Below are 188,354 nucleotides of genomic sequence, written 5' to 3' on the forward strand. Positions count from 1 at the left end.
TTTGTTGTTTAACGACAACATCGGGAAGTAGCTCAGCTTGGTAGAGCACTACGTTCGGGACGTAGGGGTCGCAGGTTCAAATCCTGTTTTCCCGACTACGTTCCCGGGTAAAACGATCATCAATTTGATGGTCGTTTTTTTTCGGGTTAAGTTTTATGTGAATGCTTGTGTGCTTAATCGGTGAACAAAACCACATTATCTACGGAAAAATACCGTAAATGATGTGGTTTTGCTGTGTGATGGCTTATAATGATAAGTGTACGGATAATCATTCGTTGATCATAATTACCGAAGTTTTGACTTTATTATAGGTAGAAATCATCTTTTTTAGCACAATTTCTAACTTTTACCAGACAAATTAAAGCGTAAACCTTTGCTTTTTGACTAAACATTCGTATAATAAAAGTCAACATTAGTCAAAGTAGATTGCTGAGTTGGTGAATGGAGGGAGTAACGTGCAAAATCAAAATATTTCCGATATTATCGAGAAGTACTTGAAACAGATTTTATCGGACACGGCGCACGTAGAAATTCGCCGATCTGAGGTTGCGGAATTATTCAACGTCGTACCTTCTCAGATTAATTACGTGATTAAGACGAGATTTACCCTATCCAACGGGTATCTCGTTGAAAGCAAACGTGGCGGTGGTGGTTATATCCGCATCGAGAAGGTTAACCTATTAGATGATACCGACGTGTTGGACTCATTGATTGAAACGATTGGTGATTCAATTGGACAACGAGATGGTTATGCCGTGGTTCAAGGACTTTATGAGAGTGGTGTTATCGGCCGACGAGAAGCCAATATCATTTTGACAATCATGAACAAAGATACCTTGAAGATGGATAACCGTGCAGAAGAAAACGGCTTGAGGGCGCGTATTTTAGTCAGTATTTTGAAACATTTACGTTACGAGAGCTAGGAAAGTGAGGAATTGATATGGATAATCTTTTTACCCCCAGTGCCAAGAGCGTTTTGGCTTTAGCGCAAGAGCAAGCCAAGTATTTTAAGCACCAAGCGGTCGGCACAGAGCACTTACTTTTAGCACTCACGATTGAGAAGAACGGGATCGCAAACAAGGTTTTGCAACAGTTCTCCATTAGTGAAGATGACGTGCGCGAAGAGATCGAACGTTTCACTGGTTATGGGACGTTGAATAACATTGATAAGGATACGTACCTGCCATACTCACCAAAAGCCAAGGATATGCTTTCTGTGGCTGGTGAAGAAGCTAAACGAATCGGTGCTACTAAGATTGGCACTGAGCACTTATTGTTAGCATTACTTAGTGACGAAACGATTCTCTCCTCACGTATTTTAATGAATTTAAACATCGATTTGGCCCAAGCCCGTAAGGTTATTTTACGTAAGCTTGGTGTCACTGAAACGCAAGACAAGCGACGTAATCAACGTGCGCGCAAGCAACAGGGTGGCACACCAACCCTTGATTCATTGGCACGCGACTTAACGCAGTTGGCACGCGACGACCGGATGGATCCAACGGTTGGCCGTAATCGTGAAGTTCGTCGAGTCATTCAAATTTTGAGTCGTCGAACTAAGAACAACCCAGTGTTGATTGGTGAACCCGGGGTTGGTAAAACGGCGATTGCCGAGGGGTTAGCCCAACGCATCGTGGCCGGTGACGTACCCGAAGATATGCAACAAAAGCGTTTGATGGCGCTTGATATGGGTTCTTTGGTCGCCGGTACCAAGTATCGTGGTGAATTCGAAGATCGTCTTAAAAAGGTGATTGAAGAAATCTACAACGACGGTCAGGTTATCCTGTTTATCGATGAATTACACACGTTGATTGGTGCCGGTGGTGCTGAAGGGGCCATTGATGCTTCTAACATCCTAAAACCAGCACTGGCACGTGGTGAACTCCAAACCATTGGGGCAACAACCTTGGATGAATACCAAAAGTACATTGAATCTGATGCTGCGTTGGAACGTCGTTTTGCGACAGTTCAAGTCGACGAACCAACGGAAGACGAGACCATTCAAATCCTTAAAGGGTTACGGCCACGTTACGAAGAACACCACAAGGCTAATATTTCCGATGATGCTTTGGAACAAGCGGTTAAACTCTCAACCCGTTATATCACGGACCGTTATCTACCAGATAAGGCCATTGATTTAATGGATGAGGCCGCTGCTAAGGTTCGCATTAGTCAAATGGATAAGCCTAACAACCAATCTAAGCAAGAAGCCAAGCTGGCGGAATTATCTGATCAGCGTGAAGCTGCCATTTTGGATCAACGCTTTGAAGAAGCTGCAGAGTTACGTGAGCAAGAAATTGCCCTGAAAGAAAAGCTCGATAAAAAGGCTGCTAAATTAGCACAGTCAGATACGCAGTATAGTTTAAACGTGACTGGCGAAGACGTTGCCGAAGTCGTATCTGAATGGACTGGCGTACCAACGACCCAGTTACAGCGGACTGAACAAGAACGGTTGATCAACTTGGAAGGTATCTTGCACAAGCGAGTGGTGGGCCAAGAAGAAGCGGTCTCAGCTGTTTCTCGTGCCATTCGTCGAGCCCGTTCAGGTTTGAAGGATCCGAACCGACCAATTGGTTCATTCATGTTCTTAGGTCCAACTGGTGTTGGGAAGACCGAATTAGCGAAGGCCTTGGCTGAAGCAATGTTTGGCTCAGAAGACAACATCATTCGGGTTGATATGAGTGAGTACATGGAAAAGTATTCGACCAGTCGTTTAATTGGGTCAGCACCTGGTTACGTTGGTTACGAAGAAGGCGGTCAGTTGACCGAAAAGGTTCGTCAAAAGCCATATTCAGTTGTGCTATTTGACGAAGTTGAAAAGGCTCACCCAGACGTCTTTAACCTGTTACTCCAAGTGCTGGATGATGGCTACTTGACTGACTCCAAGGGTCGTAAGGTTGATTTCCGAAACACGATTCTAATTATGACTTCAAACTTGGGTGCTACCCGTTTACGGGATGAAAAGACCGTGGGCTTCGGTGCCGAAGATAAGGCGGCGGACTACAAGGCAATGGCGGACACGATTCGTGAGACGCTGAAACAGAGCTTCCGTCCGGAGTTCTTGAACCGAATCGATGAAGTTGTGATTTTCCACAGTCTTCAAAAGAAGGAACTCCACCAAATCGTGAAGTTGATGGCAAAGACCGTTATCAAACGGATTAGCGATCAGGGGATTCCAGTCAAGATCACACCTGCTGCAATTGATGTGATTGCTGATGCCGGCTTTGATCCAGAATACGGTGCGCGACCAATTCGCCGTGCATTGCAAACTAAGATTGAAGACCGCTTAAGTGAAGCGTTGTTGTCTGGCGAAATTAAACCAGGCAGTCAAGTAACGCTTGGTGCAACGCGTGGTAACATCACAGTTAATGTGAAGGAAGCCGATGCACCAAAGTCAGAAAAGAATCAACCAGTTGGCAGTAAATAAACAAGTCAAACTTGTGAACTACTGAAAATTTAAGGGTTATGTAGATAGTCTCGCAGATGCCACTCGGTGTTTGCGAGGCTATTTTTATCGACAAGGCATGCAAACGAATGGCACTCACCTGGTATAGACGATTATTTCACTAAATTTGAGCGCAGCTATTCTGTATTTTGAGTGTTTCGTGGTAAACTAGTATTCAGATTATTGGACGTAGGGAGGAGGGAATAGTGGCATTGAAACGAGAGGCGCAACTAGAAAAGACCCACCGAGCCATTTTGGAAGCAGCTCAGACGCTATTTCTCACGAAGGGGTTTCAGGGCACATCAACCCGCGATATTGCCAAGGCAGTCGGTATCACGCAACCGGCACTGTACCACCACTTTGCAGATAAAGAAGTGATTTATCTGCAAGTGATTCAAACCGTTGGTGCGGGTATCAAAACACGAATCGATGCAATTAATCAATCAAGTCAAGCTGCAACTGCGACACAGCGCCTGGTTCAGATCACACAGGTCTTAACGGATGCGCACCCACGAGATATTTTCACTGTGATTCATTCCAGTTTTGCGGACCTCAAGCCAGAAAACATGAAACAACTTGGCATGTTATTTCAGATGGACTACATCACACCCATTGAAACTTTTTTTGAGAGCCCAGACGTTAACTTGCGGGGGCAATTAGACGCTAAGCAAGCAGCAGCGTTTTACATTACGAGTTTGAGTCCGTTATTTAGCCGCTTCCACCGAATTGGCGGGCCGGAAGTGACGCAAACTGAACAGATTGAACAGTTATTAGATATGATTATGCACGGTCTGGTTGCAGACTGAGCATAATGGGTTGACAATTAAATAAGAAGTCAGTATACTACATTACAGTATGTAACTGTGAACTGAAATGACCCGTTGCAATCTATTGTCCGTAGCGGATCTCATAAAAACCAAAAGTAAGAAATTCTTCTTTCTTTTGGATTTTTTTTGCCAAAAAACCGGTGAGAAATCGTTTTCTTTGAAAATGTAATCAAACTGTAACATTGGTTTCGGTTCGCTGAATAAAATGGAGAGGTGAACAACTTGGCAGGACACTTGGTTAAATACGGCAAGCACCGGACCCGTCGAAGCTACGCACGAATCAAAGAAGTGTTGGATTTACCTAACTTGATTGAAATCCAAAAGAATTCGTACCAATGGTTTCTAGATGAAGGTCTTCGGGACATGTTCGATGACATTATGCCAATCGAAGATTTCCAAGGCAATTTATCATTAGAGTTCGTTGATTACCAGTTACTAGAACCAAAATATACCGTTGACGAAGCAAGAGAACACGATGCTAACTTCTCAGCACCGTTACACGTCACTTTGCGGTTAACGAACCACGAAACTGGCGAAATCAAATCCCAAGATGTTTTCTTCGGTGATTTCCCGTTAATGACAGCGCAAGGGACATTTATTATTAATGGTGCGGAACGAGTGATTGTTTCTCAATTAGTCCGTTCCCCTGGTGTTTATTATAATGAAGAAACTGACAAGAATGGTCGGACCGTATATGGTGCCACTGTCATTCCTAACCGTGGTGCATGGTTAGAATTCGAAACCGATGCAAAGGGTCTTTCATATGTACGTATTGATCGTACTCGTAAGATTCCAATGACTGAATTAGTTCGGGCATTAGGGTTTGGTTCTGATGATGAAATCATCAAGATGTTCGGTGACAACGACAGCTTGATGTCAACCTTGGAAAAGGATGTTCACAAAAACGACGATGATTCTCGTGTTGAAGAGGCCTTAAAGGACATCTACGAACGCTTGCGTCCAGGTGAACCTAAGACGGCTGATTCTTCACGGAGTCTGTTGACTGCTCGTTTCTTTGATCCAAAACGTTATGACATGGCACCCGTTGGTCGTTACAAGACTAACAAGAAGCTGGTCTTAAAGAACCGTTTACTTGGCTTAACCTTAGCAGAAACTTTGGCTGATCCAGAAACTGGCGAAGTTTTGGCACAAAAGGGTGATTTGATCGATAAGGATCGCTTGAAGACTTTGACACCATATCTTGATCAAGAAGACTTCAAGACGGTTACTTATACTCCTGCTGACGATGCAGTTGTAACTGAACCAGTGACGTTGCAAACCATTATGGTGCAGTCACCGGAAGATCCAGAGCGTGCCTTACCAGTGATTGGTAATGGTCACATTGACTTGAAGTACAAGCACATTACTCCTGCTGATATTTTGGCTGCCGTTAACTACTTCTTTAACTTACAAGAAGGTATCGGTTCAACTGATGATATTGATCACTTGGGTAACCGTCGTATTCGTTCAGTTGGTGAATTACTTCAAAACCAATTCCGAATTGGGTTATCACGGATGGAACGTGTGGTTCGCGAACGGATGTCAATCCAAGACGCTTCCACTGTAACACCACAACAATTGATCAACATTCGCCCAGTTGTTGCCTCAATCAAAGAATTCTTCGGGTCATCACAACTGTCACAATTCATGGACCAAACCAATCCATTGGGTGAATTAACGCATAAGCGTCGTCTTTCAGCCCTTGGACCTGGTGGTTTGACTCGTGACCGTGCCGGTTATGAAGTTCGTGACGTGCACTACACCCACTATGGTCGTATGTGTCCTATCGAAACGCCTGAAGGCCCTAACATTGGGTTGATCAACAGTTTGTCTTCATACGCCCGTATCAACAAGTACGGCTTTATCGAAACCCCTTACCGTCGTGTTTCTTGGACGACCCACAAGGTTACCGATAAGATCGATTACTTGACTGCCGACGAAGAAGATAACTACGTTGTTGCACAAGCTAACTCACCATTAACGGATGACGGTTCATTTGTTAACGATGTGGTTATGGCCCGTGCTAAGTCAGAAAACATCGAAACCAGCATCGATAAGGTCGATTACATGGACGTTTCGCCTAAGCAAGTTGTGTCGGTCGCTACGGCCTGCATTCCTTTCTTGGAAAACGATGACTCTAACCGTGCGTTGATGGGTGCTAACATGATGCGTCAGGCTGTTCCTTTGCTTGACCCACACTCACCACTTATCGGGACTGGTATTGAATACAAAGCTGCTCATGACTCGGGTGTTGCTTTATTAAGCAAGCACGACGGAACAGTTGAATACGTTGATGCTCGTGAAATTCGCGTTCGCCGCGAAGACGGTGCATTAGACACTTACAAGTTGATGAAGTTCCAACGTTCTAACGGTGGTAAGAACTACAACCAACGGCCAATCGTTAAAGTCGGCGATCAAGTTGATGCTGACGAAGTTTTGGCTGACGGACCATCAATGGAAGATGGTGAACTTGCTTTGGGTCAAAACCCATTAGTAGCCTTCATGACTTGGCAAGGTTATAACTTCGAAGATGCCATCGCCATTAACGAACGACTTGTTAAGGACGATATCTACACGTCAATTCATATTGAAGAATATGAATCAGAAGCACGTGATACGAAGTTAGGACCTGAAGAGATCACCCGTGAAATTCCTAACGTTGGTGAAGATGCATTGAAGAACCTCGACGAAGAGGGGATTATTCGCATCGGCGCCGAGGTTCATGATGGCGACATCTTAGTTGGTAAGGTTACGCCTAAGGGTGTGACTGAACTTTCAGCTGAGGAACGTCTGTTACACGCCATCTTTGGTGAAAAAGCCCGTGAAGTCCGTGATACCTCACTTAAGGTTCCTCATGGTGGTGGCGGTATTATCCAAAACGTCCGGATCTTCACCCGTGAAAACGGTGATGAATTATCACCTGGTGTTAACATGATGGTTCGTGTCTACATTGCCCAGAAGCGTAAGCTCCAAGTTGGTGATAAGATGGCCGGCCGTCACGGTAACAAAGGGACCGTTTCAATCGTTATCCCTCAAGAAGATATGCCTTACATGCCAGATGGTACTCCAATCGATATCATGCTGAGCCCAATGGGTGTGCCTTCTCGTATGAACATCGGGCAAGTGCTCGAAATTCACTTGGGAATGGCTGCTCGTAAGTTGGGTATCCACATCAGTACACCAGTCTTTGATGGTGCACAAGATGAAGATATCTGGGCTGCTGTTAAGGAAGCCGGTATGGCTGATGATGCCAAGACTGTCTTATACGATGGTCGGACCGGTGAACCATTTGACAAACGTGTTGCCGTTGGGGTAATGCACTACATGAAGTTGGCCCACATGGTTGACGATAAGATCCATGCTCGTTCAATCGGACCATACTCATTAGTTACCCAACAACCACTTGGTGGGAAAGCCCAATTTGGTGGCCAACGTTTCGGTGAAATGGAAGTTTGGGCCCTTGAAGCTTACGGTGCTGCTTACACACTACAAGAAATCTTGACTTACAAGTCAGATGACGTGGTTGGTCGTGTGAAGACCTACGAAGCCATCGTCAAGGGCGAACCAATTCCAAAGCCTGGCGTTCCTGAATCCTTCCGTGTGTTGGTTAAGGAATTACAATCACTTGGTTTGGACATGAAGGTTCTTGGCAGTGACAAACAAGAGATTGAGTTACGTGATATGGACGAAGAAGACGATGACGTTGTTAACGTTGACGCTTTGAGTAAATTTGCGGAACAACAAAAGGAACAAAAGCAAGCGCAGGAAGCAAAAGAAGCGCAAGCCGCTAACACTGATGAAGCTAACACTAACGCTAAGGATTAAGTAAAGGGAGGTCGATCCATTGGTCGATGTCAATAAGTTCGAAAGCATGCAAATTGGACTTGCATCGCCTGATAAGATTCGGAGTTGGTCATATGGTGAAGTTAAGAAGCCAGAAACAATCAACTACCGGACTTTGAAGCCAGAAAAAGACGGACTGTTCGATGAACGTATCTTCGGACCAACCAAGGACTGGGAATGTGCTTGTGGTAAGTACAAGCGGATTCGTTACAAGGGTGTTGTTTGTGACCGTTGTGGCGTTGAAGTTACCCGTTCAAAGGTTCGTCGTGAACGTATGGGACACATTGAATTAGCTGCCCCAGTCACTCACATCTGGTACTTTAAGGGCATTCCAAGTCGTATGGGTCTTGTACTTGATATGAGCCCACGTTCACTTGAAGAAGTAATCTACTTTGCATCATACGTTGTTATCGAACCAGGTAACACACCACTTGAAAAGAAGCAGTTACTTTCTGAACGTGAATACCGTGATAAGAAAGCTGAATACGGCAATGGCTTTACTGCTGAGATGGGCGCCGAAGCAATTAAAAAGTTACTTCGCGACGTTGATCTTAACCAGGAAGTTGCTGATTTAAAGGAAGAGCTTAAGGAAGCCACTGGCCAAAAGCGGACGCGTGCCGTTCGTCGTTTGGACATCTTGGAAGCCTTCGTTACTTCAGGCAACAAGCCGGAGTGGATGGTAATGGATACCATCCCCGTTATTCCACCTGATTTACGACCAATGGTTCAATTGGAAGGTGGCCGTTTCGCTACTTCCGATTTGAACGATTTGTATCGTCGGGTAATTAACCGTAACAACCGTCTCAAGCGTTTGCTTGACTTACACGCACCTGGCATCATCGTTCAAAACGAAAAGCGGATGTTACAAGAAGCCGTTGATGCTTTGATCGATAACGGTCGTCGTGGTCGTCCAGTTGCTGGTCCGGGTAACCGTCCATTGAAGTCTCTTTCACACATGTTGAAAGGGAAGCAAGGTCGTTTCCGTCAAAACTTACTTGGTAAGCGTGTTGACTACTCTGGCCGTTCAGTTATCGACGTTGGACCAACCCTTCGTATGAACCAAATGGGCTTACCGGTGCCAATGGCAATGGAGCTTTTCAAGCCATTCATCATGAAGGAATTGGTTAACCGTGGTTTAGCTTCTAACATTAAGAACGCTAAGCGTAAGATCGACCGTGAAGACGATGATGTTTACTCAGTATTGGGTGACGTTATCAAGGAACACCCTGTTCTGTTGAACCGGGCACCTACGCTTCACCGTTTGGGTATCCAAGCCTTCGAACCCGTCTTAGTAAGTGGTAAAGCCATGCGGTTACACCCATTGGCCTGTGAAGCTTACAACGCCGATTTCGATGGTGACCAAATGGCCATTCACGTGCCTTTATCAGATGAAGCTCAAGCAGAAGCTCGTCTTTTGATGCTTGCTGCAGGTCACATCTTGGCACCTAAGGATGGGAAGCCAGTGGTTACGCCTTCTCAAGATATGGTTATTGGTAACTACTACCTCACCATGGAAGAAGCTGGCCGTGAAGGCGAAGGTATGATTTTCAAGGATATGGATGAAGCCGTGTTAGCTTACCGTAATGGTTTAGTTCACTGGCACACCCGTGTTGGGGTTCAAACGTCATCATTGAAGGGGAAGCCTTTCACCGATGAACAAAAGAGCAAGATTTTGGTAACGAGTGTTGGGAAGTTGATTTTCAACAGCATCTTGCCACAATCGTTCCCATACTTGAACGAACCAACTAATACGAACTTAGGTGGCTTTGTCCCTGACAAGTATTTCTTGGACGAAGGTGAAGACATTCATGAACACCTTAAGAACGCTGAAGTGGTCTTACCATTTAAGAAAGGTTTCTTAAGTGATATTATCGCCGAAGTTTACAAACAATTTAAGGTGACTGAAACGTCAGAACTTCTTGACCGTATGAAAGACCTTGGTTACAACGAATCAACGCGTTCTGGTTTAACCGTCGGAATCGTTGACGTTACCGAAGTTAAAGATAAACCTCAAATTATTGACGATGCCCACAAGCAAGTGGCCACCATCACAAAGCAGTTCCGTCGTGGTCTGATTACTGACCAAGAGCGTTACGAACGAGTTATTGGTGTTTGGAACGATGCTAAGGATGACTTGCAAGACAAGTTGATCCATAACTTCGATCCTCAAAACCCAATCTTTATGATGTCTGACTCTGGTGCCCGTGGTAACATCTCAAACTTTACGCAACTTGCCGGGATGCGTGGCTTGATGGCTGCGCCTAACGGTGAAATCATGGAATTGCCAATCACCGCCAACTTCCGTGAAGGTCTCTCTGTGTTGGAAATGTTTATCTCGACCCACGGTGCCCGTAAAGGGATGACCGATACGGCCTTGAAGACTGCCAACTCAGGTTACTTGACTCGTCGTTTGGTCGATGTTGCTCAAGACGTGATTGTGCGTGAAGAAGATTGTGGTACTGATCGTGGCTTAACCATTAGTGCAATCACCAATGGTAATGAAATGATTGAACCACTTTACGACCGTGTGCTTGGTCGTTACACGATGAAGTCGGTTTACGATCCTAAGTCAGGTGACCTGATTGTTGGTCGTAACCAAATGATTGATGAAGACATCGCCCAACAAATCGTTGATGCTGGTGTCGAATCAGTTACGATTCGTTCGGTCTTCACTTGTAACACTGCCCACGGTGTCTGCGAACACTGTTATGGTCGTAACGTTGCCACCGGTGATCCCGTTGAAATTGGCGAAGCAGTTGGTACTGTTGCCGCTCAATCAATCGGTGAACCAGGTACGCAATTGACCATGCGTAACTTCCATACCGGTGGTGTTGCCGGTAACGCTGATATCACCCAAGGGCTTCCTCGTATTCAAGAAATTTTTGAATCTCGGAACCCTAAAGGTAAAGCTGAGATCACAGAAGTTACTGGTACGGTTGAATCAATCGAAGAGAATCCTGCAGAACGGACAAAGGAAATTACGATTAAAGGTGAAGCCGATACTCGTAGTTACACCATGCCAATCACTGCACGAATCCGTGTGACAGAAGGCGACTTCATTCACCGTGGTGCTGCATTGAACGAAGGTTCTGTTGATCCTAAGGAATTGATTCGCGTTCGTGATGTCTTATCTACAGAAAACTACCTACTTCACGAAGTCCAAAAGGTCTATCGTATGCAAGGTATTGCGATCTTGGATAAGCACGTTGAGATCATTGTTCGTCAAATGTTACGTAAAGTTCGGGTCATGGATCCGGGTGATACTGATGTCTTACCAGGTACCCTTTTGGATATCAAAGACTTCAAGGATCACAACTACAAGACTTTGATTAATGGTGATATTCCAGCCACTGCACGTCCAGTTATCTTAGGAATCACTAAGGCTGCCCTTGAAACGAACAGTTTCTTGTCAGCTGCATCATTCCAAGAAACGACACGTGTCTTAACGGATGCTGCTATCCGTGGTAAGAACGATCCTCTGATCGGTCTTAAAGAGAACGTTATTATTGGTAAGATCATTCCAGCTGGTACTGGGATGCCTGATTACCGTAAGATTAAGCCTAAAGAAGTTGGTAGCACCTCTACAGATGGCGTCTATTCAATTAATGAATTAGAACGTCGGATGAAAGAAGAAGAAGCTAAGTAAACTTCTTAAAAACGGTTCGAAAGTCAAATGACTCTCGAACCGTTTTTTTGTGGATCAAAAATGATATTTTTTTACATTGTCAAAATCACAACCAAGAAACCAACACTCAGAAACGGCAAGAATGCTAATTGATGCCGATCCATGGCTAATTGGACAATGATTGCGAGACAACTGGCAATTAGAAGTACCCAGGTAACGTTCAATAAGCCTAAGACCATACCGAGACAGCAGAAGACATCAATGTCAGCTAAGCCAATGAAGCGGTTTTGTTTCGTGACGAATTGGTTAGCAAGCCATATGATTAAAAAGACCCAGAAGCTAACTTGGTGTGAACTCGAAATCGCAGTTAAACAACAGACGATACCCAGTAGTCGTAATGTCCATGAAGCGACCTGCTGTATTTGCCAATCCCAAAGTGATAAATATAATAGTAAAAAACCAATCACGATAAAACAAATATGGTGAAAGTCCGGTTTGAAATTAAGCATCAAACAACCGGCAAAAACTTCGGCCAATAAGACATGGTAGGGGATTGAATGCAAACAGGTTCTACATCGCCCGCGTAGTACGATGAAACTGATGATGGGGATTAACTCAAACCAAGCAAGTTGGCGGCTACATTGATCACAGTGAGATCGGGCGGGACGGAGAATTGAGCCACCAGTAATTTGTCTGGAGACAACTGCTGTTAAAAACGAGCCAACAGTCGTACCAAAAATGACACAATAGATTATCAAAAGTTGCATCTCTCATTCACCTCAAAACTAACTACGCCAAGGAAGATGGCGATGTTTTTAGTATGACAGAAAGTAACGTTGAGATGCCAAACTTTCGTTGACATTGGCAACACAACCGTGGTATTCTTTTAAAGGTGCTTTTTGTAGACCGGTTTCTGCTCCGCAGACATGCTGACGGAAAACATAGCACGAAAATTGATCCCGCAGCGGTTTTTCTTTTTGCTCAAAAATGAATCACCTGGATGTGTGGACTTAAAATAACTAGACTAAGGAAGGAGGACTCTTAGATGCCTACAATTAACCAATTGGTTCGTAAAGGTCGTAAATCTAGAAGTTCTAAATCAAATGCCCCAGCATTAAACTTCGGGTATAACAGTTACAAGAAGAAGCAAGTTAACAACCCAGCACCACAAAAGCGTGGTGTTGCAACCCGTGTTGGTACGATGACGCCAAAGAAGCCTAACTCTGCTTTGCGTAAGTACGCGCGTGTTCGTTTGTCAAACTTGATTGAAGTGACCGCCTATATTCCAGGTATCGGTCATAACCTTCAAGAACATAGTGTTGTTTTAATTCGTGGGGGCCGTGTGAAGGATTTACCTGGTGTACGTTATCACGTTATCCGTGGTGCCCTTGATACTGCCGGTGTTGAAGACCGTCGTCAAAGCCGTTCTAAGTACGGTACCAAGAAGCCTAAAGAATAATAAAACTTAAACACTAAGTTCCAACAAGGAGGATACTAAGTAATGCCAAGAAAAGGAAACGTCCAAAAACGTGAAGTCCTTCCTGATCCAATCTACAACTCAAAGATGGTTACTCGTTTGATTAACCGCTTGATGTTAGATGGTAAGCGAGGCACTGCATCACAAATTTTATATGGTGCATTTGATTTAATTAAGTCAGAAAGCGGCAACGATCCTGTTGAAGTATTTGACGAAGCAATGAAGAATGTTATGCCGGTCTTGGAAGTTAAGGCTCGTCGTGTTGGTGGTTCTAACTACCAAGTTCCGATCGAAGTTCGTCCAGAGCGTCGTTCAACATTAGGTCTTCGTTGGCTTGTTCAATACTCACGTTCACGTGGCGAACACACCATGACTGAACGTCTTGCACGCGAAATCATGGATGCTGCCAACAACACTGGTGCATCTGTTAAGAAGCGTGAAGATACGCACAAGATGGCCGATGCCAACCGTGCATTTGCTCACTACCGCTGGTAATTAGCAAAACAGTTCGCTGTCAGCACCATAAGTTACTAAATGTTGATAGTGGATTGTTGGGATGGCTATAATTAAGTCTTAATTTAGCCATCCTTTTTCTATAAATAATGTCATCAAACTGAGAGGAGTTACAGATTTAACATGGCTAATACACGAGCTTTTCCACTAGAAAAGACCCGTAACATCGGGATCATGGCGCATATCGATGCTGGTAAGACAACTACCACTGAACGGATCTTGTATTACACTGGTAAGATCCACAAAATTGGTGAAACCCATGATGGTGCTTCACAAATGGACTGGATGGAACAAGAACAAGAACGTGGGATCACGATCACTTCAGCTGCTACCACTGCTGAATGGAAGGGTCACCGTATCAACATCATCGATACCCCAGGACACGTGGACTTCACTGTCGAAGTTGAACGTTCACTCCGTGTGCTTGATGGTGCCATCGCTGTCTTGGATGCCCAAGCCGGTGTTGAACCACAAACTGAAACGGTTTGGCGTCAAGCTTCAGATTACGACGTTCCCCGTATCGTGTTTGTTAACAAGATGGACAAATTGGGTGCTGATTTTGATTTCTCAGTTAGCTCAATCAAGGACCGTCTCCAAGCTAACGCTTTAGCTATCCAAATGCCTATTGGTGCCGAAGACGACTTCGAAGGAATCATCGACTTGATCGAAATGAAAGCCGATATCTACGACGAAGACGAATTAGGTGCTGAATGGGATACGGTTGAAATTCCTGATGAATACAAGGAAGAAGCTCAAAAGCGTCGTGATCAAATGATCGAAGAATTGGCTGACGTTGATGACAGCATTATGGAAAAGTACCTTGAAGGTGAAGAAATTTCCATTCCTGAAATCAAAGCCGCAATCCGTAAAGCAACCTTGAACCTTGAATTATTCCCAGTTCTTGCTGGTTCTGCCTTCAAGAACAAGGGTGTTCAAATGTTAATGGATGCTACGGTTGACTTCTTACCATCACCATTAGACGTCAAGCCTTACAAGGCTACTAACCCTGATACTGATGAAGAAGTTGAATTGAAGGCTAACGACGACGCGCCATTTGCCGCCTTAGCATTTAAGATCGCTACCGATCCATTCGTTGGTCGTTTAACGTTTATCCGGGTTTACCAAGGTACTTTGGAATCTGGTTCATACGTTTTGAACTCAACTAAGGACAAGCGTGAACGTGTTGGTCGTTTACTCCAAATGCACTCAAATCACCGTCAAGAGATCCCAGAAGTGTTCTCAGGTGACATTGCAGCCGCTATTGGTTTAAAGAACACCACTACTGGTGATTCATTGACCGATGTTGATCACCCATTGCACTTGGAATCAATGGAATTCCCTGAACCAGTTATTCAGGTTGCCGTTGAACCTAAGACAAAGGCTGACCAAGACAAGATGAACAACGCCTTACAAAAGCTTTCTGAAGAAGATCCTACTTTCCGGGCCGAAACTAACCCTGAAACTGGTGAAACTTTGATTGCTGGTATGGGTGAACTTCACTTGGATATCATCATTGATCGTATGAAGCGTGAATTCAAGGTTGAAGCCACTGTTGGTGCACCTCAAGTTTCATACCGTGAAGCCTTCACGAAGCAAACCTCTGCTCAAGGTAAGTTTGTTCGTCAATCAGGTGGTAAAGGTCAATATGGTGATGTTTGGATCGAATTTACCCCTAATGAAGAGGGTAAAGGGTTCGAATTCGAAGACGCTATCGTTGGTGGGGTTGTTCCTCGTGAATACATCGCATCAGTTGAACAAGGTGTTAAGGAATCAATGGAAAATGGTGTTCTTGCCGGCTACCCATTGATCGACTTAAAGGCCAAGTTATACGATGGTAGTTACCACGAAGTCGATTCTAGTGAAGCCGCCTTTAAGGTTGCCGCTTCAATCGCTTTACGTAACGCTTCAAAGACCGCTGCACCAGTTATCTTGGAACCAATCATGAAGGTCGACATCCTTGTACCAGAAGAGTACATGGGCGATATCATGGGCCAAGTTACTGCCCGTCGTGGTCGTGTTGATGGTATGGAAGCACGTGGTAACGCACAAATGATTCACTCATTCGTGCCATTGGCCGAAATGTTCGGTTATGCAACCACACTTCGTTCAGCATCACAAGGTCGTGGTACTTTCACCATGACTTTCGATCACTACGAAGCTGTTCCTAAGTCAATTCAAGAAGAAATCATCAAGAAGAACGGCGGCAACCCTGCTGCTGAATAAGCGCGATGAATTTCTAAAAAGTCGTTACCTTCGGGTGGCGGCTTTTTTTATTGTTTAAATTGGCAGGTAGACGAACCGTTTCTTCTATAATATAGAAACCAATTTGAATACAAGAAATAACGAGCTTGCTTATCGTTACCTGAAACATCCGGGTCGTTAGAGCGGACTTGGAAACCATCAAAAATAATTTGATGGCAGAATGGATAAATCATAGCGATTGTTGCACTAATTTGAGTAAAAAAATAAATTTTGGGAGAAATACAGGTTAAAAACCAGTTCGTCGCAGAATTAAATTAACAGGAATTCAAAGAAAGTTAGCAATAAACCTTGTCAAACCGCCAGTTGTTGTGTATTATAGATAGGTGCTGTATTTCAGGGGCTAACCCCGGTGTGGAATCAGCATAGCAAAGCGATGATGTGAAAGGTTGCGGCACGCCCGGCCGCTTTGCCACGGGGCGTGACGGTAATTTTCACGGAGTTAGTCTTATTTTGAAAATAGACGTAAGGAGGGAATCCAATGGCAAAACAAAAAATTCGTATCCGTTTGAAGGCTTACGAACACCGCATTCTTGACCAATCTGCAGAAAAGATTGTTGAAACTGCAAAGCGTACAGGTGCAGAAATTTCTGGTCCTATTCCGTTACCAACGGAACGTACGATTTACACGGTGCTTCGTTCACCACATAAGTTCAAGAAGTCTCGTGAACAATTCGAGATGCGGACTCACAAACGGTTGATCGATATTGTTAACCCAACGCCAAAGACAGTTGACTCATTAATGAAGTTAGACTTGCCTTCAGGTGTGGATATCGAAATCAAACTATAATTTAGCTTCAAGACAAAAAATTACATTATATCGGAGGTGTACTCATGACCACAAAAGGAATCTTAGGAAAAAAAGTAGGGATGACGCAAGTCTTCACTGAAAATGGCGAATTAATTCCAGTTACTGTTGTTGAAACAACGCCTAACGTTGTTTTACAAGTTAAGACTGTTGAAAATGATGGTTACAACGCCATTCAATTAGGTTACGCTGACAAGCGCGAAGTATTGAGCAACAAACCCGAAAAAGGTCATGTAGCAAAAGCAAACACGGCCCCTAAGCGCTTCATTCATGAAATCAGAGATGTTGAGCTAGGGGACTATAAGGTAGCAGATGAAGTCAAGGCAGACATCTTTGAAGCCGGTGAGTACGTAGACGTCACTGGTACAACAAAGGGTCATGGTTACCAAGGTAACATCCACAAAGACGGTCAAAGTCGTGGACCAGAAACTCACGGTTCTCGTTACCACCGTCGTCCAGGTTCATTAGGTGCCGTTATCAACCGTGTTTTCAAGGGCAAGTTATTACCAGGTCGTATGGGTAACAACACTCGGACTATTCAAAACTTGAAGGTTGTCCGTGCCGATGTTGAAAACAACGTATTGTTGATCAGCGGGAACGTTCCTGGTGCAAACAAATCATTCGTTGAAATTAAGAGTGCCGTTCGCGCACCTAAGAAATAAGAAAGGAGGAAACGTAAATGACTAGTGTTACTTTATTTAAGCAAGACGGTAGCCAAAACGGTGACGTTACATTGAACGAAGCCATCTTTGGCATCGAACCTAACGAAAACGTTGTGTTTGATACTGTTTTGATGCAACGCGCTTCACTTCGCCAAGGAACTCATGCGGTTAAGAACCGTAGTGCAGTTCGTGGTGGTGGTAAGAAGCCATGGCGTCAAAAGGGTACTGGCCGTGCCCGTGTCGGTTCTACTCGTTCACCAATTTGGGTTGGTGGTGGTACCGTATTCGGCCCAACACCTCGTTCATACGCTTATCACCTTCCTAAGAAGGTTACGCGTTTGGCATTGAAGTCAGTCCTTTCACAAAAGGTTGCTGATGGTGCCTTAGTTGTTGTTGATGCATTTAACTTTGATCAACCAAAGACCAAGGAATTTGCACAATCATTAACTAGTTTGAACGTTTCAACTAAGACTTTAGTGGTTCTTGAGGAAGATAACAAGAACGCAGAATTGGCAGCTCGTAACCTTGCTAATGTTAAGGTAATCGATGCCAAGGGGATTAACGTATTGGATGTCATCAACAGTGACAAACTTGTGTTAACTCAAACTGCTCTTTCTCAGATCGAGGAGGTGCTCGCATAATGGAAGCACGCGATATTATTTTACGCCCAGTCATTACAGAAGCATCTACTGCTTTACTTGATGACAAGCGTTACACATTCGACGTGGACGTACGTGCCACGAAGACACAAGTTAAAAAAGCAATCGAAGAAATCTTCGACGTTAAGGTTGTTAAAGTTAACATCATGAACGTCAAGGGTAAGCTTAAGCGTCAAGGTCGTTACGAAGGCTACACTAAGAAGCGTCGTAAGGCTATTGTGACCCTTTCAGCTGACTCAGAAGAAATTAAGTTATTCGGCGAAGAATAACAATCTATTAATATAGGAGGGAATCAACGTGGCGATTAAAGTATACAAACCAACCAGTAATGGTCGGCGTAATATGACTAGCCTTGACTATAGCCAAGTAATTACTAAGTCAAAGCCAGAAAAGTCATTACTAGAATCAAAGAGTCACACTGCTGGTCGTAACAACTACGGTCACAAGACTGTTCGTCATCGTGGCGGCGGTAACAAGACGCAATACCGGATTATCGACTTCAAGCGTACAAAAGACAACGTCTCAGCTACGGTTAAAGCAATCGAATATGATCCAAACCGGACTGCCAACATCGCATTGTTAGTTTACACTGACGGTGTTAAGGCATACATCTTGGCACCTAAGGGCTTAAAGGTTGGCGACAAAGTTCAATCTGGTCCAGATGCTGATATCAAGGTTGGTAATGCATTACCATTACAAAACATTCCTGTTGGTACCACTATTCACAACATCGAATTGAAGCCTGGTAAGGGTGGTCAATTAGTTCGTTCAGCTGGTGCCGGTGCGCAATTGCTTGGTAAAGAAGGCAAGTACGCAATGGTTCGTTTAACTTCTGGTGAAGTTCGTATGGTTCTTGCCGTTAACCGTGCCACTATCGGTACTGTTGGTAACGAAGAACACGAATTGATCAACGTTGGTAAAGCTGGTCGTAACCGTTGGGTTGGCAAGCGTCCACAATCACGTGGTTCCGTAATGAACCCTAACGATCACCCTCATGGTGGTGGTGAAGGTAAAGCACCTATCGGTCGTCCATCACCATTATCACCATGGGGTAAGAAGACTGCTGGTAAGAAGACTCGTTCTACCAAAGCACGTTCAAACAAGTTTATTGTTCGTCGTAAAGGCAAGAAGTAATAAACTTACTGCATAAGTAATCTCACTCGTAAGGAGGGTAATCTAATGGGTCGTAGTTTAAAAAAGGGACCATTCGCTGATGAACATCTTTTGAAGAAGATCGATGCACAAAAAGATCAAGATAAAAAGACTGTCATCAAGACATGGTCACGTCGTTCAACGATTTTCCCTAGCTTCATTGGCTACACAATTGCTGTGTACGATGGTCGTAAGAACGTTCCAGTATTCATTCAAGAAGATATGGTTGGTCACAAGTTAGGTGAATTTGTCCCAACTCGTACTTTCCGTGGCCATTCTGGCGACGATAAGAAGACAGGTAAATAATAAGGAGGATTAGCTAATGGCTGAACAAGTTACATCAGCAAAGGCAACTGCGAAAACAGTTCGTGTTGCCGCACGTAAGGTCCGCCTTGTCGTTGATCTTATCAGAGGCAAAAGCGTGGCTGAAGCGATTGCAATTTTGAAGTTCACCCCTCGTGGTGCTTCACCAATCGTTGAAAAAGTGTTAATGTCAGCAGTTGCAAATGCTGAAAACAATTTCGACTTAGACCGCTCTGATTTGGTTGTCAGCGAAGTCTTTGTTAACGAAGGACCAACGCTTAAGCGGTTCCGTCCTCGTGCCAAAGGTTCTGCTTCACCAATCAACAAGCGTACAAGTCACATCACAGTAGTCGTATCTGAAAAATAGGAGGGATAACGCGTGGGTCAAAAGATTAATCCAACCGGATTACGTGTCGGTATTATTCGCGACTGGGAAGCAAAGTGGTATGCTGAAAAAGAATTTGCTGCTTACCTTGGCGAAGACCTTAAAATCCGCAAATACATCGAAAAGCGCCTTGCAGATGCCTCAGTATCAACGGTAGAAATTGAACGTGCCGCTAACCGCGTCAACATTTCAATTCACACTGCTAAGCCTGGTATGGTCATTGGTAAAGGTGGGTCAGAAGTTGAAAATCTCCGTAAGGAATTAAACAACTTGACTGGCAAACGTGTACACATCAACATCATCGAAATCAAGAAGCCTGATTTGGATGCTAAATTAGTTGGTGAAAACATCGCACGTCAACTTGAAGGCCGTGTTGCTTTCCGTCGTGCAATGCGTGGGGCAATGCAACGTACTATGCGTTCTGGCGCCAAGGGTATCAAAACCCAAGTTGCTGGCCGTTTGAACGGTGCAGATATGTCTCGTGTTGAAGCTTACTCAGATGGCACTGTTCCTTTGCACACATTACGTGCAGACATCGACTATGCTTGGGTTGAAGCACACACAACTTACGGTTCATTAGGCGTTAAGACTTGGATCTATCGTGGCGAAGTATTGCCAGACAAGCCAAACGCTAACAAAAACAACGAACAAGGAGGGAAATAGCATGCTAGTACCAAAGCGAGTAAAGCACCGTCGTGAGCACCGTGGTAAGTTACGTGGCGCAGCTAAAGGCGGCAAGTCAGTTGCTTTTGGTGATTACGGTTTGCAAGCATTAGATTCAAGCTGGATTTCAAACCGTCAAATCGAAGCAGCTCGTATCGCCATGACACGTTACATGAAGCGTGGCGGTAAAGTTTGGATCAAGATTTTCCCTCACAAATCCTACACTGAAAAAGGTGTCGGTGTTCGTATGGGTAATGGTAAAGGTGCACCAGCAGGTTGGGTAGCACCCGTTAAACGTGAAAAGGTTATGTTCGAAGTCGGTGGCGTTTCAGAAGAAGTTGCACGTGAAGCATTGCGTTTAGCTGCTATGAAGTTGCCAGTTCGCACTAAGATCATCCCTCGCGAGGAAGTAGGTGGCGAATCAAATGAAGGCTAAAGATATTAAAGAATTAACCACTGCTGAAATGCTTGAAAAAGAAAAAGGCTACAAAGACGAATTATTCAACCTTCGTTTCCAATTGGCTACTGGTCAACTTGAAAACACTGCTCGTTTGAAGCAGGTTCGTAAGAATATTGCACGGATCAAAACTGTGCTTCGTCAACAAGAGTTAAGCAAGTAGAATACGATAAAGGAGGAATAATTAATGGCTGAAGAACGTAATGCTCGTAAGACGTACCGTGGTCGTGTCGTTTCTGATAAGATGGAAAAGACTATCACAGTTGCCGTCGAAACTTACAAGAATCATCCAGTATATGGTAAGCGGATCAAGTACACTAAAAAGTACAAAGCCCGTGACGAAAACAATGAAGCCAAGACTGGTGACATCGTTGAAATCATGGAAACTCGTCCATTATCAAAAACTGTTCGTTTCCGACTTCTTGAAGTTGTTGAAAAGGCAGTTATCATCTAGTTTCGACAATTATCGTATTCTGTTTTACTTAGATTGAAAGGAGGACACTAACGGTGATCCAACAAGAATCTCGCTTAAAAGTCGCTGATAACTCTGGTGCCCGGGAAATTTTAACTATTAAAGTTCTGGGTGGTTCAAAGCGTCGTTATGCTAGCATTGGTGACGTCATTGTTGCTACGGTTAAACAAGCAACACCAGGTGGCGTTGTCAAAAAGGGTGACGTCGTCAAAGCAGTTATCGTTCGTACTACTTCTCGTGTACGTCGTGCCGATGGCTCATACATCAAGTTTGATGAAAATGCTGCGGTATTAATCCGTGATGACAAGAGTCCACAAGGCACTCGTATTTTCGGACCAGTTGCGCGTGAACTACGTGACAATGATTATATGAAGATTGTTTCTCTTGCGCCAGAAGTGCTTTAATCGTTCGAAAATAAGGAGGTGCCAAACAGGATGTTCATTAAAACTGGTGATAAAGTTCGCGTGATCAGTGGTAAGGATAAGGGTAAAGAAGGAACTGTTAAAAAGACTCTTTCCGATAAAAACCGCGTCATCGTCGAAGGAATCAACATGATCAAGAAGCATCAAAAAGCTTCTCAAGCCAATCCTCAAGGTGGCATCATTGATACTGAAGCACCAATTCATGTATCAAACGTGATGTTACTTGATCCTTCTAACAACGAACCAACCCGTGTTGGTTTCCGCGTTGAAGATGGCAAGAAGGTTCGTTTCGCTAAAAAGAGCGGCGAAACCATCGACAAGTAATCAAAGAAAGGAGGACAAATTAACTAATGGCTAATCGTTTACAAGAAAAGTACACTAAAGAAATTGTTCCATCAATGATCGAAAAGTTCAGCTATTCTTCTGTTATGCAAGCACCAAAGCTTGACAAGATTGTGTTGAACATGGGTGTTGGTGATGCAACGACTAATGCTAAGAACTTGGATGAAGCAGTTGAAGAACTTGGTTTGATTTCAGGCCAAAAGCCTTTAATTACTAAAGCCAAGAAGTCAATCGCCGGTTTCCGTTTGCGTGAAGGTAACGCAATTGGTGCCAAGGTTACATTACGTGGTGAACGTATGTATGACTTCTTAGACAAGCTAGTTAACGTTTCATTACCACGTGTTCGTGACTTCCATGGTATCAGTTCTCGCGCCTTTGATGGTCGTGGTAACTATACGCTCGGGGTTCGTGAACAATTGATTTTCCCAGAAATCAACTATGATAACGTTAACCGTGTTCGTGGTCTTGACATTGTTATTGTAACAACTGCCAACTCAGACGAAGAATCACGCGAGTTGTTAACACAACTTGGCATGCCATTTACTAAGTAAGGAGGGTATTATTGTGGCTAAAAAATCATTAATTGTTAAGAGTCAGCGTCCAGCTAAGTACTCGACACAAGCTTATACGCGTTGCGAACGTTGTGGTCGTCCACATTCAGTTTATCGCAAATTCCACTTATGCCGACTTTGCTTACGGGATCTTGCCCACAAGGGTCAAATTCCTGGCATGAAGAAAGCTAGCTGGTAATATTTCATAACAAAGGAGGATAAACGTTAATGTCTATGACTGACCCAATTGCAGACTTCTTGACTCGGATCCGTAACGCCAACATGGTTTACCACGAATCATTAGAAGTACCTGCATCAAAGATGAAGCGCGACATCGCTGAAATTTTGAAGCGTGAAGGTTTCATTCGCGACGTTGAATATATCGAAGATAACAAACAAGGCATCATTCGTGTATTTTTGAAGTACGGCCGCGATAAGCAACGTGTTATTTCTGGTTTGAAGCGTATTTCAAAGCCAGGTTTACGTACTTACGTTAAGTCTGACGCTGTTCCTAAGGTACTTAATGGTTTAGGAATTGCAATCATCTCAACATCAGAAGGTGTTGTTACTGATAAAGAAGCACGTGCAAAGAAAATCGGTGGCGAAGTTCTCGCCTACGTTTGGTAATACTTTAAAAAGCAGGGAGGTGTCTACTAAATGAGTCGTATTGGTTACAAGACAGTTACTATTCCAGATGGTGTTGATGTTAAGCGCGACGGTAACGATGTTACTGTAAAGGGCCCAAAGGGTACCATTACTCGTACTTTCTCACCAATTATCACCATGAACGTTGCAGACGGCGAAGTTAACTTTGACCGTCCTGATGACAACAACAAGACCCGTGCCTTACACGGAACTACTCGTGCCAACTTCAACAACATGGTTGAAGGGGTTACTAAGGGTTTCAGCAAGACATTGAAGCTTGTCGGTGTTGGTTACCGTGCCCAATTAAAGGGTAAGTTGATCTTGAGTGTGGGTTACTCAAACCCAGTTGAAATGGACGTTCCTTCAGACTTGAAGGTTGAAGTTCCTGACAACAATACAATCAACATCAGCGGTATCAGCAAGCAAGAAGTCGGTGACTTCGCTGCTGAAGTCCGTGCCGTTCGTTCACCAGAACCTTACAAGGGTAAAGGTATTCGTTACGAAAACGAACACATCAGCCTTAAAGAAGGTAAAACTGGTAAGTAATGCTGCATAAGCAGTTAACAAATAATTTAAAGAGGTGACTATTTTGATTTCGAAACCAGATAAGAACAAGACACGTCAAAAGCGTCATATGCGTGTCCGGAACAAGATTTCTGGTACTGCAGAGCGCCCACGCTTAAATGTTTTCCGTTCAAACAAAAACATCTACGCTCAAGTAATTGATGACGTAGCGGGTGTGACGCTGGTCAGTGCCTCGACATTAGATAGTGAAGTAGCAGCAGGTAACAAGACTGAACAAGCCACTTTAGTTGGTAAGCTTGTTGCAGAACGTGCTGCTGCCAAGAAGATTTCCGAAGTTGTTTTTGATCGTGGCGGTTACTTATACCACGGCCGTGTGCAAGCATTGGCAGAAGCAGCTCGTGAAAACGGCTTGCAATTCTAAAAAAGGAGGAATAACCACTAATGGCAAAGTTTATCGATCCTGAAAAGTTGGATCTTGAAGACAACGTTGTTGCGATCAACCGGATTACCAAAGTTGTAAAAGGTGGCCGTCGTCTCCGTTTTGCAGCCCTTGTTGTAGTTGGTGATCACAATGGTCACGTTGGTTTTGGTACTGGTAAAGCGCAAGAAGTTCCAGAAGCCATCCGTAAGGCTGTTGAAGCTGCTCGCAAGAACTTAATTGAAGTGCCAATCGTTGGTACTACTATTCCACATGAAATCATCGGAACTTACGATGGTGGCCGGATTCTTTTGAAGCCTGCTGCTGAAGGTTCTGGGGTTGCTGCTGGTGGCGCCGTTCGTGCCGTCATGGAATTAGCTGGCGTTGCTGACGTCACTAGTAAGCGTCTTGGCTCTGATACACCAATCAACGCCATCCGTGCTACGTTTGAAGGTTTGAAACAACTCAAGCGTGCTGAAGAGGTTGCTGATTTACGTGGTGTTTCAGTTCAACACTTAGCTGAATAGGAGGAGCTCAACATGGCTGATTTAAAAGTTACTTTGATCCACAGTGTTGCCCACCGTCTTCCTAAACAACGTAAAATCGTTGAAGCCCTTGGCTTAAAGAAGGTTAATAGCTCTGTTGTTCGTCCGGACAACGCTGCTACTCGTGGTGCATTGTTCCAAATCGCCCACTTGATCAAAGTTGAAGAAGTAAAGTAATTACTAAATAAGGAGGTGCCTTCATTCATGAAGTTGAACGAATTACAACCATCTGAAGGATCACGTTTTACGCGTTCACGTAAAGGCCGTGGTCGTTCTGCTGGTAACGGTAAGACATCAGGTCGTGGCCAAAAGGGTCAAAAGGCTCGTAGCAAGACCCGTCTTGGTTTCGAAGGTGGCCAGATGCCACTTTACCGTCGGATTCCAAAGCGTGGGTTTACTAACATTAACCGCAAGGAATATGCTTTAGTTAACCTTTCAACGCTTAATGATCGTTTCGAAGATGGTGCAGAAGTAACACCTGTAGCATTGGTTGAAGCCGGCATCGTTAAAAACGAAAAAGACGGTATCAAAGTATTAGGTAACGGAGAAATCTCAAAGAAGCTTACGGTTAAAGCACACAAGTTTTCTGCTAGTGCTAGCGCCGCAATCGAAGCTGCAGGCGGTAAAACTGAGGTGATTTAATGCTTTCGACCATGAAAAACGCGTTTAAAGTTAAAGACATTCGAAATAAGATTCTCTTTACACTGATGGTTTTGGTTGTCTTCCGGATTGGCTCCTACATTACTGTGCCAGGAGTTAATGCGAAGGCATTACAAAGCGTTGCGTCTTCAGGATTGGTTAGCATTTTAAACATGTTCAGTGGTGGTGGCTTAACTAACTACTCTATCTTCGCGATGGGGGTTTCGCCTTACATCACCGCACAAATTGTGATCCAACTTCTACAGATGGATATCGTACCTCGATATGTAGAATGGAGTAAGCAAGGGGAAGTTGGTCGACGGAAGTTGAATCAACACACACGGTACTTAACGATTATCTTGGCGTTTGTGCAATCGATTGGGATTACGGCAGGGTTTAATACCTTGAGTAGTTTGAATTTGGTTCAAAACCCAGGTTTTAAGACGTATGCGATGATTGGGCTTGTGTTGACTGGTGGAACCATGTTAACCACTTGGATGGGTGATATGATTACTGATCACGGTTTAGGAAACGGTGTGTCAATGATTATCTTCGCCGGGATTATTGCCAGAATGCCTACGGGCTTGCAAATGTTGTACCAAAACTATTTGCAGAACCTGACAAAATCCGACTGGTGGCAAGGTGCTCTGATTGTGGTTGGACTGTTGATTATCGTGTTGATCATCGTGACGTTTGTGACGTGGGTTCAACAGGCTGATCGTAAGATTCCAATCCAATATACGCGTCGTGTTTCTGGCGATCCTGATAGTAGTTATCTACCATTAAAGGTTAACGTCGCTGGAGTTATTCCAGTTATTTTTGCGAGTTCGTTTATTGCAACGCCACAAACCATCTTGATGGCGTTCGCGAATAACCACTCAGAAGATACTTGGTATCAAGTCATGACCAATATCTTCAACATGCAATCAACTGGCGGGACAATCTTATACACCATTTTGATTGTGCTGTTCACGTTCTTCTATGCGTTTGTTCAGGTTAACCCTCAAAAATTATCTGAGAATTTACAGAAGCAAGGGAGTTATATCCCAGGCGTCTGGCCCGGTCATGAAACTCAAGTTTACGTTTCAAACTTATTGATGCGTTTGAGTACGGTCGGTGCATTATTCTTAGGGTTGGTTGCATTGATTCCACTAGTTGCTCAAAACGTTTGGAATTTGGATGAATCAATTGGACTTGGTGGTACTAGTTTACTTATTGTTGTTGGTGTCGCTATTCAAACGATTCAACAGATTGAAGGGTTGATGATGAAGCGGACTTACGTTGGTTTCATCCAAGATACCCGTCCAACTGAATGAGACGAGTAATGGTGTGGTGACCTGGTTCAGCACACCTTCTTGTCATTTACAAGACTGCTAGGAGGTAACGAAATGTCAATGAATTTAATTTTAATGGGCTTACCTGGTGCAGGTAAGGGAACCCAAGCACAAAAAATCGTTGAAGACTTTGATATCCAACATATCTCAACTGGTGACATTTTCCGTGAAGCCATGAAGAATGAAACCAAGATGGGATTGGAAGCAAAGAAGTTCATCGATAAAGGTGAGTTAGTTCCTGATGAAGTCACAAACGGGATCGTCAAAGAGCGTTTGGCTCAAGACGATGTTGCGAAGGGCTACATGCTAGACGGTTATCCAAGAACCATTGATCAGGCTGAAGCGCTCGATCAATTTGGTGCCGAACTGGATCGTAATGTGGATGCTGTGATCAACATCCACGTTGAACCTGAAGTATTGATTGAACGGCTATCTGGCCGATATATTTGTCGGACATGCGGTGCGACCTATCACAAGGTTTATAACCCAACGAAGGTTCCAGGCACTTGTGATGTTTGCGGCGGTCATGATTTTTACCAGCGTGAAGATGACAAACCGGAAACGGTTAAGAATCGTTTAGATGTTAACTTGAAGATGAATACACCACTCGTTGATTTTTACCAACAAAAGGGTGTTCTTCATACGGTTGACGGCGATCGTGATATCAACGATGTTTACGATGATATCAAAGCTATTCTTAGTCAACTTGCCTAAATGTCCTCTAGCGTATGGAAGTCCTTGCTTCACAGGTTATGGTGTGGTAAACTAACTCAGGTTAGCCTCAATTACAATTGGGGCAGTCCGGGCAATAATTAATCATAGTCAATAATCACTCAAGGGGGTACATTCGTGGCAAAAGATGTCATCGAAGTTGAAGGTAAAGTCACTGAAACACTGCCCAACGCAATGTTTCGGGTCGAACTAGAAAACGGTCATGAGATTTTGGCACACGTTTCTGGTAAGATTCGGATGCACTACATTCGAATTTTACCTGGAGACCGTGTCACTGTTGAGATGTCGCCGTATGATTTAACCAAGGGCCGAATCACTTATCGGTTTAAGTAAACGGCTTTTTGGTTTGCATTAAGACAATAGGAGGTTTAGATTCCCATGAAAGTAAGACCATCTGTTAAAAAAATGTGCGATCACTGTAAAGTAATCAAGCGTAAGGGTCGAGTAATGGTAATTTGCTCAGCTAACCCTAAGCACAAACAACGTCAAGGTAAATAATTCATAATAATATTGGAGGTGCAACTTAATGGCTCGTATTGCTGGAGTTGACTTGCCACGTGACAAGCGTATTGTCATTGGCTTAACTTACATTTTCGGAATTGGTAACACAACCGCACAAAAGATCATCGAAGAAACAGGCGTATCACCAGACGTTCGCGTTCGTGATTTAACCCCTGATGACGAAGATAAGATCCGTGCAGCCGTTGACAACTATCAAGTCGAAGGTGACTTACGTCGTGAAGTAAGCTTGAACATCAAGCGTCTTCAAGAAATCGGTTCATACCGTGGTATGCGTCACCGTCGTGGTTTGCCTGTTCGCGGTCAACACACGAAGAACAACGCCCGCACTCGTAAAGGTAAAGCTACTGCGATTGCTGGTAAGAAGAAATAATCATTTAAAAGGAGGTTATGACGTTTTATGGCAACTAGAAAAACTTCGCGCAAACGCCGCGTAAAGAAGAATATCGAGTCTGGTGTTGCTCATATTCACTCAACATTTAACAACACTCTGGTCATGATTACTGACATGCAAGGTAACGCTATTGCTTGGTCATCAGCTGGTTCATTAGGTTTTAAGGGTAGTCGTAAGTCAACACCATTTGCCGCACAAATGGCTGCTGAAGCTGCTGCTAAAGGCTCAATGGAACATGGCATGAAGACTGTTGAAGTTGCTGTTAAGGGCCCAGGTTCTGGCCGTGAAGCCGCAATCCGTGCTTTACAAGCAACTGGTCTTGAAGTAACTGCCATTCGGGACGTAACTCCAGTTCCTCATAATGGTTCTCGTCCTCCGAAGCGCCGTCGAGTATAGTGTATCCCGTTTTAGTGGACATGCGAGTACTACATGATGGGACTTATTTATATGGCTCAACGCGTTTTGAAAGGGGTAAAAGATAAGAATGATCGAATTCGAAAAGCCTAACATTCACAAAATTGAAGAAAGCGACGATTATGGCAAATTTGTCGTTGAACCGCTCGAACGAGGTTATGGAACCACGTTGGGGAATTCTTTAAGACGAATTCTGCTTTCATCGTTACCTGGTGCTGCTGTCACAAGTATTCAAATTGATGGTGTTTTGCACGAGTTTTCAACTATTGAAGGCGTCGTGGAAGACGTCACTCAAATCATCTTGAATACCAAGAAGATTTCGTTAAAACTTGAAGGACCCGACGATGAGATCGAATCAATGGAGATCGATGTTAAGGGACCTGCTCAAGTGACGGCTGGTGACATTACCGCGGACAGCGATGTTACCATCCTCAATCCTGATCTTTATATTGCGACTGTCGCTGAAGGTGCAACCTTCCATATGCGAATGACTGCAAATAAGGGTCGCGGCTACGTTTCCGCTGACCGGAACAAGGCTAAGGAAGATATGCCAATTGGCGTTTTGCCTATTGACTCTATTTATACCCCAATCGAACGTGTTAACTATCAGGTGGAAAACACGCGAGTTGGTCAAAGAGATGACTATGATAAACTAACTTTGGATGTTTGGACTGATAGTTCGATTACGCCAAGTGAGTCAATCAGTCTCGCTGCCAAGATTTTAACGGAACACTTAGCAATGTTCGTTGATTTAACTGACGAAGCTAAGAACGCTGAAATCATGGTTGAAAAAGAAGAAACCCATAAGGAAAAGATGCTTGAAATGACCATCGAAGAACTTGATTTATCAGTTCGGTCATACAACTGTCTTAAGCGTGCCGGGATCAACACTGTTCAAGAGTTGACCAACAAGACGGAAGCCGACATGATGAAGGTTCGTAACTTGGGCCGTAAGTCATTGGAAGAAGTTAAGGCTAAGCTTAACGATCTTGGGTTATCACTTCGTAAAGAAGATTAATTAAACAAAGGAGGGTATCTACTAATGAGTTACCGTAAATTGCAACGAACAAGTTCACAACGTCGGGCCTTACTTCGGGATTTAACCACTGAATTATTGATTCATGGCCAAATCAAGACCACTGAAGCCCGTGCTAAAGAAGTACGTTCTACTACTGACAAAATGATCAGCTTAGGTAAGCGTGGTGACTTGCACGCCCGTCGTCAAGCCGCTGCATTCCTTCGTGACGTAGTTGCTGATGTTAAGGAAGATGGCGACACTGTCCAAATCTCAACTGCATTACAAAAGTTATTCAGTGAAGTTGCTCCTAAGTACGCTGACCGTAACGGTGGTTACACACGTATCTTAAAGACCATGCCTCGTCGTGGCGATGGCGCACAAATGGTTATTTTACAACTTGTTGATTAATTTCAATCAGTAATCGTGATCAGCTCTATTGCTGATCGCAATAGAATCACACCAAGTTTATAGTATAAAGCGTTATGATGATGAAGGTTTTCAAGTCTAGCTTGAATGCGGCGCGAGTCGTGCACTATTTACTTGGTAGTGATTTTTTTGTGTCTTAAATTCGAGTTGATGCTTTTGCTGATGCCATCAGAGTTAATAAAACAGCACTTCGACGTCCAATATGGCATCGAAGTGCTGTTTTTAGGTTTATTGAATGTGAGTTTGATTATTTCTGACGATAAATCGAACGTGGCGTACCATAACGTGATTTGCTCCAAGTTCGTTGTAACCACGGCACGAACCAAACGTCTAAGCCAAATGTTCGACCAGAGCCGTTGAGTAAGGCGAAAGCGACGAATAGTATCCAACTAGCCGGCCAAGTGTGGACCAGGAATAAGAAGCCCAAGATGACTAAGAAGTTGGCACACCAAGTTGCCAAGCCAAAGAAAATTAAGGCGCCAAGAATCACTTCAACCGTCCCCATGGCAGGTGACAAGGTTGTCATGAAACCAGCAGTACCACCCATGTTACTCATCCCATCGATGAATAGTGCAAGGCCGAAGAATAAACGGAGTGGTAAGGTCCACAGTACGTTGGTGTTAGTAGCGGTGTTGCTACCAAGCACCGTTCGCTTATTAGCAGTCTTGAAAATTTCATCGCGGAGGTATTTTTGAATGGCATACCCAGAACGAATTCGGGTGAAGTAAAGCAGGTTACCACCATGCTTCATGGCAGTGGCGAACCAGCCACGCACGCGTTTGCCACCGAAGACTTGGGCAATCCCATAACGGTAACCAAATGAAACCATGAAGCCCATATTCTTGTCCGTGAAGGCTTGGTAGTTACTTGTGCCATTAATGTCTTCAGCCATGTTGTTAGCAACGACGTAGGCCTCAAATTCAGCTTCTTGCGCCGTTTGAGGAACGGCACGTTCAGCACCTTCTTCAGTTGCGTTGGCGTCGTCACCGGCAACGTAGATACTTTGATCTTCAAAGCCTTGCGCTTGCAAGTACTTGTTGGTGATCAATCGGCCACCACGACCAGCTTCGATACCAAATTCATCGGCGGTATGGTTGGTCTTAACACCAGCGGTCCAAACCAAGGTGTTGGTCTTGATTGGATCTTGTTCCTTGATTTCAACTGAATCAGGGTTAACGGATGTGATCATTGAAGAAGTGCGAATCTCGATGCCATTATCCTTGATGTACTTTTCTGCGTGAGCAGCGTTCGTCCGATCAAGCATGTTAATAATGGTTGGTGCGGCTTCCACTAAGATCACTTTGATTTCGTCTGGGTCGATGCGGTTTTCCTTTGCTAATACCTGACGGAAATCAATTAATTCACCAATGGTTTCGGCACCGGTAAAACCGGAGCCACAGACAACTAAGGTTAAGAGCGCAGCCCGCTTTTCTGGATCGGTCTCAACGGCACCACGGCGGATGACGTCTTTAATGTGATCACGAAGGCGAATGGCGTCTTCCATTGACCAAAGCGTAAAGCCGTTTTCCTTAACACCCGGTGTGCCGAAGTCGTTTGGTTCCCCACCCATACTGATCAGTAAGCTATCATAAGGATAGCTACCGTTTTCGCCGACCACCGTCTTATTGTCTTTATCAACTTGGGTCACCGTGTCAGTTACCAACTTAACGTTAGACGCATGATTGAATAAGTGCTGTAAATCATATTGAACTGCGTCTGGTTGAACACGCTCAGTAGCAACTTCGTGAAGTTGGGTCAAGTATGTGAAATACGAGTGACGATCAACTAAAGTAATCGTAACATCAGAATTAGATTTGAATCGTTTGGCGAGTTTCTTCGTAGCTAGCACCCCTGCGAATCCCGCACCAACGACAACGATATTTTTTGCCATTGATAGGCCTCCTAAAAATAAAATATTGTAAACGTTCTCCCACTAACATAATTATAGGCTAGATGACTGAGCAAAGTCTAATAAATAACCGTGATATTGCAAAAAATATTTGTGAAATTGTCATTCTAAGGGCTAGATTTGTTATAATGACGTGTGAATTTATTTTAATTGGAGAATTACGCGAATGGCCATTATTCAAGTTAAAAATTTATCTTATAAATACCATAATAGCGACACCTTGGCCGTTGACGATGTGAGCTTCGACATTCAGGCCGGCGACTGGGTCGCAATCGTTGGACATAACGGTTCTGGTAAGAGTACGTTAGCCAAGCTGCTTATTGGCTTGATGCCGGCGCAAGAAGGGGTTATCACCATTGACGGCCAGGAGCTCAGTGAACAGACCGTTTGGCAAATTAGGGAAAAGGTGGGCATGGTCTTCCAAAATCCTGATAACCAGTTTGTCGGTGCAACTGTGGCGGACGACGTGGCCTTTGGCATGGAGAACCGTCAAGTGGATCGTGAAACGATGCAAGAACGGGTAACCTATGCCTTAAAACAGGTCGATATGCTAGATTATCAGCAGCGTGAGCCGGCTAATTTGTCCGGTGGTCAAAAACAGCGGGTTGCGTTGGCTGGTGTGATTGCGATTGCACCTAAAATTCTCATTTTAGATGAAGCAACCAGTATGTTAGATCCCCGTGGTCGCCGCGAAATTTTGCAGACCATTAAGCGTCTAAAGGACGAACTGAATCTCACGGTACTGTCGATCACCCACGATATTGATGAGGCCGCCAGCGCTGATCGGATTTTGGTGATCGATGATGGTCACTTCATTGAAGAAGATGACCCAAACAGTATCTTTAGTCATGGCAGTGCATTGATCGAAATGGGCTTAGACGTGCCTTTTTCGGAAAAATTAAAATTGGCACTCTCAACCCGTGGGCTGGATGTGCCCGCAACGTATCAAGATGAAGGGAGCTTAGTCGATTGGCTACGGACATTACGTTCAACGAAGTAGATTATTGGTACCAAGCAGGCTCTCCCTATGCGGTCCAAGCTTTGCGCGACATTAATTTAAACATAAAACCCGGTTCGTTTACTGCGGTGATCGGCCAAACAGGTAGCGGTAAGTCAACGCTGATCCAACACCTGAACGCGCTGCTTAAACCCAGTAGCGGTACGGTGACGATTGGTGACCGTACGATTGATGCAACCACTAAAAACAAGCATTTAAAACCGTTGCGTAAGAAAGTGGGCATTGTGTTTCAATTTCCAGAAAACCAACTTTTTGAAGAGACAGTTCTCAAAGACATTGCTTTTGGTCCTCAAAACTTCGGTGTACCAACAGATGAAGCCATGACACTGGCAAAAAAGATGGCACTGTTGGTGGGCTTAGACGAATCGTTGCTCAAGCGCTCACCGTTTGATTTATCAGGTGGCCAGATGCGCCGAGTAGCGATTGCCGGGGTGTTAGCGCTGGAACCAGAGGTGTTAGTGCTCGACGAACCAACCGCTGGCTTAGACCCCAGGGGCCGTTTGGAGATCATGCAGCTGGTGACGCAGCTGCAAAGCGAACAGGACTTAACGATTGTCCTGATCACCCACCAAATGGACGACGTCGCCAACTACGCGGACCACGTGATTGTCATGGCACATGGCGAAATGGTTAAGCAGGGGACGCCCCGGGCTATTTTTAGCGACGCTGATTGGCTGGAAAGTTATCAGTTAGGACTGCCTTCAGCCACGCGTTTTGCTAATCAATTAATAAAAGCTGGGTTCACCTTCGACCCCATGCCATTAACGGAAGACGAATTGGCTGACCAGCTATTGCCACAGCTATCAAAGGAGGGTCACGACCATGGATAAGTTTATGTTTGGCCGTTACATTCCTGGTCATTCCTGGGTCCATAAGCTGGACCCACGTGCAAAATTAGTCATGAGCTTCATGTACATTGGGGTGGTGTTTTTTGCCAATAACTTTTGGACGTACCTAGTTATGACGGCTTTGCTATTGGTCTCGGTGTTAGCAACGGCAATTCCAATTGGCGTCTTTTTGCGTGGTTTGATCCCGCTGTTTTGGTTAATGATCTTTACCGTCTTGATTCAAGTGTTCTTCGGTGCTGGCGGTCACGTTTATTGGCAGTGGGGTTGGTTGTCGGTCACGCATAACGGGCTGACAAGTGCTGGCTTAATTTTGATGCGGTTTGTTTTGATCATTTTGATATCGACAATCTTGACCTTTTCAACGCAGCCGTTGGCAATCGCAGATGGGATTGAATCATTACTGAGCCCGTTGCGGAAGCTGCACTTTCCCGTGGCAACGTTGGCACTCATGTTGTCCCTGGCACTGCGATTTGTGCCAACTTTGATGGATGAAGCTGAAAAAATCATGAATGCGCAACGCTCGCGGGGTGTTGACTTTGGCGCGGGTGGGTTACGACAGCGAATTAAGACGATCGTACCGATTTTGATTCCATTATTCGTGAACGCCTTCAACCGGGCTGTGGATATTTCAACGGCCATGGAAGCACGAGGCTATCAAGACGGTGAACAGCGGACTAAGTACCGTCAATTAAAATGGCAGCGCGCTGATACGATCAGTTTCATTGTGTTCGTGATCAGTCTGAGTGCCGTAATCGTCATTCGTTATATGAGTTGAGGAGAATTATAAGTTGAGATATAAAATTACTTTGGCCTACGATGGCACTAATTTTGCCGGGTTTCAACGACAGCCCAAGATGCGGACGGTCGAAAGTGAGCTGACCCGTGTCGTCAATAAGATGGCTAAGAATCCGACCCCTGCAATCGTGATCTATGGGTCGGGTCGGACGGATGCTGGCGTACATGCGTTAGGCCAGGTCGTTCACTTTGATATGCCGTTTAATTTGACTGAAGAGAACATGCGTAAGGGTTTAAATAGCATGTTGCCTGTCGATATGGAAGTCCTGAAGGTTAAAATTGTCAGTGACGACTTCCATGCCCGTTATGATGTGTCTGGTAAACGTTATGTGTACCGGATGGATTTGGGGGAGTTTCGCAATCCATTTAAACGCAATTACACGGGTCACTGGAAGTTTCCGGTGGACGTGGACCGAATCAATCAAGCCGCGCAAGACTTAGTGGGCGAGCATGATTTTACCAGTTTCGTGGCGTCAGGTTCGTCTGCGCGGACGAATTACCGGACGATCTATGAAGCTGGCTGTCGTTTAGATGAAGCTAATAATGAGCTCGTCTTTGAGTTTTACGGCAACGGTTTTTTGTATAACCAGGTTCGTATCATGGTCGGGGTGCTAGTTGAAATTGGTGCCGGCACACGGCCGGTAGATGACATTCAAAACCTTTACCGAATCAATGACCGTCGTGCAGCCCGTCGAACGGTACCGGCCAGTGGTCTGTACCTCAAGCACGTTTACTACGAGGGCGATGATCCTGAGCACCCAACCAAGTTACCGAAACGGCAGCGATAATTGAGATAAAAGTGGGATTACCCCTTGACTTAGGGGCCAGAAATTTGTACTATGTTAATTGGTATTGTTTGCCCCACGATAAGCCCCGGAAACTTGTTATTGGATGTCAAACAAACACTGAAATTGGAGGAAATTAATCGTGCGTACAACATATATGGCTAAACCAGGTGACGTGGATCGCAAGTGGTACGTGGTTGATGCAACTGATGTTCCTTTGGGACGTCTCTCATCAGCTGTCGCTAACATCTTACGTGGAAAGAACAAGCCAACGTTCACCCCAAATGTAGATACAGGTGATCACGTTATCGTGATCAATGCAGCTAAGGTTGCTTTAACGGGTAAGAAGGCTTCACGGAAGATCTATTACCACCATACGAACCACCCAGGCGGTTTAAAGCAACGCACTGCTGGTGATTTTCGTGCAAATGACCCAGAAAAGTTGATTGAAACTTCTGTCAAAGGTATGCTTCCTCATACTTCATTAGGTCACAAGGTCGGCTTGAAGCTTCACGTTTATGCTGGCGATCAACATGACAATGCTGCTCAAAAGCCTGAAGTTTTGGACATCACTAACCTAATTTAAGGAGGAAATTATATTGGCTCAAGTACAATATCGCGGCACAGGCCGTCGTAAAAACTCAGTTGCCCGCGTACGTTTAGTACCAGGTACTGGTAAGATCACTATGAATGACAAAGCAATTGAAGACTACATTCCATTCCCTAACTTGCGTGAAGTGGTTGTTCAACCATTCAACGTAACGGAAACGCTTGGTAACTATGATGTTATCGCCAACGTTAACGGTGGTGGTTTCTCAGGCCAATCTGGTGCAGTTCGTCACGGTATCGCCCGTGCCTTACTCGAAGTAGATCCAGATTTCCGTGGACCACTTAAGCGTGCCGGTCTTTTGACTCGTGATGCACGTATGAAAGAACGGAAGAAGCCAGGTCTTAAGAAAGCTCGTAAGGCTGGTCAATTCTCAAAGCGTTAAGATTATTGCTTATCGTTTGCAAAAACACTTGCCGTTTGGCGGGTGTTTTTTTGTGCTTAAATTTCAGCACTAGTCGTCAAACTAAATTTGAAGTATAATAATAGGTGTACATTTTATAAAATGACTTAGTGCAATTAAAAGAGGTGACCAACCGCGTCAAATCAACCATCGCCAACAAACCAAGTAACTCACATCATCAAAATTCACCCACATTCCAAACTCTGTGCAACAATTGCACATAAGCGCACCACAAAATGTGCTAAACTGGAACTGGGTTCAGAGTTACTTTAGTTTCAACAGGATGGGCGACCACAGCGTGATATCAACACGGTGTCACGTGCGTGGTTAATATTGAATTGAAGGAAGGCTATAACATGAGTGTGATTGTTGCAGTGTTAAAAGAAACGCAAGCACATGAGCAACGGGTTGCCATTGACCCAGACGTGACCAAGCGCCTGGTGAAACAGGATGTTTCTGTGTTGGTGGAAGCCGGTGCTGGTGAATCTGCGTTCTACGCGGATGACGCCTATGTGGCTGCAGGGGCCAAAATTGTTGATCGGCAGACTGCTTTAAGTCAAGCTAACTTGGTGGCAGTGGTGAACCGACCAGATGATGAAACCCTTGGGCAGTTGAAGTCGGGTCAAATTCTATTAGGATTATTAAGTGCGTTGGTTGAACCGGAGAAGATTCAGCAATTAGCACAGCAAAATGTAAGCGCTCTTTCATTTGAGCTGCTGCCACGAACGATCAGTCGGGCGCAAACGATGGATGTGCTCAGTTCTCAATCTAGTGTTGCCGGCTACAAGGCAGCACTGGTTGCCAGTGATCACTACCCAAAGTATTTCCCAATGATGATCACCGCCGCTGGGACGGTTAAGCCAGCCAAGGTGCTCGTACTTGGGACCGGGGTTGCCGGGTTGCAGGCGATTGGGACGGCTAAGCGGTTAGGTGCCGTTGTCTCTGGTTACGACGTACGGCCAGCTTCGAAGGGTGAAGTTGAATCCTTGGGGGCCACGTTCTTGACTAGTTCAGTGTCAGCTGCCGGGTCTGGTGGCTACGCGCGTTCGTTAACGGCCGAAGAACAACAGGCGCAACAAGACGAATTAGCTGGTTTCATTGCCGACAATGACATTGTGATTACAACGGCGCAAGTACCAGGCCGTAAGCCACCGCTGTTGGTCCCAGAAGCCAGCGTATCGGCTGCCAAACCAGGTGCCGTTTTCGTTGATTTAGCTGCCAGTGACCTAGGTGGTAACGTGGCCGGTAGTCAACCGTATGAGACGATCACCACACCAAATAAAGCAATGGTGATCGGGGCCAGCAACTTAGCCAGTGAATTGCCACACTCAGCGTCACAGTTGTACGCTAAAAACGTGCAGGCGGTAATTACTGCGCTGATGACTGACGATGGGTTGCAGATTGACCCAACGGATGACGTGTTTGAAGGGTTGACCGCCACTACCAACGGCGAAATCATTAACGCTCGGTTGCGGCAAGCGTTGAACTTACCGGAATTGCCGAAACCAGAAGCACCAGCACAAGGGGAGGCGGAGTAATATGAGTCAGGAATTATACACGAATTTAGCTATTTTTGTTTTAAGTTTATTAGTCGGGTTTGAAGTTATCAGTAAAATTCCATCAACTTTGCACACGCCAATGATGTCAGGCGCTAACGCCATTCACGGGGTGGTCGTTGTCGGTAGTATCCTGATTGCCCTGGAAGCCAAAGGCCCACTATTTGACGTGATTGCCTTTATCGCTGTCGTGCTTGGTGCTATTAACGTGGCTGGTGGTTACGTGGTCACTGACCGGATGCTGACCATGTTCTCGAAACCCAAGCGCGCAAACACGGATGCAGAAAAGGATGGTGATGCAAAATGATGTCGCCATTAACTACCATCGTGTCACTTTCGTACCTTGTGAGTGCGGCTTGCTACGTGATTGGCTTGCACATGATGCGGACGCCTAAAACTGCTCGGAACGGTAACCGGCTCTCGGCAGTTGGGATGCTGCTCGCCGTGATCATGACCTTCATCGTGGTCTTGGTTAAACACGAAACCTCTATGACGGGCTGGATCATTATGTTGGTTGGCTTAGTCATTGGGGTGGCCTATGGTGCTGTGAAGGCCCGGACCGTCCAAATGACTGACATGCCACAACTGGTGAGTTTGTTTAACGCCGTGGGTGGTGGCGCTGCCGCTGCCATCGGGATCTACGACTACCTTACTCAACCAACTGGCAGTCATTTGGCATTAGCCTTTTCACTGCCAGTTATCTTGGATCTGTTGATTGGTTGCGTGACCTTCTCAGGGTCGCTGATTGCCACTGGCAAACTATCCGGTAAAATCTCGGGTAAGCCAATCACGTTCCCAGGTGCCAAATTACTAAACGGCATCGTGATTATCGTGATGTTAGCCAGCATTGTCTTAACGGTTGGTTTCCCAACCGCACCTTGGATCCTCATCATGACTATCGTGGCCGGATTAGTTTTCGGTTTACTGATGGCTATGCCAATCGGTGGGGCGGATATGCCTGTTGTGGTATCGCTCTTGAACGCCTTCACTGGGTTAGCGGTTGCCATGGCTGGGTTTGTCATCGATAATCAAGTTCTCATCATCGCCGGGGCCCTCGTTGGGGCGGCCGGGACGATTTTGACACTGCAGATGGCCGCTGCCATGAACCGATCCGTAGCTAACATTTTAGCCGGTGGGTTCGGGACTGGTGACTTTGGTGCCACAGCAGCCGATGATGTGCCAGTTAACGTGAAGGAAACTACCGCCGATGATATTGGTGTGCAGTTAGCCTACGCTAAGAACGTGATGATTGTGCCAGGCTACGGGTTAGCAGCTGCGCAAGCACAACACGAAGTCGCCGAACTGGCCAAGTTGTTGACCGATAACGGTATCAACGTCAACTACGCCATTCACCCTGTGGCTGGACGGATGCCTGGTCACATGAACGTGCTGTTGGCCGAAGTCAACGTGCCGTACGATCAAATGAAGCAGTTGGAAGAAGCCAACGCCATGTTTGAAAATACCGACGTGTCACTGGTCATTGGTGCCAATGACGTCACCAACCCAGCTGCGCGGAAACCAAACACCGCGATTACTGGGATGCCGATTTTGGACGTTGATAAATCGAAGTCCATCGTAATTATCAAACGGTCGATGAGTACTGGGTACGCTGGTATTCAAAACGAGTTGTTCTCTAATGACAAGTCAGCGATGTTCTTCTCTGATGCCAAGAAGGGGTTACAAGAGATTGTGGCTGCTACCAAGGAGTATTTGGAACAGTAGTGCTTGAAATTAGGATGTTACAAAAAATGGATGACCACACTTGGTCATCCATTTTTTTGCGTATCTATTAGCGAAATGATGAGCTAGTATGCCGCCTTCGGCCGCCAGCCCTTTTTTTGGTGGGTAGCTGTGGGACCGACTTCAACCGCTTCGCGTTTTCCGTCTCGTTTCTGAGCCTCGAAAAACCCGAGTCTCAGAAACGTCCAGTACCACTAAGCGCTACGCGCAAAGTGGTACTAGTCACTGCTACCCACCAAAAAAAGGGCTTCTGGCACTACGGCTTACTTGGTGGCAATCTGTACTGAGTGCTTGTGTCCGAAAATCGATTTCAAATGTCGATTCAAATGTCTTGAGTGCCTAGAATATCTTGAATACCTTCAAAACGATTTGATATGTGGTTTCGTCAATTTCAGTGTAATCATTAAACCAACCAGTACGACCAAGTACACGATTACTGCCATTTCAAACAAGCCAGCGTACGACGTGGCTTCAATCATAGCGCCACCGACCAGGGGACCAATGGCGCGACCGGTTGATTGGGCGGCGTTTAGCAGGCCTTGAAACCGGCCCTTGGTAGCTGGTGTGCTTAGTCGGTCGATCATTGCCGGAATCGCTGGGAACGCTGTGGCTTCGCCGATGGTTAACAGGGTCATGGCGAGGACAAAGCTGATGTATTGGCGGGCGCCGATTAGGACGGCGAAGCAGGCCATTAACATGCTTAGACCGATGAATAATTGGATGCGCGGATGACTGCTTTTACCGTGGACGAGGCTCATACCAGATTGAATCAGCACGATGCCACCGGCGTTGAGCGTCCACAATAAGCTGTATTTCGTCAATGGAATACCTAACGTGGTCATATAGACGGAGACGTTGGAGGTCCACTGGTTGTACATGGACCAGATGAAAATCAGGCCGATGTAGAGCGCGTAAATCACGATTAAATTAGCAACTGGGGCGCCTTGATGGGTGCCGGTCGTGTGGTTAACTGGTTTGGCAACGCGATTGGTTTGGTGATTGACCGGTCGGAATTTCAAGAACACTAGTACGAAGAATCCCGTGAATAGTACTGCCGCAGTGATGAAGAGCCAGGTGACTCCCAGCCCGTACAAAAAGCCGACTAGCGAACTGCCAATCACGATGCCGAGGTTCTGGAACAGATAGAGGGTATTGAAGATATGGCCACTGTCGACTTTAGTCAAACTGGTGGCAATCGCATTGACCAGTGCGACGTTCCAACCACCAAACAAGCCAATGGCGGCCAGCAAAATTGGGAAGGCGGGCCAGCCATGCCAAATGGCGAGGGCAATCAACCCCAGCCAACTCAGGGCAACACCAGTCAATAGCAGGTGATAAGGATTGCCTCTGTCATACATCACACCACCGGCGTATGAACCAATGATGCCCGTGATGGAGTTGAACATTAAGACGACGCCAATCACTGTTAGCGAAACACGAAGATCATTATGTAGGTAAACGCTGGTCAGAGGCCAGATAAAACTCATCCCCAGATTGCTTAAAAAACCACCTGTGGCCAACCAACGGAGGTTTAGTTCAGACATAGGACACCACCTTAGATTAGAAAATGATTATAGGATTAGTATATCAGCTTCATTCGGTGGGGTAAATGAAAGACGCTGGCTAAGTCCGTTATGCTCGAAAAAGGGTGGTCGCGATTGTTCACGGCCACCCCGATAGCGAGATTACTTATGTTGCGTTGCTTTTAGTTCAGTCATGCGTTGGTCGCAAAGGTCACGCAGGTCTTTTAAATCTTGGTACAACTGATATTTGTCAGTGTCGGTTGTGACCTCTAATCGCGTGATTTGTTTTGCGGCTGAGATGACGTTGCGGTAATAGCGGTCTAGTGGTTCCATGGGGGACGCCTCCTTGTATAAAGTTAAAATAATCTACAAAAAACTTGGTTGCAATTGTTAAACTGGCAGTGCAAGTTGTCATCACACTTTGATGAATGAGTAATTTAAGTCGTAAAAGCAAGCTTATATCCCCAATTAACTCACTCAACAACTAATTCTAACCCGTATTATAGCCGATAAATAATGACTTTTGTATAAAAATGGACATTCTTCTAAAAAAGATATCGATGCTAAGGTTATTTAAGTCATGTTCAGTAGTGCTAAAGGGTAAAGTACATAGTTAAACTATTCAAGATTATGACAGAAAAATCAATTGTGTTTATCCAATTTTTTAATGAAAAGTTTTAACTGAACTTACAAAGGTCAATATTGACTTGGTTTATGGGACTGGTAAGGTTGAAGTGTATCGAAAATAAATCATATTGGGGTGTTTTGGAATGGATTATAAACAGGAAATCGTTGCTGCGGTGGCTGCATTTTCATTTGGAACATTGGCACTTATCGCAACTCAACCAACGGCATCTGCTTCAACTGTGTTGAGCAGTATTCCAAAGTCGCTGCGGGGTAACTGGTATTTGACTGAGTCACGCGGTTCAACGACACATATTTTATTTGGGAAGAAGACCATGAAACTACGAGATACCTTGGATGGTAAAAAGCTATCGCCTCGTACTTATAAAATCGCAAAAAAATGGTCTACCGATACTCATCACTTCGTCTTCAGTAAGAACCATCACGGCTGGTACAACTACTCACTAACCGGTGTTAATGGGATCGATGTGTTAAAACTCAAAACTGTTAAAATTAGCGGTCATACCTATCATGCACTGATCACTGAAGATATGGGCGGTAGTGGTTATACACCAAAGAAACTCAACCTAACGTTGGCCTTCAGAAATCCTACCAAGACGCCACACAAGATTAAGATTTCAACATCTGGTATGTTGAATTAAGTTAGAGCGATTGGGTTGATCATGGGGCGGTTTGTTGCATTTGATTCAAGTCATGGTCCAAGTTGTTGTGGAAATATATATAAAAGGCAAGTTATTTAATGACTTACATTTCATCTATTCTTCTGATTGTTTTGGTGGGGACGGTTTTTTCATATTTGGATAAGTTTGATATCATCAACGTATAATATTCAAATATAAATTATTTATTTATTATGATACAATAGTCTTTGTGCCATTTAGCAAAATTCTAGGTTGTCATAATATTTGTTTGGAGGAGTTTATTATGTTTAAGCGTTTGATCCTTGTTGCCATTAGTCTTAGTATTTTAGGGGTGGCTGCTATCAGTGCACAATCGAGTACTGTGATGGCTAAAACTAAGGCTGCAAAAGTTTTAAAAACTACAAATATCAAAAATGTAAAGGTACATGTCACTTCGGGCCTGTTATATACTAATAAAAAGCTCACTAAAGTTGCTTATCACGCCGGTAATTATGATAAACGGACCTTCACCCGCACCTCTCAGATTACCGTTAAGAAAGCTAATGGGAAAAAGGCAGTATATCAATACATCAAATCTGGCAAGGTTAAAGGTTGGATCTGGCGAGGCGATGTGTTGATAGGTGCATATCAAGGGCGAAAGTTGTATTGGAAGGAATCCATTTTTAAGTCAACTTTGATTTCGATTGTTAACAAAGCCCGTTCAAAGCATCATTTAAAGCCACTCACTTATTCAACCAAAATTGAAAAAATTGCCAAGTATCGAGCTGATCAGCAAGACAATCCTAATTGGGCAATCGATCACATGGATAAGAATTTAACAAAGGCTTTTAAAAAGTTAAATATGACTGATGAAAATTGGGAAAACTATAATGAGTTATATATTCAAGGGGCGGAAATTGCCAATAGTGATCAAGGTGTTAAACAAGAAGCCCAAATGTTTTATGACGATGAAAAGGATGAATTTTTAGATTCAACAATTAGCGCATGGGGAATCGGTTCTCTAGGAATTGTGAATTATCCACGAACGTCGGCTTCTGAGACTGTTGAGCTTTATTCAACTCCTAGTGCTAGAGCTGCAGCAGCTGCAGAATAATTTGAAATTTTTAATTGATTTTTATTGAACACAATCACTGCTATTTCTGTAATAGTGATTGTGTTTTTGTTTGAAGTCAGTTGAAATTGCATGTATTATTTGAATTTTTTAGTTTGGTGCTATTTAAGTTACTTTGCGCAAAAATATGAAGTGTAGGGCTTCTATCGGACAGTGGTTAATACCATAACACACTATTAATCATTGTGTAAGCTAACTAATCTTGGTATGCTTTTAAGTGGTTTTATGCATTAAGGTGCATATTGCTGAATTTAATCTATTTTTCGAGAGGGGTTCATTTTTCATGAACAATCGTTACGCTATTTTAGTCGCAACTTCCATTTTTGCGATCTCCAGTACCTCTGCACAAGTCAATGCTGCTACAAAATCAAAGCAGCAGCTTAATCTCAAGGTCGCTATGGTGCACGCGGGGGACCAGAAGTTATCTGGTACGGCAACCAAAGGGGCCAAGATTAAAGTCACACGCTATGCTAAGACGTTTGGCGCTGGCAAAGTTAACGCCAAGACGGGTAAGTTTACGTTTAAGCTGAAACAGCCGGTTAAAGCTAACTGGCATTATCGAGTGACTGTTACCAAGAAGGGGTACAAGACGAAAGTTGTACACTTTGGGGTAGCAAAAAAAGCGGGACAGTCAACAGGGCAATCGAAACACAATGCGGATATTGCTAAGTTACAGGTTCAAATTGAGGACCTAAAGGATCGGGTTAATCAAATTAGTGAGCAACAGCCACAAATATTGATTAGCTATACAAATGATGGTGAAATTACTAATTTAAAGCAACAAATTGTGGATTTAAATAATCAGATTAAAGATTTAAAAAATGAACTTAGTGATTCTGAATCTGAAAATACAGATAAAATGGGTAGTTTACGTGATCAGATAAACGAGCTTCAATCACAAATTGCTAATATTAAATTTAATTTAAACGAAAATAGTTCTTCAAGTGTTGATCCAAATAGTGATTGTGGATCAGATACTAGTACAGCAGCTCAACCAAGTATTGATCAAGATTACGAGGCAAGAAAAGCCGAAGCGGCTCGAATTGAACAGGAATTAAGCTCGCTTGATGATAAAATAGAAAAATTACAAGATGAGAAAAGCCAGAAAGATTGGGCGTTAAATCAAGTCAGCTGGCGTTCTTCTGAAACTGCTCAATCAATCTTGAATTACACAAGTAATGAACTTAACACGCTCAAGGAAAAGGTAGTTGCAGATCCACAAAATCAAAGTTTACAATTAAAAATTAAGAGGCTTCAAGAGCAAGTGGATGAGGAGACACAGGATTTAGCAAACAGTATTCGGGCAGAAAAAATCGTCAACGGTCACGAGATGGATTTTAGCAATCGAATTGATGAAATCTCAATAGAGTTAGATAAATTATATGCTCAACAGCAAGAGTTAAGAAAACAACAAGATTTGATTTGGAATTACTGATTATTTTCATTTTATGTAAGCCACCTCATTGAGGGTGGCTTTTTTCATCTTGGTAGCCTCCTAAGTTTAGTGGGGATTATCACAGAATTAGTTACTGATTTAACTTTATCAAGTAAGTAATTTTGAACACCCGTAATCTGATAATTTTCACATGTTTTGCAAGGCCTGTTTAAAGCTTCGTAGTGTAGGGTGCTCTCCAGAATGGTTTTGAGGTTGATTTAATTTTGTGGCAAGTCATGCGTCAATCAATCTTAATACTTAGGCTCAACCCTAATTTTCACCTTTTTTCACCAGTAAATCTTCGCAAGTGAGTCACTAAACGGTATAATTGGCTTATGCATGATTCAAGAGGAGGGAACTCGTTTGACCTTACACACATTCCCCGGTGACCTCGCGCAGTGCTTTTCCATCATTCACCGCGCGTTTCAACGGGATACACAACCGCTCTACAAAGCCATTGATTTAAACGTCACGAACGCTTACATATTACTGCTGCTCGACCAGCAGGGGGAGCGCAGCCAGAACGAATTGGCGCGCACTCTGGTCATCAACAAGGGCCAAATTACGCGTGAAATTAAGCGCCTGTCTGAACTCGGGTACGTGTCGCAAACGCAGTCGTTAGACAATCGGACGACTAATGTGATTCGGATCACGGATGCTGGTTTGAAAGTCGTACCTAAAATCGTCGACATTCGGAACGCTTGGTGGCAGGAACGGCTCAATCGCAACCACGTAGATGTGAACGCGCCGTTTGCCGAAACACTTGAGAAAATTATGGATGAGCTGATTGTGCGCAACAAGGCTTAGTCGAATTGAAATAGTCCCTGAAGTTAACTGATAAGTTGACTTCGGGGACTTTTTGTAATCGGTAATCACTACCTCTAGATACTGACGTGAATTTGGGAATAGATCAAGCGTGTAAGCAGCATTCTTCAAAAAGCTACCTTCGTCGTGATAACAAGTTGATTATCACGACGAAGGTAGCTTTTCAATCATAATTAGTGATGGCGTTACCCAAAAAATTAGAACCAATCGGTACCTTTGTACGTATGCAAAATTTTGAACGATTTCTTTGAAGACCAATTGACATCATATTGATAGCGATGGTCACGACTGTATTTCTCGTGAGTGCCGCCCGTCAATTGCCAATTGATACCACCAACGCCACGATACCAAGTACGGACGACGGCACCCCGTTTTAATTTAAATTTTTTAACTCGACGATCGAGGTAAGTGGATTTACCAAGCTTGATTTTGTATGCAGTCGTGGGTTTGAGAACCCGAACCTTATATTCGTGATTATATTTGAATTCCCAGGGTGTTTTAGCACTAGCTTGCGTCCCAGTTGCGACACTTCCTAAACCAATTGCCACACCAATTAGTACCATGTTCTTACAAAACTGATTCAATTTAAAATTCCCCCTACAGAATTTGATATTTGACATATCAATCATACACTTAACCGATGCTTAAACCAACCTCGAATATTCTCCTTAAATTAGCGAATTAATAGGGCGTTTTAGATTATAAAGTACGATTGCAAACATTAAAAAACTCGAGATTTCATAAAAGAATTCTCGAGGTTTTCTTCGATCTAATTTTAACTCTTTAATTATGCAACGTTCTTCTCCGCTTCAATCTTAGCAAACTTTTCCTTCTCCAATCGTTGCGCCCAGAGGTTAATCCCACCAGCAACGAGCATCAAAAGAAGTGAAACCAGCATGATGTTATGCAAGCCGTTATGCAAAATCACGCGCATTTGCGGAATCAGGTGTGCCGGTAAACTGGTAACACTCGCAGCATCTGACAACTTATTCATCATTTTCATAGTGATTTGTCCACCAGATTGGCTCACGCCTTGTCGCAGTGCGCTGTTCATGATGATCCCGAAAATCGAGGCCATGAACGTTTGGCTGAGCATCCGAATGAGAAAACTAAACGAGGTGGCGATTGGGACATCGTTCGGGTCGGCGTCCTGTTGAACCTTAACCTGTAGTTCGTTGAAGCAGGTACCGTTACCGAAGCCCTCGAAGGCCCCGGCGACCAACAATACCCAGTATGGCGTTTTGACGCCCATCACCACCATTAATAGGAAAGCAATGACCAGGGTGATGATGCCCAGCGCAATCACTTTTTGTGGTCGGAAGAAGCGTCGTAGTGGTGCCACAGAACCGGAGCCGGCAAAATCAGTGATCGAACTAGGAATCTGTGTCGCACCACCAATCAGTGCGCTGGTGCCTAACAAGCCCTGTGCCCACATGGGACTATAAATCAAAAAGCCTAAGAAAGCGGCCCAGATAATCATGAATAAGGCGAAATCAATGACCAATGAACGATTTTTAAATAGACGTCTTGGAATAATTGGATCATCAACGTGACCTTCTATGTGGATCATTGCACCGAGACAGATGGCAGCAATCAAAAGGGCGAGGCCAATCCAAAGTAGGCTAACACTACCAATCATTTCAATGCCAGCCAGCAAACTGATCAGACCAACGCTCATCAGACATGCACCGGCGTAATCGACGGGGCTTTTGACCCGCTTTTGTTGGGAAGATTTGTAATAGATTTGTACGAGAAATGCAGAAATCAGGCCAACCGGTACGTTCAAGAAGAAGACCCAGTGCCAACTGAAGGTATCGACAATGTAACCACCAACCAGTGGGCCAATAATCGTGGCCATGCTATAACTGGCCGACACGAACCCAAGCACTTGCATCCGTTTACGTGGATTCTCGTATAAGTTGGCATAAATAATGTAGGGTAACGAAACCACACCACCGTTACCGATACCAGCAATGGTTCGGAAAATAATTAAACAGACGATGTTGGGTGAGATACCCTGTAAAAATGAGCCAACAACAAAGAAGAGGGCCGCTAATTGGTAGGCTTGCTTGTTGCCGATATGTTCACCAAGCTTACTCCAAAGCGGTGTGCTGACGGCGGTGCCCAGTAGGAACACAGCGACGATCCAACCCATCAGTTCGATCCCATGAAGATCAGAAATGATGGCGGGTAGGGCGGTGTTGATAATTGTGTTGTCTAAGCCACTCATCGCGTTGGAGAGCAGCAAGGCAAAAGTGACGATGATAACGTTACGTTTGGACACGAGGGAGCCTTCTTTCAAAAATTTTTTGACACACTGGCAGACGCAATGCCTTAGGTTAAAGGTTAGTCGCGTCTGCAGAGAATAATTGCTAATCATAACAATAAGTAAATATCGGGTTTACAATAACCACCTGTTTATCATACAACGTTAGCCAAATGGATAGTAGTGTCAATCTGAATGTAACCGTTACCGATTTGTTGAATTATAAACATTGGTCCCTAAAATACTTTGTAGGAAATCATTGGGTGATCATATTTGATTATCGTGTGGGAATAAGCGTGCTCAATTTAACTTGCTAATCGGATTCAAAATCGAGACAGCACCTATTTTACAATAGGCACTGTCCCATTTTCTTAACCCCATTTACCGCAAACAAAAAAGCACCTCACCACCAAAAGACAGTGAGGCGCACATTCATTTCATATCTAAAGTAACCAGAATTACCGCTCCAAATTCCCAGCCATCATTAACTGGTCGCGCAACTGTGGCCGCAAAATCTTACCGGTAATGTTGCGTGGGAATTCTCGCAGAAATTCAACACGGGTTGGGGTTTCAAACTTGGCAAGGTGGGTCTTGCCGTAGTCGAAAATCGCCTGACGTTGGTCATCTTCATTCAGGCCAGGCGTCGTCGAAACCACCACAGCGGTGACTTCTTCACCGTACAAGTCGTCCGGCATACCAATGACAGCCAACTGTTCGATAAAGTCCAGTTCGTTCAAAGTGTTTTCAACGGCTGCTGGGGCCACTTTTTCACCACCACGGGAAATGATTTCCTTCTTGCGGCCTTTCACAAATAGGTAGTTATCTTCATCGAGGTAGCCCAGGTCACCGGTCAAGAACCAACCATCCTTGAAACTCTCAGGGTTCGGATCCATGTAGTGGGTGATGACGTGGTTACCGCGAATGGCGATTTCACCCATTACGTTTGGTTCTTGGGTCAGCTCATCGTTGTCGTCCAAAATAGCGAGTTCAGTGCCAAATGGCTTGCCGGCTGAACCAATCTTTGGGGCGTCAAATGGGTTGATGGTGCATTGACTGGACGCTTCAGTCATACCGTAACCTTCGATAATTTGAGCGCCAAAGCGGTTCTGGAAGGCCATCAAGCGGTCTTCGGGGAGCGCGAACGAGCTGGAACGGATGTAGCGCAGATGAATATCGTCTTTCAACGCATCATAAGCGGCGTTGGCTGTCTCATTTAGGAGTAGGAACGACACGATGGTTGGCACCACTGAGACCCAGGTGACGTGGTTGTCGTGGACCTGTTGCCAGAAGTGGCTGGCCGAGAATTTCTGGGTGACCAGCACTTTGCCGTCGGACACACGGGTGGACAGTGTGGTCATAACTTGTGCGTTGATGTGAAACATTGGCATGGTGACCATAGCGACATCGTTTTCGTCCATGTGGTTGGAGATAGCATCGTTTTGGGCGGCGTTCAACAGCATTTCGTGGGTCAAGCCAACGCGCTTGGGCTCGCCGGTAGTCCCAGAAGTGTTCATGATGAGGCCTAAATCGGTTTCGGCTACCGGCGTTTGGTCGACGGGGTGGTTCGTCAGCGCATTGTTGACGAGAAAATGCAGTTGCGGTGATGTCAACAAGTCAAGTTGACTGGTAGTCCAGTCGGCATCAGACCAACCATCTAGTAAGCTGTCAGCTAATAACATGGCTTGATAGCGGTGCTCATCCCAGTCGGTGTGGAGTTTAGCAATTGGGGTTGATGGTGAGATGGGGTGGACGATGATGCCAAGCTGCCAAGCGGCTTGGTTGATGACCGGGAAGACGGCCGAGTTAGCGAGGCAGACGAGTATCTGATCGCCATGACCAAGGTTAGCGGCCTTGAAGGCATGTTTGAAGGTGTCGATGTCTTGTTGGAGATCGGCGCCGTTGAACCACTTACCCATGGCCTCATCCTTGATGATTGGGTCGGCAGGGTGTTTGTCTAATTGTTGCTGTAAAATCTGGTTAAGTTTAGTCGTCATATTCAGGATCTCCCTTATTGATAAGTCAGTCAGCAATTATTATTCGGATTTAGTGACACTTTGCTGATTCGATAGGACTAATCTTAGGGTGAATAACTTAAAACAGACTTAAATGGCGAAAATATATCTTTATTTCTCCAATTGACATTCGGGCGTGTTCTGTTGAATCCTGAATTTGGCTCTAGTTGAATACACAGCCTAAACCTGCGATAAAATGCAAAACCCAGAAGCTAAGCAAAAATAACCAGATTTCCGGGTTCAGGAAATCCGGTTATCTCTGCTTAGCTTCTGGGTTCTAAACGCATTTTATCTCACTCTGCATCTGCAAACTTCTTCGCCGTCCGCACCATATTCGATACGAACCCATACTCATTATCAAACCAAGTCGCGGTTTTAACCACCTGAAACTTGCCATTGGTAGTCACTTCGGTTAGCGTTGGGTCAAACACACCGCCGTGGGTGTCGCCGATGATGTCTGAAGAAACGATGCTGTCGTCGTTCCAGCCAAATGATGGGTTGTCGTCAGTGTATGGTTTGATAGCATCGTTCACATCGTCTGCCGTGACACCTTCCGTACCCAGCACTGAGACTAATTCGCACACGGAACCATCGATGACCGCCACCCGTTGCGCGTGGCCTTGCAGGTGTCCGTCAAGGTCTGGAATCACCAAGCCGATTGCCTTCGCAGCGCCAGTTGAGTGCGGAATCGTGTTGGCGGATGCGGTCCGGTTCGGCCGTAATTTGCTACCCTTTGGGCCATCCAGAATCATCTGGGAGGCGGTGAAGGCGTGGATTACGGTCATAGTGCCGACCTCCAGGCCAAATTCCTTGTTGAGTGCTGCTGCCATTGGGGCCAGCGCGTTGGTGGTGCAAGAACCAGCCGAAATAATCGTGTCGTCAGGTGTAATGGTGTCGTCGTTGACGTTGTACACAATCGTCTTGATTGGGCCAGCGGGCGCTGAAATCAGGACCTTCTTCACACCGGCGGCCAAATGAGCTTGGGACTTTTCCTTGGAAGTATAGAAACCAGTGCATTCCAGCACCAGTTCTACGCCGTCGTTGGCAACCCAGGGAATGTCCTTGGCGTCACGCTCGGCGTAGACCTTGTACGCGTGCCCGTCGATGACCAGTGAATCATCGGTGGCCGAAACGTCATAAGGCACGGTGCCGTGAGTCGTATCGTATTTGAATAAGTAAGCTAACATTGAGGGAGTGGTCAAATCGTTAATGGCGGTGACTTCAATCTCCGGGTCCTGAAGTTCGAGGATCCGACGTAAAACTAAGCGGCCAATGCGGCCAAAACCGTTAATTCCTACTTTTACCATAATATCTCCTCCTTGTGCAGCTACCTGATGGTAACTTTCAAAGCTATTATACGGGGAGAGGGAGTGAATCCAAATTGATGTGACTTCAGGTCTGGACCAGATGTGACGGTATGGAAATAGTGTTGGAATAATTAAATAGAGAATGATGTCAATATTCCCAATTAAGTTGGAAATCATTTACCACATTCCGTTGTATACTAGATAAAATAAAGTCTGTTGCTTGCATACGCAGGCAAAACGATGCTACAATACTGCTAGTGAATTTACAACTGTAAACGGAGGAACGCCATGAGTGAAGCATTACAAAATAACATTGCTGAAATTACCCCATCTGAGTGGGAATTGATGCGCATCGTCTGGACCAAGGGTGAAATCTTCTCTCGTGAACTGATCGATTTGCTGCAGGCTAAGCGGCAGTGGTCGGATTCCACCGTGAAGACGTTGTTGCGACGGCTGGTCAATAAAGGTCTGTTGGTGACCGAAAAACAGGAACGTCGCTTCCTATATAAAGCAACCATCAGCGAGACCGAAGCCATGAATGGCTCAGCTGAACAACTCTTCGACCACCTGTGTGCTATGAAGAAGGGTAAGACCTTGCTGGACTTGGTGGATCATGTGACCTTGACGCAGGATGACATCGCTAAGCTACAAAAGGCGTTGGCCGAAAAAGCACAGGGTGCACCTGAATCTGTACAATGTGATTGCTTGCCTGGGGATTGCCATTGTTAGCAGCAACTCCCGTGTAGTCGAGAGACAATCGGGCTGTGACGAATCTGTTTCATGGTAACAAAATAGGTTAAGTTCAAAACGGTCATTTACGCCAATCGCGTAGATGGCCGTTTTTTGCACATCACTGCAGCATTTCTTCAAAAAAATCGACGTCATCAAAATACAAGTCTATTATTCAAATTTGATTTATATATAATTAGACTTATCAAGTAAAAAGGATATTGAGAGATGAAACAACGATTTGTTACCCGTACCGCATTGATGATGGTGAGTGGTGCCTTGCTGAGCGCTACGATGCCTATTTTGCCTAGTCACTTTGACACAACGATGACCGCTCAAGCTGCAACGGTGATCCCATACAGTACCTTCACCGCTGATTTCACTGCTTTACAAACGGCAGTGAACATGGCTGGTCACAAGGTTCAGTCTGAAATTGGTGCCAGTTTCTACGCCGATTTGAAGGCTGAACCAGAAGATGCCTATTCAAACTACCTCGGCTCATTTTCGGACGCCATCGAGACCTTCAGAAACGATGTTTACGATGACTACGATTACGACGAGGATGGCGACATGTATTTAACCACCGACTTTGCACCTGACTGGGCAGCACTAAGTTCACTGTACCAGCAGTTTAAAGACCGTTTCTCCAAGGCTGAGCAGACCCAACTGGCTAGTATGTATGCCGCAGTGGTGAACGAAGATGATCCAGATACCATAACCGATAACGCCTATGATTTTGCCCAGGAATTGTCCGACGCTGTTGTCGCGTGGGGAGCGGATGTCACGCTCGCACAACCTCAGTCGACCGATTCGCAGGTCACCACGACCAAAACGACGACTAAAACGGGTTCGTCCACGACAAACACCAATACCAAAACCGTCACGACCACGGCCAAGAAGGGGACGATCACCCAACTTAAGGCCCATCGCACGGCATCGAAGAAATCAGTTAAAGTCACTGGCACAGTTAAAGCAAGCAAATCAGCCAACTATGCACGAATCAAGACTTATAAAGGCTATCGTTACGCTAAATTAAATCGTAAACATCAATTTAGTAAGACAATCTACGCGCCAAAAGCTAAAGTTGTGAAGGTAGTGGCTGGTCATTACGCACACGGTCATTTCACTGCGAAGACTAGTACAAAAACTGTTCACGTTAAATAATGCCATCAAAAAATCGGCTGTCCGCTCAATGATTCATTGCGGACAGCCGATTTTAGTTAGTTTGATTTAAATTAAAATTGTTTAGATCCGTTTAGTTGCGACGCTTGCGGTCAACTGATGCACCTAGTAAGCCCATCAGGGTCAAAAGCAGCGTACCAATCAGTGAAATAGCAGTTGAATTTGCTTCACTGGTTTGTGGTAATTGGTTTTTGGTAGCCGTTGCCTTTTGGATTGAAACGGTCTGTTCAGCGGCTGGTTGGTTGATCGTCGTTGCTGTTGGCTTAACGGATGAGCTTTCGTTTTGATTGTTAAGGGTCGTTAAACCGGACTGATTATTAGTTGTTGCAGCTGTTTTTTCAGCAACTTCAGGCTGATTTTGTGGTTGAGCTTCTGGTGTGACTGGTTGCGTTGGCTCAGTTGGTACCACCGGATTAGTTGGCTCACTAGGGTCCGGTGGTGTTACCGGTTCAGTCGGATTAGCAGGTTCGCTTGGGTCCGTGGGGTTTACCGGCTCAGTTGGATTAGTTGGCGTGGTCGTACCGCCATTGTTATCCGGGTTGCCGTTATCCGAATCAGGATCAACCGGTGTCACAGCGACCTTCGTATAAACGACTTGGTCAGTAGTTGTAATCGTCCCATCAGGATTGACTGTGGCAGTAAACGTCGACTTATCAGCTGTATAACCAGTGAGCGTAGGAACGTTCAACGTCAACGTTTGACCAGTTTTGCCAGTGACGTCCTTAATCGTTTGCGGCTGAGATGCGCCGTCAACAGTGGCTGGTAAGGTAACGTCAGCTGTCGCGGTATTAGCGGTGTAGGTGACACTCTCGTCAGTGGCCGCGTTATCGAGCGCCAATTTAGCTAGTAAGGGATTTTGGCCAATGCCCACCGTCGTGATAATACCGGTCTGCTCAAAAACGCGATCTTGAATGGCTCTCGCAATCTCAACGTTACTACCAAATAACTTATGGGATCCGCTCACGTCGAGAAAACTCTCATCAATCGAATAGGGGAACCAGTGGGTATCATCGGTGAACTGCCGGTAGATTTTATTGATTTGATAGTTCAGTTGAATGTAGTCTTGCATATGTGGATCGACTAGCTTTAAGTCCATGTCTTCCCTGAGTTCATAGCGCCGAGTGCCTAACTTAACACCGTAATTTTGCTTGGCATAGGGGCTTGCTGCTAAAATCAAGCCGCCACTGGATTCTTCTCTGGACAATACTGCAATTTTGGCTGAAGTTGGAAACTCTGCGCGTTTGATGGCTTCCGTTGAGGCGTAAAAGGACTTGCAGTCAATGCAGAGAATATCGTGAACGGGCAATCGGTATGGATCTGAAAGTGGAGTGGTCATGATGACCACCATTTTTTAGCCGGGATGACGGTTGCGTGGCGAATATCGGCTACGTTGACGGTGACAAGCTCGGTATCGGTTTGAAGGAACACGACGCTGTTTTGATGGCCAATCACCACACCCGTTAATTCAGTTAAACCCTTAGCCGTCATCAATTGAAGGGTTGCTTTTTTGGTTCGCTCCCAACTCGTCTGAAGTTGCTGGTCAATGTCTGATGCCGACATTGGTGGTAAGGGGGTTACGGGGCGCTCACGTGAACCTTCCTGTTCCATATAGTTCGTGTGGTCACTCATAAAAAAGCCGAGCCACTTCATCATGCCACGGTCGGGGTACAACCACAGTTCTCTTGGTACTTCTCGAATCATCACAATCACCTCGTTAACGTCATCGCTAACTATGTCCATGGTAGATATCGTGGGTAATGTCCTTGGTGGGGTGTACCAGCTGATGAGTGTCCCGTTCGATCAGCCGCAGTTGCGTAAAGGTGCGAAGGTCGCGCAATACTTCGCGGTACAGCGCTGGATCGCGTTTAATGGCTAATAATTCCCTGGAGTGGACGAGCTTGGAACCGGTTCGCTGCTTCTCAATGAAGAAGTAATAGCGGTCAAAAAAATGGTTATTCACAGCTAACAGCCAGTAGCGATACTTGTATTCACGGAGAAAGTAGCGCTCGTAGCGGGCCTTTAGGTCTCTGGACTCCTTACGCATGTTGATCACCTCATGATTATTTTACGAACATACGTTCGAGTTGTCAACTGCATTTTCATTTCACAATTGTAAATCCTTACCGAGGACCTTTCAGACAACGTAAAAAAGGTGACCCAACTGGGTCACCTTTACGCGGTAACTTTAAATAAACAAACTGGTGTTACGTTGGCGGGCATCACCAAGGTACGATGCAACACCGCCAAATTCGACGCCATCAATTAATTCGGCCTGCTCAACGCCCATCAAGTCCATGCTCATGGTACAAGCGACCATTTTAACGCCAGCATCCTGTGCTTTTTGTAACATGGTTTCGAGTTGATCCACGTTATTTTTCCGCATGAGTTTTTTCATCATGCTGCGACCAGCACCCAACATGTTGAGGTTGGAAAGTGGGAGCTTTTGAGCACCGTGAGGAAGGGCCATATCAAACATTTTGGCCATCCCACGTTTGTGAAGTTTAACGCCGGGGCGCTTAATGACGTTGAGTCCCCAGAAGGTGAAGAACATGGTGACTGGCTGGCCCATTGCAGCGGCACCCTGAGCGATGATGAGGCTGGCAATCGCCTTATCAAAGTCACCGTCGAAGACAACGATCGTTGTGCCTTCATTATTGGTATTTGTGGTGGGCTCGTGACTTGAAGTCGTGGCAGCCTCGGTCGCCAAAGTGTCACAGGCCTCAGTTGTGACACCTTTTTGGACCGTCGCTACGACCTTGTCACCCTGAATCTCGTTGTTGATAATCGTATTGTGGGTAGCCTTGGCCCAGGCGTCGATATCCTTGTAGAAGCCAAAGTCAGAAGCGGTCACTTTAACTTGCTGACCGTCAGCCAGGTCGTCCATGGTTTGACGCACTTTCAAAATCGGGCCGGGACACTGGAGACCACAGGCATCCAGTTCGATTTGTTTTGTGGTGGATTGAGCCGTGGTGGCAGCCGTCGCTGTTGTTGGCGCTGCGGGTTTCGCCGCTGGTGTCTCGGGATGGGTTAACTGGTATTTGGCGACCCGATAAGTTTTGAGGCCGCCGTCCAGATTGTAGACATCAAAACCGTTTTGTGCCAGTACACGGGCCACGTTATAACCACGGAGGCCCACTGCACAGTAAACGTAAATTGGTTGATTTTTTGGTAGTTCGCTCAAACGGTCACGAATTTCACTTCGCGGAATCGAGACAGCGGTTTCAATTTTAGGTTCCGCTAATAATTCATCAGGGTTCCGGACGTCCAGAAAATAAGCTTTATTGGCAATCAATTGATCAACTTGGTGCCATTGGACACGCTTGACTAAATTGTCCGCAACGTCCATGGCGATAAAACCAGCAAAGTTAACGGGGTCCTTAGCTGAAGCGTATGGCGGTGCGTAGGCCACTTCGATATCAGCTAGTTCGCTGACTTTAGCGTGAAAATGCATGGCAGTCGCGATGACGTCAATTCGTTTGGTGACACCTTTAGTCCCGACAGCTTGAGCGCCGAGAATTTCACCGGTTGGCGCAAAAAGGACCTTTAATTCGATTGGTGCGGCGCCGGGATAGTAGGCGGCACTTGAATTAGGGTGGAGGTGAATGACGTCATACGCCATATTAGCGGCAGTCAGTTGCTTTTCATTAGCACCAGTCGCAGCAGCAGTTAAGGCGAAGACCTTGGCAACTGAAGTACCCAGTACAGCTGGGTTGGTGTGATCAATGCCACAGAGTTGGTCAGCGAGGTAGCGGCCCTGTCGGTTGGCTGGACCGGCCAGTGGAATCGAAACGGTCTGTTTGGTGACGGCGTTCACAACGGTGCTGACATCACCGATGGCATAAACGTTAGGTAGGTTGGTTTCAAATTGCGCATTGGTTGTGATGAAGCCTTTTTCATTCGTCTTGATGCCAGCGTCAATTGCCAGTTTAGACGTTGGCTTGACACCGATGGCTAGAATGACCATGTCCGTTTGCAGCGTCTCGCCGTTACCCAGTTCAAGAACGTGGCCGTGTGCTGTAAAGCCATTGAGCTTGGTGTTTAGGCGCACATCGACACCATTTAAATTAAGGTGCTCATGCAGATACTGCGCCATTTCAAAATCTAGGTTTGGCATGACCTGATCAGAAGCTTCGACTAAAGTCACGGCTAAACCGCGGTCGTGGAGGTTTTCGACCATTTCAAGGCCAATAAAGCCACCGCCAACAACGGTTGCGTGCGTTGGCTTGGTGGTCTCAATGAACTGGGTAATGGCATCCACATCGGGTACCGTCCTGACAGTAAAGACGTTTTGTGCTTCTGCCAAGCCAGGGAAGTTAGGCACGATTGGACTGGCACCAGTGGATAAGATCAAGTGGTCGTAGTGATCTTGAATCTGACCATCTGGCGTCTGAACGGTGACTTGCTGGGCGTCAGCATCAATGGCTGTAACCTTACTGTTAAGGTGTACTGGAATGTTGAAGTCCTGTTGCATATCTTCGGGTGTGGAGACGAAGAGGCTGTCACGTTCTTTGATTTGTTGACCAACATAGTAGGGTAAGCCACAGTTAGCAAAGGAGATATAGGGACCTGCTTCATACATCACGATCTGCGCATCTTCATTTAACCGGCGTAATCGGGTCGCAACACTCGCACCACCTGCAACACCGCCGACAATTATGAACTTGTTTGACATGGTAATTCCTCCTATATGTGAAATTTATCATTTGTTGTGATTTATTATACCCCCTAAAGGTATAATGTCAATATATTAAATAATTGCTGTTTTAATGGTGAAAACAAATTATTTGATATATATACCCTACATAGGTATAATAAAGTTAATCAAAAATAAAGCAGGTGCCGTGATGAGTGTTAAAACAATTAATGATCAAAATTTTAAACAGGAAACTAATTCAGGACTCGTTGTCGTCGATTTCAACGCAACTTGGTGTCCACCATGTAAGATGATGGCGCCAATCGTCCAAAATATGGCTAATGAGCTTGATGGTCAAGTATCGTTTAAAGCCATTGACGTGGACGAGAACCAGCAAGTTGCCCAGCAAATGCAGATTCAAGGGATTCCAACTTTCATCGTTAAAAAGGACGGTCAAGTGGTTGATCGCATCGTGGGCTTTACGCCAGAGCCAGCCTTTAAGGCACGACTGGCACAGTACATGAACTCGTGATATAGTAGGGGTTAATTCAAGGAGGTGTCATGATGGCTTGTGATCCAAAGTTAATCAATCGTTTAAAGCGTGCGGAAGGCCAACTGCGCGGCATCCAAGCTATGATGGCAGAGGGCCGCGACTGTGCGGACGTCATCACGCAATTAAGTGCCGTTGAAGCGAGTGTTAAGCGCGTGATGGGGATGATTATCACCGAAAACATTTCTCAAAAGATGGCTGAAGCGTCGGATGAAGATGTCCAAGATTCGTTGAAGCTGATTGCGAAGCTTTAGGCGTTAATCGTGTTGTAAAAATAAGTGGCATCAAGCTATGCTTAGCTAGTTACAGAATAAGGTGCCGTAGATTTCTGAATTTGATGAGGAAATCTACGGTACTTTTTGTTTGATTTGGATTTTTTTGAGAGTATAAAAAATGAACTTAGTTTGATGACTAAAATTAATGCGGAAAGTGCTCAAAAGCAGGAATGGATAACTTCTTGGTAATTGCCGGTATAACGCCAATGGTAACGCGATATAACCTCAAAACACATCACTCTCAGTGAAAGGAATGCGTGTTTTGAGGTTATTTTTAGTCACTTATAAAAATATTTTGGCTGAACAAGGGTGCGATAGTGTATTATTTATAAAAGAATAATACTTACAAGTGTTTTGTAAACAAGGATAGCCGTAAAACGGAATTTCAAATGTAAGGCCATTCACATCTGTAATCTAATTGGCGGATGGTTTGAACTTTATGAAATAAATCGACAAATTAAATTAGGAGCAACTATTTATGGAAGATCAACTGAATGAACAAGACGTTAAGATGTTTGAAGATTATGTGACTGAATTCTTTCAAATTTGTCAGAAATCAATTGCCAAAGAAACGCCTACAGAGTATAAAGACCAGATTGAAAATTATGTAGTAGGTGGCAAGACTAAACCAATTGAATTAAGTGATGGGACAAAAGTAACGCGTCATTTTGCATTTGGTAAAAACGAACTTTTGAAAACACCGTACGTGAATATTGGTTGGGTTAATTTATATTTTGACTGGGGCGGAACTATTTTTGGGGAACCACGGGTTTTTATAGCCAGTCCACGGGTTGAAAACTTTAAGACGCTCACACATGATAAATTCACGACTAATACTAATTTTGAAGTACCGATTAAACTGGTTGGTCAAGAAATTAGAGCCTACAGTGCGAAGTATAAAGTTAATCAGGTTGATGATTCTGAAATTAATATTAATGAATCAAACTACCCCGATATTCTTAAGAATATGAAGTACTTTGATCAAAAACTTTATAATCAAAAGTTATCCAGCCAGTTGTTAAGAGATAAAAATATCATCTTGCATGGTGCTCCAGGGACCGGTAAAACTTACACGGCCCAGACGATTGCCTCAAATATTTTGGGCGTACCGCGTGAAGCGTTAATGGCAAGTAAACAGTACGGTTTTGTTCAATTTCATCCGAGTTATGACTACACAGATTTTGTGGAAGGACTTCGGCCTGCTGGATTAGAAGGTGGCCAACTTCAATTCTCCTTGCAACCCGGTATCTTCATGACGTTCTGTAATCTAGCCAAAGCAGATACTCAAAAACCTTATATTTTTGTCATAGATGAAATTAATCGTGGTGATCTCAGCAAAATTTTTGGTGAATTATTCTTTGCGATTGATCCTGGCTATCGTGGTAAGGCAAGCGCGGTAACGACCCAATATGCAAATTTACATCGTAAGTCTGATGAAGCATTTTATATTCCAGAAAATGTATATATTATTGGAACAATGAACGACATTGATCGAAGCGCGGAGACTATTGATTTTGCAATGAGAAGGCGGTTTAGGTTCATTAGAATCAACGCGGTGGACAGTGTCAAAATGTTGAATGTCATTCAAGACCAAAAAGTGCGCCGAAAAATAACGAATAAACTCAACCGATTAAACGATGCGATTCGTAAAGATGATGTGCTCAGTCAAGATTATGAAATTGGCCCCGGTTATTGCATGCGACTCACTGATCCAGAGGTCAGTATTGATGACGTATGGCAGGAGGATATCGAACCGTTGCTGACCGAGTATCTTCAAGGATTAGACGATTTTGAAGATCGATTATCAAAATTTAAAAAAGTTTTTGACTCTACCAAGTAGGGGTGCTGGTTATGAAGTATGAATTGAAGGATAATCAGCCAGTTGCCAGTAATATTGCTTCTAAGGGCCTAATTAAAGAAATTAGTGATCAAAATCTCGCTGCTCTGACGAACCAAGGCGTCTTATCTTTTCCAGCTGCGTTGAAATCTAGTCCCGATTTGTCAGCGTCTGATAGCTATTTGATAACGCACTACAAAGGTCAACTTTGGACGACAAATATTGTTGGCTTTTTATCGATCAGAACTAGTCAACTAGAAATTGGGTTAAGGGTTGATTCAAGTCAGAATCAATTTTTTTTGAGATATATGATTTATCGTGCACTACATTTGAATCTTAGTAGTGAACTAGGTTTGAATATCGGGAAAATGACTGGTACCAAAATTCTCGCCATGTTTATTCCTGCGTTATTGAATAAAGCAATGCAAGCAGGAATATACAAGGAATATGAGAATAAACAGTTCAATGATTACCAATTACACGGTGCAATTGATGTTAAACGACAATTGAAAGTTAATGTGCCATTTGTCGGTAAATTTGCAACAAATGGCCATCAGTTTACCAGGGATACGGAACTATTGGAGTTAATTCGGCATGCGCTAGAGGCTATTAAGGCAGATGTTAATTTAAGAAACTTACTAAATCGAGATCAAACAATTAGAAAAAACGTTGCGTTGATCGTTGCCAACACACCAAATTACCAATTGAAGAATCGACAAAAGGTCATTGCACAGAGTAAAAAAATTCAACTCAGAAATAATTATTTTTTGAACTATTTACCTTTAATCCGAATTTGTCGAGCATTTCTAGAAGGTACTGAGCTACAGCAAGGCTCTAAATCGATATTAAATGGTATCTTGATTGATGCAGCCTGGTTATTTGAAGAATATATTGGGGCCGTTATTGAAGAAAACTTTGTTCACTCACATAATAAAATTGGTCAGGATAAACAGTATCTTTTTAAAGACAGAGTGGATAAGGGGCTAATTTATCCAGATTATCTGAAAAAAGGCGAAATTCAAGTGCCCGTAGATGCAAAGTATAAGTTTCCTGAAGGAATTGCGAGTCATGACAGATTACAGATGATGGCTTACATGTTGAGATTTCAAAGTAATCGAGGCGTATTGATCCATTTATCTGGGACTGATGTTGCAGTAAGCGATACGGTACAGATTGAAGGTCAATATGTAGATGATGAATCGCGACCGCAAGTTACCGAGTACGGTATTGGTGTCTCACAAGCCGGTCAGTGGGAACAATTTTTAATGGATATGCACAAGCAGGAAAAACAGTTATGTCAATTTCTGTCAGGATTTACTACTTACTAAAATGCCATTGATGCTGCGTTTCTCAATCTAATGAGTAACACAAAACCAGCCCATCCGGTCAACCCCCGGATAAGCTGGTTTTTGTTTGTGGGAAAAGTTATTTTTAATTTTGTATGAGTCAAGAATCACTTGGAACACAACAGTTTACCCATTTTGTTCAGCATCAATATGCCGGACAGAATAACTAAAGTAAATGATAAAACCAATCACTAACCAGGCAAAGTAGGTCAACCAGGCGTTTAATTGAATGTTGACCAAGAGGAAGAGACAAACGAGCACGGACAGGGCGGGAATGACACTACCAAGCGGAATCTTGAATGGTCGTTTTAAGTCAGGTTGTTGCTTACGTAGGACGATTACAATTAACGAAATCAGTGCGAAAACTGTCAGTGAGCCTACGTTGGCAATAATGGCCAGACTTTTAATATCCAAGAAACCGGCTAGTACTGCGGCTAATAGACCGTTGATCCACAGCGCAGTGTTTGGGCTTTGCGTGTGACCATTTAGTGCGGCCCAACTCTTTGGTAAAAAGCCACCACGGCCCATTGCCTTCATGATGTTAGAACCGGCATAGATGAACGCATAAACCACGGCCATGATTCCCAGTACGGCACCGGCAGCCACGATTTGAGAAGCCATCACGTGGCCCTTATTTAAGAGCACAAATGACATGGATTCTGGTACGTTCAACATGGTGTACTTAACCACGCCCGTCATGACTAAGCTGACAATGATGTACAGCGTTGTACAGACGACTAATGAAATCAGGATGGCCCGTGGTAAGTTACGATTGACGTTTTTGGCGTCCTCCGCTGAAGTTGCCAGAGCGTCGAAGCCAAGGAAGGTGAAGAAGACGGTCGAAGCACCGGTGAAGATCCCAGACGCGCCGAAAGGTGTGAATGGGTGCCAGTTAGCGGTGTTAACGTCAAACATGGCCACGCCGATGAAAGTTAGAATCACCAACAGTTTGATAATCACCAAAATATTGTTGATCCACTTACTCTCGCTCGTACCGCGGGTTAAAACAAAGGTAATCAGGACGATCATGATGATCGCAGGTAAGTTCATGATACCGCCGACGAACGGGGAGGCCAGCAGACTGCCCGGTAAATTAATGTGAATTTCTTTTAAAAAGGAATTCAAATACCCGGTCCAGCCGTTTGCCACCGTCGCAGTCGTGGTCACATAAACGCCAATCAGCGACCAGCCGGCAAAGAAGCCACCAACCTGACCTAGCGATACATACGCATAGATGTAAGCGCTACCAGAATTTGGCATACTGGTGGTTAGTTCGGAATAACACAGTCCAATCAAACCACTGGCGACTGCCGCAATCAGGAAGGAATAGACCACACCAGGGCCAGCCTCTGTGGCCGACACGATACCGGTCAGCACTAAAATCCCGGTACCAATGATCGCACCAATTCCCAGAATCGACAGATCAAACAGACTTAACGTACGTTCTTCTTCGCTCTTACTCGCATTTTTTAAGATGAGGTTGATGTCTATTTTTTTTGCCATAATGATCACAACTCAATCTATTGGAATGGAGCGAATGGTAAGTCGAGACTGTCCGCAACGGCCTTGGATGTTAATTGGCCAGCAAAGGTGTTGATGCCAGTGAAAACGGTGTTGTTATCATCGGCCGCAGCCTTGATACCCTTATTCGCAATTTCAATGGCATAACCCACTGTTGCGCTGGTGAGGGCATCAGTTGACGTCTTTGGTACGGCGCCTGGAATGTTGGCAACAGTGTAGTGGATAATACCGTGTGACACATAAACTGGATCGTCATGCGTTGTCGCGTGAGTACTGGTTTCAAAGATCCCACCTTGGTCGATTGGAATATCTACGATCACGCCACCGTCAGCCATGTTTTTGATCATGTCTTCCGTCACCAGCTTAGGTGCAGAAGCGCCAGGAATCAGTACGGCACCAATCACTAAGTCAGCACCTTCGACAGCGGTTTTAATGTTATGCGGGTTGGAAATCAACGTTTGGATCTTATCGTTGAAAATGTTATCCACTTCGGCTAAACGTTGGGCGTTGATATCTAAGATGGTCACTTGAGCACCCATGCCAACGGCTACTTTAGCAGCGTTGAAGCCAACGGTACCAGCACCAATGATGGTAACTTTGCCACGATGAACACCGGTAACACCAGGTAGTAAGATCCCTTTGCCGCCATGTGCAGATTCTAAGAAGTGCGCACCAACTTGGATGGACATTCGGCCCGCAATTTCACTCATTGGGAAGAGTAATGGTAAACCACCGGTACGACCAACCATGGTTTCATACGCGACCCCGGTGACTTCGTTAGCCAGCAGGGCGTCGGTTAATTCACGATCCGCGGCCAGGTGGAGATAAGTGTAGACAATCATGCCCTTTTTGAAGAAGCCGTACTCTGATGGTAACGGTTCCTTAACCTTAATGATCATTTCGGCATCCCAGGCTTCAGCCGCACTGCCTAATGTTGCGCCTTGTGCGGTGTAGTCTTCGTCCAAATAACCAGACCCAACGCCGGCACCTGCTTCCACGACCACCGTATGACCCGCGTGGATCAAACTGGCAACGGTGCTAGGTGTCGCCCCGACACGTTCTTCTTGGTCTTTAATTTCCTTAGGAACCCCAATTTTCATAATGTGTTACTCCTTTCTAGTGTGTGATTCTTAACTCACGGGCAGAATATCATGGTGAGATTTAGTTATCAAACGATAAGAATCATTGGAAAATAGTTATTTGCTTGATTATGACAATCTTTTGAATGGATTATTGAAATTTTAAGTGATTAAAATGCTGGTAGGTTGAATTCTGGGGTTAAATTCTGCATGGTGTTATAGAATTTTTTGATGGTTGAAAATGTGAAAGTTTCGACAATTTGTTTGCGGTTGTTTAGTCATTATGTGGTATAAGTTATGAATCATAATGGCATAGTGGGATAAGTTATCGATGCTGAAAAACTAGTCATTTTGGAAAGTAATTTGAGTTGATTTTGGACATATTTTGAAGAATACTGGTTTGAAATTTATAACAAATATAATTGGTGCGAAAATGTAGCGGTAAAATCGTTTTTGTGCAAGTGTGATTTGAGAATTTTTCGGTGTGAAAATTAAAATGATAAATATTTCGATTTTTGCCGTTAAGACCGGGATAGGTTGTAGCGAATTTTAGATAAAAATGCTAAATGATTGGAAGCATAATCGAGGTTCCCAGTTTGAACGATGCACATGATTCTAAAGTGAGTTTGTTCAATCTGCAGTTTTCAGTGTTGTAACTTTGGATTTTAACCTGTAAATGCCTACAAGAGAAGGTTTAGTTCTAATTTGACTTTTTTTAGTGTGTAATTGGCCAATTTTGTGAAATGCAATCAGACACGTTGACGTACTTTTTGAAACTCAGAAAAATCGAGAAGACGTTCAGAAATAATACGACACTCATTTCTGAGAGTGTAAACAGCCTTCGAACGGGTAAATTAAGACTCCGATCAGCGTTGACGGTATTGTTGACTTTTAGTAACCAAATGATTATGCTTGAATTATCAAATACAGAGCAGGGAGGAAATCACGATGATGTCAGTTGATTGTTGCAAAATGTGTATGTGTCAACACAACAATTGGAATGACCGTGGTTTCTCAAACGTTCACTGAATTGTTTCATTGGCGTGCGCAATTTTGCCAGTAAACAACGCTGAACGCGTGGAGTGCATCAAGGCCAGAAGTGGCTTTGGTGCACTTTTTTCGTGCAATCGTTGATGGAGGTGTGTCGGGACAGATCGGTATTTGGGTTAATCAATTTGGGTACACAGGAGATGTCAAAATGGTCAAGAGAACAAAGTACGTCGCGACAATAATGGTGGCTGGGGTGGCCGTCTTACTTGCCGCATGTGGTAAGCAGTCAAGTGACAGCAATAAGCAAACGCTGAATCTCAGCATGTCACAGCCAATCGGGTCACTGGATATTTCAAAGGCAACTGATTTTAGTCAAACGGGAAACGCCTACGAAAGTTTCTTCCGCCTTGGTAAGAACGGGAAGGTAACGTCCGGTTTGGCGAAGTCCAGCAGCGTCTCAAAGGATGGTAAAACTTGGACCTTCAACTTGCGGCATGCAAAGTGGAGTAACGGTTCGGCCATCACAGCTCAGGACTTTGTTTATTCATGGCGTAGAACCGTAACGCCAGCCACTAAGTCGCAGTATGCTTATCTGTTCAGCGGTATTAAGAACGCGACAAAAGTCAACGATGGTAAGGTTGCCGCTAAGACATTAGGTATCAAAGCGGTGGGAAAGCACAAGGTCGTGGTTACACTCAATAAACCAATCGCCTACTTTAAAACGTTGATGACGTACTCGTTATTTGCGCCACAGAGTCAGCGAATCGTTGAAAAATATGGTAAAAAGTATGCGACACGCTCACAGTACAACGTCTATTCCGGCCCATTTAAGATTGAAAATTGGACTGGGACCGGCAATAAGTGGGACTTCGTTAAGAATAACCAATACTGGGATAAAAAGGCCGTGAAGTTACACAAGATTAATTATCAAATTGTCGCCGATAATTCGACGGGATTAGACCTATACCGCCAAAAGAAGCTGGATTTAACGCCACTTTCAAGCGAACAAGTGAAGAATTATCAAAATAATAAGGCCTTCAAGCAATACGCTTTCGCTTATATTACCTACCTCAAATACAACTTCAAGGATCCAAATTCCGTCCGGCGCGCAGCCATTCATAATCGCAATATTCGAATGGCGTTCTCACTGGCAGTCAACCGTGATGAATTAACCAAGAAAGTGCTTGGAAATGGCTCAACGACACCAACTGGTTTTGTCACCAGCGGACTTGCAGCTGATCCGGAGACCGGTGAAGACTTCGGTCAGGCACAGAAGGTTAAGAACCACGTGGTTTACAATAAAGCCTTGGCCCAAGCCTACTGGAAGAAAGGCCTGAAGCAGTTAGGGTTGAAGAAGTTGTCCTTAACCGTGACTGCCGCCAGTGATGATCAGACAACCAGCCCGGTCACACAGTACTTGAAGGGCCAACTGGAACAGGTATTACCCGGTTTCAACCTCGACATCAAACAAGTACCCGGACAGGTTGCCAACCAGCTCGGTCAAAAGGGTGAGTTTGACATGACGGTTTCGAGTTGGGGCGCCGACTTCAAGGACCCAATTTCGTTCTTACAGATTCCAGAAACTGGCACGGCTTATAATTATGGGAAGTATAGTAATAAAGCCTACGACGCCTTGATTAGTAAGGCACAGAATCAGGATGCCAACAACGCTGAAGCGCGCTGGCATGACTTGGTTCAGGCCAGTCGGCTGTTTACCAAGGATCAAGGGATGACCCCGCTTTATCAACAGACCACTTCGTATTTGCAAAATCCGAATGTGAAGGGGATTGTGCATAATACGGCTGGTGAGGAGTGGAATTTTAAGACAGCTTATGTAAAGTGATTTTGATTTAACTGAATAATTTTGAAGCTGCTGTTACCTGATTTGAAGTGACAGCAGCTTTTTATATGGTCGATGGCTCGAAAAACTGATTTAACAGCGATTAGGGCACTTTTTATGTGCGAAAAAGTGTGAGGAGAATTTGACCAAATTAGTATATTTTTATGAACTCATAGCATATTTATGGCAAACACTATTGCCAATCTGTTACTTTTAAGACAGCAAAACAGTTGTTGTTACTTTTAGCCCCCCACAATAGGAGGACTCGGAATGAAAAAACAGATTAAGTTGTTCAGTAGTGTATTAGCGTTAGGATTACTGATTGGGACTGCGACACCGGCGATGGCGAATGTGAAGAACGCGCAAGAGACGCCTGTTACGCAGACGGTTCGGGATGTTGAGAATGTCGAAGAAGTGACTTTGAGTGAAGATGATGTTAGGCTTGACTCACAAGGGAATATCACTGGCTTACAAGCTAATACAGAAACTGCCGAGAAATTATTAGCCGGAGCTGCACTACGAATTCCTGATGTGATTGGAGAAACAGCTGTTAAAAGTATTGGCAACTCAACGTTTAGCTTTAACAATCTTCAATATGCAGCAGGTAATTATGATTCTGAGTTACCGGGAATTTCAAAAGTAACAATCGAAGGAAGCGGAAAAATCGGGAATTATGCCTTCTCAGGAAATTCAATTCAAGAAATTGATCTTCCTGAAATTACTGAAATTGGCGTTCAGGCATTCTATGAAAACAAAATCGTCAATATTGATGAAGAAGATGTTCCTAGGTTGGAAATTATTGGAGGGTATGCGTTCGCGAATAATCAAATTTTGAATGTCAACCTTCCCAACATAACAAAAATTGAATACGGTACATTCTCAAATAATAAAATTGAAAATTTACACTTACCAAATGTAACTAAAATCGGAGGCGACGCGTTCACAGATAACCGGTTAAAACATTTAGATTTACCGATGGTTCAAGAAATTGACTACGAGGCATTCGAAAATAATCGGTTAACTGAATTGGAGTTACCATCATTAAAAGTAATTGGAAACGCAGCTTTCAGAAATAATCTTCTAAACGATGTAAACTTAGATGAAGTCACCTATATTGGTTCAAATTCGTTTTTAGATAACAATATTTCTAAACTAGATTTGCCAAAAGTTACTGAAATTGATGTTGGTGCATTCATGAGTAACGGAATCAAAGATGTTAACCTACCTGACGTGGAGACAATCGGAGATTTTGCCTTTTGGCATAATGAAATTAAAACCGTTAACTTACCAGAAGTCACACACATCGGTCAGTCGGCCTTCGCAAGAAACCAGATTGAGAAACTTGAATTGAAGAATGCGGAAGAACTTGGTGATCGTGCGTTTAGATTAAACTCACTCTTAGAGATTAACTTACCGAACGTAAAAGATATTGGTAAATACGTATTCGATTCGCAAAATGTTAGCAGGGAAGTTAACGCTAATGAACAGAATGAAGTAAGTTATGACAAAATCCAACCAAAGATGTCGATTGGTGGGAATAGCGACCTACTCAAAATTAATCAACTTCTAGTGGACAATGAAAGTGTTAAAGCTGACGACGAGAAGAATATTTTATCAGTTGAAGGTGATAAGACACTGAAATTAGGAATTGAACTGAAATTTGATTCAGAATCGGTTCGCGGTCAATATTCAATTTCGAAATATGATTTAACTGTCAATCCATTTGTTGAAGAAGAAGGCGAAACTCCAGGTGGAGGTGGCGAAGAAGGCGAAACTCCAGGTGGAGGTGGTGAGGAAGGCGAAACCCCAGGCGGTGGCGGTGAAGAAGGCGAAACCCCAGGCGGTGGCGGTGATAACGGTACTCCAGGCGGTGGTGGCGACACCAACAACGGCAACGAAAATACTACACCTGATAACAACACCAACCCAGACAATAATAACCAAAACCAGGGTGGTGGTAACTCAAACACCAACCAATCAACAACTTCACGTCCTCACACAGTTTACGCAAAGCGGGCAATGCGACTTCACAAGAACGTTTCCTTAACGAGCCCAGTTAAGTCTTACAAGAAACAGAGTCGTGCTAAAGCACAAAGTTTCCGTGTGCTCGGCGTATCCTATGACAAGAAGGGCAACAAGCGTTACAAAGTGAATGGTGGCTACATTACTGCAAGCTCGAAGTACGTTGCGGACAGCCATTTCCGGAGTAGCAAAGTGAAGCAAGTTCGAGTAATTGGTAACCGTGTGAACAGCTATAAGGATGCGAAGTTATCTGCTAACCAAAAAGTGCGTTCATACAAGAAGGGTACTAAGCTCAAAGTGAAACGTATCGTGAAGCACGGTCGGACAACTCGGTTCCAATTAACGAACGGTCGTTATATCACGGGTAACAAGCAACTGTTGATTATGGATCATAAGTAAACGAGAGCTGATTATCGTTACGGATGATTAAATGAGAAGTGCTTAAAGGGAATCACCAAATGGTGGTTCCCTTTTTAACATACATTTAACAATGTCTGATTTTCTCAAATCTAAGCCAAATTCTGAGGTTACGATTTGCATGTTCAGTATAATGAACCCGTTAGCGCCACTGTCCGCAGCAATTCCACACAAAGAACGGGAGCGACCACTATGACGAACTACTTGATTGGCATCGATATCGGCACCTCGAGCACCAAGGCAATTTTGATGACGACTTCAGGACAAATTATTGAGCAGGTTAAATCAACGTACACCATTGAGACACCCAGAGCGGGTTGGGCGCAGGCAAACGCCAACGACTGGTTTAACGCAGTTACTGACTCGCTGCAACGACTGGCCAAAGTGGCCCGCAATGGTGACATCATTGGCGTTGGCATCGATGGTCTGTATGGCGGGTCAGGTGTGCCGGTGGATGCAGACGGTAAAGTTCTGGGGCCAACGCTCATCTGGATGGATCGACGGGCGACAGCTGAAACGCAGCGAGTTCATGAACACATCAGCAATCATGATCTAGTGCAGTTAACTGGTAACGTGGCCGACCCTTACTTTGGCTTTACCAAGGTCATGTGGTTGAAGGCGCATGAGCCACAATTATATGAAGCAACCGACCAGTTTTTATCACCAGAATCCTACGTCATCATGCGACTTACCGGTGCGAAATCAATTAACTACACGGCCGCTGGCAACTTTGGTGGTGTGTTCGATTTAACTCAACGGATGTGGTCACCCAGTTTGGCGCAATTATTAGGGTTAGACCTGACGAAATTACCGCAACAGTTTGTGACGAGCACAGAACCCGCAGGCTATTTAACGGCAGATTGGGCCATGAAGTTAGGCTTACCAGCTGATCTGCCAATCTTTAATACCGGGGTCGATGTCGGTCCGGCCACGGTTGGCACCGGTGTGTTGGCACCCGGACAAGTGACCATTGCGCTTGGTACCTCGATGAACGCCGCCGTAGTCACGAACCAACTGCTTTTGAATCGGCAACTCATTGGCTGGCCATACACTTATCGGCCAACGGAAAATTACTACAACTTTACTGGTGCGAACACGGCGGGCGCCATTATGACCTGGTTTACTGAAAATTTTGCGGTTGAACTAACGGACAAAGATCGATTGAGAAGTTTGGATGAACAAAGTGCTGACGTACCAGCTGGAAGTCATGGTTTAATCGTCTTACCGTATTTTATGGGCGAACGTAGTCCACTCTGGGATTCAGATGTTCGCGGCACCGTCTTAGGACTGTCACTGACCACTACCAGACCAGAGCTATATCAGGCTTTTCAAGAAGCGATTGCCTACGCCGTTCGACAAAGCTTGGCACAATTCGGTAATCAGGTTGGCGACAGCTTTACGTTAGTGGGTGGCGTCAGTCAATCGGCAAAGATGGTGCAGTTGATTGCTGATGTGACAGGGAAAACGGTGCTGACGACTCGGACTGGTGGGGAAGCGGACCTTGGTAGTGCCATGCTGGCCGGTATCGGTGTCGGGGCTTTGACAGCGCATGCCGTGAGCCAGTGGCACAAAATTGATCAACGAGTTGAACCACGAATTGATCGTCATAAAATTTATAATCGGTACTACGATATTTATCAGTTGGCTTATCAGCAGTTAAAGGGGCTCTATCAGGAACTGGCTCAAATTTCTGAGTCATGATTTGCTTGTTATGAAGGGTGATATTGTGCTGAAAATACCGTAAATGCGGTGTTTTTAACGAGTTAAGTTGGTTGTTCTTTGATTTAAAGTATAATATACTTCAAATAATGACCGATTTTTACCAACGTTTTATGCGACGTTAATCGGTGAGAAGTTTCAAGCTGTTACTGACTAAGAAAGGAGGATTCATTTGAGAGCAAGAGACAAGATTTTAGGAACGCTGTATGGTCAAGCAATCGGTGATGCTATGGGCATGCCATCAGAGTTGTGGCCGGTGTCCAAGATTCGGACTGCGTTCAATGGCCGGATCACCACCTTTATGGCGAGCCCAGCTGACAATGACATTGGCATCAACTTTGAGCGTGGCCAGTACACGGATGATACGAACCAAGCGTTGGCCATCTTGGATTCGCTGATTGAAACCAATTGGCAACCGGAGCCCACAAACTTGGTTGACCACATTCTGGCATGGGCGGATCAAGTAGATGCTTGGCACCACAACATCTTGGGACCAAGTAGTAAAGCCGCGTTACTGGCAATCAAAGCTGGGCAAGATCCGCGACCGGTTACTCAAAAGGCGTTGACCAATGGGGCAGCCATGCGCATTGCACCCATTGGCACGTTGTTTGAACCATCGCAACAGGATCAATTAGTCGACTTGGTGTGCGCAGTCACGCAAATCACTCATGCCAGCGATGTGGCGTACAGTGGCGCTGCCATGGTTGCGGGAGCTGTGACTGCCGCGATGGTGGATTATAGCTGGGACGAAATCGTGACCTACGCGTTACAGTGCAATGATCAGGCGTTTGGGCGTGGCGCACCAACTTGGGCAGCCCGAACCCATGACCGGCTACTCTTAGGAATTGAGCTGGCGCATCATTATCAAGGCGATGAGGCGCAGTTTAGTCGGAGTCTCTACAATTTAGTGGGGACTGGCACCATGATTTCGGAGAGTGTTCCCGCTGCGGTAGCAATTGCCTATTTTGCCCAAAATGTCCACCAATCAGCGCTGTTAGCCGCCAATCTTGGCGGCGATACTGATACGATTGGTGCCATGGCCACCGCAATTTGTGGAGCAAAAACCGGCTTTCGTGCTATTGACTCACAGTGGTGTCAATTGATTGACCAGCAAAACCCGCAACATGATTTATCGAACTATGCCGACAAGTTACTGACCAACACAACAAAGATATAGGGGCGTTGAAAAATGGATCAAGAATCGATTAAGGTACCTGCTTCAGAAAAGACGTTAACACCTGGCAAATTATTTTATAACTGGTTTGCGGCCAACATTGGCATTATGGGCTTTGTGTATGGCGCAATTATTGTGAGCTATCATTTATCATTTTTTCAAGCAATTCTAGCGGCCTTTGTGGGCGCACTATCATTCTTAGCACCAGGTTGGGTCGCCATGATTGGTCAACGAGAAGGCGTGACGACTTTTAAGTTAAGTCGGGCGGCCTATGGCACCCACGGTAACAAGATTCCTAACGCCATCGCCTGGTTCAACATGGTCGGTTGGCTAGCCGTCAACGTGATTACTGGGACGTTATTATTGGTCTCGCTCTTCAAGGTGATTCACGTTAAACAATCATTCGTGACCACAGCTATTGCGCTTGTGATCTTTGGTGGCCTCGTTGTTTTATCAGGGCTATTAAAAGAAGCGACGTTAGCCAAAATTCAAACCTGGTTGAGCTGGATTTTTGGGCTGATCACCGTTGTGATTTTGGGCCTGTTCTTGGCTAAAGCGAACTGGTCGGCCGCTTTAAGTGCACCGAGTGGTAGTTGGTTAAAGGGCTTTTTGCCAGCTGTTAGTATTGTGGCTGCTGGTTCGGGTATTTCTTGGTCAATGGCCGCCGCGGACTGGGGCGCTTACGTGAAGCCAACGACTAAACCAGCTGCTACTTTCTGGAATACTACGATGGGCGGCGCTGTGCCACTATTTGTCTTAATGGCTGGTGGAGTGTTATTAAGCACGATCGAACCGAATCTCGCAGCTGCTAGCAATCCCTTTGACGTGATGTACGCGGCCTTACCAAGCTGGATTGGTGTGATCTACTTCCTAGTCGCCGCCGGTGGTCTGATTCCACAGTGTATCGTGTCGCTGCGGTCTGCCCGAATCAATTTGGCGACGATTGGCATCAAGGTGTCACAGCCAACATCATTAACGATTCATAGTTTAATTGTGATTTTAATCCCGGTATACGTCTTATTCATTTCGGGTAACTTTTTAGGTAACTTTGAAATTTTCCTGAGTTTTCTAGGTATCTGTTTGGCGAGTTGGGTCGCAATTTTTCTATGTGACAGTCAGATGTTTCGACGTCAGGGTTACGCCCTTAACTTGATGACGGCTGATTCAACGGTCCACTATAACTGGGGTGGTATTGTGTCGTGGGTTTTGGCAACGGTTACTGGTTTTCTGTTTACCAATAACGCGGTTTGGACCGGCCCGTTTGCTCACGGGATCTTCAAGGATAATAGTTTGGGGGTATTCATCTCCGGATTATTCGCAATCGTCTGTATGTTAATCGTTAAGGCCATGCACCGTTCTGGCGCGGTTCAGGTGTCAAAATGAAACGGACGTTAATTATGGGCGCAGCGTACGTGGACGTTGTTGTCAACGTTCCCACCTTACCGGTTTCTGGTAGTGATGTGACCGGTCAACTCATGACCACTATGGTGGGTGGCTCAGCCTTCAACGTATATGGCGCGATGCAGTATGCTCAAGCACCAGCCGATTTGTTCGTGCCGGTGGGCCAGGGTCAGTATGCCCAACTCGTTCGTGAGCAATTACGAACCAAGCAAATTCCAGAGCTTCTAACTGTCGACGAGGCCGATAACGGGTGGGATATGTCACTTGTTGAGCCTTCAGGTGAACGAAGTTTTCTGACCATTCCCGGTATCGACCAAGTTTGGCGAGATGATTGGTTTGACCGCATTCAGTTAACGGATTACGCCTACGTGTATTTAAGTGGCTATCAGCTCGAAGATGCCGAAATGGCCGAGCGGATTTTAACGCAGCTTCGACGACAGGCGCCGGATGCGATTATTTTATTTGATGCCTCGCCGCGAATGGCTTATTTAAAACCGAAAACAGTTGCGCAACTGCTACAACCCAACGTTATCATTCACTGTAATGAAACTGAATTTTGTTATTTTGCGGCTTCAGAACAACCGATGGCGACGGTGGCAGCTCAAATTTATCAACAGACCAAACAGCCAGTGATCATCACGTTAGGGGAACGTGGGACGTACTACTATGATCACGGTAACGGTGAGGTGATTGCGAGTGAACGGGTACCGGTCGTCAACACGATTGGTGCGGGGGATACCCATTGTGGTGGCATGTTGGCAGGCTTAGCAACCGGTCAATCGTTACCAGCGGCAATTGAATCGGCCAATCAGTTGGCGGCTAAGGTAGTGTCACAGCAGGCGGGTAGTTTGCTGTAATGATGCATCCGTGAAGTTATGAGCGGCTTTTTAGGTGGATTATCCGAGCACCATATCCATGGTCATTTTGGATAAAATGTTATAATAGAAGCGAACTTACGTAAGAGGGGGGCTTCTTGTGACTAAAGCCAGTCAAAAAAATGACTTCATTCAACAGATTGCGCAGTTGAACATGGCAATTACGACTTACGTCACGACAGCGCTGGAACCGTATGATGTCAATGCCACAAACTACTTTTATCTGATGAAGATTGGGGACCACCCGGGGATCGGACAGCGAGATTTTGCTAAATTGATCAACCTAAACCCAAGCTCAATCACTCGAGCGGTTAATCAGTTGATTAAAAAGGGTTTGGTTGACAAGCAAATCAACACTGAAGATAAACGGACAAGCCAGCTCTATTTGACAAGGGAAGGCAAGAAAATCACCAAGCAAGTTAAACGCTTTGTGAATAGTTACAACGCCAAGCTGATGGCGTCGATTACCACCGATGCTAACGAATTTTTAGATCAAGTGGTGCAACTTCGCATCCAAATTGAACGAACATTATGAATTTTAGGGTGTCCCGGACGGTCCGTGTCGTGCGGGACGCTTTTGTGCGTTCATTGATGGATATCGTTGGGCAAACTGCCACCTACTTTTGAAACCATGGATGGTAAAAGCAATACATATTAGTGAAGCTACCGAATGGAACGGAGGAACGGATAGTATGAAACATTTACTCGTAACCGGTGGTGCTGGCTTCATCGGCAGTAATTTTGTTCGGTATGTCGTGGCCGAACATCCGGAAGTCACGACCATTACAGTCCTAGACAAATTGACGTATGCTGGCAACCGTGCCAACTTGGCCGATTTACCAACTGATCGAGTTCAATTGGTGGTCGGCGATATTTGTGACGCCGCCCTTGTCGATCAACTGGTCGCTCAGGCTGACGCCGTAGTGCATTTTGCAGCGGAGAGTCACAATGACAACGCACTGGCAGACCCGGATCCGTTTGTGACCACTAACATCGTTGGCACTTACCAACTGATCCAGGCCTGTGTCCGGCATCATACCCGGTATCACCATATCTCAACCGATGAAGTGTATGGCGATTTGCCACTGCGTTCAGCCACCGAAACTCGAAAGTTCACACCAGACTCACCATACCGGCCAAGTGGCCCATATTCGGCAACCAAGGCCAGCTCTGATCTGTTAGTCCGGGCGTGGGTGCGGTCATTTGGGTTACAGGCCACGATCTCCAATTGTTCGAACAACTATGGGCCGTACCAGCATGTTGAAAAATTCATTCCGCGTCAGATTACTAACATCCTCAGTGGTATTCGGCCTAAGCTTTATGGAAATGGCAAAAATGTACGTGATTGGATTCATACCAGTGACCACTCACGGGCAGTCTGGACGATTTTAACGCAGGGTCAAATTGGTGAAACTTACCTGATCGGTGCCAACGGTGAGCTCGACAATCGGACGGTTTTGGCGATGATTTTACAACAAATGGGTCAACCAGCTGATGCTTTCGATTGGGTTGGTGATCGGGCTGGCCACGATTTAAGGTATGCCATCGATGCGTCGAAGTTGGAACGTAAGTTAGGCTGGCACCCACAAATCACTGATTTTAGTGTTGGCCTGCAGCAAACCATTGACTGGTACAGCAAACACAAGGACTGGTGGCAACCGCAAAAAGCAGCGGTGGAGGCCAAGTATCAACGTGAGAATCATTAGGGTCATTAACTAGTTAATAATTTCTTATTTCTTTGAAATTCTCAGTTATCCGACCATAATATAGTGTAAAATAGTTCCTAGCGATTAAAGCAGAAATGTAAGTAGAGGAGATTCCAATGATGAAAGTACGTAAAGCTGTTATCCCAGCTGCTGGTCTGGGGACCCGTTTTCTACCAGCCACCAAGGCACTCGCCAAGGAAATGTTACCAATCGTTGATAAGCCAACGATTCAGTTCATTGTCGAGGAAGCAAAAGCCAGTGGCATTGAAGACATCCTGATCATCGAGGGGAAACAAAAACGTTCCATTGAAGATCATTTTGACTCTGCACCAGAATTAGAGCAGAACCTACAACAAAAAGGTAAGACTAAGTTACTGGACTTAGTAAACGAGACGACGGCAGCTGGCCTAAATATTTACTACATCCGGCAACCATATCCCAACGGGTTGGGCGATGCGATTCGTTACGCCAAGTCGTTCATTGCTGACGAACCCTTCGTGGTGATGCTTGGCGATGACCTGATGAGTGATGAAGTACCGTTGACTAAGCAGTTGATCAACGAATACGAGAAGACCCACTCTTCAATTTTGGCCGTTAAGAAAGTGCCACATGATGAAGTCTCAGCTTATGGCGTTATTGATCCTCAAAGCGAAGTTGACAAGGGCTTGTATAACGTTAGCAAGTTCGTTGAAAAACCAGCTGTTGAAGATGCGCCAAGTGATTTAGCAATTATTGGTCGCTATTTATTAACCCCAGAAATTTTTGATGTACTTGAAAAGCAAAAGCCAGGTAAGGGTGGCGAAGTGCAATTAACGGATGCCATTGACACCTTGAACCAAACTCAGCGCGTGTTTGCCCACGAATTTACTGGCCAACGGTTTGACGTTGGTAATAAGTTTGGCTACGTTAGAACCAACGTTGAATATGGTCTGACTCACCCAGAAATCAAAGATGAATTAAAAGACTATATCTTAGAAACTGCGGATAAGCTTCGTAAGGCTGACGCACAAAAGAAATCTGAAAAATAACAGTTTGACAGACGCTCCCAAAAACGTGATGAATACCATGACGTTTTCGGGAGCGTTTTTGAGTTGTAAATGTGAATGTTTGCCATTAAAAGAGGGCAGTGAGAACCGGCTTTGAAGTGGGAGCTAAATTATCACAAATGGGACATTATTTTTTATAAAGTCGTTAAGCCGCTCTCATGGTTGACTTATTCAAGTAGTGTAGCATAAGTTTTGGAATCGATTCCAATTGCAGATAAAGGAATGATTGGATGTTAGAACAAGTCACAGTAGCAGGCGGCGGTACCTTAGGCAGTCAAATTGCCTTTCAATCGGCTTTTTTTGGCAAACAAGTGATCGTCTATGATATTAGCGAAGACGCAATCGAGAAAGCCCGTCAACGGTTAGCCAACCTGGATCAAAATTATCGACGCGACATGCAAGCAACGCCAGCTCAGCTGGTTGAAACGCACCAGCGCATTCAGCTGACCACGGTACCCGAACAAGCTTTTAGTCACCGCGATTTGATCATCGAGGCGGTGCCGGAAGTACCAACGATTAAGATCAATTTATACAAGCAAGTGGCGACGCTTCGTGCCACCAATAGTATTTTAGCGTCAAATTCATCGACGTTTTTGCCTTCCCAGTTTGCGGATGAGACCGGGGCCCCGGCTCAGTTTGCTAACTTACACTTTGCCAATTCAATTTGGCAACATAACACGGCGGAAATTATGGGTCACGCGGGTACCTCGGTGGATACGATCCATCAACTCACTGAGTTCGCAAAATCTATTCAAATGGTACCAATCGTATTGAAAAAGGAGCAGCCCGGCTACGTCCTGAATACGATGTTGACCCCATTCTTGGAGAACGCTGCTTATTTATGGGGCGCTGGAATTGTCGATGCGCCAACGGTTGATCAGACTTGGATGATTGGGACCGGCGCACCCGAGGGTCCTTTTGGCATCATCGATAAAGTCGGCTTAAGAACCTTTTACAGTATTGAATCACAACGAAAGGGCAATGATCCTGAGTATCAGCCTATTTTAGAGCAACTTAAGGCCATGATTGATCGCGATGCTCTCGGTGTAGAAACTGGTCACGGTTTTTATGATTATCCCGATCCAGCCTATGAGCGACCAGACTTTTTGGTTTAAAGGAAAACCTGGTCATCCAACCTGTGAGTAGCGCAATAATCGCATTTTGGCGTAACCGTCATCACCCACTCGATAGACAACATAAAAGTCGTTGCAGATTTCGTTAATGAAGATCCGCAACGGCTTTGGTGTATTCAAAAAATTATTAAAACTGGACTACCCAACTAAATTAAACGAAATATCCAGCGCGTCAACACTATGCGTCAGGTAACCGAGTGAAATGAAATCGACGCCGGTTTGAGCATAAGCAGCTAAGTTGGCTAGGGTAATGCCACCAGACGCTTCAGTTTTAATCTCAGCTGGAATCTGTTGGCACCAATCTTGCATTACGGCAGGTGATTGATTGTCAATCAAAATCATGTCAACTTGGCTGGCAATGGCGGTTGCTAATTGGGCTGGTGTCGCCACTTCGACTTCGATAATCTTGGTTGGCCCAATTATTTGACGTAAACGCTGGACCGCAGTACTTAAGTCACCAATCAACGGCCAGTGATTATCCTTGATCATGACCGCGTCATACAAGCCCATCCGGTGATTAATGCCGCCACCACACGTGACAGCGTATTTGTCGAAAGGTCGTAATCCCGGCGCAGTTTTCCGGGTATCCATGATACCAACCTCAGCGTTGCCAAGCGTTAAAACGGCCTGTTGCGTCGCCGTGGCGATACCACTCATGCGTTGTAGTAGGTTTAAAATGACGCGTTCGCCAGCTAATAGATCTTGCGCATTGCCGGTAACCCGGCCAATCGTCGTGCCAGCTACAACTTGATCACCATCAGCAACGAGTGGCGTATAATTAGCGCGGTCACCAAGTAGCTGATACACGTCACCGGGAATGTTAATGCCACTGATTACGCCAGCCTGTTTAGCTGTAAAATTACCGGCAACGGAGCAGTGAGGCAGAATGGGCACGGCTAAATCACCGGCGCCGACGTCCTCGTCGATATAGCGTTGTAATTCATGCATCAATTCGTAGTGTGGTAGTGGCATCAGGCAGCCTCCTTGGGACTTAAGGCTTGCTCGCGGACCCCGAAGACTAAGACGATCACGCCAACAATGAGTAACGCAATGAAGACACCCCAGATACTGGTGACTGAGAAGTTAAATTGCAGTAATAAACCCACTAAGTAGGGGCCAATTGTGGCGCCAATTCGGCCAATCGACTGTGCCATGCCCATCCCGGTGCCCCGAATGGCTTGTGGAAACTGGCTGGGCGTCAGCGCAATCAAGGTACCCCAGGCCCCTAAGTCAAAGAATGACAGCCAAGCGCCACTCATTAGAATCGTGGTATTCGTGTTAGCGATGCTGAAAGCGAGCGCACTCAAAATGGTACCAATCAAGTAAATCGTCAAAACGGTTTTGCGTTGCAGTTTGCCCATCAGATAGGCGGCTAAATAATAGCCCGGCAACTGCGCCAAACTGATCAACAATGTAAAACTGAAGCTTGTGACGATTGGAAAGCCGCGTAGCAGCAAAACGCTTGGCAACCACAAAAACATCCCGTAATAAGTGAGCATGACAATAAACCACAGTGCGCTGAGTAGAATCGATTGTCGACGGTACTGCGGCTGAAACAACGTGCGGTAGCTAGATTGCTTTACTTTTTGGGTTTGACGCGGTTCATCGTTGGGTAGGTGTCGGCGCATCATCAGCGCGTACAGGGCCGTGATTCCCGTTGCCAAAACGGTCCAACGCCAACCAATTACCGGCATGACCATGAACGCCAGAATTGAAGCAATGATCCAACCAATCGCCCAAAAACTATCAGCTAACACCAACATGCGTGATTGTTGCGTACTTTTGTAACGGTCGGCAATTAAGGTAGCCGCGACGGGTAATTCACCACCAAGACCAATCCCGGTTAGAAAACGGGTCGCAATAAACCAGGTGACGTTAGGGGTGAAACTGAGTAAGACGTTTCCCAGTGAAAATAGGATCAGGGTGTAAATCAAGACGTGCTTGCGGCCAAACCGATCTGCGAGATAGCCGCAAATTAAGGCACCAAACACCATTCCAACCGAAGTAGCAGCGCTAACCAACCCCAGTTGCAGTGGGGTTAGTGACCATTCGGTTTTCAAAAAGGTCATGATGAATGACAGCATAGCCACGTCCATCGCGTCAAAAAGCCAGGCGGTACCAACAATACCAAGTAGTTTATATTGCTTGAGCTGCATGATACAAAATCCTCCCTTTAGTTAAAAAATAAAGAACGTTTGAAATAATAGCTAATAAAAGTTAAAAACACTTTTATGATTAGTTATCAATATAGGAGAAAACATTGCTTTAGTCAAGTAATTGGCATTATCGATCAATTGACTAAGCAGAACAAAAAAAGTCCACCAATCATGGATTTGATTGGTGGACTAAGTGACACGTTATTTGGCGTCAACGGGGTGTTCCGATAGCTTAAGATATGTTAACCGAAATACTTTGGCTGGTCGACCGGGGTGTTTACTGCTTGAAGTACCAACCATTTCGATTACGTGACGGTGATTTTTTTTGAAGTTAGAGTTATCGATGTCTTCAAGTTTAATCTGTTGGAAAGTCGCAAAAATCATTCTGGCTTCTTTGAGTGTGAACGTCGGACCGAGAATCAGTAAAATATTTGGTTGGTAGTCAAGCTTGTTGCGTATCCGATCACAGGCAATTTTTAGGATCCAGTCATGATCTAAGGCCAGATAATGCTTGGGTTTAGCCTTACGTTTCGCTAACTTTTGGTAGTAGTTAAACTGGCTGGTTTCACTCGTCGGCGTGAAAGTAAGTTTACCATTGGTGAAACAGAACTGGTTCTTGGTTGACTGCAGGCTAAACCAGCGTGCGTCCGTGGCACCATAACCAGCGGTGAGTGCAGGCATCTCCGGTAAAAAGGTCATGTAGGCTAGCGAAAGTGTTCGCTGTTCAGGTGTTCGTTTTGGGTTGGTAAACGTTGCCAGTTGTTCGGTGTGAAAACTCGCGAGTTTTAAGCCGATTTTTTCTCGGACTAATCGTAAAGCGGCTTGATCAGCACCTTCCTGGGATCGCATGATGGTTTCTGGCAACGCCCAGTAATCAGCGAAGGGGGCATCCGCCCGCCGAACCAGTAGCAAGTTGACAAGCTTAGTATCCCGGTCAAAACTCCAGATAATATTCGTAATGTTAATAGTAGGTTGCTGCGACATGGCCAGGTCCTTTCGGTATATCTTGATTACTATCCATTTTACTTGAGTTTACTTAAAAATACAGTTATTTGAGGAAGTTTTCGATTTTGGGGACTGAAAATCAGTGCGGTGACACGCTCAACTTTCAGCATCTGCGGGACGTGATGATGTCTATCTGCGAAGTTAATGAACGAAGGCCAATTTCACAAAGCAAAGGTGCGATAAAGTAGTTTCTTAGCGCTTGATTTTGTTAAGCTTGTGATATAATATCTGAGAATTGAATGAAGAGGAGGCTACATTATCGAATCTCGAGGTCGGGCCTATCGTGTTACTATTTTAGCCCTGTTTATTGCCATTGTTTTTATTCAAAGTATGGTGCCGTTTTTAGGGTATATTCCTGTCGGCCCGTTTAGTATTGTGATTATTCAAGTGACCGTTGTGATTGCCGCCATCTTGCTTGGCCCAAAGGGGGGCACCTGGGTCGGCTTGACGTGGGGCCTGATTAACTGGGTCCGCGCCTTTGTTTGGCCAACCAGTCCGTTAGCCCTTTATGTATTTGTTAACCCGCTTGTCTCAGTTTTACCACGGCTACTAGTGGGCCTAATCAGTGGTTGGCTATTTCAAAAAATGGTTGCTAAGCGCGACCCCAAAGTTTGGCAGATGTCGGTTGCCGGGGTGGTTGGTTCCGTTGTGAATACAGTTCTCGTATTAGGGTTCATTGCTGGTATGTACTATATTGGCTGGTTACCACTGAATAAGTTGAACGTGACCGATTTAATGCCTTGGTTACTTGGTATCATGGCCACCAACGGGATACCAGAAGCCATTATGTCTGGCGTCCTCGTTCCATTGATTGCAAAACCACTTTTACGGTTCGTTAAATGATAATTTAATTAGACAAGGCCTAGGGTGGTAGCATCGCCGTTTTATTTCTGATAGACTAAAGGTTCAAGAAAGAAGCGGAGGAAAAATAATATGAAGATTGTGGTATTAGCGGGTGGCCGCTCTACTGAACGCAACGTGTCCCTGTCTTCTAGCGCAAAGGTAGCCAACGCATTGCGGCGTAAAGGTTACGAAGTTGCTTTAGTTGACCTGTTTTTAGGGTTACCAGATGCAACCGATAGTCAGTTAAACGCATTATTCACCAGCGAAGAACAAGCTATTGATCTCAACATTAGTGACGAGATTATGACGGATGATGTGATTAACGCACTTCGGCCAGATGGTTCCACCCAGTTATTTGGTCCTAATGTTTTGAAGATTGCCGGTTTGGCTGACATCGTATGGATCGGTCTGCACGGTGGCGACGGCGAAAACGGTAAGGTCCAAGCTGTGCTTGACCTGAATAACATTGCCTATACGGGTAGTGGACCATTAGCTTCTGGCATCACCATGGATAAGAGCGTTTCTAAACAAATTATGCTCTATAACGGCATTCAAACCGCGCGATTCATTAACTTGAATCGAGCCGATGCTGCTAACGTGACCTTGCCATTTGAATTTCCAGTGGTCATCAAACCGGCTAATGGTGGTTCTAGTGTCGGCATGTACATTTCGAAGGATGAAGCCAGCTTTAAGGCTGACTTGGCCGCTGCTTTTGAATTTGATGATGACGTGGTGATCGAAGAATACATCAAAGGACGCGAGTTCTCGATGGCCGTGGTCAACGGTCGAGCACTTTCTGCCATTGAGATCATCGTGAATGATGGTTGGTATGACTTTGAGCACAAGTTTGTTTCTGGCAATACAACTCAGTTCGTCACACCGCCAGATATTCCGGAAGCGGTCCACGATGAGATGAAGCAGATTGCGTTGAAGACGTTTAAGGCGCTTGGCTTAAGCAATTACGGTCGAATTGATTTCTTTTGGAATGATAACGGACTGTATGTCATTGAAGGTAACTCCTTACCAGGGATGACGCCATTATCGCTGATGCCACAAGAAGCCGAAGCGGATGGTATCTCATACGAAGACTTATGCGATTCAATCGTGCAGGGTCAAGTTAAACAACTAGGGTTAAGCATTTAATAATGAATAAAACAAAAATCACCGTTCATCTCAATTCGAGAATGAACGGTGATTTTTAGTTAAACTACAGTGTACGGATCACTCGTACCGGTGGGTTTAGTCTTGTTGATCGTCATCTTCAGCAGGTACTTCAGGTTCTGGCGCCGCTTTGATCAAGGTCAACTTTTTCTTGTTGATGACAACGCGATCATGGTACTTGTCCACGATCTCTGCATCGTCACTCTTAAAAGTAATCATAAATGAATTTTGGTATGCTTTATCGATAAAACCGGTAAAGTCTTGACCTTCTAATTTGAAGCTAACTTCATCGCCAATTTTCAATGCACTCATCTCCCAAATTAAACATTAGTATAAATTACTTGATTTTGAACCGTTTGTCAACGAAATTACGTTTAAAATCCGAATAATGGGTCAATTTAAAAGAAAATTGCATTTTTATGACTTTTTGTAAGGGTTTACTATTGAAGATTCACTTATCAGCCGATATAATAAAGGTTGTAACATAGGAATTTTTCTAAAGAGCAGTTAGTCAGTTTTGTTAGCAGCTCAAGCTAGGCTTGTGTGATTACTTGTGAAGATAATAACGAGTCTAGTCCACTATTGTTAGGGGGGGTATCATGTTAAGTGCTGGTTTAACAGTATTAGGTTTATCACGTTTCCAGTTTGCCATGACGACGGTCTTTCATTTCTTCTTCGTGCCATTTTCAATCGGTTTAGCATTCGTTGTCGCTGTTATGGAAACCATGTACGTGATTAAAAAAGACGAGACTTACAAGAAGATGAGCCAATTTTGGGGCAAAATCTTCCTGTACAGTTTCGCAGTTGGTGTTGTGACAGGGATTATCCAAGAATTCCAATTCGGGATGAACTGGTCAGAATACTCACGGTTTATGGGTGATATCTTCGGGGCACCATTGGCCATCGAAGCGTTGGCAGCCTTCTTTATGGAGTCAACCTTCATTGGACTATGGATGTTTACCTGGGATCGCTTTAAGCCAGGCATTCACGCACTATTCATTTGGTTAGTTGCGTTTGGTTCATGTCTGTCTGCTGTTTGGATTTTGGCAGCCAATAGTTTCATGCAAAATCCAGTTGGGTTTGCCATCAATACCCATACGGGGCGGGTTGTGATGACTGACTTTGGCGCGGTGGTTTCTAATCCACAACTTTGGATGGAATTCCCACACGTTATTATGGGTGCATGGATTACCGCATCCTTTGTGATTGTGGGATCATCTGCATGGCGTCTATTGAAGAAGGATCACGTCGAGTTCTACCGTAAATCACTCAACGTGGCCTTAGTGATTGGTTTAATTGCCAGTCTTGGTTCAATTGCTTCCGGTGACGTGCAATCTCGTTTCTTGATCAAGAATCAACCAATGAAGTTTGCCGCAATGGAAGGGCTGTATAAAAACTCGACCGATAAAGGGAATTGGGCGGTTTACAGCAGTTTTGATACGAAGCAGCACAAGACCACTTCATCATTGGAAGTCCCTTACGTGCTTAACATCTTGAGTTATCACAAGTTATCAGGGACAATCAAAGGTCAAAACGCCGTTAACAAAGAACTTCATGCTACTTACGATAAGAAGTTCGGCAAGGATATGAACTACTATGTCCCAGTTAAGACGTTGTTCTGGAGCTTCAGAATCATGGCCGTATCTGGCGGATTATTCGCGCTGGTCGCAATCATTGGTCTGTTCTTTAACCGGAAGAAGTCGCAGATGATCATGCGACAACGTTGGTTCCTCTACATTCTTGGTTTGATGCTTTGGCTACCATTTATCGTTAACACGGCTGGTTGGTTCGTAACAGAATTCGGTCGTTATCCATGGGTTGTTTATGGTCTGTTAACCATTGCCGATGCCGTTTCACCAACTTCAACTGTTGCGTCATTGCTCTTTACTAACATTGTTTACTTCGCCTTGTTTGCTGGTCTTGGTTTAGTGATGATCATTTTGTCACACCGAGTATTAAAGGCTGGACCAGATTCAGTTGAAGCAAATGGTTATGCGGTAGAAGATCAAGACGGTCAAATTGAAGACCCTTATGGAACGGAGGCGTTTGACCATGACTAATTTGCAATTTCTGTGGTTCTTACTGATTGGTGTGTTATTTAGTGGCTTCTTCTTCCTTGAAGGCTTTGACTTCGGGATTGGGATGGCCGTTCGGTTCTTTGGTAAAAATACCGCTGAGCGTGATACGATTATCAAGACAATTGGCCCGCACTGGGATGGTAATGAAGTTTGGCTGATCACAGCTGGTGGGGCAATGTTTGCCTCGTTCCCAATGTGGTATGCCTCACTGTTTTCTGGTTACTATCTGATTTTATTCCTGATTTTAGTCAGTTTGATTTTCCGTGGCGTTTCATTTGAGTTCCGCGCTAATATGCAGACGGATACTTGGCGTCATTTCTGGGAATGGGCCGCTACCTTGGGTAGTTTCTGCGCCGCCTTCTTGTTTGGTATGATGTTTACCAGCATGATCGAAGGGGTGCCAATGGACGCGCAGGGTAACATCTTTGGTTCATTTACCACCTACGTTAACTGGTTCTCACTAGTTGGCGGTGTGGCAGTGACCTTGATGTGCTTTATTCACGGCCTCAACTTCTTGCAGCTCAAGACTTTGGGCAGCTTACGTGACCGTGCTCAAGCTTGGAACAAGATTTTGTATCCAGTTTTAATTGTCGGCGAAGTTTTGTTTGTGGTCTTGTTATACATCACCACTGACTTCTTTGCTAAGAAGGCCGCTTCAACGTGGACGATTCTCATTGTGTTAGTCTTACTCACCTTGATTGCATGGTGGGGTGTTTCAAAGACCCACAATTGGACGGCATTCATTGCCAGTGGTCTCTCACTGATCAGCATCGTGGTCCTGATTTTCAACGGGTTATTCCCACGGGTCATGATTGCCACGAACAGTGCCCACTCAATTTTGATTAAAGACGCTTCAAGTTCACCTTATACGTTGCACTTGATGACGATTATTGCCTTTTCAATTTTACCAATTGTGCTCGTTTACTTTATTTGGAGCTACTGGGTCTTCTACAAGCGACTCAAGAGTCCCAAAGCAGCTTAACGCTTAATTTAAATATTGTGTGAACTCGGTTTGGACTGGTGCGACCATTAATCTTTGACATGGCGGCCAGTCAAGTAAGAGGACCATTCGGATGTTGCATTCGTCAATATCTAGATGGTTCTCTTCCTTTATGAACACCGAGATCAACTAAATTCTTGAATGATGAGCCCTGATTGAGCTCTGCCACGTGGCAAGGCTCAGTTGGGGCTCATCATGGTTAAACTGTATTTGACACAATTGATTAATACTGGTGAGCTTGTCTTGTTAATGCTAAACTGGAAGCGATCACAAAAAACATAGGGGGGAGCAACTTGATAGATAAGCGTTTATTCAAATTTCCCGGCATCACACCGCGCGTTATTTTAATTGCCATCTTGATGGTGATTCAAGCCATAATGATTATTATTCAAGCACGGGCATTAGCGATTGCCGTGGTAAATTTGTGGGAACTCAAGGCCTTGTCAACCATTGTCGTGCCGACAACCGTATTCGCCGTGAGTTTTCTAGCACGACACTTTATTACGGTGATTCAAAACCGGGTTTTCTACCCGTTTGTCGAACAGACTTCAGGCAAAATGCGAGAGCAGTTGATGGCCAAACTATTCCGGTTAGGGCCGAGCGTGGTTGAAAAAAACGGGACCGGTAACATGGTCACCATGGCATTGGAGGGAATCGATAAGGTTCAGACCTATCTGATGCTGATCATTATTAAAATTATGGATATGGGCATCACACCCTGGTTGATTTTAATTTACATTGCCTTCATGCAGTGGAAGGAAGCGCTCTTTTTACTGGTGATCTACCCAGTGATTATTTTATTTATGATTATTTTGGGCTTAGCTGCCCAAAGTAAGGCGGATACCCAGTATGAGGGTTATCAGCGACTGTCCAATAACTTTGTGGATACGTTACGTGGCCTTGGTACCCTGAAACAGTTAGGGTTGTCAAAACGGTATGCTGGTAACGTCTATCAGGTCAGTGAGGACTATCGGAAGCAAACCATGTCGGTCCTACGAATTGCGATGACATCGACCTTTGCATTGGACTTTTTTACGACGCTGTCAGTCGCCGTGGTCGCGGTTTTTCTTGGCTTTGATTTGATGGACGGCAAAATTTTGCTGTTACCTGCGTTGACGATTCTAACGTTGGCACCAGACTACTTTTTGCCGGTCCGAAATTTTGCCAGTGACTACCACGCAACGTTGAATGGTAAAAACGCGTTACAAGCTGTTTTAGACGTGTTGGAATTGCCTGAAATGACGGACCGCGAACAGATAAGTGAACTGGATTGGCAACCTGATTCACAGTTACAGTTGAATAACGTTTCGATGACGTATGATGGCGCCGATGCGGCCACTTTAAAGCACATTTCGTTTGGGGTGAAAGGTTACCAAAAAATTGGCATTATTGGGGCATCTGGTTCTGGTAAATCCACGTTGATTAACTTGATTGGTGGTTTTTTAAGTCCGGATCAAAGTGATGCCATTCAATTGAACGGTCAAACGCTGCCACACTTGAGCCAAACTGGTTGGCAACACAATTCCATTTATATTCCGCAGTCACCATACCTATTCCATGCTAGCTTGCGTGAAAACATCAGTTTCTACCAACCAGATGCCAGTCAAGCCGACATCTTGAACGCTTGTGACAAGGCTGGGTTAACGGACTGGCTTGCCACGTTACCGGATGGATTGGCTACCATGATTGGTGAAGGTTCCCGTGGTGTCAGTGGTGGACAAGCGCAACGAATTGCGTTAGCGCGGGCCTTTCTCGACGAAAAGCGCCACGTTTTGTTATTTGATGAACCGACCGCGCACTTGGATATCGAAACTGAGGCGGCACTCAAAGAAGACATTTTGCCATTATTGGATAACCGCTTAGTCTTCTTCGCCACTCACCGACTGCACTGGATCAATCAAATGGATTACGTGTTAGTCATGGACCACGGTGAGCTAGTTGAACAGGGGACGCCTGAGCAACTTGCAGCCCACAATGGGCCTTACACCAAGTTACGTGCAGAAATGGGGGGATTACATGCACTCAGTTAAACAAACCTTTGCGCACGATACCTGGGTGATGCCCTACTTACGCAAATACAAGTGGTTATTGGTGTTAGTTTTATTCCTTGGTATGATGACCTTTCTGTCTGCAGCTGCACTGATGTTTAACTCTGGTTACCTGATCAGTGAAGCAGCGAGAAGACCTGATTCAATTATTTATATTTACGTACCAGTCGTTTTAGCACGAGGCTTTGGGATTGCGCGACCAGTTTTCAGATACGCTGAACGTTTGACCTCGCATAATTGGGTCTTGCGAATCGTGTCAGATTTTAGACGAAAGCTTTATCAAGCTGTTGAATCCAAAGCTTCGGCAATCAAACAAACTCATCAAACCGGTGACATTTTAAGCATTTTAGCCGACGATATCGATCACATCGAAAACTTATATCTACGAACGGTTTTCCCAATTGTGATTGGGTGGTTACTCTACGCCTTTATCATTATTGGCGTGGGTGTTATGAGTTGGCCGGTTGGCTTATTGATGGCATTGTTATTAGGCGTGATCGTGATTGTCATGCCACTCCTATCAGTTGCAGTTAACGGCGCACGTGAGTTCAAGCAAAAACAGATTCAGTCGCACTTCTATACGAATTTGACCGACGAAGTGTTGGGCCTGACTGATTGGGTTATTTCTGGTCGGTATACGGACTTTATGGCGCTTCAAAAAGCCCCCATTGATGACATTGCAACGTTACGCCGCGAGGATCATCACTTTCAATGGTGGCGGGGTTTTGCCGTTCAAGTCTTCTTCTTAGCAGCTGTGTTAACGCTGTTGATTTGGTCAGGAGCGACGTTTACGGGTAGCAAGGGCATGGCAAACTGGATTGCTGCCTTTGCGTTAGCCTTGTTCCCAATTGTGGAACCCTTCCTTGAAATTAGCCAGGGGGCCAGTGAATGGCCAGTGTATCAACAATCAATCGAACGGGTCAACGACTTGTCTAACGATGAACCAACCTTACCTCGTCAGCATGAGCTAACTGCACCCGTTCAACAGTTAAAAGTCGACCACGTTGATTTTAAGTACGCGGCGGATGACAAGCAGATTTTAACCGATCTGTCGCTCACCATTAACCGAGGTGAAAAACTCGCGTTATTAGGACCAAGTGGGACTGGTAAGAGTACCTTATTAAAGTTGTTGCTTGGTGATCAGACGCCGACTAAGGGTACAGTGTCGATTGATGGCACATCCGTGAGTTTATTGCAGGATCAGCGCGCACAACTATTTGGTGTGCTCGATCAGCGCCCTTATTTGTTTGACACAACCGTTATGAACAATGTGCGGTTAGGTAATCTCAACGCCACGGATGAACAGGTAAAGGCCGCCATTGCCGCGGTTGAATTGCAGCCGCTGATTGAATCGTTGACGGACGGTTATGATACCGTCGTACAAGAATCGGGTACCCGTTTTTCGGGTGGTGAGCGTCAACGGTTATCACTGGCGCGAATTTTACTTCAAGATGCACCAATCATTATCTTGGACGAACCGACCGTCAGCCTTGATCCAATCACGGAACGGCAATTGCTAGATACGGTCTTTGACGTTCTCAAGGACAAGACGATCATCTGGGTCACGCATCATTTGGCTGGTATTGAACACGTTGACCAAGTCCGCTTCCTTGAAAATGGTGTCTTCGACATGCAGGGCACCCCACAGGCCTTGTATCGTGATGAGCCACGGTTCAGAAAGCTTTACGCATTAGATGCTGGGCGCTAGAGTTAGTGATTAAGCATTTATGTCTCCAAATAAAGTGACGTGAAAGTGGGCCAGTGAGGCAAACTTCTACGCCACTTTATTTTGACTAGTCGGGCTGTCAATGATTACAGGTAGGGTGATTGTCTTGCGTGTGGTCGTTGGTTGCTATAAACTTGATGGAGCGCATCATGCCGTTTTTTAAGCTCGTCATAACCTTGACGGGTTAGGGTTTAAAGTGTCAAAAAGTTGGAGGTAAGTTATGTCAGTCAAAGTGTTTTTAGAGCTGGTGGAGGCGAAGGCCAAAATTGCATCGGTCTGGCCCTTTTTCATGGGCCTGTTTTTCGCCTACTACGTTTACGGTCAGGTGAATTGGCCGTTAGCCATCACGTTTTTTGTGGCCATGCTACTGTTTAATATGTCAGTTGATGCTCACGATAACTATGAGGATTATCAGGGGGCAACGGAAGCGGCTGCTGAATGGAAGCAAAAGACCAACATCATTGGTGTGCACAACCTGTCATTAAAGTTAATTCGTAACTTGATCCTGGTCATGGCCGGCAGTGCCACTATTTTAGGAATCTTAATGGTGATTGAGACCGGCTGGCCGTTACTTGTTATGGGCGTTTTCTGTTTCTTGGTGGGGTACTTTTATGCCGCCGGTCCGTTACCAATTTCCCAAACCCCATTTGGTGAGGTCTTTTCAGGACTGACAATGGGATTTGTGATCACATTGATTTCGGTTTATATCAACACATTTCCAGTTGAAGCAATCACTTGGTCACTATTTTGGCGCGTACTGCTTGCATCGGGCATTGCAGTTTTTGCCATCAGCAACATTATGTTAGCCAATAACCTGTGTGACGCGGATGAAGACCGGACCTTAAATCGTAAAACCATCGTTTATTACTTTGGTAAGCCAGTCATGATCAAAGTCTTTGCTTTTAACGTGGTTGCCGGCTACCTCTGCCTGATTGCGAGTGTCTTCCTAAACTTATTACCATACACAAGCTTATTAGTTCTCTTCAGCGCGCCAATCGTGTATCGTAATACTAGAGCCTTTATGGCAAAACAGGTTAAAAAAGAGACCTTCAAGTTTGCAGTTCAAAATGCCCTGGTTGAAGCATTATTTTGCATTGTTTTAATCGGCATTGGGACAATTTTCAACTGGTAATCGTGAGTTACCATTGAAAAACGGGTTTTATATCGGGTAAACTAATGATAAGACAATTTGTCAAAGAACTGGACCTAAATTAGGAGGAACTTATCAATGAAGTTACTTGAAGATCGAATTAAGCGTGATGGGACTGTCTTACCTGGTGAAGTGTTAAAGGTAGATAATTTTTTAAACCATCAAGTCGATCCACAATTGATGTATGAATTGGGTGGCGAATTTAAGCGGTTATTCGCAGATGCTGGAGTGACACGCATCCTAACCGTTGAATCTTCAGGTATTGCTCCGGCCGTGATGGCAGGATTACAAATGAACGTCCCCGTGGTCTTTGCACGGAAACATCGTTCGTTGACACTAACTGATAACTTGTATACCGCACGGGTTTATTCGTATACCAAGCAGGTCAACAACGATATTAGTATTGATAAGCGATTCATCGATCCAGATGATAAAATCCTAATTATTGATGACTTTTTAGCAAACGGTCAAGCGGTGGAAGGTATGTTAGAAATTGCCAAGGCTGCTAACGTTGAAGTGGCTGGTGTTGGTGTCGTGATTGAAAAACGCTTCCAAAAAGGTCACCAGTTAGTATTAGATCAAGGCATTCACCTTGAAGCGTTGGCTAGTGTCACGTCGTTTGATGATAATCAGGTTCATTTTGCGGAGGACGACGCCGACTAGTGATCGGAGGGATGACGGTTGCACATTGAAGTTGGAACACTCATTCTGATATTTGTGGTTAACTTTGTTTATATCACGTTGAACACCATCAGGTTTATGCTGACGATGAAGGGTTACCGTAACTTGGCGCCACTGTTAAGCATGGTCGAAATTACGGTGTACGTCGTCGGTTTGTCGTTAGTTTTAAATCGACTTGATAACGTTTTAAACATCATTGCATACGCGCTCGGCTACGGCGTTGGTGTCCGGGTTGGTATCTGGGTGGAAGATAAACTTGCGTTAGGCTACATTATGGCCACCGTGATCCTGCCAGATACGACCAGTCAGCTGCCGACGTTACTACGGTCTAACGGCTTTGGCGTGACGCAAAGCGAAGCGCAAGGTCTTGAGGGTACTCGGTTAGTCTTAGATATTTTGACACCCCGCAACCAGGAGCGCCGGTTATATGCAATCGTGAATGAGGTCGCACCTAAAGCGTTCATCATTACGTACGAACCAAAATATATATCTGGTGGTTTTTGGGTGAAACGCGTCCGTCGTCGATTTCGGCAACCATAAGAACTAAATTAATTCTAAAGATTGCCGATATACCTAGAACTAGGTATTTTGATAGTTATAATAAAATAACAGATTAGCAGTTTATTGAAAAAGAAGGTAGTGAACAAATTTGGACAATCAGGTTTTATATCCAGGCGGCACCATTGGCGTAATCGGTGATAGCACCGATGGCCCAATGATTGTATCAGCTGCTCGTCAAGCAGGCTTTAAGGTCGGTGCATACGGCTCAGATGAAACAAGTGAGATGTTACAACTGGCAGACTTTAAGATTGTTGGCGAACTTTCGGATCGTGAGCGCTTGAGTGATTTTGCGGAGCGGTGTGACCTTGTTACTTACGATTCGCAACATCTAAGTCCAGATGTATTGACCGCAATTGCTGAGAAAACAGCTTTACCGCAAGGTAGCGATTTTCAGATGATGATGCAAGACCGGCTATTGGAACGCGCGTTTTACGAACAACTAAACGTCAATATTCCACCATACGCTACAATCGTAAGCTTGGATGACGTCTATCAGTCAATTAATTCTATCGGCTATCCCAGTGTCTTAAAACCGATTCAAAAGGACCTCGTGCACGGTGAGGAACTCACGATTCGAACACAGACCGATATTGCGAAAGCTGCTGGGTTGATGGACTGGGGGACTTACATCCTTGAATCGACGGTTGATTATTCCCGTGAATTAGCAGTGACAGTTGCAAGAAATGCCAGTGGTGAATCACGGTTATTCCCCGCTGTGGAACTTAAACGTCAAAATGGCCAGTTAACTTGGGCTTATTTGCCAGCTACGTTAGATGATGACGTGCAAGGTGAGCTAGACCGAATTTGTCACGAAATCGTGGCAAATGTGTCTTACGTCGGGGTTTTTGAAGTTGATTTCATGCTCAATGACAACGGCTCTATTTACGTGAAGCAGATCATTCCAACCTTCGGTGAAGCCGGTCGAATCTTTGACCGCGCGACAACTGTTAGCCAATTTGAGCAACACATTCGTGCGATTGCTGGCATGCCGCTAAGCGATGTTCAAATTCTCAAACCGACTGTGATGGCGGCCTTTACGCACCAACAGGCCAACGCCATTAAAACCCAGTGGACTTTGAAGCCTAACTGGCACTTCTCGTTTTACCGTCATGGGCATCAAGATATTGACAATCAGCAACTAGCTGGTCATATTTTGGTGCAAGGTGATGAGCTCAGTAAAGTCTTAGAACAATTAGAAGATACCGAAATTTGGACCCCCAAATCAGAAACTGAATCAGAGTAATCGCATCACTAACCGCTTGTGGTTAGTTTGAGGCCCAGCTTGACCGATGGTTGTCGGACGAGCTGGGCCTCTCCTGTGACTTATCAAAAATGTGGTGGGTTGATGAAAAAGGCGTGAGGATTTTTAGGAACGTATGTTCAAATTGCCGACTATCCTGTATGATTTTAATTGGTTAACAGATAGAATCTGACTTGCGTAATTGGGTCATTTAAGCGACAATTTGATAGTGTGATTTTTGGAACTGATGGGGTAAAATTATAGGGACGAATCCCAATAACAAGTGGGTAGCGACTACCCGATAAATAAGAGAGGATTGGATATACGTGGCTGAATCAGCATTATTAGCAAAACTCAATAAGGAACAACGAGAGGCGGTCGAACATACCGAGGGGCCACTTTTGATTATGGCCGGCGCCGGTAGTGGTAAGACCCGGGTTTTAACGCACCGAATTGCCTATTTAATTGAAAAAGGTGTAATGCCTTGGCACGTTTTGGCCATTACTTTTACCAATAAAGCGGCTCGAGAGATGCGAGAACGAATTGTGAAGCTGCTTGGCCCGGAAGGTAATGATGTTTGGGCTTCCACTTTCCACGCCCTTTGTGTTCGGATTTTGCGGCGCCACGCTGAAAAACTCGGGTACAATCAAGCGTTCACGATTGCCGACACGAGCGATCAGCGAACGTTAATGAAACGAGTTTTATCAGAACTCAACATCGACTCTAAAAAATTCGATCCACGAAGTATTTTGGGGACGATCTCAAACGCTAAGAATGAACTTAAAACACCTGCCCAATACGCCCAAGAAGTTGGTAACCCCTTCGAAGAGGTAACCGCCAAGGCGTATGACCGTTATCAAAACGCGTTGCAGCAAAACCAAGCCATGGACTTTGATGATTTGATCATGCTGACGATTCAGCTGTTTAAGCAAAACGCCGATGTCTTGGCTGAATACCAACGCAAGTTCCAGTACATTCACGTTGATGAATATCAAGATACCAACGACGCCCAGTACACGTTGGTTAATTTATTAGCTAAAGAACACCATAATTTATGTGTTGTAGGTGATTCTGACCAAAGTATTTACGGCTGGCGTGGTGCTAACATTGAAAATATCATGAACTTCGAAAAAGATTATCCAGATGCGCACGTGACCATGCTAGAGCAAAACTACCGGTCAACCAAAACCATTTTGGACGCCGCTAATGAAGTGATTCAAAATAACGAGTACCGTAAAGACAAAAACCTGTGGACGCAAAATGACCAGGGTGACCAGATCAGCTATTATCGTGGTCAAAGTGAAAACGATGAAGCTCGATTTGTGGTTGCTCAAATCCAGCAACTGATGCATGAACAACAGTACCACTATGGTGATTTTGCCATTCTGTATCGGACTAATGCCCAGTCACGGGTAATGGAAGAAACGCTGGTTAAAGCCAACGTGCCTTATACGATCGTTGGTGGGCATAAGTTCTACGATCGTAAAGAAATCAAGGATCTATTGGCCTACTTAACCTTGGTTGCTAATGATTCTGATACGATTAGTTTGGAACGGGTCATTAATGAACCCAAGCGTGGCATTGGTTCAGGCTCAATTGAAAAATTACGGCTATTTGCCCAGGAGAACGGGTGGTCTGAATTAGAGGCTGCCATGAACGTTGACGTTGCCAACCAAATTACAAGTCGGGCGCGTGGTGCAATCAGTGGGTTTGCGATGACTATTCAAAAATTACAAGCGATGGCCAGCACCAGTACTGTAACTGAGTTAACTGAACAGATTCTTGATACCACTGGTTACAAGGCCGCTTTGCAAGCCTCACGTAACCTAGAGTCCGAAACCCGACTGGAAAACATCGAAGAATTCTTGTCCGTTACCAAGAAGTTTGATGATGGCTTTGATCCTGAAAATAGCGAATCAGGAGACCGCATCGTTGATTTCTTAGCTGACTTAGCGTTGGTCTCGGATCAAGATGACGTGGCTGAAGAGCCGGCGCAAGTAACTTTGATGACATTACATGCGGCAAAGGGCCTCGAGTTCCCGGTTGTCTTTTTAATTGGGATGGAAGAGGGAATTTTCCCACTCAGTCGTGCCGCTGCAGATAACGATGAACTTGAAGAGGAACGTCGCTTGGCGTACGTGGGTATCACCCGTGCTAAACAAAAGCTATTCATCACCAATGCGTTTTCACGGATGTTGTATGGCCGTAGCCAACGCAACCCACAGTCTCGATTTATCGAAGAGATTCAACCAGAATTATTGCACATGGAAAATCGAGTCGATCCAGGTCGCTCAGGTTCAGCGCCATTAAAAACACCGTTTGACCGTCGAACTGCTTCGGCAACTCAGCCAGCATACCGACAAAAGCGGTCGAGCAGTGCGGTTGCTAATACTGGAACGGGTGCTGATAAAAAAGCCTGGCAAACTGGCGACAAGGTTACCCATAAGAAGTGGGGAACTGGAACGGTCGTTAAAATTAATGGTACTGGTGAAGACATGGAATTAGACATTGCCTTTCCACAGGAGGGTGTAAAACGCCTGTTGGCCGCTTTTGCGCCAATTACCAAAGTTGAACAATAACGAGGTGGTAAGATGAGTGAATCATCCATAGATTCTTTAACCAAAGCGGAAGCGCAAACTCTGATTCAACAACTACGGCCCCAACTCAAAGCATGGGGTGAAGCTTACTATAGTAAGGACGCGCCTAAGGTTGAAGATGCAGTGTATGACCAAAAGTACGCCCAGCTGGTGGCAATCGAAGCTAAGTTTCCAGAGCTCGTGACGCCAGATTCACCGACTCAAAACGTCGGTGGGACCATTTCAACTGATTTTTCGAAGGTCAATCATGACATTCCCATGTTGTCACTGGGCGACGTGTTTTCAAAGGAAGAACTGGCTGATTTTGTTGAACATATTACGGAAAATGAAGCCAACACTTATAATTGTGAGCTCAAAATCGATGGCCTAGCAATCTCATTGCGCTATGAAGCGGGGGAGCTTGTTCAAGGTTCCACTCGTGGCAATGGTCAGATTGGTGAAGATATCACGGCTAATTTAAAAACCATACCAAGCATTCCAACCAAGTTGACTCGGCCACTTACCATTGAAGTTCGTGGTGAGTGTTACATGCCAAAACAATCGTTCATCGAATTAAATGCTAAGCGGGATGCTGAAGGTAAACCAGTTTTTGCTAACCCCCGAAATGCCGCTGCAGGCAGTTTGCGGCAACTTGATACGGCGGTGACCAAGGAACGTAAATTAAGTACATTTATGTACAATGTGGCTGATTACGAACCACTTACAGCACGAACGCAAAGCGATATGTTGGTGGAACTTGCCGAGTTAGGATTTACCACCAATTCAAGTTTTGAAGTCGCCCATAATATGGCCGAAATTGACGACTACGTTGACCGATATACTGGTCAACGCGACGACTTAGCTTATGGTATCGATGGTATCGTGGTTAAGGTCAATTCGCTACCAGTACAGCGAGCAATGGGTGCGACTGTCAAGGTGCCACGGTGGGCGATTGCCTATAAGTTCCCACCAGAAGAAGCTGAGACGGTGGTTCGCGAAATTGAATGGACCGTGGGCCGTACGGGTGTCGTCACCCCAACTGCCATTATGGATCCGGTTCAATTAGCAGGTACCACGGTTGCCCGGGCTTCACTACACAATCCAGATTACCTCATTGACAAGGATATTCGGTTAGGTGATACGGTGATGTTGCACAAGGCCGGCGATATTATTCCCGAAATTTCGAATGTCGTCGCTTCTAAGCGGCCAGTCGACAGCGAGGCCTACCCAATTCCAACGCAGTGCCCATCATGTGGCGCAACCCTAGTTCACCTAGATGATGAGGTAGCGCTACGTTGTATCAATCCACGGTGTCCAGCACAACTCGCTGAACAAATGACCCACTTTGCTTCGCGAAATGCGATGAACATCGATGGACTTGGCCCACGCATCATTACTCAGTTATTTGACCACCACTTTGTTTCTGATGTTGCCGATTTATACGGATTAACTTTTGAACAGTTGGTGACTTTGGACAAATTTGGTGAAAAATCCGCTAATAATTTATTAAATGCACTTGATAACAGTCGCAATAATTCACTAGAACGGTTACTATTTGGTTTAGGGATTCGTCACGTCGGTAATAAGGCGGCCCGGTTAATTGCAGCTCAGTTTCAGACCATGTCAGCAGTGATGGCGGCCAGTCAAACTGAAATTGCGGCCATTGATTCGGTTGGCGATACCATTGCTGATAGTTTGGTGACCTATTTTAGCAATGATGGCGCCAAGCAGCTGATCACTGAATTAGCAGAGCGGGGTGTTAACATGACCTATACCTCTGGCAGTGCAGCTGCACCAGCTGATGGTTTCTTTAATGGCAAGCGTGTGGTTTTGACGGGTAAGCTCACAACGATGACTCGCCAAGACGCAACGGAGTGGTTGCTAGCACAAGGCGCAGCCGTTACGGGCAGTGTTTCAAAAAAGACTGACCTCGTGATTGCGGGAACTGATGCTGGTAGTAAGTTAACGAAGGCCCAGCAGCTAGAAATTCCAGTTTGGGATGAAGCCCGTTTTGCAACTGAAATGACGAACCGAACTGAAGATGGAGGAAATGCGTAATGAGACGATTTAAAGCACTGTTTGTAGTGGCAGTGTGTGGCCTATTTTTAAGTGCTTGTGGTAATTTGGGTAGTTCCAGTGGAACGTCAAGTACAACGACGTCAAAAGGCACTCAGTTAACTGGACAGGCAGCTTCTGGTGATTACCAAAGTGTGATTAAGAATGGTCGTTATGTCACGAGTAAGGCACGCGGTGTCAATGTGTCACAAAACGATAACCAATATAATCTAAAGAGCTTCGAAAGTGGCTTACTGACGGTTTCCAAGAAGGTTTACTCACCAAGTAAGTACGTTTTTGAAGAGGGACAGTATTTGACCACCAATACGGTTCAAAATTGGCTGGGACGCAAATCGAAGTCCAACCCGACCGGTTTAAATCCAGTGAATAATGGTAAAACTGGTGCCAACACCCGGAACCCAATTTACCTACAACAGATGGAAGAACAAGATTACATGAAGGAAAATGGTAAAAAATTATCACTTTCTGGTATCACGATCGGTCTTGGCTTAAATTCCGTTGATTACTATGAAAAAACCAAATTTGGGGCAACTTATGAAACCCACATTAGTAACGCTGAAATTAAGCAACAGGGTGAAAAGATTGCCAACCAAGTTTTGGCCCGGTTACGGAAAAAAGCCGCTCTCAAGAACGTGCCAATCACGATTGCACTATACAAGCAAGCAGCAACTGACAGCTTAGTCGGTGGGAGCTTCTTCTCTTATTCAGTGAATAAGGCGGGGAGCACTTCAGTTGGTTCCTGGAAGGCAATCAGTGAGAAGAGTTACGTTTACCCGACGACGTCTTCAAGTGCCTCAGTTGGTAATTCAAACGACGAAAGTTCATTTGAAAACTTTAAAACTCAGATTCAAAACTACTTCCCGAACTTGAGTGGTGTGACCGCCCAAGCCCATTACACGGATAAGCAATTGTCCGGTATGAACGTTAATATCACCACTCAGTTCTATAGTGAAACGGAAATTATTAGTTTTACGCAGTACTTACAACAAGCCGCGCAAAAATACCTGCCTTCTGGTGCACCAATTGACATTACGGTGAAATCTTCCGAAGGGGTGCAGAGTTTCCTAAGTCGTGATACTGGCGATAAGAAGTTTACTTCGCACGTGTTTGATAGTTATTAACAACGTGATGTCAGGTCGCAATCAGCACTGATTTCTATTGAGAAATCGGTGCTTTTTATTAGCATAATGTGTTACTATATTTGATGTGTAACGTAATTTTTACGTAGAATACTTGTGAAAGAGGGAAACTTGATGGCAAGCCGAATTGACCAAGAACAAGTACAACACGTTGCCTCGTTAGCCAAATTAGATTTGAGCAGCGACCAACTGAAGTACTTTACGACTCAATTAGATGAGATTATTGGGTTATTTGAAACCTTAAGCGAAGTTGATACCACGGGCGTTGAACCAACGTCTAGTGTCAGCGACCAGATTAATGTGATGCGTGAAGACGTTGCTGATAACTGGGGTCAACGTGATGCCTTGCTGGCAAACGCACCTGAAGCCGAGAACGGCTATATTAAAGTACCTGCAATTATTGATGAAAGCGAGGGTGAGTAGACGCCGATGAACTACTTTCAAAAAGATCTAGCGTCGTTGCATGACGACTTAGTTGCAAAGAAGATCACTGTGACTGATTTGGTTAATGCAACTTATGACAACATCGATGCAACTGACCCGGAAGTAAACGCCTTTTTGAACTTGAATAAGGAAGCCGCTTTGAAAAAGGCAGCCGAACTTGATGAAAAGGGTATCGATCAAGATAACGTTTTAGCTGGGATTCCACTGGCAATTAAAGATAATATCGTTACGAATGGCTTAACGACGACAGCTGCTTCCAAGATGCTGGAGAACTTCGTACCAGTCTATGACGCAACCGTAATGACTCGTTTGAAGGCTAAGGACACGATCAACGTTGGTAAGACCAACATGGATGAATTTGCCATGGGTGGTTCAACTGAGAACTCAGCTTTTAAGGTGACTAAAAACGCTTGGAACCATGACTATGTTCCTGGTGGTTCATCAGGTGGTTCTGCAGCTGCTGTGGCTTCTGGTCAAGTCGTTGCTGCATTGGGTTCCGATACTGGTGGTTCAATTCGCCAACCCGCTTCATTTAACGGCATTGTCGGGATGAAGCCAACGTACGGCCGTGTTTCGCGTTGGGGTTTAATTGCCTTTGGTTCAAGTTTAGACGAAATTGGGCCAATGACTCGGACGGTTAAGGACAACGCCATCGTCTTATCAGCAATTGCTGGTCACGATGACCACGACTTAACCAGTTCAACCCACGAAGTACCTGACTTTGCTGCTGAATTGAACGAAAACACCAGCGTTAAGGGTATGACGATCGGGTTACCAAAGGAATTCCTTGGCGAAGGGGTCGATCCTGACGTTAAAGCTGCAATTTTAGCAGCTGCTGACAAGTATCGCGAACTTGGCGCAACGGTGGATGAAGTATCACTGCCTCACAACAAGTATGGCGTGGCTGCTTACTACATTATCGCCAGTTCAGAAGCTTCTTCTAACTTGCAACGATTTGATGGCATTCGCTATGGTCACCGTGCCAACGACGTGAAAAACTTGGAAGACGTTTACGTTAAGTCACGGACTGAAGGCTTTGGCGACGAAGTTAAGCGTCGAATCATGCTGGGGACGTTCTCATTGTCCGCTGGTTTTTACGATGCCTACTTTAAGAAGGCTGCCCAAGTTCGGACGTTGATTTTAAAGGACTTCCAGGCTGTTTTAAAGGATCACGATTTCATCATGGGACCAGTTGCACCAACCCCAGCCTTTAAGATTGGTGACGAGATCTCAAATCCAATGACCATGTACATGAATGATATCTTGACCATTCCGGTTAACCTGGCTGGTTTACCCGGGATGTCGATTCCAGCTGGTTTTTCAAACGGATTACCAATCGGCATGCAACTGATTGGTCGACCATTTGACGAAAGCACGCTTTACAAAGCTGGCTACGTCTTTGAACAAGCCACTGATTTTCATCAACAAACACCAACACAAGGGGGCACTCACTAATGAATTTTGTAACAACCATTGGTCTTGAAGTCCACGTTGAATTAAAAACAAATTCAAAGATTTTCAGTCCATCCCCCGTTGAATTTGGGGACGACCCTAACGCCAATACCAACGTGATTGACTGGGGTTACCCAGGGGTCTTACCATCCACCAACAAGGGTGTGGTTAAAAGCGGTATTATGGCTGCCTTAGCCTTACACGCTGAAGTCGAACCACACACTCATTTTGACCGGAAAAACTACTTCTATCCTGATAACCCAAAAGCCTACCAAATTTCACAATCTGATAAGCCATTGGCACATGACGGTTGGATCGAAATTGAAGTTGATGGTCAAAAGAAAAAAGTCGGCATTGCTGAGATGCATATTGAAGAAGATGCCGGTAAAAACACCCATGAGCGCGACTATTCATACGTCGATTTAAACCGACAAGGAACACCGTTGATTGAAATTGTGTCGAAGCCTGAGATTGCTTCACCAGACGAAGCCTACGCTTATCTTGAAGCACTTCGTCAACGCATTCAATTCACTGGTATTTCTGATGTGAAGATGGAAGAAGGTTCTATGCGTGTCGATGTCAACATTTCGATTCGGCCTGCTGGTCAAACCGAATACGGGACTAAGACTGAGTTAAAGAACTTGAACTCCTTTAACTACGTTCGTAAAGGATTAGCCTATGAAGAACAACGCCAACAACGCGTGTTGATGTCTGGCGGCGAAATTCAACAAGAGACCCGTCGCTTTGATGAAACTACTGGTCAAACCATTTTGATGCGGGTCAAGGAAGGCTCAGACGATTACCGTTACTTCCCAGAACCCGATCTACCAGCCTTAAACATTAGTGACGACTGGATCAATGAAATTGGCAGTGAAATGCCCGAGATGCCTGGTAAACGTCGTGAACGTTACGTCAACGAATTAGGCGTGACGGATTACGATGCTATGGTGTTGACGCAAACCAAGGAAATGTCAGACTTCTTCGATGAAACGGTTCGGTTAGGTGCAGATCCTAAGTCAGCAGCCAACTACCTTCAAGGTGACGTTAACGCCTTCTTGAACGAACAACACGCTGATTTGCAGGACACTGATTTAACACCGGCTAACCTAGCTGGCATGATCAACTTGATCACGGATGGCACCATCTCAACTAAGATGGCTAAAAAAGTCTTCAAGGCAATCACCCAAGGCAAGGAACCAAAAGCCTTCGTCGAAGAAAAAGGGTTGGTTCAATTATCCGATCCCGCTCAACTTCAACCAATCATTGATGGTGTGTTAGCTGACAATGAACAATCAGTTGAAGACTTTAACAACGGTAAAGATCGTGCGGTGGGCTTCTTAGTTGGTCAAATTATGAAGCAAACTCACGGGAAAGCTAATCCAAAAGTGGTTAACCAACTCTTAATGGCTTCACTGAAAAAGTAACCTTAGTTAGATTAAATTGGAGGAAACACTTATGCGTAAACGTGCGCGGGTGATTTATAATCCTTCTTCTGGTCGTGAGGCTTTGAAGAAGGATATGGTCGATATCTTAGGGGTCTTTGAACAAGCCGGTTACGAAACCAGTGCTTTTGCTACGACGCCGGCACCTAATTCTGCACGAGATGAGGCCGAACGTGCAGGCCGCGACGGGTTCGACTTGGTCGTTGCCGCTGGCGGTGATGGCACCATCAACGAAGTCGTTAATGGTTTAGCTGGTTTAAAAAAGCGACCGAAAATGGCAATTATACCGGCCGGCACAACCAACGATTACGCGCGGGCTCTGCGAATTCCTCGTGAAGATCCGTTAGCTGCTGCCAAAGTCGTCCTAAAAAATCAGACCATTAAAATGGACATCGGTCTGGCCGGCAAAAATTACTTTGTGAACATTGCTGGTGGCGGGCGATTAACTGAACTGACGTATGAGGTGCCATCTAACTTGAAAACCTTGTTTGGCTACCTTGCCTACTTGGTTAAAGGTGCAGAACTGTTGCCAAGAATTCGACCGTTTAAAATGGACTTAAAGTTTGACGGTGATGAATACGTTGGTGATGCCTCAATGTTCTTCTTGGCGCTGACTAATTCAGTTGGTGGCTTTGAACAGATTGTCCCCGATGCGTCATTAAACGATGGCATGTTCACGATGATTATCGTGAAGACCAGTAACTTGGCTGAAATCTTACATCTTTTGACCCTTGTGTTAAATGGTGGCCGCCACATTAATGATCCACGGATTATTTATCGTAAGGTGCGTAAGGTTGACGTGAAGTCACTCGACGACTCACGAATCATGATCAATCTAGATGGTGAGTATGGTGGCGATGCACCGATGAACTTCACTAACCTGAAGCAACATATTGAAACTTACGCTAATCTTGATGACATTCCAGATGCTGCCGTTGAAACGGAGGATCCTGAATTACTTGAGGCTGAGCGGAAGTTCTTGGCGGGTGTTCATGAGCTACCTGAGGACCAATCAAGCACACAATCTAAGTAACTAGTATGAATTTGGAAGGTTTTGCTGTATGATACATAAGGCAGCAAAACCTTTCTTTTAGTTAGAACAAGGAGATTTAAATGAAAATTCAAGCACCTGTATCAAAAAATGAAACATACACTGGCACCGTGATGGATCTCACCTACGAGGGACTCGGTGTCGTCAAGGTCGATAACTATTCGTTATTTATCGCCAACGCCTTACCTGGTGAAGAGATTAAGTTTGTCGTCACCAAAGTCGGGAAAAGTTTTGGCTATGGTCGCGTTTTAGAACAAATCACGACTTCACCAGACCGTGCTGAGATTAAAGCCGAAGACCGCAAATTGGCGCAAGCCGGGATTGCGCCACTGCAACACATGATTTACCCAGCCCAATTAAAATTTAAACAACACCAAATTGAATCACTATTGGCAAAGACTAAGATGGATCTGACCGTTTCTGAAACAATTGGGATGGATATGCCTTATCATTATCGAAATAAGGCCCAAATTCCGGTTCGTGAGGTCCGGGGCCAACTCGAGACTGGCTTTTATCGCCAACACACCCACGATTTAGTGCCATTAACTGATTTTTATATCCAAGATACTCGAATCGATAAGGCAATCGTGATTGTTCGTGATATTTTACGCGCGGAAGGGATTGTGCCTTATGACGAAAAAACGCATAAGGGTATCATTCGAAACGTGATGGTGCGTCAGAGTCACTATGAGGACGAGATGATGATTGGTCTCATCACGAATTCCCACACGTTGCCACACGCTAAAGAAATTGTGGCACAAATTACTGAAAGCTTGCCGAAAGTGACGAGCATTATTCAAAACGTTAACAGCCGACCAACTAACGTGATCATGGGCCCAATCACCAACGTGCTTTATGGTGAGTCAGTCATTCATGATTCATTACTGGGTAACCGTTTTGAAATTTCTGCGCAGTCATTTTACCAAGTCAACCCAGTTCAAACTGAAAAACTTTATCAATTAGCCATTGATCGTGCCGGTTTGACTGGTAACGAAACTGTGATTGATGCCTATTGTGGTATTGGTACGATTTCGTTGGCCATGGCACGTCACGCTAAGGACGTATACGGTGTCGAAGTCGTCGCAACAGCCGTCGAAGATGCTAAGAAGAACGCTAAGCTCAATGACTTGACTAACACCCATTTCGAAGCCAATAAGGCCGAATATCAAATGGCTGAATGGCAAAAGCAAGGCTTGAAGCCGGACGTCATCGTGGTTGATCCCCCACGTAAAGGTTTGGATGCAACGTTGATTGAAAGTGCTGCGGCTATGGCGCCTAAGAAGGTTGTTTATGTGAGCTGCAACCCATCCACGTTGGTTCGAGACATTCAACGGTTTGCTGAAGTTGGTTATCATGTCACAGCGCCGATCCAACCCGTTGACCAGTTCCCGCAAACGCCGCATATTGAATCTGTTACTTTGCTGGAACGCGATTAAGGTTGATGTTTCGTTAGCAATTTAGTTTAGATTTAAAAATAGGACGATTGTCATTTTTTGGCAATTGTCCTATTTGTTTACTCAAATTTAGCAGTTGAGACTGCCGTCTCCAGTTACCAGAAATCGAGGACAGAGTTGCCGTGGGGTCGGTCCGAGCCGAAGGGCGGTCTCGGACCTCGAATTCAAGCCCCGCCACAAATCGCGCGGGTCTTTAATTCGACCCTGACTGGTGGGGTGGACCCACCAGTCATTTCACGGCAAGCCCCCGATTTCTGGTAACTTCCGACTACCTTTGCTGGGGAGTAGACGATTAACAAGCATCAAAGTAGATGGTGTTGATTGTTTGATATCTATTACCGCTTGATATCAATTGAGGGCTTGGAAGACTCATAATCGCTAATTATTAATGATAATGGTCTCATCAGTTTGTATGCTATCAAATATAGTCGATTGCTATTGAACCAACGTGATGTGATCGATTATTATGGATGGTCAGATTCAGCAAATGTAAAGCCGTAGCGCCAGCGGTGGGTTGGGACTTGTGGTGGCGGTGATACCAGGTGGTTTTCCTGGTATCACGGGACGACGTTTGAGCCTCACAACGGTCTTGGGTGAGGCTCAAATGCGAGGGGCGAGACCTTGGCTCGACCCGGTCCCCACTTCAGGTCCCAACCCACCGCTGGCCGGAGGCTGGCGATAGCCAGTTTAAGTAACAATGCAGGCTCATAAGAACAGACGGTCGGTCTAGTATCAAGTCGAAACCCGATTGCCAAATAACTTGTGGCACAGAGAATTTTAATCTATAATCAATGCAACGAAACGACATCACATACTGGGGGTTCACGGATGTTAGATAATCTATTGGACGTTATAAAAGCAGAAGGCGTTAGCGAACAGCTTTATCACGGTTTAGTGGGGGTTGAAATCGAACAGAATCGGGTTGATAAAACTGGTCGGATGAGTCGCTTGCCGCACCCAACTGTATTTGGATCACGTACATTTCATCCTTATTTACAGTCAGATTTTGCTGAGGCGCAGACTGAACTCATCACGGATCCGAATCCTAATATTGGTGGCGTATTGGATCAACTCGATACCCTACAAACCGTGTTGTATCGCTCTTTACAGGGTGATGATCGGATTTGGCCGTTGAGTATGCCGCCGAAACTAGATGACGAGGATGAGGCGTTCATTAGGGCCCACTTTGACCGGCCAGCCTACGCGAAATATCGTGACTACTTGTCGCAAAAATACCGGCTGCAATCCAAAATTGTGACTGGGGTTCACCTTAACTACAGTATTCCGGATCCAGTAATCAATCGACTGTATACCCATTATGAAGATGAGTTTGACCGGGTGACAGACTTTCGGAACGCACTGTATTTCAGAATGACCCAAAACCTTGTCTTGAATCGTTGGTTGATGACGTATTTATTTGGTGCGTCACCAGTTGCTGAAATCGGCTTCTTCGATGAAACGCCGGCTGAATTAACGCAACCGGTTCGAAGTATTCGGAGTAGTCGTTTCGGGTACGCTAACTTACCACAGGACCAGGTTGATGCCACCATCTATCAATCGTTACCGCACTTTGTGGCGCAACTTTCGGATCGAATCGAAAGTGGTACATTGTTCGATCAGGCGGAGTTTTACGGGCCAGTTCGCTTGCGTGGTAACCAACATTTAGCTGATGACCTGAGTAAGGGGATAAAGTATTTGGAATTTCGTGGCTTGGATACCACGCCGTTTCACGTTAATGGCATCAGTCGCCACGCGTTGTACTTTATGAAATTATTCTTTATCTATGCTTTGGTCACGCCAATCGATTCAACCGAATTGGTGGACCAGTTAAAACAATCTGAACTGGATAACGAACAAGTTGCACTTGAACGACCCACTGAACCGACGTTTAAGGTCGCTGAAGGCCAACGGATTTTTAAGTCGCTCCACCAGCTGGCGATGACGTTAAACGCTCACAGTGAGCAGATTAATGCCTTAGATGATTTTGCGGAAGTGATGAGTCATCCGGAGTTGACGCCCTCAGCCAAGTTAATGTCGCATTTAACCGATGATGGCAGTTTGATGTCCTTTGGGATTCGGCGAGCTGCGGAATGGAAAGCCAGACGAATTGGCGCTGATCAGTTGCTTCCACGAATGTCACGGCTATCAGTCCGGGCACAAGAACTCGTTTTTCGAGCGGTTCAACTCGGCGTTCGCTACTATGCCGTTCGTGATGAGCATGGTGAAATCATGCTGATGCTGACGTTTAACGAACTCACTCAGGTTATCGAAGCTGATCGATTAGCCGATGAACCAGCAACCGCCTATTTAAAACGGTTATTCCCAGATCTGCCACTACCTAAGCAGCTGGGAGATCAAGCAATTTAAAAACTCAAACAGTAAATTAAAAAGCAACGGTCAGCAACCTCAAAGAGAGGTACTGACCGTTGCTTTGTTGTGTCTTATCATTTAGTTTTAGAACTGGCCTGAGTATGTCGTTGATGGTAATAGTACACTGGGATGCCAATACCAGTGAGAATCAGGCCGGTAATGGCGAGTCCAAATTGGGTCAAAATTGTTACGATCAAGATAAATAGGCCGCCAATAATGGCAATAATTGGAATAACGGGATAGCCGGGTACCTTGTAGGGACGCTTCAGTTCAGGTTCGCGTCTTCTGAGAATGAATAACGCGATGAACAGCATCACGTTGAAGATCCACATCACGAACACCAACATGTCAGTCAAAGTATCAAAGGAACCCATAAACATCATGATCAGGGCAATGCCAAACTCAACTAGACCGGCAAAGTAGGGGACGTAGGTTCGTCGTGAAATTTTTTTCAAGTGTTGACTAAACGGCAAGGCGTCCTCTGAGGCCATCGCAAACGGAATTCGCATCCCCGTTAAAGTGTAACCGTTAATGGCGCCGTAAACCGAAATCAAGATCCCAATCGTCACTAGTTTGCCGCCAAGTGGGCCAAAGATGAGCTGAGCGGCTTGTGACGCGGTGTTTTGGTTGCCAGCGATTTGTGAAATCGGCAGACTTTTGAGGAAGACAAAGTTCACCAAGGCGTAGATGATGGTGATAAAGACGAGTCCCAGCACGATTGCGCGGGGCAGGTCTTTTTCAGGGTGTTTCATTTCACCCGCAATATTACCAATACTGATCCAACCATCGTAGGCAAACATTGTTGCCAGCAGGCCACTACTAAAAGCGGTCCAGTAGTTCAGGTGGGCGCCCACGGTCACTGGCAACAAACTAACGCTTACTTCGGATTTTGAGAATAGGCCAAAGATGACGATGATGGCGATTGGAATCAACTTGAAGATGAGGGCAATCGATTGTAAAGCACCGCCGACCCGAGCACCCATAAAGTTAATGAGGGTGATACTTAACCCACAAATGATCGCAATGGGTAAGTGCCAAGCCAGTGACAGGTGAAATAAATTGAGAAACTGAGTCGAAAAGATAATGGAAAGTGCAGCAATGTTGGCCGGGTAATACACCAACATGAGCGCCCAACCCATTAGAAAACCGGGCAACTTACCATAGGTGTATTCGATATACTTGATAGCACCCCCGGTTCGGGGAATGGCGGCCGCTAATTCGGCGGCTGAAAGACCCGCGCAGATGGTTAACAGGCCACCCAAGACCCAAGCAGCTAGCGTCATACTAGCTGAACCAGTGACTTCGACAACACTGGCGACCTTGAAGAAGACCCCGCCACCAATGACGGTTCCCATGACAGTCGAGAGGGCTGTAAACAACCCAATCTCTCGTTTTAAATGTGGTTCACTCATGATTATTGATTCGTCCTTCCAAATAACAATAGCTACCAATTATAGCAAACAAAAACCCCGGTGACAACGCACCGGGGAAGGGTTTCAGATTAGAAATTGATAAATTTTTAGTGGAAGAACATATTCAAAATCATGACCACAATAATCCCGACAACTGAGATAACCGTTTCAAGCACCGTCCAAATTGAAAGTGTTTGTTTGATGGTCAAATCGAAGTATTCACGGAACATCCAGAATCCAGCATCGTTCACGTGTGATGCGGCGAGTGAACCGGCACCGATGGCAAGCACCATCAATGCAGGATCAACACCGGCAGCAGACATCAATGGGGCAACGATGCCAGCAGCAGTTAAGGCAGCAACGGTTGCTGAACCTAACGCAACACGAAGCACAACGGTGACTAACCAGCCAAGAATCAATGGACTGATACTTGAGTTGGCGAAGAGCTTAGCAACTTCAGTACCAACACCACCATCAATCAAAACTTGTTTGAAACCACCGCCACCACCAATAACTAACAGTAGCATGGCAATTGACTTAACGGCACTTTCAACGGTTTCCATGATGTCTTTGGTAGCCTTACCACGAGCCCAGCCCATGGACCACATTGCAAAGATGAGTGAAATCAACATTGCAATGGCTGGATCACCAATTAAGGCAACGATTTGGTCAAGCATCGTTGCACCCTTAGTTGGCGTTGCACCGCCATCAACGGTCATCTTATAGATAGTCGTAATCGCCATCAAAATAACTGGGAAGAGGGAGGTCAAAACAGCTAAACCAAAACTTGGTTCGTCGTTAGGATCAGTTTCCTTCATGTCACCAAATGAACTCAAGTTACCTTTTTGTTGGAAGGCCGATGGGGCGAATTTTTGAGCTAACTTAGTGAACAATGGACCAGCGATATAAGCTGATGGAATCGCAACAACTAAACCAAACAGGAGCACTTTACCATCGTTAGCACCCAAAGCTGCGGCAATGGCAGTTGGTGCTGGGTGAGGTGGTAAGAATCCGTGAGTGACAGACAAAGCGGCAGCCATTGAAATCCCGAGGTAAAGAATTGGCACACCGGCTTCAAGCGCAATTGCGAAGACGATTGGGACTAAGAGGACCATACCAACTTCGAAGAAGAGCGCGATCCCAATAATGAATGACGCGAGCATAATAGCTAATTGTAGACGCTTTTTACCAAACTTTTCAATCAGTGTTGTGGCGATTTTGTGCGCACCACCAGCATCGGCAACTAACCGACCCAGCATCGCACCAAAACCAAAGACCAATGACAATTCACCTAATTGGCTACCAATACCAGTTTCGATACTAGTGGCAATTTTGGTGAGGTTCATACCTAACAAGATGGCGGTAAGAACGGAAGTTAGAATCAGGGATACGAAGGTGTTCATTTTGAATTGAATAATCAAAACCAACAGAAAGATAATCCCAATAATAAGTGCGAGAATTTCCATAGTTGTAAACCCTTTCAGAAAATGACATAAGAAACGCCGCCCTAACCGGCGTTTCTTGGTGACAATCAACCAAACCCTTTTTAATAGTTAAAAGTTGTTACCCAATAATGAATTAAAGCTCGTCTGATGCCTTTTTCTTGGCATCCTGGTTCCGTTGATAATCCGCAATTGCTTTATATTCTGTTTGCAATTGTCGGCTCAAACGGATGTAAATTGGTACAAGTGCCCGGTAGGCTTCGAAAGTTTCTGGGTTAGGATGGTGAACGTTGGTCGCACCAACGAATTGCTTCACGTCACTTAGATCATCGATTAAGCCTAAGCTGTACATACCCAAGACGGCTGCACCTAAAGCAGTACCTTCAACGGTTTCAGGGATGGTAACATCTTGTTCGAAGATGTCAGCCAACATCTGACGCCAAAGAGCAGAGCGGGCGAAACCACCAGTTGCTTGAATGCTGACGGGCTTGCCAACAACTTCTTCCAACGCAATCATAACGGTGTAGAGGTTGTAAACGATGCCTTCAAGCGCAGCGCGGACCATGTGTGCACGGGTGTGCGTTCGAGTCAGACCGAAGAATGAGCCACGAGCGTTGGCATCCCAGATTGGCGCACGTTCGCCACCAAGGAATGGGTGGAAAATCAAACCGTCAGAGCCAGCTGGTACCTTAGAAGCAATCTCAGTTAACAAATCGTAACTATCGATTTTCATTTGTTCAGCGGTAATCTTTTCTGGTGCGAACAGTTGGTCACGAACCCAGCGGAAGACGATCCCACCGTTATTAACTGGTCCACCAACGACCCACTTGTTAGGTGCGAGGTAGTAACAAAATACCCGTCCCTTAGGATCAATCTTAGGTTTATCAGTGACGACCCGAACGGCACCCGAAGTCCCAATCGTGACGGCTACGACGCCTGGATCAATCGCGTTAACACCTAAGTTGGCTAATGGGCCATCTGAGGCGCCCATTACAAATGGTGTGTCTGGATCAATACCAATCACGCGGGCGTAATCTGGATTCATCCCTGATAACTTATCAGTTGTATCCGCAAGTTCAGGTAATTGATCACGACTTACGCCAGCGAGTTCAAGGGCTTGGTCATCCCAGTCCATCTTGAAGATGTTGAACATCCCGGTGGCGTTTGCAATTGAGTAGTCCTCTTTTAGCACACCGAACAATTTATAGATAATATATTCTTTAATACCCACGAACCAACGGGCCTTGTCAAACAAGTCCTTGTGTTCGTTACGCAGCCAAATCAGTTTGGTGAACGGGGTCATTGGGTGAATTGGTGTCCCAGTCTTTTCATAGATCTGCTTGCCAACGCCATTTTCGCGTAATTCATCAGCGTACTTAACGGCCCGGTTATCGGCCCAGGTAATTGCACGCGTCAATGGTTTGTGATCTTCATCAAGTAAGATGAGACTGTGCATAGCGGCAGAGAAGGAGACGCCCTTCAATTCGCCAGCACTTAAGTTGGCTTTACGTAAAACCGTTGTTAACCCATCAACCATGGCTGAGAAGATTTCTTCTGGGTCTTCTTCAGCCATATCGGGAACATCTTGATAAAGTGGGTATAAGTTGTTAGAGTAACCTTGAACTTTACCCGCGTTATCGAACAGAACGGTTTTAACACTGGTGGTGCCAATATCTACACCAATCATATAATCCATGGTTTAAATGACTTCCTTTCATGTTGTTAAACTTAGTAATTGCACTGCACTTGCAGTTTAAATGACTTTTAAACCGTTTTCAACAACTCGCATCTAAAATCGCAATTAATCGAATTAACTTGATTTATTATATGAAAAAAATTTTCAGTATTCAACCCTTTTGTGGTAAAAAGTTTACACTTTATATCGTCAGAGCCATAAAAGACTGGTATAATGGGCTTAAATTTATTTATTCAATTTAACTTACTGGGCGATAGAATTCACATGAACATCATGTGACTGTTGTCAGGTGAGGCTGGTCTCATGATTCATGAGAACTTACAGCAAAACATTTGGAGGAGGCATTCCTTGTGGCACGTTCAGCAATCAGTAGTATTCGTTCTTACTATCCAAATTTAAGCAAGTTACACCAAAAAATTGCCGATTTTGTTTTCGCACAACCACAGATGGTGAGTGAATTGACCATCAACCAGTTGGCGGATAAAGTTGGCGTATCAACGGCGTCCATTTCTCGCTTCGCTAAGGCGGTTGGGTATAATAACTTCCGCGAATTTAGTATGGACCTTGCTAACGTCACGACGGACATTAATCGGGACACGATGTTTAAGAAGATCCATCCCGACGACACACCTAATGAAATGGCGGAGAAAACGTTTCAAGCGATGATTGACGCGCTGATTTCAACGCAGTCTTTGTTACACAACGATCGTTTGGAACAGATTGTCGACCAAATATTAAAGTGCCGTCAATTGGCGTTCTTTGGGTTAGGTGGTTCATCAGTTGCTGCCTTGGACGGCTACCATAAGTTTCTAAGAACCTCCATTAATAGCGAGTATTACCCAGACTTTGACGTGCAATTAATGCAGGCCGCGAAAATGACCGAAAAAGACTGTGCCATTATGATTTCTCACTCTGGTGAAAACCAACAGGCATTGACGGTTTTAAAGCAGCTGCAAAACAATCACGTTCCGGTGATTGCCATTACCAGTTACGGGCGTTCTTCATTGGCGCAACGTGCTGACTACGTGTTACTTTCGCTAGCTGATCAAGTTAACAAAACCTCTGATGGCATGTACACCTTGATTGCCCAGCTTGCGTTAATTGATAGCCTGTTTACCATTGTTGCGGTCAAACTTGCTAATAAGACTGAAGCCGTCATGGACCGCGTTCGTGAGGCGATTGATCGAACCAGAACTTAAAAATTCGTAACGAGGTGAGCTGAAACCATTAAGCATGGTAAAATGGAGTTATCGATGATGCGAAGGGTGATTCAAGGTGAAACGACGGCGAATTGAACCAATATACGCAAATACTTATCAGCGGTTACGTAGACGCTCCCGCTGGCTCAGATTTTTTATGATGCTATTGATCGTACTCGTGATTGTAGGTGGTTGGTTGACTTATCAGCATTACCGCAACCAACAACTCAGTAATTTTCCGGTTCGTGGCGTTAGCTTGGATCAGGATAACGGGTTCGTTGATTTTCAGCAATTGCAGCATCAAAACTTCCAATTTGCTTATCTGCGGGCGACTTCCGGGGCAACTTATACGGACGATCAATTCCAGAGTAGTTATGATCGGGCCTTGGGATCAAACCTAGAGATTGGCATCTACCACGTTTACAGTTACTCGACCACACCGGCTGCCCAGTTTGCTAACTTTAAGTCTGAAGTCGGTAACCGGCTTGGTAAATTGCCGATTGCAATCCAACTCACCACTTATGGCGACTACAACACGTCAACTTTAAAACAGGCGGATACACAAAAACGGCTTAAAACCTTTATTCAGCTATTGACCCAGCACTATCACCGCTCGACCGTGTTATGGTGTAATGCCTCCGTTTGGCAGGCACTAAGTACATCTAAATTGAGTATGCAGACACAATGGCTAGCAGATGGATCATTGGCTAAACAACCCAACTCAATTCGTTTTATTGAGTACGCACCACAGGGCAAGATTCGTCAGAGTGGGCAATCTCAGACGGTACCAATTTCAGTGTTTAATGGTTCACAACGACAGTGGAATGCCTGGGTAACCAAATAAAAAGATATTGACATTAAAAAAGTTCAAGCAAACACCATTATTAGTCGTTTGCTTGAACTTTTGTTTCTATTAGTGAAATTGATGTGATATGGATTATAAGTCTTGCGCAGGGATGATGTAGTAAACCACATCGTCAGCTTCATCAAACATTTTGATAGGCACTTCCTGGTCCGCGGTAATCGTGATGTGATAGCCGTAGTGATCAAGTAGCACAAGTGAATCTTGAGTCAGCGATTCAACTTGTGCGGGAATCGTATGATGGTCAATGTTAATCGTCAGATCAGGACCAATGACGAGGGAGTGCGTTCGCGAAGTTTCCGAATGTTTAAGCTGCCATGAACCAACAAAAATCATGGGTGACACAGCGTTACTCTGGTGTCGGCGTCTGGCAATCCGTGGGGAGTTATGAACGAGATCGTGAAAGAATGACTGACTGGATTGAAAAAGCTGCTTGGCATTCATTTTTAACGACCTCCCTTAAAAACATACTTTGTCTGTTATATTAACATGTTTAGAAAGCGATTCACTATTCTTTTACTTAAATTTAAAGAAAATTGCGCTTATCGTTATCTTTTGACGTCGGAACTGCTATCATAAATGTAAACCGATAAAGGAGCGTCCAACATGATTAAATTTGGTATTATTGGCACAAATTGGATTACACAACAATTTGTTGAGGCTGCACAAGCTTCTAATGAATATGAGTTAACTGCCGTTTATTCACGACATCAAGATACGGCAACCGCATTTAGTGAAAAGAATGGTGGTTCACAAACTTTCACCGCGCTAGATGACTTTTTTGCAACCGGTGATTTTTCGACGGTTTACATTGCGTCGCCTAATAGTTTGCATTATGAACAAGCGGTGCTTGCAATAAACGCTGGTAAGAACGTCATTATCGAGAAACCAGCCTTTGAAAACCAAGCTCAAATGGAAAAAATTCAAGAGCTGCTCAAGCAGCATCCAGAGGTCCGTTATTTTGAAGCCGCACGAAACATTCACACGCCTAATTTCAAGGCCATTCAAACCCAACTGACTAAAATGCCAGTGGTGCAGGGTGCAAGTTTAACCTACATGAAGTATAGTTCCCGCTATGATCAAGTTCTGGCTGGCAAGGAGCCCAACGTTTTCTCACTCAAATTCGCAGGTGGGGCCTTACAAGATTTGGGCGTTTATCCATTGTATGACGCCATCACACTGTTTGGCATGCCAGATGAATTTAATTACTTCCCTGAATTTATTCAAACCGGTGTTGACGGTAAAGGTGTCGCAATCTTGCAATACGGCGAATTTAATGTGACTCTAAGCTTTGGCAAGACCACCAACTCCTATATGACATCGGAGATTTACGGTCTTAAAGATACCATTGAAATCGATGATGCCGGTGAACTTGGCGAGGCGACTTACATTGATGAAACCGGGAAACGGACTTTGATCAGTGAACCGGTCACAGATAATCCCATGTTACCAGAAGCCAGAGACTTTGCCCGCGTTTTGAACGATCCCGAAAATGCTGACAATCAGGCTGATTATGACCGCTGGTTAAATTTAAGTGTGCAAGTCAATAAAGTGCTGTTTAATCTCCGTCAATCTGGTAAGATTGTATTTTATGACGAACGAGATAACTAATTTATGACTGGGAGTGACAATAGGATGATTTCGCAATTTAAAACGCGTTTCGAAAAACTAGGTTTTACTGAATTATCACCGATTCAGTCGGCCGTATATGAGCCAATCAAGCAAGGACAGAGTGTCCTTGGCTTGGCGCCGACTGGATCTGGTAAAACACTGGGCTTTGTATTGCCAATGTTGGAGCGATTAACGCCAGGTGACGGTATTCAGGCAATGATTATTGCCCCATCGCAAGAACTCGCAATGCAATTAACTAACGTTACGCGTTCGTTTGCAACACTTGTGGATCTAAAGGTCACTTCAATTACCGGTGGTGCCAATGTCAAACGGCAACTCGAACAGCTCAAGAAGCACCCAGACGTTGTGATTGGGACACCGGGTCGAATCTTAAACTTGTTAGAGGAGCGAAAGTTAAAGGCGCACCAAGTCCAGACAGTCATTGTTGATGAAGCTGATGACTTGTTAGCCGGCGAAACATTTGATGCCGTCCGTGCAATTTTGCAGGAAGTGCCAGCCCAGGCACAACTCGGCTTCTTTTCAGCGACTGAAACTCCCATTTTGGCTGAACTTGAAAAGTGGTTTGGTCAACCCGTTGCGCGGTTCGATGTACGTGCGGTTGATAACACTCAGGGCGTGGTTCGGCATGGCTTACTTCAAGTTGGTAACTTGAAGAAGGCCGGGATGCTGGGTCATTTAACGTCTATTAAACAATTTAAGGCACTTGTCTTTTTTAATCACGTGGGTAATCTGCAGCAAACCAAAAGTTGGTTAGTGCACCATCACGTGCCAGTTGCAACACTGACGGCTAATCAACGTCAAACTGAACGTCAAAAAGCGCTGACTGATTTCCGGTTAGGCAGAGTGAAACTATTGCTTTCGACTGACGTAGCGGCTAGAGGGTTAGATATCGCCAAATTGCCAGCGGTGGTGAACTACGATCTACCGGGCACAGCAATTATTTATACCCACCGGGTTGGTCGTACAGGTCGAATGGGTGAACCCGGTCAAGTCATTAACTTTGGTGATGATCACGACCTACGTGATTTAAAACGGTTATTAAAAGACACTGAGTATGACCTGGAACCAGTTTACTATCAGGATCATCAACTAAGCACCTCAATGCCCAAACAGGCTCGACCTAAGTCTGATGAGACGCCCGATAAAGCTGTTGGCGACAAGTCACAGGCAACTCAAGTAACTAATAATTCTACAGCTGATCAGCCTGTTTCAAAGGAAGTGGCTGTTTCTCAGTCTCGAGAATCATCAGTTACCAAAGCGAAAAAACACCGAAACAAAAATAAGCATTCGAAACGTAAAGGGATGCGTCATAAACGAGAAAGCTAAACGAACAATTTTAAGAGAGTGAGCGATGAAAAGTGGGTAAACAACAAGCACGCTTTAATTCCGGTAATTTACGATCTACGGGTCAGTCCCACTATAATTTTGGTGGGGCACAGCACCACAGTGGTGGTAGTAAGTCAGCCGCAAAAAAGGCAATCGAGAGTTACTGGCCTTTTGTTCAAACCCAGTTGACCAAGTTAAGTGACCCAGTAGTGGAGGTTGAGTTAAAAGACCTGCATAAATCAGTGAGTCGGTATGGATTACAACGGTTAACCGGGTACCAGGCGGCTGGCGGTACTTACGGGCCAACAGTTAAAGCCTTCGTGTCCGCGTGCAATGACCAGTTAGCTAACTTGCTGGAGCAGCAATTTGAGGCGTCTGATACCACGATGTCACGACGAGACTTTACGATTGCCTTTGAGCACGAAGTTAACGCACTGGTTCAGCAATATGAAGCACAATTAACGTCGCTAAGCCGGCAAGCATAAAGGTCTACAAATCAGAAACTTGCCTTATTTGAGTTCGAAAAAATGACACGCTATTCAGAACATCCTGAATAACGTGTCATTTTTTGTTGCGTCGTGTCAAAACTTCGAATCAATGCCCAGCTTGCAAGTCCTGTAAAAAAGTCGCAACTGTCGTGAGTTGTTCCGGGGTATATTTATCAACGAGTTCGGTATGTTGTTTATCAAGTAAGTCAGACAGCTGACCTTGAACCTCTACCACCTTCGTACCAGTTTTGGTCGGTCTGTACGCCAAACCTGATTCACCGTTTAACTTGCTAATAAAGCCCAACCGGGAGAGTTTATTGATATTTTTTGAAATCACACCCAAATCTAAGGACATGGCCGTGACCAATTCAGCTTCACTAACTGGTGCAAGTGTCGCAATTTGCTGGAGCAATTTAAGACTCAGCGTCGACAATTGTGACAATGCATATTGCAAATCACGATTAGGAATATGCAATTGTAGCCATTGTCGTTCAAAGTTATTATCTTGCGCGCGCGTATTAATAATGTCGATCAGTGGATTTTCAATCTGATGTTTATAAAAGTCTAGTTTATCCAATTTTTATCCCTCATTTTCTAACAAAAAAATAATATCATATTTAGCCCGGGATAGCTAACCCGTTCTTCAATTGGCGCACGATTGTTAGAAATGAAGTGAGTGGTTTTCAAAATACTTGAAACCGGTTACGAAATGCTTCAAAATATAAGTGACATCAGATAAATAGAAGAGAGGTTGATGAAAATGTATAATCACATTGTTGTGCCACTAGATGGCAGTCACAATTCAAAACTAGCGTTGTCTGAGGCGTTGAAGCTCGTTAAACAATTTAACGCTGAATTGACGCTTGTTAATATCGCGGATGACAAGCGCTTGATTTATTCAGTTACCGGAACTGGAATTGCCAATACTGGCGGCTACTATGAGGAACTGAACCAACGCGCCACCGCAATTTTGAAGGAAGGCCAAAAACTGGCTGCAGATCAAGGCGTTACTGCGGTGACTAAAGTTTTACATGGTAATCCAAAGCAAGTGATTGCTGTCGATTATCCGGCTGATCACGATGTTGATTTAATTGTGATGGGTAAGTCTGGGACGGATGCGATTGACCGGCTACTCGTTGGCTCAACCACCGCTGCCGTTGTTAGAAATGCGCTAACGAATGTCTTGGTCATCGCAGAACCAACAAACGACCCGGCATAAGTCCTTTACAACTTTACGAAACCATGAGAAAATATTCAGTGTGTTTTTTTGGCCCCATAGCACAACTGGATAGGGCACCCGCCTCCTAAGCGGATGATCCCGGTTCGAGTCCGGGTGGGGTCATTTTTTGTGCTTTTTATTCATTCTGTATCATTTTAAAGCGCTGGTATATGAGGTGTGCCTCATATACCAGCGCTTTTTATTTTGTAAGAATGAAACAAAACGATAGTGGAGCCCACAAATGCTTCACAAATAATTCTTTTAGAATGTGATCAATGTCGTAATCGCTAGATTGATGTTTTGGTCTTGGAAGTTAGCTTATTGTTTGTGAACATCAACATGAGCGAGTCTTTCCCATCTTTACTGGTGTAGGTTAGAGTTTGCGCACTGGTGATGCCAGTAACACCAACAATTGATTCGGTGAGTGGCACCCCAAGTTGCTGTTTAACAGCCTTGAACGAGGTACCAGTCTGGAGAGTATCATATGTGCCGAGACTTATTTTGGTTGACTTGCCAAAATCAGCATATCCTTTTCCAATTGCCTTCCCGTTTATGAATTCAGTGGTTACCGTTGCACCGGCTAAACTAGAGCCAACATTGGACCAAGTGTAGCTTTTTGATTTTTCATTTGATCCCGGGATGTCGGTTTCCGTTTCACTTGATGGCTTTCCGTACATACTTTTAACTAATTTTTCAGTACTTCCACCAGAACCAGTGGTCATGGATCCAAGTTTAATACTATTATACTTATCCATAGTAATCTCATTCTTAGAGGCCTTCTTAGATGAGCTGTTTGCGGCATTAGATGAAGAATCAGATGATTTGGAAGATGAAGAACTACTACATGCAGTTAAAGTAAACGCTGCCAAAAGTGTAAGGCCTAAAGTTGCTACTTTTCTCATAGTGATATCCTCCCTAAGCGGGTTTGCCAGCTTTTAAAGTCATCAGTATTTGGACGGCATTATTTATATATCAAGTTTAATGCAAAAGAATCGGTATGTATATAGATATCTTATTTGAACATTAATTTGATAGTTTAAGACTTAGAATGGAAAAATTTAGTAAATGTGTTGATTGTCAAGATTTACACATAAAACAGATTTAAATGAATGCGGTTGTCAGTAGAACAGAGTGTTATCGGAAAATGTATTCCAAAAAAATGGCGACCCTTCGAAAAGGGCCGTCACTGTTCAATTATTATTTAAAAAACAAAACAAGGGATTAAGAATTTTCGCTTAAATCATCACGACTTCCGAAAAATAAACCACTTCGAGAAAAAGTAATTAATCACAACAATGACAAACTGATCAATAATCTTAACCAGTAATGGATTACCGGATAAAAGTGAAATACCAATCCACATGATACCTTGATCAACCACTAGTGAAAGCAATCTGAAACCGAAAAACGAGAACGTTTCCCACAGAAATGTCTGCCACCGCACTGATTTTGAATGGAATACCCATAATTTGTTAGTAATAAAGGCAAATAAAACGGAGGCAAACCAGGCAATCACGTTGGCAATCTGATAGTGAAGACTGGCGTTGAATAAATCAAACACCACGATGTTGATCAGGGTTGTTAAACCACCGAAGAACAGGTAGCTGATCACTGACTCGTATTTTTTAAAGAGCTGAATTAACGTTTGCATAACCACGATCCTTGTTTACTTTTTTTCTTTGACAATGTACTTTGGTCGGTGCTTGGTTTCGAGGTAAATCTTGCTGATGTATTCACCTAAAATCCCTAAGCTAAATAATTGAATACCACCTAGAAGTAAAATAATGGAAACCATTGATGGCCAGCCTGCAACAGCATCACCAACGGCTAGTGCGCGAATGAAGACGAATAGTAAACCAAAGACGGCCAGTACGCACGAAAGGCCACCAATCCAGGTCGCAATCTTGAGAGGGGCGTCAGAAAAATCGACAATGCCATCAATTGCATAGTTAAATAGCTGCATGAATGACCAGTGTGAATTACCGGCAGCCCTTGGTTGACTTTCGTATGTGAGGTAGGTGGTTTTATAACCAACCCATGCGAAGATGCCTTTTGAGAATCGGTTGTACTCTGGCAACGAGGTGATAGTATTCACCATTTGGCGGGTCATTAACCGATAATCACGAGCGTTTGGTTCAATCCGGACTTCGGAAATGGCATCGATGACATTATAAAATTTACTTGATAGGAATGCGCGAATTCGACCCTGGCCACGACGTGCTTTTTGAATGGTACCAACACAATCATAGCCTTCGTTTTCAATCAAATTGATCATCTTAGGGAGTAATTCGGGCGGATCTTGTAGATCGACGTCCATCACCGCGACTAAATCACCGGTGGAAGCATCCAACCCGCAAGCCAGTGCGGCTTCCTTTCCAAAATTTCGAGAAAACGAAAGGTAATGAACGGTTTCTGGGTGTTGGGCTTGTAAGTCTTTTAAAATGGGTAAAGTTTTATCACTTGAGCCATCGTTGACAAATAGGTATTCTGGCTGATACCGGTCAGTGTCTGCATTGATTGTTTTAAAAACGGCAGATACTGCATCGTAAAATAATTGAATTGAAGGTTCCTCGTTATAACAAGGTACAATCAGACTAATGGTCTGCATACTTTTCAGTCCTTCCTTTTCTAGGCCTAACTTCCATTCTAAGGCAAACGATGCCGATAACAAAGTAATAAAAGTTTAATTTTTTGTGAAGACAGCTAATATTAAAAATTAACGAGATATGTACCTCTGTAATTGGAGTTCTGCTACAATGATAAAGTTGAACACAATTCATTATAACCGAGTAGGGGTGCACCACAAACTAAACGATTCAGGAGTGTGAATCATGACTAATCCAATTAAAGTAATGACGGTATTCGGAACCCGACCAGAGGCAATTAAGATGGCACCCATTGTGCTACGAATGCAGCAGGACCCTGATCACTTCACGCCAATTACCGTTGTGACAGCGCAACATCGTGAAATGCTGGATCAGGTTTTGGCGATTTTCAAAATTCAGCCTGATTATGACTTAAATATTATGAAACCAAACCAAACCCTAGCTCAAATTACGAGCCGGGTACTGACCAACTTGGACGCAGTTATCACTGAGGCTAAACCAGATATCATACTCGTCCATGGCGATACGACAACTACTTTTGCCGCAAGTGTCAGTGCGTTCTATCATCAAGTACCACTGGGACATGTCGAAGCTGGCTTAAGGACTTGGGATAAGTACTCGCCATACCCAGAGGAAATGAATCGGCAGTTAACTGATATTTTAAGTGATATTTACTTTGCACCAACATCGTTAAGTCGAGAAAATTTATTGAAACAAAATCACCCTGATGACCGTATCTTTGTTACAGGAAATACGGCCATTGATGCGCTCCAACAAACGGTGAACGCTGATTATCACCATGACGTGTTGGACCAAGTTGCACCCGGACACCGAGTTATTTTATTAACCATGCACCGTCGTGAAAACCAGGGCGAACCGATGCAACGGGTCTTTCAAGCTATCCGAAAGGTTGTTGAACAGCACCCAGACGTGGAAGTCGTCTATCCAGTTCACTTAAGCCCCCGGGTCCAAAAGGTGGCCCACGCGGAATTGGGTGGAATGGATCGAATTCACTTGATTGAACCCCTTGACGTTGTTGATTTTCACAACTTAGCGGCACGAAGTTACTTAATCATGACCGATTCAGGTGGTGTTCAAGAAGAGGCGCCCTCATTGGGCAAACCGGTGCTGGTGTTACGCGACGAAACCGAACGTCCAGAAGGTGTCACGGCTGGGACGCTCAAGCTCGTAGGTACTGACCCACAACGAGTGACTTCGGCGATGGAAACACTCTTGAATGATCAAACAGCTTATCAGACAATGGCTGACGCCAAAAACCCATACGGGGACGGGCACGCAGCTGAACGAATTTTAGCAGCGATTCAGTCGCATATTAAACAACTGTGAGGATGAACTATGGCAACCGAATTTAAGCAATTTATGAAACAACTTTGGCAACATTTTTTAGACGCCAATATCACGGATTCGGCTGCGGTATTGTCCTATTATATGCTACTGTCATTTTTCCCAATCTTTTTGATTGTCGGAAACATCATCACCCTGTTACGGATCAACGTTAATAATGTGTTACGTTACATTGAGCCACTGTTACCTGATGCGGTCTACCAGACGTTTCAGCCGGTTATCCGGTCTTTTTTGGAGCAGGGGAGTACAGAGACCTTATCACTGGGTGTCTTAGTCACAATTTGGTCGGCAAGTCGAGCCGTTGCGGCATTCCAGCGTAGTATTAATCAGGCTTATGGGATTAAGCGCCCAAACGCCATTTTTAGCCGTTTCTTTTCATTCCTACTTATTTTGGTCATCGTCATTGCAATTTTATTGATTGCGATGGTTTTTGGGCTGAGTGAATGGCTGATCAGTATCTTACAACCATGGCTTCACATCTCGTCATCGTTCACAAATTTAGTTGGCAGTATCCGCTGGCCAGTTTCGTTTCTTGGCATCTTCTTATTGAGCGCGTTACTGTACGCTATCGTACCCTCTGCCAAGGTGAAGTTTCGCTACGTTTGGATTGGGGCCCTGGTGACCACCATCGGTTGGTTAGCATTAGCCCAAGGCTTTTCTGCCTACGTCCACTACTTTGCCCGCAATATTACGGGTTACAAAACCGTTGGGACCCTGATTATCTTACTGATCTGGCTCAATATTTCCGGAGCTATTTTATTGGCAGGTGGTGTGTTAAATGCGACCGTGCAAGAATGGCGCCAGGGTGAAATCGAACAGTTGGATCTCATGCAAAATCTGGTGACGCAGGCTCGCAATTCACGTCAAAAACCGCATCAAAAAAGACCCACTTCCAAAAAACAGAAGGGATCTTCACACCAAAAACGTTAACTATGCGTTGACGTGGTCGAGCAGTTGTTGAGCGAAGGCGTCCAGCGACTTAATATCGTCATCGTCTGGTTCCAAGTTGATTTTAACGTCAGCAGAACCTTGCGTTGCGCCCGCGTCCTTCAGTGACTTACTGAAAGCATCAACGGCGACACAGTAATCGTCTTCATAAAAGACATCACCAGAGCCAGCAACGCCGTAAACCTTACCCGTTAAATCCAAATCCTTCAGGTCGTCGTAAAAGTCCATGCCTTCTTCTGGCAATTCGCCTTCGTCGTAAGTATATGGGCAGACGACGCAGATATCGACGTCCTCAAATGCGTCAGCGTCAGTTTGAGAAATCTCTGATTCAGTGACGTCAACGCCTAATTTTTCAAGTTGTTCAGTGATGATATCAGCAACATCTTCATTGTTGCCGGTAATAGTTGCAAATACAACGTGTGCGGTTGCCATAAAACTCAGCCCCTATTCTAAAGTATGAAATCATGATTAGTATAGCAAACAACCAAGGGAGTGTGAAATAATCTTGGCAGCGGATTCAGCAAAAATTTTAAAAATTACCAAAATTGAGGCCCAAAAGCACCCTGGTCGGTACAACGTTTACGTTAACGACCGCTATGCTTTTCCGGTAGGAGAAGATGTTATGGTGCGCTATCGCTTATTGAAGGGAACGGAATTAACGCCTGCGCTGATTGCCACTTTAAAAACAGCGGATGCGCAATCCAAGGCCTGGTCAATGGCACTCAATTATTTGTCATATCAACAGCGGACTGAAAAAGAATTACGTGACTACTTGGTCAATAAAGAAGTTACGCCGGAAATTATTGCACCCGTCATGACTAGACTACTCGATCAACGCCTGCTTGACGATGCACAGTACGCCCATAGTTACGTGCGAACGATGAAACGAACGAGCGACAAGGGACCAACTGTGATCAAACGACAACTCAAGCAAAAGGCGGTTGCCGAAAACTTAATCGAAGACGCACTTAATGACGACTATTCAGTGTCGGAACAGCTCGATCGATTGAGTGAATTAGTTGAAAAACAAAAAAAACATTATCAGCGATTGATGCCCTCGATTCAACGTCAAAAAGTGCAACAACGTTTGATTGAAAAGGGGTTTTCGTTTGATTTAGTGAGCACCGCCATGGCTGAAACTGACTTTGAGCTGCCTCAGTCTCAAGCTGAGGATTTATTATCAAAGCAAGCGGAAAAGGCTTGGCGAAAATATCGCGCGAAGGACCCGTATGAGCGCAGTTTAAAAGTTCGACAAGCACTCTATCGAAAGGGCTTTACTAGTGACGCCATTAATAGGTGGCTCGATCAGCACAGAGTTTAATTGATTCTAGCGATGACTTTTCATGAGCGATTTAACCGCTAAATTCTAGCGTCAATGCCTCACAACGCTATAAAAAAACTGTACGCCCTTAAATTACTTTGCTATAATAAAAAAGAATTTAATTAATCATACCCGATACTTTGGAAAGTAGGGTTTAATATGGCGCGCGAAGCTAGAGGACCTAAGGAAGGCGACTTCATTACGATCAAAAGCTATAAGCACGACGGAAGTTTGCATCGAACTTGGCGCGATACAATGGTACTTAAAACAAGCGAGAACGCCTTAATTGGCTGCAATGACCATACTTTGGTGATTGAAGATGATGGTAGGCGCTGGGTCACTCGTGAACCAGCAATTGTTTATTTTCATAAACACTATTGGTTTAATGTTGTCGCAATGATTCGGGATAACGGGGTTTCATATTATTGTAACCTAGCGTCACCGTATGTTTTAGACAAAGAAGCATTAAAGTATATAGATTATGATTTAGACGTCAAAGTATTTCCTGACGGCGAAAAACGATTGCTCGACGTTGATGAGTACGAAGTTTTTAGTCGCCGGTGGCAGTACCCACCTGAGATCGACAAAATTTTGAAGGCCAACGTGTTGATATTAGTCGATTGGATTAATAATCGAAAAGGGCCGTTTTCAAAAGAATACGTTGATCTTTGGTATTCACGCTATCTCGAGCTTTCCCGCCGTAAGTAATGGGTTGCTTCGCATAGGTATATCAACGAAAGCGGGGTTGGCTTAAGGGCCAATCCCGCTTTTGCATTTGGTCGAAATTTTTTGCCCAAATGATTAATGAATTGGGAGGTGTCAGTGTGTTCAATCAACTTCAACGCTCGAAACTCTTCTTTTGGTCGTTAGAAATTTTAGTGGTGGCAACCTTAATTTGGGTTTGTACAAAACTTGGTTTTTTGTTTTCACCTATCGGCACCTTTTTCAAAACCATCTTCATGCCAATCTTATTGGCAGGGGTCTTGTTTTACATGCTTAACCCAATCGTTAAGGGCTTAACGAGGGTCAAAATTGGGCGGTTCAAGCTCAATCGAACGTGGTCGGTTGCCATTGTGTTTTTAGTCCTACTAGGGCTCCTATCAGGTGGCCTGGTCTGGCTGGTACCGCGACTAATCCAGCAGGTCGGTACCTTAGTGAACAATGTGCCTAAAATCGTGCACATTATTCAAAGCAGCTTAAACACGATGAATCAACATTTAAGTCATTACAAGTGGCTGCAAAACGTGGATTTTCAATCCTATGCAAATCAGTTGGAGAAGGGACTATCCACTTACGCACAGTCCTTTATGACGGGATTAACAACCAGTGTTGGGACGGTCATCGGGATGGCAACCAGTGTGACGATTGTTGCCATCACTGTCCCAGTCATGTTGTTTTATATGCTGAAGGATGGCCCAAAGTTGATGCCAGCGATTCGGCGGCTGTTACCACCCAAGCATGCTGATCAGACCATGGATTTATTGACGAAAATGAGTCAGACGCTCTCACGCTATATCGGTGGTCAGATGATCGAGTGTTTGTTTGTCATGACCTTCACATCTATCGGTTTTACACTCATCGGTGCCAAATATGGCTTGTTATTAGGTATCTTTGCCGGAATGTGCAACATTATTCCCTACGTCGGTCCGTACATTGGTGTATTGCCGGCTGTGATCGTGGCATTTGGAACCGGTTTGGTGCAAGTTATTTCAGTTCTGGTCGTCACCGTGATCGTGCAACAGATTGACGGTAACTTCGTTTATCCTAACGTTATCGGGCGTAGCTTAAAAATCCACCCATTAACGATTATCGTTATCTTGCTGGTGGCGGGTAATATTGCTGGCTTAATGGGGATGATTTTGGGCGTGCCATTGTACGCAGTGGTCAAAGTTATTGTCGAGTACATCTACCACATCTGGATGTTGCAGAGTGAGCAGAAAAATCACCAATCGGATAAACCACAGTCAGATTCTTAAGGTTTGTCAAATCACGCCGGTCAATTCTGCTCCGCTAGTTGGGTTGTGTTAGATTTTATGATATTATAGTCGAGTTAGGAAAATACGATTTTAAATTAAAAAGTAAGCAGGAGATTTAAATGAAAAAAGTAATTACGTACGGGACTTTTGATTTGTTACATAAAGGCCACATCAGACTTTTGAAGCGGGCAGCAGCACTGGGTGATCACCTAACAGTTTGCTTGTCTTCAGATGAATTTAATGCTGTTAAGGGTAAGAAAGCTTATACCTCATACGAAGACCGTAAATATATTTTGGAAGCCATTCGTTATGTTGACGAAGTGATTCCTGAAAAAAATTGGGATCAAAAAATCAAGGACGTTCAAGATAACGACATTGATATTTTCGTTATGGGCGATGATTGGAAGGGCAAGTTTGACTTCTTAAAGGATTACTGTGAAGTCATTTACTTACCTCGAACAGAAGGTATTTCAACCACCAAGATCAAGGAAGACCTGGGTCTTAAAGCTGGGGTTGACTGGAAAGAATAATCAGTTGAATGTGTGAACAAATATCCCCGGTTGCGACTAGGGATATTTTATTGTAATCCAAAGCGAGGTTAGTGAAAAAATGAAACAAGCCGTATTTTTAGTGACGTCCCTAGCAGGCGTTAAGAAGTTAACCTTTAAACAAAAAATCAAGGCTTTACTAGATGAGCAGGCTCACGTTCGAATCGTGCTTGCAATGATTAAATTCAACGATTATGACACGGCAGAACGTCAAATCAAGCGGTTATTTGTGGGACATGAGCAATTGATTGAACTGATTACATTGGCTAAAATCGTGAACCAGTATCAAGGTGTGCCTGTGCCAACCAATGAACAATTTGACAGTGGGTTTGAGCAGTTACCCAATCACCGTTTTGAACCAACCCAGGATATGGCTAATCCGACTATCCGTTATATTCAAGACGATGAAATTGTGGCTGAAGCTCAACTCGATGAAAGCAATCAACCATTGTTAAAAACTAAACTTGAAAACCATCAACCTGTCCAGACCGCAACCTACGAAAACGGTCAACAATTTGGCTTGTTAGAATACGATGCCGGTGAATTGAATCAAGCTTTGTTATTGAATGCCGCCGGTCAGCTCATTTTTCGGTTCATCCGTCATCAACAACCGGTAACGTATGCCTACACCATGGGGCGGACTTCGAAACTAGCCTTTACCAATATCTTGGCTGAGGTCGATGATGACCGACACGTGGTGTACCAAGCTACTGAACAAAAAGCCTATTTTGAAGTGGTTGATTATCAAAACTACCAACGGTTTGACAGTGTGGAAGCATTTTATGCGCAGTTGCTGAACCAAGTCGTTTCTGACGACGCGTTGCTATTTATCGATTTGAACGATAACCCCAAGTTATCGCCGTATCTACCACAACAATTGATTTTTAATTACTAAGGAGAGTCGTAATCGTGCGTGCGATATTATCAGGATTACATCAAAAAAAGAAAAAACAAGAACTGGAATTTGAATTAATCGATGTGCCGGGTTCGTTTGACCACTTACGCGTGACTTTCTTGGAAACCACAAGTTTGGCCTCAATTACGGTGCCCGTTTATAAGGTGATCGATAATAATTTGATTCGAATCCAAATTGATCCAGACCAGTTGCAATTTAAGGCCTTTGATCAAAGTGAGTTCACTTGGCAATTATTTTTTGCCTTTGATACCAACGATGAGCAAGTTATTTTACAAGTTGAGTCAGAGTATTTGAGTGACCGACATCAACTGTCACTAACCAGTTACTACCAGTTTAATTCAGATGCAGAAGGTATGGCGACACTCAATATTCATACCAAACAGGCTGAGGACGAATTCACCATCAATTCTGTCAACTTGACGGATAATGCCTTGAGAATTACGGGTTATAACCGGATGAATGGTCATCCTATCAAGAATCAAAAAATTATTTTAAAGAGTCGTCAATCAGACGCTAAACTCGCTTATCCAACGGCTGCCGGTAGCTTAAAAACGTTATTTACCGCTGTGATTCCATTAACTGACCTGCCAAGCGATTCCATTGAAGATACGTATATTCAGTACGACTTGGGGACGCAAACCATTGAACAACGACTGATTCTCGCCCGGTCACTTGAGGGTCAGATGACGCAGGCGATTTTGCCTGGTGGTCGGATGGTGCTCATTGAAAAAAGTTACAACAACGGCATTGTGTTAAAAGAATTTCCAGCCCCTTCACTGGGCGAAAAAATTGCCACATTGCCCCAAAAGTTTCAGGCGGTATTTGACCTTGGTCGGACGTTGCAAGATAAAGTCAATTTGCAACGGATGCGGTGGTTATTCAAATCTGGTCACCGACCGTTTGAGCAACCAACCATCGTCTTTGAGAGTTTTGGTGGCCGGCAAGTTAGTGATAGCCCATACGCTATTTACCGATTATTTAATGAACTATATCCAGGTTTTAACTTTGTTTGGTCAATTGATCGGTCACTCAAGAAATTCTGTAAACAAAATCAAATTCCGTTTGTTGTGAGACGAACCTCTAAATGGGTCCGAACGCTTGAGAAGAGTACTTACTGGATCAGTAATGCGCGCTTCCCAGCCTGGGTTAAAAAACCAAATTACGTGACTTACATTCAAACTTGGCACGGTACGCCATTAAAGAAGTTGGGACTCGACATTGAAAATGTGTCAATGCCAGGCACAACCACCACCAAGTATCACGACAACTTTGTAAAGGAAGCCAACCGCTGGGATGCTTTGATATCGCCTAACGATTACTCAACTAAAATTTTCCGGTCCGCTTTTGGCTTTAACAACCAAATTCTCAAAGTCGGGTATCCTCGTAATGATGAATTGATCAATACTAATCCTGAAGATATTACCGCACTTAAGGAAAAACTGGGCATTCCGCTTGATAAAAAGGTTGTGCTTTACGCCCCAACGTACCGAGATAACCAGTTTGCTGAAAAGGGTAAGTACACCTTTGAGTTACCGTTTAGCCTCGACGAATTCAAACAGCAGTTTGGTGAAGATACGGTGTTGATTCTACGGATGCACTACCTGATTGCCAATGCTTTGGATATCAGTAAGTACACTGATTTTGTCTATGATCTTTCAAGTCATCCTGATATCTCAGATCTTTACCTCGTTTCAGATATGCTGATTACCGATTACTCATCTGTGTTCTTTGATTACGCTTACCTCAAACGACCAATTTTGTTCTACCCATACGATTATCACCTGTATAAAGATGAGTTACGGGGCTTCTACCTGGACTACGAAAAAGATTTACCAGGACAGATTGCTAACAATGAAGCCCAGTTATTATCCGGGATTACGGCCTGCTTACAACACCCTGATATGAGCGATAACCAACAATTTATGAAGTTTTACAACCGTTTTTGTGCCATTGATGACGGCCTGAGTTCACTGAAAGTGGTCAATTACGTTGTCCACCAAATTGAAAAGAACGGCTAAACGGACCAACGACACTTTTGAAAGGAATTAAGCTATGACATTATCACAAGACGTTGCTAACCGACGGACGTTTGCAATTATTTCTCACCCCGATGCCGGTAAGACAACCATTACAGAACAATTGCTGCTGTTTGGTGGCGTTGTCCGTCAAGCCGGGACCGTGAAAGCCAAGAAGAGTGGGAATTTTGCCAAATCAGATTGGATGGAAATCGAACAAAAGCGTGGGATTTCCGTTACGAGTTCCGTGATGCAGTTTGATTATGAAGGCAAACGAATCAACATTTTGGACACCCCAGGCCACGAAGATTTCTCTGAAGATACGTACCGAACCTTAATGGCGGTCGATTCTGCCGTGATGGTGATTGATTCTGCCAAGGGGATCGAACCCCAGACCAAAAAACTCTTCAAAATTTGTAAAATGCGTGGCATTCCGATTTTTACCTTTATGAACAAGCTGGATCGAGATGGCCGCGACCCAATGGATTTGATCGCCGAACTTGAAGATGTCTTAGGCATCGAAGGTTATCCGATGAACTGGCCAATTGGGATGGGCAAGGAATTGAAGGGCCTTTATGACCGTTATCATAATCGAGTAGCCGTCTTCCGGCCTGATAGCGATGAAACGGCTTACTTGCCTTTAGACGAGCAGGGCGATATTGCCGACGACCAACCTTTGAAGACTGATTCTTGGTATCAAGATGCCCGGGATAACATGGAATTGATTGAAGACGCTGGTAACCAGTTTGATGAAGCCAAGATTGCTAGCGGTGATCAAACACCAGTTTTCTTTGGTTCTGCGCTGGCTAACTTTGGCGTCAAAACCTTCCTCGAAACATACTTGCAGTTTGCTCCTCAACCAGCGGCCCATAAAACTGAAGCAGCCGATGATGTTGAACCAACTGATCCGCAATTTTCAGGTTTTGTCTTTAAGATTCAAGCTAACATGGATCCCAAGCACCGTGACCGAATCGCATTTGTTCGGATTTGTTCAGGTTTATTCCAACATGGTATGGACGTGACACTTGGTCGGACAGGGAAGACCATGCGATTATCAAACGTGACTCAGTTTATGGCTGATACGCGTGAGAACGTGGATACGGCGGTTGCTGGCGATATTATCGGGCTTTACGATACCGGTAATTATCAAATTGGCGATACCATTTATACGGGGAAACATAAGCTCCAATTTGAAAAATTACCGCAATTTACACCTGAACTATTCGTTCGAGTTTCTGCCAAAAACGTGATGAAGCAAAAGTCCTTCCACAAAGGCATTCAACAATTGGTCCAAGAAGGTGCTATTCAGCTGTACACCTCTTACACGACAGGAGACTACATTTTAGGTGCTGTGGGTCAATTGCAGTTTGAAGTGTTCCAGTTCCGAATGAAAAACGAATATAATTCTGACGTTGTGATGGAATCAATGGGCCATAAGATTGCTCGTTGGATCGATCCTGAACAACTGGACGAACGGATGTCATCAAGCCGTAACTTACTCGTGAAGGATTTGGCTGGTGAACCACTGTTCTTGTTCGAAAATCAATTTGCTGAACGTTGGTTTAGTGATAAGTATCCAGACGTTAAGCTGACTTCTAAACTATAAATGAACGTCAATACAGCTTTAATTATCAAAAAATGGCACCTGTCAATTGACAGGTGCCATTTTTGTAAACAAATATGAAGTTCATCCGGACGTTGTACTCGATGTTGCGTGAGATGTGCACCAGAATCTTGATTAGCCATTCTTACTCAGATTCTGTAGTTCGGATGAGTTAATCAATTGCGCAGATTAACTTTTGCAGGTTCAGTTGCTAACTTTGCCTGGGCTGCTTGGCCCAAAATGTTGAGGTAGTTGAATGGGCGGTCAAAGGTTGGCTGGAATAACATGTCAACCATGGCTAAATCATCGATGGTGTTGTGATTTTGAATGCAGACGGAAAGTAGGTTAGCCGATTGTGAGATATCGTATTTGCTCATTAAAGCACCGCCTAAGATCTCACGCGTCTCTGGATTGAACACTAAGGACATTTGAACTGGTAGGGTGGTGGGCATAAATTCTGGGCGGTAATTATCGGTCATGATAACCTGTTCAGCCATAACGCCCTGTTGTTTAGCTGCTTCATAGGTCAGTCCTGTCGAACAAAGTGAAATACCATATAAAGCCAGACCTGACGAAGATTGCGTGCCCATGTACTTAGTTGTAGGCGTCACAATGTTTTTACCAACCAAAATACCTTGACGGACAGCGTTGGTGGCCAGCGGAATGTAGGCATTTTTGCCAGTTGGGTTATAATGCACTGCTGCACTGTCACCAGCTGCAAAGATATCCGGATCACTACTTTGCATGTAATCATTAGTAATGATGGCGCCATTTTGAGCCATCTCGACTTTGCCAGTCAATAAGCTGGTGTTAGGTTTAAAACCGATGCAAAGTACCGCTAAGTCAGCCTCAACCACGCCTTGATCCGTCTGAATCGTAACGCCTTGATCAGTTGTCGTAAATGATTGCACCTTTTGGTTGAGTGCCAATGTCACGCCGTGTTCGCGGTAAGCGGTCTCGATTTTATCCGTGAAAGCTGCGTCAAAATACTTGGGCATGACACGTTCCTGTGCATCAATAAGCGTCACTTGGTGGCCCTTTAGTGAGTATGCTTCAGCTAACTCCGCACCAATATAACCCGCACCAATCACGGCAATTCGCTTGGCATCAGCGGCACGTTCAAATAAAGTCTGTGCGTGTGCCCAGTTTTTACATAACAGAACACGATCACTGTCAATGCCCGGAATTGGCGGGATAATTGGCCAAGAACCAGTTGTCATCACCAGTTTATCGTAGGCTTCGGTGCGCTCATCACCACTATTGAGATCCTTAACGGTGAGGGTGTGGGAAGTGGGGTCGATGTTTAAAACGTCGTGCCGCATCAAAACGGTGGCACCCAGGGCTGCTAACTCATCAGGGTTTGAGTAGAATAGCCCTTGAGGATCCTTGACCTGTCCGCCAAGATAAAGTGCAATACCGCACGAAAGGAACGAAATCACGTCGTTTCTTTCGTATACAGTCACTTGAGCATCGGGGTGTTCTGTCAAAATTTGCTTGGTTGCAAAAGTACCAGCATGGGTACAGCCTATTACAGCAACTTTCATTAAAAAGTCCTCCTGTCAGTGTTGTCACAACACATCGTATAATTGTTCACAACTATATTTTACACAACCAAAATTACTTGTCAACACTTTCACAAATTAAAAGGTACCGATTACAATGTTTTCGAATACAAAAATTGCGCTATACTAATAACAGATTTGAATAAAGGAGCAAAATGATGACACATCTTTCAGCTTGTACGTCAATTTTAGTTGGTAAAAACGCATCAATCGACGGCTCAGTAATGATTGCCCGTAATGACGACACGTTTTTACCCTTAACACCACAACGGTTTTATATACATGATCCTAAAAATGAAAAAGGCAAAATTTTACAATCAACTCAAAATGGTTTTCACGCACCGTTATTGCCGGATGCCGTCCCATATCAGGCGACACCGAACGTAGAAGTGAATGAAAAGGGACTCTACGAAGAAAGTGGTATCAATGCGCATAATGTTGCCATGAGTGCAACCGAGAGTGTGTATGGGAATCCGCGCGCCTTAGCCTTTGACCCGCTAGTTGCAGACGGGATGGCAGAAGATACCATGCAGACCATGGTTTTACCAGTGATTACCAGTGCTCGTAATGGTGTAGAGGTCCTTGGTCAATTAGTTAAACAATATGGTTCACCAGAAGGTAACGGTGTCTTATTCGCAGATAAAGATGAAGCTTGGTATATGGAAATTGTGACCGGTCATCACTGGGTTGCCCAGCGGATTCCAGACGACGCGTTTGTGATCACAGCTAATCAAGTGGCGATTCAAGAGGTTGTGTTCGATGATCCTGACAATTTTATGTTTTCTGAAGGCATTCAAGATTTTGTCAGTCAACATCAACTGAACCCGGATCACGAGGGTTGGAACTTCCGCCACATCTTTGGAACCAGTACTGAAAAGGATCGTCACTACAACACGCCACGGGTTTGGTACGGACAGCACTATTTGATGCCAGATGCGATTTCGGAACCGACATCTTCAGAATTACCATTCATTTGTCATGCTGATCGCAAAATTAGTGTTGCCGACATTAGTTTTATTTTGGGGTCACACTATAACGAAACTGATTATGATCCGCTGGGTAACGGTCCTGCTGAATTAAAAACAGCGTTCCGGCCCATTTCGATGAATCGCACCCAAAATTCACACGTGCTCCAATTACGTAATCATGTCCCAGAAGCGCAATCAGCAATTATGTGGCTTTGTTTTGGTGTGCCAGCATTCAGCCCGTACGTGCCGTTTTTTGCAAATGCCAATGATACTGACCCATCGTACGTCAACACACCGTTGCACGCTGATTCAGAGAGTGCCTACTGGATGTATCGGAAACTTTCCGTGTTGGTGGAGTCAAGGTATGCCGAGTTTGCACAGGATGATCGTGATTATCTGACAGCAACTTCTGAACTAATGTTAAGCCATGTGGCGCAAACAGATGATGTTGCGGCTAAATTATCAGGTGCAGAGCTGACAACTTACCTAACGAATCAAAACTATTTGATCGTATCAGAAATGAAAAAACGAACTAATCAATTAATGAACGATTTATTTGAGAAGGGCCTCACGCTTTCTAAATTAACTTTCAACATGGATATTAATCTCTAATCATTAAAATTTTAACCCCTTTGAGTAATCGGTTGACGGCCGTTCACTCGAAGGGGTTTTTGGTTCATGAAATATTCTAATAGTTGTCATAATTTATACATAGTAACCAGCGACGGGGTTCTGTAAACTAGAGATAGGAAATACGTACGCCATAGAAAGGACTGCTGGCTATGAAAATGACTAATGCAATGAAAGACCGCCGCCAGTTAGAGGCGGCCTTCGAAACTCAACTGGAAACTGGTTTAACCGCGGCCATGGTTAAACAGCGACAAGCAGCCGGACGAAACGTCTTACAGGAGGAGAAGCCACCGACGATTTGGCAAAAAATCTGGCGGCATTTATCAGATGTTGCGTCACTAGTATTATTATTTGCGGTCTTATTATCAACTTATTTGGCAATTTGGGCGAATGGTGGTTGGACCAAAACCGTGGTAATTGGCAGTATCTTGATCATCAACGTTTTGATTGGCATGTATCAAGAACATAGCGCCGAAAAATCACTGTCGGCGTTGAAAAAAATGAACGTTCATGAAGTCACAGTGATTAGGGCGGGACAGACGCAAGTCGTTGACGCTGCTGAACTCGTTGTGGGTGACATTGTTAAATTGACCGGTGGCAGTCAGGTTCCAGCGGATGGTCGGTTAGTTGAAGCCACCGATTTGCGAATTGATGAAGCTGTTTTGACTGGTGAAAGTGAACCCGTTAAAAAAACGGCTGAGACAATGCCACAAGCTTCAGAGTTAGGTGACCGTCAAAATGAGGTGTTTTCAGGCACCGGGGTCACTCAGGGGACTGGCACCATGGTCGTCACCGCAATTGGGATGGCAACCGAATTGGGCAGTATTGCCGGTATGCTCAACGCAACCAAAGTTCGAACGACGCCGTTGCAAAAACGTCTGAATCAACTATCAGCCCGGTTAACGGCCGTGGCTGTGACCGGTGGTGTGATTATTGCCATCTTGGGCGTATTCTTTCAGGGTGAGCCATTGGCTGATGCCATGATGATTGGTGTATCATTAGCCGTTGCAGCGGTGCCAGAAACACTGCCAATTATTGTGACGATTAGTCTGTCCCACGGTGTTGGTGTCATGGCAAAGCAAAACGCAATCATGCGGCGGGTGGATGCCGTTGAAACCATTGGTGGTGTGAATGTCATTGCCTCGGATAAAACCGGCACGTTAACTCAAAATCAAATGACGGTGACTCAAATCTGGGCGGCCGGTGCGCCGAATGCCGAATCGATTAGTCAGTCTGCGCAAACCCCAGCTGCTGATCGGTTAATGCGTTTGGCTGGTTTGGCCACCAACGCCACCCGTGAACAAGTTAATCACGAATGGGTGGAAGTCGGCGATTCAACCGAATTGGCGATTGTAAGGTGGTTGGGACAGCAAGGTCAAACGCGCGCTCAATTTGAACAGACGGCGGTGAGAGTTGCTGAGGATCCGTTTAATTCGGCTAAAAAAACAATGGCCACTTTGCATCAATTGCAAGATGGTCGTTACCTGCTGATTGTAAAGGGTGCAATCGATCATTTATCGTTAGCACAAACTGAACCCGTTAAAGCTCAAATGCAACAAATTCATGATCAATTTGCCCGTAAGGCACTGCGTGTGATTGCGGTGGGGTATCGACTATTTGATCAACAGCCCGCTGAAACCATTGAAAACTTACAGCGTGAATTAACTTTCGCTGGTCTAATCGGGATGATTGATCCGCCGCGACCAACTGCCATTGCGGCGGTTAAGCAAGCCGAAGAAGCGGGCATTCGAACCGTTATGATCACAGGTGACCACCTTGAGACGGCTAAGGCCATCGCCACTCAGATTGGATCGCTGCGTCCTAACGATCAAGTCATGACCGGTGCGCAGCTTCGAGACCTGACAGACGATGATCTGGCACAGCGGATTAGCCGTATCAGCGTATATGCGCGGGTGTCACCAGAGGATAAGATTCGAATCGTAAAAGCGTGGCAAAAACAAGGTGCCACCGTTGCCATGACGGGTGATGGCGTGAACGATGCGCCAGCATTGAAGGCAGCAGACGTTGGTGTTGCAATGGGAATTACTGGCACCGAGGTATCCAAAAATGCCAGTGATATGATCTTAACGGATGATAATTTTGAGACTATCGTCAAAGCTGTGGCGACTGGTCGTGCCGTGTATCAAAATATCTTAAAAGCAGTTGAATTTCTGATTGGCGTTAATTTCGCACAAATCTTTTTGATGATCTTTACGGTCGCAATTGGTTGGGGAGCACCATTAATTGCTGAACAACTACTGCTTATCAATGTGCTAGCTGATGGTATTCCGGGCTTCTACTTAAGTCGTGAACAAGCCGAGGCTAACATCATGAAGCGACCGCCAATTAGTCGTCAAACCAGTATTTTTGCGGATGGCCTTGGTCAACGGGTAGCGGTGAGAACAAGCACGTTTATTATACTGACGCTGACCGTCTATGGTCTCGGACGCTTTGTCTTAACGCCAAATCAACCAGCGATGGGCATGACGATGTTGTTCTTTACGTTAGCAATCGGTTCAATGATCGATATTTACCCAATCAAACAACGTGGACCACTTACTTGGCAAGGGATGACACGTAATCGATCCCTAAACCTTGGTGTGGGAATAGCCATGTTAATGGTGTTGAGCGTAGCCTTGATTCCAGTGCTTAGTAATGCCTTTGCAGTGATCTCGATGCCCCTTAACAATTGGTTGATTGTTGCGGTGAGTGTCTTCATTCCAAGTTTTGTGTTAGAAGTAAACAAGCGGTGGCAGCATCGACGCCGCAATGAGACCGGCTTAACTGTTGATGAAGAAATTGAGTAACTTATGTTGGCATTAGACGTGAAAATTCAAAAGCTGGCATTAACTTTCCACGATAATGGGAAAGTTAATGCCAGCATTTTGATGTGCGCACCATTTAAGTGAGGGTCACCGATCATGACTGGACGTCACTTATTGAGCAAGACATAGTGCGTTTGGATTACACTATTATCGTCAAGCCGGTACCAGGTAATCTGGTTATCATCCGTGAATCGACCAGTAATCTGGACTGACGTACCGTTAGTGAGTTGCTGTCCGGCTTGACCATTTGGCGTGACGTACGTGTGTAATTTTTGATCAGTCACGTAGTTAATCGTCCCAGATGCGTGGAAAGTCGTAAACTTGATCTTGGTTTGAGCGCTAATTTGTGGGAGGGGCGGCTTTTCAGTCAGCTGGACGTTTTTACCGCTGATCCATTGGGGACCGCCCAAGTTATACCAGGTGCCATCGTGAACGGTGTTGATTCGAATAAATGCCCGCCAAATTGAATTTTGCGGGAACTCAAAGTCATAAGGATCGCCTGCTGGTAAATCAACGATAAGCGTGTCATACAGGACTTGAACGTACAAGTTGACTCGCTGAACTGAAGACCAATTCGAGCGACGGAGCATGACGACGATGACTTGGGCTTGATTTGTAAAGTGGCCAGTTAAAGGGCGGTTAGCCTTAATCATGTGGTAACCGTCAATCTCTGGCAGTGCAAAGGCGAAGGGGTCATTTAAGTGACCGCTTTGCGTTACCGGCGGACCCAATAATTCACCGGTGTCGTAATCAGTTGGGTATAACACGACAGGGTGGCCCAGTTTTTTGGTGAATTGAAGGGTCATAATTTGGTAAGGATTGGTAAACGTGGTTGTAAAACCGATAATATGGTATAGCAAGTAATCATCAAATTGTTGCGGTCTAAAGTGGAGCCGTTCACCAATTTCGCCGTGTAACCATTGTGGTTGGGCAAGTGGCTCGTTAGCGTCATCCAAATAGAGCACGAGTACAGCCGCTGAAATGCTGGTTGTTGTTTGTAAAGGTTGTTCATTTGAGGTCGGCTGATTGGTAGGTTGTGATTGAACCGGCGCCTGTGACTGGCGGTTGTGATTGATCGGTCGGCGAGGGGGAATCCCCGGTTTTTTAACGTGTTTACGGTGACGAGCAGGGGTTTGCGGTCGATTCTTGGTCAGTAAGCGTTTGAGTTGATCAAAAAAAGCCATAATTCTCCTCCTCGTCAGATTAATAACTCTAGTATACCGCATGGGTACGGGCAAGTAATCACTTTCAGTCGAAATGTCTTTATGAATTGCACTTTTTCATTTGAAGTCGGTCAGTTAAGTGTGCACGCGAAAGAAATGTAAAAAGGCAACACCTTCCAAATTGTGGAAAGTGTTGCCTTTAAAGATTTAACTGTATCGTGTCCGCTTATCCAAATGGACGGTAGTCGGACAAAAGTTCAATTTCGTTATCAATAAGTAACGAATTAATTGTACTATTCAGTCTTAGCATCAGTTGTCGTTGCTGGTGAAGCAGGCGCTTCTTCAGCAAGGGTGATCTCACCGTTCTCAATCTTAGCGACTAAGTTGGAAACGTTCGCGTGATCGAGGTAGAAATCAGCAATCCGGTCTTCAATCTGTTCTTGAATGACTCGACGAAGTGGTCGAGCACCCATGGCAGGATCATAGCCCAATTCAACGAGCTTTGATTCGACTGGTTCAGTCACGTGAACGTGCAAGCCTTGAGTAGCTAACATGCCATTGACATCATCAATCATCAAATCAACGATCTTCATCAAGTTAGCCTTGGTTAAAGCGTTAAATTCAACGATGTCATCGAACCGGTTCAAGAATTCTGGCTTGAAGTAGTTGGTTAGTTGATCCAAAACAGAGTGGGTCTTACCGTTAGCTTCGGCACCAAAACCAACGTTAGCTTCAACGTCACCGGTACCGGCGTTGGACGTCATGATGATAATCGTATCCTTAAACGAAACCGTCCGGCCTTGAGAATCAGTCAAACGACCGTCGTCAAGGATTTGTAAGAACATGTGCATCACGTCGGGGTGCGCTTTTTCAACTTCGTCAAGCAAAATAAGACTGTAAGGGTGACGACGAACCTGTTCAGTCAACTGACCAGCTTCTTCGTAGCCAACGTAGCCAGGAGGTGAACCGATCAACTTAGCCACTGAATGTGGTTCCATGTATTCAGACATGTCAAAGCGAATCATAGCCTCCTTAGCGCCGAAGAGTTCGCGCGCTAATTGCTTAGCCAGTTCGGTTTTACCGACACCAGTTGGTCCAACAAACAGGAATGAACCGATTGGGCGACCCGTACCGTTCAAACCAATTCGGTTACGACGAATTGCACGAGAGACTTTATCGACAGCTTCATCTTGGCCAATAACGTGGGCTTTGAGTGACTTGCCTAAGTCCCGGAGTTGTTCTTGCTCCTTGTTTTGGAGTTCACCGACTGGAATGCCAGTTTTTTCTTCAACAATCTTTTCCATGTCTGCTTCAGTTACTTGTGGTTGGTCACCGGAATCAGTGGTTGACTGATTCTCTTTGGCTTTTTCAAGCTTGGCAACTTGATCACGATAGTAGGCCGCTTTTTCGTAGTCTTCTTGCTTTAGAGCAGCTTGTTTTTGATCTTCGGCAGTCTTGACTTTCTCGTCAATCGTCTTAGGATCAACAACATTAATCGTTAAGTTTTTCTTAGAGCCTGATTCATCGAGCAAGTCAATTGCCTTGTCGGGCAAGAAGCGATCTTGAATGTAACGATCTGATAACTTAACAGCTGCTTCAATCGCACCATCGGTATAGTGAACGTGGTGGTAGTCTTCGTACTTGCCTTGGATACCCTTCAAGATTTGAATGGCTTCTTCTGGGCTAGGTTCGTTGACGGTGACTGGTTGTAGACGACGGGCGAGGGCTTGATCTTTTTCAATATCTCGGTATTCATTTAAAGTGGTTGCCCCAACGAGTTGAAATTCACCCCGTGCAAGTGCTGGCTTCAAAACGTTGCCGGCGTCCATACCGCCTTCAGCGTTACCCGCACCCACAATTTCGTGAATTTCATCGATGAACAAAATAATGTTAGGGTTCTGCTGAACCTCTTTCATTAATTGTTGCATGCGTTGTTCAAATTGACCTCGGATACCAGTTCCTTGAACTAACGATACGACGTCAAAACGGATGATTTTTTTGTTAAGCAATTTTTGGGGAACATCGCCCGACACAATCTTTTGAGCGAGGCCCTCTACGACTGCGGTCTTACCAACCCCAGCTTCACCAATTAAAACTGGGTTGTTCTTCGTACGACGATTTAGGATTTCAATGACCCGTGCAATCTCCTTATCACGGCCAATGACGGGGTCAATCTTACCTTGTTCGGCAAGTGCGGTTAAGTCCAGGCCATACTGGGCGAGTAAGCCACCATTCCCATTGTTGCCACCACGACCACCATTACGGGGGCCACTTGGTTGGGTAGGTGGTTGCTGTTGCTGGTAACCTTGTTGATTGGCGTTGGGGTTACCGCCTTGCATGGCGCGGAAGATATCATCTAAGTTGCCAAAGCCAAATGGATCTTGTGCCATTTGCGCACCTCCATTTCCAGGATTCGAGTTATTTTGTTGATTTTTTAAAAGTTGATAACAATTTTGACAAAGATCAACTTGCTGCCGCGTACCATTCACGTTCAGGTACAAGTGAATCGTCGCTTCGCGTTCATGACAATTTTGACACAGCATACTTTGACTCCTTTCATCATTAAAGTCGTCAAGTCAGTATCGTTAGTCAAAAATTAGTTTGACCAACTCTGACCATTGAACATATTATACAATACCCTAACGGATTCGCAAGTAGTTTGCTCACGGGTTTTTGGAAAAATTAGCACCGTGTAGGCATGAGTGCTAATTCAAATAAAGTTTTACAGCAAATTAGTTATCCTTGCAAGGATTTTGTTTAGGTTTATCAAAATAATCGGGTGAGATGACCAATGAACTGAAAGAACAGTGAACTAACTATGAGCTTAGTTGAAGTCAGATGTTGTTATTTTTTGAAACTAACCATTTTGATTCCTTCATTTATGATAGAATGGTGAATGTAAAATTTTAAGAATAATCGGAGGTGAGACTTTGGCTGAGGACTATGCCAATTTAATGGCACAATTAAAATCAGGTGAGTTGGATGAGTTCACAGTTGAGCCTGCTGATTTTATGGCGTTTCAGACGGCCTATATGTCGTTTGAATCCCGAAAGCGAATCATTGGTAAAGCTGAAAAAAAGGGTCGCATCATTTATCATTATGACCACGATCAAACGCAATAGTTTTCACAATGAAAGCGGTTGATGAAATGACGGGAAGCGCTTGTATTTTCCCGGATAAATTGATATTCTTAGAATAAAGGTAGCTTTTCGAACTATTTCATATAAGTTATTTTCATGAAATTGATGAAAAAGTAGCCCAATTTGACTATTTGGTTCACAAAAGGAGATCGATACTTATGGAAAAACGTAACTTTCGTATTACTGCAGAAACTGGGATCCACGCGCGTCCAGCCACTTTATTAGTTCAGGCTGCTAGCAAGTATAACGCTGATATCACCCTTGAATATGATGGCAAGTCAGTTAACTTGAAGTCAATCATGGGCGTTATGTCACTTGGTGTTGGCCAAAACACCGACATTACAATCTCAGCTGATGGCGATGATGAAAAGGAAGCTATGGCTGAAGTTGCAAAGACCATGAAGGATGAAGGTCTCTCTGAATAATGGTTAGTCAGGTGCTTAATGGTATTGCTGCAAGTGATGGTATCGCCATTGCCAAGTCGTATCGGTTAGTTGCTCCTGACCTTTCTTATTCTAAAACTAAAATTACTGACGTTGATGCCGAGGTGACCCGGTTATCTAACGCTTTAGTGCGTGCTAAACAGACTGTTGCACAGATTAAAGCTAACGCCGTTAAATCGATGGGGGCACATGAAGCAGCAGTGTTTGATGCGCACCTTGAAATCTTGTCGGATCCCGAATTAATCAAGCAGATTGTGCGATTAATTCGGGATTCGCGCTTTAACGCAGAAACTGCCTTAACCAGTGTAACGGATGATTACATCGACATGTTTCAGAATATGCGTGACAATTCCTACATGCAGGGCCGGGCAAGTGACATTCAAGATGTCACGAAGCGAGTGATGGCTAATTTGTTAGGCGTGACATTACCTAATCCTGCATTGATCGATCACGAGGTCATTGTGGTTGCCCACGATTTGACACCAAGTGATACTGCGCAACTCGATCGACGGTTTGTTAAAGGATTTATTACTGATGTTGGTGGCCGGACGTCTCACTCAGCCATTATGGCTCGAACATTAGAGATTCCTGCGGTTGTGGGCGTTGGCGATGCGACTGACGCAATCAACGATGGCGAGACACTGATCGTTGATGGGTTGCACGGACAGGCAGTTCAACAGCCAACTGAAGCGGAAGTCGCTAAATTTCAACATTTAGCGGCTGACTATACTGCGCAACGAATTGAATGGCGACGATTGAAGTTTGCGCCTAGTTTGACCAAGGACGGCGTGTCCCACCTAATTACTGCCAATATTGGGACCCCCGCTGATCTACAAGCTGTGCTGGATAACGGTGCTGATGGCATTGGCCTATTTCGAAGCGAGTTTTTATACATGGATGCCGATAACTGGCCGACTGAAGACCAACAATTCTCGGCTTATCGTGATGTGGTTGCCAAGTTAGGTGATCAACCGGTCGTGGTGAGAACCATGGATATCGGTGGCGATAAAGGGTTATCTTACCTACAATTACCCGACGAAATGAACCCGTTTATGGGCTATCGGGCCATTCGAATCAGCCTTAATCGGACCGATATTTTTCGCACGCAATTACGAGCGTTGTTAAGAGCTTCGGCCTACGGTAACCTTTGGATCATGTTTCCGATGATTGCCACTTTGCCAGAGCTTCGTCAAGCCAAGCAGATTTACCGTGAGGAACGTCAAAAGTTGATTGCGGCATCGATCCCGGTGGGCGAGGTCAGGCTTGGGATGATGATTGAAGTGCCAGCAGCGGCGGTTTTGGCGGATCAATTTGCTAAAGAAGTTGATTTCATGAGTATTGGTACCAATGATCTCATTGGCTACACGATGGCAGCCGACCGAACTAATGAACGAGTGTCATACCTTTACCAACCGTATAATCCCTCTATCCTTAGATTGATTAAAAATGTCATTGATGCGTGTCACCGAGAGGGCAAAGTCGCTGCAATGTGTGGTGAAATGGCTGGCGATCAAATTGCGGTGCCAATTTTAATCGGGATGGGATTGGACGAATTTTCGATGAGTGCTTCTAGTATTCTTAAAACTAGGGCGCTATTTCGGCGACTTGATTCCACCCAGATGGTTGATTTGGCTAATAGGGCAATTAACGCCGAGACGAATGAAGCGGTTATCCGACTGGTTGATGAAACGGTTTTCTGAGTTCACCGGATTCAGACATGGTTCTTTAAATGAAGTACTAGAGATGATCATCTTCTCTGGTACTTTTTTTGTGCTGTGATACTGCTTGCAATGATAGTGGCGTGCAGCACGTATCGGTGATGCAATAAGGGCTTAATCAACGTTTGTCTCATGAGTTGACGAAATACAAAGAGTGGCGTATGCTATTTTATATATAATATTACACAATCAATAATTATTTAGCTAAATCTTAAAAAATGGCAAAGCAGGTTGCATCACCTATCGCTTTACGATATAGTTAGTTGGTTGAGTAACTAACTGGTGTGCTGGTGCTGAATTGCGTCTATCGATTCAGTAGCGTGTCTTGCAATCAGCACACCTAACCAATATAATTGTTACCATTAAGTAGGAACGAATCGATTTTAAGAAATGGGGGATAGTCGTGAACATTGGTATATTTACGGACACATACTTCCCTCAAGTGAGTGGTGTTGCGACATCAATCAAGACACTGCGCCATGAGTTGGAAAAACAGGGACACCAAGTTTATATTTTTACGACAACGGATCCACACATTGAAAAAGATGTTTATGAGCGCAATATTTTTCGTTTCCCAAGTGTACCGTTTGTGTCCTTTACGGATCGCCGAGTAGCCTTTCGTGGCTTGTTTCACGCTTACCAATTAGCCAAAGAACTTAACTTAGATGTTGTGCACACCCAAACGGAATTTTCGATGGGCATGATTGGTAAGTTTGTCGCTCGAACACTCAAAATTCCGTGCTTGCACACTTATCACACGATGTATGAAGATTACTTGCATTATGTTGCGAATGGTAAGTTGTTGAAGCCGGTCCACGTCAAACAGATGACACTGGCGTTTTGCACGCACTTAGACGGGGTTGTAGCACCGAGTGAACGTGTTTTGGATACGCTCACGAGTTATGGTGTCAAGGCACCAATTCGAATCATCCCAACTGGTATTGATTTGGAACAGTATGAGCCGGATGAAAACGAATTGGATGTCAGAGAAAAGTACCAAATTCCCGACGATGCACCGATGATTTTATCGTTGAGTCGGTTGGCATACGAGAAAAATATCAAAGAAGTTATTGATGGCTTTCCTAAAATATTAGCTGCCTTACCAGATGCTCGGTTAATGATTGTTGGTGACGGTCCTGCCAGGGAAACACTGGAGGCACAAGTGACGACCCTTGGTTTAGACGATCACGTGGTCTTTACTGGTGAGATCAACAATAATGAAGTATCTGCGTTCTATCACGCCACCGACTTATTTGTTTCGGCTTCGGATTCTGAATCCCAAGGACTCACTTATATCGAAGCGCTTGCCGCTGATACAAAGATCGTGGTTAAGAGTGGTCCGTATACAGACGATTTATTGACTAATCCAGCACTTGGAACAACATTTAAGACTTATGATGAAATGGTTGAAGACGTGATTTACTATCTCAAACATTCCCAAATTACTGATACCGCCGCGTTAGATGAAACCCTTAAACAGGTGTCTAGCGAGACATTTGGCCATCGCATCGTTGATTTTTATCAAGATGCCCAATTCAATTATGAAGAAAGTCGGCAAGATTCGGCTGATGTCAGCAACTAATTAATGAAACGGAGCCAATCATGATTAAAATCACAATGTTTTCAGCCGCAGATTCGGTTAAGGGGCAGGGCGTCGGTAGTGTTTACCTGGAACTGGTAAAACTCCTCAAAACGCGTGCGAGTGATCAACTAACCATTCAAATTAATCGTTATGGCCGTAGCGACATTAGCCATTACCATACCGTTAACTTTCCATATTATTTATCAACTTTTATGCCGGGACGAGGTCGCAAAATTGGCTTTGTTCATTTCTTACCAGAAACTTTAGAAGGTAGTTTAAAATTACCCAAGATTGCTAAAGCTGTTTTTTACCGGTACGTGATTGCCTTTTATAAACGCATGGATCAACTGGTCGTGGTTAATCCGTCGTTTATTTCTAAATTAGAGGCGTACGGCATTCCAAAGGAACACATCACTTATATTCCCAACTTTGTCAGTGCCACTAGTTTTCATCCTGCTGACGCTGAAACCAAGCTTCACTTACGCAAGCAATATGGTTACCAAGATCGGTTTACAATTTTGGGATCTGGTCAAGTTCAGGTGCGCAAAGGGGTCTTCGATTTTATTGAACTTGCTAAACGGCATCCAGAGATGCAATTCATCTGGACGGGCGGTTTTTCATTTGGTCGGATCACGGATGGTTATGAAGACCTCAAACAAGTTGTGGATAATCCACCCGATAATTTAAGTTTTCCTGGTATTGTGGACCGCGATAAATTAGTTGATTACTATAACATGGCAGACCTTTTCTTATTACCATCTTATAATGAACTTTTCCCGATGTCAGTTTTAGAAGCATTCAGCACTCATACACCGGTATTACTGCGTGATTTGGACTTGTATCACGCGATTATTCAAGACGATTACGCCGCTGCCAAAGACGTTGAGGAAATGGATGCATGGATAAAAAAGCTCAGTACGGATGAGCAGGCGCTTACAGCATTAAAGACTAAAGCAAAACACGCGGCTGATTATTATTCAGAAGCTAGACTGGCTAAAATCTGGATCGAATTTTATACTGAACAGGCCAAAAGAGGAAAGTAGTCATGTCGAGACGAAATAAAATTGCGTTAGGTCTCATCATCTTGCTGGGCGTGGTCATATTTGGCTACTCACTGCGAGATGTTAAACTAAATATATTGATTCGTGACTTTACCACCATTCATCAAGGCTGGCTTTTGACGGCAGTATTATGCATGCTGGTATACTTCGCCTTAGAAGGCCTGGTGGTCAAAATTTTTGTGGATGAGCGGATCGGTCAGTATTCGTTCAAAAGTGCTTTGCGGATTCCATTGATTGAACAACTTTTTAACGGGATAACCCCATTTTCATCCGGCGGTCAACCGGCCCAGCTCATTGCGATGCTGCAAAGTGGCATCGATGGTGGTCGTGCAAGTTCAATCTTGCTGATGAAATTCATTGTTTACCAAGCCATGATCGTTGTTAACTTTTTAATTGCACTGGTCATTGGCTTTCACTATATGGTAAGCAAAATGAGCTACTTGTCCTTATTTGTGGTCTTTGGTTTTCTCATTCACTTTGCCGTTATCATCGGTTTATTTATGGTCATGTTTTGGCCGCAGTTCACCAAAAAAGCGTTACGAGTGGTTCTCTCACCCGTTGGCTGGTTTGGTCACCAAGAACGTAAAGTTGATATGATTGTTCGACTGGATACTAAAGTTGACCTATTTTATGAAGAATCGGTTCAACTGATTGGGCAATGGCGGTTATTACTGAAAGTGATTTTGATCACCTTTGTTCAACTCATGAGTTATTATTTAGTGCCGTATTTTATCATGTTGTCACTAGGCTATACGCAAGCCAATATTGTCATGATCACCTGTCTACACGTGCTCATCGTGATGGTGATTTCCATTTTTCCGATTCCTGGTGGATCTGGTGGCGCGGAATATGCGTTTACCATTTTATTTGGCAGCTACATCACCAATTCCAGCAAACTCGTTTTGGCAATGTTACTCTGGCGAATTTTGACCTATTATCTCGGTATTTTTGCTGGTATGATCGCTCTCACGGTAAAACCAGATAAGCTTAAAAATAACCGACCGACACACTCAAAGTTAAATCAAGATTAAGCACGCAGCCGTCATCCATGATGACTTTCGCGTGTTTTTTTGATTTTGACGCTGCTTGCGCTGGAGTGGGGTGCATGGTACAATTTGACAGGCAAACATACGTTTAATTGGACTGGAGTTGTGGTGAATGTATCAGTATTTAGAAGGCAAAATTGTGGAGATTCAACCCGCTTACGTTGTACTCGATGTGAACGGTGTTGGATTTCTGATTCGCGTTGCAAATCCATTTCAATTTGAAGTTAGTGACGCGATGGTCAAAATCTATGTCCATCAAACTATTAGTGATACAGCGCAAACGCTATATGGCTTTGGGTCACTAAAAGAAAAACAATTATTCGAAAAATTATTAGCGGTCTCTGGTATTGGTGCCAAGAGCGCTTTAGCCATTCTGGCCAACGGTGATCAGCAGGCCATTGTTGATGCCATTAGTCACGATGATGTCACTTATCTAACGAAGTTTCCTGGTGTGGGTAAAAAGACTGCTCAGCAAATCGTGTTGGATTTACGTGACAAATTAACCGACTTAACGCAGACTGGGCTATTTGAAGCTGAGCGCACAGTTGATGCCGGTCAAACGGATGCTGCCTTGGCAGATGCGCTGGCAGCGTTAACAGCGTTAGGTTATCGTGATCGCGATATTAAACGGGTTGAAAAAACTTTAAGGGCAGATTCAAAGCAGACAACGGATGCCTATTTAAGTGCAGCGTTAAAGCTATTAACGAAGTAAACAAAAGGAAGGGGGAGTTGAGATGACTGAAGATGATCGCGTTATTGGCGGTTCAGCGCAAGATGACGCTGAATCGTCGATTGAGCAATCGCTTCGACCGTCAAGCCTAGCGACTTATATTGGTCAAACGGCGCTTAAGCGTGAGTTGAGCGTCTACATTCAAGCTGCCAAAAAACGTGAAGAAGCACTTGATCACGTTTTGCTGTACGGACCGCCTGGTTTAGGGAAGACGACGCTGGCCATGATTATCGCGACCGAAATGCAGGTTGGGATTAAAACTACCAGTGGTCCTGCGATTGAAAAAACGGGTGATCTGGTTGCCTTACTCAACGAACTCAACCCTGGCGATGTGTTATTTATTGATGAGATTCACCGCTTGCCGAAGGTGGTTGAGGAGATGCTTTATTCTGCTATGGAGGATTTCTTCATCGATATTGTGGTGGGGCAGGGACCAACCGCACACCCCATCCACTTTCCATTGCCACCGTTTACCTTGATTGGTGCAACGACGCGGGCTGGTTTGCTTTCAGCGCCACTGCGCGACCGGTTTGGTATTGTCGGTCATATGGCGTATTATGACACTGATGATTTGGAAGAAATTGTGACTAGATCTGCCCGAATTTTGAACTCGCCCATCCAAGAAGAAGGGGCACATGAGATTGCCCGTCGTTCAAGGGGAACCCCGCGGATTGCTAATCGCTTGTTGAAGCGAATTAGAGACTTTGCAGAGGTGTCGGATCAACATGACTCGATTGATAAGCCAATCGTTCAACAAGCATTGAGAATGCTTCAAGTTGATGAAGCGGGCTTAGATCAAACCGATGTGAAGTTGCTTGAAACGATGATTAAATTTTACAATGGTGGCCCAGTTGGCTTGAGTACCTTGGCAGCTAATGTTGGTGAAGAGACTGATACAGTGGCTGAAATGTACGAGCCGTTTTTACTTCAAAAGGGTTTCATCAAACGAACTGCCAGAGGTCGAATGGTTACACCACTCGCATACGAACATCTAGGTATTACACCAGAAACAAACTGAAAGGGATCAGATAATGACACTTACAACCGAAGATTTTGACTACGATTTACCACACGAGTTAATTGCACAAACCCCCATCGAAAAACGTGACGCGTCACGCTTGTTGGTATTAGACCACAAGACCGGTGAATTAAGCGATCAACATTTTTACGATATCATTGATCAACTTAACCCCGGTGATGCAGTTGTGATGAACAACTCTCGGGTCATGCCAGCCCGGATTTATGGCGTTAAGCCAGAAACTGGCGGTCACGTTGAAGTGCTACTCTTGCACAACACCAAGGGTGACGAATGGGAAACACTGATGAAACCAGCTAAGCGAATTAAAGTTGGGACCACAGTTAGCTTTGGTGACGGCTTGTTAACGGCCACGGTCACGGAAGAATTAGAGCATGGTGGCCGGATGATTGAATTCCACTATGACGGGATTTTTATGGAGATTCTCGAAAAACTCGGCGAAACGCCATTACCACCATACATCAAGGAAAAACTCGATGATCCGGAACGTTACCAAACGGTTTATGCCAAAGAGAATGGTTCGGCGGCTGCGCCAACTGCTGGTTTACACTGGACCAAAGAATTACTCCAACAGGTTCAAGATAAGGGTGTTAAGTTAGTGTATCTAACCTTACACGTCGGTCTTGGTACTTTCCGTCCAGTGGATGAGAAGAACATTGAAGATCACAAGATGCACTCTGAGTTTTATCAACTCTCGGAAGAATCTGCCAAAACACTCAACGAGGTTCGTGCTAATGGTGGTCGAATCGTCGCCACGGGGACGACTTCAATTCGGACGCTTGAGACGATTGGGACTAAGTTTCATGGTGAGATTAAGGCCGATTCTGGCTGGACTGATATCTTCATCAAGCCTGGTTATCAATGGCAAGTGGTTGATGCTTTCATCACCAATTTTCACTTGCCTAAATCAACGTTGGTAATGTTAGTTGCTGCATTTACTGGCCGCGATATGATTTTGAACGCTTATCAACACGCCATCGACGAGAAGTACCGCTTCTTTAGTTTTGGCGACGCAATGTTTATTAAGTAACTGACGACGACCTCTTATTGCTATTTGAATAAGGGGCCGTTACTAGTCCTAACCACGGAGGAAAATTATGGAACCAGCGATTAAATATCGCCTTATTAAAACTGAAAAGGACACTGGTGCGCGTTTGGGTGAACTAATCACGCCACACGGTACTTTTCCAACCCCAATGTTTATGCCGGTTGGCACGCAAGCGACGGTGAAGTCACTTGCTCCGGAAGAACTGGATCAAATGGGCGCAGGGGTGATTCTTGCTAACACCTACCATCTCTGGCTGCAACCAGGTGAAGACCTTGTTAAAGAAGCTGGCGGTTTGCACAAGTTCATGAATTGGCAAAAGCCAATTTTAACTGATTCTGGTGGCTTTCAAGTTTTCTCACTAGCTGAGAATCGAAACATCACAGAGGAAGGTGTCCACTTCCGCAATCCAGCCAATGGCGATAAGCTATTTTTATCGCCTGAAAAAGCGATGCAGATTGAAAACGACTTGGGCCCAGATATTATGATGAGTTTGGATGAATGTCCACCATTTTTTGAAAGCTACGACTACATTAAGCACTCCGTAGAACGAACTTCCCGGTGGGCGGAAAGAGGCCTGAAAGCCCATGCAAATCCTGATTGGCAAGGCCTTTTTGGTATCGTTCAGGGGGCTGGCTATGAAGATCTCAGACGCCAATCGGCGCAAGATTTAGTTAGCATGGACTTTCCAGGCTACTCAATTGGCGGTCTATCGGTTGGTGAATCAAAAGCGGAAATGAATCGTGTGCTCGAATTTACGACACCAATGCTACCAACAACCAAACCGCGTTACTTAATGGGGGTTGGCTCGCCTGATTCACTCATCGATGGCGTGATTCGTGGCATTGACATGTTTGACTGCGTGTTACCGACCCGAATTGCCCGTCGCGGTACTTGTATGACGAGCCACGGTCGATTGACGGTTAAAAACGCTCAGTTTGCACGTGATTTTAATCCAATTGATGATAACTGTGATTGCTATACCTGTCGGAATTATTCGCGGGCTTATATTCGTCACTTATTCAAGGCAGATGAAAGCTTCGGTTTGCGACTAACGAGTTACCACAACCTTTACTTCCTGTTGCATTTAATGGGCGATGTTCGACAAGCAATCATGGATGATCGGTTGTTAGATTTTAAGGAGCAGTTTTTCGAAGCCTATGGTTATAATGTGCCAAATCCTAAAAACTTCTAAGATAGCATGGACTGAATGACTTTTTTTTGTTAAATTATAGGATAGACAAAGGTGGGTGAAAGAATTTGGACGTTTTAGCAGGTTCAAGTGCTAGTGGATACTCTAGCATGTTATTGATTGTGGTAATGATCGTTGCGATGTACTTCTTAATGATCCGACCACAACGTAAGCAACAAAAAAAGCACCAAGATACTTTGAACCAATTAAAGAAGGGCGATCACGTTGTTACTATTGGTCGTCTTCACGGTGTGATTGATGAAATCAACCAAGAAGCAAAGACGGTTACACTTGATTGTGACGGTATTTACTTGGTCTTTGATATGAACGCCATTGCGACCGTATCTCAGCGAGCTGCAGCCAGTGAAGTGGCCTCAGCTACGACTGAAGAAACGACAACGCAAGAAGACGAAACTGCAACAACTGATGATGCGACATCAGCTGACGATTCAGCCGACGAAGCTTCAGAAGAGCCAAAAGCAGACAAGTAAGCAAAATCTCCCAGTTAGTGGGAGATTTTTTGTTTTAAGGGGGGGTGACGCTGATGGATAATCCAATTCAAATTAATGATGATCGAAAAATCTTACACGTTGATATGGACGCCTTTTACGCGTCGATTGAGCAGCGAGACACCCCCGCTTACCAAACGCTACCGTTGGTGATTTCAAGGGATCCTCGCCAAACTGGCGGGCGTGGTGTTGTGACGACCGCTAATTATGTTGCCAGACAGTTTGGTATCCACTCAGCGATGCCAGCTCAGCAGGCGCTCAAGCTTTGCCCCAAGGCGGTGTTTGTAACCCCCAACTTTCCCCATTATCGTGAAATTTCAGATCAAATCCACGCCATTTTTCACACCTTTACAGATATCATTGAAACCGTTGCGTTTGATGAAGCCTACCTCGATATCACAACCAACAAGCGTCAAATTGATGATCCAGTCGTCCTGGCGACCCAACTTCAGGCGGAAATTTGGGATCAGACTCATTTAACTAGTTCAATTGGTGTTTCTTACAGTAAGTTTTTGGCCAAAGAAGCATCCGATTATCGTAAACCAGTTGGCATCACGATTATTCACGCCAGTGACGCACACGACTTTTTGATGAAACTGCCAATCGAACGTTTCCGGGGCGTGGGCAAGAAAACGGTGCCGAAGATGCATGAGTTGGCCATTAAAAACGGTGCTGATCTATTCAAATGGCATGAGTTAGACTTGATTCAAAAATTTGGCCGGTTTGGTGAAGTCCTCTACCAACGCGTTCGTGGGGTAGATGACCGCCCAGTTGAGTATCAACGAGATCGAAAATCAATCGGCAAGGAACGCACTTACTGGCCCTTTTTGACGACGCGAAGTGAAGCAGATCAACAGCTCGATAAACTGGCTGAGATGGTGGCCAAAACCGTTAAAAAGCAACAGATGCATGGCCGGACCTTAGTTTTGAAAGTCCGCTACGGTGATTTTAAAACCCAGACCAAGCGCGTTACGCAAGCCGAGTTTATTGACAATCAGCCACAGATTTACGCACAACTTGCCAAACAAATCATGGACGATCTACCACAGAGCCAAGAGGGTATTCGGTTGTTAGGTATCACCTTAACGGGGCTAGCACCAATTGCATTTGAAAATATGCGATTAGCGCTTTTTGACGATGATCACGAATTTTGAGGTTTGCAACTGGTTAATGTTTTTTTATTTTCGGTTGCTTGCTTATCTTCTGGTTAAAACGTTATACTGTAATGATGACTGAACGAAGCGTCTGAAAGGTGATTCATATGACATTAAAAGAAACCCAATCCAAAATTTTATCGATAATCAAACAACATCAAACCATTATTATTCACCGGCACCAGCGACCAGATCCGGATGCAATCGGCTCTCAAATGGGGTTGGCTGCGATTTTAAAGGCTAGTTTTCCTGACAAACAAATCTATGCCGTGGGTAAACAATATCCTGGCTTTGACTGGTTAGGGACCACTGATACCATTGAAGATACTGTATACGAGCATGCCTTAGTCATCGTTGTCGATACTGCTAATCAGCCACGCGTTGACGATGATCGGTATACGAAAGGCGATGCAATGATTAAGATCGACCATCATCCAAATGATGATCAATTTGGTGATGTGATGTGGGTTGCACCTGAAGCCTCCAGCACGTCAGAACTGGTTTTTGATTTTTACACTGCGTTTAAAGATCAACTGACTTGTCCAGATGAAGCGGCCCGATTGCTTTATGCAGGTATCGTGGGCGACACCGGACGATTTATGTACCCAGCTACTTCGCCACACACGATGCAGGTTGCGGGTCAGCTCATGACGTTTGGCTTCTCCGCCAGTGACGTCAACCAAAAAGAAGATGAGATTTCAATTCCTTTGGCGCGACTTTCGGCCTTCGTTTATGATCAATTAACGATTTTACCTAGTGGTGCAGCTTACATTAAATTAAGTGATGAAGTATTAGAGCCATTTAAACTGGGTGATGAATCCACTAGTTCGGTTGTGCCTTTGCCGGGCCGACTTAAAGAAGTGACAGCCTGGGCGATTTTTGTGGAATCAAAGGACCACACGTTCCGGATTCGCTTACGGTCAAAGGGCCCTGCCATCAACGAATTAGCAAAGCGCCATGGCGGTGGCGGTCACGCTTTAGCTAGCGGTGCGCTCGCTCATGATGATGATGAAATCAAGCAAGTTGTAAAAGAACTCGACACACTACTGTTAGAGCAAGGAGAATAAAATGAGTCAAACTTTTGGTGAGTTTGGTTTAAAGCCGTTTTTATTGGCGGCCTTAACTGAACTCCAATTTAAAGCACCTACTGAGGTGCAAGCAAAACTGATTCCGGTGGTTCGTGCTGGTAAAAGCGTGGTTGGCCAATCACAAACGGGTAGTGGTAAGACCCACGCCTTTTTATTGCCCATTTTTGATGGTTTAGAGGCTGATAATCATGAAGTCCAGGCGGTTATCACGACCCCAAGCCGTGAATTAGCCTACCAAATTTATGAGGATGCCAAGCAGCTGGCTAAATTCAGTCCGGAACCACTGCGGTTGGGAAACTACGTTGGTGGAACTGACAAGCGTCGGCAAATCGAAAAGTTGGAGCATGAACAGCCCCAGTTAGTCATTGGGACACCAGGACGAATTCGGGATTTGATTAAAACAGGTGCTTTAGACGTGCATACGGCTAGTCAGTTCGTCGTTGATGAAGCTGATATGACGCTGGACTTAGGTTTCTTAGCCGATGTTGACCAAATTGCGGCTCGAATGCCTGAAAAATTACAAATGATGGTCTTTTCCGCTACGATTCCTGAAAAACTCAAGCCATTTTTACGTAAATATATGGCTAATCCCGTTGTGGAAGAGATCCCAGTAAAGTCAGTCATCAGTCCAACCATTGATAACTGGTTGCTGGCGACGAAGGGCCACTCTAAAAATGCCTTAATTTATCAATTATTGACGATGGGTGAACCATACCTCGCCTTGGTTTTTGCGAACACCAAGCAGCGGGTCATTGAAATTGCGACTTATCTGAAACAGCAGAACCTCAAAGTTGCCGTCATTCATGGCGATGTTCCTGCTAGACAGCGTAAACGGGTCATGCGGGAAGTTCAAAACCTTGATTATCAATTTGTGGTGGCTACTGACTTGGCAGCTCGTGGGATTGATATCGATGGTGTTTCCCACGTCATCAACGATGGTATCCCAGAGGACCTTGATTACTTCGTTCACCGGGTTGGCCGAACGGGTCGCAAAGGCCTGCCAGGTACGGCAATCACTTTTTATTCACCCGATGAAGAAGATCAAATTGAAGCATTGGAAGATATGGGCATCACGTTTAAGCCAAAAGAAATCAAAAACGGTGAGGTTGTCGATTCCTTTGACCGAAACCGTCGTCAAAAGCGGGCTAAGAAGACCGTTAAGATTTCTGGAGCCATGGCAGGTAAGATTCACAAAAAGAAACAAAAAGTAAAGCCTGGCTATAAACGCAAAATCAAGCAAGCCATTTCTAAGGAACAAATGTATGAACGCCGCTTGAAACAACGTCAAGATCGTCGGACAAGTAAAAAGCAAAAGAAATCTTCTTCTCAGCGTTACCAATAAGCTGAGTTGGGTGACTTGCGCGGACATAGGTTTTGCCGTATACTAAACGACGTATTGCAGTGCGGATATGCTTTGGAACTGGATATTTCAGAAACGTTTTGGTTGCTGTGAAAAACGAATCCTGACCATGGTGCTCCCTCACCGCTCAACTGAATAACCGTTGCTCAACGAACTGAGCTTAAGAGGTAAACGATTAACATCGTTGCAAGTAAAGTGGTACCGCGTCCATGGCGTCTTTACTAGCAGCGATGTTTTATTATTTTAAAGGAGAGAAAGCATGAAAGAATTAAGTAGTAGTGAGATCCGTCAGATGTATCTGGATTTCTTTAAGAGCAAGGGGCATACCATTATGCCTAGTGCATCACTCGTTCCAGTTGATGATCCAACCTTACTCTGGATCAACTCTGGTGTTGCGACAATGAAAAATTATTTTAACGGTTCCGTTGTGCCTAAGAACCCGCGGATGACCAGCTCGCAAAAGAGTATTCGGACGAATGATATTGAAAACGTTGGTCGGACCGCACGACACCACACTTTATTTGAAATGTTGGGTAACTTCTCCGTTGGTGATTATTTCAAGGATGAAGCCATTGCTTGGGCTTGGGAATTACTGACCTCGCCAGACTGGTTTGGCTGGGATCCAGATAAACTGTACATGACGGTCTACCCTAAAGACGATGCTGCTAAACAACGCTGGTTAGAAGTTGGCGTTGCGGCGGACCATATCGTCGAAGCCGAAGATAACTTCTGGGATATTGGTGAAGGCCCTTCAGGCCCAGATAGTGAAATCTTCTACGATCGCGGTCAATCTTTCAATAATCTGGCTGAAGATGATCCTGAAAACTACCCAGGTGGCGAAAATGAACGTTACTTGGAAGTTTGGAATATCGTGTTCTCTCAGTTTAACCATGAACCTGATGGCTCATACAAACCATTACCCCGGAAAAATATTGATACTGGGATGGGCTTGGAACGGGTTGTGTCTGTGTTCCAAAATGCTAAAACCAACTTTGAAACTGATTTGTTCTTACCAATGATTCACGCTACTGAAGACTTCAGCGATAACAAAAAGTACAACGCTGATGCGAAGGATGACGTGTCGTTCAAGGTGATTGCCGATCACGCTCGAGCAATCACTTTTGCGATTGGCGACGGCGCCTTACCTTCTAATGAAGGGCGTGGCTACGTTATCCGTCGGTTGATTCGTCGGGCCGTTGTGAATGGTCAAAAACTTGGTATCGATGGGGCCTTCTTATATAAGTTGGTGCCAGTTGTTGGTGAAGCCATGAAGGCCTACTATCCCGAAGTACTGAAGAACAGTGATTACATTGCTAAGGTGGTTAAGTCTGAAGAAGATCGTTTCAACGAGACGCTTTCTGATGGCCTGAGTTTACTAAACGAATTGATTGCCGAAACAAAACAGGCCGGTCAGTCTGAAATTGATGGTGCAGAAGCCTTCAAGCTTTATGACACGTATGGTTTTCCAGTTGAGTTAACCCGTGAATACGCCGCTGATGAGGGTATCAAAGTTGACGAAGCCGGATTCGAAGCTGAAATGAAGAAACAACGAGACCGCGCACGACAGGCTCGTAATTCAGATAATTCAATGGGTGTGCAAACTGATTTATTGATTGGGGTCAAGTCACCAAGTGAATACGTCGGTTACACCCAATTGGAAGTTGAAAAAGCGACGATTAGTGATATCTTGGCTGACGGTGCTCTCGTTCAATCGACAGAGGGTGAATACGCCCAGGTTATTTTTGACAAGACACCGTTCTATGCCGAAATGGGTGGTCAAGTTGCCGATAAGGGTAATGTTTTAGATGCTAAAGGCAACGTGATTGCCAGCGTTGAAGATGTTCAACACGCGCCTAATGGTCAAAACTTGCACACTTTGAAGTTACACCAAGCAATTAAAGTGGGCGATCAAGTTACGCTGAAAGTTGACGCCCATTTCCACAGCAAGGTTGAAAAGAACCATACCGCAACCCACTTACTAGACCAAGCCCTTCGTAATGTGTTTGGTGAACATACACAACAAGCTGGTTCTTTGGTTGAACCAAACTACTTGCGGTTTGATTTCACCCACTTTGGTCAAGTAACTGATGATGACCTTGCCAAGGTTGAAGCAATCGTGAACGAAAAGATTTTTGAAGAGCTTCCCGTAACGACTACGGTTACTGATCAAGCCACTGGTAAAAAAATGGGTGCCATCGCGTTGTTCAGCGATAAGTATGGTGATCAGGTTCGGGTCGTTTCAATTGGTGATTTTTCAATTGAATTCTGTGGTGGGACCCACGTTAAAAATACCAATGAACTGGGATTGTTCAAGATTACATCCGAAACTGGGATTGGTGCGGGCACTCGTCGAATCGAAGCCGTAACGGCTGGTGATGCCTTTGCCTATCTGAATGATCATGATCAAATTTTGACGACCGCTGCAGCCAGCTTGAAGTCTCAAAAGGTTGCTGAAGTGCCGACTAAGATTCAACAACTTCAAGAACAAATCAAAGTGCTTAATACCAAGGCCGAAAGCTTAGAGGCTAAGTTAGCTGGTCAACAAGCTGGTGCAATTTTTGATAACGTTCAAACAGTTAACGGTAAGCAACTGATTACTGGCGTTGTGCAAGTTTCTTCGATGGATCAACTGCGTCAATTAGCAGATACATGGCGTCAAAAATCACTTTCAGACGTGTTAGTCCTTGGTGCAGAAGTTGGTGAAAAAGCCAACTTGATCGTGGCTGCTAGTGATGATGCAATCAAGGCTGGCGTTAAAGCTGGTGATTTGATCAAAGCAATTTCACCAAAAATCAATGGTGGTGGTGGCGGTCGACCTAACTTGGCGCAAGCCGGTGGTAAAAACCCTGCTGGACTACAAGCAGCAATGGATGAAGCAGCAAAATGGCTGTCAAATTTAGATTAACGTGTTAGACTTGTATTACTAGCTGAATTAAGATGTGAAATTGGAGTTATATTTCATTCCAATTACAACACAACACAACCGTTGTCGTTCACTGGTTAATCCGGTAGAATAAGAACAAAGAACATCGGTGGAGGTGTGATCATGAGTACGTTAGATAAGACCATGTATTTTGATTTTAACGATAAACAACCAAAGGACGTTCATGATACTTTAGTGACAGTGTATCAAGCGCTTGAGGAAAAGGGGTATAACCCAATTAACCAGATCGTCGGCTACTTGCTTTCTGGTGACCCGGCTTATATTCCTCGTATCAATGATGCGCGGAATTTGATTCGTAAACATGAACGTGATGAGATCATCGAAGAATTGGTTCGCTTCTACCTGAATGAGAATGGGACGTTGACTAAGTAATGCGATTAATGGGATTAGATGTAGGTTCACGTACTGTTGGTGTCGCGATGAGTGATTTACTCGGTTGGACGGCACAGGGCGTTGAAATCATCAGAATTAATGAAGATGAAAAACAATTCGGGATCGACCGAGTTAAAGAACTGGTTGCACAGTATGAAGTAACTGGGTTTGTGCTTGGTCTCCCTAAAAACATGAACAATTCGTTGGGACCCAGAGCTCAGGCTGCTCAAGATTATGGTGAGTTACTCAAGGAGACGTTTGGGTTACCAATCGACTTTGAGGATGAACGGTTAACGACAGTTGAAGCCGAGCGGATGCTGGTAGAAGAAGCGGATACTTCGCGAGAGAAGCGTAAGCAAGTGATCGATAAACTTGCGGCAAGCTTGATTCTTCAGAATTACTTGGATCGTAAAGGCCCATTGACTAAAGAAAAGTGAGGTCACTAATATGAGTGAAAACAACGAACAACAAATTACAATTGTCGACGAAAACGGCAGTGAAGAACTTTACAACGTGCTATTTACGTTTAAGTCACCAGATTACGGCAAGTCATACATTTTATTGTATCCTGCTGGTAAGTCAGATGATGAAGAGGTTGATATTCAAGCCTATCAATTAGCTGACGGTGACGACCCCGCAGATCCTCAAGGTGGCGATTTGATGCCAATCGAGTCTGATGAAGAATGGGACATGGTTGAATCAATGCTCAACACCTTCTTGAATGGTGGCGGCACAGATGCCTCTGATCAAGACTGGGGCGTACCTGATCCCGAATAAGCGTTTAAAATGGCAGCATCAGCCAGTCTGTACGACAGATTGACTGACCGCTTGCCGTTAGGATTCTTACCATTTAGCCGCTGGTCCGATTGGGTCAGCGGCTAAATGAGTTTTATGCAGGGTGGTGGATACGTTGGATAACCAAACAGATGAGGCTGCTGCACGACGCCGCTTTAAGGCTGTGATCGATGGGCAAACGTACACGATCGTAGGCAACAAATCAGAAGCACATATGCGAGCAGTGACGAGTATTATGAATCAACAATTGACGCAGCTTAAAAAACTGGCCCCAGATATGACCAAGGAAGAGGCGGCAGTCTTGATCGCCTTTAATGCAATATCTGATCAGTTGCAAAAGACGGCTGCGTACGATCAGTTGAAACAAACAAATGAAAAACCTCAAGCCGATTCTGACCAACCGACTGAATAGGTCAAACCTAATTTGGATCAGTTAGCCGCTGAATCGTTGTTTTAGGAGATTGAGATGAATAATAAAATATACCAAACTATGGCGTACGACCAGATTAAACAACAATTGAGACAGCACATTGTTTCTGCATCTGGATACGCTGAATTACAAGCTTTAACGCCATCAGATGATCAACAGTGGGTGCAAACCCAAATTGATGAAACTAAAGATGGTGCTGATATTTACCGATTAACAGGGGGGATTCCGATTCCCAAGTTGGCGGATGTGAGTCCGCACCTCAAACGGTTGGCGATTGATGGGACGCTCAATGGGACTGAGTTAGCCCAAATCAGTCAGGTGCTCAAAACAGTTCAGGCGGTCGTGCGCTTCTTTGATGACTTAAAAGACCGACCGGTGGATTTACGTCAGCTTTACGAGTCCGTGGGGCAATTGATTCATTTGCCTGAGATCAGTAAACGGTTGCGGGTATCGTTGGAAGACGATGGTCGTCTAACTGATGAAGCCTCGCCTGAATTAAGACGCATTCGACGTCAAATCAATAATTTTGAGGGCACAATTCGTGAGCAGATGGCTGGTTACACTCGTGGTAAAAACGCCAAGTACCTCAGCGATACGTTGGTAACTATCCGAGATGACCGGTACGTTTTGCCGGTTAAAGCAGAATATAAAGGCCACTTTGGCGGTATTGTTCACGATCAAAGTGCTAGTGGTCAAACGCTGTATATTGAACCAGAAGGTGTGGTTGCCAAAAACAACCAACTTCGAGAAGCGCAGATCGATGAGCGGCAAGAAGAACGCCGAATTTTGGCTGAACTGTCTGATCAGTTGCGACCTTATCAAGCTGAAATTCAAGCCAATGCCAGTTTGTTAGGCCACTTGGACTTTGTGAACGCCAAGGCTCGTTATGCCCACGCAATCAAAGCAACCGAACCAATCTTATCTGCGGATAATGAAATTGCATTAAGACAGGCGCGTCACCCATTGATCGATCCACATAAAGTTGTGGCCAACGATATTGAACTTGGTAAAACCTACAAGGCGATTATCGTGACTGGACCGAACACCGGTGGGAAAACCATCACCCTCAAAACCGTTGGCTTAACCCAATTAATGGCACAGTCCGGCTTATTTATACCGGCTAATGAGCATTCGCAAGTCGGGCTATTCGATGAGGTTTTTGCTGATATTGGTGACGAACAATCGATTGAGCAAAACTTGAGTACCTTCTCCTCACACATGGAAAACATCGTGACGATTTTAAATCATGCGACTGATCATAGTTTAATTTTGGTGGATGAATTGGGTGCTGGGACTGATCCCCAGGAAGGTGCCGCATTGGCCATGTCCATTCTTGATGAAATTGGTGCCATGGGCAGTGAAGTGATTGCGACGACCCACTACCCTGAGTTGAAAGCTTACGGTTACAACCGTCCCGAAACGATTAATGCCAGCATGGAATTTGATACGCAGACTTTAAAGCCAACGTATCGTCTACTTATTGGTATTCCAGGACGAAGTAACGCACTGGACATTGCTCAACGGCTGGGTATTAAACAAACCATTATTGATGAGGCACGTAGTCTGACGGATGACGACAGTCAAGATCTCAACAATATGATTGCTGATTTAACCGCTCAAAAGAAGCGGGCTGACGATGACGCTGCAGCGGCGGCTGAAACCCTGGCACAGAGCGAAACACTTCAACATGATTTGAAAGTTGCTTTTGCAGATTATGAAAAGCAGAAGACCAACTTGATGGATCAGGCTAAGGACCAGGCTAACGAAATTGTTGAAAAAACGCGGGTAAGAGCGGATGAAATCATTCGTGATATTCGCAAAAAGCAATTAAGAGCGGGCAAGACCATCATTAAAGAGGATCAATTGATTGATACTAAAGGTCAAATCAATGCGATGCAGCAAGATAAGCGGTTGAAGAAGAACCGGGTATTGAATCGTGAAAAGCGGCGGCACAACTTTAAAAAGGGTGACGAAGTGCTGGTGAAGTCGTATGGTCAACGTGGTGTGATTATGGACAAGTTGGACGCGCACCATTTTGAAGTTCAAATGGGTATCTTAAAAATGAAAATTGAGGATACGGATCTGGACAAAGCGGCACCAGAAGATGAAAAGGCACCTAAGCCACGGGCCACCGTGAAACGGACCCGGTCGAACGGTGTGTCACCAACCCTTGATTTACGAGGGCATCGTTACGAAGAGGCTATGGCGGAAGTTGACCGGTTTATTGATTCCGCATTGCTTGCCGGTTATCCGTCAGTGACGATTATTCATGGTAAGGGTACTGGCGCGCTTCGTAAAGGCGTGACGGAATACTTGCAGTCTAATCGTCGCGTTAAAGAATTTGGGTTCTCACCGGCCAACGCTGGTGGCGACGGTTCAACAATCGTCAAATTATAAGCGAACGTAAGCAAAAAGCTTGTTCTTTCGGTGAAATCTGATAAACTTACTAATTGTAAACAATAAAGGGAGGGATCGTTTTATGGCTGTTGTAGAAACGACAGATAAGACTTTTGAAAATGACACCGCAACCGGTGTGACACTAACAGATTTTTGGGCAACTTGGTGTGGTCCTTGTCGGATGCAATCACCAGTTGTTGAACAATTGGCGGATGAAATGGATACTGTCACATTCAACAAGATGGATGTAGATGCTAATCCAGCCACCCCACAAAAGTTCGGTATTATGAGCATTCCAACCTTACTCGTTAAGAAAGATGGCCAAGTGGTTGATACTGTTGTGGGTTACCACACGAAAGATCAATTGAAGCAACTTCTGACGCAATACGTTGAAGCTTAGTTAATTTAAAGGGATTCGAATTTTCGTTCAGAAAATTCGAATCCCTTTTTTGATCAACGTTAAGTTTTTCGGGACAAAAAAACCCCCAAAGTTAAGTAAGTTACGCGTAAACTTTGAGGGTAGTGCCTATTGTATGGGTCGATATGCTATTATGCGAGCGTTAATTAAGACCATCATCTGGAATAATTGACATTGTGTCAAGTTCCATTGGATCTGCTACTTGATCTTTTGGATCTAAGTGAACCACTAAGCTGATGCCGTTTGCACGCTTTGGTCGTTCGCCCATCTCGGTTTCAGCGATAACGCCAATCATTTGCTGGGCAGTTTGAGCTAGAAAGCCGGCTTCGAGCGAGAAGGTGGCATCCGCTTGTAACGTCAAGCGACTTGTGACAGGCAGACCACTCAGTGTAAAGCGCCATTCTTTGGCGCTTTGTTTTTGGAGCATTAAATCGCCCAGTTGAGCTTGACGGAAAAACGTTACGACGTCTTCAATGCTACCGAGTGCGAACCGACGGGCAAGTTGTTTGCCTTCCCAGTAGGCAATGCTACTGGCATCTGCACCTAACAAGTCGTTTAAGACAACGTCGCGAAAGAGCGCCTTGCCAAATAGTGGGGCTTGTTGCGCGTCAGATAAGTAGTTACTGTAAATCTGGTTTTCCATGATTGTTCTCCATTCAGATATCTGTTACGTTTAGATTACAATGGAATGAGCGTAGATTGCAAGTTAATTGGTGTAACTTAAAAAAATTTGTGAATTCTTGCTTCCTGTCATAAAAAGGTGAATAATATAGTTTCAAGATATACGCGAAAGGGAGATTGGCATGAAATCTCAACCAATTGGGTTTTTAGACTCCGGTATCGGCGGCCTAACGGTGGTTAAGGAAGCCTTGAGACAATTACCGAATGAGTCCATTGTGTATTTAGGGGACCAAGCACGACTGCCGTACGGTCCAAGACCTGCAAGTGAAGTCGCCCATTTTGTCCAGCAAATTACCGGTTTCTTACTGGCACAAAACGTCAAAGCAATTGTGATTGCTTGCAATACAGCTACAGCCGCAGCATTGCCGATCTTACAAGCCAAATTGTCGATCCCAGTTGTTGGGGTCATCGATTCAGGTAGTCAGTCGGCTGTGGCAATGTCACAAGCGCAGCAAATTGGTGTGATTGCCACAGCGGGCACGATTTCGAGCCATGCTTATCATCGTGCAATCACAAAACTGTCGCCACAAGCAACTATTTCAGGGCTGGCTTGTCCAGAATTTGTAACAATTGTGGAAAATAATCAGGCGGAGACGCCCGAAACGGCTAAAACTGTGGCTGAGAAACTCAGTTATTTTAAACCTGGTCAAATTGATACTTTGATTTTGGGCTGTACGCATTTTCCGTTGTTACAACCAGCTATCGAAGCGGCAGTCGGGCCGAACGTTCAACTCGTGGATTCTGGAGTGGAAACGGTTACTAAAATCAAACAGCTGCTGACTGACCAAAAGTTATTGGCGCCAAGCAATCACGTTGCTAGCCACGCATTTTATACCACTGGTGCAACAGCACCATTTGATGAGATTGCAGCGAACTGGTTACAGTTGCCGGGACTAACTGCAAAACACATTGCAGTTGACGGTCTTGTTGCGTACGGTGATTTGGAAGAAGGAGAACCAACAGATGAAGCATAGTACATTGATTATTGCCACTAGAAACCAAGGCAAAGCCCGCGAGTTTGCGGAACTACTTGCGCCAAAGGGAATCACCATCAAGACGTTAGCTGATTTACCCTCAGTCGGTGAAATTGATGAAAATGGCCAGACGTTTGAGGAAAATGCGACGATTAAAGCAACCACAATTGCTAAAATGACAGCCCTACCAGTTTTAGCCGATGACTCTGGGTTAGAAGTGACTGCGTTGAATGGCGAACCAGGCATCTATTCGGCGCGTTATGCTGGTGATCATGATGATGCGGCCAATAATCAGAAACTGTTACGAAAACTGCAAGGGGTACCCGCAGATCAGCGACAAGCTATTTTTCATACAACCCTCGTGTTAGTCAAGCCGAGCGGAGAAAAACTGGTGGTTGATGGCGAAGTCGCTGGTCAAATTTTAACCGCACCACGTGGTGATAATGGCTTTGGCTATGACCCACTTTTCTGGATTCCAGCTGCCAATAAAACGATGGCCGAAATGACTGACAGTGAAAAAAACGCCGTCAGTCATCGTGGCCGCGCGACGCAAAAAATGATGAAGCAGTTTGATTCTTGGTGGGAGGCCTAACGATGAAAATATTGGTCATCAGTGATAATCATGGCGATCAAGCGATTTTAGAAAAAGTGTTCACCCACTTTCATGACACAGTTGATGCCATTTTTCACTGTGGTGATTCGGAAATGGCTGTGACGAACCCACTTTTTGATGATGTCCAAGTTGTGAAAGGTAATAATGATTACGGAACAACTTTTGCAGATGATGTGAGTGTTCAAGTCGGTACTGATCAAGTCTTTATGACGCATGGTGATCTGTACGGCGTGAACATGGGGCTGACTCACCTCAGTTTGAAGGCTCAGGAGATGGGTGCGACGTTAGTGTTTTACGGCCATACCCACCAGTTAGCAGCTGAATTTGTTCAGGGAAGGTTATATTTAAATCCCGGCAGTATTTCGTTACCTCGAGGTGAGTTTGCCAATCTGGGCGGTACTTTTGCCATTGTGACAACTATGGCTGACCAATTGCAGGTTGATTTTTACGACCGACAACTCAAACGGGTTAGCTCATTACATCAAGTGTTTAGTCGTTAAGCAGAGAATGAGGAATTAAAAATGATTGATGAACCGATACGCAAAATGATTTTGGCTGATCATGATAATTTGATTATTCCGGCCAACATCGTTGCCAACGTAATGGTGACCAATGACTGTTACCATGCGTTTTTAGTGTTAACTAAGGTGGGGTACGCCAAAGTGCCTGTTTTAGACCGAGATCAGCACCTATGTGGATTATTATCGTTGTCAATGATTACGGAACACATGTTGGATACCAATCACGTGGCACCCGAAAACTTGCGCCGTCTGAAGGTTCAAGACGTGATGGAGACTGATATTCGCACGATTGAAGACCCGACTGACTTGGATGAAATCCTGCATTTACTGATCGATGAGTCCTTTGTGCCGGTGGTGTCAGACGAAAGAACCTTTACTGGCATTATTACTCGCCGAGAATTGCTAAAACGGGTTAATTATCTCGCTCACAATTTGTCCGAACAATATGACGTTTCGCCAATTTCAGATCCCGTTTCAGAGACTGGATCTGCTGGCTGTTAGTGATGAAAAAAGATTTTTGATACAAAAAAGTGACCTTAGCAGCCTATTCATTAGGCCGCTAAGGTCACTTTTTTCTGCAGTCATCGTGTTTAAGAAGACAGCAGGCGGTGATGTTTGCTACTGTGTAGTTGAATCAGTTCGATAAATTGTGGGTAAAGTGATATTGGCATCACTAATTGCTTTTAAATAAGCGGATAGTAATTCATGCTGAACGGTTGACTGTTCACCAGGCTGGGTAAACGTGACGACTTGAATGACTAATTTACCGTCTGGCAGTGGTACGGTGCCCAAGTTAGTCGGTGATTGTGTGATGGCTGGGAATTGGGACGTGATCGTCTGATTGACGTTTTTGATCACGTTGTTAATTTCATCAATGGGTGAATCTGGGAAAATTGGAATTTGAACGAGCGCCCGCATTTCGTGGCGAGATTTGTTGCTTACAATCGTGATGTTGCGGTTAGGAATAAAGTTCAGAGTGCCATCCGCGCTGATCACCTGGGTCGTCCGAATGCCGATTGCTGAGACGGTGCCTTCAATTGTCCCAATTTTAACAGCATCGCCAACGTTGATTTGTTCTTCCATCAAGATAAAAGCCCCAGTCACAATGTCTGAGACGAAGCCCTGTGCACCGAGTCCAAGTGCCAGACTGAAGATACCGGCGCCAGCGATTAACGTGCCAACGGGAACTCCCAAAAATGACAAGAGGGCATAAATCCAAAAGAAGAGTACGGTGTACGAAAAAATATTGAGAATCAGCGTAAAGATCGTGTCGATGCGGTTAGTGTTGCCATTGACCAGTTTCGTAGCTTTGTACTGTTTGAATAAATGGCGAATAATCTTCTTTCCCAGCCAGTTAACCAGTAACAGGCCGACTGACACTAGCAATAGCTGAAAAACGGTGCTGGCAATTTGTTCACCAATTTTTTGCCAATCAAAATGTTGAATAAATGAATAGAAGTGACTTGTTAATAACATTGCGAGAACTCCTTGCGTTAGATTACCAGATAAGTGTAACAGATTTAACGGTCAAAGCGTATCCTATGAATGAATTTGAATAAACAATGGTCTGTTAGCGCTTTTTTAGGTCCCGTTTTTTCGGATGAAAACGGATTTTTTTATTGCGTCCGCCATGGGGCAATGCTATTCTAAAGCTAACAACTAAAGTAAGGAGGGGTAGTGTGACTGGTGGACAAATAGCAGGTTTAATTGCTGCCATTGCATTTTTAGTATTAGTAGTTTTCATCGGTGTTTTCTTGATGAAGATGGTTCGCACACTCGGTGAGGTGAACCAAAGTGTCAAGACGATGACGAACGATATGGATGTGATTGCTAAGCAAACCGAAGACATTCTGGCAAGCGCGAATACGTTGCTAGATGACGTCAATCACAAAGTTGCAACGATTGACCCCGTATTTCAGGCGGCTGCCGACCTTGGGACGAGTGTCTCAGATCTGAATGCTGCCACGCGTGATCTCACTGGTAAAGTGAAATCAACGGCTAAGAAGACTGCAACCACAAGTGTTGTAACCCGTGTTGGTGAGTCAGTCTTCAAAGCATATCGTAATCGTAAAAATAAGGTTTAGTGTCTGAAAGGAGTGTTTAACTTATGGGAAAGAAGCTTGGATTTTTAGTTGGGTTGGCGATCGGTGCTGCCGCTGCGCATACAGCTTACCATCGATTAAGTGAAACCGAGAAGGACGAATTAAAGGCTGATTTACAAGAAAAGGTCAACATTGCCAAAGATCGGGCCGTTGACTATGCCTTTTACGCAAGTGATGCATGGGATGATTTTAAGGAAACTTTTGCTGATCAGTCACAGAATGTCAGTGATCGGGTTAAAAACGCCGCTGATCAATTTACTCAACATCAATCAACACCAGCCGGTAACGACGACACGTTGCGTGATGAATTAACGGATGTCTCGAGTTCCGCTGATGATGAATCTGAAGATATTGTCTTAAATAGCGAGGATACCTTCGGCGGAGCGGATGTTTCTAATCAACCAGTTGAAGATGACTCTGAGAGCGATTCAACTGATACGCCAACCGAATAAGTGGTTGTAATTAAGCACTCGTTTTAACTGAACACCGATATACCACAATAAAACAGCCCGTTTGATTTCTAACTAGAAGTCAAACGAGCTGTTTTTTGGAATTACTTATTAACAAAAGTTTATTGTGTACGAGTTAACCAACGTATGTCAATTCTTTTGAGGTGTGCGTGAATGGTTCGCACCCTGAATCTGTAATGTGGACACAATCTTCAATTCGGACGCCGGCAACACCTGGGATATAGATACCAGGTTCGATTGAGAAGCACATGCCAGGTTGAAGCACCATCTCATTACCTGCCATAATTGACGGGAACTCGTGTTCGCTCATACCCATCCCGTGGCCTAGTCGGTGAATGAAGTACTCGCCGTAACCGGCTTTGTCGATAATCGAGCGTGCAACTTGATCAAGTTCTGCTGCAGTCATCCCTGGCTTAGCAGCAGACTGGGCGGTCAATTGTGCTTCGAGACACACATCGTAAATCTCGCGTTGTTTAGCGGTCGGGGTCCCAAGGGCAACTGTCCGTGAAGCATCTGAGATGTAGCCATCCCAAATGGTACCAAGGTCAAATAAAATCAGTTCGTTTTGCTTGAACTTAGTGGCGTTTGTTGCGCCATGTGGTTCGGCGGCATGGGCACCTGCTTGAACGAGGGTATCAAAGCTCATTTGCATGATACCTTCTTTCATGAGGGCGTATTGGAGTTCGGCCACAACTTGTTGCTCGCTACGTCCTGCCTTAACTGCAGCAAACCCTTTTTCAAACGCAAAATCGGCCCATTTACCAGCGATATTGAGCTTTTCAATTTCATCAGGCGTTTTAATGACCCGTAACTGATTAATATATGGCGTGATATCTTTGTCGAAACTGGTGGTTGGCAAGACTCGCTTGAGCTGCTCTAGTCGATCAACAGTCAACTGATTCTTCTCTAAGACGATTTGCTTGGGATTGGCCACTCGGGTCTTAACCTGGGTTGCAATTAACTGCCAAGGATCTTCATGATCTAAATAACCGTAAACCGGGAATTTAAAGCCAGTTTCTTTGATGGCTTCGACTTCCAGTGCGGGTGCGAACATGAATGGATCTTGATCGGCGAAAACCACAAGGGCCAAAACCCGTTCAATTGGATCACTATAAAAACCCGTTAAATACTGAATGGTCCTTGGATCACTAATGTAGGCTAAATCTGCTTGATGTGTTGCTGTCCATTCTTGGACTTGTTCCAGTTTTGACAACGTAATCACCTCTACTTATGATAAGGTCATTATAACATGTTTCGATTTTGGCTAAGTGGTCTAGTTCGTAAATTATTATAAATAATACTAACTCTCGAAATGTATTGTGCGCTGTTGAATTGACATTACAAAGGTTCATTCGCAGCGAAGGCTGATATGATAGCTTTTTTCAGAAACTAATCAGACGTTTAGTCCTCGATTATCCTGTAAATCGTTTTCATCAGATAACCCTCAACCCGCGAAGTGGTCTTGAAAAGTGGGCGTTAATAGAGTATCATCAATATGAAAACGTTTTCAATTTGATTTCTGAAAACTATTCTGATATATTTATCAAGTTGTTGAAAATCAGTGAAAACAAATTAAACCAATAAAGAAAGGGCTATCGCAATGGATAAACAGACAGTAACAATATACGACGTTGCCCGTGAAGCCGATGTTTCGATGGCTACTGTATCACGAGTGGTTAATGGTAATCCCAACGTTAAACCGGCAACACGTAAGAAAGTTCTGGACGTCATCGAACGTCTAGATTACCGACCAAACGCAGTTGCAAGAGGATTGGCCAGCAAGAAGACGACGACAGTTGGTGTGATTATTCCGGATGTCACCAACGTCTACTTCTCAGCACTTGCACGAGGAATTGACGACATCGCCATGATGTATAAGTACAATATCATTTTGACAAATTCTGACGAAAATGGACGCAAAGAAGTCCAAGTGTTGAACACGTTGATGGCTAAGCAAGTTGACGGGATCGTCTTCATGGGAAATGACATCAGCGAGGAACTCCGCAAAGAGTTCGAGCGGGCAAAGACGCCAATCGTGCTTGCGGGTTGCGTTGATGAAAAGGGTGATATGCCAAGCGTCAATATTGACTACGCTGCTGCTGTTGAAGAAGCGGTTAAGAACTTGATTGACCGTGGTAACCAACGCGTGGCCTTTATTTCTGGCAGTCTCGACCATCCAATTAACCGTGACTACCGGTTGAAGGGTTACAAACAAGCGCTTAAGAAAGCTGGCATCAGATACGATGACAAGTTGGTTTTTGAAACCGACTACACATACAAGGCTGGTCAATTATTGCAACCAGCATTGCAATCAGTTAATGCCACTGCTGCGATTGTCGGTGACGATGAACTAGCCGCTGGCGTTATGAATGGTGTAACAGACGCTGGATTGAGTGTACCAGATGATTTCGAAATCATTACCAGCAATGACACCAAGTTAACCGAAATGGTTCGACCAAAGATGTCTTCAATTACGCAACCACTCTACGATATTGGTGCGGTTGCAATGCGTTTATTGACCAAGTTAATGAATAACGAACAGGTCGATGAAAAAACCATCTTGTTACCATACGGCTTGATGAAGCGTGATTCAACTAATTAGTGTACGATTTGAAGTGGTTTTGATTTTACGGCTAAATAATGACGTACGATCAAGGCCATTTTTATTGGCAATTAGCTGCCATGACGCACGCTAACCCTTGTATTGCAATTTATAGCGTGATATTATAATGTAGTCTGTATAAACGAATATATTTAAGAAAAGAGGAGTCGTGATATGTCAGGACATTCAAAATGGCATAACATCCAAGGCCGTAAAAACGCCCAAGATGCTAAGCGTGGTAAAATTTTCCAAAAAATCTCACGTGACTTGTATCAAGCCGCTAAAGCAGGTGATCCTGATCCAGCAAACAACCCTCAACTTCGATTGGTGATGGATAAGGCTCGTGCAGCGAACATGCCTAAGGACAACGTACAACGTGCGATTGACAAGGCCTCAGGTGTCGGTGGTGCGAAGTTTGAAGAGATCACTTATGAAGGCTATGGCCCAGGTGGGACAGCTATTATGGTGGCCGCTTTGACCGATAACAAGAACCGGACAGCTGCTGCCGTTCGTTCCGCTTTCACTCACCATGGCGGTTCATTGGGTGCTGCTGGATCAGTTTCTTACATGTTTGATCGTAAAGGTTATGTTGTGATCTTACGTGACGGTTTAGATGCCGATGAAGATACAGTTTTGATGGACGCACTTGATGCAGGTGCTGACGACATGAAAACTAGCGATGATCAATTCGAGATCTTCTCAGATCCTTCGAGTTTGACCGCCGTTCGTGATGCTTTACAAGAGAAGTATAACTTGGACACAGCTGAAGTTCGGATGTTCCCTGAGAACACTACTGAAGTTCCCGCTGAAAAAGTATCACAGTATCAAGGCTTAATTGACGAACTTGAAGACAACGATGATGTTTCAGATGTTTATGAAGCAGCAACGATGCCTGAAAGTGTTGAATAAGGCTTAACACATTCGTTAAATTTTGAAAGTGTGTCATTACCAATTTTTTGGTAGTGGCACACTTTTTTTGCGTCCTTTCATCTGGTGATTAAATAAACTTCAGTCAACTAAGCTGCGTAGCTAATTGCAGGAGGTGTCAAAATGATAGAACAACTTGGCATTAAGTTGCTATCGAATGCTGTCGAAGCTAATAGTTCTGACGTTCATATTTTACCTGAAACTGATCATTACAAGGTGGTCGAACATCGACTTGGGAAAGTGGTACCAATCTGTCAGCTCTCACGTCAAGAAGGGCAGCAATTAATTGCTCATTTTAAATACCGAGCCAATATGGCGATTACAGAAACCCGACGGCCCCAGCTAGGTGCGCTGACCTTAGAGATCGCTGAACATGAAATTCATCTTCGATTATCGAGCGTCGGTAATTTTTTGAACCAAGAGTCTTTGGTGATTCGGTTACTTAGACCACTTGCTCAGCAACAGTTGGCGTTTCTTAAGCCAGCCCAACTACGTGTTTTAACCGACTGGTGTCAGCACCGTGGCTTAGTTTTATTTGCTGGCCCGACCGGTTCTGGGAAAACGACAACGATTTATCAGCTTGCACAGCAGTTAAGCCAGGAATTAACCGTTTTATCGATTGAAGATCCGGTTGAAATCGTAGCACCCAATTTTTTACAACTGCAGGTGAATGAAGCGGCGACGATGACCTATCAAGCGTTAATTAAAGTAGCGCTAAGACACCGACCGGATGTTTTAATCGTTGGTGAGATTCGAGATCGTGAAACGGCCCAGGCGGCAATTGATGCAGCACTTAGTGGGCATTTAGTTTTGAGTACAGTTCATGCGCAAACTGCCCACGGTATTGTAACCAGATTAAGTCAACTTGCGATTGATCCAGACGTAGTCAAACAGGCCGTGATTGGCGTTGCCTACCAACGACTTATACCAACCATGGATGGTCAGGTTGCAGCGCTGTTAGATTTGGCTGCTGGTCCTGTGGATAATCAGTGGCAACAAGTTCAGGAAACAACGGCAGTCTGGAAGGAGGATCTAGCTGATGCCAAACGCACTAACAAAATTAGTCAGCAAACCTATGACCAGTTCAAAGCGGGTTAAAGCATGGCCCGTTAAGGTACAGGCCGAAGTTTTTCAAGTGATAAGTGATTTACTTGTGGTAGGTTTTTCGGTAAGACATGCAATCGAATTTTGTGAATTAATTTTTATTAAGCAGCAGGCACATTTGCGGCAAATCAACCAGGATTTACGTGCGGGTCAATCTGTCAGTGAAGCTTTTGGCACTGTCATTGATGAACAAATTAGGTTTCAATTGAAACTGGCAGAAGAACACGGTCAACTTGCAAGTAGCCTTGGCCAAATTAGCAGGCTACTTCAAACAGCCCATCAAAGGCAGCAAAAAATCAAGCGGTTGCTACAGTATCCCCTGGTACTGGTGGTTATCTTAGCCATGGTGATCATGGCAATGAAAATTTTAATCATGCCTCAGTTAACGGCATTGGCACCACCTACCCGAAATAGTCAACTGAGCTGGTGGTGGCTGGTAGTTGCGTTGCCATTTGCGGCAGCGATTGGATTGATAATCCTTTATGTCGCACAGCAACCAATTTTGCGACGGGTGCTAATTATCATCAAAATACCGTTAATTGGGCCAATTGTAAAACTATATTACGGCTATTATTTTCTAATGGCGTTAACCGTTATGTCGGAAGGTGGACTGGGATTTCAAGAAATTTTAGTGGTACTGAGACAAGGTAAGTCGACTACCTTATTACATCAGATTGCTGAACGGTTAGCTAACGACTTGGCAAACGGTGAGTGGTTAGCCAACGCAATCAAGCGATTTGGCTTCTTACCAATCGAGCTACAGTTAATTCTAAAGAGCGGTAAATCACAAACTACAATTGCCGAAGAGTTGACGGCGTTAACTGCACTTTATTATCAGAGATTGACCCAACGTTTAGAACGTCTGCTGTCAATGATTCAGCCGGCATCGTTTGCGATTATTGGCATGATTATTATTGGTGCTTACGCGAGTTTATTTTTGCCCATGTATCGAACAATTGGAGGTATGTAATGACAAAATTTAAGAAGGCCTTTACTTTATTAGAAATGACCATTGTTTTATTTATCATAGGATTACTTATTCTAATTATTGCACCAAATATCTCGTCACAAAAAAAGCACGCAAATGGCGTCCATACCGGCGCCATGACGACCGTAATTCAAACACAATTAGATACTTATTTAGAAACGACGCATCATAAAACCGCTAGTCTCTCAGAACTTCAACAGGCCGGTTATTTAACATCACGACAAGTCAAAATCGCCCAACAAGAGGGGATCAGTATCGATGGTCAACAAGTTAAACAAACCCCGTAATGGTTTTACGATGCTTGAAATGCTGGTGACGTTAATCATCGTGGCCGCAATTCTCTTACTGACGAGCATGAATAGTCGTCAATTTCAACAACGACAAATCGACCTAGAGCGGCATTTTTGGCAAACATTTGATAATTACTGGCAACAGGCACTATTTACAGCGCGACACGAGCACCGAGAAACTGTGATTCGAATGACCGGCACTGATGCGATCACATTCCGATCTAATCGAAAAACACAAACACTTAAGTTACCCGACAGTATGAGCGTCAAAGGCGATTATCGACTCACGATTCGAAAAGACGCAACGATTTCACCACAAACCGTTACATTGCTGTCGTCTGCCGGTAATTGGCGATATAAAATGATCATTCAGATGGGATGGGGAATTTATCGAATTGAACGCGAAACATACTAAAGTGGGTTTTATTTTAAGTGATGCTTTGATTGGCTTAATGTTAATCAGTTTAGGGTTAGTGACCTATGTCGAAGTCCATCATCAACTCCAAAATCAATTGATGACCAAAACTGAACGTCTGGATGAGGTTCGCGCTCAGTATGAACATCAAATGATTGAGATAAAGGAGGAGTAATATCATCGTTAGAGCAGGCTTTACTTTATTTGAAGCAGTTATTGCGCTGGCTGTGACAAGTATTGCAATTGTCAGTATTCAATTTGGCCTTCAGATGCTTAATGGGCAGAGCCAGCAGCGAGCTCAAGGGCAGTTGGCCTGGTACTATCTATTAGGTGAAATTGAATCAAAGGAGTATCATTTCTCATTAACACAGGTTAATAAATCAAGTGTCGAACTGAAGCAAGCGGCCGGTAAATTAAAGGGACGTCGGTTTATTTTAGCCGGTTATAAAGAACAGCTGATTTTAACGACGTTTAAAGGTGGTTACTTACCGGTGATGCGCCAAGTGGTTCGTTTTCAATTTCGTGAAGAGCACCACCATTTAAGAATCATGGTTACAACTAAACAGGGGCAACAATTTTCGGCATTGACTTCGGTGGAGGTCCCCCATGAAAAATCGTAGTGGCTTAATTTCGGTTTTAGCGTTATTCTTCTTATTGTTACTGACTGGTATCTTGGTAATTCAACTGGAAGGTTATCGGCGTCAACAGCGGGCATTTGATTCACTTATTTCACACTATGAATTAAAATTGCAAAGAGACCTTCACTCGAAATACCGGTAATTTCTCATTGTTCGCTTGAATTAGGTGTGAAATCTTTGTAAACTATAATCTGTGGATATTCTAATGACAGGAGGCTGACAACACTGGCTATTGAAGAAACGGAAGCGCTTTTTAAAGTCCTGGATGATTCTAGTGAACTGCTTAAAAAAGCGCTTGATACCTCGTATTTGGATGCATTTATTGAATCCGGTGACAACTTAATTGAGGGTAAAGTTCAGGTTGAAGATGGTCGACCGGCCCCACAGCTAGAACAACAGTTACAAACGCTGTATGACTCAGTCGATAAACCATCACTCTCAAAAGAAGTGGTTCGGCAGGCCGTCCAATTGGTAATGCTTAAAGCGATTCGTGAAGATGAGATTCAGGCAAATCACCAGTTAACGCCAGATACTATCGGTATGGTAATGGGGTATCTTGTTGTCCGATTATTTAAACAACAACCACTGACGATTTTAGATCCGGCCGTTGGAACAGCTAATTTGTTGACGACCGTTATGAATCAGTTGGCGGATGCGGTACATCAACCCATTGCTGGTATTGGCATCGACAATGATGATTCACTCTTGTCAGTTGCTGATATAAGCACGACACTTCAAGGTAATTCGGTGACGTTGCAACACCAAGATGCACTCGGTGAATTGTTGTTACCAGCAGTTGACCTGGTTGTGTCAGACTTGCCGATTGGTTATTATCCACTTGATGATAAAGTAACATCATTCAAGACACACGCGCAGTCAGGACATTCATACGTCCACCACTTATTGATGGAACAAGCAATGCAATACGTTAAACCGGGTGGATTTGGTGTATTCTTAGTACCAAGCCAATTATTTGCAACCCCAGAATCAAAGGGCTTATTGGCATGGTTGCAGGACACAGCTTATTTACAAGGATTTTTGGCTTTGCCAAAGGATCTGTTCACGGCGCAACAGTCCGAAAAATCAATCCTGCTCTTACAACGTCATGGTGGTCAAGCTAAGCAAGCTGATAAAGTGATGCTTGGCGAATTTCCATCGTTTAAAGATCAGGCTAATTTTTCGAAGTTTATTGCAGAAATTGTTGACTGGGAACAAGCAGATTTACTCAAATAACTAGATGTAAGGAGAATGTGACATGGGAAAAACACTTGCCGTTAACGCAGGAAGCTCAACATTGAAGTTTAAACTTTTCGAGGTGCCATCAGAGGACGTCATCACCAGCGGCGTTATCGAACGGATTGGTTTGAAGGATTCAATCGTAACCATCAAGTATGGTGACGGTCAAAAGTTTGAAAACACGCAAGATGTTGATACACATGAACAAGCGATTCACTTGATGCTTGATAAGCTGTTAGAGCTTAATATTATTAAAGACTATAACGAAATTACGGGGATTGGTCACCGTGTGGTTGCTGGTGGTGAATTCTTTACAGATTCAGTTTTAGTTGATGATGATGTTTTGAAGAAGATCGAGGATTTAGCAGAATACGCACCTTTGCATAACCCTGCAGAAGCAATGGGCATTCGGGCATTCAAGAAGATTTTGCCGGATGTTCCTAATGTGGCGGTGTTCGATACGTCATTCCATACCTCAATGCCACAAATCAACTATATGTATGCCATTCCTTACGAATACTATGACAAATTCGGTGCGCGTAAATATGGTGCCCACGGTACCAGTCACCGTTACGTTGCTGGCCGCGCCGCAGCTATGCTCGGCAAGCCACTTGAAGACTTGAAGTTGATTACGTTGCACATCGGTGCCGGTGCTTCAATTACAGCCATCAAGGATGGTAAGTCATTTGATACGTCAATGGGCTTCACGCCGCTAGCCGGGATTATGATGGCGACTCGTTCAGGTGACATCGATGTCTCACTTGTGACGTATTTAATGGAAAAATTGGACATTAAGAACCCGAACGACATGATCAACATTTTGAACAAGAAGTCAGGTTTAATTGGTGTCTCAGAAACTTCTGCTGATATGCGTGACCTGGAAAAGGTACAAGATGAAAACCCTAAAGCTCATCTTGCACGTGACATGTACATTAACCGCATCGTTCGTTACATTGGCCAATACGTGGCAGAACTAGGTGGAATTGATGCCATTGTCTTCACTGCCGGTGTTGGTGAAAACGACATTCCAATTCGTCAAGAAATTGCCGATAAGTTGGGTTACTTCGGTATCGCTGTTGATCCTGAAAAGAACCATATTCGCGGTGTTGAACGTGATTTATCGACTGCCGACGCGACTGTTAAGACGTTGTTGATTCCGACTGACGAAGAATTGATGATTGTTCGTGACGTTGAACGTTTAACTAAATAAAGCTAGTCGGTTGAACCAGTGCTGTTCTCAATAGGATTGGTCAATCGATACAATCGGATAACGACTCAAAATGTTGCCTTGCGGTGAGATTTTGAGTCGTTATTTTGTTATTTTCATAACTCAGTCGGGGTTGAAAGTAGCGATTAAAATGAATTGATGCTGCCAAATCATCAGATTTCTTCATGATTAAACCTGTTACATGCAAGTTATTCATCTAAAAATGAACAATCCTCATTAAGTTCATATGGCTATTAAACCGCCAATTAGATGGGGCATTGCGCAGAAAATGACTGCTACGATGGAGTGGCTCACTAAAATGATGAATTATGACGTGTATAATGAAAACTCGTGAAGGAGTGAAGTGTAAATGAAAAATGAAGAACCAACGGATCAGTTTTCACGAGGTCTAAAAAATCGGCACGTTCAGATGATTGCATTAGGCGGTACGATTGGAACGGGTTTGTTTTTAGGTGCTGGCGAATCGATTCATTTAACTGGCCCCTCAATTTTACTCGCCTACTTAATCGCTGGTATTGCGTGTTTTTTGTTAATGAGAGCTTTGGGGGAATTATTGCTCTCTGATTTAAGTGCTCATTCTTATATTGCCTTCATCCGTCGGTATTTGGGTGAACGATGGAGTTTTATCGCTGGTTGGACGTATTGGGTCTGCTGGCTTAGCATCGCGATGGCCGATTTAACGGCGGCTGGCCTGTACATGAAGTTTTGGCTGCCAGAGTTGCCACAGTGGGTAACTGGACTAACGATTCTGCTGATTTTAGTTGTCATTAACGCTGTGACGGTTCAAGCGTTTGGTGAAACTGAATTTTGGTTTGCCTTTATTAAGGTTGCAGCCATTATTGCACTGATTGTCATTGGTATTGTGATGGTGATTTTTCAGTTTAAGACACCAGTTGGACACGCTTCGGTGATGAATTTAGCAGACGGCAAAGTGTTCGCTCATGGTGCGAAGGGCTTTTTCTTATCATTTCAAATGGTGCTATTTGGGTTTATCGGCATTGAAATGGTGGGGATGACCGCTTCAGAGACCAATGATCCCAAAAACATTATTCCCAAAGCCATTAATGAGATTCCAATGCGCGTGATTTTGTTCTACTTGGGCTCACTGTTAGCCTTAATGTGCATTTATCCTTGGCACTATATTTCGCCTGATCAGAGTCCGTTTGTGGAAGTCTTTTCGGCGATTGGCATCAAATCGGCAGCGGCTATCATTAACTTTGTAGTGTTGACCGCGGCTGCATCAGCCTGCAATAGTTCCTTGTTTACGACCGGCCGAATGCTGTTTTCACTGACGTATGAAGGCAAGAGTAAACTGTCTAAAAAGTTAGGCACACTTTCCAGATCACAAGTGCCAGTCAATGCACTATTGTTTTCGGCGGTTATCATTGCAATTGTTGTCTTACTTAACCTGTTTATTCCAGGTAAGGTATTTACGTTAATTTCAAGTATCGCGACAACTTGCTTTTTGTTCATTTGGGGGTCGATCGTCTTGGCACACCTCAAGTACCGAAAGCAATTAAGCAAAGAAGATGCGCAGAAGATGACGTTCAAAATGCCATTTGCGCCATTTTCTGATTACTTTGTATTAGCTTTCTTGGCAATGGTTGGCATCGTCTTGCTATTCCGGTTCGAAACGTTAATTGCATTAATTGGCTCGATTCTTTGGCTAATTGGTCTCTGGTTGGTAAAAGTATTAATGGATCGCGAAAAATCAAGTCTTTAACCATTTTTAAATATAGAAGGGCCGCTTAACTGAAACTATGGTTAGGCGGCTTTTATGATGCAACAATCATTAGCTTTGTTGCCAAGACCTTGTATTAATCGAGATTATTCGAAAATCCTGAATCAAAAGTTAGGTCATCAATTTCTCGGACATGTTAAACTAGTAGGGACGAGTTTAACGAAAATACGTTTCATAAAAGAAGGGGTAACCGTGCAACTGTATTTCACTGCAGATACGCATTCTTTTCATAAAGATTTATTAGGGGATTCTGACTTTGCCCCACGACCGTTCAAGGATGTTGCTGAAATGAATCAAACAATTATTGATCATTGGAACCAACGGGTGACACCTGAAGACACTGTATATCATTTGGGTGATATCGCGTTGTATTTTATTCGGCCAGAGCGTGCAGCTCAAAAAGCAATCTTTGACGTGTTAAACCAGTTGAATGGCCATCTGGTATTAATCAAAGGGAATCATGATAATCGCGCCTTGTTCAAATATCTGGCGCAGCATAACTATGATTACGGTGGCCGGCCTAAGTTTGAATTTCATGACGTGGGCACCATCATCAAGGTTAATCACCGCCAATATTATCTCACCCATTATCCAATGATGATGGGAATCGTCAAACAAATTATTAACCTACATGGTCATATCCATCATTACGCGGTGAACATTAAAGAAGATATCAACGTTGGGGTTGATACGCCAGAAACTGACTATTTGGTTCATAAGCCGGCATTTGGGACCCCACTTTCAATGGCAGAAATTGAAATGATGGTGACCGGCAAGAATGAAGACTTTCAAAAACGACATTAGTGACGATTGGAGTTCAAACAACATGGAAAAAATTACGATTTTACACACCAACGATCTCCATTCTCACTTTGAAAATTGGCCTAAAATTAGACGTTACCTTTTGACTGAAAGACAACGTTACATAGCCGCGGGGCATACGGTGCTGACCTTTGATATCGGTGACGCTATGGATCGTGCCCACCCGCTAACTGAAGCAACTAATGGTCAGCGTAATGTTTCGTTGATGAATGAGATTGGTTATGATGCAGTGACTATTGGGAACAATGAAGGCCTAGGTAATTCTAAAGCTGAACTGACCCACCTGTATGATCACGCCAATTTTGACGTCATTTTAGGCAACTTATTGACCATGCCACAAAAAAGCCAGCCTAAGTGGGCGCTTCCCGGAAAAATTATCGAGACACAAAGTCATACGCGGGTTTTAGTGTTAGGGTTAACAGCCCCGTACACGCTCACTTACCCATTATTAGGCTGGCAGCCAATTTCAGTGGAGCGGATGTTACCCAGATTATTACGGCAGTATGAAGGTCAGTACGACATTGTGGTCTTGTTGTCACATCTAGGTTTGGACGTCGATCGATGGGTCGCAAAACGATTTCCTGAAATTGACGTCATCCTCGGCGCCCACACGCACCATTTGCTGGTCCACGGGGAGGAAGTCTCCCAAACATTACTGGCCGCAGCAGGTAAGTATGGTGAATACGTTGGCACTGTTCAACTTAACTTAACGGATCATCACATTGTTTCACATCAAGCCAGTGTGGTTAAAACTGATAATTTGCAAGCTGCTACGGCCGACCGAACGGAAATCAATGGTTACGTGACGCAAGGGGAACAACTATTACGTGAACAACGTATCGCTCAGCTACCATTAGCAATGGAAAAAAATTGGCAGGGCCATTCTCGCTTAATGAGTGAGGGGTTGGCAGCACTTGAAGACTATGGTCAAACGGATGCAGCCATTTTGAATGGTGGGTTATTTATGCGCGACTTGCCGGCGGGCGTCATTACCCGTAATGAACTGCATCAATTGTTGCCACATGCCATGCACGTCATGCGGGTGACTTTAAGTGGTGATAACTTGTGGCGTCTGGTAATGGAAATGGAAAAGAATCGCCGTTTTTTAAGTCGCTTTCCAATTCGTGGGATGGGTTTTCGTGGTGAACTATTTGGCTCATTGAGTTATTCAGGGATCACTTACAATGAACATGAGCAAACCGTTTTGTTTAGAGGTGAACCACTGTCACCGTTAAAGGCATATACAGTAGCGATGCCGGATCACTATTTGTTTATTCCGTTTTTCCCCACAATTTCAATTGTCGGTCAAAATCAAATTTTATATGGTAAACTTTTAAGGACGGTACTTGGCGATTATCTTGCCAAACAATATCCAATCTTGGGAAAGGAGGACGAATCAAATGGATAAAAAAACGTTACAGACACTCATCGATGATGCACGGTTAAAACGTGAACCGGGCGGTGTTATCGTTGTTGTTGATGAAACGCATTATCAAATTAACGACCACCCGTATGAGCTCGTGGCTAACTATCGTGACGGTTTTGACCGTAGCGAGTTGAGTGATCGGTTTAACACTTATTTTTCTAGGTATGATTACTTAGTTGGTGATTGGGGTTTTGGTCAGCTTCGCTTGCGTGGCTTTTATGCCGATTCGCGTAATGTTGCGGGTGAACTCAAAATCAGCGCTTTACAGGATTATTTAGACGAGGCCTGCAACACTGGTTGTCCCTACTTTGTGATGCATAATGAAGACGTCAAAGTGGCTGTGCCAAAGAAGAACGGTCGTCAACGCGAAGGTGGCCGCAATCATTCACGTCATCAGACACGTGGACAATCGCAATCGAAGACCCATCAGGTTAAGTCACAACCGCAAACGGGTAATCGTTCAAATCGTTCGCAATCAACCAACCATCAACCAGCCAATGAGACGTCGGCTGGTTCACACCCGAAGCGCCGACATCAAGCTAACAAGCAAAAGGCCTACACGGTTGAGAAGGTCAAACCGGTCAAGCCAACACCATTGAGTCAACGAAAGGGTACGGTTAAAACGGTTGGGCATAGTCAACACCGCAAATTTACAATTAGAGAGAAAAAGGACTGATCAATTGATGTTCAAACACTATGATAGCTATTTTATCGATCTGGATGGCACGATTTATGCCGGTAAAAGACGGATTCCAGCGGCAAAACGGTTTATCGAAAGACTGCAACAACATCACAATCAGTTTATGTTTGTCACCAACAACACGACCAAGTTGCCTGCGGACGTGGTTGCAAACTTAGCTGATAACCATGACATTCACGTCACCGAGGCCAACGTTTACACGGCTGGGTTGGCAACTGCCGACTACGTGGACAGCATTGCTCACCCGGGACACAAAAAAGTTTATATTATCGGTGAAATTGGCTTGGTTCAGGCGTTTTTGAACAAGGGCTTTGTGCTGACCGAACGCAATCCTGATTTTGTTGTGGTTGGACTGGACTCGGACGTGACCTACCATAAGTTTGAAATTGCGACGTTAGCAATTCGAGCAGGTGCCAAGTTTATCGGAACTAATCCCGATTCCAATATTCCTAATGAAAGAGGAATGTTGCCGGGTGCTGGTTCGTTGGTCGAGATGGTCGCTTATACGACGCAACAGCGACCAGTATATGTTGGTAAACCTGAGCCCATTATTATGGCGAATGCGCTCAAACGAAGTGGTTTGAGGAAAGATCAAGTCGTAATGGTTGGCGATAATTATAAAACTGACATTACGGCTGGTCTGAATTTTGGCGTTGACACCTTGTTAGTTTATAGTGGTTTGTCGACACGGGAACAGGTGCAATCACAAGCCATCGCGCCAACGTATGAAATTGATAGTCTAGATGATTGGGAGCTGCTTGATGAATAGAGTTAAAAACGGTTTGATGTGGAGCTGTTTATTCTTGGCTATTGTGTCTTTGGCAATTTTTTTGACGATTAACAGTGTTTGGCTGTACAGTTTAAACGTTAGATTAGGCCATTTATCGAAATTAGTCACAATTTCTTCTCATCGGATCATTCAAAATTATGTTCAATTATTGGCATATTTACAGTTACCCTGGATTGGTCATTTAGACATGATGGATTTTCCGTCTTCGCCAAGTGGCCTTCAGCATTTTAAGGACGTTAAAAACTTGTTCTTACTGAATAACGCAGTCCTCATTATTACGATTGGACCCGCGATTTACTGGTTACGACAATTGATTTTGCGTCGACAAGTTTGGCGACTGATTCGACCTTTTCAAGTTGCAGCCGTTGTGCCAGTGATGGCAGGGTTAATGATGCTGGTTAATTTCAATCAGTTTTTTATTACTTTCCATAAATTGTTGTTCCGCAACTCTGATTGGCTATTCAACCCGCAGTTTGATCCGGTGATTACCGTATTGCCAGAGAGCTTTTTTTCACAGTGTTTTGTGTTAGCCTTCGGTTTATTCGAACTGATGATGCTACTGGGTGTGTGGTATGGCAAACGCTCATTTTCACAGTTTAATCAATAACGACAAAAAAGGTCGCAAATTCCAACTGGAGTTTGCGACCTTTAATTTAGTGGACTTGAATGTCATTCACTGACTTGGCGACTGCTTTTGAGGACGCCGACCAGTGCGGGAATCAATGAGATAACGATGATGCCAATCACAACGAGTGAGAAGTGGGCTTTAACAAACGGAATATTGCCAAAGAAGTAACCACCGCCACAGCACAAAGCCACCCAACAGAGCGCTGCAGAAACGTTGTACTTCAAGAACGTACGATAGTCGTAGTCTGAAGTGGCGGCAACGAATGGTGAAAAGGTTCTGATGATCGGCATAAATCGTGCTAAGAATATCGCAATCATGCCGTGCTTTTCGAAAAAGTGTCTTGCGTCGGTTAAATTCTTTTCTTTAATAAACTTACCAAAGAAGCGGTGTCGCGTTAACGCAATCCCAACTCGACGACCAATAAAGAAGTTGGTTGAGTCGCCTCCGATTGCTGCCAGCAAGAAAATACCGATAAATAACCAAATACTCAAATGGTAATTCGGGTTGGCGGCCAAGGCGGCGGCAGCAAAGAGTAGTGAATCGCCTGGTAAAAATGGTAGGATAACTGCACCAGTTTCGACAAAGATGATCAAAAACAGGATGCCATAGGTCCACCCACCAAAAGTGTTCACGATATTGATCATGTGATTATCAATATGAAGGACGAAATCAATCAGTTGGCTCATAATTAGTTATTTCCTTTCAATACATGAGATGTTGATATTGTAGCAGAAATCAACTGATTTGAGAAAAATTCTGAGGAAGCTTAGTGAAAACAATAGGAATTTTATTCGTTTTAATGTGCCATGGCTTAACCCATGAAGCTTGCTTTTAAATTTAAATCATGGATAATAGTATTGAATGAAAATATGGAGGTATTAAGTTGAATTTTCCTCAATTACAAACAGATCAAACAAACGGTCCACGCGCAATGATTCACACGTCAATGGGCGATGTCGAGGTTCAGTTGTTTCCTGAACAGGCTCCCAAGGCGGTTGAAAACTTTGTGACATTAGCTAAACAACAGTATTATGACGAAGTTATTTTTCACCGAGTTATCAGTGATTTTATGATTCAAGGTGGTGACCCAACTGGCACAGGTATGGGTGGCGACAGTATTTGGGGCGAGCCATTTGAAGATGAATTTTCAAAAGAACTTTATAACTTACGCGGTGCGCTATCAATGGCCAATAGTGGTCCTAACACGAATGGCAGCCAGTTCTTTATTGTTCAAAATCAACACATGTCTGCGCAACTCACTGAACAGATGAGTGAAGCGAAATTCCCTGAAGAAATCGTAACGGCTTATCAAAAGGGTGGAACCCCTTGGCTCGATTTTAGACACACCGTATTTGGTCAGGTTGTTTCTGGAATGGATGTTGTGGACAAGATGGCGGCGGTTAAAACGGATGCTGCTGATAAACCACTTGAAGACATTGTTATTGAGTCGATTACAATTACTGACTAAAGTATCATTTACTTTGAAACTAAATGAGGAATCAGGTCAGTCAGACCGGATTCCTTTTTTGTTTACTGTTTATACAATATAAGTAGGAGGGTGTTTTTTATGAGAATTGGCGATCACGTTCATGGCACTGTCACCGGGATTCAACCCTACGGTGCTTTTGTTAATTTAGCAGAGAACGTACAGGGCTTGATTCATATTTCCGAGTGTCACTATGGATTTGTTAAAGATATTCATGAGTACTTGACCGTTGGAGATGAAATTGACGTCGTTGTTTTGGACATTGATGAGTTTACTGGTAAAATTTCGTTATCGCTTCGTTGTCTTGAAGAAGAGCAAGTATCTTTGCAACCAGTAGCACCACAGGGTGAGGTTCATCATAAACATTACTGGACGAATCGAAATGTCCACGAGGGTTTTGCACCGATTCAAAAACGGCGTCATGCATGGGAGCAAGAAGCTTTAAATCAATTTGTAAAAAAATAATTCAAGATATTTGAGATTTGTTCTTGACCTTGCCTTTAATTGCTGGTAATATTTTACCTGTTGTTAACGAGCACATTATTAGTTTACCGCATAATTATGCAGGATATAATTAGTACTTGCTTTTCGTTACAACGAAACTGATTCAACTTGAAAACGAAAGATATGTTAATGAATAAAGATTCAAAATAATCATTGACATTAAATTTTATCTTAGTTATACTAATTGAGTTGAGTCATTTATGTAGACCTTTGAAAACTGAACAAAGTTTCGTTTCACAAATGTGCAGGGTATATCAC

182 protein-coding genes, 2 tRNA genes and 1 pseudogene are annotated in these 188,354 nt (G+C 44.5%); 150 read left to right on the forward strand and 35 right to left on the reverse strand.

Annotation, left to right across the window (positions count from 1 at the left end):
* The first annotated feature begins 21 nt into the window (after positions 1-21).
* From FD04_RS11295 to rpoC, 6 genes are all read left to right on the forward strand, one after another.
* A tRNA-Pro gene (locus tag FD04_RS11295) sits at positions 22-95 on the forward strand.
* A 360-nt stretch (positions 96-455) separates the two neighbouring features.
* On the forward strand, positions 456-923 hold the full coding sequence (locus FD04_RS11300) for a CtsR family transcriptional regulator (RefSeq protein ID WP_054700870.1): 468 nt from the start codon (positions 456-458) through the stop codon (positions 921-923).
* A 17-nt stretch (positions 924-940) separates the two neighbouring features.
* Complete coding sequence (locus FD04_RS11305) at positions 941-3,427, forward strand: ATP-dependent Clp protease ATP-binding subunit (protein ID WP_056948916.1); 2,487 nt, start codon at positions 941-943, stop codon at positions 3,425-3,427.
* A 224-nt stretch (positions 3,428-3,651) separates the two neighbouring features.
* Positions 3,652-4,251 (forward strand): TetR/AcrR family transcriptional regulator, encoded by a 600-nt coding sequence (locus FD04_RS11310; RefSeq protein WP_420806526.1) that lies wholly within the window; start codon positions 3,652-3,654, stop codon positions 4,249-4,251.
* Between the two features lie 243 nt (positions 4,252-4,494).
* Positions 4,495-8,097, forward strand: coding sequence for a DNA-directed RNA polymerase subunit beta (gene rpoB / locus FD04_RS11315; RefSeq protein ID WP_056948918.1), 3,603 nt, complete (start codon positions 4,495-4,497; stop codon positions 8,095-8,097).
* A 19-nt stretch (positions 8,098-8,116) separates the two neighbouring features.
* Positions 8,117-11,761, forward strand: coding sequence for a DNA-directed RNA polymerase subunit beta' (rpoC, locus tag FD04_RS11320; RefSeq protein WP_056948920.1), 3,645 nt, complete (start codon positions 8,117-8,119; stop codon positions 11,759-11,761).
* Positions 11,762-11,832: 71 nt separating this feature from the next.
* Here the strand turns inward: rpoC and FD04_RS12835 are convergent, their stop codons facing one another.
* Positions 11,833-12,249: a hypothetical protein gene (locus tag FD04_RS12835; protein ID WP_235805697.1), complete on the reverse strand. Its 417-nt coding sequence runs from the start codon at positions 12,247-12,249 to the stop codon at positions 11,833-11,835.
* 6 nt (positions 12,250-12,255) lie between these two features.
* A pseudogene (locus tag FD04_RS12960) lies at positions 12,256-12,507 on the reverse strand (prepilin peptidase); the annotation flags it as partial.
* 278 nt (positions 12,508-12,785) lie between these two features.
* On the opposite strand from FD04_RS12960, the gene rpsL reads away from it, so the two are divergent.
* From rpsL to rplQ, 32 genes are all read left to right on the forward strand, one after another.
* Complete coding sequence (gene rpsL, locus FD04_RS11330) at positions 12,786-13,199, forward strand: 30S ribosomal protein S12 (RefSeq protein ID WP_054700876.1); 414 nt, start codon at positions 12,786-12,788, stop codon at positions 13,197-13,199.
* Between the two features lie 42 nt (positions 13,200-13,241).
* The gene (gene rpsG, locus FD04_RS11335) at positions 13,242-13,712 is read left to right on the forward strand and encodes a 30S ribosomal protein S7 (protein WP_054700878.1); all 471 of its coding nucleotides are present in this window, start codon (positions 13,242-13,244) and stop codon (positions 13,710-13,712) included.
* A gap of 141 nt (positions 13,713-13,853) precedes the next feature.
* Positions 13,854-15,953: an elongation factor G gene (gene fusA, locus FD04_RS11340; RefSeq protein WP_056948924.1), complete on the forward strand. Its 2,100-nt coding sequence runs from the start codon at positions 13,854-13,856 to the stop codon at positions 15,951-15,953.
* 517 nt (positions 15,954-16,470) lie between these two features.
* A complete protein-coding gene (gene rpsJ, locus FD04_RS11345) occupies positions 16,471-16,779 on the forward strand; it encodes a 30S ribosomal protein S10 (RefSeq protein ID WP_054709151.1) in 309 nt (102 codons plus the stop codon).
* Between the two features lie 44 nt (positions 16,780-16,823).
* Positions 16,824-17,459, forward strand: coding sequence for a 50S ribosomal protein L3 (rplC, locus tag FD04_RS11350; protein ID WP_056948925.1), 636 nt, complete (start codon positions 16,824-16,826; stop codon positions 17,457-17,459).
* A 17-nt stretch (positions 17,460-17,476) separates the two neighbouring features.
* Complete coding sequence (rplD, locus tag FD04_RS11355) at positions 17,477-18,100, forward strand: 50S ribosomal protein L4 (RefSeq protein ID WP_054700884.1); 624 nt, start codon at positions 17,477-17,479, stop codon at positions 18,098-18,100.
* A complete protein-coding gene (rplW, locus tag FD04_RS11360) occupies positions 18,100-18,387 on the forward strand; it encodes a 50S ribosomal protein L23 (protein ID WP_056948926.1) in 288 nt (95 codons plus the stop codon). Before rplD ends, rplW begins: the two co-directional genes overlap by 1 nt.
* A 28-nt stretch (positions 18,388-18,415) precedes the next feature.
* A complete protein-coding gene (rplB, locus tag FD04_RS11365; protein WP_054700886.1) occupies positions 18,416-19,252 on the forward strand; it encodes a 50S ribosomal protein L2 in 837 nt (278 codons plus the stop codon).
* 45 nt (positions 19,253-19,297) lie between these two features.
* Complete coding sequence (gene rpsS / locus FD04_RS11370; RefSeq protein ID WP_056948927.1) at positions 19,298-19,576, forward strand: 30S ribosomal protein S19; 279 nt, start codon at positions 19,298-19,300, stop codon at positions 19,574-19,576.
* Between the two features lie 16 nt (positions 19,577-19,592).
* Positions 19,593-19,940, forward strand: a complete 348-nt coding sequence (gene rplV, locus FD04_RS11375) for a 50S ribosomal protein L22 (protein ID WP_054700891.1) — start codon at positions 19,593-19,595, stop codon at positions 19,938-19,940.
* Between the two features lie 12 nt (positions 19,941-19,952).
* The gene (rpsC, locus tag FD04_RS11380) at positions 19,953-20,621 is read left to right on the forward strand and encodes a 30S ribosomal protein S3 (protein WP_054700894.1); all 669 of its coding nucleotides are present in this window, start codon (positions 19,953-19,955) and stop codon (positions 20,619-20,621) included.
* 1 nt (position 20,622) lies between these two features.
* The gene (gene rplP / locus FD04_RS11385; RefSeq protein ID WP_054700897.1) at positions 20,623-21,057 is read left to right on the forward strand and encodes a 50S ribosomal protein L16; all 435 of its coding nucleotides are present in this window, start codon (positions 20,623-20,625) and stop codon (positions 21,055-21,057) included.
* Positions 21,047-21,241: a 50S ribosomal protein L29 gene (gene rpmC, locus FD04_RS11390; RefSeq protein WP_054700900.1), complete on the forward strand. Its 195-nt coding sequence runs from the start codon at positions 21,047-21,049 to the stop codon at positions 21,239-21,241. Before rplP ends, rpmC begins: the two co-directional genes overlap by 11 nt.
* 24 nt (positions 21,242-21,265) lie before the next feature.
* Positions 21,266-21,532, forward strand: a complete 267-nt coding sequence (rpsQ, locus tag FD04_RS11395) for a 30S ribosomal protein S17 (RefSeq protein ID WP_054700903.1) — start codon at positions 21,266-21,268, stop codon at positions 21,530-21,532.
* A 53-nt stretch (positions 21,533-21,585) separates the two neighbouring features.
* Positions 21,586-21,954: a 50S ribosomal protein L14 gene (gene rplN, locus FD04_RS11400; RefSeq protein ID WP_054700906.1), complete on the forward strand. Its 369-nt coding sequence runs from the start codon at positions 21,586-21,588 to the stop codon at positions 21,952-21,954.
* 30 nt (positions 21,955-21,984) lie between these two features.
* Complete coding sequence (gene rplX / locus FD04_RS11405) at positions 21,985-22,296, forward strand: 50S ribosomal protein L24 (RefSeq protein WP_054700907.1); 312 nt, start codon at positions 21,985-21,987, stop codon at positions 22,294-22,296.
* 26 nt (positions 22,297-22,322) lie between these two features.
* The gene (gene rplE / locus FD04_RS11410; RefSeq protein ID WP_056948928.1) at positions 22,323-22,865 is read left to right on the forward strand and encodes a 50S ribosomal protein L5; all 543 of its coding nucleotides are present in this window, start codon (positions 22,323-22,325) and stop codon (positions 22,863-22,865) included.
* 13 nt (positions 22,866-22,878) lie between these two features.
* On the forward strand, positions 22,879-23,064 hold the full coding sequence (locus tag FD04_RS11415) for a type Z 30S ribosomal protein S14 (protein ID WP_056948929.1): 186 nt from the start codon (positions 22,879-22,881) through the stop codon (positions 23,062-23,064).
* Between the two features lie 29 nt (positions 23,065-23,093).
* The gene (gene rpsH, locus FD04_RS11420; RefSeq protein ID WP_054700913.1) at positions 23,094-23,492 is read left to right on the forward strand and encodes a 30S ribosomal protein S8; all 399 of its coding nucleotides are present in this window, start codon (positions 23,094-23,096) and stop codon (positions 23,490-23,492) included.
* 30 nt (positions 23,493-23,522) lie between these two features.
* Positions 23,523-24,056 (forward strand): 50S ribosomal protein L6, encoded by a 534-nt coding sequence (rplF, locus tag FD04_RS11425; protein WP_054700916.1) that lies wholly within the window; start codon positions 23,523-23,525, stop codon positions 24,054-24,056.
* Between the two features lie 34 nt (positions 24,057-24,090).
* On the forward strand, positions 24,091-24,456 hold the full coding sequence (gene rplR, locus FD04_RS11430) for a 50S ribosomal protein L18 (RefSeq protein ID WP_054700919.1): 366 nt from the start codon (positions 24,091-24,093) through the stop codon (positions 24,454-24,456).
* 20 nt (positions 24,457-24,476) lie between these two features.
* The gene (gene rpsE, locus FD04_RS11435; protein ID WP_054700922.1) at positions 24,477-24,980 is read left to right on the forward strand and encodes a 30S ribosomal protein S5; all 504 of its coding nucleotides are present in this window, start codon (positions 24,477-24,479) and stop codon (positions 24,978-24,980) included.
* A 12-nt stretch (positions 24,981-24,992) separates the two neighbouring features.
* Positions 24,993-25,175: a 50S ribosomal protein L30 gene (gene rpmD / locus FD04_RS11440; protein ID WP_054653959.1), complete on the forward strand. Its 183-nt coding sequence runs from the start codon at positions 24,993-24,995 to the stop codon at positions 25,173-25,175.
* A 27-nt stretch (positions 25,176-25,202) separates the two neighbouring features.
* On the forward strand, positions 25,203-25,640 hold the full coding sequence (gene rplO, locus FD04_RS11445) for a 50S ribosomal protein L15 (protein ID WP_054700925.1): 438 nt from the start codon (positions 25,203-25,205) through the stop codon (positions 25,638-25,640).
* On the forward strand, positions 25,640-26,953 hold the full coding sequence (gene secY / locus FD04_RS11450) for a preprotein translocase subunit SecY (protein ID WP_054700928.1): 1,314 nt from the start codon (positions 25,640-25,642) through the stop codon (positions 26,951-26,953). The genes rplO and secY overlap by 1 nt, the downstream gene beginning before the upstream one ends.
* 72 nt (positions 26,954-27,025) lie before the next feature.
* Positions 27,026-27,685: an adenylate kinase gene (locus tag FD04_RS11455; protein WP_056948930.1), complete on the forward strand. Its 660-nt coding sequence runs from the start codon at positions 27,026-27,028 to the stop codon at positions 27,683-27,685.
* Between the two features lie 135 nt (positions 27,686-27,820).
* A complete protein-coding gene (gene infA / locus FD04_RS11460) occupies positions 27,821-28,036 on the forward strand; it encodes a translation initiation factor IF-1 (RefSeq protein ID WP_010619611.1) in 216 nt (71 codons plus the stop codon).
* A gap of 45 nt (positions 28,037-28,081) precedes the next feature.
* Entirely contained in the window at positions 28,082-28,201 is a 120-nt protein-coding gene (rpmJ, locus tag FD04_RS12380) for a 50S ribosomal protein L36 (RefSeq protein ID WP_054709090.1), read from the forward strand.
* 28 nt (positions 28,202-28,229) lie between these two features.
* Positions 28,230-28,595 carry a 30S ribosomal protein S13 gene (gene rpsM, locus FD04_RS11465; RefSeq protein ID WP_054700931.1) on the forward strand — a complete coding sequence of 122 codons (366 nt, stop codon included), beginning with the start codon at positions 28,230-28,232 and terminating at the stop codon, positions 28,593-28,595.
* Between the two features lie 27 nt (positions 28,596-28,622).
* A complete protein-coding gene (gene rpsK / locus FD04_RS11470) occupies positions 28,623-29,012 on the forward strand; it encodes a 30S ribosomal protein S11 (protein ID WP_054700933.1) in 390 nt (129 codons plus the stop codon).
* Positions 29,013-29,100: 88 nt separating this feature from the next.
* Complete coding sequence (locus tag FD04_RS11475; RefSeq protein ID WP_054700936.1) at positions 29,101-30,048, forward strand: DNA-directed RNA polymerase subunit alpha; 948 nt, start codon at positions 29,101-29,103, stop codon at positions 30,046-30,048.
* Between the two features lie 24 nt (positions 30,049-30,072).
* Positions 30,073-30,456 carry a 50S ribosomal protein L17 gene (gene rplQ / locus FD04_RS11480; RefSeq protein ID WP_054700939.1) on the forward strand — a complete coding sequence of 128 codons (384 nt, stop codon included), beginning with the start codon at positions 30,073-30,075 and terminating at the stop codon, positions 30,454-30,456.
* Positions 30,457-30,721: 265 nt separating this feature from the next.
* Here rplQ and FD04_RS11485 read toward each other — a convergent pair whose 3' ends face one another.
* Entirely contained in the window at positions 30,722-32,365 is a 1,644-nt protein-coding gene (locus FD04_RS11485) for an NAD(P)/FAD-dependent oxidoreductase (RefSeq protein ID WP_056948931.1), read from the reverse strand.
* A gap of 184 nt (positions 32,366-32,549) precedes the next feature.
* On the opposite strand from FD04_RS11485, the gene FD04_RS11490 reads away from it, so the two are divergent.
* The 9 genes from FD04_RS11490 (at position 32,550) to FD04_RS11530 (ending at position 40,117) form a co-directional block, all read left to right on the forward strand.
* Positions 32,550-33,383, forward strand: coding sequence for an energy-coupling factor ABC transporter ATP-binding protein (locus tag FD04_RS11490; RefSeq protein WP_054700942.1), 834 nt, complete (start codon positions 32,550-32,552; stop codon positions 33,381-33,383).
* Positions 33,353-34,231: an energy-coupling factor ABC transporter ATP-binding protein gene (locus tag FD04_RS11495; RefSeq protein ID WP_056948932.1), complete on the forward strand. Its 879-nt coding sequence runs from the start codon at positions 33,353-33,355 to the stop codon at positions 34,229-34,231. Before FD04_RS11490 ends, FD04_RS11495 begins: the two co-directional genes overlap by 31 nt.
* The gene (locus tag FD04_RS11500; RefSeq protein WP_056948933.1) at positions 34,224-35,024 is read left to right on the forward strand and encodes an energy-coupling factor transporter transmembrane component T family protein; all 801 of its coding nucleotides are present in this window, start codon (positions 34,224-34,226) and stop codon (positions 35,022-35,024) included. The genes FD04_RS11495 and FD04_RS11500 overlap by 8 nt, the downstream gene beginning before the upstream one ends.
* A gap of 13 nt (positions 35,025-35,037) precedes the next feature.
* Positions 35,038-35,832: a tRNA pseudouridine(38-40) synthase TruA gene (gene truA / locus FD04_RS11505; protein ID WP_056948934.1), complete on the forward strand. Its 795-nt coding sequence runs from the start codon at positions 35,038-35,040 to the stop codon at positions 35,830-35,832.
* A 139-nt stretch (positions 35,833-35,971) separates the two neighbouring features.
* A complete protein-coding gene (gene rplM / locus FD04_RS11510; RefSeq protein WP_054700946.1) occupies positions 35,972-36,415 on the forward strand; it encodes a 50S ribosomal protein L13 in 444 nt (147 codons plus the stop codon).
* A 13-nt stretch (positions 36,416-36,428) separates the two neighbouring features.
* Positions 36,429-36,821 (forward strand): 30S ribosomal protein S9, encoded by a 393-nt coding sequence (rpsI, locus tag FD04_RS11515; RefSeq protein ID WP_054700949.1) that lies wholly within the window; start codon positions 36,429-36,431, stop codon positions 36,819-36,821.
* Positions 36,822-37,195: 374 nt separating this feature from the next.
* Complete coding sequence (locus FD04_RS11520; protein ID WP_054700976.1) at positions 37,196-38,377, forward strand: NAD(P) transhydrogenase subunit alpha; 1,182 nt, start codon at positions 37,196-37,198, stop codon at positions 38,375-38,377.
* Between the two features lies 1 nt (position 38,378).
* A complete protein-coding gene (locus tag FD04_RS11525) occupies positions 38,379-38,702 on the forward strand; it encodes an NAD(P) transhydrogenase subunit alpha part 2 (protein WP_054700953.1) in 324 nt (107 codons plus the stop codon).
* Positions 38,702-40,117, forward strand: a complete 1,416-nt coding sequence (locus FD04_RS11530) for an NAD(P)(+) transhydrogenase (Re/Si-specific) subunit beta (RefSeq protein ID WP_056949085.1) — start codon at positions 38,702-38,704, stop codon at positions 40,115-40,117. Before FD04_RS11525 ends, FD04_RS11530 begins: the two co-directional genes overlap by 1 nt.
* 377 nt (positions 40,118-40,494) lie before the next feature.
* Here the strand turns inward: FD04_RS11530 and FD04_RS11535 are convergent, their stop codons facing one another.
* Together FD04_RS11535 and FD04_RS12520 are read right to left on the reverse strand one after the other, a co-directional pair.
* Entirely contained in the window at positions 40,495-41,679 is a 1,185-nt protein-coding gene (locus FD04_RS11535; protein WP_056948935.1) for an MFS transporter, read from the reverse strand.
* A gap of 141 nt (positions 41,680-41,820) precedes the next feature.
* A complete protein-coding gene (locus tag FD04_RS12520; protein ID WP_156660466.1) occupies positions 41,821-41,991 on the reverse strand; it encodes a hypothetical protein in 171 nt (56 codons plus the stop codon).
* A 437-nt stretch (positions 41,992-42,428) separates the two neighbouring features.
* On the opposite strand from FD04_RS12520, the gene FD04_RS11540 reads away from it, so the two are divergent.
* From FD04_RS11540 to FD04_RS11555, 4 genes are all read left to right on the forward strand, one after another.
* On the forward strand, positions 42,429-42,944 hold the full coding sequence (locus FD04_RS11540; RefSeq protein WP_056948936.1) for a hypothetical protein: 516 nt from the start codon (positions 42,429-42,431) through the stop codon (positions 42,942-42,944).
* A gap of 283 nt (positions 42,945-43,227) precedes the next feature.
* Positions 43,228-44,037 (forward strand): CAP domain-containing protein, encoded by an 810-nt coding sequence (locus FD04_RS11545; protein ID WP_054700959.1) that lies wholly within the window; start codon positions 43,228-43,230, stop codon positions 44,035-44,037.
* A 301-nt stretch (positions 44,038-44,338) separates the two neighbouring features.
* On the forward strand, positions 44,339-45,490 hold the full coding sequence (locus FD04_RS11550; protein ID WP_056948937.1) for a carboxypeptidase-like regulatory domain-containing protein: 1,152 nt from the start codon (positions 44,339-44,341) through the stop codon (positions 45,488-45,490).
* A 363-nt stretch (positions 45,491-45,853) separates the two neighbouring features.
* Positions 45,854-46,297 (forward strand): MarR family winged helix-turn-helix transcriptional regulator, encoded by a 444-nt coding sequence (locus FD04_RS11555; protein ID WP_156660467.1) that lies wholly within the window; start codon positions 45,854-45,856, stop codon positions 46,295-46,297.
* A 215-nt stretch (positions 46,298-46,512) separates the two neighbouring features.
* Here FD04_RS11555 and FD04_RS11560 read toward each other — a convergent pair whose 3' ends face one another.
* The 4 genes from FD04_RS11560 to gap form a co-directional block, all read right to left on the reverse strand.
* The gene (locus FD04_RS11560; RefSeq protein WP_235805698.1) at positions 46,513-46,878 is read right to left on the reverse strand and encodes a hypothetical protein; all 366 of its coding nucleotides are present in this window, start codon (positions 46,876-46,878) and stop codon (positions 46,513-46,515) included.
* Positions 46,879-47,102: 224 nt separating this feature from the next.
* The gene (locus FD04_RS11565; protein WP_191981762.1) at positions 47,103-48,599 is read right to left on the reverse strand and encodes an MFS transporter; all 1,497 of its coding nucleotides are present in this window, start codon (positions 48,597-48,599) and stop codon (positions 47,103-47,105) included.
* A 440-nt stretch (positions 48,600-49,039) separates the two neighbouring features.
* Positions 49,040-50,575, reverse strand: coding sequence for an AMP-binding protein (locus FD04_RS11570; protein WP_056948939.1), 1,536 nt, complete (start codon positions 50,573-50,575; stop codon positions 49,040-49,042).
* A 311-nt stretch (positions 50,576-50,886) separates the two neighbouring features.
* Positions 50,887-51,903 (reverse strand): type I glyceraldehyde-3-phosphate dehydrogenase, encoded by a 1,017-nt coding sequence (gene gap / locus FD04_RS11575; RefSeq protein WP_054701481.1) that lies wholly within the window; start codon positions 51,901-51,903, stop codon positions 50,887-50,889.
* 285 nt (positions 51,904-52,188) lie between these two features.
* On the opposite strand from gap, the gene FD04_RS11580 reads away from it, so the two are divergent.
* Both FD04_RS11580 and FD04_RS11585 read left to right on the forward strand, forming a co-directional pair.
* Complete coding sequence (locus tag FD04_RS11580; protein ID WP_056948940.1) at positions 52,189-52,629, forward strand: CopY/TcrY family copper transport repressor; 441 nt, start codon at positions 52,189-52,191, stop codon at positions 52,627-52,629.
* A 228-nt stretch (positions 52,630-52,857) separates the two neighbouring features.
* Complete coding sequence (locus tag FD04_RS11585; protein WP_056948941.1) at positions 52,858-53,793, forward strand: hypothetical protein; 936 nt, start codon at positions 52,858-52,860, stop codon at positions 53,791-53,793.
* Positions 53,794-53,884: 91 nt separating this feature from the next.
* Here the strand turns inward: FD04_RS11585 and FD04_RS12840 are convergent, their stop codons facing one another.
* From FD04_RS12840 to FD04_RS11605, 4 genes are all read right to left on the reverse strand, one after another.
* On the reverse strand, positions 53,885-55,147 hold the full coding sequence (locus FD04_RS12840; RefSeq protein ID WP_082603243.1) for a Y-family DNA polymerase: 1,263 nt from the start codon (positions 55,145-55,147) through the stop codon (positions 53,885-53,887).
* Entirely contained in the window at positions 55,144-55,512 is a 369-nt protein-coding gene (locus FD04_RS11595; protein WP_056948942.1) for a hypothetical protein, read from the reverse strand. The genes FD04_RS12840 and FD04_RS11595 overlap by 4 nt, the downstream gene beginning before the upstream one ends.
* A gap of 25 nt (positions 55,513-55,537) precedes the next feature.
* A complete protein-coding gene (locus FD04_RS11600; protein ID WP_054701284.1) occupies positions 55,538-55,855 on the reverse strand; it encodes a hypothetical protein in 318 nt (105 codons plus the stop codon).
* A 141-nt stretch (positions 55,856-55,996) separates the two neighbouring features.
* A complete protein-coding gene (locus FD04_RS11605) occupies positions 55,997-58,483 on the reverse strand; it encodes an FAD-dependent oxidoreductase (protein WP_056948943.1) in 2,487 nt (828 codons plus the stop codon).
* 172 nt (positions 58,484-58,655) lie between these two features.
* On the opposite strand from FD04_RS11605, the gene trxA (FD04_RS11610) reads away from it, so the two are divergent.
* The 4 genes from trxA (FD04_RS11610) to FD04_RS11625 all read left to right on the forward strand — a co-directional run bounded on the left by trxA (FD04_RS11610) (position 58,656) and on the right by FD04_RS11625 (position 62,434).
* Complete coding sequence (gene trxA, locus FD04_RS11610) at positions 58,656-58,976, forward strand: thioredoxin (RefSeq protein ID WP_054701290.1); 321 nt, start codon at positions 58,656-58,658, stop codon at positions 58,974-58,976.
* Positions 58,977-59,008: 32 nt separating this feature from the next.
* Positions 59,009-59,248, forward strand: coding sequence for a metal-sensing transcriptional repressor (locus FD04_RS11615; protein WP_056948944.1), 240 nt, complete (start codon positions 59,009-59,011; stop codon positions 59,246-59,248).
* A 499-nt stretch (positions 59,249-59,747) separates the two neighbouring features.
* The gene (locus tag FD04_RS11620; protein WP_056948945.1) at positions 59,748-61,109 is read left to right on the forward strand and encodes an McrB family protein; all 1,362 of its coding nucleotides are present in this window, start codon (positions 59,748-59,750) and stop codon (positions 61,107-61,109) included.
* A gap of 11 nt (positions 61,110-61,120) precedes the next feature.
* A complete protein-coding gene (locus FD04_RS11625) occupies positions 61,121-62,434 on the forward strand; it encodes a 5-methylcytosine restriction system specificity protein McrC (protein WP_056948946.1) in 1,314 nt (437 codons plus the stop codon).
* A gap of 144 nt (positions 62,435-62,578) precedes the next feature.
* Here FD04_RS11625 and FD04_RS11630 read toward each other — a convergent pair whose 3' ends face one another.
* Together FD04_RS11630 and ald are read right to left on the reverse strand one after the other, a co-directional pair.
* The gene (locus tag FD04_RS11630) at positions 62,579-63,955 is read right to left on the reverse strand and encodes an APC family permease (protein ID WP_056948947.1); all 1,377 of its coding nucleotides are present in this window, start codon (positions 63,953-63,955) and stop codon (positions 62,579-62,581) included.
* A 17-nt stretch (positions 63,956-63,972) separates the two neighbouring features.
* Positions 63,973-65,073 carry an alanine dehydrogenase gene (gene ald / locus FD04_RS11635; RefSeq protein ID WP_056948948.1) on the reverse strand — a complete coding sequence of 367 codons (1,101 nt, stop codon included), beginning with the start codon at positions 65,071-65,073 and terminating at the stop codon, positions 63,973-63,975.
* Between the two features lie 1,177 nt (positions 65,074-66,250).
* On the opposite strand from ald, the gene FD04_RS11640 reads away from it, so the two are divergent.
* The 10 genes from FD04_RS11640 (at position 66,251) to FD04_RS11685 (ending at position 79,357) form a co-directional block, all read left to right on the forward strand.
* Positions 66,251-67,885 (forward strand): peptide ABC transporter substrate-binding protein, encoded by a 1,635-nt coding sequence (locus tag FD04_RS11640; RefSeq protein WP_056948949.1) that lies wholly within the window; start codon positions 66,251-66,253, stop codon positions 67,883-67,885.
* A 267-nt stretch (positions 67,886-68,152) separates the two neighbouring features.
* Positions 68,153-70,303 (forward strand): leucine-rich repeat protein, encoded by a 2,151-nt coding sequence (locus tag FD04_RS11645; protein WP_054701299.1) that lies wholly within the window; start codon positions 68,153-68,155, stop codon positions 70,301-70,303.
* A 210-nt stretch (positions 70,304-70,513) separates the two neighbouring features.
* Complete coding sequence (locus tag FD04_RS11650) at positions 70,514-72,022, forward strand: FGGY-family carbohydrate kinase (RefSeq protein ID WP_054701302.1); 1,509 nt, start codon at positions 70,514-70,516, stop codon at positions 72,020-72,022.
* A 190-nt stretch (positions 72,023-72,212) separates the two neighbouring features.
* Positions 72,213-73,217: an ADP-ribosylglycohydrolase family protein gene (locus tag FD04_RS11655; RefSeq protein ID WP_054701305.1), complete on the forward strand. Its 1,005-nt coding sequence runs from the start codon at positions 72,213-72,215 to the stop codon at positions 73,215-73,217.
* A 12-nt stretch (positions 73,218-73,229) separates the two neighbouring features.
* Positions 73,230-74,597 carry a purine-cytosine permease family protein gene (locus FD04_RS11660; protein ID WP_056948950.1) on the forward strand — a complete coding sequence of 456 codons (1,368 nt, stop codon included), beginning with the start codon at positions 73,230-73,232 and terminating at the stop codon, positions 74,595-74,597.
* Positions 74,594-75,472: a PfkB family carbohydrate kinase gene (locus FD04_RS11665; RefSeq protein WP_054701308.1), complete on the forward strand. Its 879-nt coding sequence runs from the start codon at positions 74,594-74,596 to the stop codon at positions 75,470-75,472. The genes FD04_RS11660 and FD04_RS11665 overlap by 4 nt, the downstream gene beginning before the upstream one ends.
* 118 nt (positions 75,473-75,590) lie before the next feature.
* Positions 75,591-76,025 (forward strand): MarR family transcriptional regulator, encoded by a 435-nt coding sequence (locus FD04_RS11670; RefSeq protein WP_054701311.1) that lies wholly within the window; start codon positions 75,591-75,593, stop codon positions 76,023-76,025.
* A 157-nt stretch (positions 76,026-76,182) separates the two neighbouring features.
* Entirely contained in the window at positions 76,183-77,196 is a 1,014-nt protein-coding gene (gene rfbB, locus FD04_RS11675; RefSeq protein ID WP_056948951.1) for a dTDP-glucose 4,6-dehydratase, read from the forward strand.
* 119 nt (positions 77,197-77,315) lie between these two features.
* Entirely contained in the window at positions 77,316-78,224 is a 909-nt protein-coding gene (galU, locus tag FD04_RS11680) for a UTP--glucose-1-phosphate uridylyltransferase GalU (RefSeq protein ID WP_056948953.1), read from the forward strand.
* Positions 78,225-78,472: 248 nt separating this feature from the next.
* Entirely contained in the window at positions 78,473-79,357 is an 885-nt protein-coding gene (locus FD04_RS11685) for a 3-hydroxyacyl-CoA dehydrogenase (RefSeq protein WP_056948954.1), read from the forward strand.
* 156 nt (positions 79,358-79,513) lie between these two features.
* Here the strand turns inward: FD04_RS11685 and nadC are convergent, their stop codons facing one another.
* The 3 genes from nadC to FD04_RS11700 form a co-directional block, all read right to left on the reverse strand.
* Positions 79,514-80,347, reverse strand: a complete 834-nt coding sequence (gene nadC / locus FD04_RS11690; protein WP_054701318.1) for a carboxylating nicotinate-nucleotide diphosphorylase — start codon at positions 80,345-80,347, stop codon at positions 79,514-79,516.
* Entirely contained in the window at positions 80,347-81,531 is a 1,185-nt protein-coding gene (locus FD04_RS11695; RefSeq protein WP_054701320.1) for an MFS transporter, read from the reverse strand. The genes nadC and FD04_RS11695 overlap by 1 nt, the downstream gene beginning before the upstream one ends.
* Before the next feature lie 201 nt (positions 81,532-81,732).
* On the reverse strand, positions 81,733-82,515 hold the full coding sequence (locus FD04_RS11700) for an NUDIX domain-containing protein (RefSeq protein WP_054701323.1): 783 nt from the start codon (positions 82,513-82,515) through the stop codon (positions 81,733-81,735).
* A 279-nt stretch (positions 82,516-82,794) separates the two neighbouring features.
* Between FD04_RS11700 and FD04_RS11705 the strand changes: the two genes are divergently transcribed.
* Positions 82,795-83,379 (forward strand): ECF transporter S component, encoded by a 585-nt coding sequence (locus FD04_RS11705; RefSeq protein WP_056948956.1) that lies wholly within the window; start codon positions 82,795-82,797, stop codon positions 83,377-83,379.
* A 90-nt stretch (positions 83,380-83,469) separates the two neighbouring features.
* Positions 83,470-84,522 carry a D-alanine--D-alanine ligase family protein gene (locus tag FD04_RS11710; protein WP_056948958.1) on the forward strand — a complete coding sequence of 351 codons (1,053 nt, stop codon included), beginning with the start codon at positions 83,470-83,472 and terminating at the stop codon, positions 84,520-84,522.
* Between the two features lie 96 nt (positions 84,523-84,618).
* Here the strand turns inward: FD04_RS11710 and FD04_RS11715 are convergent, their stop codons facing one another.
* Positions 84,619-84,852 carry a DUF2187 domain-containing protein gene (locus FD04_RS11715; protein ID WP_054701325.1) on the reverse strand — a complete coding sequence of 78 codons (234 nt, stop codon included), beginning with the start codon at positions 84,850-84,852 and terminating at the stop codon, positions 84,619-84,621.
* A 287-nt stretch (positions 84,853-85,139) separates the two neighbouring features.
* On the opposite strand from FD04_RS11715, the gene FD04_RS11720 reads away from it, so the two are divergent.
* The 17 genes from FD04_RS11720 (at position 85,140) to FD04_RS11800 (ending at position 109,025) form a co-directional block, all read left to right on the forward strand.
* Positions 85,140-86,600: a cytochrome ubiquinol oxidase subunit I gene (locus FD04_RS11720; RefSeq protein WP_054701327.1), complete on the forward strand. Its 1,461-nt coding sequence runs from the start codon at positions 85,140-85,142 to the stop codon at positions 86,598-86,600.
* A complete protein-coding gene (cydB, locus tag FD04_RS11725; RefSeq protein WP_054701330.1) occupies positions 86,593-87,600 on the forward strand; it encodes a cytochrome d ubiquinol oxidase subunit II in 1,008 nt (335 codons plus the stop codon). The genes FD04_RS11720 and cydB overlap by 8 nt, the downstream gene beginning before the upstream one ends.
* A 311-nt stretch (positions 87,601-87,911) precedes the next feature.
* Positions 87,912-89,648, forward strand: coding sequence for a thiol reductant ABC exporter subunit CydD (cydD, locus tag FD04_RS11730; RefSeq protein ID WP_056948960.1), 1,737 nt, complete (start codon positions 87,912-87,914; stop codon positions 89,646-89,648).
* The gene (gene cydC, locus FD04_RS11735; protein ID WP_056948961.1) at positions 89,635-91,374 is read left to right on the forward strand and encodes a thiol reductant ABC exporter subunit CydC; all 1,740 of its coding nucleotides are present in this window, start codon (positions 89,635-89,637) and stop codon (positions 91,372-91,374) included. The genes cydD and cydC overlap by 14 nt, the downstream gene beginning before the upstream one ends.
* 238 nt (positions 91,375-91,612) lie before the next feature.
* Complete coding sequence (locus tag FD04_RS11740) at positions 91,613-92,524, forward strand: 1,4-dihydroxy-2-naphthoate polyprenyltransferase (RefSeq protein WP_056948963.1); 912 nt, start codon at positions 91,613-91,615, stop codon at positions 92,522-92,524.
* A 96-nt stretch (positions 92,525-92,620) separates the two neighbouring features.
* Positions 92,621-93,205: a xanthine phosphoribosyltransferase gene (locus FD04_RS11745; protein ID WP_056948965.1), complete on the forward strand. Its 585-nt coding sequence runs from the start codon at positions 92,621-92,623 to the stop codon at positions 93,203-93,205.
* Positions 93,206-93,223: 18 nt separating this feature from the next.
* Complete coding sequence (locus tag FD04_RS11750; RefSeq protein WP_054701332.1) at positions 93,224-93,763, forward strand: DUF2179 domain-containing protein; 540 nt, start codon at positions 93,224-93,226, stop codon at positions 93,761-93,763.
* A gap of 109 nt (positions 93,764-93,872) precedes the next feature.
* A complete protein-coding gene (locus FD04_RS11755) occupies positions 93,873-95,027 on the forward strand; it encodes an ATP-grasp domain-containing protein (protein WP_054701334.1) in 1,155 nt (384 codons plus the stop codon).
* A gap of 323 nt (positions 95,028-95,350) precedes the next feature.
* The gene (gene pcrA / locus FD04_RS11760; RefSeq protein WP_056948967.1) at positions 95,351-97,603 is read left to right on the forward strand and encodes a DNA helicase PcrA; all 2,253 of its coding nucleotides are present in this window, start codon (positions 95,351-95,353) and stop codon (positions 97,601-97,603) included.
* Positions 97,604-97,615: 12 nt separating this feature from the next.
* Positions 97,616-99,658 (forward strand): NAD-dependent DNA ligase LigA, encoded by a 2,043-nt coding sequence (ligA, locus tag FD04_RS11765; protein WP_056948969.1) that lies wholly within the window; start codon positions 97,616-97,618, stop codon positions 99,656-99,658.
* Complete coding sequence (locus tag FD04_RS11770; RefSeq protein ID WP_056948971.1) at positions 99,658-100,797, forward strand: CamS family sex pheromone protein; 1,140 nt, start codon at positions 99,658-99,660, stop codon at positions 100,795-100,797. Before ligA ends, FD04_RS11770 begins: the two co-directional genes overlap by 1 nt.
* 132 nt (positions 100,798-100,929) lie before the next feature.
* Positions 100,930-101,238, forward strand: a complete 309-nt coding sequence (gene gatC / locus FD04_RS11775) for an Asp-tRNA(Asn)/Glu-tRNA(Gln) amidotransferase subunit GatC (RefSeq protein WP_054701336.1) — start codon at positions 100,930-100,932, stop codon at positions 101,236-101,238.
* 6 nt (positions 101,239-101,244) lie between these two features.
* Positions 101,245-102,714, forward strand: coding sequence for an Asp-tRNA(Asn)/Glu-tRNA(Gln) amidotransferase subunit GatA (gene gatA / locus FD04_RS11780; RefSeq protein ID WP_054701338.1), 1,470 nt, complete (start codon positions 101,245-101,247; stop codon positions 102,712-102,714).
* Positions 102,714-104,135 (forward strand): Asp-tRNA(Asn)/Glu-tRNA(Gln) amidotransferase subunit GatB, encoded by a 1,422-nt coding sequence (gene gatB / locus FD04_RS11785; RefSeq protein WP_056948973.1) that lies wholly within the window; start codon positions 102,714-102,716, stop codon positions 104,133-104,135. The genes gatA and gatB overlap by 1 nt, the downstream gene beginning before the upstream one ends.
* A 31-nt stretch (positions 104,136-104,166) precedes the next feature.
* On the forward strand, positions 104,167-105,186 hold the full coding sequence (locus tag FD04_RS11790; RefSeq protein ID WP_056948975.1) for a diacylglycerol kinase: 1,020 nt from the start codon (positions 104,167-104,169) through the stop codon (positions 105,184-105,186).
* Positions 105,187-105,266: 80 nt separating this feature from the next.
* Complete coding sequence (rlmD, locus tag FD04_RS11795) at positions 105,267-106,640, forward strand: 23S rRNA (uracil(1939)-C(5))-methyltransferase RlmD (RefSeq protein ID WP_056948977.1); 1,374 nt, start codon at positions 105,267-105,269, stop codon at positions 106,638-106,640.
* 846 nt (positions 106,641-107,486) lie between these two features.
* Positions 107,487-109,025, forward strand: a complete 1,539-nt coding sequence (locus tag FD04_RS11800; RefSeq protein WP_054701340.1) for a gamma-glutamylcysteine synthetase — start codon at positions 107,487-107,489, stop codon at positions 109,023-109,025.
* Between the two features lie 77 nt (positions 109,026-109,102).
* Here FD04_RS11800 and FD04_RS11805 read toward each other — a convergent pair whose 3' ends face one another.
* The 3 genes from FD04_RS11805 to gntK form a co-directional block, all read right to left on the reverse strand.
* Complete coding sequence (locus tag FD04_RS11805) at positions 109,103-110,440, reverse strand: APC family permease (protein WP_056948979.1); 1,338 nt, start codon at positions 110,438-110,440, stop codon at positions 109,103-109,105.
* A 107-nt stretch (positions 110,441-110,547) separates the two neighbouring features.
* Positions 110,548-111,906 (reverse strand): gluconate:H+ symporter, encoded by a 1,359-nt coding sequence (locus tag FD04_RS11810; protein WP_054701347.1) that lies wholly within the window; start codon positions 111,904-111,906, stop codon positions 110,548-110,550.
* Positions 111,907-112,018: 112 nt separating this feature from the next.
* Positions 112,019-113,578: a gluconokinase gene (gntK, locus tag FD04_RS11815; RefSeq protein WP_056948981.1), complete on the reverse strand. Its 1,560-nt coding sequence runs from the start codon at positions 113,576-113,578 to the stop codon at positions 112,019-112,021.
* A gap of 350 nt (positions 113,579-113,928) precedes the next feature.
* Here gntK and FD04_RS11820 point away from each other — a divergent pair, with 350 nt between their 5' ends.
* A complete protein-coding gene (locus tag FD04_RS11820) occupies positions 113,929-114,777 on the forward strand; it encodes a MurR/RpiR family transcriptional regulator (protein ID WP_056948983.1) in 849 nt (282 codons plus the stop codon).
* Positions 114,778-114,934: 157 nt separating this feature from the next.
* The gene (locus FD04_RS11825; protein ID WP_082603237.1) at positions 114,935-115,621 is read left to right on the forward strand and encodes a GH25 family lysozyme; all 687 of its coding nucleotides are present in this window, start codon (positions 114,935-114,937) and stop codon (positions 115,619-115,621) included.
* A 93-nt stretch (positions 115,622-115,714) separates the two neighbouring features.
* On the opposite strand, the gene FD04_RS11830 is transcribed toward FD04_RS11825, so the two are convergent.
* Positions 115,715-116,083 carry a DUF4828 domain-containing protein gene (locus FD04_RS11830; RefSeq protein WP_054701353.1) on the reverse strand — a complete coding sequence of 123 codons (369 nt, stop codon included), beginning with the start codon at positions 116,081-116,083 and terminating at the stop codon, positions 115,715-115,717.
* A 162-nt stretch (positions 116,084-116,245) separates the two neighbouring features.
* On the opposite strand from FD04_RS11830, the gene FD04_RS11835 reads away from it, so the two are divergent.
* The 3 genes from FD04_RS11835 to FD04_RS11845 are packed head-to-tail and all read left to right on the forward strand — an operon-like array spanning position 116,246 to position 119,082.
* Positions 116,246-117,250, forward strand: a complete 1,005-nt coding sequence (locus tag FD04_RS11835; protein WP_056948987.1) for a Gfo/Idh/MocA family protein — start codon at positions 116,246-116,248, stop codon at positions 117,248-117,250.
* 24 nt (positions 117,251-117,274) lie between these two features.
* A complete protein-coding gene (locus tag FD04_RS11840) occupies positions 117,275-118,597 on the forward strand; it encodes a DEAD/DEAH box helicase (protein WP_056948989.1) in 1,323 nt (440 codons plus the stop codon).
* A gap of 32 nt (positions 118,598-118,629) precedes the next feature.
* Complete coding sequence (locus FD04_RS11845) at positions 118,630-119,082, forward strand: hypothetical protein (protein WP_056948992.1); 453 nt, start codon at positions 118,630-118,632, stop codon at positions 119,080-119,082.
* 109 nt (positions 119,083-119,191) lie between these two features.
* On the opposite strand, the gene FD04_RS11850 is transcribed toward FD04_RS11845, so the two are convergent.
* A complete protein-coding gene (locus FD04_RS11850) occupies positions 119,192-119,662 on the reverse strand; it encodes a helix-turn-helix domain-containing protein (protein ID WP_056948994.1) in 471 nt (156 codons plus the stop codon).
* Between the two features lie 183 nt (positions 119,663-119,845).
* Here FD04_RS11850 and FD04_RS11855 point away from each other — a divergent pair, with 183 nt between their 5' ends.
* Positions 119,846-120,304, forward strand: a complete 459-nt coding sequence (locus FD04_RS11855; RefSeq protein WP_054701362.1) for a universal stress protein — start codon at positions 119,846-119,848, stop codon at positions 120,302-120,304.
* 50 nt (positions 120,305-120,354) lie between these two features.
* Positions 120,355-120,427: transfer RNA gene (locus FD04_RS11860), tRNA-Arg, on the forward strand.
* A 164-nt stretch (positions 120,428-120,591) separates the two neighbouring features.
* Here the strand turns inward: FD04_RS11860 and FD04_RS11865 are convergent.
* From FD04_RS11865 to FD04_RS11875, 3 genes are all read right to left on the reverse strand, one after another.
* Entirely contained in the window at positions 120,592-121,206 is a 615-nt protein-coding gene (locus FD04_RS11865) for a DUF3862 domain-containing protein (protein WP_082603238.1), read from the reverse strand.
* Positions 121,207-121,547: 341 nt separating this feature from the next.
* Complete coding sequence (locus tag FD04_RS11870) at positions 121,548-121,955, reverse strand: GtrA family protein (protein WP_056948996.1); 408 nt, start codon at positions 121,953-121,955, stop codon at positions 121,548-121,550.
* Between the two features lie 15 nt (positions 121,956-121,970).
* Complete coding sequence (locus tag FD04_RS11875; protein WP_056948999.1) at positions 121,971-122,912, reverse strand: glycosyltransferase family 2 protein; 942 nt, start codon at positions 122,910-122,912, stop codon at positions 121,971-121,973.
* A gap of 223 nt (positions 122,913-123,135) precedes the next feature.
* Between FD04_RS11875 and wecB the strand changes: the two genes are divergently transcribed.
* Together wecB and FD04_RS11885 are read left to right on the forward strand one after the other, a co-directional pair.
* Complete coding sequence (wecB, locus tag FD04_RS11880; protein ID WP_056949001.1) at positions 123,136-124,257, forward strand: non-hydrolyzing UDP-N-acetylglucosamine 2-epimerase; 1,122 nt, start codon at positions 123,136-123,138, stop codon at positions 124,255-124,257.
* Positions 124,258-124,266: 9 nt separating this feature from the next.
* Entirely contained in the window at positions 124,267-125,205 is a 939-nt protein-coding gene (locus FD04_RS11885) for a YihY/virulence factor BrkB family protein (protein ID WP_056949002.1), read from the forward strand.
* Here FD04_RS11885 and FD04_RS11890 read toward each other — a convergent pair whose 3' ends face one another.
* Positions 125,206-125,655: a flavodoxin gene (locus tag FD04_RS11890; RefSeq protein WP_054701375.1), complete on the reverse strand. Its 450-nt coding sequence runs from the start codon at positions 125,653-125,655 to the stop codon at positions 125,206-125,208.
* A gap of 73 nt (positions 125,656-125,728) precedes the next feature.
* Here FD04_RS11890 and recX point away from each other — a divergent pair, with 73 nt between their 5' ends.
* The 7 genes from recX to FD04_RS11925 all read left to right on the forward strand — a co-directional run bounded on the left by recX (position 125,729) and on the right by FD04_RS11925 (position 133,605).
* Positions 125,729-126,544 (forward strand): recombination regulator RecX, encoded by an 816-nt coding sequence (gene recX / locus FD04_RS11895; protein WP_056949004.1) that lies wholly within the window; start codon positions 125,729-125,731, stop codon positions 126,542-126,544.
* 159 nt (positions 126,545-126,703) lie between these two features.
* Positions 126,704-127,252 (forward strand): nucleoside tri-diphosphate phosphatase, encoded by a 549-nt coding sequence (gene ntdP / locus FD04_RS11900; protein WP_054701377.1) that lies wholly within the window; start codon positions 126,704-126,706, stop codon positions 127,250-127,252.
* A gap of 116 nt (positions 127,253-127,368) precedes the next feature.
* Positions 127,369-128,520: an AI-2E family transporter gene (locus tag FD04_RS11905; RefSeq protein WP_056949007.1), complete on the forward strand. Its 1,152-nt coding sequence runs from the start codon at positions 127,369-127,371 to the stop codon at positions 128,518-128,520.
* A 119-nt stretch (positions 128,521-128,639) separates the two neighbouring features.
* A complete protein-coding gene (tagD, locus tag FD04_RS11910) occupies positions 128,640-129,050 on the forward strand; it encodes a glycerol-3-phosphate cytidylyltransferase (protein ID WP_056949009.1) in 411 nt (136 codons plus the stop codon).
* 79 nt (positions 129,051-129,129) lie between these two features.
* Positions 129,130-129,963 carry a hypothetical protein gene (locus tag FD04_RS11915; protein WP_056949011.1) on the forward strand — a complete coding sequence of 278 codons (834 nt, stop codon included), beginning with the start codon at positions 129,130-129,132 and terminating at the stop codon, positions 129,961-129,963.
* A gap of 14 nt (positions 129,964-129,977) precedes the next feature.
* Positions 129,978-132,002, forward strand: coding sequence for a CDP-glycerol glycerophosphotransferase family protein (locus tag FD04_RS11920; protein WP_056949013.1), 2,025 nt, complete (start codon positions 129,978-129,980; stop codon positions 132,000-132,002).
* A 34-nt stretch (positions 132,003-132,036) separates the two neighbouring features.
* On the forward strand, positions 132,037-133,605 hold the full coding sequence (locus tag FD04_RS11925) for a peptide chain release factor 3 (protein WP_056949015.1): 1,569 nt from the start codon (positions 132,037-132,039) through the stop codon (positions 133,603-133,605).
* Positions 133,606-133,778: 173 nt separating this feature from the next.
* Here FD04_RS11925 and FD04_RS11930 read toward each other — a convergent pair whose 3' ends face one another.
* A complete protein-coding gene (locus FD04_RS11930; RefSeq protein WP_056949017.1) occupies positions 133,779-135,146 on the reverse strand; it encodes an FAD-dependent oxidoreductase in 1,368 nt (455 codons plus the stop codon).
* A gap of 173 nt (positions 135,147-135,319) precedes the next feature.
* Between FD04_RS11930 and FD04_RS11935 the strand changes: the two genes are divergently transcribed.
* Together FD04_RS11935 and FD04_RS11940 are read left to right on the forward strand one after the other, a co-directional pair.
* Entirely contained in the window at positions 135,320-136,744 is a 1,425-nt protein-coding gene (locus FD04_RS11935) for a C69 family dipeptidase (RefSeq protein WP_056949019.1), read from the forward strand.
* Positions 136,745-136,920: 176 nt separating this feature from the next.
* The gene (locus FD04_RS11940; RefSeq protein WP_082603245.1) at positions 136,921-139,569 is read left to right on the forward strand and encodes a cation-translocating P-type ATPase; all 2,649 of its coding nucleotides are present in this window, start codon (positions 136,921-136,923) and stop codon (positions 139,567-139,569) included.
* Between the two features lie 125 nt (positions 139,570-139,694).
* Here the strand turns inward: FD04_RS11940 and FD04_RS11945 are convergent, their stop codons facing one another.
* Both FD04_RS11945 and FD04_RS11950 read right to left on the reverse strand, forming a co-directional pair.
* Positions 139,695-140,771 carry a MucBP domain-containing protein gene (locus tag FD04_RS11945; protein ID WP_056949021.1) on the reverse strand — a complete coding sequence of 359 codons (1,077 nt, stop codon included), beginning with the start codon at positions 140,769-140,771 and terminating at the stop codon, positions 139,695-139,697.
* A 272-nt stretch (positions 140,772-141,043) separates the two neighbouring features.
* The gene (locus FD04_RS11950) at positions 141,044-143,293 is read right to left on the reverse strand and encodes an ATP-dependent Clp protease ATP-binding subunit (RefSeq protein WP_056949023.1); all 2,250 of its coding nucleotides are present in this window, start codon (positions 143,291-143,293) and stop codon (positions 141,044-141,046) included.
* Positions 143,294-143,680: 387 nt separating this feature from the next.
* Here FD04_RS11950 and FD04_RS11955 point away from each other — a divergent pair, with 387 nt between their 5' ends.
* From FD04_RS11955 to trxA (FD04_RS12055), 21 genes are all read left to right on the forward strand, one after another.
* Positions 143,681-143,872: a hypothetical protein gene (locus tag FD04_RS11955; RefSeq protein ID WP_056949025.1), complete on the forward strand. Its 192-nt coding sequence runs from the start codon at positions 143,681-143,683 to the stop codon at positions 143,870-143,872.
* A gap of 176 nt (positions 143,873-144,048) precedes the next feature.
* Positions 144,049-144,315 carry a phosphocarrier protein HPr gene (locus tag FD04_RS11960; protein ID WP_054701394.1) on the forward strand — a complete coding sequence of 89 codons (267 nt, stop codon included), beginning with the start codon at positions 144,049-144,051 and terminating at the stop codon, positions 144,313-144,315.
* Positions 144,315-146,033, forward strand: a complete 1,719-nt coding sequence (ptsP, locus tag FD04_RS11965; protein WP_056949026.1) for a phosphoenolpyruvate--protein phosphotransferase — start codon at positions 144,315-144,317, stop codon at positions 146,031-146,033. Before FD04_RS11960 ends, ptsP begins: the two co-directional genes overlap by 1 nt.
* Before the next feature lie 421 nt (positions 146,034-146,454).
* Positions 146,455-147,633 carry a glycosyltransferase family 4 protein gene (locus tag FD04_RS11970; RefSeq protein ID WP_054701397.1) on the forward strand — a complete coding sequence of 393 codons (1,179 nt, stop codon included), beginning with the start codon at positions 146,455-146,457 and terminating at the stop codon, positions 147,631-147,633.
* Positions 147,634-147,653: 20 nt separating this feature from the next.
* Positions 147,654-148,676, forward strand: a complete 1,023-nt coding sequence (locus FD04_RS11975; protein ID WP_056949028.1) for a glycosyltransferase family 4 protein — start codon at positions 147,654-147,656, stop codon at positions 148,674-148,676.
* A gap of 2 nt (positions 148,677-148,678) precedes the next feature.
* Positions 148,679-149,725: a lysylphosphatidylglycerol synthase transmembrane domain-containing protein gene (locus FD04_RS11980; protein WP_056949030.1), complete on the forward strand. Its 1,047-nt coding sequence runs from the start codon at positions 148,679-148,681 to the stop codon at positions 149,723-149,725.
* Between the two features lie 127 nt (positions 149,726-149,852).
* Positions 149,853-150,452, forward strand: coding sequence for a Holliday junction branch migration protein RuvA (gene ruvA / locus FD04_RS11985; RefSeq protein WP_054701400.1), 600 nt, complete (start codon positions 149,853-149,855; stop codon positions 150,450-150,452).
* A gap of 22 nt (positions 150,453-150,474) precedes the next feature.
* Positions 150,475-151,488, forward strand: a complete 1,014-nt coding sequence (gene ruvB / locus FD04_RS11990) for a Holliday junction branch migration DNA helicase RuvB (protein WP_054701403.1) — start codon at positions 150,475-150,477, stop codon at positions 151,486-151,488.
* A gap of 13 nt (positions 151,489-151,501) precedes the next feature.
* Entirely contained in the window at positions 151,502-152,536 is a 1,035-nt protein-coding gene (gene queA / locus FD04_RS11995) for a tRNA preQ1(34) S-adenosylmethionine ribosyltransferase-isomerase QueA (protein ID WP_056949031.1), read from the forward strand.
* A gap of 67 nt (positions 152,537-152,603) precedes the next feature.
* Positions 152,604-153,746 (forward strand): tRNA guanosine(34) transglycosylase Tgt, encoded by a 1,143-nt coding sequence (tgt, locus tag FD04_RS12000; protein ID WP_056949033.1) that lies wholly within the window; start codon positions 152,604-152,606, stop codon positions 153,744-153,746.
* A 125-nt stretch (positions 153,747-153,871) separates the two neighbouring features.
* Entirely contained in the window at positions 153,872-154,234 is a 363-nt protein-coding gene (yajC, locus tag FD04_RS12005; RefSeq protein ID WP_476707412.1) for a preprotein translocase subunit YajC, read from the forward strand.
* A gap of 53 nt (positions 154,235-154,287) precedes the next feature.
* A complete protein-coding gene (dinB, locus tag FD04_RS12010; protein ID WP_056949035.1) occupies positions 154,288-155,406 on the forward strand; it encodes a DNA polymerase IV in 1,119 nt (372 codons plus the stop codon).
* A 107-nt stretch (positions 155,407-155,513) separates the two neighbouring features.
* The gene (locus FD04_RS12015) at positions 155,514-156,473 is read left to right on the forward strand and encodes a DHH family phosphoesterase (RefSeq protein ID WP_054701407.1); all 960 of its coding nucleotides are present in this window, start codon (positions 155,514-155,516) and stop codon (positions 156,471-156,473) included.
* A 1-nt stretch (position 156,474) separates the two neighbouring features.
* On the forward strand, positions 156,475-157,836 hold the full coding sequence (locus tag FD04_RS12020; RefSeq protein WP_054701410.1) for a DEAD/DEAH box helicase: 1,362 nt from the start codon (positions 156,475-156,477) through the stop codon (positions 157,834-157,836).
* A 277-nt stretch (positions 157,837-158,113) separates the two neighbouring features.
* The gene (gene alaS, locus FD04_RS12025) at positions 158,114-160,759 is read left to right on the forward strand and encodes an alanine--tRNA ligase (RefSeq protein ID WP_056949037.1); all 2,646 of its coding nucleotides are present in this window, start codon (positions 158,114-158,116) and stop codon (positions 160,757-160,759) included.
* A 141-nt stretch (positions 160,760-160,900) separates the two neighbouring features.
* Positions 160,901-161,170, forward strand: a complete 270-nt coding sequence (locus FD04_RS12030; protein ID WP_054701413.1) for an IreB family regulatory phosphoprotein — start codon at positions 160,901-160,903, stop codon at positions 161,168-161,170.
* Positions 161,170-161,607, forward strand: a complete 438-nt coding sequence (gene ruvX / locus FD04_RS12035; protein ID WP_054701414.1) for a Holliday junction resolvase RuvX — start codon at positions 161,170-161,172, stop codon at positions 161,605-161,607. The genes FD04_RS12030 and ruvX overlap by 1 nt, the downstream gene beginning before the upstream one ends.
* A gap of 10 nt (positions 161,608-161,617) precedes the next feature.
* On the forward strand, positions 161,618-161,947 hold the full coding sequence (locus tag FD04_RS12040; protein WP_054701418.1) for a DUF1292 domain-containing protein: 330 nt from the start codon (positions 161,618-161,620) through the stop codon (positions 161,945-161,947).
* Between the two features lie 133 nt (positions 161,948-162,080).
* A complete protein-coding gene (zapA, locus tag FD04_RS12045; RefSeq protein ID WP_056949039.1) occupies positions 162,081-162,377 on the forward strand; it encodes a cell division protein ZapA in 297 nt (98 codons plus the stop codon).
* Between the two features lie 54 nt (positions 162,378-162,431).
* On the forward strand, positions 162,432-164,792 hold the full coding sequence (locus FD04_RS12050) for an endonuclease MutS2 (RefSeq protein ID WP_056949041.1): 2,361 nt from the start codon (positions 162,432-162,434) through the stop codon (positions 164,790-164,792).
* A gap of 52 nt (positions 164,793-164,844) precedes the next feature.
* Entirely contained in the window at positions 164,845-165,192 is a 348-nt protein-coding gene (gene trxA, locus FD04_RS12055; protein ID WP_338055723.1) for a thioredoxin, read from the forward strand.
* 160 nt (positions 165,193-165,352) lie between these two features.
* On the opposite strand, the gene FD04_RS12060 is transcribed toward trxA (FD04_RS12055), so the two are convergent.
* Positions 165,353-165,853 (reverse strand): DUF2507 domain-containing protein, encoded by a 501-nt coding sequence (locus FD04_RS12060; protein ID WP_054701422.1) that lies wholly within the window; start codon positions 165,851-165,853, stop codon positions 165,353-165,355.
* Between the two features lie 160 nt (positions 165,854-166,013).
* Here FD04_RS12060 and racE point away from each other — a divergent pair, with 160 nt between their 5' ends.
* From racE to cbpB, 4 genes are read left to right on the forward strand one after another with little or no spacing between them, the layout of a single operon-like run.
* Positions 166,014-166,865: a glutamate racemase gene (gene racE, locus FD04_RS12065; RefSeq protein ID WP_054701425.1), complete on the forward strand. Its 852-nt coding sequence runs from the start codon at positions 166,014-166,016 to the stop codon at positions 166,863-166,865.
* Complete coding sequence (locus FD04_RS12070) at positions 166,855-167,457, forward strand: XTP/dITP diphosphatase (RefSeq protein ID WP_056949043.1); 603 nt, start codon at positions 166,855-166,857, stop codon at positions 167,455-167,457. The genes racE and FD04_RS12070 overlap by 11 nt, the downstream gene beginning before the upstream one ends.
* A 2-nt stretch (positions 167,458-167,459) precedes the next feature.
* On the forward strand, positions 167,460-167,978 hold the full coding sequence (locus tag FD04_RS12075; RefSeq protein ID WP_054701427.1) for a metallophosphoesterase: 519 nt from the start codon (positions 167,460-167,462) through the stop codon (positions 167,976-167,978).
* Positions 167,979-167,999: 21 nt separating this feature from the next.
* Positions 168,000-168,500, forward strand: coding sequence for a cyclic-di-AMP-binding protein CbpB (gene cbpB / locus FD04_RS12080; protein WP_054701432.1), 501 nt, complete (start codon positions 168,000-168,002; stop codon positions 168,498-168,500).
* A 117-nt stretch (positions 168,501-168,617) separates the two neighbouring features.
* Here cbpB and FD04_RS12085 read toward each other — a convergent pair whose 3' ends face one another.
* Positions 168,618-169,475, reverse strand: coding sequence for a mechanosensitive ion channel family protein (locus FD04_RS12085; RefSeq protein ID WP_056949045.1), 858 nt, complete (start codon positions 169,473-169,475; stop codon positions 168,618-168,620).
* 203 nt (positions 169,476-169,678) lie between these two features.
* On the opposite strand from FD04_RS12085, the gene FD04_RS12090 reads away from it, so the two are divergent.
* Both FD04_RS12090 and FD04_RS12095 read left to right on the forward strand, forming a co-directional pair.
* The gene (locus FD04_RS12090) at positions 169,679-170,083 is read left to right on the forward strand and encodes a DUF948 domain-containing protein (RefSeq protein ID WP_056949047.1); all 405 of its coding nucleotides are present in this window, start codon (positions 169,679-169,681) and stop codon (positions 170,081-170,083) included.
* A gap of 23 nt (positions 170,084-170,106) precedes the next feature.
* A complete protein-coding gene (locus FD04_RS12095) occupies positions 170,107-170,553 on the forward strand; it encodes a YtxH domain-containing protein (RefSeq protein WP_054701435.1) in 447 nt (148 codons plus the stop codon).
* A gap of 133 nt (positions 170,554-170,686) precedes the next feature.
* Here FD04_RS12095 and FD04_RS12100 read toward each other — a convergent pair whose 3' ends face one another.
* Positions 170,687-171,784 (reverse strand): M24 family metallopeptidase, encoded by a 1,098-nt coding sequence (locus FD04_RS12100; RefSeq protein ID WP_056949048.1) that lies wholly within the window; start codon positions 171,782-171,784, stop codon positions 170,687-170,689.
* Between the two features lie 387 nt (positions 171,785-172,171).
* Between FD04_RS12100 and ccpA the strand changes: the two genes are divergently transcribed.
* The 17 genes from ccpA (at position 172,172) to FD04_RS12180 (ending at position 186,085) form a co-directional block, all read left to right on the forward strand.
* A complete protein-coding gene (ccpA, locus tag FD04_RS12105; protein ID WP_054701441.1) occupies positions 172,172-173,173 on the forward strand; it encodes a catabolite control protein A in 1,002 nt (333 codons plus the stop codon).
* Positions 173,174-173,347: 174 nt separating this feature from the next.
* On the forward strand, positions 173,348-174,082 hold the full coding sequence (locus FD04_RS12110) for a YebC/PmpR family DNA-binding transcriptional regulator (RefSeq protein WP_056949050.1): 735 nt from the start codon (positions 173,348-173,350) through the stop codon (positions 174,080-174,082).
* Between the two features lie 141 nt (positions 174,083-174,223).
* Entirely contained in the window at positions 174,224-175,198 is a 975-nt protein-coding gene (gene comGA, locus FD04_RS12115) for a competence type IV pilus ATPase ComGA (protein ID WP_056949052.1), read from the forward strand.
* Positions 175,140-176,174 carry a type II secretion system F family protein gene (locus tag FD04_RS12120; protein WP_056949055.1) on the forward strand — a complete coding sequence of 345 codons (1,035 nt, stop codon included), beginning with the start codon at positions 175,140-175,142 and terminating at the stop codon, positions 176,172-176,174. The genes comGA and FD04_RS12120 overlap by 59 nt, the downstream gene beginning before the upstream one ends.
* Complete coding sequence (locus FD04_RS12125; protein WP_056949057.1) at positions 176,174-176,479, forward strand: prepilin-type N-terminal cleavage/methylation domain-containing protein; 306 nt, start codon at positions 176,174-176,176, stop codon at positions 176,477-176,479. The genes FD04_RS12120 and FD04_RS12125 overlap by 1 nt, the downstream gene beginning before the upstream one ends.
* Positions 176,451-176,897 carry a type II secretion system protein gene (locus tag FD04_RS12130; RefSeq protein ID WP_054701459.1) on the forward strand — a complete coding sequence of 149 codons (447 nt, stop codon included), beginning with the start codon at positions 176,451-176,453 and terminating at the stop codon, positions 176,895-176,897. Before FD04_RS12125 ends, FD04_RS12130 begins: the two co-directional genes overlap by 29 nt.
* Position 176,898: 1 nt before the next feature.
* Positions 176,899-177,072 carry a type II secretion system protein gene (locus tag FD04_RS12135; protein ID WP_235805700.1) on the forward strand — a complete coding sequence of 58 codons (174 nt, stop codon included), beginning with the start codon at positions 176,899-176,901 and terminating at the stop codon, positions 177,070-177,072.
* A 52-nt stretch (positions 177,073-177,124) separates the two neighbouring features.
* A complete protein-coding gene (locus FD04_RS12140; RefSeq protein ID WP_054701462.1) occupies positions 177,125-177,517 on the forward strand; it encodes a competence type IV pilus minor pilin ComGF in 393 nt (130 codons plus the stop codon).
* A complete protein-coding gene (locus FD04_RS12525; RefSeq protein WP_156660470.1) occupies positions 177,504-177,677 on the forward strand; it encodes a hypothetical protein in 174 nt (57 codons plus the stop codon). The genes FD04_RS12140 and FD04_RS12525 overlap by 14 nt, the downstream gene beginning before the upstream one ends.
* Positions 177,678-177,751: 74 nt before the next feature.
* A complete protein-coding gene (locus tag FD04_RS12145) occupies positions 177,752-178,768 on the forward strand; it encodes a class I SAM-dependent methyltransferase (RefSeq protein ID WP_235805703.1) in 1,017 nt (338 codons plus the stop codon).
* 22 nt (positions 178,769-178,790) lie between these two features.
* On the forward strand, positions 178,791-179,981 hold the full coding sequence (locus FD04_RS12150; protein ID WP_056949063.1) for an acetate/propionate family kinase: 1,191 nt from the start codon (positions 178,791-178,793) through the stop codon (positions 179,979-179,981).
* Positions 179,982-180,348: 367 nt separating this feature from the next.
* Positions 180,349-181,722: an amino acid permease gene (locus FD04_RS12155; protein WP_056949065.1), complete on the forward strand. Its 1,374-nt coding sequence runs from the start codon at positions 180,349-180,351 to the stop codon at positions 181,720-181,722.
* A 210-nt stretch (positions 181,723-181,932) separates the two neighbouring features.
* Complete coding sequence (locus FD04_RS12160; RefSeq protein WP_235805701.1) at positions 181,933-182,544, forward strand: metallophosphoesterase family protein; 612 nt, start codon at positions 181,933-181,935, stop codon at positions 182,542-182,544.
* A 22-nt stretch (positions 182,545-182,566) separates the two neighbouring features.
* Positions 182,567-183,970, forward strand: coding sequence for a bifunctional metallophosphatase/5'-nucleotidase (locus FD04_RS12165; RefSeq protein WP_056949095.1), 1,404 nt, complete (start codon positions 182,567-182,569; stop codon positions 183,968-183,970).
* Positions 183,963-184,664, forward strand: a complete 702-nt coding sequence (locus FD04_RS12170; RefSeq protein WP_056949067.1) for a YutD family protein — start codon at positions 183,963-183,965, stop codon at positions 184,662-184,664. Before FD04_RS12165 ends, FD04_RS12170 begins: the two co-directional genes overlap by 8 nt.
* A gap of 7 nt (positions 184,665-184,671) precedes the next feature.
* Positions 184,672-185,457, forward strand: coding sequence for a TIGR01457 family HAD-type hydrolase (locus FD04_RS12175; RefSeq protein WP_056949069.1), 786 nt, complete (start codon positions 184,672-184,674; stop codon positions 185,455-185,457).
* Complete coding sequence (locus FD04_RS12180; protein WP_056949071.1) at positions 185,450-186,085, forward strand: TIGR01906 family membrane protein; 636 nt, start codon at positions 185,450-185,452, stop codon at positions 186,083-186,085. Before FD04_RS12175 ends, FD04_RS12180 begins: the two co-directional genes overlap by 8 nt.
* 62 nt (positions 186,086-186,147) lie before the next feature.
* On the opposite strand, the gene FD04_RS12185 is transcribed toward FD04_RS12180, so the two are convergent.
* Complete coding sequence (locus FD04_RS12185; protein ID WP_054701471.1) at positions 186,148-186,792, reverse strand: VTT domain-containing protein; 645 nt, start codon at positions 186,790-186,792, stop codon at positions 186,148-186,150.
* Positions 186,793-186,989: 197 nt separating this feature from the next.
* Between FD04_RS12185 and FD04_RS12190 the strand changes: the two genes are divergently transcribed.
* The gene (locus FD04_RS12190; RefSeq protein WP_054701475.1) at positions 186,990-187,574 is read left to right on the forward strand and encodes a peptidylprolyl isomerase; all 585 of its coding nucleotides are present in this window, start codon (positions 186,990-186,992) and stop codon (positions 187,572-187,574) included.
* Positions 187,575-187,673: 99 nt separating this feature from the next.
* Positions 187,674-188,057: a CvfD/Ygs/GSP13 family RNA-binding post-transcriptional regulator gene (locus FD04_RS12195; RefSeq protein WP_054701478.1), complete on the forward strand. Its 384-nt coding sequence runs from the start codon at positions 187,674-187,676 to the stop codon at positions 188,055-188,057.
* The last annotated feature ends 297 nt before the right edge of the window (positions 188,058-188,354 follow it).

This window comes from Secundilactobacillus odoratitofui DSM 19909 = JCM 15043 (genome assembly GCF_001434895.1).
Classification (GTDB): domain Bacteria; phylum Bacillota; class Bacilli; order Lactobacillales; family Lactobacillaceae; genus Secundilactobacillus; species Secundilactobacillus odoratitofui.

Coding starts and splice junctions, on each gene's coding strand:
- FD04_RS12070 (WP_056949043.1), top strand. CDS start 166,855: ATGAAGCATAGTACATTGATTATTGCCACTAGAAACCAAGGCAAAGCC.
- ntdP (WP_054701377.1), top strand. CDS start 126,704: ATGGCGCGCGAAGCTAGAGGACCTAAGGAAGGCGACTTCATTACGATC.
- FD04_RS12840 (WP_082603243.1), bottom strand. CDS start 55,147: ATGACCACTCCACTTTCAGATCCATACCGATTGCCCGTTCACGATATT.
- rplO (WP_054700925.1), top strand. CDS start 25,203: ATGAAGTTGAACGAATTACAACCATCTGAAGGATCACGTTTTACGCGT.
- FD04_RS11500 (WP_056948933.1), top strand. CDS start 34,224: ATGGATAAGTTTATGTTTGGCCGTTACATTCCTGGTCATTCCTGGGTC.
- FD04_RS11870 (WP_056948996.1), bottom strand. CDS start 121,955: ATGCAAACGTTAATTCAGCTCTTTAAAAAATACGAGTCAGTGATCAGC.
- galU (WP_056948953.1), top strand. CDS start 77,316: ATGAAAGTACGTAAAGCTGTTATCCCAGCTGCTGGTCTGGGGACCCGT.
- FD04_RS11800 (WP_054701340.1), top strand. CDS start 107,487: ATGTTAGATAATCTATTGGACGTTATAAAAGCAGAAGGCGTTAGCGAA.
- rplV (WP_054700891.1), top strand. CDS start 19,593: ATGGCTGAACAAGTTACATCAGCAAAGGCAACTGCGAAAACAGTTCGT.
- rpsM (WP_054700931.1), top strand. CDS start 28,230: ATGGCTCGTATTGCTGGAGTTGACTTGCCACGTGACAAGCGTATTGTC.
- FD04_RS11700 (WP_054701323.1), bottom strand. CDS start 82,515: ATGTCGCAGCAACCTACTATTAACATTACGAATATTATCTGGAGTTTT.
- FD04_RS11620 (WP_056948945.1), top strand. CDS start 59,748: ATGGAAGATCAACTGAATGAACAAGACGTTAAGATGTTTGAAGATTAT.
- FD04_RS11625 (WP_056948946.1), top strand. CDS start 61,121: ATGAAGTATGAATTGAAGGATAATCAGCCAGTTGCCAGTAATATTGCT.
- FD04_RS11770 (WP_056948971.1), top strand. CDS start 99,658: ATGAGACGATTTAAAGCACTGTTTGTAGTGGCAGTGTGTGGCCTATTT.
- FD04_RS11925 (WP_056949015.1), top strand. CDS start 132,037: ATGACATTATCACAAGACGTTGCTAACCGACGGACGTTTGCAATTATT.
- ligA (WP_056948969.1), top strand. CDS start 97,616: ATGAGTGAATCATCCATAGATTCTTTAACCAAAGCGGAAGCGCAAACT.
- FD04_RS11930 (WP_056949017.1), bottom strand. CDS start 135,146: ATGAAAGTTGCTGTAATAGGCTGTACCCATGCTGGTACTTTTGCAACC.
- FD04_RS12170 (WP_056949067.1), top strand. CDS start 183,963: ATGGATAAAAAAACGTTACAGACACTCATCGATGATGCACGGTTAAAA.
- rlmD (WP_056948977.1), top strand. CDS start 105,267: ATGAAAATTCAAGCACCTGTATCAAAAAATGAAACATACACTGGCACC.
- gatA (WP_054701338.1), top strand. CDS start 101,245: ATGAACTACTTTCAAAAAGATCTAGCGTCGTTGCATGACGACTTAGTT.
- FD04_RS11585 (WP_056948941.1), top strand. CDS start 52,858: ATGAAACAACGATTTGTTACCCGTACCGCATTGATGATGGTGAGTGGT.
- FD04_RS12525 (WP_156660470.1), top strand. CDS start 177,504: ATGAAAAATCGTAGTGGCTTAATTTCGGTTTTAGCGTTATTCTTCTTA.
- rpmJ (WP_054709090.1), top strand. CDS start 28,082: ATGAAAGTAAGACCATCTGTTAAAAAAATGTGCGATCACTGTAAAGTA.
- rpmD (WP_054653959.1), top strand. CDS start 24,993: ATGGCTGATTTAAAAGTTACTTTGATCCACAGTGTTGCCCACCGTCTT.
- rpsK (WP_054700933.1), top strand. CDS start 28,623: ATGGCAACTAGAAAAACTTCGCGCAAACGCCGCGTAAAGAAGAATATC.
- FD04_RS12015 (WP_054701407.1), top strand. CDS start 155,514: ATGACATTAAAAGAAACCCAATCCAAAATTTTATCGATAATCAAACAA.
- fusA (WP_056948924.1), top strand. CDS start 13,854: ATGGCTAATACACGAGCTTTTCCACTAGAAAAGACCCGTAACATCGGG.
- FD04_RS11710 (WP_056948958.1), top strand. CDS start 83,470: ATGAAGATTGTGGTATTAGCGGGTGGCCGCTCTACTGAACGCAACGTG.
- dinB (WP_056949035.1), top strand. CDS start 154,288: ATGGATAATCCAATTCAAATTAATGATGATCGAAAAATCTTACACGTT.
- FD04_RS11855 (WP_054701362.1), top strand. CDS start 119,846: ATGTATAATCACATTGTTGTGCCACTAGATGGCAGTCACAATTCAAAA.
- FD04_RS12110 (WP_056949050.1), top strand. CDS start 173,348: ATGTCAGGACATTCAAAATGGCATAACATCCAAGGCCGTAAAAACGCC.
- FD04_RS12120 (WP_056949055.1), top strand. CDS start 175,140: ATGCCAAACGCACTAACAAAATTAGTCAGCAAACCTATGACCAGTTCA.
- FD04_RS11490 (WP_054700942.1), top strand. CDS start 32,550: ATGGCCATTATTCAAGTTAAAAATTTATCTTATAAATACCATAATAGC.
- queA (WP_056949031.1), top strand. CDS start 151,502: ATGACACTTACAACCGAAGATTTTGACTACGATTTACCACACGAGTTA.
- cydB (WP_054701330.1), top strand. CDS start 86,593: ATGACTAATTTGCAATTTCTGTGGTTCTTACTGATTGGTGTGTTATTT.
- rplX (WP_054700907.1), top strand. CDS start 21,985: ATGTTCATTAAAACTGGTGATAAAGTTCGCGTGATCAGTGGTAAGGAT.
- FD04_RS11835 (WP_056948987.1), top strand. CDS start 116,246: ATGATTAAATTTGGTATTATTGGCACAAATTGGATTACACAACAATTT.
- FD04_RS11475 (WP_054700936.1), top strand. CDS start 29,101: ATGATCGAATTCGAAAAGCCTAACATTCACAAAATTGAAGAAAGCGAC.
- FD04_RS11580 (WP_056948940.1), top strand. CDS start 52,189: ATGAGTGAAGCATTACAAAATAACATTGCTGAAATTACCCCATCTGAG.
- FD04_RS11915 (WP_056949011.1), top strand. CDS start 129,130: ATGAAACAAGCCGTATTTTTAGTGACGTCCCTAGCAGGCGTTAAGAAG.
- rplE (WP_056948928.1), top strand. CDS start 22,323: ATGGCTAATCGTTTACAAGAAAAGTACACTAAAGAAATTGTTCCATCA.
- FD04_RS12180 (WP_056949071.1), top strand. CDS start 185,450: ATGAATAGAGTTAAAAACGGTTTGATGTGGAGCTGTTTATTCTTGGCT.
- FD04_RS11740 (WP_056948963.1), top strand. CDS start 91,613: ATGTCAGTCAAAGTGTTTTTAGAGCTGGTGGAGGCGAAGGCCAAAATT.
- FD04_RS11455 (WP_056948930.1), top strand. CDS start 27,026: ATGTCAATGAATTTAATTTTAATGGGCTTACCTGGTGCAGGTAAGGGA.
- FD04_RS12095 (WP_054701435.1), top strand. CDS start 170,107: ATGGGAAAGAAGCTTGGATTTTTAGTTGGGTTGGCGATCGGTGCTGCC.
- rplD (WP_054700884.1), top strand. CDS start 17,477: ATGACTAGTGTTACTTTATTTAAGCAAGACGGTAGCCAAAACGGTGAC.
- FD04_RS11660 (WP_056948950.1), top strand. CDS start 73,230: ATGGATCAAGAATCGATTAAGGTACCTGCTTCAGAAAAGACGTTAACA.
- FD04_RS11875 (WP_056948999.1), bottom strand. CDS start 122,912: ATGCAGACCATTAGTCTGATTGTACCTTGTTATAACGAGGAACCTTCA.
- FD04_RS11790 (WP_056948975.1), top strand. CDS start 104,167: ATGCGTAAACGTGCGCGGGTGATTTATAATCCTTCTTCTGGTCGTGAG.
- FD04_RS11630 (WP_056948947.1), bottom strand. CDS start 63,955: ATGGCAAAAAAAATAGACATCAACCTCATCTTAAAAAATGCGAGTAAG.
- rpsS (WP_056948927.1), top strand. CDS start 19,298: ATGGGTCGTAGTTTAAAAAAGGGACCATTCGCTGATGAACATCTTTTG.
- FD04_RS11810 (WP_054701347.1), bottom strand. CDS start 111,906: ATGGAAATTCTCGCACTTATTATTGGGATTATCTTTCTGTTGGTTTTG.
- FD04_RS11940 (WP_082603245.1), top strand. CDS start 136,921: ATGACTAATGCAATGAAAGACCGCCGCCAGTTAGAGGCGGCCTTCGAA.
- FD04_RS11600 (WP_054701284.1), bottom strand. CDS start 55,855: ATGCGTAAGGAGTCCAGAGACCTAAAGGCCCGCTACGAGCGCTACTTT.
- rpsL (WP_054700876.1), top strand. CDS start 12,786: ATGCCTACAATTAACCAATTGGTTCGTAAAGGTCGTAAATCTAGAAGT.
- ruvB (WP_054701403.1), top strand. CDS start 150,475: ATGACTGAAGATGATCGCGTTATTGGCGGTTCAGCGCAAGATGACGCT.
- alaS (WP_056949037.1), top strand. CDS start 158,114: ATGAAAGAATTAAGTAGTAGTGAGATCCGTCAGATGTATCTGGATTTC.
- FD04_RS11830 (WP_054701353.1), bottom strand. CDS start 116,083: ATGAATGCCAAGCAGCTTTTTCAATCCAGTCAGTCATTCTTTCACGAT.
- FD04_RS11885 (WP_056949002.1), top strand. CDS start 124,267: ATGGCAACCGAATTTAAGCAATTTATGAAACAACTTTGGCAACATTTT.
- gatC (WP_054701336.1), top strand. CDS start 100,930: ATGGCAAGCCGAATTGACCAAGAACAAGTACAACACGTTGCCTCGTTA.
- FD04_RS12030 (WP_054701413.1), top strand. CDS start 160,901: ATGAGTACGTTAGATAAGACCATGTATTTTGATTTTAACGATAAACAA.
- FD04_RS11945 (WP_056949021.1), bottom strand. CDS start 140,771: ATGGCTTTTTTTGATCAACTCAAACGCTTACTGACCAAGAATCGACCG.
- FD04_RS11525 (WP_054700953.1), top strand. CDS start 38,379: ATGAGTCAGGAATTATACACGAATTTAGCTATTTTTGTTTTAAGTTTA.
- FD04_RS12195 (WP_054701478.1), top strand. CDS start 187,674: ATGAGAATTGGCGATCACGTTCATGGCACTGTCACCGGGATTCAACCC.
- FD04_RS11665 (WP_054701308.1), top strand. CDS start 74,594: ATGAAACGGACGTTAATTATGGGCGCAGCGTACGTGGACGTTGTTGTC.
- gntK (WP_056948981.1), bottom strand. CDS start 113,578: ATGGATTATATGATTGGTGTAGATATTGGCACCACCAGTGTTAAAACC.
- ruvX (WP_054701414.1), top strand. CDS start 161,170: ATGCGATTAATGGGATTAGATGTAGGTTCACGTACTGTTGGTGTCGCG.
- FD04_RS11890 (WP_054701375.1), bottom strand. CDS start 125,655: ATGGCAACCGCACACGTTGTATTTGCAACTATTACCGGCAACAATGAA.
- FD04_RS11550 (WP_056948937.1), top strand. CDS start 44,339: ATGAACAATCGTTACGCTATTTTAGTCGCAACTTCCATTTTTGCGATC.
- FD04_RS11535 (WP_056948935.1), bottom strand. CDS start 41,679: ATGTCTGAACTAAACCTCCGTTGGTTGGCCACAGGTGGTTTTTTAAGC.
- FD04_RS11695 (WP_054701320.1), bottom strand. CDS start 81,531: ATGCAGCTCAAGCAATATAAACTACTTGGTATTGTTGGTACCGCCTGG.
- FD04_RS11975 (WP_056949028.1), top strand. CDS start 147,654: ATGATTAAAATCACAATGTTTTCAGCCGCAGATTCGGTTAAGGGGCAG.
- comGA (WP_056949052.1), top strand. CDS start 174,224: ATGATAGAACAACTTGGCATTAAGTTGCTATCGAATGCTGTCGAAGCT.
- rfbB (WP_056948951.1), top strand. CDS start 76,183: ATGAAACATTTACTCGTAACCGGTGGTGCTGGCTTCATCGGCAGTAAT.
- FD04_RS12075 (WP_054701427.1), top strand. CDS start 167,460: ATGAAAATATTGGTCATCAGTGATAATCATGGCGATCAAGCGATTTTA.
- FD04_RS12150 (WP_056949063.1), top strand. CDS start 178,791: ATGGGAAAAACACTTGCCGTTAACGCAGGAAGCTCAACATTGAAGTTT.
- racE (WP_054701425.1), top strand. CDS start 166,014: ATGAAATCTCAACCAATTGGGTTTTTAGACTCCGGTATCGGCGGCCTA.
- rpsG (WP_054700878.1), top strand. CDS start 13,242: ATGCCAAGAAAAGGAAACGTCCAAAAACGTGAAGTCCTTCCTGATCCA.
- rplW (WP_056948926.1), top strand. CDS start 18,100: ATGGAAGCACGCGATATTATTTTACGCCCAGTCATTACAGAAGCATCT.
- rpsJ (WP_054709151.1), top strand. CDS start 16,471: ATGGCAAAACAAAAAATTCGTATCCGTTTGAAGGCTTACGAACACCGC.
- tgt (WP_056949033.1), top strand. CDS start 152,604: ATGGAACCAGCGATTAAATATCGCCTTATTAAAACTGAAAAGGACACT.
- FD04_RS12155 (WP_056949065.1), top strand. CDS start 180,349: ATGAAAAATGAAGAACCAACGGATCAGTTTTCACGAGGTCTAAAAAAT.
- rplC (WP_056948925.1), top strand. CDS start 16,824: ATGACCACAAAAGGAATCTTAGGAAAAAAAGTAGGGATGACGCAAGTC.
- FD04_RS11645 (WP_054701299.1), top strand. CDS start 68,153: ATGAAAAAACAGATTAAGTTGTTCAGTAGTGTATTAGCGTTAGGATTA.
- ruvA (WP_054701400.1), top strand. CDS start 149,853: ATGTATCAGTATTTAGAAGGCAAAATTGTGGAGATTCAACCCGCTTAC.
- FD04_RS11545 (WP_054700959.1), top strand. CDS start 43,228: ATGTTTAAGCGTTTGATCCTTGTTGCCATTAGTCTTAGTATTTTAGGG.
- rplP (WP_054700897.1), top strand. CDS start 20,623: ATGCTAGTACCAAAGCGAGTAAAGCACCGTCGTGAGCACCGTGGTAAG.
- FD04_RS11950 (WP_056949023.1), bottom strand. CDS start 143,293: ATGCTGTGTCAAAATTGTCATGAACGCGAAGCGACGATTCACTTGTAC.
- FD04_RS11540 (WP_056948936.1), top strand. CDS start 42,429: ATGGATTATAAACAGGAAATCGTTGCTGCGGTGGCTGCATTTTCATTT.
- FD04_RS12060 (WP_054701422.1), bottom strand. CDS start 165,853: ATGGAAAACCAGATTTACAGTAACTACTTATCTGACGCGCAACAAGCC.
- FD04_RS11685 (WP_056948954.1), top strand. CDS start 78,473: ATGTTAGAACAAGTCACAGTAGCAGGCGGCGGTACCTTAGGCAGTCAA.
- FD04_RS11595 (WP_056948942.1), bottom strand. CDS start 55,512: ATGATTCGAGAAGTACCAAGAGAACTGTGGTTGTACCCCGACCGTGGC.
- FD04_RS12185 (WP_054701471.1), bottom strand. CDS start 186,792: ATGAGCCAACTGATTGATTTCGTCCTTCATATTGATAATCACATGATC.
- rpmC (WP_054700900.1), top strand. CDS start 21,047: ATGAAGGCTAAAGATATTAAAGAATTAACCACTGCTGAAATGCTTGAA.
- FD04_RS11485 (WP_056948931.1), bottom strand. CDS start 32,365: ATGGCAAAAAATATCGTTGTCGTTGGTGCGGGATTCGCAGGGGTGCTA.
- FD04_RS12130 (WP_054701459.1), top strand. CDS start 176,451: ATGGTCAACAAGTTAAACAAACCCCGTAATGGTTTTACGATGCTTGAA.
- FD04_RS11650 (WP_054701302.1), top strand. CDS start 70,514: ATGACGAACTACTTGATTGGCATCGATATCGGCACCTCGAGCACCAAG.
- FD04_RS11720 (WP_054701327.1), top strand. CDS start 85,140: ATGTTAAGTGCTGGTTTAACAGTATTAGGTTTATCACGTTTCCAGTTT.
- FD04_RS12040 (WP_054701418.1), top strand. CDS start 161,618: ATGAGTGAAAACAACGAACAACAAATTACAATTGTCGACGAAAACGGC.
- FD04_RS11560 (WP_235805698.1), bottom strand. CDS start 46,878: ATGGTACTAATTGGTGTGGCAATTGGTTTAGGAAGTGTCGCAACTGGG.
- rplQ (WP_054700939.1), top strand. CDS start 30,073: ATGAGTTACCGTAAATTGCAACGAACAAGTTCACAACGTCGGGCCTTA.
- FD04_RS12165 (WP_056949095.1), top strand. CDS start 182,567: ATGGAAAAAATTACGATTTTACACACCAACGATCTCCATTCTCACTTT.
- FD04_RS11605 (WP_056948943.1), bottom strand. CDS start 58,483: ATGTCAAACAAGTTCATAATTGTCGGCGGTGTTGCAGGTGGTGCGAGT.
- FD04_RS11520 (WP_054700976.1), top strand. CDS start 37,196: ATGAGTGTGATTGTTGCAGTGTTAAAAGAAACGCAAGCACATGAGCAA.
- FD04_RS12020 (WP_054701410.1), top strand. CDS start 156,475: ATGAGTCAAACTTTTGGTGAGTTTGGTTTAAAGCCGTTTTTATTGGCG.
- tagD (WP_056949009.1), top strand. CDS start 128,640: ATGAAAAAAGTAATTACGTACGGGACTTTTGATTTGTTACATAAAGGC.
- cydC (WP_056948961.1), top strand. CDS start 89,635: ATGCACTCAGTTAAACAAACCTTTGCGCACGATACCTGGGTGATGCCC.
- FD04_RS11935 (WP_056949019.1), top strand. CDS start 135,320: ATGATGACACATCTTTCAGCTTGTACGTCAATTTTAGTTGGTAAAAAC.
- FD04_RS12520 (WP_156660466.1), bottom strand. CDS start 41,991: ATGGAACCACTAGACCGCTATTACCGCAACGTCATCTCAGCCGCAAAA.
- cbpB (WP_054701432.1), top strand. CDS start 168,000: ATGATTGATGAACCGATACGCAAAATGATTTTGGCTGATCATGATAAT.
- FD04_RS11865 (WP_082603238.1), bottom strand. CDS start 121,206: ATGAGAAAAGTAGCAACTTTAGGCCTTACACTTTTGGCAGCGTTTACT.
- FD04_RS12175 (WP_056949069.1), top strand. CDS start 184,672: ATGTTCAAACACTATGATAGCTATTTTATCGATCTGGATGGCACGATT.
- FD04_RS11825 (WP_082603237.1), top strand. CDS start 114,935: ATGATGCTATTGATCGTACTCGTGATTGTAGGTGGTTGGTTGACTTAT.
- nadC (WP_054701318.1), bottom strand. CDS start 80,347: ATGCCACTACCACACTACGAATTGATGCATGAATTACAACGCTATATC.
- FD04_RS11805 (WP_056948979.1), bottom strand. CDS start 110,440: ATGAGTGAACCACATTTAAAACGAGAGATTGGGTTGTTTACAGCCCTC.
- FD04_RS11960 (WP_054701394.1), top strand. CDS start 144,049: ATGGAAAAACGTAACTTTCGTATTACTGCAGAAACTGGGATCCACGCG.
- FD04_RS11615 (WP_056948944.1), top strand. CDS start 59,009: ATGGCTTGTGATCCAAAGTTAATCAATCGTTTAAAGCGTGCGGAAGGC.
- FD04_RS11980 (WP_056949030.1), top strand. CDS start 148,679: ATGTCGAGACGAAATAAAATTGCGTTAGGTCTCATCATCTTGCTGGGC.
- FD04_RS11640 (WP_056948949.1), top strand. CDS start 66,251: ATGGTCAAGAGAACAAAGTACGTCGCGACAATAATGGTGGCTGGGGTG.
- ccpA (WP_054701441.1), top strand. CDS start 172,172: ATGGATAAACAGACAGTAACAATATACGACGTTGCCCGTGAAGCCGAT.
- wecB (WP_056949001.1), top strand. CDS start 123,136: ATGACTAATCCAATTAAAGTAATGACGGTATTCGGAACCCGACCAGAG.
- rpsQ (WP_054700903.1), top strand. CDS start 21,266: ATGGCTGAAGAACGTAATGCTCGTAAGACGTACCGTGGTCGTGTCGTT.
- rplF (WP_054700916.1), top strand. CDS start 23,523: ATGAGTCGTATTGGTTACAAGACAGTTACTATTCCAGATGGTGTTGAT.
- rpsE (WP_054700922.1), top strand. CDS start 24,477: ATGGCAAAGTTTATCGATCCTGAAAAGTTGGATCTTGAAGACAACGTT.
- FD04_RS11570 (WP_056948939.1), bottom strand. CDS start 50,575: ATGACGACTAAACTTAACCAGATTTTACAGCAACAATTAGACAAACAC.
- FD04_RS12050 (WP_056949041.1), top strand. CDS start 162,432: ATGAATAATAAAATATACCAAACTATGGCGTACGACCAGATTAAACAA.
- yajC (WP_476707412.1), top strand. CDS start 153,872: ATGATCGTTGCGATGTACTTCTTAATGATCCGACCACAACGTAAGCAA.
- FD04_RS11840 (WP_056948989.1), top strand. CDS start 117,275: ATGATTTCGCAATTTAAAACGCGTTTCGAAAAACTAGGTTTTACTGAA.
- FD04_RS11530 (WP_056949085.1), top strand. CDS start 38,702: ATGTCGCCATTAACTACCATCGTGTCACTTTCGTACCTTGTGAGTGCG.
- FD04_RS12835 (WP_235805697.1), bottom strand. CDS start 12,249: ATGCTTAATTTCAAACCGGACTTTCACCATATTTGTTTTATCGTGATT.
- rpsH (WP_054700913.1), top strand. CDS start 23,094: ATGTCTATGACTGACCCAATTGCAGACTTCTTGACTCGGATCCGTAAC.
- FD04_RS11715 (WP_054701325.1), bottom strand. CDS start 84,852: ATGAGTGCATTGAAAATTGGCGATGAAGTTAGCTTCAAATTAGAAGGT.
- gatB (WP_056948973.1), top strand. CDS start 102,714: ATGAATTTTGTAACAACCATTGGTCTTGAAGTCCACGTTGAATTAAAA.
- trxA (WP_054701290.1), top strand. CDS start 58,656: ATGAGTGTTAAAACAATTAATGATCAAAATTTTAAACAGGAAACTAAT.
- ptsP (WP_056949026.1), top strand. CDS start 144,315: ATGGTTAGTCAGGTGCTTAATGGTATTGCTGCAAGTGATGGTATCGCC.
- ald (WP_056948948.1), bottom strand. CDS start 65,073: ATGAAAATTGGGGTTCCTAAGGAAATTAAAGACCAAGAAGAACGTGTC.
- FD04_RS11305 (WP_056948916.1), top strand. CDS start 941: ATGGATAATCTTTTTACCCCCAGTGCCAAGAGCGTTTTGGCTTTAGCG.
- FD04_RS12125 (WP_056949057.1), top strand. CDS start 176,174: ATGACAAAATTTAAGAAGGCCTTTACTTTATTAGAAATGACCATTGTT.
- FD04_RS12085 (WP_056949045.1), bottom strand. CDS start 169,475: ATGTTATTAACAAGTCACTTCTATTCATTTATTCAACATTTTGATTGG.
- FD04_RS11745 (WP_056948965.1), top strand. CDS start 92,621: ATGAAGTTACTTGAAGATCGAATTAAGCGTGATGGGACTGTCTTACCT.
- secY (WP_054700928.1), top strand. CDS start 25,640: ATGCTTTCGACCATGAAAAACGCGTTTAAAGTTAAAGACATTCGAAAT.